This is a genomic window from Cellulophaga sp. RHA19 (genome assembly GCF_002813425.1).
Taxonomy (GTDB): domain Bacteria; phylum Bacteroidota; class Bacteroidia; order Flavobacteriales; family Flavobacteriaceae; genus Cellulophaga.
Window position 1 is genome coordinate 1 of record NZ_PHUL01000001.1, and the last position, 230,686, is coordinate 230,686.

Consider the following 230,686-nt stretch of genomic DNA (forward strand, 5'->3'; position numbering starts at 1 on the left):
AGTAATCAACAATGCTATTCTGAGTACGTTGTGTTTGACTAACAAAATACAGACACAGTATTTTTTTCTCTAAACTATCTGTTTTATAAACCAGCTCTAATGCTTTTTGGTTGGCAGCATCTACATTAATTAAACCTATAGCCCAAAGGCCAACATAAATTTCTAAATTATCATTACTGGTTAACAGTCATCAATATTATTTAAATCTAAAATATGATCTCTACTTAACTCTAAAACTCTTTTTATTGTAGATTTTTTTAGGAGCTTCCCAACCAAAACCAAACCAAGTGTCTACTGCTCTAACTACACTACTAAAACGAGTTAAATCGTTCTCTAAAATTACATTCATCATATATTTTTAAAGCTCCTAAACTAGTAGTATCAATAGACTCTAAAATAGTTTGCCTTAACCCTTCTTGGCGCTGCGCTGCCAATAATAATTTAGCTACTAACTCCCAATACTCCTCTTTTTTAGTAAGTAGTAAACCTTTTATTATATCTCTACTTATACCTCCAATTTCATCTTCGGCCTGTATAATATCTTTTACAACCTCATCTACCAACTCACCTTTAAACTCCAATACAACAGCAAAAAAAGTAACTGTATCTATTATCAAAATACGTAGAGTAACTGAAACTGTTCTTTTAGTGACAGATAACCAAAACCACTAACGATTAGCATATAACAAACGTTTAAAAATATTCTAATTTTATTATATAGATGATCTGTGTTTTGGCTTTGTTCTAAAAGCTCTACGGCTATACCCATTTTGGTAAGGCAAAAGCATTAAAACATACTCCATAACACTGGTAAAAAAAGGAGATTGTATATCTCCAAACAAAAAAGATCCTAAACGAATACCTTCTTCTGTTTGCCCAAGGATTTACCGTAGTTTCATCATCAAAAAACATTAGAAAAAAATAGTTACAGTCTCGTGCCTTTGACGTGGGTTAAGCACATCTGCCACTATCATACCCAGCACTTGGTACGGATATGAAAACTGCTCAAAATCTGCGTCTGTTAACTCTTCTTTTTTATACTTTTTAATATACGCTTGTGCTTTTTCAAATGGAATCATATGGGTTTTATTCTTTTCTAAATTGAGGCTTTGTTTACTATGGTTTAAATATAAACTAAGTCTTTATATTCTTATTTTGTTTGATCTTAAAACTTTTGCAAATTATTAAGACTACAAACATTATTTATCCCTGAATTTTGGGATTTATCTACTACTGTAAATTGTGTTCAACCTATTCAACATAACCAAACTTTCAATAATTACTGAAAGTTTAAAATATTTAATATATATTTGTAATGAATTTAAGTTTTTAAAAGATGAACTACACAGAAGCTAAATCAAAATTTATAAATACTTGGGGCAGCTTAGGTACGCTGTGGGGAATTAACAAAGCAATGGCTCAAATACAGTCGCTCTTATTTATTTCTACTGATGCCCTTTCTATGGAAGAAATTATGGATGAATTACAGATTTCTAGAGGTAACACAAGTATGAATTTAAGACAACTTATAGACTGGGGTATTGTGAGTAAAGAGTTTAAAGCTGGTGAACGTAAAGAATATTTTACAACTGAAAAAGATGTGCAAGAATTGGCACGTATAATTGCAAAAGAACGTAGCCGAAGAGAGTTACAACCAACCATAAAAGTTTTAAATGAAATTAGCAATATAGCACCAGATGGCACTAAAGAAACTGATGAGTTTATTAAACAAACAAAGGCAATGTGCGAGTTAACAGAGACTGCAGATAGTCTTTTAAAATAAAATGGCTAATCAACAGCAAAATTGGATAACAAAATCTATTTTAAAAATATTTAGTTAACCCAGCAATGCAAAAAAACATCTTAAATAAAATAGTAACAATTGCTATTGGGCTTATTTGGCTTGCCAACGGCTTATTGTGTAAAGTGCTAAACTTAGTTCCAAGGCACATGCAAATTGTAAGTCGCATTTTAGGAGAAGATTTTGCAAAACCGCTAACTATTAGCATTGGAGTATTAGAAATTTTTATGGCAGGTTGGATTGTTAGTGGTTATAAATCTAGAGTAAACTCCATACTACAAATACTAATAATAGGTGTAATGAATATTATAGAATTTACTCTAGTGCCAGATTTATTACTCTGGGGCAAATACAATATAGTTTTTGCTTTTCTCTTAATTTGTGTGATATTCTATAATGAATTTTACTTAAAAAAAACGAACTAGTATGGTAGCATCTTTTAAAAATCATCCGTTTGCGGTTGAAGCGTTTTTTACAAACTCTACCGTACTTACTTTTGCTATTCCTAAAGAAGAATTGGCACATAAAATACCTAAGCACTTACAGCTAGACACCTTTAAAGACAAATGGGCTTTTGTAGCTGTTGCAATGGTACAAACAAAAGATTTGAGACCTAAAGGTTTGCCTAAATTTATGGGTAATAACTTTTTTTTAATTGGCTATAGAATATTTGTTACTTACACTAATAAGGCCGGTAAACGCTTAAGAGGATTATACATTTTAAAGTCTGAAACCAATAAAAAGAAAATGCAGTTTATGGGTAATATTTTTACGCATTACAACTACACTACAACAGACATTACAATAAAAAAAGAACAAAAAAACACACAAATAACCTCTTTAAAATCAAACTTTAAAATTAATTATAGCAATAATTTAAACGATATTAACCTGCCAAAAAACTCACCCTTTAGCACTTACAAAGAGGCACGCAGGTTTGCAGGACCATTACCATTTACCTTTACGTACAATAAAGAAAAAAATAGCATTTTAGTTATTGAAGGTGTCCGACAAAATTGGAAACCTTCTCCTATACATATTAATGAATATCACTTTAATTTTTTAAAAGAAGCCGGATTTAAAAATCCAATTTTAGCAAATGCTTTTCTAATTACTAATATTCCGTATTACTGGAAAAAAGGAAAACTAGAATTATGGTAACAAAACGCAAGAAATTTCAAGGAGTACGTAACATATTAAGCTTTAACAGGCATTTTTATATTTTAGGTTTACTAGTACTAGTTATTCTAATAACTGCTATACTACTATTAAAACTACCTGCTATTATATTGTGGGTTACAGTTAGTGTATTTGTTTATGGTTTAGTAACTCCGCTTCTAGTTTCTGCATACGTTTACGATTTTTCAGGTTATTACAATTTTAAATGGCTACAAACACACATAAATAAAAGTAGCAGCATAAAAAAAATTGTAAATATTAATGCTGGTTTTGATGAAACAAGTTTTATCCTTAAAAAAAACTTTCCTACATCAGACATTAAAGTATTCGATTTTTATAATAAAAAACAGCACACAGAACCTGCCATAGTACGCGCACGTAAGGTAAGTTTAACATATCCAAATACACAGCAAATAACAACAAGCAAAATTCCGCTTAAAGACCAAAGTATAGACCTTGTATTTTTATTATCGGCAGCACACGAAATTAGATGCAATAAAGAAAAAGAAGTGTTTTTAACTGAGTGTAAAAGGATATGTAAGCCAGAGGGAAAAATTATAATGGTAGAGCACCTAAGAGACGTACCTAATTTTTTAGCCTTTTCTATTGGTTTTACTCATTTTTTTAGTAAAAAAACTTGGCAAAATGCGTTTAAAAATGCTGGCTTATCTAAAATTAAAGAAGTGAAATTTACACCGTTTATGACGGTTTTTAACTATAGCAAATAAAGAATTATGCAAATTCACTTACATATTATAGGCATATTATTAATGGTTCTTGCTTTGGCACACATCTTTTTTCCTAAATACTTTAACTGGAGAACAGAGCTACAACCATTGGCGTTAATAAACAGGCAAATGATGACTACACACACTTTTTTTATTGCATTAACAGTCTTCTTAATGGGTTTGCTATGTGTTACATCTGCAACAGAATTAATAAAAACAACCTTAGGAAATAAACTAGTATTAGGGCTTGCTGTATTCTGGTCAATACGTTTATTTTTTCAGTTTTTTGTGTATTCTAAAAACTTATGGAAAGGCAAAAAATTTGAGACCACAATACACATTATATTCTCTGGATTTTGGGTATATTTATCTACTATATTTTTTATAATATATTTTAACAACTAAATAGTATGAGCAAACTAGTTATTGCAGGAGGAACGGGTTTTTTAGGAAATAAATTAATAGATTTTTATACTAGTAAATACAATGAAATAGTTGTTTTAACTCGTGGAAAGTCTCGCAAAAAAGAAAATATAAGTTACGTAAACTGGGATGCTAAAACAATTAACAAATGGCATACTAGTTTAAACAATGCAGATGTATTAATAAATTTAACTGGTAAATCTGTAGACTGTAGATTCACAAAAGAAAACAAAGCCCTTATTTTAAATTCTAGAACAGAATCTACTACCGCTTTAGGCAATGCCATAAATTTGGTAGCCAATCCACCAAAAGTGTGGTTAAATGCATCTTCTGCTGCTATATCTCATCCTAACAAAGAAGAAAACGGAGAAGATTTTATGCTGTACGTTGGCTTAGAATGGGAAAAAGCTTTTAACGCTATAAAAAATCCCAACACAAGAAAAGTTGCTCTACGTATTTCTTTAGTTTTTGGTAAAGAAGGCGGAGCATTAATTCCTTTAAAAAAAATAACCAAACTTGGTTTAGGAGGTAAACAAGGAAGTGGCAAACAAATGGTTAGCTGGGTACACACTAAAGATTTTGTTGCAACAACTAATTACGCCATAGAAAACCAAGCTATTACTGGTCCAATAGTTGTTGCCGCACCAGATGCAATATCTAACACAAAACTTATGAGTACTATTAGGCAAACATTAAACGTACCTTTTGGCTTACCTGCTTTTTCATGGATGCTAAAAATTGGCGGATTTATAATTGGCACAGAACCTAGCCTAATTTTAAATAGCATGAAAGTTTACCCAGAAAAGTTAGAGAAGAATGGTTATGAGTTTAGATTTGATACGTTAAAATCTGCCCTAAAAGATATTTTAAAATAAACTTACTTTTTAGCAGTATTTTTTTCTTTTACAGCATCGTAACCACCTTCTAAATTTATAGCGTTATAACCTAACTCTGTTAATTTAGCTGCTGCTTTAGCGCTTCTTCCTCCACTTTTACAGTAAACGTAAATAGTTTTTGTTTTTGGTATACTATCAAAATAACTTACAAAAGAATCGTTAAGTACATTTACATTTTTAGAATTTTCTAAATGACCCAAACCGTACTCTTCAGAAGTACGTACATCTACTAACAACGCATTTTTAATATCATTCTGTGAAAATTCTGTGATATGTTTTGACTTACTTTGTGAACAAGCCGTAATTACCAATGCAAAAAAAAGTACGCTAAAAAAAGATTTCATAAAAAAGATTGTTTTGGTCAAAATTAAACATTTTAATTAAAATCCCCTACATTTGAAAAATCAACAAGAACTAATGCACCACCTTAATCCTAACACTTGGGTAGATAACTACGCAGATTATTTATTTAATTATGCAGTAGCTAGAGTAAGCGATTCTGAAATTGCTAAAGACCTAGTACAAGAAACTTTTTTTGCAGGTCTAAAATCTGCAAAAAATTACAAAGGTGATGCTGCTGAACGCACTTGGCTTATTGCCATTTTAAAACGAAAAGTGATAGACCACTACCGTAAAATAAACTCTAACAAAGGTAAAGCAGAGGTTAGAATGTCTTACAACTCTAACATAGACTCAGACGGAGACTGGTTAGAAGAACAAGTAGCAGACCCCTTTAGTAAGCTAGAGAATAGTGACTTAGAAAATGAAGAATTAGGTCTTGCAATTCAAGAATGTATTGCTAAATTGCCTAAAAAACAAGCGTTGGTTTTTAAAATGAAAACAATACAAGGAATAAGTACAGAAGATATTTGTAATGACCTTGGCATTAATGCGTCTAACCTATGGGTAATAATCCATAGAGCCAGAACAACTTTAATGGGATGCTTAAATACTAATTGGTTTTAATTATGATTTCTTGCGAAAAAGCAGCTAAAATCTGCAACAAAATACAATACAAAGAAGCTTCTTTTTTAGAAAAGATTAGCCTTAAGTTTCATTTATTAATTTGCAAAACTTGTCCACAGTTCTCTAAAAGAAATACAGAGTTTACATCACTTTGTGAAAAAGCTCACTTGCAATCTTTAACAGAACAAGAAAAGATTAAGATGAAGCAAAAACTACAAGAAGAAGTTACCAAGTAAATAATTTATAGCGTAAATTACAACATACCAAAATATAGGAAAAGCTTCTACCCAAAAAGAAGCAAAATACTTTCCTTGTTTTCCTTGTGTATACAAAACTAAAAAGCCAAAACTTAGAAAAAGAATTCCTTTTGCTATTAGATCTAAAGGAGTAATTGTATTTTTTAGGTAAGTTGTAAAAAAGAAAATTAATACAACAATACCACTAGCTAATTTTGTGTGAATAATACCAAACCTTTGAGGTATTGTTTTTAACGAAGGAGAATCATAAGCTAAATCTCTAATTTCAAAAGGCATCAGTAAAATTAATACAATTAAAAAACGCTGAAAAGTCTCTATCCAAACATCTGTTGTAACACTCATATTAGCAGACAAAACTGGTAATAAAACAGTAACACCAGCCCACACAATGGCTACCATAAATATTTTTAATGCACCAAAACTTCTTAAGTTTTTAGCTTTGGGTAAAACAGGTAACGCATATAAACCTGTAAATAAACCTAAAGCTCCAATACATAACCAAACATCTTTATGTAAAAAGAAAGCAAAATAAACAGCACAACCCATTGCCAAGAAACTTAGCACTTGTATGTTTTTAAAATATCTGTTTGCTACTAAAATATACTTTTCTGCCTCTACTCCATACTTAATAAAGTTGTAACAAGCAATTGTACTAAAAAAACAGAAATAAGCTAAATTCTGATTAATATTAATATTTAAAAGTACTGCTGTAATCTCTAAAAGGCAAAACACAGATACAGCCACATGAATGCTTGCATCTAGATAAAAATTAAAAATTTGTTTTGCTAATTTCATTATACAAATGTAAGTAAAGTGTTCATAACATTAATTAATCGTTAAAAACTTTAAGTGAAGTACTGTAAAATTTATCAATTATAAAAAAATTAATCATTAATTTTGCGCATCTTTTTATAAAAACACTCTAGAATATGAGAACAGATTTGTTTGCCTCAAGACACATTGGTATAAATGAAAAAAATTACCAACAGATGTTTAAAACCGTTGGAGTTGAAAATTTAGATCAGCTTATATACGAAACTATCCCAGATGATATTAAGTTAAAAAAGAACTTAAATTTACCTGAAGCTTTAAGTGAAAACGAATACCTAGAGCACTTACAGGAATTAGCTGATAAAAATAAGGTTTTTAAATCTTATATTGGTTTAGGATATAATGAAGGGCTTTTACCTTCTCCTATCAAAAGAAATATTCTAGAAAATCCAGGTTGGTATACTGCCTACACACCATACCAAGCAGAGATTGCTCAAGGTCGTTTAGAGGCTTTGTTAAATTTTCAGACAATGATTTGCGATTTAACAGGTATGGAGCTTGCAAACGCATCTTTATTGGATGAAAGTACTGCTGCTGCAGAAGCAATGGCAATGCTTTTTGATGTACGTAGCAGACCTCAAAAAAAAGAAAATGTAGTTAAGTTTTTTGTTTCTGAAGAAATACTACCACAAACATTATCATTATTACAAACACGAGCTACACCAATAGGTATAGAACTTGTTATTGGTAATCATGAAGATTTTAACTTTGGAGCAGATTTCTTTGGTGCTTTATTGCAGTACCCTGGTAAATTTGGACAAGTAAATGACTATGCTAGCTTTGTAGAAAACTGTAATGACAATAATATAAAAGTTGCTGTAGCTGCAGACATATTAAGTTTAGTAAAACTTAAAGCTCCTGCAGAATTTGGAGTAGATGTTGTTGTTGGTACTACTCAACGTTTTGGTATTCCGTTAGGATATGGTGGACCTCACGCTGCATTTTTTGCTACAAAAGAAGCTTACAAAAGAAACATTCCTGGAAGAATTATAGGTGTAACTAAAGATACAGACGGCAAACCTGCTCTACGTATGGCGTTACAAACTAGAGAGCAACATATAAAAAGAGATAAAGCAACGTCTAACATTTGTACGGCTCAAGTATTATTAGCTGTTATGGCTGGTATGTATGCTGTATACCACGGTCCAAAAGGCTTAGAGTATATTGCTAATAAAGTACATAACATTGCTATAAATACTGCTACATCAATAGAAAAATTAGGTTTTAAACAACTTAACTCTGCTTTTTTTGACACTATTAAGGTAGAAGTAAAAGATGCAAGTGCTTTAAAAGCAATTGCAGTAAGCAAAAAAATAAACTTTAATTATATAGATGATACTACAGTGTCTATCTCTATAAACGAAGCAACATCTAAAAAAGATTTTGCTACAATAGTGGCTTGTTTTTCTGAGCTTAATAAGGTAGAAAATACAGCTTCATTTACAGAAGATGTACAAACTGTTATCCCTGGTAATTTACAACGTAACACTCCATTTTTAGAAAATGAAGTTTTTAATTCTTATCACTCAGAAACAGAATTAATGCGTTACATAAAAAAATTAGAGCGTAAAGATTTATCATTAAACCACTCTATGATTTCTTTAGGTTCTTGTACAATGAAATTAAATGCGGCATCAGAAATGCTTCCTTTAAGTTCTGCACAATGGGGTAATATTCACCCATTTGCTCCAATTGATCAAGCAGAAGGATATCAAATTTTATTAAAAAGATTAGAAGATCATTTAAGTGAAATTACAGGTTTTGCAGCAACATCTTTACAACCAAATTCTGGTGCACAAGGAGAATATGCTGGTTTAATGGTAATTAGAGCTTACCACGAGTCTAGAAACGAAGCGCACAGAAACATTTGTCTAATTCCTGCTTCTGCCCACGGTACAAACCCAGCTTCTGCAGTTATGGCAGGTATGAAAGTGGTTGTTACTAAAACAGACGATTACGGAAATATAGATGTTACAGATTTAAGAGAAAAAGCCGAATTACATAAAGACAATTTAGCTGCATTAATGGTTACTTACCCATCTACGCACGGTGTTTTTGAGTCTTCAATTAAAGAAGTTACACAACTAATACATGATAATGGCGGACAAGTTTATATGGATGGTGCTAATATGAATGCACAGGTTGGTTTAACTAACCCTGGTAATATTGGCGCAGATGTTTGTCACCTTAACTTACACAAAACTTTTGCCATACCTCACGGTGGTGGTGGTCCTGGTGTTGGTCCTATTTGTGTTGCTCCACAATTGGTTCCGTTTTTACCTGGTAACCCTGTAATAAAAACAGGAGGAGAAAAAGCTATAACTGCTATATCTTCTGCTCCTTGGGGTAGTTCTTTAGTTTGCTTAATATCTTACGGTTATATTGTTATGCTAGGAGAGGCTGGTCTAAAACAATCTACTTCTATCGCAATTTTAAATGCCAACTATATTAAAGAAAGATTAAACGGTAAGTTTGATGTTTTATATACTGGAGAAAAAGGAAGAGCTGCACACGAAATGATTATTGACTGCAGACCTTTTAAACAAAACGGAATAGAAGTTACTGATATTGCTAAGCGTTTAATGGACTACGGTTTTCATGCGCCAACAGTATCTTTCCCAGTTGCTGGTACATTAATGATAGAGCCTACTGAGAGTGAAAGTTTGGTTGAGCTAGACCGTTTTTGTGACACTATGTTATCTATTAGAGCTGAAATTGATGAAGCTACTTTAGACAATCCTAATAATGTTTTAAAGAACTCTCCGCACACTTTAGAAATGATAACTAATGACGTTTGGGACTTTCCTTATAGCAGACAAAAAGCTGCATTTCCTTTAGAGCATATTGCAGATAATAAATTTTGGCCTAGAGTAAGACGTGTTGATGAAGCGTATGGAGACCGTAATTTAATATGTACTTGCGCTCCTATTGAAGCTTATATGGAAGCATAAAAACACAGTAAAAACAATGCTTTACAGCCGCTTAGATCTTTCTAAGCGGTTTTTTTATATCATTTTTTTTTACTTGAACATCATACAATTTATTATGCACGCATAGTTTATTTAAAGTGTTTTTTGTAACTTCATCCTGTTAAATTAAAAACTAATTATGCATATCGGAATTACAGGAACAGGTAGTTACATACCATCCATAACTACCTTAAATACTGACTTTATTAATCATACTTTTTTAAATACAGATGGGTCTCCCATTCCAAATTCAAATGAGGTTATTATTGAAAAGTTTAAAAAAATAACTGGAATTGCAGAAAGGAGATACGCAAAAAAAGAATTCAACACATCAGACATTGCTTATTTAGCTGCAGAAAGAGCTATTGAAGATGCCAAAATAGATAAGGAAAGCATAGATTATATTATTGTTGCTCATAATTTTGGAGATGTTAGCCACGGACAAACACAGTCTGACACGCTACCAAGTTTAGCAACAAAAGTTAAACACTTGCTACAAATTAAAAACCCTAAATGTGTTGCTTTTGACATTTTATTTGGTTGTCCTGGTTGGATACAAGGAATGATACAGGCATATGCTTTTATAAAATCTGCTATGGCTAATAGATGTTTAGTTATAGGAGCAGAAACTTTATCTAGGGTTATAGATCCTTATGATAGAGACTCTATGATATATTCTGATGGCGCTGGAGCAACAATAATAGAAAATACAGAAAATGCAGGTGATATTTTAGCTCACAACGTGGCAACTTACGCCCATAATGAAGCTAATTACCTATTCTTTGGAGAATCTTATAACAAAGAAGAAAACAATAATACAAAGTATATTAAAATGCATGGTCGTAAAATATACGAGTTTGCAGTTACACACGTACCACAAGCAATGAAAGATTGCTTAGACAAAAGTGATGTAGACATTGATGATGTAAAGAAAATTTTTATACATCAAGCTAATGAAAAAATGGATGAGGCTATTATACAAAGGTTTTACAAATTGTATAAAAAGACAATGCCAAAAGACATTATGCCTATGAACATTTATAAACTTGGTAATAGCTCTGTAGCCACTGTACCTACTCTATTTGATTTAGTAAAAAGAGGAAAATTAGAAAATCACGCTGTAAAAAAAGGAGATGTTGTTATATTTGCGAGTGTTGGCGCTGGTATGAACATCAATGCCATAGTTTACAGATATTAAAAATGTACGAAAAAACATATCCTAGCAAACGTTTTAAACACACGCTAGAGTTTCTTAACAAGCACATTAACACTAATGAGAGCATTTTAGATTTAGGTGTAAGCAACCCTTTATCCAAGCTAATGACTACACAAGGTTTTAATGTAATAAATACCAATGGAGAAGATTTAGATTCAGATTTTTCATCGGTATTAAACAATAATACAGAAGTAGTTACTGCCTTTGAAATTTTTGAACATTTATTAGCTCCTTTAAATATTTTAAAAGAAATAAAGAGCGATAAATTAGTTACAAGCATTCCGCTTAACTTATGGTTTTCTCCTGCTTACAGAAGCAAAACTGACAAGTGGGATAGACATTACCACGAATTTGAAGATTGGCAATTTGATTGGCTATTAGAAAAAGCTGGTTGGGAAATAAAAGATACTGCTAAGTGGACAAACCCTATTAAAAAAATTGGCATAAGACCAATTCTACGTAGTTTTACTCCTAGATATTATATTGTTTATGCAGAAAGAAAAAAATAATATCTTTTTATCTTTTTAGTATGAAGTATTACATTATAATTCCCGCTCACAATGAAGAAGCTTTTATAAAAAAGACTTTGGACTCTATACTTCATCAAACAAAAAAACCAAAACAAGTAATTATTGTAAATGATAATTCTACAGATGCTACTGCTACTATTTTAGATTCATACGCAGAAAAACAAGCCATCTTTAAAATAGTAAATACAACATCTTCTATTAAACATATGCCTGGTAGTAAAGTTGTAAATGCGTTTAATAAAGGTTTAGCTGTTACAGATAATGACTATGATTTTATAGTAAAATTAGATGCCGACATCATTTTACCAGAAAATTATTTCGAAAAAATTATTTCTATTTTTAAATCTGATAAAAAAATTGGTATAGCTGGCGGTTTTGCTTACGAACAAGACAAATTTGGTAATTGGAAATTAAACCACCCAATGAATAAAGACCACGTTCGTGGAGCATTTAAAGCCTACCGTAAGTCTTGCTTTTCTAAAATAGAAGGTTTACGTAGTGCTATGGGTTGGGATACAGTAGATGAACTATTAGCACAATACCACAATTTTACAATTTTTACAGACAATAGTTTAAAAGTAAAACACCTTAGACCTACAGGAAACGCATATAATAAACAAGCTAAACTACTACAAGGACAAGCAATGTACCGTATGCGATATGGCTTTACAATAAGTTGTATTGCATCTTTAAAAATGGCCTTAAAGCAAAATAAAATAGCCGTATTTTTTGATAACTTAACTGGTTACAAAAACGCTAAAAAAGAAAAATTGCCCTTTTTGGTTACACCAAAAGAAGGCAATTTTATTCGTGAACTTCGTTGGAAGAATATTAAAAGTAAATTGTTTTAGTTTTTTAAAACAGCTTCAATAGGTTGACCAGTAGTTCCGTTTGGTGCAGCCATTCCTAATAACGAAGAAATTGTTGGTGCAATATCTGGTATCTCTGTTAAATTAACTGTACTTCCTTTTTTAATTCCTTTTCCAAAAAACAATAGAGGAGCGTGAGTATCGTAAACCCTAGGTGATCCGTGTGTAGACCCTGTTCTAGAGTAACTTATATAACCCGGTTTTAATACCACTATTACATCACCAGAACGCTTTTGGTTGTATCCATTTTGCACAACATAAGGTATCCCTTTAGTATAGTTATTTTGCCACATTTGGTATGCTGTATATGTTTTATCTACATCTGCAAACGTAAGTAATTCCTGTGCAAATGCTTCTTGTACTTTTTGCAGTTCTAAATCTAAATTAGCAATTACTTTATGATCTAAAAATATTTGATTATTAGATACATTTTTAATTAAATCTCCTGAACCAAATTTAAATTTAGCCCATTCATTTAACTTAGTAGACATATCTTTATAATTTACATAACCACCAGGTATTTTACTATCTTTTAAATATGTAGGAACTTGTATTGCTGCGTGGTCTGCACTTAAAAATACTGTATACTCGCCATTACCAACTTCTTTATCTAATTCCTTAAATAACCTTTCTAAGTCTTTATCTAATCTAATGTAAGTATCTTCAATCTCTTTAGAATTTACTCCAAATTGATGACCTACATAATCTGTAGATGAAAAACTAACAGCTAAAAAATCTGTAATTTCATCTTTACCTAAATTTTCTCCTTTTAAAGCTGCAATTGCAAAATCTGCTGTTAAGCTATTTCCGTATGGAGTTGCTTTTATAATGTCAAAACCTCTATTTTGCTCCCAAATAGCTGGTAAATTATGAGGAAATGATGTGCTTGTTTCTCCTTTAAACTTTCCTTCGTAATTGTTTTCATCAGAACCACTCTCTATGTAAGTACTAATATCTTTTAAAGTAGTCCAAGATTTTTTATATTTTTCAGCAGCATCAGAATCATTAAAAGCAGTAACCCAACTTGGTAAACTGTTCATATAATACGTGCTCGTTATAAAATTAGCCTCATCCTTACCCATAAACCAATATGCGGCATTAGCTGCGTGACCACCAGGCAGTACAGCACCTCTGTCTTTTATAGCTACAGCAATTACTTTACCTTTTTTTTGAGTGTGTAAACGTAACTGATCTGTAACGGTTGTAGTTAACATTCTATGTGGACTCATTTTTCCTTCAGAACCACTTGTTCCTACACTGTTATAGTTGCTATCACCTGCACAATATACATTTACCCCTAAATCTTTATCATACCAGTTATTACCTATTATACCATGCATAGCTGGTGTTGTACCTGTGTAAACAGAGGTATGTCCAGGACCAGTACTTGTAGGTGAATAATTATAGTGATGGTTTTTAGCATTAAACCCTTCATTAATCATACGTTTAAATCCGCCTTCTCCATATTGATTATAAAAACGAGTAAGATAATCGTACCTCATTTGGTCTACAATTATACCAACAACTAACTTTGGAGTTGTTTTTATAGGGGTAGCTCTTTGCTGCTCTACATCATTTTTACTTTTTCTTTTAGATTTTTTTTGCGCATTAACCTCCTCTACATTTGTCATAAAACAAACAGCTAATAATGCTACAAATAGACTTCTCTTCATTGCAAATAATTTTATTGATACCGTAAAAGTAAATAAATAAACTTTTAATTTTTTTATTTGAATGTCAAATGAGAGTTAATATTATTATTTTTACAGACAGAAGTCTATTTTATATGAATTACATAGCATCTATTGGCAGTTATTTTATAATGATTAAGGAGGTTTTTAAAAAACCCACAAAGTGGTCTATTATGAAAACTCTTATTTTAAAAGAAATAGACGAATTGGTTTTTGGTTCCTTGGGTATCATTATATTTATTTCGTTTTTTATTGGTGGTGTAGTAACCATACAAACTGCTTTAAACCTTACCAACCCTTTAATACCAGAAAGTCTAATTGGTTTTGCTGCTAGACAATCTGTTATTTTAGAATTTGCCCCTACGTTTACCTCTATAATAATGGCAGGTAAGGTTGGGTCTTACATTACATCTAGTATAGGAACTATGCGTGTAACAGAGCAAATTGATGCTCTAGAAGTTATGGGGGTAAACTCTTTAAACTACTTAGTATTTCCTAAAATTATAGCTTTACTATTATATCCGTTTGCAATAGCCATTGCAATGTATGTTGGTATTTTTGGAGGCTGGATCGCTGGTGTTTTTGGTGGTTTTACCACAAGTGCAAGTTTTATTGAAGGAATACAACTAGACTTTATACCTTACCATGTTACTTACGCATTTATAAAATCTATAATATTTGCTTTTGTTATTGCCACAATACCATCTTTTCACGGTTATTATATGAAAGGTGGAGCTTTGGAAGTAGGTAAAGCAAGTACCACTGCCTTTGTTTGGACAAGTGTTGCTATTATTATTTTAAACTACATATTAACTCAATTACTATTAGGATAATGATAGAAGTAGACAACTTACATAAATCTTTTGGTGACGCACACATTTTAAAGGGTGTAACCACTAGTTTTGAAAAAGGAAAAACAAACCTAATTATTGGGCAAAGTGGATCTGGTAAAACTGTATTTTTAAAATGTTTACTTGGCTTATTTACTCCGGATGAAGGACACATTTGCTATAATGGAGATATTTATAACGATTTGTCTGCCGACCAAAAAAGAAACTTAAGACAAGAAATGGGAATGGTTTTTCAGGGCAGTGCTTTGTTTGATTCTCTTACTGTTGAAGGTAACGTAATGTTTCCATTAGAAATGTTTACAAAACAGCCTAAATCTGAAATGCAAGACCGTGTTAACACTGTTTTAAAGCGAGTAAACTTAATTGATGCACACCATAAATACCCATCAGAAATATCTGGAGGTATGCAAAAAAGGGTAGCCATTGCAAGAGCAATTGTAATGAACCCTAAATACTTATTTTGTGATGAGCCTAACTCTGGTTTAGATCCTAAAACCGCTATACTAATAGATAACCTTATTCAAGAAATTACTCAAGAATATGATATCACAACTGTGATTAACACTCATGATATGAACTCTGTTATGGAAATAGGAGAAAAAATCTTATTTCTTAAAAACGGACATAAAGAATGGGAAGGCACAAATAAAGAAATTTTTAAAACCGATAACAAAGCTGTCACAGATTTTGTTTATTCTTCTGAGCTATTTAAAAAAGTAAGACAAATGTATATTGAAGAAAGAAATTAGTTTGCTAATTCTCTAACTTGAATATTTTTATCTTTTAATCTTAATTTTAACCACTCCGCTATTTTTTTAGCATCAGCTTGCTTGTCTTTTGATTTTGTTTTGGGTTTCCAATTAATTTCAAAAACAGGGATAGTATCTACTTTTTTAAAGTCTGTACGTATAGTATAAGAATAACCTATAGAGGCCAAATTCTCATAATTAGCTTTAGCTTCTGCACTAACGTCATTAAAAGGAATTTGTTTAGATACAATTTTTTGTAATTGAGTTAACTCTTTTTCTAATAAGGCAATTTTTTCCTCTTTACCCATTAACTCAGCTTTTTTAGCTTGGTATAACTCTTCTACATATTTTATTTGATCTACTTCTTTATTTTTAGAACCCTGAATAATTTTTAAATCTGTATTTGCAAGCTCTTTAAAATCTTCATTTTTTATTTCATTCCAACTAGCAATAATATTATCTGGCACTAATTCTTCGCCCATAAACATTACTTCTATTACAGATTTTTGTTCATTTTTATTCTTTCTAAATATTTTATCAAACAAAGAACTATCACCTCCGTGGTATTCAATATTAGTTAAATTATTTAAATACAATCCGTTACCCGCAAATTTATACTTTGCTATATTTTCTGTTATAAATTGCTGAGCCTGACTTTTAAACTGAGATTCCTCCCAAGCCTTAAAGAATGTCCAACTTGCAGGCACCATAACCAATATTGCAACTATTGATGCAAGCCTACTAATTAATCTACGACGCTCAGAGTTAGCGTAACGCACCATTGGAAAACGTAATATTTTTATAACTAAAAATGTAGCTAAAGCAATAAAAATAGTATTAATAGTAAATAAGTACATTGCTCCCGTTGCATAATCCCAGTTACCAATTGCTAAACCAAAACCTACAGTACACAAAGGAGGCATTAAAGCTGTTGCAATTGCCACACCAAATATAACACTGGCTATTGTTCCCTTTTTTGCACGTGCAATAACCAAGGCTAAACCACCAAAAAATGCAATAAGAACATCTCTAATATCTGGTGCTGTACGTGCTAAAAGTTCGGAAGACTCATCTCGTAAAGGAAAAAACTTAAAGAATAAAAAGGCAGTAAGTATACTTAACACCACCATTACCCCAAAATTTTTAAGTGAACGACGCAACGTATCAATATCATTAATAGCCAATGATAAACCCATTCCTAAAATAGGCCCCATTAATGGAGAAATTAACATGGCACCAATTACAACTGCTGTAGAATTGGCATTTAAACCAATAGAAGCTATAAAAATAGAACAAATTAAAATCCAAGAAGTATGCCCCTTAAAAGGTATATCTGCCACTATAGACTCTCTAGTAGCTTCTTGGTCTGTATTATTACGAATATCTAAAAGTTCCTTTAAAAACTTTTTAGTAGACCCAAGTAAACCCTGAAAATCTTTTTTTACGTTATCTGATGATTCACTACCAGCTACGTTATTATTTTGCTCTGTATTATTACTCATACACAATGGTATTATTTACCAAACTTATCTTTTACCTCGTTTAAGATAACTTTTATGTCTTGCTCTTTTTCTTTTGGACAAATTAACAAAACATCTTCTTTATCCACTACAATGTAATTATCTAAACTATCTAAAACTACAACTTTGTTCTCTTTGGTACGCACAATGTTGCCTGTTGCATTTCGGTCTAGCAATTTTGCTCCAACTACTGCATTCGTATTTTCATTCTTATCTAGCTTGTCATATAAAGATCCCCAAGTACCAAGATCATTCCAATCAAAAGTAGCTGGTAACACATAAATATCTTTAGAGTGTTCTAAAATGGCGTAATCAATAGATATATTTTCTGCTAATGCATAATTATCTGCAATAAACTTTTGTTCATCATTAGTATTATAGCTATCCATACCTGCAAAAAATAAATTATATTGCTCTGGCTGAAACGCTTTAAATGCATCAACTATTGTTTTAACGCTCCACATAAATATACCTGCGTTCCACAAGAAATTACCTTGACTAATAAAGTCCTTTGCTGTATTGTAATCTGGTTTTTCTCTAAACTGATTTACTTTTTTAATTTCAATAGCCGGATTCTTATCAAACTCTATATACCCAAACCCTGTATTAGGAAATGTTGGTTTTATACCTAAAGTACATAATACAGCTTCATTTTCGCACTTCGTAAAACACTGTTTAACGTCGTCTTCAAAAGCTTGCTCATCTTCAATCCAATGGTCACTAGGAGCAACAATCATAACAGCATTAGGATCTTTTTTCTTGATTTTTAATGCTGCATATAAAATGCAAGGCGCTGTATTACGCATAGCCGGCTCTAAAACTACCTGATCCTGTGTAAGCATAGGTAATTGCTCTAAAACTAAGCTGTTATAACTCTCATTGGTTAACACTAATATATTCTCTTTTGGAATAAACTTATTAAGCCTTTTAAAGGTTTTCTGAATTAGTGTATCACCAGAACCTAACATATCATGAAATTGCTTTGGATATTCAGCTGTACTTACCGGCCAAAACCTTGAGCCAATACCACCTGCCATTATAACTGCGTAATAATTACTGTTCATATGATTAGTCTTTTATAAGTTCTACTTCTGCATTGGGCTGAAAAACAAACGTTCTACCACTAGAGAGTTCTATACACTCGTATCTTTTTATTTTTTTTGCTCCTTTTTTAAATAATTTACCATTATAAATTCTAAAGACACTACCAATTGGTAACTCAAAAATATATGTTTTATTTGAAATAGGATCAAACTGCTTTAATGCTAACGATAACTTAGCATCAGTATCACTACTTGCCTTTGGATTTTTAAAATGATTTGCAATAACAGGAAGCACTTTTGTTGGAAAAATTTCTGGCCTAATAAAAGGCAACATTAACGCCTGAAATGTTTTTTTCCATTCTAAACCGTGAGGCTTTATTCGTCTCCCGTATTTTTCAAAAGCTACCAAATGTGCTATTTCATGTACTAAAGTGATTAAAAATCTATATTTATTTAATGATGCATTTACTGTTATTTGATGCATTCCATTAGACAACCTTCTATAATCACCGTGACGCGTAACCCTATCACCAACAATTTTAAGATGTACTGCATTGGCTTTAATTAAAGAAGCACAAGGCGCAACAGCTCTTTCTGGCAAGTATTTCAGAAGGGTTTTCTCCATATACACAAAAATAACAGATTCTACCTGTTAACACTAGGGTTTTAAGTATATTTTGTAGTAAAATACAACTTTTTCTTTTCTTTATTTATTGATGTTGTACTTTTTAGATATAATATAGCAAAACAAAACTGCCTATTTTACAAACAGACAGTTTTGTTAATTTATATATTTCTTTAGTTAAACTAAGGTGTACTGTTACTAACTTGTAGCAATTTACCATTATACATTTTATGTCCAGTAAGGGCAAAATTCTCTATATACTCAGCCATTTCTAAAGCGGTAATTGGTGCTTTGTAACCAGGAAAAGCCTCTTCCAACATTTCAGTTTGTACGGCACCTAATGCAAGTACATTAAAAGAAGGTCCGGTTTCTTTAAACTCCTCTGCCCACAGCTCTGTTAACGTTACCACAGCTCCTTTACTAGAACTGTATGCAGATAGGCCCGCAAATTTAACACTGCCTTGCACACCTCCCATAGAACTAATAGTTACTACGTGTCCGTTTTTAGGCATTTTAGGTATTACCAATTTTGTAATACTTGCTACACCAAAAACATTTACTTTATATACAGCTTCAAAATCTGCTGTTGTAGTTTCTAAAAAAGGTTTATTGGCTAATTTTCCTGCATTATTAATTAATACATCTACTTGTTTCCAGTTAGTGTTTATAAACTCTTCTACTTTATTTAAATCTTCTTCTTTTGAAATATCAAACGAAAATGAAAAAATATTTGGATTTTTGAGCGATGCTATTGGCTCATTATTTCTAGACAATGCTAAAACTTTATGTCCATTACTTGCAAACAACTGTGCCATTTGAAACCCTATTCCTCTACTACAACCAGTAATTATAATATTTGCCATTAATTGTATTTTATTTCTTTTGTATCTGAATTTACAATACCCTTTATTACGGGAACAAATTTATTTATAAGACTAGCCATATGATTAAAATCCATTACACTTGGCTCATCACCAACCTTGTGATAATGCTCAAAATTTGTAAAATCAAAAGTAGAATATGTTTGTGAAGGCACATTAAACTCTTGATGAAAAGGATAATTATCTGACCTCATAAACAATCTAAACTCACCAGCTTTTGGTAAAAACCCTGCTATATTTTCACCTGCATAATTATTACTAATTTTTGCTAAATTAGACTCATTAAAGCCTGTTAAGTAAGTTAAATAATCTTTGTTTTGCATAGGTATACCTATCATCTCAAAATTAAGCATAGCATATAAATTAAGATTTTCTTTCTTTAGCTTCTTAGCTAAGTGCTTAGACCCTAAAAGTCCCATTTCCTCTGCAGAAAACAATGCAAAAATTATGCTACGCTTATTTGCTTTTGTTTTTCCAAAATAGCGTGCAAACTCCATAACTGCAGAAGTACCAGATGCATTGTCATTAGCTCCATTTGCAATAACATCATCACCGTCTGCTTTGGCACTACCAATATGATCATAATGTGCGCCAAGAATTATAACTTCGTTTTTAAGTTTGGGATCTGTACCTTCTATATAACCAACAATATTATATGCAACACCTTTACTTGCATCAAAGTTTGTTAATGTATCTTTATATGATGAAAAATAAGGTTTTACTCCGTTAGACTTAAAATTGTTTTCTATAAAAGTAGCAGCTTCTGCAATACCTTCTGTACCAGACATACGACCTTGCAGGTCATCTGAAGCTAAAAAGGCTACTATTTTCTCTACTTCGGCTGCAGTTGTTGCTGTTTTATTATCTACCGTAACTTCTTGCGCCCTACTAGAACAAGAAACAATAGCTAAAAAACCTAAAAAATAAAACGTCTTTTTCATATTTAATTTATTTAAGCACTAAAGATAAAAAAAGCATCTCATAAATTAATGAGATGCTTTTTAATATAATTTAATACTGTTTTAATTATGCAAGCATAGTAACAGGATTTTCAATATAACTTCTTAATGTTTGTAGAAACTGTGCTCCTACAGCACCATCTACGGTTCTATGATCACAAGCTAACGTTAACTTCATTGTATTTCCAACTACAATTTCTCCATTTTTAACAACTGGTTTTTCTACAATTGCACCAACAGATAATATTGCTGAGTTAGGCTGATTAATTATTGACGTAAACTCTTGAATTCCAAACATACCTAAGTTAGATACTGTAAATGTACTACCTTCCATTTCTGAAGGAGCAATTTTTTTAGATCTTGCTTTACCTGCTAAGTCTTTTACAGAAGCACCAATAGTTGTTAAACTCATTTGGTCTGCAAACTTAAGTACAGGAACAACTAAACCTTCATCTACAGCAACAGCAACACCCATATGAATATGCTTGTTGTAACGTGTTACATCATCTTTCCAAGTTGTATTTACTTGCGGATGCTTTCTTAACGCCATTGCACAAGCTTTTAATACCATATCATTAAATGATACTTTAGTATCTGGCAAACTATTAATTTGTGCTCTAGATGCTTTTGCATTATCCATATCTACCTCTATAGTAAGGTAAAAATGTGGAGCTGTAAATTTAGACTGACCAAGAACTTTTGCAATTACTTTACGCATTGAAGAATTTTTAACATCTTCAAAACCTTCTTCACCAACAGGTGCATATATAGCTGGTTGTGCTTTTGCTTCTGGAATAGAAGCTTTAGCAGTTGCTGGTGCCGCATTAGAACTAGCAGAAGGAGTAAAGTTCTCTACATCTTTCTTTATAATTCTTCCGTTATCACCAGAACCAGTAACGTCAGACAAATTAATTCCTTTATCTGCAGCAATTTTCTTAGCTAAAGGAGAAGCAAAAATACGCTTACCATCGGTAGAAGTATTATCTACAGCAGCAGCTTTTTCTTCTTTTTTAGTTTCTTCTTGCTTTGGAGCCTCTGAAGTTGAGGCAGCAGGAGCGCTATTACCAGAGTTAAGTACAGCATCTACATCTGTACCTTCTGGGCCTATAATTGCTAAAACTTCATCAACAGGAGAAGATTCTCCTTCTTTTATACCTACATATAATAGAGTACCAGAGTAAAAAGACTCAAACTCCATTGTAGCTTTATCTGTTTCAATTTCAGCAAGAATATCTCCTTCTTCAACTTTGTCACCAACTTGTTTTAACCAAGCAGCAACAGTACCTTCTTCCATAGTATCACTAAGACGAGGCATTTTAACAACCTCTACTCCTTCTGGAATAGCGGTTGAAGAAGTTTCTTTTGCAGGTGCAGCAGTCTCTTCTGGTTTTTCCTCTTGCTTTTCAGCAGCAGGAGCCGAAGTACCTCCAGATAATAAACCAGAAATATCTTCACCTTCATCTCCAATAATAGCTAAAAGAGAATCTACAGGAGCAGTATCTCCTTCTTGTATACCTATATGTAAAAGAACACCCTCATTAAAAGACTCAAACTCCATTGTAGCTTTGTCTGTTTCAATTTCAGCAAGAATGTCTCCTTCTTCAACTTTATCACCAACATTTTTAAGCCAAGCAGCAACAGTACCTTCTTCCATGGTATCGCTAAGTCTTGGCATATTTACTATAACTGCCATCTTTTATAATTTATGTTGTACAAATGGAAAATCTTCTTGTTCGTAAACCATATCATATAATTGGCTTACTGGTGGATAGTCAGAGTTTTCAGCAAATTCTTCACACTCTTTTACCATACGCTTAACTTCTTTGTCCATTGCAGAAATTTCATCTTCTGTAGCGTATTTCTTTTCTTTTATAACATCTAAAACCTGCGTAATAGGATCTATCTTCTTGTACTCCGCTACTTCATCTTTAGTTCTGTAGTGTTGTGCATCAGACATAGAATGACCTCTATAACGGTATGTTTTTATTTCTAAGAAAGTTGGTCCGCCTCCAGATCTTGCTCTTTCTACAGCCTTACTAACTTCTTCAGCTACAGTAACAGGGTTCATCCCTTCTACAGCCTTACAAGGCATTTCATATCCTAATCCTAGCTTCCAAATTTCTGTAGAATGAGATGTTCTAGCAACAGATGTACCCATTGCATAACCGTTGTTTTCACAAATAAAAACTACTGGTAGTTGCCAAAGCATTGCTAAGTTAAATGTTTCATGTAAAGATCCTTGCCTTACAGCACCATCTCCCATGTAACATAAAGTAACCGCATCGTTACCTGCATATTTGTCTCCAAATGCAAGACCAGCACCCAAAGGAATTTGACCACCAACAATACCATGACCACCATAAAAACGGTGTTCTTTAGAAAAGATATGCATAGAACCTCCCATTCCTTGAGAAGTACCAGTTACTTTACCATAAAGTTCTGCCATTACTCTTTTAGGGTCTACACCCATACCTATTGGTTGTACGTGGTTACGGTAAGCCGTAATCATTTTATCTTTAGTAAGATCCATTGCATGTAATGAACCAGCCAATACAGCTTCTTGTCCATTATACAAGTGTAGAAAACCTCTAACTTTTTGTTGAATATATACTGCAGCAAGTTTATCCTCGAACTTTCTCCAGAATAACATATCCTTGTACCAATTAAGGTAAACTTCTTTGGTTATTTTTTTCATTGAAAACTATTTTAAAAAGTCTGTTTTACAGAGTAGCAAAAATACACATTAAATCCACTATCAAAAAAAAATTAAAGAAAAAGCACAGACAAGATGCCTATTGTTTTTTTTAATTAAATTTTTATCAAAAAATTAGGAATAAAAAAATAATTCATCAAAGAATATCGCTTATAAGAAAGAATTACTAAAAGCTAAAGGTAAAATATCTGATATAGAATTACATTTTATAACAGCACCTTCTTCTCCCATTAGCAATAATGAGATAGCTTCTTTTTGTTTTTGCTCATATTCTATCATAGATTGTCTGCAATTACCGCAAGGAGCAGCTGGCTCTAAAACCTTATAATTTACAGAAGTGGCAGATATTGCTACAGAAAGTATTTTTATGTTTGGGTAAATTGCTGCTGCCTGGTAAATAGCCACTCTCTCTGCACAAAGTCCAGATGGGTAAGCAGCATTTTCTTGATTGTTACCAAGTACAATTTTTCCGTTTTCTAGTAAAACTGCCGCACCTACAAAAAAATTAGAGTATGGTGCGTAAGCATTTTTACGTGCTTCTACAGCTTTTAGCATAAGATCTTTGTCTGTTACAGGCAACTCATTTACAGAGTCGTAAACAGACATATCAAAAGATAAGGTATGTTTCTTCATTTAGTCGTTTAATAATTCTTCACCTAGGTTAAAGGTAAGAGAAAAACGCAAAGTATTTTCTAAAGGATTTTTTATTTTTGAAGTAGAGAATAAATAAGACAAATCTACCTGAGTTGCTTTAAACTTAAATCCGGCTCCAAGTGAGAAGAATTTACGTGCTCCTTTTAACTCGTTTTCATTAAAGTAACCCGTTCTAAGCATAAATGCATCTTGGTAAGTATACTCTGCTCCTAATGCCCAAGTTACCTCTTTAATTTCTTCACTAAAACCGTCTGGTGCATCTGTAAAAGAATCAAAGGCTCCCTCTAAAAAACTAATTTGTTGGTAACGTTCATTGTCCTCACTATCTATTTGTCCGTCCTCATTAAAATCTTGAGGCGTTGGCACTAATAACTTATTAAATTCTGTATTTAAAGATAACGTATTATCTTGATCCAAAATAAAATCAAAACCACCACCAAATTTTAGGTTCCCTGGTAAAAAGTTTTGTTGTCCGTTATTATCATAAGATATTTTACTTCCAAGGTTAGATATATTAAAACCTGCTCTCCATCTACCATCAAACTTTTCGTAGGCAATTTCTGGAGATCTATAAAAACCAGATATATCTACTGCAAAAGCTGTAGCTGCACTAGTATCTTCACTAGAATCATCTGAAGGAAATTTTAAATTAGATGTTATAAACCTACCACCAACACCCATAGAAAAAGTGTTAGATAATTTTAATGCATAGGCACCTTCTAAAACAAACTCATTAGGTTTTGCTATTCTTGCAGGCTCATCTATAGTTTGTCTAAGTTCTACCTCTCCTAAACCAAAGTAACGCAAACCAAAAGCAAACGCACTCCTATCATCTATTTTATTATAAAAACTTGCGTTTAATAAAGCTACATCTGTAACTATGTTTTCTAAATAAGGTGTATAGCTAATACCAAAACCCATTTTTTGATCTGCAAAAGCAAACTTAGAGGCGTTCCATTGTAAGGAATAAGCATCTGCTGAAGTTGCTACACCCATATCTCCCATACCAGCTGCACGTGCATCTGCGGCAATATTTAAAAAAGGTACGGCTGTTGTAATTGATCTGTTTTGCTCTTGAGCATTGCCAAAATATACGGACACCAAAAGTGTTAAGGCTAGTATTTTTTTCATCGTTTTTATAATATAGGTTCTTTTCATAGTAATTAAGCCATAATAAAATGGCACAATATTTTAATAAACGCTCTTTTTAAGAATATCTTATAAATTAAGAACTTTATTTTTTAACATTACTTATTTGACGGTAATATACTATAAAATTTAAAACTCTTTATTTCCTTATTATTAAGCACATAAGTAATTCTACAAAAAAGAATTAAAAAAATAATACTATTCTAATATTTACGCCGTTATAGATTTGTTGAACCTTGTTTTAATGCTTGTTTAAGTTTTTTTTAGGAACTATAAAATATTCTAAGAAAATTTGCGTTTAATAAGCCGATAGTAAGCAAAGTTTAAAAACAAATAAGTATAGTATAACTGCAATTTGCAGTAAAGTATAGAACTCAAGTCTTAATTATGAAAAAACAATTCATTAAAGTTGTACTCTCGTGTGCTGTTGTTGCAGGTAGCATAACTAGTTGTAAAAAATCATCTTCATCTAAAGATGTATCTCGTGCCACAGGTTGGAAGATTAACGCCAAAGAAGGTGGTTTTCAGCACAACTCTGATTTTAAAGAACAAGTTACCGCACCGGGTCTTGTATTTATAGAAGGTGGTACATTTACTAAAGGTAAGGTACAAGATGATGTTATGCATGATTGGAATAACACTCCAACACAACAACACGTACAATCCTTTTATATGGATGAAACAGAAGTAACTAATAAAATGTACCTACAATTTTTAGATTACTTAAAATCTGTATATCCACCAGAAGACCCAAAATATGCTAACATATATAAAGGTGCTTTGCCAGATACATTGGTATGGAGAAACAGACTTGGTTTTAATGAAACTATGACAAACAACTATTTAAGACACCCTGGTTATGCAGAGTATCCTGTAGTTGGTGTTAACTGGGTGCAAGCTACGCAATTTGCAGAATGGCGTACAGACCGTGTTAACGAATTAATGCTAGAAAAAGAAGGCTACCTTAACAAGGAAGCTAAATATAAAGCCTTAAACGGAGAGTCTGCGGGTACTTTTAGTACTGAAGCTTACTTAAACAGACCAGAGTCTGTTTATGGTGGACAAATAGATTCTTTACAAGGAAAAGCTAAAAAGAACGATTCTGTATCATCTTTTGCAAAAAGAAGTAGTGGTGTAATTTTACCAGAGTATAGGTTGCCTACTGAAACAGAATGGGAATATGCTGCACAAGCTAACCAAGGTTCTAGAGAATACAATAACTATAGAGGTAGAAAAAAATATCCTTGGGAAGGAGATTACACTCGTAACGGACAACGTGTTGGTAGAGGTGATCAATTAGCTAACTTTAAACAAGGTAAAGGTGATTACGGCGGAATTGCTGGTTGGTCTGACGATGGAGCAGATATTACCAACGCAGTTATGTCTTACAAACCAAATGATTTAGGTCTTTATGATATGGCTGGTAACGTTTCTGAATGGGTTGCCGATGTATACAGACCAATAGTAGATGATGAAATTAGTGATTTTAACTACTATAGAGGTAACATATATATGAAAACAGCAATTGGCGAGGACGGTAAAGTAAACGTACTTAGAGATTCTGTTGTTTATGACACATTACCAAACGGAAAAATAGTAGCTGTTAATTTACCAGGTGAGATTAAAATGGTTGCTGTAGATGAAGAAGAAACTTATTTAAGAACAAACTTCTCTTCTAGTGATAACAGAGGTTATAGAGATGGTGAGCCAGGATCTACAAGATTCTATGACAGGTTTAATGAAGCTGATGGTGACGAAGAAAATAAAAAATCTATGTACAACTCACCTACTAATAAAATAGAAAGAGATAGTGCTGGTAATTTTGTTAGAAACTATGATAAGTCTAACTACAGAACATCTTTAATTAATGATGAGGTTAGAGTATACAAAGGTGGATCTTGGAGAGACCGTGCATTTTGGTTAGACCCTGCACAACGTAGATACTTACCACAGTATATGGCTACAGATGATATTGGATTTAGATGTGCAATGTCTAGAGTTGGTTCTAAGTCTAAAACTAAGAACAAAACTGCAAGAGGTAAAAAAGTAAAATAATTTACAACAATATATTTTTTAAAAAAGACTGCTCCTTCGAGCAGTCTTTTTTTTTATATTCGCCTTATGACAATAGCACAAATCCATCAACTATTTTTAACACATTCTACCGTTTGTACAGATACTAGAAAAATAACTAAAGACTGTATCTTTTTTGCCCTTAAAGGCGATAATTTTAACGGTAATAAATACGCTGCAGAAGCACTACAAAAAGGCGCTGCTTATGCTGTTGTAGATGAAAAAGAATACGCAATTAACAGTAATTTTATTTTGGTTGATGACGTATTACAAGCATTACAACAACTAGGTAAATATCATCGTAAACAATGTAATGCAAAAGTAATAGGCTTAACGGGGAGTAACGGAAAAACCACAACCAAGGAACTTATTAAAGCTGTTATTCAAAAAAAATATAAAACCGTTGCAACTTTAGGCAACTTAAACAACCATATTGGAGTTCCTTTAACATTGCTTACTATTAAAGAAGATACAGAAATTGCTATTGTAGAAATGGGTGCTAATCACCTAAAAGAAATAGAATTTTTAAGCAACTTAGCAGAACCAGATTTTGGATATATTACCAATTTTGGCAAAGCGCACCTAGAAGGCTTTGGCAGCACAGAAGGTGTTATACAAGGTAAAAGTGAACTGTACAAGTATTTAACTACAAACCAAAAACACGTTTTTTTAAATGCAGATGATCCTATACAAGAAAGTAAACTTGGGACTTATGTAAAAAAAATAGGGTTTAGCAGTAGCAATAGCAATTATTTTAAAATAGAATTACTTAGCGCAGACCCTTTTGTTACTATACAAGTGGAAGATATTACCATAACCTCTAACCTAGTTGGAGCGTATAATTTTACAAACTGTTGTGCTGCTATAACAATGGGTAAGTATTTTAATATAAGCTTGCCACAAATAAAAGAAGCAATAGAAGGCTACATACCTGCTAATAACAGATCTCAAATATTAGAACAAAAAGGATTTAAGATAATACTAGATGCTTACAATGCTAACCCAACAAGTATGGCGGCAGCATTAGACAATTTTAACGGTATAAAAGCTGCACATAAAATTGTTTTTTTAGGTGATATGTTTGAGCTGGGAAACACCGCAGCTGCAGAACACCAAGAAATAGCAGATAAGGCTTATAAAATGAATTTCACCACTACTTTTTTAGTAGGAGAAAATTTTGCAAAAGCAAAAACTGAAGCAATACAACTTGCCACTTTTAACGACTTAAAAGAATACTTAAAAGAACATCCATTACAACCAAACAGCAATCTTTTAATAAAAGGTTCTAGAGGTATGGCACTAGAACGCATTTTAGATATATTATAAAAAAAGCCTCTCTGTAAAGGAGAGGCTTTTTAATTTTTAAGTCAGTTTTAAAATAAACATATCTAAAACTTCTATTACAATTAATATTATAATAATCCACTCTAGCCTACTACTTTCTTTGTGGTCCATAATATCTTTAAATAGCTCTAGATTTTCTTTAATAACACCTAAGCGCTCATAAATATATCTGTACCTATCTTTTAAGTCAAACGTTTTTTTTAACTCTAAATTTAAAAGACTTAAAGCTTCATTATCCCAAGTTATATCTGGAGAATCAAAAATATAAAGGTTTTCAGAAATTTCATTCTTAATATTTAAAACCTTACCTATAAATCGTTTTAACTTATTACCAGATATATCTAGTTTTCCTCTTTGCTCTAGATATTTAGTATGCTCATTTGTTTCTCCTAATAATTGCTCTGTGATATCAAAATAATTATCTAAAGCCACAGACTGCGATGCATTTAATACTATTAAACGTATAGCCTCATAATCAAAAGAAGGTATTATTATCTTGTTAAATGACACTTCTTGTATTGTTGGCTCTATAACAACATTTACTTCTTCAGAAAATCGCTCCTCTTTTAAACCTTTACAAAAGGGCTTAATACTATCTAAAATTGTTCTCTTTTCTTCTAAAGTATGATTAAAAAAACCAACCATACCATATTGAAAAATGTAAACAAATTTTGTGTCTCCCATTTTATAAAATAACTCGTCTCCGTCTGAAAAAATGAGATCCCAAGTTAAGTTACGCTTGCATTCTCTAATACTTATAGAGGCTGCAATTTGGTATGCATCTACGCTATACATAGCTAATTTTGATCATCATCTAAAGAAATATCTGGTATAGCGTCAGGATCATCATCATCAAAATCTTCATAATCATCCTCGTCATAATTAGCCATAGTTACCTCTAACTTTTCACTAATTTTAACCAAATACTTTGTATCTTCTGTTAGTACTTCTACAGCTTCTATGCGCTCTCCTTTTGCGTTATAAAAACTTATAACATTAAGGTCATCATAACCATCTGGATACTTCTCTACCAAAAGTTTTAAAACTTCTGGAGTAAGTTTTTTAAAATCTACAATAACTCTTTTTAAATTATCCATAGTTACATATTTAGCAAGTAAGCAAAAATTAATGGCGCAACAATGGTAGCATCACTCTCTATTATAAATTTAGGAGTATCTATATCTAATTTACCCCAAGTAATTTTTTCGTTTGGTACAGCACCAGAGTACGATCCGTAACTTGTTGTAGAATCGCTAATTTGACAAAAATAACTCCAGAATGGTGTATCTGTACGCTCCATATCTTGGTACAACATTGGCACTACACAAATAGGAAAATCACCTGCAATACCACCTCCTATTTGAAAAAACCCTATTCCGTTTTCAGAATTCTCTGTATACCAATCTGCCAAGAATGTCATATATTCTATACCAGATTTCATAGCACTAGCTTTAAGCTCACCTTTTAACACATATGAAGCAAAAATGTTACCCATTGTACTGTCTTCCCAACCAGGACAAACTATTGGCAAGTTTTTTTCTGCTGCTGCATACATCCAAGAATCTTTTAAATCTATCTCATAATACTCTTCTAAAACACCAGAAAGTAGCATTTTGTACATATATTCATGAGGCAAATAACGCTCACCAGCAGCTTCTGCATCTTTCCAGGTTTTTACAATATGCTCTTGTAAACGTCTAAAAGCTTCTTCTTCTGGTATACACGTATCAGTTACACGGTTTAAGCCTTTTTCTAGTAAACTCCACTCTTGTTGCGGAGTTAAATCTCTATAGTTAGGCACACGTTTGTAATGTGAGTGCGCTACCAAGTTCATAATATCTTCCTCTAGGTTTGCACCAGTACAGGATATAATTTGCACTTTGTCTTGACGAATCATTTCTGCAAATATTTTTCCTAACTCTGCAGTACTCATTGCACCAGCCAAAGAAATTAACATTTTAGATCCTTTGTTTAATTGATCTTCATACCCTTTTGCTGCATCTACCAAAGCTGCAGAATTAAAGTGTAAGTAGTATTTTTCTATAAAATTAGAGATAGCTCCTTTAGTTTTCATCTTCTTCAAATTTTGAAATAGTAGAGTTACCAGCTTTTAGATCTATAGCATATGCATTGTCATAAGCATCATCTACAGCTTCACCCATAAATTTATAACTCAACATTTTGTAGTATAATTTTGCTGCCAAAAAATCTGACGATTTATCTGCCTTGTTAGGACAAAGTTCTACAATATCAAACCCTACAACATTTTTTTCTGTAAACACTTGTTTTAAAAACTCTAGTGTTTCATACCAAAACAGACCTCCTGGCTCTGGCGTTCCTGTAGATGGTAATATAGATGGGTCTAATGCATCTAAATCTAAAGTAATAAAAACGTTTTCTGTCATTTGGTCTACAACCTTATCCATCCAATACTCATCATTAACCATATCATGGGCAAAAAATGTTTTTTCTTCATCCATATATGTTTTTTCAATAGCATCCATACTACGTATACCAACTTGCAATAAATTAGTTTGTTGGCTTGCCTCATGCACTGCACAAGCGTGATTGCAAGTTGTGCCCTCATAAGACTGTCTTAAATCTGCATGCGCATCAATATGTAAAACAGTTAGGTTATTAAAACACTCATTAAAAGCCCTAATAGTACCTATAGAAATAGAATGCTCACCACCAAATAACGTTACAAATTTGTTACGCTTAATGTACTTTTTAGTGATTTTATGCACCTCATCTACCATAGCTTCTGGCGAGCTATTTTCTGTAATGGCATCAGCAAGGTATATTCCTTGTTGGTATGGTTCTGTATCGGTTTCAATATCGTACAATTCCATATTTTCTGATGCAGCTAAAAAAGCTTCTGGGCCTTTATCTGCTCCTTTTCCCCAAGTACTAGTTCCGTCATAAGGAACTGGGATTAAAACTACTTTTGCGGTTTCCAATTGCGCAAACTCATCTGGAATGCCTGCGTAATTATTTGTTGTGCTCATATCCTAAAATTTTAAGCAGATCTTCTGCCTTTTGTTGTTCATTAAATAATTTGGTTGTTATTTTTCCTTCTGCATCTTTGTTTATTAATATGTGCTTTGGCTGTGGTATTAAGCAATGTTGTAATCCGCCATAGCCACCAATACTTTCTTGGTAAGCGCCTGTATTAAAAAAACCAATGTATAAAGGCTTATTTTTTTTATATTTTGGTAAATAAATAGCATTTGTGTGTTGCTCACTGTTGTAATAATCATCACTATCACAAGTTAAGCCACCAAGCAATACACGCTCATACTCATCATTCCACCTGTTAATTGGCAGCATAATAAACCTTTTATTAATTGCCCAAGTATCTGGCAATGTTGTAATAAAAGAAGAATCTATCATGTTCCACTTTTCTCTATCGTTTTGTTGTTTCTGATATAAAATTTCATAAATAGCCCCACCTGCTTCACCTACAGTAAAACTGCCAAACTCAGTAAAAATATTTGGCACATCTACATTTGCTTCATCACATGTTAATTTAATCTGATTAATTATTTCATCAATCATATATTGGTAATCATAATCAAAAACTAAAGAGTTTTTGATAGGAAAACCACCACCAATATTTAAACTATCTAGAGACGGACAAATCTTTTTTAATTTTACATAAACCTTTAAACATTTTAAAAGCTCGTTCCAATAATATGCATTGTCTTTTATACCTGTATTTATAAAAAAGTGCAACATTTTTAACTGCACCTTATCATTATCTCTAATTTGATTTTCATAAAAAGGAACAATGTTTTTGTAGCCAATTCCTAAGCGAGAAGTATAAAACTCAAATTTTGGTTCTTCTTCAGACGCTATACGAATACCAACTTTAAAGTCATCCTTAATTTCATTAGACAACAAGTCTATTTCCTCATAATTATCTATAATTGGTATACAATTATGGTGTCCTTCATTAATTAACCTTGCTATGTTTGTTATGTACTTGTCTCTTTTAAAACCGTTGCATATTACATAAGTATCATCTTTAATTTTACCTTCTTGTTTTAAGTGTTCAACAATATTAATGTCAAACGCAGAAGACGTTTCTATATGTATATTGTTATTTAAAGCCTCATGTAATACTGGTTTAAAATGAGAACTTTTTGTACAGTAGCAGTAGTGGTATTTACCTTTATATTGGTATTTTTCCATTGCAATAGCAAACCAATTTTTAGCTCTAGAAATATTATCAGAGATTTTTGGCAAGTATGTAAACTTTAACGGACTACCGTATTGTTTTACCAGCTGTTTTAATGGTATGTTATGAAACATTAAACTTTCACCATCTAACTTAAATTCTTCTTGTGGAAAATGATAAGTTTGGTCTATTAAATCAATATATTTAGTATTCATTAAATTATTATTTGATAAATTAAAATTTTAAAACACAGAAAAACTTGTGCTTTTGGGCGTTTTTGCGACTAAAATTTTAAAAAACTAAACAATGATTTGACGTTTCGTGGTTGGCACGAAAAAGTAGTCATGCTGACTGCTGACTATAGAAGTGTTACCGGAAGTTAGCTTTAAAATTCGGTTACCTATCTTATAGGTTGTTTTTGGGTATGACTTCCTAATTCCCAAAAACCCGAACATAGAAACATTATACATTTATGCTCAGCTATATGCTAAATTGCCAAAATCTAATATCTTATTTTGACGGGGCAAATGAAAACAAAAAAAATAATATTCCATCAAAAAAAATAAAAAAAATAATTTTCTGATAACATAAAGCTAACAGAACATTAAAAAAACCCTTTAAAACAAGTGATACAAGAGTTATAATCAATTTAAAAAACAAGTCTTAAAAATCTTATATTTTTGAAAAAAAGCTCTTTTTTAAGCTAAAAACACTTGTTACTTTAAGCTATTTTAATTCCGTTTTTAACTTATTCTCTCTTAAATTTACAAAACAGTAGCAACAAAACGTATGAAAAATACCATATCACATAGAGTAGCAGATTTTTTAAAAAACTACCCACCTTTTAATCAATTATTATTAGAGGAATTACAAGAATTAGCTACACAAATATCTATTATTTACAAAGAAAAAGACGCAATTATATTTAATGAAAATGATACACCACACACTCATTTTTATATTATACATAAAGGTGCCGTATCTTTAAATAAAACAGAAACCAATACTATTGTAGATATTTGTGATGAAGGAGATATTTTTGGTTTACGCCCTTTAATTGCTAATGAAAATTATAAAATGCAAGCAAAGGCACATGAAGAAAGTATATTATATGCCATACCTATTGTTACTTTTAAACCATTTGCTACTAGCAACAGAGATGTAGGTAATTTTTTAATAGACAGTTTTGCATCCAACACTAGAAACCCTTATTCTAAAAGTTACAGAGGCACTTTGTATGGAGAGCCAGAGAGCGGTGAAGTTTACAACCCTAGCGCAGAGTTGTTTGACTTGCAACCTGTAAAATATTCTAAAAAACTAGTAAGCTGTTCTCCTAAAACGCAAGCAAAAGTATTAGCCGCAAAAATGACTAGCAAAAATGTTGGTGCTATTTTGGTTTTAGAAGACAAATTGCCAATTGGTATTATTACAGACAAAGATTTGCGTAACAAAATTGTTACTGGAAAACTACCCATATCTGCTACTGCTAGGGAAATTATGACATCGCCAGTAATTACGTATTCTAAAAAATTAACTATTACACAGGCGCAAATGGCAATGATAAAAAGTAATATTAGCCATTTATGTTTAACAAAAGATGGTACTGTTAACTCTAAAGCTGTTGGCATTTTATCTAAACATGATGTTATGCTAGCGGTTGGTAACAACCCAACAGTACTAATTAAAGCTATAAAAAGAGCTACTAGAACTAAAGAGATTAAGCAGGTAAGAAAAAGTATTATGATGCTGTTAAAGGGATATTTAAATCAGAATATACCAATGACATTAATTTCTAAAATTATTTCTGAACTTAATGATGCCTGTATTAAACAAATTATAAAAAACTCTATTACCAAGTTAGACACTCCGCTACCCGTATCTTTTAGTTGGCTAGCATTAGGTAGCCAAGGCAGAAGCGAGCAATTGCTACACACAGACCAAGACAATGCCCTGGTTTTTGAAGATGTTCCTGCAGAAAAACTAGAAGAAACAAAAGCAATATTTATAAATTTTGCCAAACAAGTAACACAAAGATTAAACGTTATTGGCTACGAGTATTGTCCTGCAGAAATGATGGCATCTAACCCAAAATGGTGCTTAAGCCTTAGTGAATGGAAAACCAATGTTACCTCTTGGATTACAAACCCAGGTAAGGATGAAGTACTACTATCTTCTATATTTTTTGATTATAACAATGTGTATGGCAACCAAGAGTTAGTTACAGAACTATCAAACCATATATTTAAAACAGCAAAAAATTACCCTAATTTCTTTTTACATTTAGCTAGCGGATCTTTACAAAACCCATCTCCTACCGGTTTTTTTAGGCAATTTTTGGTAGAGCAAGATGGTGCAAATAAAGACTTTTTTGATATTAAAAGACGTGCACTTATGCCATTAACAGACGCTGCTAGAGTTTTAATATTATCCCATAATATTAAGTCTATAAATTACACTGCAGAGCGTTTTGAAAAATTAGCAGAGTTAGAACCTAACAATGCAGAGTTGTTTATTGCTGCATCTTATGCAACCAAAGCATTATTAAAATTTAGAACCAAACAAGGTTTATTACATAATGATTCTGGCAGGTATATATCATTAAGTAAACTAACTAAAGCAGAGAAAATAAAGCTTAAACGAACCTTTAGGACTATTAAAGAGATACAGGAATTAGTGTATATTAGATTTAAAGTATCAAACCTATTAAGATGATAAATTTCTTTAAAAAAAGTAAATTAGATTTACCAGAGTATTGGGTTGCCTATGAAAATATTTTCAATACCAAACAGCCAGAAAACATACAAGATATTACGTTTGTTGTTTTAGACACAGAAACCACTGGCTTTAGTTATGAAGAAGACCGTATGCTTTGTATAGGTGCATTAAAATTAATAAATAACGATATTAATGTGGGTGATAGTTTTGAGGTTTTTATACATCAAGATCACTACAACCAAGAGACTGCTGAAATACACGGGATATTAAAAGAAGGAAAAACTACTAGGCTTGAAGAGTTAGAAACTTTAAAACTTTTTTTAGCTTATTTAAAAAATGCAGTTATTGTTGCTCACCACGCAGGTTTTGACGTTACTTTTATTAACTCTGCTCTTGAACGTCACGGTTTACCCAAACTTAAAAATAAAATATTAGATACCTCTACACTCTACAAAAAAACACTTATACGCTCTAATTTATTAGAAAAAAAAGACCATTACTCTTTAGATGAATTAGCCGAGAAATTTAACATCTCTGTTAAAGACAGGCATACAGCCCTAGGTGATGCTTATATTACTGCTATTGCCTTTTTAAAGATTTTGGTAAAATTAAAAGAGAAAAAAATAACAACTTTAAAACAGTTACTCCGTATTTATTAAAAAAGCATAAAAAAAAGCGACAAACTAGGTCTACCAGATTGTCGCTTATTTAAGTTACTTGTATATTATTCTTCTACACTCATTGCCATTTCATGGTCATATTTACAACAGGCAGGTAATTCTTTATAAGCATCTTCACTACCTGTAGATTTTTCTGTATCGTAACCAGATTCTGCTATAGCTTTATGAAATGCTTCTTCATTAGTTTTATCACCATTAAAAGCAATTGTAATTTGTTTCTTTTTAACATCCCAATTGGCACTAGCAACACCCTCTACAGATTTTGCTGCTTTTTCTATAGTACTTTTACACATACCGCAATTACCACGGACACCAAAAGTTGTTTTAGCAGTAGCTACCTCATCGTTTACAGTACTAATTTCTTTAGCCAACTCTGTAGTTTGCTTTTCTTCATTTTTACAACTTGTAAAGGCCAATAAGCCAAATACAGTTGCAGTCAAAATCATCTTTTTCATAGTAGAAATTTATTAATCGTTGTTAATATAATAATTTTTATGCTAGGTATTAAAAGAGCTTTCCTATTATATTTTTATTTTTTTTAATCGTAATGCATTTGCAATTACAGAAACCGAACTAAAACTCATTGCTAAAGCTGCTATCATTGGAGAGAGTAATAACCCAAAAACAGGATACAAAACTCCTGCTGCTATTGGTACACCAATAGTATTATAAATTAAAGCAAAAAATAAATTTTGTTTAATATTTTTAAGCACTGCATTGCTAAGACTATAAGCCTTTACAACGCCTTGTAAATCACCTTTAACAAGCGTAATCATTGCACTTTCTATAGCAACATCTGTACCTGTACCCATTGCAATACCAACATCACTTTTTGCCAATGCAGGAGCATCATTAATGCCATCACCAGCCATAGCTACTACTTTACCTTGTTGTTGTAATTTTTCAACTTCTTTTAACTTATCTTCTGGCAACATACCAGCTTTAAAACTATTTAAATTAAGTGAGTCTGCTACAGATTTAGCTGTATTGTAGTTATCACCAGTAAGCATAATTACAGCTATACCATTTTGTTGTAATTGTTTAATTGCTTGCGCGCTGGTTTTTTTAATTTTATCTGCTATAACAACATATCCTACCACGGTTTTATCTACAGCAACATAAGAAACCGTTTTTCCTTGTTTTTGATATACATCTACTTCTTCTTCCATTGCGGAAGAAATAGTTCCTTTGGCTAACTCCATCATTTTTAAGTTACCCAAACTTATTTTAGTATCAGAAATAACACCTTGTACACCTTTACCTGTAATAGCATTAAAGTCTTCTACTTTCAAAAAATTAGCACCATTTTCGTTAGCATAATTTACAGTAGCCGCTGCTAAAGGGTGTTCACTAGAACTGTTTAAAGAGGCTATATACTGTGTAATTTTATCTGTGGTAAAATCAGCAGAAAAACTACCTACTTTTTCTACCGTAGGTTTTCCTTCTGTAACGGTACCTGTTTTATCTAGAATTAAAACATCTATTTTATTCATTAGTTCTAGAGCGGCCGCATTTTTAATTAAAACACCATTTTGTGCTCCTTTACCAACACCAACCATAACAGACATAGGAGTTGCTAAACCTAAAGCACAAGGGCACGCAATAATTAAAACAGCAATGGCATTTACTAGGGCAAAAACATAAGCAGGCTCTGGTCCCCAAATTACCCAAGCAACAAACGTAAGTATAGATATAACAACTACTGTTGGCACAAAATAACCAGATACTTTATCTGCTAATTTTTGTATTGGTGCTCTACTACGACTAGCATCATTCACCATTTTCACTATCTGAGAAAGTAGTGTATCTGCACCAACTTTTTCTGCTTGCATTAAAAAAGATTGATTGCCATTAATAGTACCACTACTAACCTCATCTTTTACAGTTTTACTCACCGCAATGGGCTCTCCAGAAATCATAGACTCATCTACCGTTGTTTTTCCTTCAGTAATAAAGCCATCTACCGGTATTTTTTCTCCTGGTTTAACCTTTAAAACATCTCCTTTTACAACCTTGTTTATTGCAACTTCCTCTTCTACCCCGTTTACAACTTTAATAGCTTTATTAGGCGCAAGTTTAAGTAACTCTTTAACAGCTGCATTTGTTTTACTATGTGCACGGGCCTCTAATACCTGCCCCATTAATACTAGCGTAAGTATTACTGTAGCAGCTTCAAAATAAACGTGTACTGCTCCACTTTCTGTTTTAAACTCAATTGGAAAAAAATCTGGAATTAGCAAACCAAAAACACTAAATAACCAAGCTACACCTGCACCAATACCAATTAAGGTAAACATATTTAAATTCCATGTTTGTATACTTTTATAAGCACGCTCAAAAAATAGCCAAGTGGCATAAAAAACAACAGGAATAGAAAGCGCAAATTGTACCCAATTCCAATATTTTTGATCTAGAATAGTGTACAGTGGATTATTAGGTAGCATATCACCCATTGCTATTAAAAAAATAGGTAATGTAAACCCTAACGCTACCCAAAATTTACCAATAAGCTTGTTGTATGTTTTTTCTTCTGATGAAAGACTAGGTGCCATTGGTACTAAGTCCATACCACAAATAGGACAATCCCCAGGCTCACCTTTTACAACCTCTGGATGCATAGGACAGGTGTATTGCTGTTCTGTAATAGCAGTTAAATTCTGTTCCTCTACCAAGTCCATTCCACAAACCGGACAGTCACCAGGCTTGTTATAAGTCTTATCCTCTTCACAATGCATTGGACAATAAAAAATACCTGTTCCCTGCCCTTTTGGCTTTTCTTCCTTTTTAGGTATAATCACGTGCTCACCAGCATTGTGTATACTATATCTATCTCCCTCCTTTTTTAAAACTTCTTTTAAAGTATCTATAGAAATATGAGATTCAGACTCTATTATGGCTTCTGCTTTTTCTAAATTAACACTAGCATTGGTAACATCTTTTACATTAGAAAGTATTTTTTCTACGTGACCACGACAACCATTACAAGTCATTCCGTGTATGTGATAAGTATGTTTCATTTTGTCTCTATTTACACTACAAAACTAAGCAGACATTATTTGTAGTGTTTTCACAATTCCGATTCTTATTTATACAATTTGGTCTAGTGTTTTTCTGTCCCAATTACCTAATCTTTTATAAGTACTCATAGACATTCCTGTAACTGTTTTAAACTGGCGTGCCAAATGGCTACTTGTTTTATAATTTAAGCTATAGGCTATTTCAGAAAAATTTAGTTCTCCTAACTGTATGTATTCTTTTACTTTTTCAATTTTTAGGTTGATGGTATATTTCTCTAACGTTATACCTTCAGACTTACTAAAAAGCTTACTTAATGCAGTTTCTGTTTTACCAAATTCTTTTGCTAATGTTTTAAAAATATGTGCTGTTTCGCCACTTTCAATCTTATTAATTATAGCAACTTTAAGTTGTTCTATTAAAGTATCTGTCTCACTTTCTATTACTTCAAAACCTGTTTTAGCAAGCACTTTACTTAGGTTTTTAAAACTACTTTCTAATCCTTTTATTGCTGTTACTTTACCTAGCTCAACAGACTCTACCACAAAACCTTCGGCATTAAAAATATCTAAAACCGAAGCTATACAGCGGTTACAAACCATATTTTTTATATAAAAAGTATCTTGCATAAGTAAAGCTTTGTGTAATTAAATTAATGTAGCTTTTATTTAAAAAAACAACATAAAAAAAATACACAAATGAGCAATTTACAGCTGCTACAATGGTGTATTTTTTTGTAATGAAATCATTGTAAACAATGTGTCAAAATTACTTAAAAAAAAGAATTACTAGTGTTACAACACTCTTAAAACAATACTTTTTAAGTTTTACATTTAGCTTTTAAAACGATTGTGGGCTTCTTTCTCTAACTCCTCTCTAAAATTAGGATGCGCAATAGAAATTAATGCCTTTGCTCTTTCTTGTAAATTTTTACCGTATAAATTAACTACACCGTATTCTGTGGCTACATAATGTACGTGAGCACGTGTTGTAGTAACGCCCGCTCCTTGTTTTAAAAACGGTGTTATTTTAGAAATACCTTTAGCTGTAATAGATGGCATTGCAAAAATAGGTTTACCACCTTTAGACAAAGATGCACCACGTATAAAATCCATTTGTCCGCCTACACCTGAATATTGCCTGCTACCAATTGTATCTGCACAAATTTGACCCGTAAGATCTATTTCTATAGCACTATTAATTGCTGTAACCTTAGGATTTCTGCGTATGATAGAAGTATCATTAGTATAAGCAGCTTCTTTAAAATGCACCAATGGGTTATCATCTACAAAGTCGTATAATTTTTGAGATCCTACAGCAAAACAAGTTACAATTTTCCCATGTTTTACAGCTTTGTCCTCACCTGTAACTACTCCGCTTTCTATTAAAGGTAACACACCATCAGAAAACATTTCTGTATGTATACCCAAACGTTTGTGATTACCTAAATTACTTAATACAGCATTTGGTATATTACCTATGCCCATTTGCAAGGTTGCCCCATCTTCTATTAAACCTGCAACGTGTTTTCCTATCTCTTGTTCTATGTTAGATATTGGTGTAATACCGTGTGTATGTATTGGCGTATTAACCTCAACAGCACAGTCTATATCTCTTATATGAATAATACCATCGCCGTGAGTTCTGGGCACGCAAGGGTTTATTTGTGCTATCACTTTTTTAGCCGTTTGTATAGCTGGCAATGTAATATCTACCGACACACCCAAAGAGCAATAGCCGTGTTTATCTGGTGGAGATACTTGCACAACAGCAACATCTAACGGAAGAATTCCGTTTCTAAACAATAGGTTTATTTCGCTTAAAAAAATTGGAATATAATCTCCCTGTGTAGTATTTATTAATTGCCTAACATTGCTACCAACAAAGCAACTATTCATTTTAAAACTATTGCTATATGGCTCTTGTGCATACTTTGCCTCACCTTCTGTGTGTATAGATACAATTTCTACATTTTCTAATTCTTCATACCTATTACACAAAGCATCTATTAATACATTAGGAGTCATTGCAGCCCCTTGTAAAAATACTCTATTACCAGATTGTATAGATTTTGCGGCTTGCGCTGCAGAAACAATATTCATAAAATTAAATTTTAATAATTAGTGACATTCCATAGTTGTAGAAACCATTTCTACAACTGGTTTAGGAGATATGTAAGGAATACCAAGACCTAGACCTCTAAGTATAAAAAGCACACCTATTACAACCACAAAAACAGGAATTAATTGCTGTACTTTTTTACGTGCCACACCTTTTAGCATTCCGCCAAAATAAACGGCAATTGTCATAAGTGGTATGGTGCCAGCTCCAAAAATAACCATATATAAAGAGCCTTGCGCTGCGTTACCCATTGCAATAGCACCAAACAATGCCATATATACTAAGCCGCAAGGTAAAAATCCGTTTAAAAAACCAATGGTTAAAAACGTGTCTGGAGTTCTTTTTTTTAGCTCTTTTCCTAATCTAGATTTTACTTTAGATATAAGTTTATAAATAGGTTTAGACACATTGTATTTTTGCAATTTTTTAGATGGAATTAAGACGATAACAATCATTAAAACTCCAATAGCTATTGACAATTTTTGTTGTAAACCAAAAACATATAAGCCTTTACCCAACAAACCAAAAACTAGCCCTATTAATCCGTAAGCAAGCAACCTACCAAAATGATAAATAAATATCTGAATTGTTTTTTTAAACTTACTATGTCTATCTACAGGTAACATAAAAGCTATGGGGCCGCACATACCAACACAGTGCAAACTTCCCATTAACCCTAATATAAAAGCAGATAGTAACATACTTAATACGTTATACTTTGTTTATGTAAATATTCTTCTTTGTTATATTGCCAAGCAATTTTAATGTCCCATCGACCATCTAACAAACGTTTGTCAGGTATGAGCAAATGTGTTTTGGATAAACTTATGGGTAAGCTAAAATCCAATTGTTTATTAGATGGTCTGTATAGGGACACTTTGCCTGTTATTTTTTGAGACTCTTGGTCTTTAGGAAAATTAATTAGTAGTCCGTCTTCCGTTTGCTCTATAGTTAGTTTATGAGTTAGTTTATATGCATTAGTAACATCATTAATTTCTTTTTGATAACCTAGCTCTGCCTTATAATACTCCTCTGTAACCAAATCATGTTTAGCTCTGTTTTCAGAATTCATTCTAACAACAAAATATAATATAAAGCTAATGAAGCCTATAAATGCTAGTACAACTCCTGTTCCCCAATTTATTTTCATAACTTATTTTTTTATTTGTAGCTTCTTGGTGCTAAAAAGCGAGCTGTAGTAGTTTCTACTAGTTCTCCTTTACTGTACACTCCAATTTTTAGCTTGTCTTTATCGCCATTTAAAGCCCCATTATTTATCTCTATAAACAATGTACCTTCTGCTAGTTCTTGCGCTGGCACTTTAAAGTTTTTATTTGTAACCAGCTTTATAGTTCCTTTGTGAGAAAGCAACTTAAAGCTAACATCATCTACATCTTCTGTAGTTTTGTTTACTAATTTAAAAGTATATACATTACTAATTATATTCCCTTCTTTATGCTCGTATAACTGACCTGGAAGTCTTAAAATATTTGCTTCTAAATCGTTTCTTAAAAACAACATTCCTACGAGCAACCCTATTAAAATAACCAATACAGCGGTGTAACCTTTAAGTCTAGGTGTAAACTTAAACTTAGCCTTTTTCTCTATATTATCTTCACTTGCATACCTAATTAGACCTTTTGGCAAGTTTACTTTTTCCATAATAGTATCGCACTCATCTATACAAGCAGTACAATTAACACACTCTAGTTGTGTACCATTTCTAATATCTATACCAGTTGGGCAAACATTTACACATTGTGCACAGTCTATACAATCTCCATGACCAAGTGCAGAACGGTCTTCGTTTTTTCTAAACTTTTTTCTGCCTTTTTCTCCTTCTCCTCTTTTATGATCATAGGCAACTACAATAGATTTATTATCTAAAAGTACACCTTGCATACGCCCATAAGGACAAGCTATAATACAAACTTGCTCTCTAAACCAAGCAAAAACAAAATAAAAAACAGCTGTAAAAATCAACAATGAAATCATTGTGCTGGTATGCAAAAATGGTCCGTCTGTAATATATTTTATTAAAGTATCACTACTAATTAAATATGCTAAAAACACATTAGCTATAATAAATGAAATGATAAAAAAGATAACCCATTTGGTTACTCTTTTTCTAATTTTAACAGCATCCCACTTTTGCTTATCTAAGCGCATTTGTGCACCACGGTCACCCTCTATCCAATATTCTATTCTACGGAAAACCATTTCTAAGAATATGGTTTGTGGACACATCCAACCACAAAAAACACGCCCAAAAGCAACTGTAAATAAGGCTATAAAAACAACGCCAATAATCATTGATATTACTACCAAATGAAAATCTTGCGGCCAAAAAGGAAAACCAAATATATTAAAACGACGATCTACAACATTAAATAATATAAACTGGTTGCCATTTATTTTTATAAAAGGAGATACTAGCAAAAATAACAGTAATGAGTAACTAACTAATTTGCGATAATTGTAAAATTTACCACTAGGTTTTTTAGGAAAAACCCAAGCTCTTTTACCGTCAGTATCTATTGTACCAATAGAATCCCTAAACTTTTCATCTGCAGCCATTTTTGTTATTTTTACTAGTAATAATACTCCTTTATTTACTCTCTTCTGTTGGTTCTGGTTTCCAGATATCTCCTTGCGGTTCTTTAGGACTAGCTGGTGTTGTACCTTGTAATGTTAAAACATAACTTGCTACTTGTGCACGCTCTAAAGGTTTTAATATTTGTTTCCAAGCAACCATACCTTTACCGTCTCTACCACCTTCTGATATAGTGTTAAAAACGTTTTTTATACCACCGCCTAAAAGCCAATATTCATCTGTAAGGTTAGGCCCTATACCACCACCTCCATCTATAATATGACAAGCAACACAACTGGTTTCGTATATTTTTTTACCTGCCTTAATATCTGCAGCATCTGTTAGCACCTCTACAGTATTAACATCCACTAAGCCTTTAGCTGTTTTTTTGTATTCTTCTATTTCTATTTTGGCAGCAGCAACATCTTGCTCATATTCTAAAGCTTGGTCATAATCATTAAACACATGAAACCTTGCTAAATACACCACACCAAATATGATACCTGCATAAAAAAGGTACACCCACCAAGGCGGTAAATTATTATCTAACTCTTGTATACCATCATAATTATGATCTAAAATTATTTCATGCTCTTCTTCCATAGGTTTAGAACCTAATAGTTTAGCATATACTCTTTTACCCCATTTCCACTCAAACTTTTTAGTATCATCTTCTAAATACTTCTGTTTTGCTTCTTCTGGTAAGGTCTGAAACATTACATTCTCTATAGACCTAACTATTACTTCTGATGCTATTAAGATTAATAATACTAGTACTAAAAAACCTAAAACAATTGGGTAAGCAATAAACGCTGGTTGGTCACCAGAGTCTATAAAGTATTCCATCAATCCAAAAACGATAAAGAAAACTAGAGGTATCCTTATCCACCAAGGTGTCATATTTTTCATAGTATTATTCTTTTGTTAGGTTGGTTTTATCATCATCTTCTAGAGGTATATTACTTACCTCTTTAATATGCTCTTTTGTTGCTGTAAACACCCACCAGAAAAGTATGGTGAAAAACACAAAAAATATAAGTAGCGATATCATAGGATAGGTTGCTATACCTTCCATACTCTCCATATGACCTTTTATAAACTTTAGCATAATTTTATTTTTTAGCGGTTGTTTCTTCTGAGTTTTTTATTTTAATATCTGTACCTAAACGCTGTAAGTAAGCTATTAGAGATACTATTTCTCTGTCTCTCATTTCTACAAAAGGTTCGCCGTTATTTTTAGCATATTTTTTATCTGCTTCATAACTTTTTGCAAAATCCGGATCTGAATACAAGTTTTTCTCAATTTTAGTAGCCTGTACATCCATAGATTTTTCTGCGTTAGCAATATCTTCTTCTGTATATGGTACACCTAGGGTTACCATTGCTTCCATTTTAGCTTTAATATTACTTCTATCGTGCTCATTACGAACAAGCCATTGGTAAGCTGGCATTATAGAACCAGATGAGGTACTTTGCGGATCATACATATGGTTTAAGTGCCAATTGTCTGAGTATTTACCACCTACTCTTAACAAATCTGGACCAGTACGCTTACTACCCCATAAAAATGGATGATCATATACAAATTCTCCTGCTTTAGCATACTCGCCATAACGCTCTACCTCTCCTCTAAACGGACGTACCATTTGTGAGTGACAACCCACACAACCTTCTCTTATATATAAATCTCTACCCTCTAACTCTAAAGGTGTATATGGTTTTACACTAGTTATGGTTGGTATATTAGATTTTACCAAAATAGTTGGTATAATTTGTACTATACCACCAATTAAAATAGCTACAGTTGCCAATATTGTTAACTGTACTGGTTTGCGCTCTAACCAAGAGTGGTATGTTTCTCCTTTTGTTCTTTTTTTAGATACTCTGGTAAGTGGAGCAGCTTCTGCTAACTCATCCTCTACTTTTTGTCCAGAACGCACAGTTTTAAACACGTTAAATAACATAATAAATGCACCTAATATGTACATACTACCACCAATTGCACGCATCCAATACATTGGTATAATTTCTTTTACAGTTTCTAAAAAGTTACCGTAAACCAACGTACCATCTGGGTTAAAATCTTCCCACATTAAAGCTTGTGTAAAACCTGCTACATACATTGGTAATGCATATAAAATAATACCCAAAGTACCAATCCAGAAATGCGCATTAGCTAAACCTGTAGAGTGTAATTTTGTTTTAAACATTTTTGGTACCAACCAGTAGATCATACCAAAAGTTAAAAATCCGTTCCAAGCTAAAGCACCAACGTGTACGTGTGCAATAATCCAGTCACTAAAATGTGCAATTGCATTTACATTTTTCAATGATAACATAGGACCTTCAAAAGTTGCCATACCGTAACCAGTAATAGCTACTACCATAAATTTAAGTGTAGGATCTGTACGTACTTTATCCCAAGCCCCACGCAAGGTCAAAAGTCCGTTTATCATACCTCCCCATGAAGGAGCAAGTAACATAATAGAAAACGCTACACCTAGATTTTGTGCCCAATCTGGTAAAGAAGAGTACAATAAATGGTGTGGTCCTGCCCAGATATATATAAATATTAAAGACCAAAAATGTACTATAGACAACCTGTAAGAATACACAGGCCTGTTTGCTGCTTTAGGAACAAAATAATACATTAAGCCCAAAAATGGTGTTGTTAAGAAAAATGCAACAGCATTATGTCCGTACCACCATTGCACTAAGGCATCTTGCACACCGGCATAAACAGAGTAACTTTTTAATCCGCTTACTGGCAATTCCAAACTGTTAAAAATATGTAATACAGCTACAGTAACAAATGTTGCCAAGTAAAACCAAATTGCAACATATAAATGTCTTTGTCTTCTACGTAGCATAGTACCAATAAGGTTCCAACCAAAAGCTACCCAAACTACTGCAATAGCAATATCTATTGGCCACTCTAGTTCTGCATACTCTTTAGATGTACTATACCCTAATGGTAAAGTTATAGCTGCAGCAACAATTATAGCTTGCCAACCCCAAAAGTTAAAATTACTTAACCCATCACTAAACATACGTGCCTTTAACAAACGCTGCGTAGAGTAATATACTCCCGCAAAAATAGCATTACCTACAAAGGCAAAAATTACTGCATTTGTGTGTAGTGGTCTTAACCTACCAAAACTTAACCATGAAATACCATCGGTTAAATTTGGAAAAAGAAACATAAAAGCCAATAACAGACCCACTGACATACCTACAATACCCCAAAATATTGTAGCGTAGAGAAATTTCTTTACGATTTTGTTATCGTAATAAAACTGTTGTACTTCCATAATTTAATTCATCTTAGTTTGTTCGATTTTTTTATTCTCTAGAGTTTTAGAGCTCTTTTTTACTAGTTCATCTTCAAAAAGCATACGTACAGACGGTGTATAAGAATCATCATACTGACCACTCTTTACCGATACTATAAATGCTACAAAGAAAAACAGCGCTACTACAATACTTATAGTTAGCAACACATAAATTACACTCATACCTACCTGAATTTATAAGACAAAAGTAACGGCAATGCATTTTATAGAATATGATATATATCATACTTTACAGAAATACAGAAAAAATATATGCACTCTAAAAACTGTTAAGGTTACAGTGTAAATGTGCCCATCGTTTAAAAGCTAGTATATTTGAAAAATCATTAAAAAAAAGAGAACTATAATGAAGTTATTGAAAAATACATTTTTTATTGGATTACTAATTTTTATACAGCAAGCTAACGCACAACAATTTGATTTAAGTGGAGAGTTAAAACCCCGATTTGAATACAGAAATGGCTATAGCACTTTAAATTCTGATGCTGTAGATCCTGCTTCTTTTGTATCGCAAAGAACAAGGCTAAATTTTGCTTATAAAAGCGAAGAGTTTAATGCCTTTGTAGCAGCACAAAATGTTAGAGTTTGGGGAGACAGAGCTACTTTAGGTACCACAGATGAAAACGGAATTACACTACAACAAGCTTGGGCAGAAGTTACCACAGGGAAATTTAGTTTTAAATTAGGTAGACAAGAAATTGCTTACGACGCGGAACGTATTTTTGGCGGTGCTAACTGGAACCAACAAGGGCGTAGCCACGATGCCTTTAAAATAAAATTTATGGCAGATGCTAATAACAGAATAGATGTTGGCTTTGCTTTAAACGAGACTTCACAATCTATTTTTGAAGAAGCATACACGTTAAACAATTATAAAAACTTTCAGTACTTATGGTACAACACCAAATTTAACAAAGTTGGATTAAGCTTTTTATTTTTAAATACTGGTTTTGCTTTTGATGATAATAACGAACAAGAAATAGCATACAACCAAACTATAGGATTAACAACTGCTATAAATGAAAATAAATGGAGTGCAGATGCTTCTGTATACTACCAAACAGGAAAAATTGAAAATACAGATTTGTCTGCTTTAAATGCAAGTGCAAATTTTAGCTATAATTTAAATTCTGAATTTTTACTTGGTCTTGGCGCAGAGTATATGTCTGGTACAGATATGAATGAAACAAATGGCAACTTAAACTCTTTTACTCCTTGGTTTGGCACCAACCATAGGTACAATGGTATAATGGACTATTTTTATGTTGGTAACCATAGTAATTCTGTTGGCCTGGTAGATATTAATGCTAAACTTAACTATTCTAAAAATAAATTCTCTGCTAATTTAGCTCCACACTTTTTTAGTTCTGCAGCTACTATTGTAAATACAAATGGTATAGAACAAGATAGTTATTTAGGTACAGAAATAGACCTTACTTTAGGATACAAGGCATCAAAAAGTATTTTAATAAATGCTGGCTACTCACAAATGTTTGCTTCTGACTCTATGGAGATTATTAAAGGAGGAGACGCCTCTAAGACCAACAATTGGGCTTGGGCAATGATAACTTTTAAACCACATTTTTTAACTTATACCAAAAATTAATTACAGTAATTTTTAATCTATTTTAAGAACAGAGGAGCAACTATATACTTTAAAAGTTGCTCCTTTTTTATATCAGTTTTTTACCAACCAAATTAGTAGCTATAGTAGTAAATAAAACAATACTTATAGAACTTAAAGGCATTAAAATAGCAGCTATTACCGGCATTAACTGTCCTGTTGTAGCAAAATACAACCCAATTAAATTATATAATAAAGAAAACCCAAAACTAAGTTTTATAATTTTCATTGCACTTTTTGATGCTTTTATATATTGATATAGTTGTTTAAATTTTGATGCATCTAAAATACCATCACACGCAGGTGAAAATACATTTACATTTTCAGATATAGCAATGCCAACATCACTCTGTGCTAAAGCACCAGCATCATTTAAACCATCACCTACCATAAGTACTTTTTTTCCTTGCTTTTGCAAACTCTTAATAAAATCTAATTTATCTTCTGGTTTCTGATTAAAATATAGTGGTGTCAATTTAGGTAATAAAGCTTCTAATCTTTCTTTCTCCCCTTCATTATCACCAGATAAAACGCCTAAATCTAGTGTTTTTTGCATTTTAGAAAATAACTTAGGCACACCATCTCTGTATTGGTTAGAAAAAACATATCGTCCTTTATAATCATCATTACTACTAATATACACCGCAGTGTTTTCTTGACCACTTACAGTACCGTTTCCTGCAAAATTTGCAGAACCCACTTTTATATTATCATCTTCTAAAACACCAACTATACCTTTTCCTAAGTGCTCGTGGTATTCATCTAAAGTTAAAATATCTTGCTCTGCTAACAAGTTATAAAGTGTTCTACTTAAAGGATGGTTAGATGCCCTTAACGTATTTTTTAAAAGCGATTCTTCACTAGCGCTCAATGCTAGCCCCTCATAACTTGCTGTGCTCTTTTGCGCCGTAGTTAGTGTTCCTGTTTTATCAAAAATAGCCGTAGTTAATTGTGCCAACTGCTCTATTGTTTGGGTGTTTTTTAAATAGAATTTTTTACGCCCAAAAATACGTAACATATTACCTAATGTAAAAGGTGCCGCCAATGCTATTGCACAAGGACAAGCAATTATTAAAACTGCAGTAAAAACATTCATAGCCTTACTACTGTCTATAAACATCCAAATAAATGTAGCTATAAAAGCAATACTTAAAACAGCTACCGTAAAACGTTGACTTATTTTATCTGTAATGGTTTGGAACTTACTTGTTTTATCTTCAGAAAAAACCGAATTCCCCCACAGTTGCGTTAAATAACTTTGCGATACAGATTTTAAAGCTTCCATTTCTATTGCTCCTTGCAACTGCTTGCCACCAGCTAAAATTTTATCTCCAGATGCTTTTTTTACAGCTTCAGATTCACCTGTAACAAAACTATAATCTATACGTGCATTACCTTTTAACACAATCCCATCTACGGGTATTAATTCTTCATTTCTAATTAAAAGTCTGTCTCCTTGTTTAATATCATAAACCTGTACTGTTTCTTCTTTTCCACCAGATAAAATTCTGGTTACAGCTATTGGAAAGTATGATTTATAATCTCTCTCAAAAGATAAAAATGAATATGTTTTTTGCTGAAAAAATTTACCTAATAACAGAAAAAATATTAATCCAGTTAGACTATCAAAAAAACCAGTTCCCCAGTCAAAAGCAATTTCTAATGTACTACGCACAAAAAGTACCAAAACACCTAAAGCAATTGGTACATCTATATTTAATATTTTAGAAGAAATACTTTTATATGCTGATATTAAATAGTCTTGTGCTGAATAAAAAACAACAGGTAATGAAAAAGCAAACATTAACCACCTAAACACATTTTTATACTGGTCTAACCAAAACTCCTGTACCTCAAAATACTCTGGAAAAGATAAAAACATAACATTACCAAAAGCAAAGCCCGCAACCCCTAATTTATAGGTAAGACTACGATCTACGCTTTTTTTACCTTTGTCATAATCATTTAAAGAAATATAAGGCTCGTAACCTATTTTTGCCAATAATATAACCAATTGTTTTAAGCTTAACTCCTCTGGATTGTATGCAATACGTACCATTTTTTTAGGAAAATCTACTTGAGAACTACTTACTGCTTTTTGTAATTTATTCAAGTTTTCTAACACCCAAATACAAGAGCTACAATGTATATGCGGTATGTAAAGATTTACTATTTGGTGTTTTTTTTCATTAAACTCTATAAGCTTCTCTAAAATCTCTGGAGTATCTAAAAAATTGTATTTCCCCTCTACCTCATTTGGTGTTGCGCCTGCTGCAGATTGCAGGTCATAGTAATATGACAAATCGTTTGATTCAAAAATCTCAAAAACTGTTTTACATCCATTACAACAAAAATTCTTATCTTTAAAAACAATGGGTAAGGTGTCACAGTCATCTCCGCAATGAAAACATTTTTCTTTAGTCATATTTGCAACTTATTAAGCTTAAAACAAAGGTCTATTAAAGCTGAATTTTAAAATATGACAAATGTCAGGTTTTGCTTATTGTAGATACCGTAAATTTGTTGTGTTAGGTAAAAACATTATTATGAGTAGGTGTGAAAATTGTATTATTCGTCAGTTTAATTCATTACGAGCTATGAGCAAGGATGAGTTAAAAAAGGTATCGGACTCTAAAGTTTCTAAAACCTTTAAAAAAGGTGATGCAATTTTTGAAGAGGGAGATAGGTTAGATGGTGTTTTTTGTGTTAGAGAAGGTGTCTCTAAACTATCTAAATTGAGCTCTAACGGTAAAGACCAAATAATTAAACTTGCAACTAAAGGAGAAATATTAGGACAACGCTCTGTTATTGCAGAAGAATCTGCAAATTTAAGTGCAGTAGCCATTAAGGATATGGATCTTTGTTTTATTCCTAAAGAAAGTATTTTACACACATTAAATACCAATCCTAATTTTGCTGTTGAGGTACTACGCCATATGGCTAATGATTTAAGAGAGGCCGATGATGTTATTGTAAATATGTCTCAAAAAACAGTAAAACAACGTATTGCTGAAGCTTTTATTTACTTAAAAACAGAGTTTGGTGAAGACGAAAATGGGTTTTTGCTACTAAGTTTAAGTAGAGAAGATATGAGTAATGTTGTTGGCACTGCAACAGAATCTACTATTAGAATTATATCAGAATTTAAAAAGAAAGGTATGATTGAAACTTCTGGCAAAAAAATACGCATTACAAACCTTGACAAACTACAAAGCGTTGTAAGCGGTTTATAATATTTTATTACACTCTTATTTTAAAACTGATAAATGTCATAGTTTACGGTTACAACTACTTCTATTTTTACATCAGATATTTTAATATAATTTGATGAAAAATATACTTTTACCCACAGATTTTTCAGAAAATGCAACTAATGCAATTTCTTATGCTCTTGAGCTTTTTAAAAATGAAAGCTGTACTTTTCATATATTAAATACTTACGTGCCAGCCATACCACATAGCAGGTTTATGGCAGAAAACTCTAAGACATTAGTTTTAGAAAAAGATACGGAAACGGCATCTAAAAATGGTTTAAAAAAAACAATAGAACGCATAAATCTTAAACACAAAAATCCGCTACATAATTACAGTACTATTTCTTCTTTTGATTTGCTAACTCATGAAGTTATAGACATTATAAAAAAAGAACATATAGATTTTGTAATATCTGGCACAAAAGGTATAACTAATTTTAAGCGTGTATTTGTAGGTGCAAATACAATGCGAATTGTAAATGCTATTAAAGATTGTCCAGTTTTAGCTATTCCTAACAATTACAATTTTCAAAAACCAAAACAATTGGTTTTAGCTACAGATTTAAAAAGGAGTTTAAGTCCAGAAGCTTTACAAGCAATACTATTTATTGCACAAATGTACAATTCAACGGTACACATTCTTCATTTAAAAACTGATACGACTTTAGATGATTTTCAAAAATCAAATTTAAAAATTGTTCAAAACTGTTTAGCATCGGTACAACTAAAACTACACTTATTACCGTTCTACGCCAATAAATCTGAAATACTAAGTCAGTTTATAAAAGATTATGCAATAGATACTTTGGCGTTGGTTTATAACAACCGTAGCTATTTAGAAGAATTAATACAAGAACCTGTTTTACAAGAAGCAGACCACCACACTAAAATTCCGTTATTGGTTTTACCTAGCTAACCATTAGCTATAAAAAAAAGCGAAAGACATATATCTTTCGCTTTTATTATTATTTTTTTTACTGATTAAAAACGCCAACGTACAAATGCTTCCATTGCTGCGTAGCGTGCCATTCCCAACTGGTCATAAATAGATGCAGTTTCTTTATTACGATCTTCTGCTCTTTGCCAAAACTCTCTGCTATCTGCGCCCTGAAAAACTACACCATCTTTTTGAGACTGATGCTTAAAAATACCGCGTCTTTTTTCTAATACCTGGTCTGGTCCCATTGGCACAGCCATTTCTATTTCATCTATTCCCCACTCTTGCCAAGCTCCCCTGTATAACCAAACCCAACAATTGTTCATATATGGTTCTGACTTTAATCTTTTTACTGCTTCAAAAATAGCATCTAAACATACTTTGTGTGTGCCGTGTGGATCTGCTAAATCTCCTGCTGCATAAATTTGATGTGGTTGTACCTGTGCAATTATATTCATTGTTAATTGTACATCATCCTCACCAACAGGATTTTTTTCTATAGCTCCCGTTTCATAAAAAGGAAGGTTCATAAAATGAATTTGATCATCATTTAAGCCTACAAAATGGCTTGTAGCCCTTGCCTCTCCTTTTCTTATTAAGCCTTTTATGTAACGTACCTCTTCTATATCTACTTCACTAGCTTTTTTATTGGCTAAAAATTTAGCCGCTTTAGCAAAAATCTCTTCTGCTCTTTTGTCTTCAACAGAAAATTTCTCGTTATAATCGCACACAAAACTAGCAAAACGCAAAGCCTCATCATCTGCTACTGCTATATTACCAGAGGTTTGATATGCTACGTGTACTTCATGACCTTGTTCTACCAATCGTTTAAAAGTACCACCCATACTAATAATATCATCATCTGGGTGTGGACTAAAAATTAGTACTCGTTTTTTTTCTGGTGTGGCACGTTCTGGCCTGTTACTATCATCTGCGTTAGGTTTACCGCCTGGCCAACCCGTAATTGTATTCTGCAGCTTATTAAATATTTTTATATTGATGTCGTAAGCCGGACCAGAATCTGCCAACAAATCGCTCATACCATTTTCTATATAATCCGCATCTGTAAGCATTAAAACTGGCTTATTTAAGCGTAATGCTAAACCTAACACTGCCTTACGTATAAGTTTATCTGTCCACTCTACTTTTTCTACTAACCAAGGAGTATCTACTCTTGTTAGTTTAGAAGCCGCTTCTTTATCTAAAACAAATACAGCATTGTTATGTTCTTGCAAAAAAGACGCTGGTACTTTATTTGTTACTTCTCCTTCTACTGATTGGGCTATAATATTAGACTTACCCTCTCCCCAAGCCATTAGAATTACTCTTTTGGCTTCCATTATTTTTTTTACTCCTAATGTTATTGCTGTTCTTGGTGTATTACTTAAACCTCCAAAATCTTTGCTTGCTGCAACCCTAGTAATATGGTCTAATGCTACTAATCTAGTTTTAGAGTTTTGTAAAGATCCAGACTCATTAAAACCTATATGACCATTACCTCCTATACCCAAAATTTGTAGATCTAAACCACCAACTGCTTCAATTTTAGATTCATAATCACTACAGTATTTAGAGATGTTTGTTTTGGTTAAAGTACCATCAGGAATATTATAATTTTCTGGTAAAATATCTACTTGGTCTAAAAGTAGTTCTTTCATAAACCTAACATAGCTGTGTATAGAGTCTGGCTCCATAGGGTAATACTCATCTAAATTAAATGTAACTACGTTGTTAAAACTTAGCCCTTCTTCTTTATGTATTCTTACTAATTCTGCATATAAACCTTTGGGCGTAGAGCCTGTAGCTAAACCTAATACGCACCTTTTATTCTCTCTTTGTTTTTCTCTAATTAAATTTGCAATTTCATTTGCTACGGATTTTGATGCGTTTGTAGAGTTTTTAAAAACAACCGTATTTATATTTTCAAATCTTTTTTCAAAACCTGTAGCCTTATCAATATTACTTTTTAACATGCTCTTTTAATTTATTTTGGGGTTAATTAAATCAAAGATTAAAAGTCTTTTTATATAATTTGATAGTTTTTAGACAAACACCATGTTTGGTGCACTATAGGTTAAAAAAAATCAATAAAAAGTATTTTTATTATGCATAACATTTACACTAATCATCTAATATTACTTTTACTAAGTTATAAATACTGGCTCTAGAAGTAAAGCAATAAACAATCTAATCACAAAAACTTAACAATTAACATAACACAATATTATAAAGTTAGTACTGCGTTAAAATAAAAAAAGCTTCTAAAATGTTAAATACGTTTTAGAAGCTTTTTTAAAAATTTAGATTTAAAAGTACTACTGTTTTTTAGCAGACTTTTTAAATTTATATGTTACACCTACATTAATACCAAAAGAAGAATAAGGTACTTTTTGTGATAATTTTTTAGACGGATCTGTATTGTCATTTCTTAACTCATCTACATAGTTGGTTTTTTTAACATAACCTGGAGGCAAGTTATCTAAAGTATAAACACCTTCTGCAACCATATTACCATCTGGAGTAAATAAGTTAGTATTGAACTCTTGTAATTCAGAATCCTTACGCTTTAAGCTAATACCGTAGTATTCTGCTTCTACGTAAATACTAAAGTTGTTATCTATAGGAAACTTATACCCTAAGGCACCAACAAAACCTAATGGAAACTTACCGTGATAATCTTCTACATAATTAGTTTCTGAATAAGAACCTTCAGGAAGACTATATGGAGCTCTCTCTTCTTCAGATAATAATGTACTATTAAAAACTACAGCTTCTGTTTTCCCTGCTACTTTTAACAAAGCACCAACACGACCATAAAAGTTATCTGTAAACTTATAAGCTACAGCAACAGTTGCGCCAAAAGCTCTACCTCTAGCAATTGCATCTACATCTACTCCTGATACAGTTGTTTTATTTATTGTATGATCTGCACCATTTAAGTAACCTACACCTAAGTCTAAACCAACTTTTTCATTAAAAAAATAAGTTCCTCTTAGTTGAAAGTTAACACCTTCACCATAACTACCATAAGTATTCTCTACACTTGTTGCTGTTGTTTCTGTTCCTAATTTCATTTCGGCGCTTCCTATTGCATAACCTGTACCTGCCGAAATTTCAAATTGAGCATAAGACATAGTACTAATTAAAATACCGACTAATAATATTACTCTTTGTTTCAAAATATATAGTTTTAAGTTAATATAACGTAAAGGTAGAAAAAAGGAAAACTAAGAACACCTCAATTACAGTAATTTCAAACGTTTAACACTAATTATCTAATATTGATAATTTATTTTTTAAAATAATCAAAAATACCGAAACCTACTGTTAACAAAGAAATAATAGTTGGATTTATTTTGATAAATAGTCATTTTTTAAAGATAATGACAGATTAAGAATCTATTCTATTAAAATGATATAAAACAAAAAAGCTCCCGATAAATCGGAAGCTTTTTGTTACTGTGGGCCCTACTGGATTCGAACCAGTGACCCCCTGCTTGTAAGGCAGGTGCTCTGAACCAACTGAGCTAAGAGCCCTCATTCACAATTTAGAAATTTGTTTTCCGTATTGCGAGTGCAAATATATAACTGTTTTTCATTTCTCGCAAATAAAAAATGAAAAAAAATTAAACTATTTCTGCAACAACAAAAGTGCTACCTCCAACGTAAATTAAATCTTCTTTTTTCGCTAAAGATTTTGCTTTTTCAAGTGCTTCTTTTACAGACGAATAAGCATTACCCTGCAACAAAAAACCACTTGCTTCACCTTTTAACTCCTCTGCATTTAACCCTCTTTCTATTTTTGGACAACAGAAAAAATAATTTGCATTTTTTGGAAAAAGAGGTAAAATAGCATCCAAATTCTTATCCTTAACAACTCCCAAGACAATAAAAAGCGACTCGTATTTTTGTGCCTCCAACTGTTTTATAGTTAAACTTAAGCCTTCTTTATTATGTGCTGTGTCACAAATTACCCTAGGTTGCTCTTGTAAAAGTTGCCACCTTCCCATTAATCCGGTATTTTCTACCACATTTAGCAGCCCTTTTTCAATTGCACTATTAGTAATTGTAAATTCTTTTAATTGCTTAAGTGTAGCTAAAACACCTTTTATATTTTTTTGCTGATAATTACCCAACAAAGATGTTTTGTATGTTTTTACCAAAATAGAATCTGCAAAAAATATTGGTGCGTTTTTTAAATTTGCAATTTCTTCAAAAATTGGTGCAGTCTCCGTTTGATTTTCACTTACTACAACCGGAATATTATTTTTAATAATCCCTCCTTTTTCTACAGCAATTTTCTCAAGAGTATCTCCTAATAAATCTGTATGGTCTAACCCTATGTTTGTTATTAATGAAACCTCTGGTGTAATTATATTGGTAGAATCTAATCTTCCGCCCAAACCAACTTCTATAATTGCAATATCCACATTCTCATTTGCAAAGTATGCAAAAGCCATTGCTACTGTCATCTCAAAAAAAGAAAGTTTATGCGCTTTAAAAAAAGACATATTATCTTCTACAAATTTTATTACGTGACTTTGCGGAATTTTATCGCCATTAATTCTAATACGCTCCCTAAAATCTTTTAAATGCGGAGAAGTATACAAACCAACTTTATAGCCTGCCTCTTGTAAAATAGACGCTAACATATGACTACTAGAGCCTTTACCATTGGTACCTGCTACGTGTATACTTTTAAACTGTTTTTCTGGAGAGCCTAAAGCTTTAGAAAATAGCTTTATATTATCTAACTTACCATTAAACGCAGATTTTCCTTTGTTTTGGTATATTGGAAGTTGTGCAAACATCCAATCTAACGTTTGGCTATATGTCATTAAAGTTTATTAAATTGAGTAAATAAGAAGTAAAATTAACGTAATTTTAGATAATTACTCTCCTAATTTAAAGTTTACAACAACAAATCCTATTTGTCTACTTGGTGCCTTAGTATCTAAATTCCATTTATGTAAACGTGCTGTTGCCTCTGCTGGTTTTAACAAACAAGGGTGGTTATTAGTAGTACCTTTTACACCTGCAGTTGCAGATAGCACTTTGCCATTACGGTCTACTACTATTTTTACTACTACTCTACCCTCCTCATTACAATCTTGCTTAACCTGGCCTTTATTTAAAAGTTTTCGTCCTGACAATCCGTAACCAGAACCGCCGCTTCCAGATCCAGGAGAACCATAGTAACTAGTTGCATATGGATTTCCTTGCGGATTACCCTTGTCACCAGCTTTATTATCATCTCCTTCACCTCCGGTAGCTTTACCGTCAGACTTAGCTAAACCACCAAAAAGGTTATCTACCTTATCTCTTTTAGCCTGTTCTGCTTTACGTTTACGTTCTGCCTCAGCCTTTTCTGCTGCAACACGTTGCTGCTCTTTACGCTCTGCTTCTGCTTTGGCTTTTTTTGCTGCAGCATCTGCCTTGCGTTTAGCTTCTTGCTTTTGCTTTATTAAAATAGATTCTTCGTTATCTTGTGTAACCAATTTTTCTGCAGCCTTTTCCTGCGCAGATTCTTGCTGCACTTCTGGTTCTGCAACTGGCTTTACCTCTTCTTGCTGTTCTTCTACAACTTCTTTGGTTGTTTTTACTGGTTCAGACTTTATTTTTTCTTTTGGTTGCACGTTACCCTTACCAAAATCCATCTGGCCAAAATTAACCGCAATACCTTTTTCTTCTGGAGGATCCATAGTTGTAAATCCAAAATAAAAAAGCAACAACAAGAGTACGCTTAGCAACAAAGTTGTAAGCGTAAAAGATTTTTTCTTGTGTTTGGTATCTAAGAACGACATTATTTAGCTCGCACAGCTAAGATAACCTTGTAATTATTTTTATTAGCAATATCCATAACATTTACTGCCTCTTTAACAGGTACTGTTTCTTCTGCCCTTAAAATAATTGTTGGTTTTTCTTGACCTTCTAGTGCTTTCTTTAATTCAATTTCAATATACTTCCCGTTTATTTTTTCACTATTCACAAAATACTCTAAGTTTTTATTAATACTTACAGATACATTTTGTGTATTGGTTGACTTCCCTTTTGCCTTTGGAAGCAACAGATCTAATGCATTTGGCGCGTTTGATGTTAACATAAAAAATACCAACAACAAAAACACAATGTCCGTCATAGACGACATACTAAAGTCTGGACTTACTTTATTTCTTCCTTTTAATTTCATCTAAAGGAATTTAAAGTGGTTCGTTTAATAAATCTAAAAAGTCTACAGCGTTTGCCTCCATCGCATGTACAACCTTACCTGTTCTGTTTACAAGATGATTGTACCCAATATAAGCAATAATACCTACTACTAAACCTGCAACAGTTGTTGTCATTGCCGTATATATACCAGATGCTAAAGAACCCATTTCTGCTTGTCCGCCTGCAGATGCCATTTCATGGAATGCCAAAATCATACCAATTACAGTTCCTAAGAAACCAATCATTGGTGCAGCACCAGCAACAGTAGCTAAAATACTTACATTTTTCTCTAACTTATATACTTCTAATGTTCCAGCATTTTCAATTGCTGTATTTATATCATCTAAAGGTTTTCCTATTCTAGAAACCCCTTTTTCAGTAAGTCTTGCTACTGGAGAATCTGTTTGCGCACACAACATACGGGCAGCATCTAGCTTACCATTTGTTATATGATCTTTAATCTGATTCATAAAATTTTTATCAATTTTAGAAGCAGCCTTTATTGCAAAGATTCTTTCAAAATAAATATATAGAGCAACAAATAATAGAATTGCTAAAATTCCTATAATGATAATACTTCCTGCACCACCATTTACAATTAAATCTATTACCGATAGTGTTTTTTCTTCGGATACACTTTCTCCCATTACCACCTCATTAGCAGCATCTTGAAACAATAACATATATTTTCCAGTATTTAAGTTGCTCTTATAACGCTATTTTACAAATAAAATTATGCGTTTAGTATAAAATCTCTAATTAAAATAAAACAGCCAGCACCTGCTAAAAATCCTACTAATGCTAACCAAGCTATTTTCTTAAAATACCAGAAGAAATCAATTTTCTCCATACCCATTGCAACTACACCTGCAGCAGAACCTATTATTAACATACTACCACCTGTACCAGCAGAATATGCAATAAAGTGCCATAATGGATCATCCATACCTTGTGGAAACATACCAATACTTGCAGCTACTAACGGAACGTTATCTATAACTGCAGAACCTGCACCTAATAACATTACAACAAAATCTGAATTTGGAATTGCAGCATTTAAGTTTTCTGCAAAGTGAAACAACATACCTAAAGATTCTAATGCAGCCACTGCTAATAAAATACCTAAGAAAAATAAGATACTTGGCAACTCTATCTTAGATAAAGAATGGTGAACTGGACTGTGATGAGAAGCAGCTTCACTTTCACCATCTACATTAGAAATACTAAATTTAGAATTACTGTATATTTCTGCAAATGTTGCAACAATAGCTAAAGAAAGCATCATACCTACATAAGGAGGCAAATGTGTTATTGTTTTAAAGAAAGGAACAAAAACAATAGCCCCTAAACCTAAGTATAACATTGTAGATCCAAATTTAGATTTCTTTTCACTATCTGCTTCTTCAACATCTTCAATATTACCTTTAAAAGCTTTAAATCTACTAGCTATAAATGTTGGTACAACCATACATATTACAGACGGTACAAATACGTGTTCTACTAATTGCGCTGCAGAAACCTTTTCTGCAATCCAAAGCATTGTTGTAGTAACATCACCAATAGGAGACCAAGCACCACCTGCATTAGCCGCAATAATAATCATACCAGCAAACCACAAACGAGTTTCTTTGTTTCTAATTACTTTTTGTAAAATTGTTATTAATACAATTGTAGCTGTTAGGTTATCTATAATTGCTGATAAGATAAAAGCAAGAATCGAGAACAACCATAATAATTTACGTTTACTTTTTGTTTTTATAAACCCTTTGATTGTTGCAAAGCCATTAAAGTAATCTATGATTTCTACAATGGTCATTGCTCCTAATAAAAAGACCAATATTTCTGCAGTTTTACCTAAATGATGTAGTAAAATTTCATCTACGTGGCTAGGCGCTAATTCTCGCAAAGCCGCATCAACTTCAAAAACTGGCATATGAGCCAAAGCTATTACTGCCCATAACAATGCCATCATTGCAAGTGCAGGTATTAACTTATCTATTTTAAGATTGTGCTCTAAGGTTATTGCCAAATAACCAACAAAAAAAATAATTATTATAATGGTCTCCATTCTTCTTCTTCTTAGTTTAGTTTATATTAATTGTTTTAATGCTATCTCAAAGGCTGTTTTACTTAGCTCTTTTTTAGATGCGTTGTTTTTATATACATTCTGCATTGCTTTTTTAATGGTTTCAGATGTGTCTTGAAAAACTAACTCGTCATTCATTTCTACTCTTCTTTCCATAAAGTAAGCAAATACTCTTGCCATACCACAGTTAGATATAAAATCTGGAATTAAACTTACACGCTCATCTGTATATTCCATAATAGGACCAAAGAAAATTTCTTTATCTGCAAATGGTACATTAGCGCCGCAAGTAATAACTTCTAAGCCTGTATCTATTAACTGTGTTATTTGCTCTTTGGTAATTAATCTTGAAGCTGCACAAGGTGCAAAAATTTCTGCTTCTAATCCCCAAATTTGTTTATTTATTTCATCAAACGGAATCATATTCTCTGCTACAAGCGTGTTTCCGTTTTTGGCAAGGTAAAATTCTTTTATTTCATCAAAAGAAAAACCTTCTTTATTAATTACACCACCATCACGATCTATAATACCTACTATTTTAGCTCCCATTTGGCTTAAATAATATGCCGCTGCTGCACCAACATTACCAAAACCCTGTACTATTGCACGTTTTCCTTTAATGGTACCACCATATATATCATAAAAATGTTTTGCCGCTTCAGCAACACCAAAACCAGTAATCATATCTGCAACTGTATACTTACGCTCTACAGATGGCGAGTATGTACTACTCTCTATTACTTTTATTACTCCTAGTCTTAATTGACCTATACGGTTAATTTTATCTGCTTCTGTAGGTTTAAAGTGACCGTTAAAAACACCTTCTTGTGGGTGCCAAACACCAGCATCTTCTGTTATAGGAATTACTTCATGTATTTCATCTACATTTAAATCTCCACCGGTACCATAATAACTTTTTAACAAAGGAGCAACAGCATTATACCAACGCTTTAAAACACCTTTTTTTCTAGGGTCATTTGGATCAAAATTAATTCCAGATTTTGCACCACCAATTGCTGGTCCAGAAACTGTAAACTTAACCTCCATAGTTTTTGCTAAAGAAAGAACCTCGTTCATATCTAAACCTTTACGCATTCTTGTACCACCACCGGCAGCACCTCCACGTAAAGAATTTATAACTGTCCACCCTTCGGCTTCAGTTTCAGAATCTTTCCAGTTAAAAACTATTTCAGGTTGTTTATCCTCGTATTTTTGTAGTAAATCTTTCATTTTAAATTGATTGTAAAATTATGTAACATTATTTATGCATCGCTATTGTGTTAAAAATATCCCTCCCAAACGGGAGTTACTGCTGTCTCATAATTTTGATATTAAATCAATTAATAAAAATTCAATTCAACAAATATAAAAATATTGCGGCATTTTTAAACTTTTAACAGTCATAGAATGATTAATTTTTCATTAATTTTACGTTGAACAGCATTAAAACACGGAGAAAGAGAGCTCAATGCTGTTGAATATATCACAATATAAACCTATATTTGTACACATAAATTAACATTATCGCAATAAGATGGACTTTAAGTTAACAGAAGAACAATTAATGATTCAGCAAGCAGCAAGAGATTTTGCTCAAAATGAATTATTACCAGGAGTAATTGAAAGAGACGACGCCCAAAGGTTTCCTAAAGAAGAAGTAAAAAAAATGGGTGAATTAGGCTTTTTAGGAATGATGGTTGATGCCAAATATGGTGGTAGCGGTCTAGACACACTATCTTACGTTCTAGTAATGGAAGAATTATCTAAGGTAGATGCTTCTTGCTCTGTAATTGTCTCTGTAAACAACTCTCTTGTTTGTTGGGGTCTAGAAACTTTTGGTAACGAAGAACAAAAGAAAAAATATTTAACAAAGTTAACTACAGGAGAAAGCATAGGCGCTTTTTGTTTATCTGAGCCTGAAGCTGGTAGTGATGCCACATCACAAAAAACTACTGCAATAGATAAAGGAGACCATTACATATTAAATGGTACTAAAAACTGGATTACCAATGGTAGTTCTGCAGATTACTACCTTGTAATTGCACAAACAGATGTAGAAAAAGGTTACAAAGGAATTAATGCACTTATTGTTGAAAAAGGTGCTGAAGGTTTTGAAATTGGTCCTAAAGAAAATAAATTAGGAATTAGAGGTAGTGACACTCACTCTTTAATTTTTAACGATGTAAAAGTACCTAAAGAAAACAGAATTGGTGAAGACGGTTTTGGTTTTAAATTTGCTATGAAAACACTTTCTGGCGGAAGAATTGGTATTGCAGCACAAGCATTAGGTATTGCAGCAGGTGCTTATGAATTAGCATTAAAATACTCTAAACAAAGAAAAGCATTTGGTACAGAGATTGCTAACCACCAAGCTATTGCTTTTAAATTAGCAGATATGCATACTTCTATTGAAGCTGCAAGAATGTTAGTTTACAAAGCTGCAATGGATAAAGACAATCATGAGAATTATGATTTATCTGGAGCTATGGCTAAATTATACGCATCTAAAGTTGCTATGGAGGTTTCTGTAGAAGCTGTACAAGTGCACGGTGGTAATGGCTTTGTAAAAGATTACCACGTAGAGCGTTTAATGAGAGATGCTAAAATTACACAGATTTACGAAGGTACTTCTGAAATTCAGAAAATAGTAATCTCTAGAAGCATTTTAAGAGATTAATTAGAAATATACGTTTGTTTTTATACAAAAGCTGTGCAATAAATTATTGCGCAGCTTTTTTTATATCTATTCTAAAAATTAACATTGTGAATTTGATAATTTACATACCCTTAAAAATTTAAAATTTCATTTAATTTATCAATACACTGAAAATGATGAATTAATTTTTAGGTTATTACTCATTCTTTAAACATAATTTAACAATTATAATATATTTGAAGAAATGTGATAATTTATGAAGCTGAAAAAACAAGGGTTATACCTACCGGATTTTGAACATGATAATTGTGGAGCTGGTTTTATCTGTAGCTTAAAAGGAAAGAAGTCTAACGACATTATACATAAAGCTTTAGAGATATTAGACAAGCTAGAACACCGTGGTGCTGTTAGTTCTGATGGCAAAACAGGAGATGGCGCTGGTATTTTAATAGATATACCACATGATTATTTTGTAGAGGTTTGTAATTTTAATTTACCAGAACCAGGTGAATATGCTGTTGCAAACATCTTTTTACCTCAAAAAGAAAACCAAAGAGATTTTTGTATCTCTGTATTTGAAGAAAACATAAAAAAGCAAGGCTTACAATTGTTAGGCTGGAGAGATGCACCTGTAAACAAAAATGTTCCAGGACGCATAGCTATGGAAACAGAGCCATTTGTGAAGCAAATATTTATTGCTAAAGAAAATAGTTCTCAAGATTATGCTGCTTTTAACCTTAAACTATACATTGCTCGTAAAGTAACAGAGCATACTATTTTAAGTTCTAAATTATCTGAAAGCGGATTTTTCTACGTTCCTAGTTTATCTACAAAAATCATTATTTTTAAAGGTCTTTTAATGCCACAAGACATTAAATTTTACTTTAAAGATTTAATGGATCCAAGAGTGGTTACAAGACTTGCTCTTGTTCACCAACGCTTTTCTACCAACACCTTTCCTACTTGGGATCTTGCACAACCGTTTAGGTATATGTGTCATAATGGAGAAATAAACACATTACGCGGTAATGTATCTAGAATGCGCTCTAGAGAAGAACTACTAAAGAGTGATTTATTTGGTGATGAAATAAAAAATATACTTCCTATAATATTACCAGGAAAATCAGATTCTGCAACAATGGATATGGTAGTAGAGCTGTTGTTAATGACTGGTAGATCTTTACCAGAAGTAATGATGATTATGGTACCTGAAGCTTGGGAAAAAAACCCAGATATGTCTCCTGCAAAAAGAGCATTTTACGAGTATAACTCTTGTATGATGGAGCCGTGGGATGGACCCGCATCTGTACCTTTTACAGATGGCAACTATATTGGAGCAGTTCTAGACCGTAACGGATTAAGACCCTCTAGATACTCTGTTACTAAAGATGGCTACGTAATTATGTCATCAGAAACTGGTGTAGTAGATATAGAACCAGAAAACATTGAGTTTCATGGACGTTTAGAGCCAGGAAAAATGTTTTTAGTAAATATGGAAGAAGGCCGTATTGTTAATGATGAAGAAATAAAAGAAAAAATTGCTCAATTAAAGCCTTACCAAAAATGGTTAGATAATAATTTGGTGCATTTAAAAGACATCCCTTATAACGACTGCCCTTTATTTTTAGGAGAAGAAAGCTTAGAAAAAAGAAAATCACTTTTTGGCTATACGTTAGAAGATATAAACACCATTATATTACCAATGGGTAAGTCTGCCAAAGAGCCTATTGGCTCTATGGGATCTGATACGCCAATTGCCGTTTTATCTGAAAAGCCACAACTTATATACAACTACTTTAAGCAACTATTTGCCCAAGTAACAAATCCTCCTTTAGATGGTATTAGAGAAGAGCTAATTACAGATATTAGCTTAACCCTTGGTAGTGATCATAATATTTTTGACTTTTCAGAATTACACTGTCGCAAATTAAAAATTCAGAATCCTGTAATATCTAAAGAAGATTTAGATAAGATAAAAAACTATGATGCTAGTCCAGATTACAAAGTAACATCTATTCCTATTCTGTACAAAATAGAACGTGGACACAACGCCCTAGAAGAAGCATTGGCATCTATATTAGACCAGGCATCTAAAGCAATAGATAACGGTACAAATATTATCATTTTATCAGACAGAAATGTAAACAAGGACAATGCTCCTATACCTGCGCTATTGGCATTATCTTTTGTAAATAGCGGACTGCAAAAATTAGGTAAAAGATCTAAACTTAGTGTAATTATAGAATCTGCAGAGCCAAGAGAAGTGCATCATTTTGCATTATTATTTGGTTATGGAGCTAGTGCTGTAAACCCTTATTTGGTTAACGAAATTATAGGTGAACAGATAGAAGAAAATGACATTACAGACATTACTTTTGATGAAGCTATAAAAAACTACAACAAAGGTATTGGAAAAGGCGTGTTAAAGGTTATGAACAAAATAGGGATATCTACCTTAAACTCTTACCGAGGATCCCAATTGTTTGAGTGTATTGGTATAAACACCAAAGTGGTAGATAAATATTTTCCAAACACACCTACAAGAATACAAGGTATTGGCTTATACCAAATAGAAAAAGAAATAGCAAAAAGACACCAAAAAGCATTTAACACTAAAGAAGTAGCAGCTAATTTAGAGTTAGAAATGGGTGGCGCATATAGATGGCGTAGAGATGGAGAAAAACACTTATTTAACCCACTTACTATTGCCAAATTACAAAAAGCAGTTCGTAATAACGAACCAAGCACATACAAGGAATACTCTAGTTTAATAAATGAACAATCTAAACATTTAATGACCATTAGAGGTTTGTTTGAGTTTTCTAACTATGACCCAATTCCTATTGAAGAGGTAGAACCATGGACAGATATTGTAAAGCGATTTAAAACTGGAGCAATGTCTTACGGATCTATTAGCAAGGAAGCTCATGAAAATTTAGCCATTGCAATGAACCGTATTGGCGGCAAAAGCAACTCTGGTGAAGGTGGTGAAGATGCAGAACGTTTTTATAAAAACGAAACTGGAGATTGGAGAAACAGCGCTATAAAACAAGTTGCTTCAGGTAGGTTTGGTGTTACATCTAACTACCTAACAAGTGCTAAGGAAATACAAATTAAAATGGCACAAGGTGCTAAACCTGGTGAAGGTGGACAATTGCCTGGACCAAAAGTAAATCCTTCTATAGCAAAAACAAGAAACTCTACTCCGTATGTAGGGCTTATCTCCCCTCCTCCACATCATGATATTTATTCAATTGAAGATTTATCTCAATTAATTTACGATTTAAAATCTGCTAACAGAGAAGCAAGAATAAACGTAAAATTAGTATCAGAAGTTGGTGTAGGTACTGTAGCTGCGGGTGTAGCAAAAGCAAAAGCAGATGTTGTATTAATTTCTGGTCACGATGGTGGCACAGGAGCATCTCCTTTAACATCTTTAAAACACGCAGGTTTACCATGGGAGCTAGGTGTTGCAGAAGCACAACAAACCTTAGTGATGAACGACCTTAGAAACAGGGTTGTTGTAGAATGCGACGGACAACTAAAAACAGGTCGTGATGTAGCAATTGCCTGTCTGCTTGGAGCAGAAGAATTTGGTTTTGCTACCGCTCCTTTAGTGGCTTCTGGCTGTATTATGATGCGTGTTTGCCACTTAAACACTTGTCCGGTTGGTATTGCTACTCAAAACCCTGAACTGCGTAAAAAGTTTAAAGGAAAACCAGAACACGTAGTTAACTACATGTACTTTATTGCTCAAGAACTAAGAGAAATAATGGCGCAACTAGGCTTTAGAACTGTAAACGAAATGGTAGGTCAGGTTCAAAAACTAGATCGCAACAAAGCTATAGAACATTATAAAGCAGAAGGCATAGACCTTACTCCTATTTTACACCAAGTAGATGTACCTGTAGATACCAAACTTCACAACACACAAAAACAAGAGCACGATATATATAAATCTATAGAGTTTAAAATTATAGAAAAAGCACACCCATCTTTATTTAGAAAAGAAAAACTAACCTTAGATTTTCCTATTAAAAATACAGACAGAGCAGTTGGTGCAATTATAAGTAATGAAATTTCTAAGACCTATGGTGCAAAAGGCTTACCTATAAACACGCTACGTTTAAACTTTACTGGTTCTGCCGGACAAAGTTTTGGTGCCTTTGCAACCAGAGGTTTAACAATGACAGTTAATGGTAATACTAATGATTATTTAGGAAAAGGATTATCTGGAGGTAAATTAGTAATAAAAGTACCGGAAGGTGCCACTATAATTCCAGAAGACAATGTTATTACAGGTAATGTAACCTTATATGGTGCTACTGCTGGTAGAGCCTATATAAATGGTAAAGCAGGTGAACGTTTTTGCGTTCGTAACTCTGGAGCAAAAACTGTTGTAGAAGGCATTGGAGACCATGGTTGTGAATATATGACTGGTGGTGTAGCTGTAATTTTAGGCGAAGTAGGTCGTAATTTTGGAGCAGGTATGAGTGGCGGTATTGCTTATGTATTTGACCCAAACAAAACGTTTGAAAAAAACTGCAATAAAGAAGCTCTTAATTTACTTTCTGTAGATGAAGCCAATGATATTGCAGAACTAAAAGACCTTATAGAAAGTCATTACAATTATACTATGAGTCCTCTGGCACAACGCTTGCTAGAAAACTGGGAAAACAGTTTACCAATGTTTGTTAAAGTATTCCCTGAAGAATACCGTCAAGCATTAAAAAGATTAGAAGAAGAAGAAAAAGCTAGCATAATATAAAGCACTATGGGAAAGATAACTGGATTTTTAGAGTTCGAAAGAAAAATAGAAGACTATGCTCCTGTAGAAGAGCGTATAAAAAATTATAAAGAATTTACACAACCATTAAAGGAAACTGAATTAAAAGACCAAGGTGCACGTTGTATGGATTGCGGAGTTCCGTTTTGCCATAGTGGATGCCCATTAGGAAATTTAATTCCAGATTTTAATGATGCGGTTTACAAAGGAAAATGGGAAAAAGCTGCAAGCATATTGCACTCTACCAATAACTTCCCTGAATTTACTGGTCGCTTATGCCCTGCTCCATGCGAGGAAGCTTGTGTATTAGGTATTAATGAAGACCCTGTGTCTATAGAAAATATTGAAAAAAATATTGTTGAAACTGCTTTTTCCAACGGATGGATAACTGCACAACCGCCAAAAACTAGAACAGGTAAAAAAGTTGCTGTTGTAGGGTCTGGACCTGCTGGTTTAGCTACTGCACAACAATTAAACAGAGCCGGACATTTGGTTACTGTTTTTGAGCGTGATGCTAAAGTTGGTGGATTATTAAGATACGGCATTCCTGATTTTAAGATGGAGAAAAACGTTATTGACCGTAGATTAGAAGTACTAAAAGAAGAAGGCATAGTGTTTAAAACCAATACACATATTGGTGTAGATATTGATGCAAACACCTTAAAAGAAGATTTTGATGCTGTTGTACTTTCTGGTGGCGCTACAGTACGTAGAAACTTACCAATAAAAGGAGCAGAACTAAAAGGTGTTGTACAAGCAATGGACTTTTTAAAACAAAATAACAAACGCGTAGATGGCATTACAGATTTAGGCGAAGAAATAAAAGCAACCAACAAAGATGTTATTGTTATTGGTGGTGGAGATACTGGATCTGACTGCATAGGAACATCTATACGCCATGGTGCTACTTCTGTCTCTAATTTTGAGATTATGAGCAAAGCAACTCCAGAGAGGCCTGCAGACCAGCCTTGGCCGTTTTGGCCTATGCGTTTACGTACAAGCTCTTCTCATAAAGAAGGTGCAGAACGTTTCTTTAGCATTTCTACCAAGGAATTTGTTGGAGATAAAGATGGTAATTTAAAAGGATTAATTACCTCAGAAGTAGAGTGGATTAAAACTCCAGGACAAAGACCAAGCCTAAAAGAAGTTCCTGGAACAGAAAAAGAATGGAAATGCGACTTAGTTTTGCTTGCAATGGGTTTTACAGGATCGGAAATGACTGTAGCTCAACAACTAGGCTTAGAAGCAGATCCTAGAACAAATATTAAAGCCTCTGCAAAAAACTATATGACTAACGTACCTGGTGTTTTTGTAGCTGGCGACCAAAGAAGAGGTCAATCTTTAATAGTATGGGCCATCTCTGAAGGCAGACAGGCTGCGCATCACGTAGATGTTTACCTAACAGGAAGTTCTACTTTACCATTAAAAGGAGAAGGCGATTTACCTAGAGTTTAGAAAAAAAAATAAAAATCACTTTGTATTGATATTATACTATCTTTGCACTTTAAATTAAAAATAAAATTATGAGTAACGGTACAGTAAAATTTTTTAACGACTCTAAAGGTTTCGGTTTTATCACTCCAGATGATGGTGGTAAAGACGTTTTTGTTCACATCAGTGGATTAACTCACGAAATAGCTGAAGGAGACAAAGTTAGTTATGACGTTGAAGAAGGTAAAAAAGGACCTAATGCAGTAAACGTTGAAGTCCTTTAATATATAAAGAATTTAACTTATTACATGCAAAGCCTGTTGTTTTATACAACAGGCTTTTTTGTTTTTTTAAATACTACTTGCATCATAAATTCTCAAACATATATAATATACAGTATAAGCAGCAACATACTTATACAAAAAGCACAATTGCGTAGGTTTACATCACAATTTTTAAATAATTCTTTTTATCAAATTAAAAAAGCGATAAACAAAAACTAAATTTCATCTTGAATAGAATTAAACTAGGACAATTATAAAAAACAAAACTCTAAGTTTTATGATTAAAAAATTCCTACACAACATTCTATTATCTACATAAAATATCGATTAATAGATGAAATACATTATGATATATCTTCACTAATATTTTTTTTACACCCACTTTTTATATCACCACCTCCATATTTTGTAGGTCTTTACATCAATTATAGGAAGTTTTTCACATCACTTAAGTAAGAAATAATTTTTTTATAGTTGAAAATAATTTAATACATTAGTCAGCATAAAGACAATATTTTAGAATTTTTCTCTTTCTTCCAAAATAAAATAATGTCATATTAAGGACTTAGGTTTTTGCCTAAGTATGGAGAAAATTTCAAAAAAGTAGTTTTTTGATGCTTTCTCTTTTTTTTTATACTAGTCGAAACTAAAGAGGAACTGTAACATTTTAAAAATTAATTTTAATTAAAAAAACAAATTATTATGGGATCATTTAGAGCAGATTTTAGTTTCGGTGGTAAAGTATTTGATGTACTTTATTCTGATTATGAATTTAGTAGAAATACAGATTCTAAAGGTAAGCCATCTTCTAACGTAACTGGTGGTAGAGTTGAATTAGTTATAGAGTCTACAGAAGATACTTCTGTTATTGAAGCTATGGTTAACAGTCAGTTTAAACCTGTTGAAGGTAAAATTACTTTTAAGAAAACAGACGAGGATGCTAAAATGAAAGAAGTTGAGTTTAAAAACGCTTACATCGTTCATTTTAAAGAAACATTAGACGTTAATAATGACGTACCTATGACTATTAAAGTTACTTTCTCTGCTGAGGAAATTAACGTTGGTACAGCTTCTTTATTAAACCGTTGGCCAAGATCATAAAACTACTAAACACATACTAGTTGTTTAGACATGTTTATACTATTAAAGCCTTCAAGTGTCATAATTTGAAGGCTTTTTTATCCTTTTTCAAAATACCACATATGGTGTATTAGTTACACACAAACCAGTACATCTAAAAAATAAAACAAACCTAGTAAAACTAATCTCTTTACTGCTTTGTTTAAAATAACATTAAAATTAGGCCTCTAGGTTTCTAAATTTACCACAAGGCTTATATAGTACCTACAAACATAAAGTTATGACACCAGAAAATAAGCAAATTAGTATTAACGGTAAATTTATTAGTGGTTACAAACACATTACCATAGCTCAAAAAATTAACGATCACCATTCTTTTGAGGTTGGTATAGATTTAGAAGCCGGGGAAACCACTACCGCACACACCATAGACAAGTCTAAAGACTGGCTTGGTAAAACAATACTTATTACTACTACTGGCAAAGATTTTACAGGTATTATAACCAACGTATCTCTTAATCAAAACAACGGCAATCACGGGCAAATTATCCTATCTGGCTACTCCTCTACTATTGTTTTAGAAGATAGTGAGGTTATGCAATCTTGGTTAAACAAGTCCTTAGCAGACATTATAAAAGTGGTGACTAAAAACCCTAAATTAACTACAGAAATTGCACCAGAAAATACCGCTACACTAGACTATGAGTCGCAATACCTAGAAACCAACTTTAAGTTTATACAGCGTATTGCTAAACAACATAACGAGTGGTTGTTTTATGATGGAGACACCTTATTTTTTGGAAAACCATCACAAACAGACCCTATTACTATAGAATACGGTAAAGATTTAACCGAAATGAATATTGGCATACAAGCACAGGCTCGTAAAGCACAAGCTTTTTCGTTTAACTCACAAGACGTACAACAACACAACAGCCAAACTCCAGATAGTCCTACTGGTTTAAATGAATTAGGACAACACGCCTTTAACACTAGTTTAGAGCTCTTTTCTACTGGTGGTAATGGGTACACCATTCCTAGAATTAAAAACAAGTCTGAGATAGACAACTATTTAAAAAAGAAACAACAAAGTGCGGCGGCTAACTCTAACTACATATCTGGCAAGTCTACTAAAAAAGGATTAGCTGTAGGGAGTATTATAGACATAGAAACAGCTATACTTAGCGGTGTTGCTAGTTATGCCACTAAAAAGCACGGTAAATATATTATTACAGAAATTACACACTACGCTAAAGAAGCTAACTATTACACCAATAGTTTTGTGGCGTTACCTGTAGATATTAAAAGCCTACCTGAACCTAAAGTAACATTGCCAGTTGCGCAAACACAAATGGCAACGGTACTAAGCAACCAAGACCCTAAAAACAAAGGAAGAGTACAAGTAAAAATGAATTGGCAATCTGGTGAAATGAAAACGGCATGGATACGTGTTATGACGCCTGATGCAGGTAGCAGCAGTAACGTAGCTACCAACAGAGGTTTTGTGTTTATACCAGAAGAAGGTGACCAGGTTTTACTTGGTTTTAGATACAACGACCCTAACAGACCTTTTGTACTAGGTAGCCTTTTTAACGGGCAAACAGGAGCCGGAGGAAAACCTACAAACACCCATAAAAGCATTATAACACGTAGTGGGCACACACTAGAGTTTAATGACAAAGTAAACGCAGAAAGCATAACAATAACAGATAAAAAAGGCAATCATTTTATTATTGACACGGCTAATGAAACCATAACAATAAATGCCCTTAAAGACATTAATATTAATGCAGGTGAAAACTTAAATATTACTGCAGGAAAAAATATTACTGTTAATGCTGGTGAAAATATTGATGAAAATGCAGGGAAAAATATAACTACCGTAGCTGGTACTAATATTAGTCAGATTGCAGGGGCTGATTTCACTAAGAAAAGCACCAATATGAGTGAAGATATTGATGAAAATATGAATGTTTCCGCTAAGCTCTCCCAAGATATTGTTGGTCAATTAGATTTAGCTAGCACAGTTGAAAATCTAAATTTTAATAGCGCAAAAGAAGTTAAGAGCAATACTAAAGAACAATCTAACTTTCAATAGTATGGGATCTATTATAGTAAAAGCAAAAAACCTGCAAAAAGTTGTAGAAGAAAACTACATAACCAAAGTTGGCAATAAACTAACTAAAACAGCAGAAGAGGTTAGCATATACACTACAGAAGGTAGTATAAATATGTATTCTAATACTTCTATTGATATAAAAGGGGAAGAAGGGACAACTTTAGGGGAGTATGTAGGACCTCCTGAAAGCAGTTTAACTCAACATCCCGATATTGAAAAAGTTGAATTTATAGATGTAAAAAATAATACTGTATTAAATCAATCTGCTATAAATGGAATTGAAGGCGGAGATGCAACTCAATTTTTATATGGTAATAAACTTAAAATAAGAATAACATTTACAGAAGAACCTGAAAAAGGCGTAAAAGAAAAAATTCAAATAAAATTAAAGGGGAAATCAAAAAACACCGCACAGAAATTTACAAACATCGATAAATTAAAATGGTCAACTAATGTTGAAAACAAAATAATAGAAACAAACCCATTTACATTAGCTTTAGATTGGTATAATGAAGATTTTGAGTATTATGATTCTCATAAAACCAAAATAAAATCAGACGACTTAAATTCATTCTTCTTAGAAATAGCATATAATGCAAGAATTGCTTTTCTTCCAAAAAAAATAAATCATTTAAAACCGATAGCTTACCGTAGGAATTATGAGGAATATTTAGGATTATACAAGTATGAAGATTTAACTGCACCTCACTCAAAAACAAAAGATTTAGTAGATAATTACGAAAACAAGTATATTTCTAAAAACTCTGAAATTCTAACTTTAGTAAAAACATTTTCAGAATTTATAAACCAAGAGGATTTAAAAATTGAAGGCGAGAAAGGAATAAAAAAGCGAGTAGAAACAGATGCAAAAAAATTATGGGAATTAGCCGTTAAACAAGTACAGAGAGACGAATTGGATGACAGATCCTTATACTGGGCTAGAAACAAAATGCAAGTTCATTTAAAACGACACCCTTTGTTTGAAAAGGATATAGATTTTGAAGAAAGTCTTATTAATTCTGGTTCAATATTAGATAATATTATTATTTCATTTGAAGAATTAAGTAGAAATTATACAGGTGTAAGTTTTTCAGGTAAATCAGGGAAAAAACTATTGATAACAGGATTTGACACATTTGTTTTAGACCCAACACAAGGAGGTAATCCATTACAAAGTAATCCAAGTGGTATAAATGCCTTAGCACTACACGGCAAAACTATTGGAGATTATTATATACAGACGTTTATTGCTCCCGTTAGGTATAAAGATTTTGACGAATTTAAGGATGGAAAAGGCATTATAGAAAAATTTGTTACACCTTTTGTAACAAAGGTAGATATGATACTTACAGCCAGTCAGGGAGGTGTTTTTCGGTTTGATATAGATAGATTTCCTGCAAAGAACAGAGGTGGTTTTGCAGACAATATGCATTGGGGAAAAGGAAGTGATGACAACAAAACTTACCTTAAACAACTTACTATTGGTGGTAAAGAATTTTATGAAACTACATTGCCTTACAAAAAAATAGTGCCTAATGTTAACAAACGCTCTGATACGTTTTGGGTTTACTTTAACCAAACGTTTGAAGCAGCTGGAAAAGTATATAGAAATGCTAATATTGAAGGGACACGATTAATAGAGGATATTAGCGATGGTGCACCAGAAAATAATTGCATAATTAATGATTTGAAAGAATTACAGTCTTTACAATCAATTAAAGGGTCTGGAAGTAATTACTTGTCTAATGAAATCTATTATCGAGTTTCAAAGTTGAGGGCAGAGTTAAGACCAACTTTACCAACAGGACATTTGCACGTTCCGTTGACGCAGTACGGAAGAAGTTTTCCTGATTCAAGAGGAAACATAGTAACCATAGATATTAACCCTAAGATGGGAGAATTAATAGAGAAAATCAGAGAAATAATCACAAAAATATAATTATGAAATCCGTTTTATTTATAAGTGTAGTGTTATTTAATTTTAAATTGGTGCTATCCCAACCTATTAGTACTCCAAGTATTGAAATTAAGAAGATTATGTCCAAAAATAAGTCTTTATGTTTTACAACTGTAAATGGAATAGATTATACACTATCAATTAAAAAAAAATGTAAACAGTGTGAGAAATCGTATAATTATAATAATGCTTTAATATCTGTTAATCGTGTTTCTAAATTTATTTATAAAAAAGACACTATGCGATTAAAATTATTATTTGATTCGCATAGCATATTTCGATTTCAAATAGATAAATTACTTTTCCAAAAAGGAGACATTGTTGTTGATTTAAAGAAATGTAAGGAAGTATTAGATTCCAATTACTTTCCCACTTTTACAATAAGGAAGCTTCCCAATGATTGTATGAAATATATTAAAGAAAATGAAGAGCCATAATTATGAAATAACATTTGTTAATGATATGCCGATAGACCAACGCCATATGCCTTGTTGACTAATCAAGATTTGAGTAAAAACATGTTTAAACGCAGTGCAAACTAAAAAACAATACTCCCAGACACAAATAAAGCATCAGATATCTTTTGGGTATATTTTAATCAAACCTATAATGAGTATAGTGGAGGAGATAATAATAGCGATAGGCAGGGAACAGTTTTAAGAGCAAAATTAGAAGACGTACAGGCTTTAGCATCTGGTAGAGGTTCTGGAGGAGGCTATTTGTCTAATGAAATCTATTATCGAGTTGCAAAGTTAAGGGCAGAGTTAAGACCAACTTTACTAACAGGACATTTACACGTTCCTTTAATTCAGAGCAGGTCTTTTTTCGATTATTATCAAAGTGTTGACGAAAATGAAAAAACAAAAGTTAAAAAATATTTTATTTTAAAATGGCAATAAAAAGGGTTTTATACAGAAAAGTACTATCAACATGTTTTAGCTGTAAAAAATATTAAAGAGGAAAGATTATTAATGAAGCACCAAAAAAATATGAATAAGTAATAGAATATTTTATATATGTTAAAAACAGAAAATAACATTCTGGATAACCAATTATATACAGACCAAAGGATAAGGATAAAAAAGGAACCTTTTACCCTTTTGTCTGGACATTTATATACACGTACTTATGGTGTAACTATACATATTACAGATGCACAAAAAGAAAAAACATCTAGAGTTCAATTTGAGACTGAAATAACATTACGTAGGTATCCAGAAGAAGAATGTTTTGAATATACCATAAAAAGAGATAAAATATTTATTAATAAAAGAGCTCCAAAAAAAATAGTAGAAATATTATCTATTAAAACACAAGCTGTTTTATACCCTTTACAACTAAAAACAACGTTTAGTAATGAGCTGTTAGACATTATAAATTACGAAGAAATAATAACGCGTTGGAAAAAAGTAAAACAGCAGTTACAAAAAGAATACACAGGAAAAGCATTTACACAATACATAGCCAAATTTGAAACTAATTTATTGCAAAAACACTATTTACTAAGCTCATTTAAGCAAGAGGTTTTTTACACATTATTATTTCATAATGTGTATAAAGGCTACAATACCTCTTTAGAAAAAAAAGTAGAAATGCAGTTTCCTATACTTAGCTTTAAAAACCCTTTAATTTTTAAAGCAACGCAAAAAATAAACAAATACAAAACCTATTACAATACAGCACACATAACCCTAGATTCTAAAATAAAAAATAACACATCAGAAGCTATATTAAAGGTAGAATATGACTTAGACAGCTCGTCATTTTTATTACAAAATACAATTGCAGAATGTAGCATAAAACACCAAGATACAATTGTAAAAAAAATAAAAGCTACAGTATACCACTTAAGAGAAAAGCCAACCGTAAGGCAATCTTTTAATGACATGGAAGACGATTTAAAACGCAGAAAAAAAGCTCAAAAGAAAGAAGAAAACAAAAGTTTAACCACTAAACAACGCTTTTACAAGTGGTTAAATAGTTAAAATAAGCAATATGGGATTAACAGGAAAACTAGTGTGCCAAGGAGCAGAATGCAAATGTATGCATGGCAATATGCCAGACAAACTAATTGTAGAAACACAAAGTAAACGCTATATTAACGACCCAGAAAATAGTAATAAATTAATGGCAACCAACAAAGAGATTGGGCAACCTTTTGAAGCTAAAACCTTTGGACAGTGCAAATTGCAACCAACACCAAGTGGCTACAAACCCTGCCAGCCTAATATTACAGAATGGACAGACTTTTATGACAAGGTAAAACTAGAAGACAATGGTGGTTATCCTTTACTAGAAGGCAGCAAAGCTACCTGTGCAATATCTGGTGCTCCTTGTGTTAATATTACTTTTCACGGACAAACTGGTGAACCATCAGAATCTAGTTTTGAAGAAGCAGAAGAAGATGCACTATGCCAAGTAAATCCTGTAGTTAACCCTACAGAAATAAACAAAAAAAATATTTACCAAGGTATTAGCGCAGGTGAATATGACGATAATATTTATGGTTATTTTTAACAAATTAGAAAAGGATGACAAAATTAACATTACGAAAAATATTTGCTAAAAGAGATCCTGATAAAATAATTGATGACTTTCAATATTTTGAAATACCTTTAGGTGAAGAAGGCATAGTACTATATGTAAATAACCAATCTTATCTTACTGAGATTCTACGCAAGTTTGCACATGCCCCTGGAGTTCTTCAGGCTAATAAAAAAGACATTCCACATCCTGTAGATGGTACTAATGCCATTGAAAATGTAAAATGGAGCTACATAGATTATGAATATATAGAAAACATTAAAAAGAATCCTAAGGGGATGTTTAATGACCAATGGGGTCCTTGGAAAAATGAAGGCGGAAGTTATACGGTAGCGGAATACGGTATTTTAAAACAATACACAAAGGCTAAAAAGGTAAAAGTTGCTTTTAATAATGAAGCTCATTTAGGAAAAATATATTGGATTGAGGCCTACAATTATTATCCCGAATTCACTAATCCAAATCTAGGCGCTTTTGCTGCAATTATAGGAGATTCACAAGTACTAAATACTACTTTTTCTGAAAATAAAAATGACCCTTTTGAACAAGGTACATATAGGTATGGAGATACCGTATCTTTAACTATAAAAACACACTTATTACCAAATGTAAACACTAGCTATCATGATTTTGCCATTTTTGAAATAGATATTTATGAATATGATTCAGATATAAAAGTTAATAAAACTCCTATTAGATATGTGCAAGAAAATACAGATAATCAAACAGCATATAATACAAATAATACAATTGAAATAAAAATTGAGAAAAAATGGAGAGATAAAGCAAAGCATGATAAAAATCAACTTATAAAATACTTCTATGCAAAGGTAAAAGTATTACATTATAAGAATAAGGATGGGAAATTAGGTAATAAAGCAGACCCTATTAATGATGGAATTTTTTCTTCTCACTCAGCAGGTTCCAAAGTACCTGTTGTTGCTCCAAATGGAGAACAAGTTGTAGTGAAAATTGAAAAAGAAGATTGGGATAAAAAAAGTTTTTTTCAAATAAGTGTATCACATTTAGAAGTAGAAAATGCCGCAAATACATATACTGAAACTCTGGTTACAGAGTATAGCACCAAAGTTACAAAAGAAGAACTTAAAGGAATGCCTTTTTTTAGCGTCTATTACAATACAACTTCTGAATTACTTGACCTTCGCAAGTTAGAAGTAGAAAAAATGATAGCAGAGGTTGTAAAAAATGAATATACCATTAAAAATGACGAACCCTGTAAATTCTCGGCTATACAAGTAAAAGTAGAAGGAAGAGAGTTTATTGAAATTTTTAATGAAAATACCATTACTACTAAAAATTCTGATAACTCCATTAACCTATTTGAAATTGTAGCCGGAGATAAAAAGAAGAAAAAAATCACTATTATCCTAGATTGTTTAGAAGCACAACATTACCAAAGTGAAAGCAAAACCAAACCTAGATGTGATGGTGTTGGCCTTGCTGAAGGACAAAAACATAATAAGGAAAATGTTTTTGATACTCAAAATTTTCCAGTACAATGGATAAGCGAAGAGGACTACACAATTAAAGACAATTCTATTGATGTAAATTTAGGTTATGAATACAACAAAGATTATGCAGACCGCATACTTAACTACTTAGCCTTTGAGCAAGACTATTTAAAAGATGGTGTTTTTGATAAAAATTTAAAAAACATATGGGTTGTAGACTACCTATTAAAAATTATAAATAAAGAAACATTATACCAAAGTTATGCTATACCTGTAAGTACTTGTAGGTACAGTAACCAAGTAGTAAAATTAAATGTGTACCCAGATATGAAATGGGTGATAAACTTTACCTATAACATAAAAGAACCCTTATACTACAACGAAACACCAACTTTATTAGCCCACAATGCTCGTAGTAGTAATGAATTTGATGACTTTTCTGGAAACATAAAACGACAACAAGAAAAAGCCACAAAAAAACATATAGCCTCTGCTTACCAAAACCAAAAAGGTAAATTGGGCATATATGTACACTGTGAGGTTAACGGAAAAGATACTATAAAATTAGGAGGACAATTTTGGGAAAAATACCGAAAAATGCTATCGCCTATTACAAGTATTATCGAATTTTTGGATGGAACGTTAGGGGTATCTGAAGCCAAATCTATTAATGATACCAAATTAAAAACAGATTTAAACTTCAAAAAACGTAGTATTGCAAAACAATCAAAATTACCTGTTAGCTTTGAGCTAATGGCACCCAGTATAGGTTTTGGAGTAGGTATAGGCTATGGCGAAAGTGATAGTGCTATAGTAGATTGGGAGTTAGAAGGGCGTATTATAGCAGACCCAGTTATAGGCGCTAAAGTAAGGTTAGATCTGTTGGCATTGGGTAGTAAGTTAAAACCTTGGGGGATTATTTTAGATGTTTTGGATCTCACAGTGTGGGCAGCAGAAGCCTTTTCTAGAGGGAATTTAGTGGTAGATTATAGAATAGATATTGTTTTTGAGTCACAAATAAAGCTGGTAGGCAAAAAAACAGGGACAGATCCTAAAACGGGTGAACCACAATATGAGAAACACGCTAATCTAAGGTATAACTTTACTAACGGTTATCTAGATCCTAATTTCTCGTTGCAAGGAAGAATTGAAGGAAGTATTGATATGAGTTTTTCAATAACAGTGAAATCAAAAAAAGGAATTAGAGCGTTACCTGATAAAGATAAACAAAAAAGGATTGCAGAACTAAGTGCTGGGGCAAAAGCATCATCTTATGTAGAACTTACAGTCCCAACTGAGTTAAATAGTAAAGGTAATTTAGATGTAGATTTTTTTTACTCAGGAGTTAAATTAGAAGTTTGGTTTAAAGCAAGTATAAATTTGGAAGATACTGATGATGAACCAAATAAATTAATCCCTTTAATACCTCATTATGATTTCAAAAAAGAAATAAAATTTTAAAGATGATGAAAGCTATATTACTCACAATATCTTTTTTTATGCTAAATGGATGTTTAAACGACAAAGCAAATAAAAGTTTAACTAACACGGAAAAAACAAAAATGAATAAAATATATTATTTACATTATAATTTTAATGCCGATTTTGAAATAATTTTTAATGGCGTTTCATTAATAAGAAATAACAAAATTGGAGTTGTTAATGATTATCAATATCTAAATCCATATATAAATAAAAAAGGTGTTCAAACACTAAGTTTAAAAATAAAACCTCAAGAAAAGGATGATTTATTAACAGAAAATTATCTCAAGAACATAAGTATTGATATCTACTATTCTGAAAATGATGAAAATCCACCATTTAAATTAGTGAAGAAATGCGAGTTAAAATCAATTGAAAAACCACTAAAGATTTTTATTGATTCTTGGACATTTGAAGCAGAGGTTCCATACAGCTTAGTTGGACTTGAAAATTCTCAATCTTTTTTAGATAAAGACCAAAATAAATTATTAGAAAAAGTAATTGAAAAATACTCTAATGTTAAAAACATTATTAATAATGGTGATACTTTGAAGTACCTAGAAATTTATAAAAAATCTAGAGAAAGAGAAATGAATTCTATGTATTATGATGTAAGTAAACAAAAAGAATACCTAAATAGTCTAAGTAAAAGAGTATTATCTTCAAAAGGGTTTATGCAGCCTATTTCTGATTACAAACTTTTTATACATCCGAATGGGAAATTAGTCCAATTGGTTAATTCCAATGGCTCTACACCTTTATATTCAATTGATGATAAAGGTAAAAGAAAATCTTATGGATTAATACTTCATCAATTAAAAGGAGCAAATGAATTAGAAGTCTATTAAATGTTTAAACCAAAACATATTGTTCTATTATTTTGTTTAGTGTTTCTACAAAGTTGTTTATCTCAACAGAGACTCCCTTCCATGAAATCAAACTTAAATAGAGAGAGAAAAAAAACAACACAACAGGTAGCGAAAGAAAAACAATACCGATACTACATAAGTATAGGGGTGTATTTACCTTTTGAACTGTACTTAAATGATATTTTAATAAAACACGGTACTACAGGAGTAAGTTCGGCAGTAGAGCTAAACCCATGGTTATTAAACAATGGTACTTATAAGGTTACCATTAAGTTTTTCCCCGATGTAGGTGGCGATACGGTGGTAAATATGGGAAAAGAGCAATTGCCATATCGCTTAGATTTTTATAAAGTAATTATAAACGATAACAGAGATATAGAGCAAGAGAGTGAGCCTATTAATTTGCCATTAATTACTACCAATGAAGATTTACCTTATTTTAAACAAAGTTGGGATATTGAGGTAAAAGATCTGCCTTATGAGCTAGAAGGCTGGCAAAACGGACAAGATTTAAGCACATGGGATAAAGAGACACTACAAAAAAAAGTGATTGCTTATTATGAGAAGTTAAGAACTATATTGAATAATGGGGATGCAAATTCCTTTAATCACTTATGTGTACAACGAGACAAAGAAACGAATGTGTTTAATTATGATTATAATTCGAGAATAGTTCTCGAAGAATTCGAGAATAGTTCTCGAAGAATCCGAGAATATGCTAAAGGAAACATGGTTCCTATTAAAAAATACACTATAAAAATCTACGGTAAGAACAATCAATTGGTGTCTTTAGAAAGAGTAGATAAAGAAAATATGAGAGAAGGCGTTTTAAGAACATTAGAGCCAGATGGAGCAATTAGGATTTACAACATAAAACTCTATCTTCCAAAAGATAGTGATGAGTTTGTTATTATACGTAAATAAGTATAAAATATGACAATAAAAAAGCACCTTTTTATCCTATCGCTGTTTGTTCTTTTTCAAAGTTGCGGGCAAGAAAAAAAATCTCAAGCAGCATTAAATACAAAAATAGAAGAAATAGTAGCTTATGCCACTAAAGGATTGCCTGATTATGAGAAAATGGAAAAACTCCCAGATTTATACAACATCTCCATCTCTAGCTCCAACTGCAAGTATGAAATTTTAATTAGTGATTTACAGTCAGCTGCTTTTTTTAACGATTCGCAAGGGTCTGTAACTTCAAAAACAAAAGGAATTAACTCGTCTTTATTAGGTAGTGGATTAACACCTATTGAAATTCGGTTATTTCCTAGTACAGGGAAGCAGGTGTTAGACAAATATGCATCTATCTCAATAAAAATAGAACACATACCACATATGGGCAGTGCCGAAGGCAGAGAAACTGTGTGGACCTATAAAATGCCAATGTTAGAGCAACCTTTACCTACATTTGTGCATAAAGGAGCGTTTGAGGTTACAGTGCCATTTAAATTAACCTCTTTAGAAAATGCGGTAGATTTAAGCACTTTAGACAGCACCCAATTACGCAAAGAAGTAGATGCCCAGTTTGCTACATTTATAAGTATTTTAGAACAAGGTGATGGGGTTGCTTTACTCGATTTTACTAGAGAGAGAGAGAGAGTAGGAACCGTACAATGGTACTCAACGAAAAAAGAACTTAAAGAAGAAATGGTAACTGATATTGAACGTATACAAAAATCTAAACTAGTTCCTTTACCAAAATCAATACTAAGATTTTATGGAAAAAACAAGATTGTTACACTTAGAAAAGCTAAGACATTAGAAACTTATATATGGATGGATGATGGCGAGTATTATTTTGGGCGTGCTTTAAATTTATATAAAACTAAAGATAATAAATGGCATGTTTGGTAAATATATAGCTCTAATTTTTGGTTTTATATAATAATAAAAAAAGTAAAGACATTGACAACTTATAAAATAATATTCTTATGTTTTTTGGGCTTATCTGTAGCTTGTAACAGCCAAGTAAACCCAGAAGTACAGGAAATATTTAGCAATTTAGGAGAAAACGTAATTGCCAATGACGAAGCTTACAATGCCAATATTCGCATAGGTGCTTGCAGCTACGAAGTACTAATTAACGATATGCGAGTAGACTATTTTTTTGGAAGACTAAATGGTACTACCAGTGGTAGTATTCCTATAAACCCATATATTTTAAAAACAGGCTGGCAAACTTGGACGATTAGAGTGTACCCAGAGTGGAAAGACCGAAGTTATTTTGATACAAATGGTATTTCGGAAGGGGCGTTGGTTGAGTTACAGATAAACAAATACAAATACAAGCCCAATGGCGATGTAGAAACCTTGTATGAATCAGAAAAGTTTGAACGTAAACAACCAGAAGGCGATTACGATGCCAAGTTTCCTGATGCAGGTAAACCGTATGTAGAATATAAGGGGAAGTTTTATGCCGAAGTACCCTATGAATTAGAAGGTTGGAGTAATAGCCAAGATTTAAGTAAAGAAGATAAAGACGAATTGTTTGAAGAATTGTTAATAGAGTACAACACCTACCGAGATCTTATTACCAATAAAGAATTGCCTGAAATTGCTCGAAATATTCACAAAATGAAAGAAGAACGAGCGATAGCTAAAAGTAATAGTAATGAGGAACTACAAGAAATTATTACTAATTTTATAGATGGTTGGGGGCATGATATGACCATGTACCCTATTGAAAAGGTAGCCTTAAAAATGTATGGAAATGGTAAGGTAATTGCATTAGAACGAACGGATATTATGGGGCATACACCTTTAATAGGGAGTTATTTACTTGAAAAAGATGGTGAAAAATATAATAAAGCTGTAGTTATTAGCCTTCACTTTCATCGCCCAAAAGGTTCATCTAAATTAGAAGTAATTCGTTAGTATGAAAACGAGGTTATTCCCTGTTTTATTTATTTTGTTGCCCCTTTTGGTGAGTTGCCAAACCAAAGTAACCAAACAAATGAAAACAGAAGTACAGGAAAATATCAGGAGGGGGCCAGTACCCCATAAAACTCTATCTTCCAAAAGACAGTAATAAATTTGTAATAATACGTAAATAAGTATAAAATATGACAATAAAAAAGTACCTTTTAATTCTATCGCTGTTTGTTCTTTTTCAAAGTTGCGGGCAAGAAAAAAAATCTCAAGCAGCATTAAATACCAAAATAGAAGAAATAATAAGCTATGCTACCGAAGGATTGCCCGATTATGGAAAGATGGAAAAATTACCCGATTTATACAACATTTCTATCTCTAGCTCCAACTGCAAGTATGTAATTTTAATAAATGACATACCAAATACTGCTTTTTCTAATGATTCGCAAGGCTCTGTAACTTCAAAAACAAAAGGAATTAACTCGTCTTTATTAGGTAGTGGATTAACACCTATTGAAATTCGGTTATTTCCTAGTACAGGGAAACAAGTGTTAGACAAATATGCATCTATTTCCGTAAAAATAGAACATATACCACATATGGGCAGTGCCGAAGGCAGAGAAACTGTGTGGACCTATAAAATGCCAATGCTAGAGCAACCTTTACCTACATTTGTGCATAAAGGGGCCTTTGAAGTTACAGTGCCATTTAAAATAACCGCTTTAGAAAATGCGGTAGATTTAAGTACTTTAGACAGCACCCAATTACGTAAAGAAGTAGATGCCCAGTTTGCTACATTTATAAGTATTTTAGAAAAAGGTGATGGCGTAGCTTTACTAGATTTCACTAAAGAAAGAGAGAGAAGGAGTGCTAAAAAATGGTATTCAACTAAAGAAGAACTTAAAGAAGAAATGGTAGCTGATATAGAGGAAATAAAAAAATCTAAATTATTGCCTTTACCGAAAGCTATATTAAAATTTTATGCTAATAATAAAGTTGTATCATTGAAAAATGCGGAGACATTAGAAACTTACTTATGGATGGATGATGGCGAGTATTATTCTGGGCGTGCTTTATATTTATATAAAACTAAAGATAATAAATGGCATGTTTGGTAAATATATAGCTCTAATTTTTGGTTTTATATAAATATAAAGAAAGTAAAGACATTGACAACTTATAAAATAATATTCTTATGTTTTTTGGGCTTATCTGTAGCTTGTAACAGCCAAGTAAACCCAGAAGTACAAGAAATATTTAGCAATTTAGGAGAAAACGTAATTGCCAATGACGAAGCTTACAATGCCAATATTTGGATAGGTGCTTGCAGCTACGAAGTATTAATTAACGATATGCGAGTAGACTATTTTTTTGGAAGACTAAATGGTACCATCAGTGGTAGTATTCCTATAAACCCATATATTTTAAAAACAGGCTGGCAAACTTGGACGATTAGAGTGTACCCAGAGTGGAAAGACCGAAGTTTTTTTGATACAAACGGTATTTCGGAAGGGGCGTTGGTTGAGTTACAGATAAACAAATACAAATACAAGCCCAATGGCGATGTAGAAACCTTGTATGAATCAGAAAAATTTGAGCGTAAAAAACCAGAAGGCGATTACGATGCCAAGTTTCCTGATGCAGGTAAACCGTATGTAGAATATAAGGGGAAGTTTTATGCCGAAGTACCTTATGAGTTAGAAGGCTGGAGTAATAGCCAAGATTTAAGCAAAGAAGATAAAGACGAGTTGTTTGAAGAATTACTAAAGGAGTATAACACCTACCGAGATCTTATTACCAATAAAGAATTGCCTGAAATTGCTCGAAATATTCATAAAATGAAAAAAGAACGAGCAATTACGAATAGTGATAGTAATGAAGAGGTACAAGAAACCATTGCTAATTTTATAAAACTTTGGGGGCAAGATATGACCATGTACCCTATTGAAAATGTAGCCTTAAAAATGTATGGTAATGGTAAGGTAGTTGCCTTAGAGCGATTTGATGTTAGAGGAGAAACACCTTTAATAGGACAGTATTGGCTCGAAAAAGATGGTGGAAAACACGATACAGCTAATGTATTTAGCCTTTATTTCCATCGCCCAAAAGGTTCATCTAAATTAGAAGTAATTCGTTAGTATGAAAACAAGGTTATTCCCTGTTTTATTTATTTTGTTGCCCTTTTTGGTAAGTTGCCAAACCAAAGTAACCAAACAAATGAAAACAGAAGTACAAGAAAATATCAGGAGGGGGACAATACCCCATTAAACTCTATCTTCCAAAAGACAGTAATAAATTTGTAATAATACGTAAATAAGTATAAAATATGACAATAAAAAAGTACCTTTTAATTCTATCGCTGTTTGTTCTTTTTCAAAGTTGCGGGCAAGAAAAAATGAATGATCTATTAGAGTACGAAATTAAAAAATTAGATGAAATAAAAGTTTTTAATACCCAACCTGTATATGCATTACAGTTAAATAAAAACCTATGCAGAGTTCTTATTAGGTGTAATAATATTCCGCATTGGCTTACTTTTTATGAAAACTATGGAGAAAGTATGTTAGTACCCCTTAATATTTATATACCAAAATCAGGCAAGCAATTGCTAACTATACAAGTATTTCCAAAAGAAGGAGATAAGTTTATAGCAGAAAACGCAAATGCAGATATACGTTTGATTCATATGAAAGATAAAGACGATTCTATACAAGACTTTGAAAACCTTGTGGAATTGGGTTTACCTGAAAATTTAGGCGATTTAAAATTACCATATTATGAGTTTACAATTCCTTTTGATGCTGTAGTTCCCTTTGATTTTAGTAAAGAGCTGGAAACGGCAAAAGACCTAAGTAAAGTTAAAAACATAGAGGAATTGGCTGTAAATAAATATAATCAGTTAAAAGAATATATTGAAGAAGGAAAAGGAAAAGCTTTTTTAGACGAAACCAAGAATTTTGAATTAAGACTAATTTCTTACAATTATTTTAGTAAAGATGAAATCATTGAAGATTACAAGATGGGAAATTCAACTACAATGAACTTTTTCTCTCCAGACATTGAAAACACAAAGGTTTCTCCAATAAAAGATTATGAAATAGTTTTTGGATATAATTCTAAGTTAATAACCTTAAGGCGTTTTGATAATAAAGATGCTATACTAGAAATTGAAACTGAAAAAAAAGGAAAAAAAGAAGAAACATCAATCTATTTAACACTCTTTATGCCAGCTGGTAGTAATGAGCTAAAAGTATGGTAATGACTAAATATATTTTAATTCTATCACTGTTTGTTCTTTTTCAAAGTTGCGGGCAAGAAAAAAAATCTCAAGCAGCATTAAATACCAATATATATATTAAAGCTACCTAGTAATTAGGTAGCTTTGTGTTTTATATAAGACTTATCTTAATCAAAAATAGACCAAGAAGATTTACCTGGTTTATCTTTTTTAATCACAGAATCTTCACTTATAACAATATTATCTTTACGTTGCCCTATATACTCAAGAGCACTCATTTTGTTAAATAACCTATCTATTATAGATATAAACTCGCCCAATACCTCAACAGTTTCAGAAATATTTATATGGTTGTAACGGTTATTTAATACGTCTTCAATTTTAGAGTTAAAATTAGAAGGTTTAACATCTGTCCACTCAAAATAATATTGCAGTAATTCTTCTCTTTCTTTTTCATCCATAATACTTAAAGATGTAGAAAACTGATTAGCTAAAATTGATATTTGTTTTGCTAAAAAAATTGGAGATTCTTGTGATACAACTTCCTTTAAATAGTAAATACTTTGACCATAAAACTGATTAAAATCATTACACAACAAAAAAGTATTCTCTGCTAAACGGTTTATTCTTTTATGGTTTCTATTTTTCTTAATTATTAAAATAGAGTTTTTCCTCATTCTTAATAATACCTGTATAAGATCTACCCTAAACTTTTCTAAAGCATCATTATAAGCTACTTTTTTTACTGGAGGTATATAAGAATCGTTTAAAGAAAAAACGCCTTGTTCAGATTTTATTTCGCCAACTACTATAAAATTACCTTGCAAAAAATGCGTGTTAACTTGGTTAACAGGAACAACATCTAGTGCTATTTTTGGTAAGGCATATGGGTGGTGTAATGGAACTACCTCTGGATCTGGCTGCCCTACAGGCACTAACTCAAACGGACTTATAGACACTATTACATAATAGTTATGTATTGAAGCGTCTTCTGCTTCGCTAAAATTAATAACTTTTTTAGGTATATCTTCTTCACCATAAAGCCCTTTATAATATAAAATCTTGTAGCCGTTTTTAGTTATTGCATTACAAGACTTAAGACTTACAGCTATACTAGTACCAGTATCTGAAGACAGTTCTAAATCTAATGCACTAAAATTACTATCTATTGCCTCTAAAATACCAAAATCAAAGTTTTTTTGACCACTAGAATTATAATCTTTAATAGTTTCTAGTATACTATAATATTGTTTAAAAAAATGTTTCTCTGATAGCTTAACTCCATCTGTCCAGTTAATGGGTAAGTTTTGTATTTTATTCGTTTTCATCTTCTTTTATTTTTATACGTCTAACAAAGATCGTTTGTGTGTTGGTAATGTTATTTTCTGTTCCTGTTTTTTCTGCATCTAAAACGCGAGTAAACAACGGAAACTTAAACCACTTGGATGTGTAAAAAATCCACCCCATTTCATCACCACTTTCATCTTCTGTTTTTATAACATCTTGTGGAAACCTAACATTTTGATCCTCTATAAACCTATTAAACCATTTTCCTAAAATCACTTCTGTAGGCAACTTTACCATAAATGACGAATAATCTTTGTCTGTAGGAGATCTTTTAACTTTAACCGTTACCTGTATAAGTGTAAAAGTATCTATCTTATCCCAATACAAATCACTATTTGTATCATGCTCTACACGCCAAGATTTAAAAAATGGTGGAGATATTTTTAAAAAAGAGTCTCTTGCCATTACATAAAATATAGGAACAATAAACCACAACACAGAAGACATTGCCCAAATAGAATATGGCAACCCACTTAAAATATTAAAAATTAAATAATATACCCATGCTGTTAAAATTATAATAGCAAAAGTTACAATTAAAAAGTATGTTTTATTGCCGTCTTTTTCTATTAAACCAAAGGAGTCAAATGTTTTAGTTTTTGTATAAAAAACCATACCAATTCCTAAAAACAAATACGTTAATGCAGTTATTAATAAACCACCCCAAACAAACTCATACCTTAACAAGGCAAACAAGGATGGTAAAATTAGTATTAGTAACGATATTAGTATAAAAAAGATAACCTTTTTTATACGTAACTTCTTTTTAATTTTAGAAAACTTAAGTACTAAAATTAAAAAAACCACCAATAAAGGGGCTAGTAAATATTTTAAAAAAAATGTAATTAATGTATCCATTTCATCTGTATTTTATATCCTTAACATTAATTAATTTAAATAAGTGTCATAACCTAAATATTTGTTATTTAAAGCAAAATCTAACTTACCCGTTAAATGGTAAGTTACAAATATTTCTCTATTTGAAATAATTAAAAAACTCAAAATTGTTTTAACATTATCAATGTTTTTTAAAAGAGTATTATAGTTATCTATAGGCTCATCTAACAGTATGCAAGCAGTGATGTCATCTACTTCACTTTTTACATTTCCGTGCAAACCAAAATCTATACCCAACAAACTATTGCCTAGGTTATTATACGGAATTTGCTTAAAAATTTTAGGTGTATATTTTAATTCTATCTTAAAATCTAGCACTTCATAAATTAAATCTTCAATAACGGGAAGATTCTCTTTTAATTGCTCAGAATTGCATAATTTAAAGAATAACTTAAATAATTTTACTTTAGGTATTTCTAATTTAGCATCTAAAATTTTTTGTGCAATTCTAAAAAGGTTTTCATTAGAGCTGTCATCTGTTAAAAAGTTAAGATGCCTATTTACAATTTTAGAACTTTCTTTAAAAAGATCTGTATCAAAAGCTTGAAAAAAGTTTATATTTCTTACCTCTCTCCTTTTATTTTCCTTTATAGCTTCTACCACCTCTTTATTGCTCATAGATGGTGTACTAATAACTAATGGATGAAATAAAATTTCTGGAAGTTGATGATAAATACTATTTCTGCTTAAATGCAATACTAAAAACTCTTTATAACTATTGGTTATACTTTTATATAAAGTTGTAACGTCTAAAATGTCTTTAGATAACGCACGGCTGTTCATACCACTGTTTTCTACAATAAGCATTTCATCTAAATCTTTATCTAAAATAAACTTTAGCTCCTCATAAAAAACTTCTGCTACAAAATCTGCTGTATTATTTCTTTTTAAAGAGTCTATGTTAAATTCTTCTTCTAACATTTATCCCAAATTAGTTGTTCATCACTATAGTTTAGGATTATTTTATCACCAGGAACTATTTGTTCAGAAATAATAAATTTAGAAACTACCTTTTTAATATAATTCCTAATTACGCCACCAATTGGTCTTGCACCATATTTTTTAGAATATCCTTTTTGCGCAAGAAAAGCTAAAGCTTCCTCTGATAATTCTAAAGAAATATCTTTTTGATCTAAAAGTTGTTTTTGCAGATTAGCAAAGTGTAATTTAAAAATGTCTTTTGCTATTTTTTCATTAATAGGAGAAAATGGTACAACCTCTGTTAACCTTCCTAAAAATTCTGGTCTAAAATGTTTGCTCATCACCTCTATTAATTGATTAGATGATGGTTTAGTCCCCTGCTCTATTTGTTCTGCAATCCATTGGCTACCAATGTTAGACGTAAATATTATTATGGCATTAGAAAAATCTCCACTTCTACCTAATTTATCATGTATTGTACCTTCATCCATAATTTGAAGAAAAACGTCATACACAGAACTGTGTGCTTTTTCTATTTCATCAAAAAGCACTACCGAATATGGTTTTTGTCTAATTTTATTAACTAGCATACCACCTTCTTCATACCCAACATAGCCTGGAGGTGCACCATATAATAATGCAGCAGAATGCTCTTCTTTAAATTCAGACATATCAAATCTAATCATAGCAGTTTCATCATCAAAAAGCAGTTCTGCTAAAGACTTGGTAAGCTCTGTTTTACCGGTTCCTGTGGGTCCTAAAAAGAAAAAAGACCCAATTGGCTGTTTAGGGTTACCTAACCCACTCCTAGATTCTATAATAGCGTCAGACAATGTTTGTATAGCACTTTCTTGACCTTTTACTCGCTCTTGGAGTTTATCTTCTATTCCTAATATTTTCTCTTTCTCTTCTGCTTGAATTTTTCCCAAAGGAATACCAGATATATCTGCAACAATAGATTCTATTTCTGTAGACTTAACTACCTCTATTTTTTCTGATGCTATATCTTCTAAAATTGCCAATAACTTATGTATTTTTTCTAAACCAATAGCAACAGTATCATCTTCTAAAAGAACTAAATTCTCTACTACTTTTGCGGTTAAAACAACACTTATTTTTTTAAAAATTGTTTTAAATAGCAACTCTAAATCACCTTTTACAACAACATCAGCTTCTTCTATTGCTTTTAGTGCTTGCTTAAATTTTTCTACCTCTTTCTGAGCATTTTTATTACTCATTTTTACAGCAGCTAAAGTTCTATCTAACAAATCTATAGCACCATAAGGCAGTTTGTTTTCTTTAAAATATCTTTTAGATAGTTTTATAGTTTCTTTTAAAGCTTGGTCAGAAATTTTAATATCGTAAATACCTTGTAATCGTATTTGGTGTTTTTCTAAACATTTTAATAATAAAAATTGATCTAACTCCTCTAAAAAAACCATCTCTAACTTACTATTTATAGGATGTTTTTCTATGTTTTTTCTGTAAGCATCTGAGGTAATTGTAAATACTAGGTTTGTTGAGCCTTCTGCCAACTGTGCATTTAAAATATTTGTTACTAAACTAGATTTACCTGATGTATTTTCTAATAAAATTTGAAGATCATCTATAACTAATACTGTTTGTGTTTCTAGCTTGTGTAATTTTTCAAACAGTTCTACAATTTTTTTAGATATTTCATTCTCAGATCCACTGCTAGCCAATAGTTTTGATACGTTTAAACCAAAGACTAACGTATTTCTTATAGCTTCATCTTCATTATTTGCTAACTCGGTAACAAAAGACTTTACAACTGCGGTTTTACCAACACCAGAATCTCCAATTAATAAGGTTCCTTTGTTTTCTGATCTTTCTAAATTTTCTAATATAGATCTAACCTCTTTTTCTCTACCTATTATTAAAGCACCTTCTTTTGTTATTTTTTCTGTTTTAAGATTTACAGAAAATGGTGTAGAAGAAACTACTTGGTTTTCTGCATCTGAACCTGATAATAAATTTAGCTTTGGTACATTGTATTGGTTTAGCACATCATTTTCATTAACACCCAAAGAATCTATCTGAGCTTTAGAGTACACTACACCTTCTCTAATAACAGCTGTAAAAACACAAATAGGATCTATAAAATCTGTTCCTAATTTAATTTTAGAACGTATAGCATCTTCTAGCACTATTTGCACTTCACTATCTTGCATTGTTTCTTCGTCAAACTCTGTGGTAGGTGTATACATTTCTCTTCTTACCTCAAACCACTCTGCTATGTAACCAATATCTTTACCTAAGCTTTCTAAAATTTCTTTAAGACCGGTTGGTTCTATAAGCATAGCCATAACTAAATGAGCTACACCATATGAAGTATGCTTATCATTATTAGCATTATGTTTGGCCATTTTCATAGCCGAAATTAATCCTTGACTAAAATCTAATTCTTTCATAGTTATTACTGAATTACTACTTTATACGGAATGTTACTGATTGACTTATTTGTCAATTCATTTTCAAAATAAACACCTAATCTATCTAAATCTTGTTTAGATGAAAATAAAGTGTTTAATGTAATTAAAACATCTGTTGTTCTTATTATTCCTTTTTTCTTTTCTTTTGAAATTTGTGCTCCTGGTTGTATTTGTATGTTAGATACGTAGTTACCTATTTGCTGATTTATAAAACTTTTTACATCTGCCTTAGAAACTATACGTTCTTTTGTAAGCAAGCCATACCTTAAACTATCTACCTGTTCTCTTTCTCCTTTTCTAATTTTACCACCAACAGTAGTTGTTAACAAGCGAGTTTTTTTCATATCAAACTCATTAGTGGCATATTGATTAAATGTACTTTGTTCATTAAAATCATTAGCCAAATCTGCATTACTTGTCCAATATTCTATTTCATAATTGGTTGCATTAGGAAAAGGGTAGGTTAATAAAAATGTACTTTCAGACACATCTATATCTTTTACTTTATCTATTGCTTTTTGCTCTAGCAAGTCTAGCTGTTTTATTAATTCTTCTAAGTAAGTATCTAACCTTTCAGGATTCATAGCTGCATATGCATTACCTTCTTCTCTAATAGATTGTGTTACCTTATTTATTAAAACTTTTGCGCTTCTAGTATCAAACTTTTCTATATCTCCAAAATAGAGAGAGTATGTACCGTTTCTTCTATTTTCATAATCGTTTAAAATATTCTTTAAATATTTTCCATTATCATCTTGAGCAGATTTAACATTTAAAAAATAGTTTTTATGCTCACATGGGAGAGATACTATTCTTCCGTTTTTACTATAATTGTGCTGTTTATAAACTCTTTGCCTATTAACTACAGGAACGGTGTTAAGAGAAACATTAAATTGTTCTATTTTTTGCTTATCAAAAATTTCTGGCAGCTTAATTTTTATCCAAAAAAGACTTTGATCATAATCTATGTCCTCTACTTCCTTTTTAGAGAACGGAAATAACTGGCTCAAAGACTTTTTTATATGAGTGCTACCTTCTAAATCTAAATCATAAAAATAATCCTTATAAAACGTAGTTATTTCTTCAGAATAATGTGTTTCATCAAGCTCATTAGAGTCAAAGTTACCCTTAGAACACCTTATATTAACTCTGTTTTCACCATTAACAGACATTGTATTTAAAAGAGGATACAAATTTAGATCTTCCATTAATACGGTTAAGGATAAACGGTCTAATTTATGAAGCTTTTCTTGGTCAATTTCTATACCTAACCATAGTGTATTGTCTTCTACTCTATTTTCTTTATCAAAAAAAGTATTACTAATAGCCTCGTTATTAATATACTGTACCAACTGCGTATTGTACAACTTATATTTTACTGCTGCATTATGTACGGTACTATTTACTAGAGGCGTAAAAAAGACACTTAAGTTATCTTTACCATAACTACTAGTATTTACATAAAAATGATTATCTGGAGTAACAGTATATGTTTCCTCATTAGGGTACATTAGCATTAAAGCATGTGCAGGCATTGGAGAAGACCACTTACTACTTAATAATATTCTAGATAACCTGTGAAGCAGCTGGGTATCAGACAATTTAATTTCTTGATGTAGCTTTGCTTTTTCATAAGCAAAAACATCTATTAAAAGGTCTATTAAGGGGTCTATGCTATTAGCCTCTTTTATACCCCATAACTCCATAGAGCGTTCTAACATCCTTTTTTTCAATGTTAAAAATGTTTGGTCTCTCATACTAATTTATTGGGATAAAGGACTTATATATATTAAGGTATTAAAATTAAAATCCATATCGTTTTCTATTAATTTTGCCTTTACAGCTATCTGTGATTTTCTGCGTATTTGTGTATTTTCACTACTAGATAAGTTATCATCAACCTCAGACAAAACAACGGACACTTTAATATCTTTTAATCTAAATTCATATTTTTTTATGGCTTCAGTTAAAGAATTTTCTACCCGTTCTTCCCAATCTTTAATTCTTACTAACTGACTAAATTCTAGCTCCCAAATTTGCGAACCAAAATCATCTCTACCTACAACTTCGCCGTATCTAGAGGTAATCATCATCATTATATGCTGCGCTATAGATTCAACTTTAGAACATCTATCTGCGCTTTTATTTGTTAAAATTTCAGAAAAATCTATTGGCAACTTTAAATAGTTCATTAGTTTTATATCTTTATCAGTAATATCTTACGCATGCACTTACAGTGTTTTAAACAAATATAATTTTATTGTTTTAAATAAAAGAGGTATATTCATATTAAAATTATAAAAAACTAGATAACATTAATAAAAAAAATAGACAATATGGCAATGTATAATTATGGTATTGGGGGTAATGAAGTAAAGTTAGATGTAAACGAATCTATAGCAGACATCCCTTCTAACAGAACTTTATTGGTTCAAAAATTAACTGATGAAGCACCAGTTTCACCAGAGGCAATACATGGTTTACAAACAGTGGAGCAAGTTTTTGAAAAATTTTCTCCGTCTGTAAAATTAGAACACCAAGATGAAAACGGCAGTGAGGTAAGTGAGGTAATGAACTTTAAAAACATTGGAGATTTTGATTCTAAAAAAATTAAAGAGAACAGTGAATTTTTAAGTAAGTTAGATATTGAGAAAGAACAAAATGTAAAAATTTCTCGTCAACTATCTTCTAACAGAGCCCTTTTAAAGGCTTTAGAAAACCCTGACACTAAAAATGCACTTATTCAAATTTTAGAAGATTCTATTTCTGAAATTAAAAATGCTGAAAAATAACGATCAAAAAATTAAATAATGGCAGAAAAGACTCAAACAAGTAAATCTATAGCTACACAAACTAAACAAGCTGAAACAGTAGATTTATCAGCTTCAATAGATTTATTAAAAGAATTTGGTGGTTTCTCTTTTTTAGAAAATGTAATTGATGGGTACACTAATCTTAACCCTAACAGAAAAGCAAGAAGAAATATATTTTTAACAGATGACCAATGGGAGTCTGAACGTAAAAATTTAACGAACAGATTAACTGTTTGGTTGGATCTTTTAAAGAGCGACAAAAACAGTGAAGAAATGCGTGACATTGCCAAAGAAAAGGCACTTAAAGTAGGAGAAGTCCTAAATGCTAATCTTAAGCAAGCATTAAAAAGAACTAAAGAATTAGAAACTTCTTACAGATCATTAGCACATTTCTACAAAAATACAGAGAGTGACAAGGTTAAAAACGTAACTATTGTTAACGCTAGTATGCATCAATTAAAAGATTTAGATAATCCTTACTTTATAGATTATATAGGTAATGAGCTAAAACAAAATTTTGACAGACTAGATCTAAGACAAAACTATTCTTTATTAGTTATACCTGGTTATTTAGGAACTAATGCTATCCTAGATAAGTGGTCTAAAATAGCTTTTGACAACAAAACTGTTTTACTAACAGATTTTCAAGATTTAGAAACACCAGACGATGTTGTGGATCTTTTCTTTAACTCTAACCATACCGGCGGAGACGTTTACAAATCTAATACACTAATGACTTGTAACTGGTTATTAGGAAGAAAAAAAGATGATATTGTTGGCGAGGAAGACAACTTATATGTTCCTCCTTCTTCTGCACTTGCTGGTAAAATATACAGCACATTAATGTCACAAGTTGTAGCGGGTAAAAAGTTTGGTGGTATTAACGAAGTAGAAAGTGTACGTTTTGATCTTAAAAAGAGTGAAATCTCTGAGCTAGAAAAAATGGGATTAGTACCTATGGTTAATGAGTACAGTAAAGTTATGGCTTTTTCTGCTAAAACACTTTTTAACGGAGACAACCTAGGATTACAAACCTATTCTGTTGTTCGTGTATTTGATTATATTACAAAGGTATTATTTGACTTTTTAAACAGAAGAGCTTTTGAAAACTGGACTACCAGAACAGAGTCTGATTTAAGAAGCCAAATTGTTAAATTCTTAGATAGTATTCATGGACCAACAAAACTTATTGAGAAATTTAAGGTAATGAAAATAGAGCAAGATCCTAACCAAAAAGACAGAGTCTTAATAGATCTTCATATTACACCATATTTTCCTGCAAAAAGTTTTGTAATACAATTAGATGGTCACAAAGGAGATGGCCCAGAAGAGGCTGTTTGGCATAGTGAATATAACCAACAATAATAGCATACCAAGGAATGGTCTTTATATAAAGACCATTCCTTATTTAATACCCCAAAAAAACAATTAAAATTTAGTCCCAAATAGCAACTCTAAGACTATTTTAGATACTCCCCTTTTCTGCTAAATTTTATTTTCCATAAAAAAACACTGAATTCAGTGAACATTAATTACTGTTAATTACCTGCAAACAGTAAAATTTTAATCTACAGTAAAAACAGACAAAAAAAACTGTTTTTTATGTAAATTTTATAGGAAAAATTAAATATCTTGGTCAAAAAAATTACAAAATATATTACACATAATTAATTTATAACTATTTATAAGTGGCCACATACTAGTAAGTATAAATAGCAACTATTTTTATAAAAATAGTACTATTATAAAATTTTAATTATGTAGTAAGAAAAGACTTTATTAAAACCAGATAGCACTACAAGTAAAACCGTAGGCAATTAATATTACAAAACAACTAACTAAACCCAAAATGGGTTGATTTTTTAAATACAAATTTTATTTAATGAAACCGTTAAACTACATTAAAAGAAGAAAACAAATTTTAAAATTCTCTCTATACTTTAGTTTCCTAATAATTGTACTACTAGTATGCGGATCTTTTACCCTAAATACAGCAACTAAAGGAATTACACTCTTAAACGAAAAAAAGGCTAGCTACGATGCTATTTTTAACAAACAAGCACAACTCAACTACCAGTTAGAGGACATTTATAAAAACTTAAGTAGCCTAAAAAACAAGCAAAGAACACTAACAGAGCACAAGGAAATGCAAAAACTTATTTCTGACACTCGCTTAAGTTTAGAAAAAGAAATTAACATTAATAAGCAAGACGCCAAACATTACGAGTTATACCAAGAACTATTTAAGCATTTAGGAGAAATACAATCTATAATGGATGTGTACAAAAAAGAAGAAAGTAAAAGATTGTACAACATTGACCAGTTAGAAAAATGCAAACAAAAATATAAAGAAATAAACTCTAACCAATTTAATTAACTATGCAACTAAATGAAAATTCTTGGCGAAAAATTAGGTTCACACTATTTTTCTCCTGGGTCGTAGGTATCCTGTTTGTAATAATTGTCAATTTCTTTATTTCGGTTCCTGTTTTAGAGAGTAAAGAGATAATGAGCGACATTAGAAATTCCGAAGAAATTTTAAGTGCTCAAAAAAAATACATTACGCAAGTTGTTACTTTACACGACACTATAAAAACTATAGAGTTTGATATTAATCAAGTACAAAGAATTGATGGCATTAAAAGAGATATTTATGCACTTGAAGACATTTACAAAATAAACAACAAGAACAACAAGTATAGTTTTGGACAACAATCATCTAGAATATTAAAAATATACTTTGATATTAATGAAGCACTGAACAAATCAATGAAAAACAACAAATTGATAGAAAAGAACCTAAATGAATGTAAAGCAAATATATAGACATGAATAACAAAAATAAAATTATACTATTGAGTGTACTCCTACTAATCTCATTAGTTATTATCATTTTAAGTTTTTACCCTTTTAATTCTGAGTTAAAAAATTTAGATTTCTATGTTTTTGATTCTAATGACAACAGCCATTATGAACAAAATGAAGAATTAGATTTTTTCTTAAATGATACATCTGTAGTAAAAGACAAAAAACTAGTGTGGCATTTTGGCAATGGAGACACATTAAAACGCAACTTAGACGTAAAATACAAATACAAAGAACCTGGTAAATATTTAGTTACTGTAGATATAGACAAAAACCAAACACTATCTAAATATATCAAAGTAATATCTGTTAAAGAGCGTAGAGTAATAGACTCTATACCTAAGCTTTTTGGCCCAGATGAAGGCTATACAGGAGAAGAGTTAATATTTACTTCTCAAGGGCCAGGAATAGAAACTTGGTACTGGGAATTTGGAGAAACAGGAACTGTAGATGCGTACGAAAAACAAAATGTATACGTATACTCAGAGCCAGGAACTTATGATGTAAAACTAACAACCAATACTACAGAATACCCTATATATCATAAAATAAAAATACTTCCGCGTTTTGAAAAATTAGATGTCATGGTTACCGTAGATTCTCTTTCTTTAGCAGAAAGCGATATTAAAAAGCATTTACAAGCAATTGCAGATGCAGACGTATCAGACAGAGCAACTTTTAACGAACAGTTTAGGTATTTAAAAAATAAATACACTTGCAATAACGCTAATGAAGTTGTAATTGTGGTTAACAACAGTAAGTATAACGACTTCTATAGTTACTGCCAAGGCTTACACTATTTGGATGGTAAACGTAATAAAAGAATAAGCATCAATAGTATAGAACTAGAAACGTATAAATGTATTAAAAGAATTAATGTAACTCAAAGCATGTTAGAATGAAAAATAACCAACCAAAAAACATAGTACCATTTATAATAGCTTTTTTATCTGTACTGCTTTTTAATACCACTAATGCACAAGTATTTAAATATGAAAAAATTGAACGTGTAAGCGATCATAATTTTAATTACCCAGATAGCGATACCGAAAACTTAAAACTAAAAAAAGATAAGTCTATATTGGTGGTCTATTCAGACAGAAGCAACAATACTTCTTACACCAACAGCTATGGTCAATTTAAAAAAGGATCTCAATCATTTCTAGAACCTTATTTTGTTATAAGTGATAAAAACAATGCTTATGAGGTTGTTTTAGCAGACTCATCATTAATTGGAAAACCTAAAAGTATACTTTCTTTTTTATTCAATAGAAAACGCCATTTTACAGATACTAAAGGAGTAAATTATATTGGCTGGATATCTAAAAGTAATACGCTAGAGCATAAAAACTCTTTTATCAGCACAATAAACAACAAACCTTTAAAATATAAAATAGGCGTTAGTAAAACTAGTGGTTTATATAAATTAAATAAGACTTTTGTGGGTGACAGCTTAGTGGTTTATGAAGATCCTTTTTTTAACAAACCCTTAGATAAAAAATTGCTTTTAAACCAAACCGTTTACCCTTACAAGTATAACCAAACAGGTAATGCTGTGCTTATTTCTAATGCACCAAGCATTAATGGTGTAGAAACTAATGTTATGGGATGGGTATCTACAGATTTAATTTCTCCTATTGGGCAAGGTCATGTTTACAATTTAGCAGGACAAAAAAAATCTTTACATATTAAAGACTCTACAAACCTTACTATATCACAACAACATATTTACGCTAATTACTTTTACAATAAAGCACCTAATAAGCCAAGTGAATTTAGTAACCCCACAGCAAATGTTCCTTTTTACATTTGGGACCAGAACGAGAATAAATTAATAAACGTAAAAGGTAACAATGTTTTAATTTCTGATGCCAATAGACTAGAAAAAGAAAGCAAAACAGTTAATTTTCATTTTATATTTAATGAAGACGAAAAAGAAAGCATTAAGCCTTTAATAAACTCTCTTCAAAATATAGGTTTATTTTTTCCACAACATGAAGATTTAAAATTCTCTTTTTCTGCTGTTAGTAGAAGTAAAAACAAATCTTATGTACTACCTAAAACTACATCTTTTGCTAGTTGGATAACCTTTATACAAAACATACTAGAGGAAAAACCATTACACAAAAAAGCAATTACCAAAGACTACCTAACCTTAAACCAAGCAATAGAAACTTCTTTAGCAACTAGTTACAACACCACTAGTTTTGAAAATAACTTTTTTATTATAGCTGGCAGTAGTGGTAATTATAATTTAGACAGACAAGACTATTTAATTAAAAAAATGGCTTTAAAGTCCTCTAAATTATTATTTATACAATTACAGAACCGCTCTAATGAAAGTAACCAAAATAATTTATTATTAGCTAAAGAAATATTATCTGATGTATCTAAAAACTACAACTCTTTTATAGAAAACTACATTATAGATAACAACCTAACTATTAGTAAAAACAGTTTAAAAAACATAGCCTCAGAAAACAGTAATATTTATGTTTATGACGCCCCACAAAACAGCTTATTTAACGGCGGTGTTATTTTTCCTAGTATAAATATGCATATAGAGCCAAAAGCTTTAAGCACAGCAATAGACACCGTATTAATTAATACAATTAACACAAACAATAAGCTTATAACATCTTTAAACAACTATAAAAGCAAGCTTGGTGTTTTAAAATCTAAGCCTTCTAAGTTTTTAAAAACTATTTTTAATTCTGACAGCTTACAAATAAGTTTAATAGACAAAAACAACCCTAACGACATTTTTTACAAAAACACACCGTTAGATAAAGCCAGTGTTAACTCTTTGCAAAAAGGGTACCATATGAGCAAAACAGAAGTTCTAGATTTAATTGAAAACTACAGAGCTTTGTTGCCTCGATTTGCAGAGTCTAGACTTGCCTCTTTTAATAGTGAAATAAGCTCATACACAAATGCAGATGATTACATACATACCAAAGAGACATTAACTAGAAGAGAAAAAAGAATACTAAAAAGAACTTACAGAAGAGAAATTAGAGGCATAAATAAAGTCTTTAAAAGAAAAGTAATCTATAGAAACGACAAACTATCTCAATTATTCTTTTTTAAAACAGGCATAAAGGTAGATCGTACATTTGGTAGTTACCAAACTTTAAAAATAAAGACCAAGTCTGCTACACAAAAAGGATTTGACAAATTTTTTCTAAAAAATCGTGATAAAGTAGATCTTTTAGAAAAGAAATTTTTAGACAACGATCTTATAAAAGTAAATAAAGACACTTATTTTGTTCCAGAATATTTATTGCTTTAAAAGCAACATAAGATCCTCAAAATTGTTCTTTTGAGGGTCTTATAAAAAAATTTAGCACCTAATTTATTTGCATTTAAACAGTCAGTAAATCGATAAAACAACAGAAATAAAGGATTAAATGCGTATGCTTTTTCTTACTAATATGTATAATTTTAAAAATAATATATGATATAACACTTGTTTTTGTAAGGCTTTATCGTTTAAACACAACATTAAATACGTGTTAAATTAAAAAAATTACTTTTGTAAACTGATATTATTTAATACATTAGCCTTCATAAAGACAATATTTTAGAATTTTTCTCTTTCTTCCAAAATAAAATAATGTCATATTAAGGACTTAGGTTTTTGCCTAAGTATGGAGAAAATTTCAAAAAAGTAGTTTTTTGATGCTTTCTCTTTTTTTTATACTAGTCGAAACTAAAGAGGAACTGTAACATTTTAAAAATTAATTTTAATTAAAAAAACAAATTATTATGGGATCATTTAGAGCAGATTTTAGTTTCGGTGGTAAAGTATTTGATGTACTTTATTCTGATTATGAATTTAGTAGAAATACAGATTCTAAAGGTAAGCCATCTTCTAACGTAACTGGTGGTAGAGTTGAATTAGTTATAGAGTCTACAGAAGATACTTCTGTTATTGAAGCTATGGTTAACAGTCAGTTTAAACCTGTTGAAGGTAAAATTACTTTTAAGAAAACAGACGAGGATGCTAAAATGAAAGAAGTTGAGTTTAAAAACGCTTACATCGTTCATTTTAAAGAAACATTAGACGTTAATAATGACGTACCTATGACTATTAAAGTTACTTTCTCTGCTGAGGAAATTAACGTTGGTACAGCTTCTTTATTAAACCGTTGGCCAAGATCATAAAACTACTAAACACATACTAGTTGTTTAGACATGTTTATACTATTAAAGCCTTCAAGTGTCATAATTTGAAGGCTTTTTTATCCTTTTACAAAATACCACATATGGTGTATTAGTTACACACAAACCAATACATCTAAAAAATAAAACAAACCTAGTAAAACTAATCTCTTTACTGCTTTGTTTAAAATAACATTAAAATTAGGCCTCTTGGTTTCTAAATTTACCACAAGGCTTATATAGTACCTACAAACATAAAGTTATGACACCAGAAAATAAGCAAATTAGTATTAACGGTAAATTTATTAGTGGTTACAAACACATTACCATAGCTCAAAAAATTAACGATCACCATTCTTTTGAGGTTGGTATAGATTTAGAAGCCGGGGAAACCACTACCGCACACACCATAGACAAGTCTAAAGACTGGCTTGGTAAAACAATACTTATTACTACTACTGGCAAAGATTTTACAGGTATTATAACCAACGTATCTCTTAATCAAAACAACGGCAATCACGGGCAAATTATTCTCTCTGGCTACTCCTCTACTATTGTTTTAGAAGATAGTGAGGTTATGCAATCTTGGTTAAACAAGTCCTTAGCAGACATTGTAAAAGTGGTGACTAAAAACCCTAAGTTAACTACAGAAATTGCACCAGAAAATACCGCTACACTAGACTATGAGTCGCAATACCTAGAAACCAACTTTAAGTTTATACAGCGTATTGCTAAACAACATAACGAGTGGTTGTTTTATGATGGAGACACCTTATTTTTTGGAAAACCATCACAAACAGACCCTATTACTATAGAATACGGTAAAGATTTAACCGAAATGAATATTGGCATACAAGCACAGGCTCGTAAAGCACAAGCTTTTTCGTTTAACTCCCAAGACGTACAACAACACAACAGCCAAACTCCAGATAGTCCTACTGGTTTAAATGAATTAGGACAACACGCCTTTAACACTAGTTTAGAGCTCTTTTCTACTGGTGGTAATGGGTACACCATTCCTAGAATTAAAAACAAGTCTGAGATAGACAACTATTTAAAAAAGAAACAACAAAGTGCGGCGGCTAACTCTAACTACATATCTGGCAAGTCTACTAAAAAAGGATTAGCTGTAGGGAGTATTATAGACATAGAAACAGCTATACTTAGCGGTGTTGCTAGTTATGCCACTAAAAAGCACGGTAAATATATTATTACAGAAATTACACACTACGCTAAAGAAGCTAACTATTACACCAATAGTTTTGTGGCGTTACCTGTAGATATTAAAAGCCTACCTGAACCTAAAGTAACATTGCCAGTAGCGCAAACACAAATGGCAACGGTATTAAGCAACCAAGACCCTAAAAACAAAGGAAGAGTACAAGTAAAAATGAACTGGCAAACCGGAGAAATGAAAACGGCATGGATACGTGTTATGACACCAGATGCAGGGAGCAGCAGTAACGTAGCTACCAACAGAGGTTTTGTGTTTATACCAGAAGAAGGTGACCAGGTTTTACTTGGTTTTAGATACAACGACCCTAACAGACCTTTTGTACTAGGTAGCCTTTTTAACGGGCAAACAGGAGCCGGAGGTTTAGAACAAAACAAAAGTAAAAGTATAACTACAAGAAGTGGTAATACCATAACTTTTAATGATGATGAAAACCAAGGGAAAATAACTATTTCTGATCCAAGTGGTAGTAGCATTACACTAAACGGAGATGAAACTATTACTATTTCTGCTCCTAAAACAATTACGTTAGATGCTACTAATATTTTCTTAAAAGGAACAGAAATAGAACTAGACGGGACAAATGTTAAAATTGGCGGAAAAGAAAATATCGTTGTAGATGCACCAACAGTAGGTATTACGGGTACAAAAAGCTTGTCATTACTAAGTTCCAAAAATGCAACTATAAATGGCGGTGAAGAAACCAATGTTTTAGGTGCTGCAATTAAAACCAACTCTACTGGGGACACCAACATTACTGGCTCTATGGTAAAAATAAATTCTTAAGCATGAGCGAGAACAAATCTATAGCACACCAATACTATAAGGTACAAGAGTACTGGAAAGAAGCTCTGACGCATAAAGAATGGAAACTAGCCGTTTGGGTAGCTGAATATTCAGATATTGAAATTATAAGTCATTTTTTAGACATAGAAGGTTCTGCGCTAGGAGAAACAGAAGAGGTTATACTTAAATTTAATTCAGTTTACACAGAAGATGAAGAATATGAAAAACATTTATGGTCAGAATTTACAGATTGGTTTAATCTAGATAATGACCCTAAATACGATATACATAAGGCTTTAATTAAAGATAACTATCTTAAAACGCCTTTTGTTCCAAATACAAAACTTGCACCTACATTTTCTAACCTTCTTTTAGAGATAGAACGCTTTAAAAAAGCGTTAATTGGCATAGACCCATCTTTAATTATTCAGTTTGGTTTAGGAATGCACCAACAAGGCTTTGGAGATTGGATACATGATATGCTAAAAAAAGATACCCCTACTGCTATTAGATTTGTGGCTATAGATATTGCTAAAGAAAGACATTTAAAATCTTTTAAAAGAAAAACACGATCAAAAGTTTATGAAATTCACCCGCAGTTAAATATGCTTGCGGCTATGAAGAATGAAATGAAAAAAGAGGTTAAAGGTAGCCAACCTCATAGTCCAGATGCTAAATACAAACTAACCGTATTAGAATTAATGGAAGCTTTACCTAAGGAGAAAAAAATGCTTCCGTTAATAGATCGTCTTTTTACAGAAGCAAAACAATTAGGAGAACCCTCAGTACTAGTATCTAGTTATTTAATTGTATCACACGCATACAACACAATTAAAGAACCTAAAAAAGGACTTAAACATATAGAAAAAGCTATTGTATTAACAGACACAATAAAAACATCTTCACAATACTATCCATTATGGAGGTCTAGTATGCTATTTAAGGCTGCTTTTCTGTTAAGCCTTAGTGAAGAAGAAGATGCTTTTGAGGTTTATGAAGAAATAGCGCAAAAGGCAAGTAAAAATTTAGACTATTTCTATATTATGGAAGCGTACAGAATATGTGCTACCATACAAATGAAAAAGAAAAAATATGAAGATGCTTTTGAGTATGCGCTATTAGCACTAAATGGCGGTTGCTATTTAGACTTACAAACGCGCCAAAACTCTACGTTTTTATATGTAGCTAATTTAGCATATAACATTTTAGAATACATATTGGGTGAAAATGAAAAAAGGCCTATTGTAGAAGAACACCTGGAGCTTTGGTTGGGTAAAAATTGGAAAAAACTAATTTCTGCTGAAGAAAACCTAAACCAACATTATGCTCCTCTACCAAAAGAGCAAGAATTAATTTCATCAACAAATTAAATTATGGCTTTAAGTAAAGTAACTACTAAAACTGTTGAAAAAGTAGCTGAAAAAGCGGTTAAAAAAACAGTAGGTCATGCGCCTGGAAAAAGTTTTGGAGAATTATTTTCTGAAAAAAAAACACAGTTAGATAGTTTACAGAAAGACCTAGCAGCTGCAATAATGCCTAGTATACCAGGACAACCTGCTGGTAAATTCTCTGACATGGGCATAGGTGTAGATTTTCATTCTACGGTTGTACCACCATCTCCTATGTGCGCTGTTCCTAATGTTTTTATGGTGTATGATATGATAGCCGCAGTTTTTGCTGCCATTAATTCTGTTTTGCCAACACCCACTGAAAAAGAACAAGAAGAGGTTGCTGAAGGCGAAGAGCAACTACCCCAACCCATTACTGTAAGTTCTGTAGCTAGAGCTATTGTAACTATGATGAGGCCTAGTGTTAAAATAAATAACAGATGGGTTGCAAATGCTGGTGCATCTATACAACACTTACCAGGTGTTTTAGCACACGGGCCTGCTCCAATAGTTGCTCCTATGGCACAAGGCGAAATGTTTATGGGTAGTAGTACCGTTATGGCAGATTCTGCCCCTTTCTCCTATCAATATTTACCTGCACTATCTTGTAATGTTGTTGGTATACCTGCACCTTTTAGAGCTAAAAAAGCAAGCAAACCTAAGCTAACATTAATGGCTCCCACAGATAGTATGATAACTGTTATTCCTGCAGGTATGGCTGTTTTAGTTGGTGGACCTCCTACTATAGATTTATTTGCCCTTGCGATAAATTTAGGACTTAAAGGTTTTGGGAAATTATTAAAAAGAGGAAAAAAAGCAATTAAAAAAGTTGATGTAGAAAAAGCTATAAAAAAAGTTGATGTAGAAAAAGCTGCAAAAAAAGTCGATGTAGAAAAGGCTGTAAAAAAAGTTGAAGTAAAGAAATCTTCAAAAACAAAATGTGTAGGAGAACCTGTAGATGTTGTTGCCGGACGTGTAGTTTCAGAAAATGAAGAATTTAGTTTCCCTGGCGCCATCCCTTTTGTATTTACACGTCGTTACTATAGTGACATACAAGCAACATCCGCATTAGGTAAAATGTGGCACCATAATTATGATGTTTACCATAGTGATGTAAACCAAGAGGGAGATATTGTTGTAAGAATTGAAGATGGCCGTTTTATTACATTTCCTGCCTTAGCTGATCATGATACTATGTATCACCCAATAGAAAAATTTACATGGAATAAAACTAAAAATGGGTATGTTTTAGAGGACGAATATAAACTACAATACCACTTTGGCAGCAACCGTAAACTAGCGTTTATCAAAAATACTATTGGAGATAAAATTAGCGTAAAATACAATGCTAATAACAATATAGATTCTGTGACTGATACCGCAGGACGTGTTTTTAAATTTAGTTACAACAACCCAGAATATATTAACCTTTTAACCACAATAGAACTAGAAACACAGGAGGGCTTTGTATGGAACCACAATTACAAGTACAATTCAGAAGGCTTACTACATAAAGTTATAGATGTTAATAGTGCAGAAAAAACATTCCGTTATAAAGATGGCTTATTATCTCATTTAACCAACCAGTTAGGCGGTAATTTTTATTGGGAATACCAAGGTAAAGGAGAAAATGCAAAATGTATACACGCTTGGGGAGATGAAGGGCTTTTAGAATACCATTTAGATTATAAAGTAGGAAAAACTATTGTAACCAACTCTTTAGGCAACACTACAGTTTATGAGTATGATGACCGTTTACTCATAACCAAAATAACCGACCCAATGGGCGGGGTAACCATAAACCGCTATAACGAAAACGAAGAAAAAGTACTCACCATAGATCCTATGGGCAATAGCACCAAGTTTAATTATGACCAAAGAGGTAATTTAATAGCCATTACCAATGCTTTTGACAATACCGAACGTTTTGGTTACAATGAGCAAGACTTGCTCGTAAGCCATACCAGCTACCAAGGAAATAGCCTAAGAAGAACCTTTAACAATCTTGGGCAGGTAACACAAATAGAGTACCCTAACGGTAGCTCTGTAGAACTAGACTACAAAAAAGGTAAACTATACCAAATAACAGATCAAAACAAAAATACCACTACTTTAGAATGGGATAAAAGTCATAATTTAACTACCATACACTCGCCTAACGGCACTGCTACGCATATGACGTATGATAGTCTTGGGCGCGTGCAAAAAACAGTTGCTGCCAACGGGGCTACAACTACCTATGATTATGACAAGGTTGGTAATGTTTTAAAACTAATAGAACCTACTGGCAATGTACACCAATTTACGTATAACACCGCTGGTAGTGTGCTTACTGCCAAAGACCATAAACGCAACGTAAAATTTAGCTACTGGGGCCTAGGGCATTTAAAAAAGCGTACCGAAAATGGTAAAAGTGTTACTTTTTATTATGATACAGAAGAGCAACTAAAAAGCATACGTAATGAGGCCAGTGAATTGTACCGTTTTAGCCGAGATGGCAATGGTAATATTATAGGCGAATGGGGTTTTGATGGGCTTAGCCGTAAATACCGTAGAGACGCCAATGGCCAAGTAACAACTACCATTAGCCCCTTACATACTACAAATTATAATTACAATGCTTTAGGCCAGTTAACTACTGTACAATATAGTAACGGTACGTATGAGTTGTTTAGCTATGATAAAGATGGCAACTTAATACTAGCAGAAAACCAAGACAACCAAGTACGCTTGCAATTAGATACGGTTGGCAATGTGTTACAAGAAAGCCAAAACGGCCACCTAATTACCAATACCTATAATAACTTTGGGCAACGTACCCAAATGCAAAGTAGTTTAGGTGCACAACTAAATAACCAATACAACCCACTAGGAGAGCTTATCAATAGCAATGCAGCACAAGACAAAGCAACAACATGGCAAGCTGCTTTTGAGTACAATAGTATGGGCTGGGAAGTAGAGCGTTTGCTTAGTGGTGGCGTAACACAAAAAACAAACTATGACCAGGCTGGTAGAATAAAAGAATTACACGTACACAGCCAAAATTACGAACCTAGCAAACGCCAATACAGTTGGAACCCAAGTAACCAATTAGAGCAATTAATTGTAAACGGAAAAACCACTACATTTAATTATGATGCACTAGGTAATTTAGCACAAGCAAATTACCAACAAACAGAAACCATTTATAAAGTACCAGACCGTATAGGCAACCTATACAAAACAGCAGACCGCAGTGGGTATGCTTATGATAAAGGAGGTAAATTACTAGCAGACCCAGAGTGGAACTATATGTATGATGCCGAAGGCAACCTCATAAAAAAAACAGCGAAAAATAAACAAGCAAGAGGATTTAACTTAATAGATGATAACAATAGCCACCTACTTACTTGGGAATATGTTTGGAACGCCAATGGCAGTTTACAAAAAGTAAGCAATAATGAAGGGCTACTTACTACTTTTGAGTACGATGCCTTGGGCAGGCGTACCGCTAAAATAAACCCACTAGTAAAAAACGGCAATAATATTATACGTTTTTTATGGGATGGCAACGTACCCTTGCATGAGTGGACGTACAACCTTAAAGACCGACCGCAGCTGGTAGTAAACAACACAGGCGTATTAACATATAATAAACCAGAACCGTTTAACAATGCCACCACATGGGTATTTAATGAGGGGAGCTTTGTACCTACAGCAAAATTGGTTAATGGCGAGTATTTTTCTATAGTTAGTGACCATTTAGGAACACCTATAGAAGCTTATGATAAAGAAGGTGAAAAAGTATGGGCGTGCGAGTTGGATATTTACGGAAAAGCAATTAAATTTACAGGAGATAAAACGTTCATACCCTTTAGATACCAAGGCCAATATTTTGATGCTGACCTAGAGCTGTGTTACAACAGGTTTAGGTATTACTCACCAGATAGTGGTACGTACATAAGCCAAGACCCAATTGGGCTTGCAAGTGGTGAGCCAAACTTTTATGCTTATGTAAGCGATAGTAATAGTTGGGTTGATGTTTTTGGGTTAAGTAAAGGAAGTGGAACTCTTGGAAATAGACTTGTCAAAGCAGGAAAAACAATAGGAGATGATTTTGTTAAGAGTAATTATCAAGCACATCATGTTATACCTCATGATGTTTGGGTCAAAAATCAAGATTTCTTTAATGAAATAGGCTTAGGCAAATCAGGAAGATTTAATCCTAAAGATGGTGTAGCTAATGGTTTGTTTATGCCTAAAAATTCAGGAGTAGCAAATGATTTAAATCTTAAGTATTTTCATAGTGGCAGTCATAAATCATACAATGATTTTGCTGGTAACAGAGTTTCTTCAATAGCAGATGCTTTTTATGATGATAGAATATCTAAGAAACAAGCAAGAAAAGCTATAAGTAAATTGCAAAAAAGTTTAATTAAAGGTTTGAGTGCTAAAAATGCAGGAAAAGCAATAAATCTAAATCAATTTCATTAAGATGAATACTATTAATGTAATCACAAATAACATTTATTACGATGTTTTTATAGGAGAAAAGTTTAACAATAATGATCCTGATTTACCAGTAAGGAGTTCAGGATGGTATGAGTACAGAAATAAAAGAGATGGAAAACCTCCTACTAAAGATAAAACCCTTCCCTTATCAACAATTTCTATCTTTAAAGGAATTAAAAAAATTGATTTTGATTTATATATAGCAGATAGGAAGTTTTGGATTTTATCAAAAAAACTTTATGATTTTTTTAAACAGAATAATTTATTAGATATAGATTTATTTGAATATTCTCAACATTCTATTTATAATTTTAAAGGAACTTTGCTTAATGATGATTTTGTTATGTTACGTTTTTTTGAAGATAATAATAGTATTATTGATTGGCAAAATGTAGAAACTATAGATGTAAAGGATCAGTTTACTGGTGTAAAAAATAATTATTACAGCAAGTTAAGCTTTCTTAAACATTTAGATATATTTGTTCTCTATAAATCACCATTTTATAGTAGAGCATTTTTTGCTTCAGATACTCTTAAAAGAGAGTTAATAGAAAATTTTAAAGGATTGGATTCTTTTTCATTAAATGAGTTTATCAATTATCACAGAGCAAAATATAAATATTAAGTAGTAGTAATATTCTAAAATGACTCCCCCGCTAGCACAAGCATCTTGCTTGTGCCCTACCGCATAAATTCTACAAAAAAACAAACAACAAAAGCTATCTAGTAAATTAGGTAGCTTTTTGTATTTTTAAGCAATGGTAATTAATGTAGTTACCAAACGTTCTTTTGCAGTTTACCCTTTAGATACCAAGGTCAATATTTTGATGATGACCTAGAGCTGTGTTACAACCGGTTTAGGCATTACTCACCAGATAGTGGTACGTACATAAGCCAAGAACCTATTGGGTTGACATCTGGTGAACCAAACTTTTATGCGTATGTAAGAGATAGTAATAGTTGGGTTGACCCTTTAGGTTTAGTAACCCAAATGGTTGACGGGGTAAAAATGGGTGATTGGGGAGAAAAAGTTGCGTCAAAATATTTATCTAAAAATGGACATCAAGTTTTAGGTTCTGTCCAAAATGCTTCTGGTCACGGTTTCGATTTAATAACTAAAACTTCTGATGGCAACATTAATGTCATTGAGGTAAAAACGAGCAAAAGTAACTGGAGAAGTAAAGCTGATATGTCTGGATGGACAGATAGAAATATTCGTAAAATCTCTGGAAACATAAATGGTAGATGGAAGAATATGCCTAATTATCAGAAAAACCTAATGGATATTATTATTGATGCCAAACAAAATGGGAAACTAAAAAATAAACTCCTTCAAATTAATATAGATGAACGTTCCATTAAATTAAAGTGCAAGTCTTAATGAAGAAATTAATTAATAAAGCTATTAAGCATTACGAGTATAATTCACTTTTAGATGAAGAACTATGTAATGAGGAATTTTACAATAGGTATTCTTTTTCATTTAAAAATTACAAAAAGAACAAGTATAATTTCGAAACTTTCTATCATAAATTAAATAGCAATCCAAACTGCACCCATATCAAAGCAAAAAATCTTTTATTTCAAGGGAATGAAGATTGTTGGAAGTATTTTGAGCGGACTGCGGTATTTTGGACCTATGGACATATTAATGATAAATGGATAGATCATTTAAAAGGTACTTATGAATATGCTTTATATGTTGAACGAGAAGATTTGATTAAACTACTTTTTAAAAAATCATTATCGTATTTAACAGACCAAGAGAATTTATCCAACAAAGAGTTTAAAAAACAAAAAGTGTATCCTAGTACACAATTAGCACATTTCTTAATTGAAAAATGGACAGGAAACAATCCAGTAAAAGACTTGATTTTAAAGTATGGAAGTGGCTATGGTATTTATCAAAAAATTATTGACAATTGGGATGATTTTACTAAAATAGAATCCAATTATTGGGATGAGCTTTGCGAATATCATTTAAATGGAATAGGATTACAACGTGGTGAAAAATGGGAGAATGAAGAATTTTTGACTAGCGGCCTAATCCCAATGGAATTAATAAACCTAATTAAAGTTCGTGAAAAATTAGGATTAGACATACCTGCTATAAATAATGCTTTATTTGACACTAATATGTCTAAAACACCAGTTGTTCCTACAGGTTATGATGAAAATTTAGATATAAAATTTAAACTTATTGATTTAACCGTAAAAACAAATAAGAAATATACTTTTCAAGAAATTGAAAAATATATAAAAGATGAAAGAGGTCGTGACGTGAAAATATTTGAATAAGCCAGCTAGCACAAGTCCCCGCTAACACAAGCATCTTGCTTGTGCCCTACTCCATAAGTTATTATAAAACAAACAGCAAAGCTATCTAGTAAATTAGGTAGCTTTTTGTATTTTTAAACTGTGGTAATTAGTGTAGTTACCAAAAGTTCTTTTGCAGTTTACCCTTTAGATACCAAGGCCAATATTTTGATGATGACCTAGAGCTGTGTTACAACAGGTTTAGGTATTACTCCCCCGCTAGCGCAAGCATCTTGCTTGTGCCCTACTGCATAAGTTATTATAAAACAAACAACAAAAGCTATCTAGTAAATTAGGTAGCTTTTTGTATTTTTAAGCAGTGGTAATTAGTTTATTTACCAAAAGTTCTTTTGCAGTTTAACCTTTAGATACCAAGGCCAATAGTTTGATGTTGACCTAGAGCTGTGTTACAACAGGTTTAGGTATTACTCTCCTGATAGTGGTACGTATATAAGTCAAGACCCAATTAGGTTGGCATCTGGTGAACCAAACTTTTATGCGCATGTAACTGACAGTAATAGTTGGATTGATGTTTTTGGGTTGACTCCAGGGATTATAACATATCCTATTACGGGAGCTACAAGTTCTCATGTTCCACAAAGTGGAGGGTGGCAAACTGGTATTAATAGAGCTTGGGCGCAAGAGAAAGCTTTACTAGAAGCCGGACACTCTGGAACAAGACCGTGGAGTGCACCGGAAATAGACCTTATAAAATCTACTCCAAACAGCCAACTAAATTCTGTTATGACTAATGAAGGGTATACAGGTCACCATATAACATCTAAAAATGGAACTATGGCCTTAGAGGTTAAAACTTATAACCGATATATAACTGTAGAGGGTAAAGTGAAAGTTAATGAGGTTCCCTTCAGTCCAAAAATACGACAACAAGTTTTAAAAGATGTTTATTTAAGAGATAATGTAAAAGGGTATGATCCAAGATGGATATTTCTAGATGCCCCATCGAGTTTAGAATTAAGTACTTTTTTATCTAAAAATCGTATAATTTCTGTAATACATCAATAAAAAGTGATACATTTAATTATTAACATATTAATATAGTGTCAAATAAATTAAACGAAGAAGAAATTAATTTAATTCAAAAAAGAAGAGAAGGCTTAGACGATTTTCTAAAAGAAAGAATGCCTATTTTGAAGGAGTTTATAGAAGATTTAGGATATGACGAGCCCCATTTAGTCCTTTTGGAGGCTCAAAGGTTTATACCTTCACTCAGTGACTATCTTAAGAATCAAAAAATTGAAGATGAAGATAAAAATTGGATTACATCTATTTTAGGTTACTTTATAGGAGAAGTTTTTGTTCAAAAATATAATGGTAGTTGGTTTCTAAATGAAGATGCTAACTCACACACTTTCGGAAAGTATTTAGTTGGAGGTTTTCTTGGTTTTGATAATGCCTCAATAGATTCTTTTAAAGTTGCTATTGATTATGTTAATCAGAATAGTATAAGTTTGGAAACTTTTATATTAAATATAGAAAATGACGTTTTTTATAAAAAAATCAAATAATTAATTGGAGAAAAAGATGTCGATTTTATTAATTTAATCAGACAATATGTTATACACTTTACATATTTAAAAGACTGTCTCAAAAAGCTATTTTTTTTATAACAAGTAACTGAAAAGACAGTTCAATTTGTTAAAGTCTCATTTATATAAAACCACTCGAGATACATACCCGAAACTTTGGGGCACTTCTGTGAAGTGTGTCTAATTTTCTTTAATATTTGAAATGCTATTTGTTATCTCTAAGCAATGTCTCAAAGACATAAAATTATAGATAGTACTGCGCTAGCGCAAGCATCTTGCTTGTGCCGTACAGCATAAGTTCTACAAAAAAACAAACAACAAAAGCTATCTAGTAAATTAGGTAGCTTTTTGTATTTTTAGGCAGTGGTAATTAGTGTAGTTACCAAAAGTTCTTTTGCAGTTTACCCTTTAGATACCAAGGCCAGTATTTTGATGATGACCTAGAGCTGTGTTACAACAGGTTTAGGTATTACTCACCAGATAGTGGTACGTATATAAGCCAAGACCCTATTGGGCTGGCAAGTGGTGAACCAAACTTTTATGCGTATGTAAGCGATAGTAATAGTTGAGTAGATGTTTTTGGGTTAGCTGGCGAATTTCAATTAGGTGCTTATTCCGACATAACAGGCCCTGTACACAAAGGTGATATGTTGTCTGGTCATGAACTCCTTCAAAGTGCTTGGTTAAAACAAAATCATAATATTGGACGTAGTTCTTCCATTGGTAAACAAAACCCATCTATAGCTTTAACAGAGCCTAATATGCATAAAAATATTTCTAAGCTTCAACAGAAATATAAATTAGGGGGAACTAATCTAAAAGGACAAAGTGCTTAACAAAACATTAATAGAAATACCGCACTAACAAGAAAAGGTATCTATCAAGGTTTATTACATAGAGGATGGGAACCAACAAATGCAAAGCGATATGCAACTCAACTATCTATGCAACTTAGAGAAAATGCATTAGAATTCGCTAAGAAAAACGGATTCTTAAACACTCATTAAGAAATTAAATCAAATACAAATGAAAGAAAAATTTTCTAAATGCATACCATATGACAAAAATATTAGAGGTAGGATTGGGGGAAATCCACCTATATTAATAGAGGACATAATTCCTGAAAATTATCTTTTTTATGCAACAATAGTACATCCTCGAAAGGAAAATTATATGCTATCAATTTTAATACACAAAGATTTTGATACGCGTATAGAAAAAAATATATATCCAAACATAGAAGTGAAAGTAATTGAACATAATTACTCTGAAGAAGGTTTATTGGAGGAAAAAAGGAATAATGATATATCCATTAATTCAATAACCAACTATTTAGACAAGGCTAATGAAAATGATTTTTTTATAGTAAAAGCTGGCGGAACACCAAATTTTATCCAACATAAAGATTATTATTATAAAGAACTAAATAAAGACGGTTATTTTTACTTATTGCAAATAGATGAAGAAGGATATAGCGATGATTTGTTAATTGATAACTATCCTTTTAACTATGGAGCTTTGTACTTATATGAACAAAATGAAACAAAAAAAATAATAGCTGGGTTTTGGCAATATTCATAATTTAACCGCTAAATTAACCCCGCTAGCGCAAGCATCTTGCTCCTACCGCAAAGCATAAGTTATTATAAAACAAACAACAAAAGCTATCTAGTAAATTAGATAGCTTTTTGTATTTTAAGTAATTCAACAGTACTATTTTAATAGTTTATAGTACCTTATAAAAACACAAATTTTAAATTACTCTTAAACAAAATATAAAGCCACATTTACACTATATCAATTTACACCAAATGCGTACTTTTGCATAAATATCAATCTAAAACAAAATGAGCAACAATAAAATTGCACCTTCTTTATTAGCAGCAGACTTTGGAAACCTACAGAGAGATGTAGAAATGGTAAACAATAGTGAGGCAGATTGGCACCATATAGACATTATGGACGGCGTTTTTGTTCCTAACATATCTTACGGTATGCCTGTGTTAAAAAGTATAGCACAGCACGCTACAAAAACATTAGATGTACATTTAATGATTGTAGACCCAGATAGGTACATAAAAACCTTTGCAGAGTTAGGAGCAAATGTATTATCTGTACATTATGAAGCTTGTACACATTTACATAGAACTTTACAAGCAATTAAAGCTGAAGGTATGATGGCTGGCGTTGCCTTAAACCCTCACACAGGCGTACATTTATTAGAAGATATTATTAATGATATTGATGTTGTATGCTTAATGAGTGTTAATCCTGGTTTTGGAGGACAATCTTTTATAGAAAACACTTACAATAAGGTAAAAGCATTAAAAGAATTAATTATTAAGAAAAATGCAAAAACCCTTATAGAGATAGATGGCGGTGTTACTTCTAAAAATGCAAAAGCTTTAGTAGACGCAGGTGCAGATGTACTTGTTGCTGGTAGTTTTGTTTTTAAAAGTGATAACCCAACAGCTACAATTAAAAACTTAAAAGAACTTATAGGCTAGTGAATTTATTTGATGTTATAATTATTGGCGGCGGACCTATTGGTATTGCCTGCGGATTAGAAGCTAAAAAAAACGGACTTTCTTATCTTATTTTAGAAAAAGGGTGTATTGTAAACTCGTTATACAATTACCCTGCTAAAATGCAATTTTTTTCATCATCCGAAAAACTAGAAATAGACAACATTCCTTTTATCAGTAATGAAGCTAAACCTAAAAAAGAAGAAGCTTTAGAATACTACAGAAGAATTGTAAGTAGCAATGATTTAGACATTAATTTATTTGAAAAAGTAACTAATGTCACCAAAGACACTACTTATTATATTGTAAAAACCAGTAAGACAACTTACACTGCAAATAACGTAATAATAGCTACTGGTTTTTACGATATACCTAATAAATTAAATATTCCGGGAGAAGACTTACCAAAAGTCACCCATTACTATAACAATCCGCATTATTTCTCTAAACAAAAAGTAGCAGTTGTTGGCGCAAGTAACTCATCCATAGATGCCGCTTTAGAATGCTGGCGTAAAGGTGCAGAAGTAACTTTAATTATTCGTGGCGCAGAAGTTGGTCAACGCGTAAAATATTGGGTACGCCCAGATATTATTAACCGCATAGAAGAAGGTAGTATAAAAGTAATTTATAATGCCAATATTACAGAAATTAAAGAGACCCAACTAACAGTTAAAACTGTTGATGGTGCTATTACCTTACAAAACGACTATGTTTTAGCATTAACTGGCTATAGACCAAATTTTGATTTTCTTACCAAAATGGGCATCACCTTGTCTAACGATGCAAAAAAGATACCAACACACAACACAGACACAATGGAAACCAATTTAAGTAACGTTTATTTAGCTGGTGTAATTTGTGGTGGTATGGAAACGCACAAATGGTTTATAGAAAATTCTAGAATTCACGCTAAAAAAATAATTAGCACTATACTACAAAAGAAATAATAATTATATTACACCCTGTTTTCAGGGATATACATTTCACTAACTTGCGGGGTTGTAAAAAGCTATATAAAAGCCAACTTTGTAAACAGCGTTTAAATTAGCAAACCAATCAGGTAACCTGTATACAAACACAACCCAAATTAGCATAATTAATTAAACAATTATTATTTTTTTGACTTTAACCAAACCAACATACAGTACATTTTTTCACAAATTAAAAACAACTCTAATTCTACTTTTAGTAAGTGTTTTTCAATTAGTTAGTGCACAAGAAATAGACAGTACAAAAACTGAAAAAGATGAAACTCCATTTTTTTCTTTTTCTTGGTCTCAAATTCAATTAGACGAAACCCTTAAACCATACTATGATGCTTTAAAAACTGCTGAGTTTGGAGCGCAACGTTTTTCAGTCTTTGATCAACTTATAGAAAAACACGCTTATAAAGCAAATACAGACTCTGTACTACATTACGGAAACCTATATGTACAAGAACTAGGCAATTGGGATAAACCCGAAAAAGAGAAGAAATACCTTTACGCAAAGGCTTATTATTTTATGTCTCTTGGTAGTTCTTTAAACGGATTAATAGACAAATCTATTGAGTGGAACATAAAAGGACTACAAGAAGCAGAAGCCATTAACGATACTGAGTTTTTATATTTACATAAAGTAAGTTTAGCAAAAAACTACATAACTCAAGACAAGACAGACAAAGCCATAGATTTACTAACAGAGTCTATAGACAAATACGGCAAACAACATTCTAAGGTTACCAATAAAGCGCTTATGCAATTAGGTAATGCATATGCAAAAAAACAAGATTACACTAAAGCAGAAGAGTACTACAATTCTTCATTAGAACTAGCAAAACAATTTAAAGATTTAGAAGTTGAGCTAGAAGTAAGACTTCAACTCACTAAATTCCTAGAGATAAAAAAAGATTATCCATACGCATTAAAATATTACGCAGAAATTAGTAATGAAGCAAAAGCTAATGATTACAACGCTATTTATTATGAAGGCGCACTATTAATTGCAAAAGTATACTATAAACAAGGATATTATGATATTGCAAACATAGGACTTACAACAGCCTATGTAAATGCAATTGATCACGAAAATTTAGAGTTTCAAAAACAAATTTTAACTGTACAGGCAAAAAGTTATTACAAACAAGAAGATTATAAAAATGCTTATGCTGTTATGACACAGCTTTTTAGTGTCTTAAACCAGATAAAAGCAAAGCAACAAAGAGAAATTATAAAAGAACTAGAGATACAGTACGAAACATTAAAAAAAGAACAAGCTATATCTGACTTAAAAGAAGATCAAATTAAGCAAGAAGCAGAACTAGACCGTCAAAAAACAATTAAATCTGCATTTTTAATTGGTTTTTTAGTTATTCTTATTCCCGTTATTGCTTTACTCTATACATACTATCAAAAAATACAAGCACAAAGTGAGCTTGCTAAAAAGAACGAAGAAATAAATAACCAAAAGGTTACCACACTTAAACAAGAGCAAGAATTAAAACTTATTAAAGCCTCCATTGAAGGTCAAGATGAAGAGCGTAAACGTATAGCTCAAGAATTGCACGACAGTATTGGCGGTAATTTAGCTGGCATAAAATTACAATTGGCAAGTGTTAAAGAAAAAACAGAAACTTTAAATACAATTACAGGACAATTAGATGAAACCTACCAATTGGTTAGAGACATATCTCACACACTAATCCCTAAAAAGTTTAGACAAGACGATTTTACGCAGCTCATAAAAGAATACACAAAATCTATCACCAACACAGGCGAACTTAATGTAGAGTTTTATCCGCACCCAGAAGAAAAAATAAACACCATTAATGAAATGGTAAAAATGGAGTTGTTTAAAATTATTCAAGAATTAATGACAAACACTCTTAAACACGCCAAAGCATCTAATACAGATATACATCTAAATTACTTTGAAGATAGCATTACCTTACTTTTTGAAGACAACGGTAAAGGTTTTAACAAAGAAAATAATGGAGACGGTATTGGGTTTACAAATATTAAAAGTAGAATAGAAAAACTAAACGGTACCTTACACATAGATTCTGCTGTAAACAGAGGAACAGTAATATCTATAGAAATACCAATAAAAAACACAACCAATGACAACTTATAACCTAATTATTGCAGACGACCATAAAATGTTTATAGACGGACTTACGAGTATTTTAGAAGATGCTCCTGAGTTTAATATTACTACAACCGCTAAAAATGGTGCGCAAGTAGTAAAGTATTTAGACATAAATGGTGCTGATGACATTCATTTATTAGTGACAGATTTAACTATGCCAGAAATGAATGGTATAGAATTAAACACTATAGTAAAAGAACGCTTCCCTGGTTTAAAAACACTAGTTGTTAGTATGCATATAGATGGCGGTATGATAGACACACTAATTAGAGGCAATGTAGATGGCTATGTACCCAAAAATGCTGAAAAAGATGAATTATTAGAAGCCATTAGAACTATAATTGGCGGAGAAAAATATTTTTCTACAGAAATAAAAAAAGCTTACACTGATGCAATGTTTGCAAGCAAAAAAGAAAAAGAGGTTTCTTTAACAAATAGAGAAAAAGAGGTTTTAAAACTTATTGCTGAGGAATACACTACACAAGAAATTGCAGACGAATTGTTTTTAAGCAAGCACACAATAGAAAGTTATCGTAAAAATTTAATTTCTAAGTTAAATGTGAAAAATTTAGCTGGCTTAACCAAACACGCAATAAAAATGGGACTTCTAGACGATTAAAGCTGCTCTACCCCTGTTTTCAGGGTATTCATTTTCACTAATTCAGGCGTATTCTTAGGCCTGCAATAACTTCATCTTTGTAGTGTATTTAAAAAAGCACTCAATTATGAAAACTAAATTATTTGTATCAGTATTAGCAACAGCAGCATTATTTTTATCTTGTAGTAATGATAAAAAAACTACAGAACAAGGTCTAGCTAACACGCAAATTAAGTCGGACATTATTATTGAAAACACAAAAATAAGAACAGGCATTTCTGCTGCAGATGAAGAACGTTCTTTTATCATGGTAACAGGAAAATCTTTATTAAATGGTACAGCAACTGTAAAAACTACCAATTTAAAAGGCGAAGAAATACATTGTGAATCATTTCCTGCAAAACAATTAATTGATCAAGAATATAAAACAGCAAATTCTACCCTGAAAGAATCTCATATTATGGAAAATGTACAAAACTATTTTGAGGTTAATCACAGTAACGATTTAGCTAAGTCATAATATTACACTACACATCTACTAAAAAGCCATGCTATTTGCGTGGCTTTTGTTATTCTAAAATAAAAAATACTTGTAGATCCCTAAAAGCTCCGCTTTGAAAACAAAGAATCCAAAATTAAAACACAAGTAAACTTAATTTTCTATTGTTTAATTAATAGTTAAGTAGCTACTACTTAATACATTACTATAAACCTCTATTTTTTAAAAAATCAACAGCGAACAACTAAATAAAAAGTTTTTTTGCGATAAATATCCATCGCTTTGTTAATATGTTCTACTAAAAAACTAATATTTAATTTTTTGTTTCAAAATAAAAACATAATTTCACTGTAATCTAAATCCTACTATAAAAACAGAAGTTATGTTAAAAAAACAAAAGAAGTATTTGTATTTATTTGTTCTAATAGCGATTATATCGTGCAGTGTCGATAAAAGTTCAGACATTGAAGAAATCAATAGCACTGCAATAACTAACCAAAAAGTTGAAAAAAAACCATACTTTATTGGAACAAATCCTACACCAAATGGAAAAAAATGGAAAACTGTTTACAAATTAACCGATGAGTTTAGTGATAACAAAATAAACTCAAAAAAATGGTATACAGACCCTAATGCTCATCCTCACTTAAAATGGCCTGGTCGTTTACCAGCTTTATTCCAATCCAAAAGAATAAAAGCAAATAAAGGTAAAATGACTATTGAAGTAGGAAAACTTGGAGAACCAAAAACAATTAGTCCTTATGGAAAACCTTTAACTTATACCTATTATGGAGGTATTTTACGTTCTAAAATAACCTCTACAGTAGGAAACTACTATGAATGTAGAATGAAAATGAGCAAGACAGAAATGGGTGGCGGCTTTTGGCTAATGGGTTATAACAATAATTGTAATAAAAAACATGAAATTGACATTACAGAGTCTGTAGGGGTCCTTACGCCCTTAACCGCAGAATGGGCAAGAAAAGCAAAATGGGATAAAATTTACCATTCTAACGCTATTCGTAGAGAAAATAAATGCCAGAAGGATTCAAAAAGAGCTCAAGGAGCGGTAACGACAACTACTAAAAATCATGAAAGATATTATGTTTATGGTTTTTGGTGGAAAAGTGCTACAGAACTTGTTTTTTTTCTAGATGGAAAAGAACAATACACTTTAACGCCTCCTGTTCCTTTTAATCAACAAATGTATTTACAATTCTCTATAGAGAGTTACGATTGGAATCCTATTCCTGCAGATGGAGGTAAAGTTGCAAGCGCTAATTTAAAAGATAGAACGTGCTACGTAGATTACATACGTACTTTTAAATTAATCAACAAATAACTTTAAGGCTATTAAAAAAAGTATAAGTCAATTGAAAACTAGCTTTTACTAACAAATTTCACGAATAAGGATGAACTGCGCTTTGCTTGTTGATCCCTAAAAGCTCCGCTTTGAAAACAAAGAATCCAAAATTAAAAAAGCAAGTAAACATTTATAAATTTCACGAATAAAGATAAACTGCGCTTTGCTTGTTGATCCCTAAAAGCTCCGCTTTGAAAACAAAGAATCCAAAATTAAAAAAGCAAGTAAACTTGATTTTTTAATTTTGGATTCTTTGTTTATTCGTGACCCCGGAGGGATTCAAACCCCCAACCCTCAGAGCCGAAATCTGATGCGCTATTCAGTTGCGCCACGGGGCCTTATCAGCTTATAAAAAATTAAGCTAATTTATTTTTTACTATAGTAGAAATTGTTTTACCATCTGCTTTACCTGCTAATTGAGAAGATACCATACCCATTACCTTACCCATATCTTTCATACCATCTGCACCTGTTTTAGCTATTACATCTTCAACAACTTTAGCAATATCACCCTCAGACATTTGTTCAGGCAAAAACTGCCCTATAACCTCTGCCTGTGCTAATTCTGGAGCAGCTAAATCTTCTCTTCCTTGCTCTGTATAAATAGCAGCACTATCTTTACGTTGTTTTACAAGTTTTTGTATAATTTTTATTTCCTCTTCTTCACTCAACTCAGTTTTTGCACCTGACTCTGTTTGTGCCATTAGCAAAACAGATTTTATAGCTCTTAATGACTCTAAAGCAACGCTATCTTTAGCTTTCATAGCTGTTTTCATTGCCGTCATTACATCTTGTTGTAAGCTCATAATTTATAATTTTTAGGAACACGAAGATAAAAAAATAAACCCGAAAACAATTACTGCTTTCGGGTTTATACACTAAATTATATAGTTTAAAAACTACACTAATCTACATTATCATGCAAAAAAGAATTGTTAGAACGTAATTGGATATCTTCTCCGTCTTCACTTAAAGTGGTTCTTGAAATTCTATTTTCTGGGTTACTATCATTTAAATTAACACCTTGGCGTAAATAAGCTGGCTTATTTTCCATATCACTTGCTGTGTTAATGTTGTTTTTAAACTTATGGTTAAAGTCTTTTAACTTTCTTCTACGCTCATCTGCTCTGTTTTTTAGCAAATCTTCAATTGGCGTATTCATAGGATCTACCTCTACTTGTCTTTCTTCTGGCTCAGCAGCTGGTGCAGGTTTAGGCGTTGGAGCTTGAGTTGCTTTTGGAGCTACTGTTTTCTTCTCAAAAGCTAATTCTTGATCAACAATTTTAGGCTCAAATTTTTCAGCTTTAGACTTAGCACCTGTAAGTTCTTTTTCTAGCTCCATATAGTCATCTAAACTATATCTTTTTTCACCTTCTTTATTGTATTCTAATACAGGAACAACTTCTACATGGTCTTTAACGTCCATATCATTTACCTCTTCATCTAAACTAAAGGTAATTGTATGTTCTTGTTCATCTTCTTCTACTTTCTGCTCCTTTTTAGGAATATCAAAACTAAATGCAAACTGATCTTCTTCCTGTACAACCTTTACCTCTTCAGCATCTACAACATCAAAATCTCTAACATCTACTATAACAAAGTCTTCTTCTTTTGGAGCATCAGCAACTACTTCATCATAAAACACATTAAAGTTTTTTATAAAATTTGTTGTTGGTATCAAATCCATTTCTGGCTTTTCTTCCTCAAATAAAGTATGCTTTATTACTTCTGGCTCTGCAGGTGTAACTTCTGTTTTAACAGGACTAGTTTCTGGCTCTACAACATCGTATACAACATTAGCTGCAGCAGGCGTTAAATTATGCGTTGCTTTTTGCTCGTCTTCTAGAGTGTGAATTATTTTTTTAGATTCTGTATTTACAATATCATCTTGCTGATCTACATTAAAACCCGTAGCAATAACAGTTACCGCAATAGCGTCTCCTAAGTTTTCATCTTCACCAACACCCATAATAATGTTAGCTCCATGACCAGCCTCTGTTTGTATGTGGTCGTTAATTTCCCCTATCTCATCAATAGTAATTTCCTGAGCACCGGAAACTATTAATAACAATACGTTTTTAGCACCAGCAATTTTATTATCATTTAATAATGGTGAATCTAATGCTTTCATAATAGCTTCTTGTGCTCTAGACGAACCAGATGCATTTGCAGAACCCATTATTGCAGTACCACTGTTAGATAGTACTGTTTTAGCGTCACGTAAATCTATGTTTTGTGTGTAGTGATGTGTTATAACTTCTGCAATACCACGTGCAGCTGTTGCTAATACTTCATCTGCCTTAGAGAAACCAGCTTTAAAGCCTAAATTACCGTATACTTCTCTAAGTTTATTATTATTTATAACAATTAATGAGTCTACATTAGCACGAAGCTTTTCTATACCAGTCTGAGCTTGCTGGCATCTCATTTTTCCTTCGAACTGAAAAGGCATTGTTACAATACCCACTGTAAGGATATCCATACCTTTTGCTTGTTTTGCTATTATTGGAGCAGCACCTGTACCGGTACCACCGCCCATACCAGCAGTAATAAACACCATTTTTGTATTGGAATCTAACATATTTTTTATGTCTTCCATACTTTCTATAGCAGCTTGTTCACCAACTTCTGGATTTGCACCTGCGCCCAAACCTTCTGTTAATGTAACCCCTAATCTTATTTTGTTAGGAACCGTACTGTTTTCTAATGCTTGTGAGTCTGTATTACAAACAATAAAATCTACACCATTTATTCCGGCCTGGAACATGTGATTTATTGCGTTACTACCACCGCCACCAACACCAATGACTTTTATTACGTTACTTTGATTTTTAGGCAAATCAAAAGAGATATTACTTTCTAATTCAGTGTTCTTGCTCATACTGTTATTTTACTGAGTTATTTTTTTCAATTTTCAACTTATGCGTTACTCCGCATTATCTAAAAAGTCTTTCAACTTATCAGACCATTTTTCAAAAATGGATTTTCGTTCTGGTTTCACTTCTTTTTTGGTTGATGTGGCATTTGGTTCTTCAGTTTGGAAACCGTCTTCTTCCTGATTATTTTCTACTGCTATTTCTTTTTCTGCTTGAGCTTCCTCTAATGCTATTTCTTTGTTTTTAGCATTAGTTTCTATAGCATTCATTAATAAACCTACTCCTGTTGCGTATAGCGGACTTGCTATATCTTGAGTAGAATCTCCTGCTAAATGCTCATTAGGGTAACCTATTCTGGTATCCATACCCGTAATATACTCTACCAATTGCTTTAAGTGTTTTAACTGGCTACCACCACCCGTTAAAACAATACCACCAATTAGCTTCTTCTTTTGGTCTTCATGACCGTAATTTTTAATCTCCATATATACCTGCTCTATGATCTCTACAACACGAGCATGTATTATTTTAGAAAGGTTTTTAAGTGTAATTTCTTTAGGCTCTCTACCTCTTAATCCTGGTATAGAAACTATTTCATTATCCTTATTTTCTCCTGGCCAAGCAGATCCAAACTTAATTTTTAATAGTTCGGCTTGCTTTTCTATAATAGAGCAACCTTCTTTTATATCTTCTGTTATAACATTTCCTCCAAAAGGAATTACAGCAGTATGTCTAATAATACCATCTTTAAAAATGGCAACGTCTGTTGTACCGCCTCCTATATCTATTAATGCAATACCAGCTTCTTTTTCTTCTTGACTTAACACTGCGTTTGCAGATGCTAATGGCTCTAATGTAATACTGCCTAAATCTAAACCAGCACTTTTAATACACCTACCCACATTTTTTATAGATGATACTTGACCAACAACTACATGAAAGTTAGCCTCTAGCCTACCACCATACATACCAATTGGCTCCTTAATTTCTGCTTGTCCGTCTACTTTATATTCTTGTGGTAACACATGAATAATTTCTTCTCCAGGAAGCATAATTAATTTGTAAACTTGGTTTACAAGTATATCTACATCATCTTCATTAATAACTTGCTCAGAGTCTGGCCTTGTTATATAATCACTATGCTGCAAACTACGTATGTGCTGACCAGCAATACCAACAACAACAGAGCTTATTTTTAAACCAGAAGTTGCCTCTGCCTCTTCTACAGCTTGCTGTATAGATTTTATAGTTTGCGTAATATTGTTTACTACACCTCTGTGCACACCAAGGCTTTTAGATTTACCAATACCTAAAACTTCAATTTTACCGTATTCGTTCTCCTTACCAATTATGGCTACAATTTTTGTTGTCCCTATGTCTAACCCTACTGAATATTTACCTGGCTCCATAACTTAAATTTTGGTACACACTACTTGATTATTGTACTCTAAACTAACAGCTTTATAATTATTTAAAGCTTTATCTTTTGTTGCTTTACTATAAAAAGCCTTGTAATTATTAAACTTAGCTTTTAAATTTTCTACCTTCCCTAAACTAACCACATAATCCTCTAACCTAAGCTTAAGCTGAAAATCATTGTCCTTTGCAATATGAATACCAATAATGTTTTTCTTTAAAAAATCATCGGCATTAACAAAATTCAAAAAAGCAAAGCAATTTTGAAGACTATCATCTGTAATTTTACCAGTAATAATTGGCACCCTTGCAGAGTGGTTATTAGATAAAGGCATACGCTTACCCTCGTCATCCAAATAAAAATTTGAATTTCCTTGAATACGCCCTATTGGTTTACGTTGTACAATTTTAGATGTAAGTTCCCCATTTACAGTAAGATAAACTTGAGCACTCTTCACCATTTTATTGGCTTCTAAAACCTTTTCTACTTTATTCAAAACTAGCGCATCTTTTGGCACGTTTGTAAGGCTTCCTAAATTTTGTATTAACAATTTATTAACCATCTGCTGAGTTATAAACAAATTGTCTTCGCCTAAAAACTCAACTGTTGTTTTTTCTATTTTTTTAGATTGATGCCTAACACCCGTAAAAGCGTATACTCCTAGCAATAAGAGTAATAAGAACACCAATTTTATGTAGCTCCAATTTACTTTCATATTACAAAAGCGTTTTTAATTTTATCAATCTCTTGTCCAATATCTCCAGCTCCCATAGCTACTAAAACTTCTGGATTCTGATTTTTTAACTCATTTATCAATTCTTTTTTAGAACAGATTTTTTTATTCGGATTATTTATTTTACTCAACAACCATTCAGAAGTCACTCCTTCTATTGGCTCTTCTCTTGCAGGATAAATATCTAACAAAATAATACTTTGAAATTGCGATAAACTAGTTGCAAAATCATCTATAAAATCTTTTGTCCTAGAAAATAAGTGTGGCTGAAAAACAGCTACTGTTTTTTTATTAGGATGCATTTCTGACACCGCATTATACACTGCATTTATTTCTGTAGGATGATGCGCATAATCATCTATAAAAACAAAATCTTCATTTTTAATACGGTATGAAAACCTACGCTGCACACCTTTAAAAGTACCCAACGCAGCAGCAACCACATCTGGAGATTTACCAGCTTCTAAAGCCATAGCAAAAGCAACTAATCCGTTTAACAAATTATGTCTTCCTGGTTTGCTAAATTTTACTCCGTTTATAACAGAATCTGGTGTTCTTATATTAAATATATAAGAGCCATTTTTTATTTCTATATCTGTGATACAAAAATCAGAATCATCATCTATACCATACGTAATACCATCTAAAGGCAAACCGTTACGCACAAACAATTTTCCGTCTGGTTCTAACCTGTTTACATAAGCAACAAAAGCATCTTTTAAATCGTCTCCTGTACCATAAATATCTAGGTGATCTGCATCCATAGAGGTAATGCAAGCAACATTTGGAGATAGTTGCAAAAACGACCTATCAAACTCATCTGCTTCAACAACTGAATAATCTGTTCCCTCTAATAAAAAATTGCTATTAAAATCCTCCGATATGCCACCTAAAAAGGCAGTAATTGGAGTTCCTGAATCATATAACAAATGTGCTAAAATACTAGATGTTGTAGTTTTACCGTGTGTACCAGCAACCCCAAAACAGAAAGTATTTTTTGTAATAATACCTAAAACCTCAGACCTTTTTTTAACCGCATAACCATTAGTTACATAATAATTTAACTCTAAGTGATTTTTAGGCAAAGCAGGTGTATACACTACCAGCGTATTATTTATATTTTTATAATATTCTGGTATAAGACTTACATTATCCTGATAATGAATTTCTATACCAGATACAGCAAGTTCTTTGGTTAATGGAGTTTCTGTTTTATCATAACCAGCAACTTCTTTACCTATAAATTTAAAATAGCGAGCCAAGGCAGACATTCCTATGCCACCAATACCCAAAAAGTAAACGCTATGTATATCTTTTAAATTCATTTTTTTAATAACTTACTAACTTCTAAAGCAATATTTTTAGTTGCATTTGGCAACGCTTGCTTTTTTATATTTTCTCCTAATTCTATTTGCTTTTCTTTATTGTTAAACAAATCCGTAAAAACAGTTTTAAAACTAGCATCTAACTCTTTTTCTCTTAACAAAATAGCTGCATTTTTATCTGCGTATGCCAATGCATTTTTTGTTTGATGATCCTCTGCAACATTTGGTGACGGAATAAAAATAACCGGCTTACCAACAATACTTAACTCGGACACAGAACCTGCACCAGCTCTAGATATAATAACATCTGCAGCAGCATAAGCAAAATCCATTTTATTTAAAAAATCAAACACTAAAACATGTTCATTCTGACACTCTTTATACTCCTCATAATACAACTTTCCACATTGCCAAATTACTTGAACATCTAAAGACGCAAACAAAGGCAATTGTTCTTTAATAAGTTTATTTACCCTTCTTGCCCCTAAGCTTCCACCTAAAACCAACAATACTGGCTTATCTTTTTTCAATTTAAAAAACTCTAAAGCTTTTTGCTTAGAGACCTTCATCTCTACCAAATCTTTACGAACAGGATTTCCTGTTTTTATAATTTTATCTGCAGAAAAAAAACGATCCATACCATCATAAGCAACGCAAATTTTTTGCACTTTACCAGCTAATAATTTATTGGTAACACCTGCATAAGAATTTTGCTCTTGCAACACACACGGAATATTTTTACCCGCAGCAACGTGCAATAATGGTCCGCTTGCAAAACCTCCTGTACCAACTACTGCATTAGGTTTAAACTTTTTTATAATTTGCCTAGCCTTAAACAAACTACTAATAACCTTAAACGGAAACAACATATTTTTAAATGTTAGCTTACGCTGAAAACCAGAAATCCAAAGGCCTTCTATTTTGTACCCAGCCTGTGGCACCTTTTCCATCTCCATACGGTCTTTGGCACCAACAAACAAAAATTCAGCATCAGGATACATTTCCTTTAGCTCATTTGCTATTGCAATAGCCGGATAAATATGTCCGCCTGTGCCACCTCCAGATAATATAAATTTATAATTGTCCACTTAACACATCTAAAGGGTTAGACTCATCTATAACTTCTTTTTCTTTTACTGGGTTTTTATTACTTGCACTAAGCACAATGCCTATTGCTAAACACGTCATCCAGATAGACGTACCACCACTACTAATAAGCGGTAATGTTTGTCCTGTTACAGGAAATAACTCTACCGCAACAGCCATATTTATAAATGCCTGAAAAACTATGGGTAAGCCTACACCTACCACTAATAACTTACCAAACACACTTGGGTTAGCATTTGCTACCACAACTATTCTAAATAACAGTAACAGATAAAAAAACATCACCACCAAGCCACCAACTAAACCATATTCTTCTACTATAATAGCATAAATAAAATCTGAAGAACTTTGTGGTAAAAAGTTTTTCTGAACACTTTTACCAGAGCCTTTACCAAGAACACCGCCAGATGCAATTGCAATTTTAGCACGCTCTATTTGGTAATCCTCACTAGTATCTTCGCCATTAAAAAAGTTAGATATTCTATTCTCCCAAGTATCTATTCTATTTTCAAACAAATCCGGAACTGCCTTTGCAACCAAAATAAATAATGCCAAACAAGCAATACCCGTACCAACGATTCCTAATAAATATTTAATAGGATAACCACCTAAAAAAGTTAGAGTAAGTACCATAAAAAAAATAATTGCTGCTGTAGAAAAGTTAGCTGGTAAAATTAAAACTATCACCAAAAAAACAGGAATCCACAACGGAAGTACACTCTCTTTAAAAGTAACTACTTTATCTTTAATTTTTGCTAAATAACGCGCCACATATATCATTAACACAACTGCTGCTAATGTAGATGTCTGAAACGAAAAGCCCACAAACGGAATGTTTATCCACCTACTAGCATTTGCCCCACCAATTGTTTTTCCTTGAGCTAACGTATACCCCAAAAGCAACAATACTATTGGCATAGCAATTATAGATAAGCCTTTAAAAAAGTGCATTGGTATTTTATGCACGCCGTAAATTATACCAAAGCCAAGCATTAATAAAAAAGCGTGCTTAACAAGGTGACTTACAGCCGTACCATTACCAACCACATACACCAAATTACTACTTGCGCTGTAAACTGGCAAAAACGAAAATAATGCCAATAGCGCAACTATGCCCCAAATAGCCTTATCTCCTTTTATATTTTTAAAATAACTTAACACTATACTTATTACTTATTTTTTACAAACTTTTTACTGCTGCTTTAAATTGATTTCCTCTGTCTTCGTAATTCTCAAACAAATCAAAACTAGCACAAGCAGGAGATAACAATACCGTATCTCCACGTTGACCAATTTTGTAAGCCATTTTAACAGCTTCATCCATTCTTTGTGTCTCAACAACTAAATCTACAACATTCCCAAACTCTTCAATAATCTTAGAATTATCTACACCCAAACAGATAATAGCTTTTACTTTTTCTCTTACCAATGGCATTAACGACTTATAATCATTTCCTTTATCTACACCACCAACAATCCAAACTGTAGCAGATTTCATACTCTCTAATGCATAATATGTTGCATTAACATTAGTTGCTTTAGAATCATTTACATAATGTACGTGAGCAATTTTTAAAACACTCTCTAAACGATGCGATGCACCCTGAAAGTTCTCAATACTAGCCCTAATAGTAGCTTTTCTAATATTTACTAATTTAGAAGCTGCTGAAGCTGCCATTGTATTTTTTAAATTGTGTTTACCTTCTAAAGCTAAGTTGTTTGTTGCCATCTCTATTGTATTATTTTGGGTCGTTATATGTATTTTATCATTCTTTAAACAAACACCTTCTTCAATTTGTTTTTCTATTGAAAATGGTATTAATTTTGATTTAACTGGGTGATTCTCTAGCCAACTTACAAGCACTTCATCGTCTGCATCATAAATTAAATAGTCTTCTTTTGTTTGGTTCTCTGCAATTCTAAATTTTGATGCGATATAGTTATCAAACTCATAATTATACCTATCTAAATGATCTGGCGTAATGTTAGTTATAATGGCTATATGTGGTTTAAAATCTACAATACCGTCTAATTGAAAACTACTAATCTCTAACACATAGTAGTCAAAGTTATTTTCAGACACCATTTTAGCATAGCTATCACCAATATTACCAGCCATACCAACGTGCAAACCTTCTTCTTTTAAAATATGGTTTACCATCATTGTAGTGGTAGTTTTACCATTACTACCCGTTATACCAATAATTACGGCATCTGTATATTTACTTGCAAATTCTATCTCAGAAATTACAGGAATACGTAGCGACAATAATTTTTGTACAAGAGCTACCTTGTCTGGTATACCAGGACTTTTCATTACCAAATCTGCATTTAAAATTTTAGATTCTGTATGCTGTTCTTCTTCCCAGTCTATCTCAAAATGTTTAAGAACTTTTTTATATTCTTCTTTAATTTTTCCTTTATCAGACACAAATACATTGTACCCTTTTTTTATTCCTAAAAGCGCTGTACCAACACCACTTTCTCCACCACCAAGAATTACTAACCTCTTCACCTATCTTACTTTTAAGGTTACAAAAGTTATAATTGCAAGAATTATACTTACTACCCAAAAACGGGTAACTATTTTACTCTCATGATATCCTTTTTTCTGGTAATGATGATGTAAGGGAGCCATTAGAAATATACGCTTGCCCACACCAGAAACTTTTTTAGTGTATTTAAAATAACCTACTTGTAACATTACAGAAAGTGACTCCGCAAAGAAGATTCCGCATAATACAGGAATAATTAACTCCTTACGTATTATAATTGCTATTACAGCAATAACACCACCAATAGTTAAACTACCAGTATCTCCCATAAATACACTTGCAGGATACGCGTTATACCATAAAAACCCAATAAGAGCCCCTACAAAAGCAGCAATAAAAACCACTACTTCTCCGGACTTTGGAATAAACATTATATCTAAATAATCTGAAAATATAATGTTACCAGAAACCCAGGCAAAAATACCTAGTGTAAATACTATTATTGCAGATGTACCAGCCGCTAAACCATCTATACCGTCTGTTAAGTTTGCACCGTTAGATACTGCAGTTACAATAAAAATTACAATTGGAATAAAAATTAACCAAGCATAATCTTCTGCTCCGTCTCCCATCCAAGAAATTAGACTTGTATAGTCTAACTCATTATTTTTTACCAAAGGAACTGTTGTTGCCATTGACTTAATTTCTGGCACAGAAATAGGAGCCACTACAGACCCTTTTGTTGCTATACCGGCTATTGCATTTTCTTTAATAGTTACGCCAGGATGAAAATAAAGCGTACAACCTACAATTAAACCAAGCACAACCTGACCAAGAATTTTAAATTTCCCTTTTAATCCTTCTTTATCTTTTTTAAATATTTTAATATAATCATCTACAAAACCAATAACACCCATCCAAAGCATTGTTACTATTAACAATAAAATGTAGACATTATCTAACTTAGCAAACAACAAAACAGGAATTAAGGTAGCTAGTATAATAATTAAACCACCCATTGTTGGCGTACCAGCTTTTTGCTTTTGTCCGTCTAAACCTAAATCTCTAACCGTTTCTCCTATTTGCTTTTTTTGAAGAAAAAGAATAATTTTTTTACCATAAACAGTAGCAATCAACAACGACACAATTATTGCCATTGCAGCCCTAAATGTGATAAACTGAAACAGACTTGCTCCAGGCAATTGATACTCTTTCTCTAAAAACTCGAATAAATAGTATAACATATATTGTTTGTTGTGTAACTAGCTTTTTATTTTTCTAAACCGGTTAGTATTTCTTTTACAATTTTATAATCATCAAAATCTATGCGCACACCATTTGTTTCTTGGTATGTTTCATGACCTTTACCTGCTATTAAAATAATGTCTTTTGGTTGCGCCAACTGACAAGCAGTTTTAATAGCCTGCTCTCTATTTTCAATAGTTAAAACTTTACGTGTATTTTGCGCCTCTACACCAGCTTCTATTTCTTTTAGTATTTCTGATGAAGATTCTGTTCTAGGGTTATCTGATGTAAAAACAACCTTAGTGCTCATCTCTGAAGCAATATGACCCATAACCGGACGTTTTGACTTGTCTCTGTCGCCACCACACCCCACAACGGTGATGACGTCTTCATTTCCTGTCCTCAATGCATTGATAGTGTTCAGTACATTTTTTAAAGCATCCGGTGTATGAGCATAATCTACTATGGCAGTAATATTTTTACTAGATATGTAATATTGAAACCTTCCGTCTACATTCTCTAACTCACTCAAAAGACGTAGAATTTCCATTTTTTCTAACCCTAACAATTGTGCAGTTGCATATATCGCAAGCATATTGTAAGCATTAAAATCTCCTATTAACTTAGACCAAAGCTCATTATCATCAATCTTTAGTAATTGTCCGCTAAACTGATTTTCTAATATTTGAGCCCTAAAATCTGCGTATGTTTTTAATGCGTATGTCTGTTTTTTTGCCTTTGTATTTTGCAACATAACAGCACCATTTTTATCATCTATATTTGTTAGTGCCCAAGCGGTTTTTGGCAAACCATCAAACAATAATTTTTTAGTGTCTCTGTATTCTGCAAAAGTTTTATGATAATCTAAATGATCATGTGATAAGTTGGTAAATATTGCACCCTCAAAGACCAAACCTTCTATTCTTTTTTGATGAATTCCGTGAGAGCTCACTTCCATAAAGCAAAACTCAACTCCGGCTTCACTCATTTCTGCCAAAGACTTATTTATTGTTAACGCATCTGGTGTAGTATGCGTAGTCTTAACCTCTTTATCATCTATCATTATTTTAATAGTTGACAACAAGCCTACCTTATAACCTGCTTTTTTAAATAACTGATACAACAAGCTACTAATAGTGGTTTTACCATTTGTACCAGTTACACCAACAAGTCTTAAATTTTTAGATGGAGTACCATAAAAATTAGAAGCCATTACAGCCAAAGCAGAATTACCATTTTTAACCTGTACATACGCAATACCATTAACCAAATCTTTTGGCATAGTTTCACATACAATAGTATTTGCGCCAGCGTTTAGAGCTGTAGTAATATAGTCATGACCATCTACAAGTGTACCTTTTACAGCAACAAACACATCGTCTAACCCAACTTTTCTAGAGTCAAAGCATATGGCATTTACCATAGTATCTGTTGTACCGTTTACTGCAACAATACCTACACCGTATAATATGTCTTTTAATAATTTCACAATAATTCTAACGTTATTTTAGACACTCCGCTTACAGCTGTTCCCTGAGACACAGATTGTGCTTTTACTTTTCCGTTTCCTTTTACATCTACTTTTATACCCATATTCTCTAAAAGAGATACTGCATCCATACCGCTCATCCCCTTAACATTAGGCACGGTACTATATTTTTTTTGCACACTTTTATAATATGCTTCATAATTACCATCTAAAGATTTACTAGTTACAGCTAAACCTTTTACTATATCTGTTTTTGGCGATGTTGCATATATTTTATGTGCAACCGATTTAAAAACTGGTCCGGCAACATCTGCACCATAAAAGCCTGCTTTTTTATCCGGGTCATGCACAACTACAATGCAAGAATACTTTGGCTCGTCTGCCGGAAAATAACCTGCAAAAGATGATATGTACTGCAACTTATTTGGATCTTTAGCCACGTAGTTTTTTTGCGCAGTACCTGTTTTACCCGCCATAGAAAAATTAGGAGAATACAGTTTATGACCTGTACCTTTTTTACTTTCTACCACATTTTTTAACAAGGCCTGTACTTTTTTAACTGTTTCCTTAGAACATATAGACGGATTTATAACCTCTTTATCAAATTTATAAATAGTCTTATTCCACTCTTTAACCTCTTTTATTAATCTTGGCCTAACCATTTCACCACCATTAGCAATGGCATTGTAAAAAGTTAGTGTTTGTAAGGGCGTTAAAGACACCTCATACCCGTGAGACATCCATGCTAAAGAAATACCAGACCAACCTTTATCACCAGGATATCTAATAACCGGTTTTCCCTCTCCCTTAATAGGCAAACCTAAATCTCTATTTAAGTTCATCTCCATTAAACGATCTACAAATTTTTCTGGATTATTTTTATATCCATTATGTATAACCTTTGCAAAAGCCGTGTTAGAAGAATACTCAAACGCTTTTCCAAAAGAAATTTTACCATAACCACCCCATTTAGAATCACGTACAGTTCTATCGTAAATTTTCCAACGACCATTTTCTGTATCAACAACAGTACTTGTATCTATAATTTTATCTTCTAACGCTGCCACCATAGACACTAACTTAAATGTAGATCCAGGCTCAGAAGATTCTCCTACCGCATAATTAAGGCGTTCATAATACGTATTGTTTTTAGTACGCCCCAAGTTAGATATTGCTTTTACCTCACCAGTAGCAACTTCCATTACAATTACACAACCATGATCTGCATTGTATTTTTCCAATTGCCCTAATAAAGCGTGGTGGGCTATATCCTGTATATTAATATCTATTGTAGAAACAACATCATACCCGTCTTTTGGTTCCACATCATTATCCGGACCAATAGGTTTCCATTGCCCTTTTGCAATTTTTTGCTTTAACCTTCTTCCTTCTTCTCCACGTAAATACTCTCCAAAAGCACCTTCTAAACCAACTCTAGTATAGTGTCCCTCTTCATCTACACGCTCATAACCTACACTACGCTCTGCTATTTTACCTAAAGGATGTTCACGTACTGTTTTTTGCTCCACTATAAGACCTCCTCTATTTGGACCTTTTTCAAAAAGAGGAAACTTTTTAATTTTTATATAATCCGAATAATCTAAGTTACGAGCAATAAGCTTATACCTATTTTTATTAGACCTTGCTTTTCTTAATAATTGCTGATAATAAGATGACGGTTTCTGAAACATTTTACCCAAAGCATCAGACAACGGTTTTATATTATCATTAAAATCTGAATTACGAACCGTTACCGCATCAAACCTAATTGTATATTTAGAAACAGATGTAGCCAACAAACTACCATCATCAGAAATTAAATTACCTCTATTTGGCTCTATAACAAAAACACGCTCTGTACGCTCCATAGCCAACTTACGGTACTTATCACCGTCTACTACCTGTATGCTAATTAGCTTTACAGCCACTGCAATAGCAAACAGAAACAGAAAGCCTGCAACTATATACAAACGAGTTAATATGTTTTTTTCTGATGTAGCCACTACTTAACAGGTATTACTCTTATTTTTTTTGGAGGAGTCTCTGACGGATATAAATCTCTTTTTTTCACCTCTTCAACAATTGAAGACTCTAGCTTTAACTCTTGTAAATTAGAACGTCCATCTAAAAACTGACTACGTAACTCTTTTACCTCTTCACTTAAAGCCGCAATTCTATGCACTTTTGCATCTGCACTATGCGCACTAGCAATCATTAAAGCAGCTAAAAAAGCCGCAAAAAGGATAAACATCCAATTTTTAGGAGCGTCACCGCTCACTAAAAACTTACCTTTTAATATGTCTAACAATCCTTTTCTCATTACTTACGCTCTGCAATTCTTAATTTTGCACTTCTTGCTCTGTTATTCAAAGCAATTTCTTCTTTAGACGGTACAATTAATCCACCAACCTTTTTAAACGGAACATCTATATTACCGTAAAAATCTTTTTCTGGCTCACCTTCAAACTGACCAGCTCTTATATATCTTTTAACCAACCTATCCTCTAAAGAGTGATAACTAATTAAACTTAACCTACCGCCAACTTCTAACAAATCATTAGTTTGCTCTAAAAACTCCTTAATAACCTGAATTTCCTGATTAACCTCTATACGTATAGCTTGGTAAATTTGAGCTAAAATTTTATGCTCTTTAAATGCTGGTAAGTACTTTTTTAAAACCTGCTTTAGTTCATCTGTAGTTTTTATTCCACCATCTTCTCTATGATCTATAATTGTATTTGCCATAGCATTTGCGTTTCTTAAATCGCCATACTGAAACAATACTTTTCTCAAATCATCATAAGCATAGGTATTTACCACATCATAAGCAGAAACAGTATTCTTCTGACTCATTCTCATATCCAAGTCAGCATCAAAACGAGTAGAAAACCCTCTTTCTGCCTTATCAAATTGATGAGAAGAAACTCCAAAATCACCCAATATTCCATCAACCTTACGTATGCCGTGGAATTTTAAAAACTGTCTTATATATCTAAAATTTTCGTTTATCAATAAAAATCTATCATCATCTAAAACATTAGCAAGCGCATCTTCATCTTGGTCAAAACCAACTAACCTACCTTTTTGCCCTAGCCTACTTAATATTTCTTTAGAATGCCCGCCACCACCAAAGGTTACATCTACGTACACTCCGTCTTCCTTAATATTAAGTCCGTCTACAGACTCCTTTAATAAAACTGGATTATGATAACTCATCTTCTTCACCTCCCATTACTTCTTCTGCCAAATCCGCAAAATTCTCTGCGTCTTCCTCAATTACTTTTTCATAACTATCCTTATCCCAAATTTCAATAATATTAATAGCAGAACTCAACACCACTTCTTTGGTAATATTTGCTATTTCGACTAAATTTTTTGGAATTAATAGACGCCCTGTAGCATCTAACTCTACAATCTTAACCCCTGCAGAAAAACGACGTATAAAGTCGTTATTCTTCTTTTTAAAGCGGTTTTTCTTGTTCATCTTCTCCATAAGAAGATTCCATTCTTCCATAGGATACAACTCTAAACAAGGTTGAAAAACAGAACGTTTTATAACAAAACCTTTGTTTAGAACACTGGCCATCTGACCCTTAAGAGCAGAAGGTACCATGACCCTACCCTTAACGTCTGCTTTGCACTCGTATGTTCCTATGAAGTTTACCATTTAAAATCAGCTGAATTTTAAAACTGATATCAAAGATAAAAAATAATACCACAATTTACCACTAAATACCACATTGTTAATAAGTTTCCCCACCCAAAGTGCCACTTTTAGACTAACAACCTAAAAAACAGGATGTAATGTGGTGGTAGAAATCTAAATTTATCTACAAAAAAGAATGACGATTCTTTTTGCGGAAATGCCTATATTTGCTACTTAATAGCATAAGAGCTATCCTATTAATGGAAGAAAAGATTATTACAGAAGGCAAATACAGATATATAGAGATTGGGGAGGGAACACCACTAATTATTTTACACGGATTAATGGGTGGATTGAGTAATTTTCAAGGTGTTATGGAACATTTTCCTGCAAAAGGGTACAAAGTTTTAGTACCAGAATTACCCATTTATGACAAGCCTTTACTAAAAACTACTGTAAAAAGTTTTGCCAAATTTGTTCAAGAATTTATTACTCACAAAGGACTAACAGACGTTATTTTGTTAGGAAATTCTTTAGGCGGACACATTGGTTTATTACATACAAAATTATACCCAGACACTGTTAAAGCACTAGTTATAACAGGAAGCTCTGGACTTTACGAAAGTGCTATGGGTGATGGCTACCCAAGAAGAGGTGATTACGACTTTATAAAGAAAAAAGCACAGGATGTTTTTTATGATCCAGAGGTAGCAACTAAAGAAATAGTAGATGAAGTTTTTGCAACAGTTAACGACCGTATTAAACTTGTAAAAACATTAGCCATTGCTAAAAGTGCCATTAGACACAATATGGCTAAGGACTTACCAAATATGCACACTCCTACTTGTATTATTTGGGGTAAAGATGACACTGTAACACCACCAGATGTTGCAGATGACTTTAAAAAATTATTACCAGACTCTGATTTGTATTGGATTGAAAAATGTGGTCATGCACCAATGATGGAGCATCCTGATGAATTTAATACCATATTAGACAACTGGCTACAAAAGCGAAATTTGTAAGCTTAACTCTTTAAAAATACTATCTTGAAAATAAAATCTGCCAGCTTTGTAATGAGTAACTCCAACGTAAGGTCTTGCCCAACAGACCCTATACCTGAGTACGCCTTTATTGGTAGATCTAATGTTGGAAAATCTTCTTTAATAAATATGCTAATGCAAAAGAAAAGCTTAGCAAAAACATCTGGAAGACCCGGAAAAACACAACTTATAAATCACTTTAAAATTAATGAAAATTGGTTTTTAGTAGATTTACCAGGCTATGGATATGCACGTGTTTCTAAAAAGGAAAAGAAAACTTTTCAAAAATACATTACAGATTACTTTAAAGAAAGAGTACAACTTGTTTGTGCCTTTGTTTTAGTTGATATACGACACGAACCACAAAAAGTAGACTTAGAATTTTTAGAGTGGATGGGCGTAAATCAAATACCGTTTGCATTAATTTTTACAAAGGCCGATAAACTAAAACCCCAAGTAATACAAAAGCAAGCAGACAACTATATTAATGCCTTACTAGAAGGTATTTGGGAAGATGCCCCACAATATTTTATTACATCATCATCTAACAACCTTGGAAGAGAAGACGTACTAGAATATATAGGTGGTATAAACGAAAACTTTTACGCAGCTACTGCAAAAAAATAAAATTACACTTTAGACTTTATTGCCTTTATTAAATCTTCTGCCTCACCAAAAGCGTTTAACTCTTTTGTTGAAATAAAACTATTTAACTTACCACCTTCCTCTTTTAAAATAATAGGTAAACTTGTATTTACGATATTAGTACCTTTATACATAGCTTCAAATTCATCTTTGTGCAAAAACACAAATTCTAAATCAGTTTCTTTTCTAAACTTTTTCCAAACAGTATTTTCTGTAAACACACCAAAAGTAATATCACACAAATTACAATTATAAGTAGATGGACTAAATATTTTATGTGCACTGTCTAACATAGAGTTACCCAGACCCGAATTTGCATTATAGATAAATATAACTTTAGTATTCATAATTTACTTTTTTAATTAGTCTTAACTTAAAACTATGCTTACAGTGCTAAACAACTAATGTTTTGTTAATTTTAATGACAACAATTTTCTTCACAAAATAAAAAAAGGTACATTCGCACAAGCTATGATTTTCAATAAAATTACATTATCGGTTTTTAGCCTTGTAATGATTGGGTTCCTATTACTAGGATCTCAAAACATACATACACTAGCTTACCACTCTGATGATCATAGTGATTCTATAATACATTGTGAGCAATGTGATTTTATTTACACAAACAACCAGACCTCTTTTCTTGATTATGGTTACACCACAATACAGACGCCTTATATTTTTACAAAAGTAAATGCTAGTTTTTATACAGATTACAAGCAGCCACAGGTTAAAAATATAGCTACGTCTTCCTATTTAAACAAACCACCTCCCACAGTTTAATTACCCTCGTTTTTATCTTCTTAAATATTTTTAGAAGATTATTATCATTTACACAACAATACATTATTATGCGCTACACGCTAACAATACTATGTATTTTAGTGTCTCAGTCCTTTTTATTTGCTCAAGACTGCTCTAACATTCTTTTAGGAGAAGTGATAGATTTTCATGACAAAACACCTTTGACAGACGCTATTATACAAGTAAGAGGAAACAAAAAACAAGTTTACACAGATGAATTTGGAAAATTCACCTTAACAAACCTCTGTAACGGTACTTTAGAGTTAGAAATTTCTCATCCAGAATGCACTACTCGTTTTATTACAGTAGAAATTAATGGAAACACCCACAAAAAAATAACTTTAGAACATCATTTAGAACAGTTAAATGAAGTTAAGGTTACAGGATCTACTATTACCGAAACAAATTCTGCTCAAGAGAAAATTTTAAAAACAGAACAATTAGAACGTTTTGGAAGTAGTAACTTAGGTGATGCACTTAAACAAATAAACGGAGTATCTAGCTTAAATACAGGTTCTAACATTGTAAAGCCAATAATACAAGGTCTAAGTGGTAGCCGCATACTTATAATTAATAATGGCACACGTATGCAAGATATGGAATGGGGTGCAGAACACGCCCCAAACATAGATATTAATGCTACCAACAAAGTAACCATTGTTAAAGGAGCTGCTGCACTACAATATGGTGGTGATGCCATAGGAGGAGTTATTTTACTTGGGCAGAATAGAATTCCTAAAAAAGACACTATTTACGGTAAAACATTATTAAATGGAGTATCTAACGGCAGAGGCGGAAACATTTCTACCGAACTTACAAAAGCATATGAAAATGGTTTTTACATTAAAGGACAAGCATCTTATAAAAAATTAGGTGATGCAGAAGCTCCAGATTACATTTTATCTAACACAGGAGTTTCTCAATTTGGCGCTAGCATAGATTTTGGAAAACTTGGTTTTGAGAGTGGCTGGAATGCCTTTTACTCGTACTTTGATACAAACATTGGTATTTTAAGTGCATCTCACATAGGCAATGTAGACGATCTAATAACCGCTATTAATAGTGATGAGCCAAGCAAAATAAGCAGCTTTACCTATAATATTAAAGAACCTAGACAAAGTGTGAAACACCATTTAGGAAAACTTAAGTACTATAAGCGTTTTGAAGGCATAGGAAAACTAAATGTACAATATGACATACAACAAAATCATAGATTTGAGTATGATATACGTGTTGGTGACGACAAGGGAAAAGCCTCTTTAGATCTTAAGCTCACAACACAAACACTAGCTGCAGATATAAATATTGACGCTTTTGAAAAGCAAAAGTTTTCATTTGGAATTGTAGGTAGATATCAAGAAAATTTTCCTGATCCAAAAACTGGTGTACGTCGTTTAATTCCTGACTACGAAAAAGTAGATTTTGGAGTTTTTGCAACTACTGAATATAAACTTTCTGATGCCACTACTCTAGATGCCGGTATTAGGTACGATTACAGTAAAATTGATGCTCAAAAATTTTACATAACATCTAGATGGGAAGAACGAGGTTATGATGAAGATTATAGCGATATAGTTGTTAGCGATCGTGGCACTCAGCTTTTAGTAAACCCTAAATTTAACTACCATAATTTTTCTGCATCTGCTGGCCTAAAACATAAGTTCAGCAATGAAAATCAATTTAGATTTAATTATACATTAGCGCAACGCGCTCCAAATCCAGCTGAATTATTTAGCGATGGTCTTCATCATTCGGCTGCCCGAATTGAATTAGGAGATTTACGTATAAAAAGTGAAACATCACACAGAGTATCCGCAAGCCTAGGAAAAAACACATACACGTGGGGCTACGGGATTGAACCTTACTTAAATTTAATTAATGACTTTATTTTTATAGAGCCAACAGGAGTAGAATTCTCTTTACGAGGAGCATTTCCTGTATGGGAATACAGACAAACAGATGCACGTATGCTTGGTGTAGATGCATCTATCTATAATAATTGGACAGATAACTGGAGAACAGATCATAAATTTTCTATAGTTAAAGGTGTAGACAGGTCTAGCAACACTGCTTTAATTAACATCCCTTCTGCACGTTTACAAAATGGAATTGCATTTACAAAACAAGAGTGGCATAACTTTACTATTGGACTACAGAGCGAGTATGTTTTTCGTCAAAACGAATATCCTGACAATATTATGGTTTACTCACCACAGCAAGACCAAGAAGTGGAACTAAATATAAACACTGCACCAGATGCTTACCACCTATTAAAATTAGACACAGAAATGAAGTTTAACTTAAAAAACAGCAAAGCACTAACTGTTGGTCTAGGCATAAACAATTTATTAGATACAGAATATAGAGACTACCTTAATAGACAACGTTATTTTACAGACGATTTAGGAAGGTCTTTTATACTTAGATTAAAATTTAATTACTAACACTTAAACAATTGATAAAAATGATTAAAAGAAACACAATTTTTAAAAACATTAGAAAAGCAAGTTTAATTGCATTCTCTAGTATTGCTTTAATTTCATGTTCTGATGACGACGACGCTCCAGAAGAACAAAATGAAGAAGAAGTAATAACAACAATAATAGTAAAACTTACACCGGAAGCAGAAGGAACAACACTTACCCTAATATCTAAAGATGATGATGGTAGTGACGGACCTAACGCTCCTGTAGTTGATGTTGAGCAATTAGCCGCTAACACAACCTACAACGCTACTATTACCTTATTAAATGAAACTGAAAGCCCTGCTGAAGACATTACTTTAGAAGTTGAAGAAGAAGATGACGAACACCAATTCTTTTACACTGTATCTGGTGCTATTAGCAGTACAGAATACACAGACATGGATGAAGATGGCAACCCTGTAGGCATAACGTTTACACTTACTACAGGAGATGCTGGCAATGGTACATTAGGCGTAACTTTAAGACACGAGCCTAAAAAACCAAATGATGGTACTTTAGCAGATGCAGCTGGAGCAACAGATGTAGAGCAAACCTTTTCTCTAACTGTAGAGTAATTTACTCTTAAAATTTAAAACTAAAAACTCCCAGATTTCTCTGGGAGTTTTTTAATTATAATAACTTAAATAATGCTAGTCTTTTTTAAGCTCTAGCTTATCTGCAAAATATTCGCAAAAGTCTTTCATTGTAGCAGTCATTTTTTCGTCTTGTGTAGCCTTTAAAAAAGTATCAGACATAGATACTAAGGTTTGATGAAAAAATACTTTCATTTCATCTACAGGCATATCTTTAGTCCATAAGTCTATTTTTAAAGATTCTTGGTTTTTACTATCCCATACAGATAAAAGCATTGCTTTTGCTTCTTCATTCTCTATTCCTCCGTCCTGTGCAGACCAGTTTAAGGTCTCTGGCACTCTGTTTTCATCTAGACCAACAGTTAACTTAATTTCTGATGTATGTATTTTTGACATTTATCTTTGTGGTTTATAATTAGATTTTTTAAAAATTTCTTCAGCAGGCAAGCTCAACATTTGCTGTAAAGTCACCTCATTATTATTCATAAAAGAACGTACAATTTGCCAACCCAAAAAGCGCCCTAATCTTCCTGGCGACTCAATATCTAACTCCAACTGAAACTTAGAGAAAGGAGCCGGATCCAAAAAACGCTTATTTAAATCCTTATCTGTACTATACAAGTATTGATTTTCTATAAAATTACGCCAAATTGGTTCTTCATTTGCAAAGGCCCAATCTAAATCTTCCTCACTATACTTTATTTTTTCTGCATCTGTCACAAAAGGTATTAACTTATCTTTTACATATAACTCTTTACCATAATAGACCAATTGCGCCAAAAAAGTTCTATCTCTTGCAGGATAAGGCACAACTTTTTTAGCAAAAGCATTAGCCACATCTGTAATTAAATATTTTTTACTTAAACCTTCAGCAATATAATTTTGTAGTCCTTGGTAAAATTTATGATCAGCACCTAAGTAATTATCCAAACCCAACAGCAAAAGCTTATTTGTTAGTATAACAGGACTAGCATAATTAACATCAGAAATAACCGTAATTACCTTAGGTTCTACTTCTTCAGGAAAGTAATATTTTACGTGTTGGTAAAATAACCTTAAGTCTTGTTCCTCTTTTTTAAAATCGCCAAAAGCAATATTAACTTCTTTTAACAAAGAAATTTGTAATGTATCTCTTAATTTCTCGACCCATAAACTATCTGGATATTGTGCAGGAAATAAGTAGGGGTACTTTTCCTTTAATACAGGAATATCAGCTGGTTTTGCATCAGCTATTTCCCTATCAAACCTAGCAACATCTAGTGTTACATTAACTTTAGCTATCTGTTTTTCTTCTTTAGATTCTTGTTTACAGCCTACAAAAAAGGCAAAAACAAAAAAAAGTATATAAAATGGTTGTTTCATTTAAAAGTAATTACAGTAACATTTTAATATTTAACTGTTACAGTTTATTTTTACAGGATACAAAGTTAACAGTTTTCAACGTAATAAAGGAATTCTATGCAAACAGAAAAAGTAACAGACCATATTGTTAATTGGCTTAAGGATTATGCAACAAAAGCAAACATTAAAGGATTTGTAATAGGTATATCTGGCGGAATAGATTCTGCCGTTACATCTACGTTGTGTGCCAAAACAGGATTAGAGTTACTTTGCTTAGAAATGCCTATACACCAAGCAGAAAGTCAAGTTACCAGAGCTAGCAAACACATAGACTGGTTACAAAACAATTTTGCCAATGTAAAAAGAGAACAAGTTAATTTAACACCTGTATTTGACAGCTTTATAGACACGTTACCAAATGTAGCTAATGAGGAAGATAGATTTTTATCTTTAGCAAACGCAAGAGCAAGGTTAAGAATGACAACTTTGTATTACTTTGCAGGATTAAACGGCTACTTAGTTGCAGGCACAGGTAATAAAGTTGAAGACTTTGGCGTAGGGTTTTACACTAAATACGGAGATGGCGGAGTTGACTTAAGTCCTATTGCAGATTTAATGAAAAGTGAAGTATATGATATAGCAAAAGTAGCTGGCATTAACTCTGACATTATTAATGCTGCACCTACAGACGGTCTATGGGGAGATGACAGAACTGATGAAGATCAGATTGGAGCATCATACCCGGAGCTAGAGTGGGCAATGATAGAAGACGCTAAAGGAAACACAAAAGATAATTTTACAGGAAGACAACAAGAAGTCTTTATTTTATACAAAAAACTAAACAGTGCTAACCAGCACAAGATGAATCCAATACCAGTTTGTGAGATTCCAAATGACTTAAAATAGTCAGTCATCGCAGATTATGTATTGTAAAACGAAAAAAAGTTAAATAATAGTAAATTCTAACAAAAAAGTTCCATTTTTGTTGAACAAACATACAATTTAACCTTACATCACTTGTCAGAATAAATTTAACATTGACAGGTTATGCTTAAATTTAATTAAAACCAAAAAAAATGAAAACAGTATTTATTGCAGATAGTCACCCTGTTGTGCAAGTGGGCATTACGCAGATGTTGAGTATAGAGACGGGCTTTAAAGTTATTGGCACTGCTAGAACTTCATCAGAACTTTTTGAGAAGCTGGAAAATGAAACTCCAGATATCTTAATGTTAGAGATGGATTTCCCTGAAATTAACGGGATTGCTTGTTTAAGAAAAATGAAGAAGAATCATCCAGACGTAAAAGTACTTATGTACAGTGGACAGTCTGAGGATGTTTATGCTATTAGCTCTATTAGAGCTGGTGCGCAAGGATACTTATCTAAAAACGCAGATTTAGATTATATAGTAGCTGCATTAGAAAAAATTAGTGATGGAAAAATGTTTATCACTAACGAACTAGCGCAAAGACTAGCTTTTGATGAAGGCACACAAAAACCTAGAAGATTATTTAGAAAACTATCTACAAGAGAGATAGAAGTTTTAAAAATGCTTGCTAGCGGAAAAAGAAATAAAGATGTTGCATTAGGTCTTGGCTTAAATGAAAAAACCATTAGCACTTACAAAGCTCGTTTAATGAAAAAATTAAACGTAGATAATATGGTAGACTTATTACAACAAGCAAAAGCATTAGATATTTTTTAGTAAACTAAATTACTAGATCTAATAAAAAAAGCCAGCTATAAGCTGGCTTTTTTTATTTACTTATTTGTCATAACACAATTAGTATTTAACTTAAGGTAATTTGCATAAATTTGTACCTAGAAAACAATTTAGGTTCTAAAATGCTAAAAAAAATATTTAGAAAAATAATGATTACAATTCTAATAATACTAAGCCTTTTAGTGGCTACCTACTTTATATTTACAAATTTTTATCCAAGTTTTGGCGGTGATGTTAGTAAAGAACGAAAAACTACATACCAAAAATCTAAGCAATATAAAAACAATAAATTTAACAACACCTTACCCGTACCTAAAGAGCTGAGCTTCTCTGAAACTCTATCATTAGCCTATAAATTTTTTACGACTAAAGTTAAAAACGGAAGACCCCAAAAAGACTTAACTGTACACAAAATAGACTCAACCAATGTTGCTAATTATAAAAAAGGTACTCGTTTAATATGGTATGGTCATTCATCATTTTTATTACAAATTGATGGCAAAAACATACTATTAGATCCAATGTTAGGTAAAGTTGCAGCACCACACTCACTCTTGGGGGCTAATAGATTTAACAGTGAATTTCCTTTAGCTCTAGAAAAATTAAATAAAATTGATGCTGTTCTTTTTTCTCACGATCATTATGATCATCTAGATTATGAGACAGTAATAAAAATTAAAGATAAGGCACAACACTTTTATGTACCATTAGGAGTTGGTGTACACCTAGAAGCCTGGGGCGTGCCAACAACAAAAATAACAGAGCTAGATTGGTGGCAAGATACTAAGTTAAACAACTTAACTTTTGTTTGCACACCTGCGCAACATTTCTCTGGCCGTAAGTTTAACAACGGGCAAAGCACACTTTGGAGTTCTTGGGTTATACAATCTAAAGAAGATAACATTTACTTTAGTGGAGATAGTGGTTACGCACCACACTTTAAAGAAATAGGCAACATATATGGCCCGTTTGATATTGCTTTAATGGAATGCGGACAATACAACCAAATGTGGGCAGACATACATATGATGCCCGAAGAAACAGCTCAAGCAGGCGTAGATGTGCAAGCTAAAAAAATTGTTCCTATACACTGGGCTGGCTTTAAATTAGCTTTACATAGCTGGACAGATCCTATTGTACGCGTTAAAGCAAAAGCTCTAGAATTAAACTTAGAGGTGCTAACTCCAGAAATTGGTGATGAAATTATAGTAAAAGACTCTATAAACAAAAGCACTAATTGGTGGGAGAAATATTAAAAATAATTATAAACTCATTTAATTAAGAAAGTACTCTGGCTAATTTTTTACCTAGTAAAGAATTTAAGTTTAGGTAATTCATTATTTCTTGTAAAACTTCAGAATTATCTGTGCTTGGATTCTGGGTTTGTTGTTGTAGCTCCCCTATTCTCTTTTTTATCAAATAGCAACGTAGTGTTAAAATAGTTTCACTTACTAATTGACCAATACCTACATCTTTTGCCTTAGGGTAAATTTCTTTACGTCCCCAATCATGCAAAATGTATTTTTCTTCATCCATTAGTATGGATGAAATCTCTGAAACCAAATCTTGATTTAAGCCTCCAATAAACTTGTTAGCCTCAAAATGTTCTTTTTCATTTAAGTTTTCAATCAATTTATAATAAATATCTTTAAACCTTGCATTAGTAAGTTCTATTTCATCTTCTTGTAAGTCTAAATAAATCTTCTCAAAAACACGAGCCTCAACAGTTTCTTTCTCTAAAATAAGATCTCCTTTTTCATCTTCTTTTAGTAGCAAATCATCAAACTGCTGTGTAGTATCACCATACAATAAAAGCAATTCAATTATTTTCTTTTCTAAAACATACTGTACATCTAATTTTTCTTGTACAGGTTCATTTTTAACTACCTGAAAAGGTTTCTGCTCTTGCTTTTTTTGCTTAGCAACATCTGCATCTTCTTTTTTACCAATCTGTGCTAACGTATTAAAAAGTACAGACTCTGAAATGTTCATTAACTGAGCACACTCTTGTATATAAATTTCTTTTTTAATTCGGTCAGGAATTTTAGAAATACTATTTACAATATCGCGTACAGTTTCTGCTTTTTTAATAGGGTCGTTAGCAGTTTCTTTAATTAATAAAGAAGCTTTAAACTGTATAAAATCTTTAGAGTTACTCTCTAAATACTTAAGTACTTCTTCTAAAGAGTTGTTTTTAGAGAAACTATCTGGATCTTCTCCTTCAGGAAAAGTACAAACTCTAACATTCATACCCTGCTCAAGAATCAAATCTATACCACGCAATGATGCACGTAAACCAGCAGCATCACCATCAAACAAAACAGTTATGTTTTTTGTAAGCCTATTTACTAATCTAATTTGGTCTGGTGTAAGCGCAGTACCACTAGACGCTACAACGTTTTGTATACCTCTTTGATGAAACTGTATAACATCTGTATAGCCTTCTACTAAATAACAATTATCTTCTTTTGCAATTTCTTGCTTGGCGTGGTAGATACCGTAAAGTACTTTACTCTTATGGTAAATATCACTCTCTGGAGAGTTTAAATACTTAGCTGCTTTTTTATCATTAGTTAAAATACGCCCCCCAAAACCAAGAACTCTACCGCTCATAGACTGTATAGGGAACATAACACGCCCTTTAAATCTATCAAACTTACGAGCCTCTTTACCCTCTTGCTGCTTAACAATTGTTAAACCTGTCTTCTCTAAATACTCTAACTTATATTTTTTTTCTAAAGCTGTATTGGTAAAAGAATCCCACTGATCTAAACAATAACCAAGACCAAACTTTTTTATTGTTTCATCTGTAAAGCCACGTTCTTTAAAGTAACTTAAACCAATAGCCTTACCCAACTCACGTTCCCATAATACTTCTTCAAAGTATTTTTGAGCATACTCAGACACCAAGTACATACTCTCCTTTTCATTGGCCTGTTCTTTTTGCTCATCTGTACGCTCAGTCTCTTCAATCTCTATATTATACTTTTTAGCCAAGTACTTTATAGCTTCAGGGTAGGTAAAATGCTCGTGCTCCATTAAAAATGCAACTACATTACCTCCTTTACCACTACTAAAATCTTTCCAAATTTGTTTTACAGGAGAAACCATAAAACTTGGTGAGCGCTCATCTGTAAACGGACTTAACCCTTTAAAGTTAGTTCCTGATTTTTTTAACTGTACAAAATCGCCAATAACCTCCTCTAAACGAGAAGTTTCATAAACTTGGTCTATAGTAGATTTAGAAATCAATTTTTAGTAAATTTTAAATAAGAGGGTAAATATAATGAACAAAACTGGCAAAAAATAAACTAATCTAAAATAAGTGTTTTTTGCATACACCCCTGTTTTCAGGGTGTGTATTTTGGCTAGCCAAGGGGTAATTTAAACTCTATAATGGCCGCACCTTTGTAACATCAAAATTAAGTAATCAAAAATTAATCTAAAAAAAATTAAAATTATGAGTTGGGGAATTTCTTTAATATTATTAAGCATTTTAGCTGTACCGTCTTTACTACTTTCTAAAAAACCAAATGCGAAAGAATTACTTGCAAAAATAGAGCCTTACCAAGGATGGATTGGAATGGTGTTTTGTTTCTGGGGAATTTGGGGAATTGTTAGTGCTATTTTAACTATTGGCTGGTTAAGTACTTGGCCAATACTATGGATAACTTATTTAGTAGGAAACATTGTTACTGCTGCCTTAGGATTTATGTTAGGTTTTGGATTGATAAACAAGTATGTACTATCTAAAAACGAAGCTGCAAAAGAAAAAGCAGAAGAATTAAGAGCTAAAATTGCACCTAAGCAAGGGAAATTAGGTTTAGTAGGTCTTATACTTGGAGCTTGGATGATTGTTTCATCATTCTTATTTGTAGTAGCCTAATAACAAACGATACTTATTTGGTTGATAAGGAAAAGAATCTTGACTAGTTTAAATTGTCTCCGTAGTTTTTACTTGCTCAAGGTTCTTTATTTTTACAAATCGAAACAATAAAAAAAAATCCTAAGTTACTTACTTAGGATTTTTCTGTTTTCTACAAATAATTAAAGATCAAAACGCAATCCTAAAGAAATATTATGTTGGTCTACTAAAGCATCTTTAAAAATAGGATTAAGATCATACTTAACATATAATGTTGTATCACCAAAGCCTGCATATGCACTTAAACCATAAATAAGGTCTGATGTGTTGTAATCTCTTTTAAACTTATCTTTTACTTTTTTGCCGTTCTCTTTGTATTTTAATTTTTGACGTGTTCCTATATTAAATCCGCCATAGGCACCAATACCAATTCTAAATTTATTGTCTAAATAATAACGCATTTTTTCTTCTGTTTCTTCTTTTCTAGATGGTCCAAACTCAAAATGCACAGGAAATACCAAGTTATCCATTCTAAGTTTTGATTTGTCTAAATCATACTCAAACTCCTGCAGTTCTGTTTGGTTACCATTCTCTACAAAGTATAAGTTATCATCTAACTTAAGTCCGTTAAACTGAAAAGAGAAACCATAATTTAAACGGACTGCATTAGAGTTTTTAAACAGTCTAGTTCTCCAATTAATTCCCATTTCAAAAAAACGACTACCACCTATTTTATAAGGAGAATCATCTAAAGATTGTCCGTCTATAATTGCATTGTTTAATCCAACAGCCAATACAAGTTCAGACACGGTTCTAACATCATACTTAACTTCTTGTTTTTTAGTTTCACTGTAAAAAATAGATTTGTCGTTAAATTTGATATCAAAAACATCTACCTCTACCTTGGTTGATAATGAATCTAATGAAGCAAGCTTATCTGTACCATTACGCTCTAATAATGATATTTTATTATCTATAATAGCAACCCTATTCTCTATATTTAAAGCTCTATTTTTTGCTGCCTCAGTTTTTAAATTTTGCGCCTGTTGTGCTGTTATTTCATTTTTCTCTAAACGCTTAGTTATAGCTTCTATTTCTGTTTTTAGTGCCTCTTTTTCATACAATCTAATTTGTTCTTTTTCTTTTAACAATAGATCTATTTTAGATTTAATTTGTTCTTGAGCAAATGATAGTTGCACACAAAAAACTGCTATAATTAATAAAATGTAATGTGTTGTTTTTTTCATAATAATTAAATTTTAGATGTGTTTTACTATTCCCCTAGCATATTGCAAACACAATAAGCTAGAAGAAAATATAAAACTCTGATTGATGAATGTTTATTTGTTAGTTAGTACGTGCGGCTACCGCAGTTTTTAATTTAAGGTAACGCCTTTTAAGGTTGTCAAAAATTTTATCTCTAAAGCTTACATCTAATTCACTTTCTGCTTCTATTAGTAAGGCCATAGCGTCTACAGACATACCTGCTTTAATTGCTTTTTCTGCTAAAATTTCTTGTTGCGCATTACGTAGTAAAGAGTCTACTTCTGCATCTGTAACTGCAATATTATTTTCCTCTAGCAAGGCTAGTTTCTCCATTACAACATTTAGCCTTGCATCTATAATTGTTTTCTGTGGCTGGTTAACTTTTAATTGTTTATTCGTTTTTTCATTTGCAACTATCTCTACCTGTTCAGTTCTTTTAAATTGATTCTCTGGAGTTTCAATTTTTGTATTCTGCTTAATTATAGTGTTTTTCTCTTCTTTTATAGTTATCTCTTTAGATGCTACAACAGTTGTATTCTCTTCTTTAAAAGGTGCATTAGTTTTTAAAATTGATTTTTTACTATCATCTACTTTATCTGTACCTACCACTTGCGGCTTACTGTTACTAGATGTAGGCGTATTAAAAAACCAAACAGATGCTATTAATAAGCCTATTAAACACGCTGCTATTGCAAAATATGCAGATTTGTTATTTTTACGTTTTTCAGGCTTATTTTCTAGACCTACAGCTATTTTAGACCACGCATTTTTAGATGGTTGAATCTCCCGATCTTGTAGCTTATCTTTTAAATGTTCTTCAAATTTTAAAGGTGCCATTGTTTTATTTTTTTAAGACTCTATTGTTAATGAATCTGATTCTTTAATTTTTTCTAATTTCTCTTGCAGCATTTTCCTAGCTTTAAACAATTGAGATCTAGATGTGTTTTCTGAAATATGCAACTGCTCTGCAATTTCTGAATGTTTATACCCTTCTATTGCATACATTACAAAAACTATTTTATAGCCTTCTGGCAAAGCATCTATTAGCAACTGTACTTGTTCTACATCTAAATCTGGTGTGCTAGTAATGTGCTTTGGTGCAGAGCGCTCATAAACTTCATCATCAAAAACTATATGCTGTTTTTTACGTAAAAAAGTAATACTCTCCCTAACCATAATTTTACGAACCCATCCTTCAAAACTACCTTCAAACTTAAAAGTATCTAAGTACTTAAATACTTTTAAAAATGCACTTACCATAACATCTTCTGCAAATTGCAGATCTTTTATGTATTGCCTACATACCCCTAGCATTTTAGGAGCGTATTTATTATACAAACGCTCTTGCGCCTCCCTGTCTGCAGCAGCTGCTTTTTTAATAAGCGTATTCTCGTTATTGTAAAGTTTAATAATTTTCACAGTGATGGTGTTCTATAAGTATAGACAACAAACATTACTGTAACGTTGCCCAGAAAATAAATTTATTTTAAAATAAACTACAACGAATTGAATATCAAGCAAATAAAATTGTTATTTTTTTCTATCTACTACGTAATTTACCATTAGTTCTAGCGAACTTTTATAATCGGACTCTGGATATTTACTTAATAAAGCAAGAGCTTCGGTTTTAAAAGACATCATTTTCTCTTCAGCATAAGCTAAACCACCACTATCTTTCACAAAATTAATTACCTCTTTAACTCGTTTTTTGTCTTTATTATGTTTTTTAACTGAGTTTATTAACCAGTTTTTCTCTTTTTTTGTGCAGTTATTTAGTGTATAAATTAAAGGAAGCGTCATTTTCTGCTCCTTAATATCTATCCCCGTAGGCTTACCAATTGCCTCTTCTCCATAATCAAACAAATCATCTTTTATTTGAAAAGCCATACCTATTAGTTCTCCAAATTTCCTAAATGTTTCTACATCATCAGAATCTGGATTTACAGAACAAGCTCCTAAACTACAGCAAGCCGCAATAAGTGTAGCTGTTTTTTGTCTAATTATTTCGTAGTAAATATCTTCGGTAATATCTAGTTTACGTGCTTTTTCAATTTGCAACAACTCACCTTCACTCATTTCGCGTACAGCTACTGAAATAATTTTAAGAAGGTCAAAATCACCATTATCAATAGAAAGCAACAATCCTTTAGACAGTAAAAAATCGCCAACAAGTACTGCAATTTTATTTTTCCAAAGTGCATTTACAGAGAAAAAACCACGACGCTTGTTACTATCATCTACAACATCATCATGTACCAAAGTAGCTGTATGTATTAACTCTATAACAGATGCTCCACGGTAAGTACGTTCGTTTACTTTGCCACCAGAAACCAATTTTGCTGTTAAAAACACAAACATTGGCCGCATTTGCTTTCCTTTTCTGTTTACAATATAGTATGTAATTCTGTTAAGTAAGGCCACTTTAGAAGACATAGATTCGTGAAACTTTTTTTCAAAAAGCTCCATTTCTTTGTTTACTGGGTCCTTTATTTGTGCTACTATTTTCAAAAAGGCAATTAGTTAAATTTGGAAAGGTAAAAGTAATTAAAATATTATATTCATAAGCTATGTTTTACATTTTAGTAATATAATGGGCTACCCCTGAAAACAGGGGTAAAACTTTCCCTACAAAAAGGTCTATTTAATCATAAAAATAGCTTCATCTTTGCCATATAATTATTAACAATAACAATTTTAAAAATCACACTAAGATGAAAAAAAATCTATTTGTAGCAGCAATGTTACTTTTTAGCTGTAGCGCAATTGTAAATGCTCAAAAACTTAAAAAATTTGGAAGTTCTGTTGAGAAGAAAATAGGACCAAAAACAATTAAAGTTCCTTACACAGATAATATTAGCTACTTAGGTTATGCATCTCCAGGTAATGAAGATGAAGTTAAAGACAATAAAAAGTTTTACTACATATACGTTTGGGTACCTTTAGCTGCTCCAGAATTAGGAGTAAGAATGGTTTCGCCTGCAAATGGTGATAAAATTAAAAATGCTGTTAAATCTGCAGATTTTGATGAGCACGCTTCTACAAAAGACTTTTTTGACACATACATTACTTTAGAAAGATCTGATATTGTTTCTGCTGATAAAGTTACTACAGAAGGAGCTAAAAGCGCTAACTGGGTTACTTTAGCATCTAATGATGATACATCTGAATTACCTAAGCAACCAAGTGGTAGCAGCTACAACTCTTTGTTACGTTACAAAAGTGAAATGAGCAACCCTACAAAAGCATTAACTGCTGGTTTATACAGAGTTGGTTTTACAACTTACAAAAGAGGTGAAGTTAAAGGAACATTTTTAGCCGAAGTTGCTGCTCCAATAAAAATACCAGGAGTTGTTATGGCAAAAACTATAGATGAGTTAAAAGCTCAAATGAAATAAAAAGAACATTGTGGTTAATGTGTTTTTTTAGAAAAAGGCAGGTGATTTATTTCATCTGCCTTTTTAGCTTTTATTAGCTAACTGTCCGCAAGCAGCATCTATATCTTTACCTCTAGAACGCCTAACAGTAACTGTTATACCATTGCGTTCTAATGTTGCAACATACATATCTATGGCCTTACTAGCAGCTTGCTGAAACTCACCATCGTCTATAGGATTGTATTCTATTAAATTGACTTTTGATGGTGCAAATTTGCAAAAATCTACCAATGCATTAGCGTCATTCTGTGTATCATTAATACCATCCCAAACTACATACTCATACGTAATTCTACTTTTTGTTTTAGAATACCAATATTGTAACGCTTCTCTTAAATCTTTTAATGGAAACGATGCATTAAAAGGCATTATAGATGTTCTAATTTCATCTATAGCAGAATGTAATGATACTGCAAGCTTAAACTTAACCTCATCATCTGCCATTTTCTTAATCATTTTAGGAACACCTGAGGTAGACACTATAATTCTTTTAGGTGACATTCCTAAACCTTCTGGAGACGTAATCTTATCTATAGCTTTTAGAACGTTATTATAGTTCATTAAAGGTTCTCCCATACCCATAAACACAATGTTACTTAGTTTACGGTCAAAATACAATCTACTTTCATTATCTATAGCAACTACTTGGTCATAAATCTCATCTGGATTTAAGTTTCGCATACGCTTTAACCTAGATGTTGCACAAAACCTACAGTCTAAACTACAACCAACCTGACTAGATACACAGGCTGTGGTTCTTGTTTTTGTTGGTATTAATACAGATTCTACTATTAAATTGTCATGTAATTTTACTGCGTTTTTTATAGTACCGTCACTACTACGCTGCATCTGATCTACCTTAATATGGTTTATAACAAAGTTAGCATCTAACTGTTGCCTAGTTTCTTTAGACAAGTTTGTCATAGCCTCAAAAGAGTGTGCTCCTTTTTGCCACAACCACTCGTACACCTGGTTTCCTCTAAAGGCTTTGTCTCCTTGAGCTACAAAAAATGCCCTAATTTGTTCCTTAGTTAAGGCTCGTATGTCTTTCTTCTTAATTGTTTCCACAGTACTAAAGGTAGTAGATAAAAGTTAATCCCGCCAATTTCTATACAAATAGAAAGCTGACGGGATTTTAATTGTATGTATTAAAATGTTAATTATATAATTAACATTGCATCTCCGTAAGAGTAAAATTTGTAGCTTTCTAAAATAGCCTCTTTGTATGCTTTTTTCATAAGGTCATGACCTACAAAAGCAGAAACCATCATTAACAAAGTAGACTTTGGTAAGTGAAAGTTTGTTACCATAGAATTAGCAATACTAAAATCATAAGGAGGAAAAATAAATTTATTTGTCCATCCTTCATACGTATTTAAGTGTCCGTTAGAAGAAACAGCACTTTCTAAACCACGCATTGCTGTTGTACCAATAGCACAAATTCTACGCTTACCATCTATAGCAGAGTTTACTACTTCTGTTGCTTTTTCATCTATAACCAACTCTTCACTATCCATTTTATGTTTAGATAAATCTTCTACCTCTACCGGGTTAAAAGTACCTAAACCAACATGTAAAGTTAACTCTGCAAAATCTACACCTTTAATTTCTAATCTCTTTAATAAGTGTTTAGAAAAGTGTAAACCTGCTGTTGGCGCAGCTACAGCACCTTCGTGCTTAGCATATATTGTTTGGTAACGATCCTCATCTGTCTCCTCTACATCTCTTTTAATGTATTTAGGAAGTGGAGTTTCGCCTAAATCTTTTAATTTTTGTCTAAAGTCTGTATAAGAACCATCATATAAAAAGCGTAATGTTCTACCTCTAGATGTTGTGTTATCTATAACCTCAGCTACTAGAGTTTCATCATCACCAAAATATAATTTATTACCAATTCTTATTTTACGAGCAGGATCTACTAAAACATCCCATAAACGTTGTTCTGCATTTAACTCACGTAATAAAAACACTTCAATTCTTGCTCCAGTTTTTTCTTTATTACCGTATAAACGAGCAGGAAAAACTTTAGTATTGTTTAAAACCATTACATCACCTTCATCAAAATAGTTGATTAGGTCCTTAAACATTTTGTGTTCAATTTTACCGGTTTCTCTATGTATTACCATCAATTTAGCTTCATCCCTGTGTTCTGATGGATACTCGGCTAACAAATTGTCTGGAAGTTCAAAATTAAAGCTAGATAATTTCATTTAGTATTTTTTATGATGTTAACGGTTATACATAACCAATGAAAACTAAAAAGATATTTATTTTTATGTTAATAAAAAAGCACCCAATGTTTTACCATTTAGTGCATATTTTCTTAATTTTTGTTTTATGCGATTGCAAATATACTATCCTAGCATAGGCGTTGTCAAGTAAAACGCCAATTAAATAACAATATACCAGTATTTAGGCCTCTTTTATGCCAAATTTAAGCTGTTTTAAATCTGTCCAGAAATCTGGGTACGATTTTGACACTACTCCTGCATCATTAATAAAAATTGTTGTTTTTAAAGCCAAAGGAGCAAACGCCATTCCCATTCTGTGGTCATTGTACGTATCTATAGCAATGTCTTTATTAATTTTAGATGTTGATTTTATAGTTAAAGTTTTGTCTGTAACCTCTATAGACGCTCCTAATTTTGTCAGTTCTATTTTTAGAGCTTCCAACCTATCTGTTTCTTTAATTTTTAAAGTATGCAAACCTGTTAAATGGCATCCTAAACCTAACCCAAATGTAGTTACCGCTATTGTTTGCGCAATATCTGGGGCATTGCTAAGGTCTTTTGTAATTTCTTGTGTTTCTTTATCTGTTATCTTTTTTAAAATCACTTTATTATCTAAAAAAGTAGTTTCTACTCCAAAGTCTGTGTAAATATCAGCCAAAACACTATCTCCTTGCAAACTATCTTTTTTATATGCCGATAAGCTAATCTCGGTACCAACAGCAGACATTGCAACAATACTGTAATAGTAAGATGCCGAGCTCCAATCTGACTCTACAACCAATGTAGTATCACTAACAGATTTTTTTGACTCAACCTTAATAGTATTACCCTTAAAAGAGTTTTTTACTCCTATTTGAGTAAGTAGAGCAAGTGTCATTTTTATATAAGGCACAGAGGTAATTTTACCTACCAACTCTAACTCTAATCCATTATCTAAACTTGGAGCTGTTAATAATAATGAAGAAATATACTGGCTACTAATATTAGCTGGCAAACTAACTTTTTGCTGCGTTATTTTTTTACCTTTTATGTGTAAGGGAGGATAACCACTGTTTTCTAAATAAGTAATATCTGCCCCTAAAGATGTTAATGCATCTACTAAAACACCAATTGGCCTCTCTGTCATACGTTTAGACCCTGTAAGCACGACCTCTTTACCATCTTGACAAGAAAAATACGTAGTTAAAAAACGCATTGCTGTACCTGCGTGATGAATATCTACTTCTCCTTTAGATACCTTAATCCCTTTACGCATAACAACTGCATCATCAGAATTAGAAAGGTTTTCTATTTTTATATTTGGATATAGGGCCTGTAACAATAACAAACGATTAGACTCACTTTTACTTCCTGTTATTTTAATAGCAGAATTTAATGTTTTGTTTTCTGGGGCTGACAAATGTAATTTCAATGTAAAAGACTTTAAGTGATTAAAAATAAGAACTTATTTTAATTTTTTATTATTGTGATGACGATCGTGATCTCTTTTTGTTTTAAGATCTAACTTTTTATCAAAAGCATCTTGCAAGTTTATACCTGTTTGGTTTGCAAGACAAAGCACAACAAACATAACGTCTGCTAGTTCTTCACCTAAATCTTTATTTTTATCAGACTCTTTTTCGCTTTGTTCTCCGTATCTACGCGCAATAATACGTGCCACTTCACCTACTTCCTCTGTAAGCTGAGCCATATTTGTAAGCTCGTTAAAATAGCGAACTCCGTGTTCCTTAATCCAATTATCTACAGCTTCTTGTGCGTTTTCTATGTTCATTATATTTTTGTTAAAACTACCTTTTCATTTTCTTTTTCAATAAGTAATTTAAAGTAATTTTTTACCGCAGCATAATAATCTGGCGTTACAATTGCCTTATTTATAGATTCTTTTACTAATAAGTGGACCTGATTATTTTTTTGGTTCACATTAAAAGTAAAAGATCCTAATTGCTCTGGTAAAGCTATACTTTTTACTTCTGGCAAAGTTTCTACTTTATATCCTGCAGGAATTTCTACAATAATTCTATAGGTTGTTTCTGTTGGATAACTAAAATCTATTGGATAACTCCTTTTTTCTAACTTAAAAGGGTTGCTTTTAGATCTGTAAAAAAACATTGGAGAAAAATAAATTTTATCACCAATAACATCTGCCTGACTTTCTTTTACAAATTTATAACTTTCAAGGATTGGTTTACTTAAATCTGTACTGTTTTTTACTTCAAAATCAGATATTTCTAAATCTAGAGCCTTTTCAATCTTTTCTATATAACTATCTTCATCTGCCTCATTGTAATTATTGCGATAAATCCTTGCATTATGAAGCTTAGCAACTTTTCTAACTGCACCAGATAGCACTCCGTTCTCATCTAACTTAGATGTCATCATTATAACTTTAGTAGATTGTTCATTAGGGTATAAACTTATTGTAGAAGAACCTCCATCTTTACTAATGATCCTTCCCTCCCAATTTAACACTCTTGTAGGCATTACATTAGGCATATTATAGATACTTGTTGCATCTAACAATACTATTCCTCTATCTGTTTTTATAGCAGAAACAACATAATTATAGCCTTCTCTAGTAGGAAATATTGGTATACCATTACCTCTAGTACTTACTAAAACAGGATATGCATCTAAACCGGCATACCTAAGCATAGAGGTTAGCATTAAGTTTATATCTGCAACATTACCAACACTTTCTTTATAAGCTTTACGTACTCCATTATATGTGTACTTACCATAAATACCATTCCACTTTACTTTACTTTTTACAAAATTATAAATTAATGCCGCTTTTTGCATTGGATCTGTAATTGAAGCAATCAACATATCTATATCTTGATTATAATAACCTGTTTTATTTAACTCTACGCCAAAACTAGGGCTATCATAAATTGTCTTTACTACATTCTTCCAAGTTGATGAATAATATTTAGGAATACTGTTAGGGTACTGCACAGAAGAAAGTTCATACTTTACGGCTGCTCTATAATTATCTATGTTATTTATATATGGTTCTTCTTTTAGAGCAGGAATATCTACTAGATTGTAAATATGCTTGTTTTCAAAAAAATCTACTTTATCCGAATTAAAATTTGTACTTACTGTTGCCCCTCTTGCTTCTCTACTTTTACTTTTTATAGTAATACCAGAATTAACTCTAGTTACCTTTGGATATATACCAAGATAACCTTTAGAATTTAACTTAAAGTTGTAATATTCTGGTGAAGAAAAAGAAGCTTCTATTTTATTTGCAGGTATACTGTGTTGAAAAATATAATCATCTACATTATATATGAACGGAGAGTTGATTCTATACTTATATTCTATTACACTACCATCTTTTATATTTGGCATTGTAAATTTTGTTTGGTCATAAAATTCTGATAACTCGGATTCAAAAATACCGTCCTTCTTCAACTTTGTTTCTTCTATATCACCATCAACTATATTATAGGTGATAGCTTTTAATCCCATAACTCTTTCCCTATTTCCCTGAGATGCTTTATAAAGCCTAATAGGCTTTGTAGCAAAATCATAACCATCTTTATTATAAATTTTAACTCTTTCAAATACCTCTGTAACTAATTCAAAACCGTTAGCATTATCATATTTAAAATAACTGCTTCTTTTTTTATATAAATAAGCTGCACTTGCAGATGAGTCTAAAGGATGTACCTTTTCATTTAGTTCTTGAATAGATACTTTTCCAAAATCATAATCTTGAGCAGAAATTAAGCTAATGGTTAAACTGAATAGTACTACTAAACTGTATTTTTTAATCATAATAAATTGGGTTATTTGGTTGTGGGGTTTTAGCTAACTTTTGGTTTATTTTTTCACTAAAACAATTTTAGTATTATCTAGTAATGATACTTTTTTTCTAAAGTCACGATAGTCTTTGTATTTCTCTTTTGGATAATATCCTTCTTTAATAAGTAATTTTCTTTTGTACTCTACATTTTTTAAGTCTTCTGATAACTTATAAGATACACTGTACATTCCAAATTCGTTTTCTATTAAAGTGTCATTAGGCATTGCCTCAACTTTAAAACTATTAGGAAGCAAAATATTAAACTCATCTTCATCTAAATAGCCTCTTTGTATTTCTAAAGGCAACTTTCTATTTCTATACCTATCTGGTACTCCATTATTTCTGTTTAACGCATTTACCCTAAACAACAATCTCTCTCCGCTTACAGAAGCGTAGTTTACTGCCTCTAAACTAACTTTTTCAGTAAATACAATACTGTCTCTATTATTTAAAAAATTATAATTATTAATAGTTAAGTTGTTTATATAACTCCAGTAAGATGCATAATGCTTTTTAACATCAGTAGATGCCTTTCTTTCTATACTAAACCTATCATCATACTGTATTCCCTTTGTAGTAATAACTGCATCTGCAGAAATTGTTCCTGTATTAGACAATGTAATACGAGCTTCTGTTTTCTGATAATTATCTTCATTAACATAACTATCCGTTTGTACCAACTCACCTCCATCTGGCTTTATTACGTGTACCATTCTACCATCTGTAAAATCTCCTAAAAATCCAAATGGATGTATCTGAGACGTACAATCAATCCAATAATACTTATCACTGCTTTCTATTGCTAAAATTACATGGTTACCTTCTGCCAGTGATGCAAAATCTTTTTTAAAACTTTCTTTATAATTACCAGCCTCTACGTGAGTATAAAATGCTTTTACGCCAACTGCCTGTAATAAGGCCATTGTGTAATTAGATAATCCTTTACAATCTCCATACTTTACCCTATCTACATCTAATGCAGATATAGGCTGCATACCTCCAATACCTACCTGTACACTTATATACCTTGTATTATCCTGCACATACTTATATACAATTTTTGCTTTTTCAATATCGGATTTAGCTTCTTTTGTTAATGATTTTATTGTATTTATGGTAGATTCTGGTAACTTATCTCTATTAACTAATAAATTAGAGTACATCCATTTACCTAAATCTTGCCAAGATTTTATTGAAGCATCGTAACCACCATATGTAAAGTTTATAGGTCTTATTTGCAGTTGTGGTGAAATCTTATGAAAAGCCGGACTTAAACTTTCTTTTTTTAATGCAGGTATATTTTTTACTGCATAAGAAGTACTTCCATTTTTTATTATTTTTTCAACATCTAAACCTGTCAAATTCTGCTCCTTAACTTCTGGCTTAAAGCTTTCATCATCATAAGTTAATGTGATACTACTTTTTTCTGTACTTAAATAAAATGAATCTAAAAAGTACCAAGTAGGTATTAATTCACCAGTATTAGAGTTGGTGTACTCATAAGTAAACTCCATTGTGTAAGGGTAAGCTATTGGAGTATAGTCTAAATATTTTACTCTGGAGTCTGAGTATAATGTACTACCGCTTACTGCACTAACATCTTTAAAGTCTTTTTCTTTAAACTTACCTATTTGTTTACCAAACTGATTGTATACTAAGGCCTGTACAGAAACTACTTTCCTGTCTAAATCATACCCCACAGACGCATGTGTTGCACCATTTCCATACTTATTTAAAACAGTAACAATTCGTCTTAATTTAATACTCATTTTAGTTTTAGAACTAATATGAATATCCATTTGATCTAACCTAACAACAGCATTTGCATTTTTGGTTAAATTGGAATTAATTAATAAAGACTGATGATTAATTTCTTGTGCTTCAGATAGTTGTATGCAAAGAAATAATATAAAGAAAAAAAATACTCTCATTGGTTGGTTTTGGTTGAGCCTAAATTAATAAAAACCCTTAAAAAACCTACAAAAATATATACGATTATTCTTTATTTTTTGTATCCATTATTATTGTTACAGGACCATCATTAAGTAAATCTACTTTCATGTCTGCACCAAAGACACCTGTGCCCACAGACTTACCCATAGTAGTTTCTAATTGCTTAACAAAAGTAGCATATAAAGGTTTTGCAAGTTCTGGCCTTGCTGCTTTTATATAAGAAGGTCTATTACCTTTTTTTGTTGCAGCGTGTAGTGTAAACTGGCTTACAACTATTACATCTCCTTTACAATCTAAAAGAGAGTTATTCATTACTCCGTTTTCGTCATTAAAAATTCTGAGATTTGCAATTTTACGAGTCAACCAATCTATGTCTTCTTTAGTGTCTTCTGCTTCTATTCCTAATAAAATTAAAAGACCTGAATCTATTTTAGAAATTAGTTTTTCGTTAACAGTAACACTTGCTCTTGTTACTCTTTGTATTACTGCTCTCATTTTTTTTCTCCGTAAATATCCTGTCTGTAGTTTTCCTCTTCACCTGTAATCATTTGCACATAACTTTTATATCTGCTCCAAGCAACTTCATCATTCTCTAAGGCATCTTTTACAGCACACTTGGGCTCATCTATATGCAAGCAGTTATTAAACTTACATTCACTTTTTAAAGCAAAAAACTCAGGAAAATAGTCACCTATCTCCTCTTTTTCCATGTCTACTATTCCAAAACCACGTATACCAGGTGTGTCTATAATTTGAGCTCCAAAATCCAAATCGTACATTTCTGCAAATGTTGTGGTGTGCTGTCCTTGCATATGTTGTTCAGATATTTCTTTGGTTTTTATATTTAAATCTTTATCTATAGTATTTACCAAGGTAGATTTACCTACACCAGAATGACCAGAAAACATACTTATTTTTCCTGTCATCATTTCTTTTACCTTATCTACGTTTTTACCTGTTTTTGCAGAAATACCTACGCAAGTATAACCAATACTACGGTACAATGCAGCTAAATATTTAACATCTAAAAGCTCATCTTCGTTATAGGAATCTATCTTATTAAATAATAGAACTGCAGGTATGCCATAAGCTTCCGCCGTCACTAAAAAACGATCTATAAAACTTGTAAATGTTTGCGGATTATTTAACGTTATCATTAAAAAAACCTGATCTAAGTTAGACGCAATTATATGTGTTTGCTTAGATAAGTTTACAGACTTACGTACAATGTAATTTTTGCGGTCTTTAATTTCTGTAATGGTTGCATTGGTTTCATCTCCACTTTTTTCAAGCTCAAAAACAACTTTATCTCCTACTGCAATAGGATTGGTACTTTTTATACCTTTTAAACGGAACTTACCTTTTATCCTACAGTCATAAAACACACCGTCATCTGTTTTTACAGTGTACCAACTTCCAGTAGATTTATAAACAGTTCCTATCATTTTGTATTCTTTATTTTACTTTCTTTTTACAAAGAAACAATATATGTGTTATACTACCGTCTTTTTTTTATCGTTAAAAAAATATATAAACAACAAACAAATTAACAATTATGAAAAAATTATTATTTTTTGCATTTATCCTTTGCTTATCAACAGTAGATTTATCTGCCCAACAATTTAAAGTTATTACTAGTGTTGAGTCTATTGTTCCTAACGGATTAGGAAGATCTAGAATAATTTCTGCCAACGAAGAGAAAGATTACAAAGAGTATACTTCTACACAGACTGAAGAAGATAATACAAGAAACAAATCTAAAAGAGGTGATATTAGAGTTAAAGGTTTTGATGAAACTAAATTACTTAACTTTTATAACATCGGTGGAATTAGATTTCAGAATATAGCTGCTAATGACGCCATTATAACTTCAAAAATTAATGCAATGGTTGCAGAAGGTTGGGAGCTAGCCTTTGTAACTAGTGCTGTAGAAAGTGAAGCTGGTAAAGGTGATGGTAAAGGTATTTTTATTACCAGATATATTTTTAAGAAAAAATAATTTATTAAACCTTTTTATAAAAATCCCGATGCATTTTACATCGGGATTTTTTTATCTCTAAAATTATCCTTTAATAATTTTTTCTTGGTGGTTTATAGACTCTTGGTGTATTGCTTTAAACATTTTTAAAACAAACTCTTCACTTAAGCCTTTAGACTCACCTTCTAAAATCATAGCTCCTAAAATTTCGTTCCATCTTGTAGATTGCAAAACAGCAACGTTTTTTTCTTTTTTAAGCGCTCCAATTCCGTCAGAAATTTTCATTCTTTTTCCTAAAGTTTCAATTAACTGTGCATCAATAACATCTATTTGTGCACGTAAATTACTTAAATCTTTATTGTATTCCGCTTCAGGGTCTGATTCTTTTCTTATTTTTAAATCGCGCATAATTTGCACTAATTTTTCTGGTGTTACTTGTTGTGCAGCATCACTCCATGCATTATCTGGATCAAAGTGAGTTTCTACCATTAATCCATCAAAATTAAGATCTAATGCTGTTTGTGACACATCAAAAATCATATCTCTGTTTCCTGTAATATGAGACGGATCGTTAATTAATGGTAAATCTGGAAATCTATTTTTAAACTCAATAGCCAGTTGCCATTCTGGTATGTTTCTATATTTTGTTTTCTCGTAAGTAGAAAAACCTCTGTGTATTGCACCTAAATTTTTAATTCCCGCAGTATGTAAACGCTCTATACCACCTAACCACAAAGATAAGTCTGGGTTAATTGGGTTTTTTACCAATACAATTTTATCTGTACCAGCTAAAGCATCTGCAATTTCTTGCATGATAAACGGACTTACAGATGTACGTGCACCAATCCATAATAAATCTATATCATGTTCTAATGCCAATTCTACGTGGGCTCTATTTGCAACCTCCGTACAGGTTTTCATTCCTGTTTCTTCTTTTACTTTTTGCAACCACTTAAGACCTAACAAGCCTACACCTTCAAAATTCCCTGGACGAGTTCTTGGCTTCCAAATACCTGCTCTATAATAACTTACATCGGTATCTTTTAATTGATGAGCAATTTTTAAAACTTGCTCTTCTGTTTCAGCACTACACGGCCCTGCTATTACTAGTGGATGATCTAGTTTCATGTCATCCAACCATGTTCTCATTTCTTTTGAATTTTCCATCTTTACTTAATTTTTATTCTGGGGTATTCCGTTTAATATTTCTTTTATTTTGTTTGCGTTTTCCATTTCATCATAAATACCTTTAAAATTGTCTTCTTCAATCATTTTTTTAAAGGCATTTAAATTCTGAATATATTCTTCTAATGTTTCTAAAACATTGGTTTTATTCTGCTTAAAAATTGGCGTCCACATTGCTGGCGAACTTTTTGCCAAACGTACTGTACTCTCAAATCCACTGCCCGCCATATCAAATATATCACGTTCATTTTTTTCTTTCTCAATAACCGTCTTTCCTAACATAAAAGAGCTAATATGAGATAAATGAGACACGTATGCTATGTGTTTATCATGCGCTTCTACATTCATATATCTTATACGCATTCCCATTTCTCTAAAAAGATCTAAAGCCTTTTCCTGCAACTTAAATGCTGTTTTTTCTACTTCACAAATAATATTTGTTTTGCCTTTAAACAGGTTTTCTATAGCTGCAGATGGTCCAGAAAATTCTGTTCCTGCAATTGGGTGGCACGCAATAAAATTTCTTCTTTTAGGATGATTTTCTACTTGTTTACAAATTAAACCTTTAGTAGAACCCGCATCTAAAACAATAGCATCATCAGTAATTGCATCTAATATTTTTGGCAATTCTACCACCATAACATCTACAGGTATACTCACAATTACAACATCTGCCAATTCCAAGTCTTGATAACTTGCCTTTTGGTCTATTACACCTAAAGACAATGCTTCTTCTACGTGTGCATCATTAATATCTACACCATAAATTTTAGCATCAGCATTTATCCTTTTAATATCCTTGGCCATTGAGCCACCTATTAATCCTATGCCAATTATAAATACGTTCATTACTTATTTTATATGATACAAAAGCTATTGGTCGTAATACAAACTTTAACCAAACTCACTTTTAACTTCTTTATTTAAATCTACTTATTGCTTCTCTTATTTTTTCTTGTGTAACACATAAAGAAAAGCGTATATAACCTTCTCCATTACTACCAAAAATTGTTCCTGGCGTTATAAATACATCTTTACTATATAACACGTCATCTATAAACTCTTCTGATGAAACACTACCGGCTGGCAACTTTGCCCATACAAACATTCCTACTGCATTTTTATCATAAGTACAATTTAATTTATCTGCTAACTGAAAAATTAAATCTCTACGGGTAGCGTATATTTTATTTAATTCTGCAAACCAATCTTTACTACTTTTTAATGCTGCAATAGCTCCTTTTTGTATGCCGTAAAACATACCAGAATCCATATTACTTTTTACTTTTAATACCGCGTTTAAATGTTCTGCGCTACCCAAAACCATACCCACACGCCAGCCTGCCATATTAAAAGTTTTACTAAGCGAGTTTAATTCTAAAGCACAATCTTTAGCATTTTCTATACTTAATATACTTGTTGGCGCATTGTTTAAAACAAAACTATATGGATTGTCATTTACCAATAAAATATTGTTTTTTAAAGCAAATGCAACTAGCTTCTGCAACTGTTCTTTTGTTGCAACAGCACCTGTAGGCATATGCGGGTAACATACCCACATTATTTTAACTTTAGATAAGTCTTGTTTCCCTAAGGCTTCTAAATCTGGAAACCAATTGTTATCTGCAACCAAATCATAACACTTAGGCTCTGCTCCTACTAAATTTGTTACAGATGTATATGTTGGGTAACCCGGATTAGGAATTAAAGCCGCATCACCAACATTTAAAAAAGCCATACTAATGTGCAAAATACCTTCTTTAGAACCCATTAAAGGTAAAATTTCGGTTAACGGGTCTGCGGTAACATTAAAATTAGCCTTATAAAAAGATGCCATACTTTCTCTTAACTCTGGTAAGCCTTGGTAACTTTGGTATTGGTGTGCGCCTGCATCTTCTACTGCATTTTTTATAGCATCTACCACTATTGTAGAAGGTGCTAAATCTGGACTACCAATTCCCATATTTATTATAGGTTTACCGTCTGCCATTAAACCACGTACTTCTCTAAGTTTTTTAGAAAAATAGTATTCTTGTATTTGTTCTAGTCTATCTGCAGTTTTCATTCTCTTCCGTTTTTGTATTCACCTAAAATTTTAAATTCTTCTGCCATTATCTCTAATAATGCTTTGGCTTTTTTATAGTCTTTATACTTTAAAAAAGTAACATCTACAAAGAACGAATACTTCCAAGGTTGTTCTATTACTGGTAGTGATTGTATTTTTGTTAAGTTTAGGTTACAATCACTCATCACATTTAAAACGGCTGCCAAACTCCCACGCTTATGATCTAAAACAAAACGTAATGATGCCTTATTTATCTCTTCCTCTGGCAACTCTTTATTTTCTTTTTTAAGAATGATAAAACGGGTTGCATTATTAGAAATAGTTTGTATTTCTGATGCTACAACTTCTAAATTGTATAATTCTGATGCAACTTTTGGCGCAATAGCCGCAATACCTTTTAAATTATCTTTTTCTATACGCTGTGCAGTTTCTGCAGTATCTACAGATTCTACCAACTTAATGTGCGAGTACGCTTTTAAAAAATCTTTACACTGCAATAAAGCCATTGGGTGCGAGTGCACTTCTTTTATATCTTCAATTTTTTGACCTTTTAAAGCCATTAAATGATGATGAATATTAAGATAGTGCTCACCAATAATATGTAAATCGTTATTGTAAACAAGCGCATAATTAGGAATTATAGAACCCGCAATAGAGTTTTCTATAGCCATAACCGCCTTGTCTGCGTAACCAGTCATTAGTTGGTGAATTAACTCATCAAAAGAAAGACATTCTACCAACTGCACATCCTCACCAAAAAACTCATTAGCTACTTGGTGGTGATTAGACCCCTTTATACCTTGTATTGCAATTTTTAATGCCATTTCTTTTTATCTACTTAAACGTCAATTTTTCACATAAAAAAAGTCCCGTTATATACGGGACTTTAATTTATATCTATATTTAAAATATACTACAACAGTCCCGCACCTCTCTTAAAAAAGAAGTAAAAATAAAAACCGTTCCAGAAATATCTTGTATTCATTATTCTTGTATTATACGGCTAAGGTAATTATTAAATTTAAAAAACAAATTTTATTATTATTTTTTTTCACTCTTCTCACATTATTTAATATAACCATAATTTTTTTAACAAATAATTAAGATATCAATTTTTTAAAACGTTAAAATTCCGTTAATCGTAATTGGCTTAACACCAAAAAAAGGCTTATAATTCCTATTCCTTTTAAAAACAAAATCCACTTATTTACGTTATTTTTGATAAAAAATATAAGTATGTCTATTTCCGTACAAAACATCAGTAAAACTTTTGGAAGCCAAAAAGCATTAGATAACGTTTCTTTCGCCATAAATAAGGGAGAAATTGTTGGCTTTTTAGGCCCTAATGGAGCTGGTAAGTCTACACTTATGAAAGTACTTACTACTTATATTTTAGCAGATAGCGGAGAAGCTGCTGTAAACGAATTTAGTGTTGCAGACAGAATTAACGTTCAAAAAAGTATTGGATACTTACCAGAGCACAATCCTTTGTACTTAGATATGTATGTAAAAGAATATTTGGCTTTTAACGCAAACGTATATAAGGTATCTAAAGCAAGAATTGAAGAAGTTATAGAACAAACTGGCTTAACACCTGAAGCACACAAAAAAATAGACCAACTATCTAAAGGATACAGACAACGTGTTGGTTTAGCTGCTGCTTTACTGCACAATCCTGAAGTTTTAATTTTAGATGAACCTACAACTGGTTTAGACCCTAATCAATTATTAGAAATACGTAAACTGATTAAAGAGATTGGCAAAGAAAAAACCATTTTACTATCTACCCATATTATGAAAGAGGTAGAAGCCGTTTGCGACCGTGTTGTAATTATTAACAAAGGTGTAGTTGTAGCCGATAAAAAATTAACTGACTTAAGAGACGCTAAAGAACAAATTATAGAAGTAGAATTTGATTATAGGGTTGAAGAGCAATTACTAAACAGGTTGCCAAATGTGGTTGCTGTTAAAAACACTGCTGGTTTTGTGTATGAAATTACTTTTAATACAGATGTAGATATGCGCCCTGCTGTATTTGACTTTGCTCACGACAACGAATTAAAAACACTACAACTTAGCCGTAAAAACAAAAACTTAGAAAGTTTATTTACTGAGATTACAAGGTAGACTCATTTGCTTTTTCTACAAACTCCAATACAATTTCATCTAAAACATCTTGTATATTAGGATTTGTACAATTGGTTAGTATGCTTATTACTAAACCTTGTTTAGGGTACACAAAAAAGTTAGAGTAGCCGCCTACGCCATTACCAATATGACCATAGTACGCATTACCTTTTTTATCTGTGCTTACTTGCCAACCTAAACCGTAGTAGGTAGACTCACCATTTACTTCTTGCGCCGTTAAAAATTGTTGCTGTGTTGTTTCTTGTAAAAAATTACCTTTTAAATATGCGTTTCCTAGTTTTACAATATCTGTAGTTGTAGATAAAAATCCGCCGCCAGCAAGCTTGTAATAATTATTTACTTCTAATGCTTTTCTAAAACCAAGTCTTTTTTGAGAGTAAAACTGAGTAATACCTTTTACAAAGCTCCCTTTTACCTCTGCATATGTATTTTGCATTTGCAAAGGCTCTAAAACTTTTTTTTGCACATATTCTTCAAAAGGTACACCACTTGCCTCTTGCATAACTAATGACAATAAAACCCAATCATAACTATTGTAATGGTAATTTATTCCTGGTTTAAAAAGTAAATCATCACCCTTAAAAATAGCAATACTCTCTTTAATAGTATATGGCATATTTAAACCATACTCTTTACCTTTGTAACCACGTATACCTGCGGTATGACTAGCCAATTGCCTAATTGTAAAGTCGTACTTTTTTTTAGGATAATAAGGAACATAGGTATAAAAAGACTCTTCCAAATCTATTAAACCATCTTGCACCATAATAGCTAATGCAGTTGCTGCAATGGGTTTAGACACACTAGCAATTCTAAATACAGAATCGTCTGGGTTTATAGGTGTTTTATTATCTAAGTTAGAAAACCCATATCCCTTATTAAAAATAGTTTTATTGTGTTGTGTAGCCTTAATTGCAATACCTGGAATTTTGGAATTATTTACCAACGATTGCAGTAACTCATCAACCTTACTGTAATTAATATTATTAGCAACACCATTATCTTTAGAACTGCTAATTCTTTTTGTAAAATAAGATAAGAATCTTTTAAAACTCAATGTAAAGCAACTTTAGTTATTACTCTTTAAAGATAAGCTTTCCTTTGTAAAGCTCTTCTACATTTATATTAGCTGGCTTATAATAACTAATAACATCACCAACACCTCTAATTGTACCAGAAATACTCTCTTGCGGATTTACCAATATATCATTAGAGCTTCTGTGGTTTACATTTATACTTTTAGTTATTAAATTTTCTGCATTAAGCCTAGAGTCACCTGCTGCAAAAACAACATTTAAACTTTCTGCCGTTCCTTTCAAATCAAAATAAGCAGCACCGTTAGAAACTATAGACACTTTAGTATCTAACAACTCTAAAGTAAAAGATCCGGTAGTAAAGTCTGCTTCAGAATCTCCAAAATCTTCAGATAAAAGAGCTAAACTTGGATAACTTAAAACCCCATCACTACTAATATCAAAACCAGTACTACTACGTATAGATGTTAAGTTTGGTGCGGTAACATAAAAAGTAGTTAAACCATAGTCTCTAGTATAATTACATCCGTTTGTATTGGTAAGTATCAATTTACCATCTACAACTTTAGCATCAATATCACTACGCAAATATTCTCCTGTTTCTACCTCAACTTTTTGTACTGGACCTTCCTTTATAACTAAAGCTGAATTTTCAAAAACAGTAATAGTTGTAAAAGGTTCTACCACAATTTCTTCTCTTATGGTATCTCCTGCATTCTGAAAACAATCAGATGCATTTTCGCTATTGCAACCATACACTAAAACAAGTGTTAAAGTGTATAGCAAAATTGATTTACTTGTAATTTGCAATCCTATATTTTTAATCTGTCTTCTTGTAATCATCTTCATATTTTTAAAAACGGATTCCAACTCCAAATTCCACTGCCTCTGCTTTAGCTGCATGAGATTTTAAAGTTACAGCTGCAAACATTTTATCGCCAAAGTAACGTTTCAATCCCATTCTATTGTACATTCTTCCTTCAAAATCAAACGGATAATACACATAATAACCTAACTGTGTTACTACAGACATTTGGTTAATATATAACTCGTGACCAACAAAAACACCTACACGTTTATAATCGTCATTAGCATCTACATTTTTCTCTGGAAAAGCAATAGAATTGTATGTTATTAACTCCTTTAAAAACTTAGAAAAGAAAACATCTGCACCTAACTGAAACCCACTTTTTCTTCCAATTCTTTTATCTGCATAAGCCGATAAAATATAAAAAGGAGACTGTCCTAAACCAATAACATCACTCTCATTAACACCTCCTCTAAAGGCAACATTTAAATGTATAGGTTGGTTGTAATTTGTAGTATCTGTAATGGTCTTATATGGTAATTTCTCACCTCCATCTAAGTCATACGTTAAACCTGCATTTAATGCAATGGTGTTTGTAGATGTATTTGGCGCCTTAAAATTTGCATTAGAATAGTGTACCAATGTTAGCCCGGCTTTAAAACCCAAACCTTTATAAATATTTTCTTTATGGTAATTAACCATTGCGTAAGTACTACTTAAAATATCAGACCCATATGCATTGTTTCTAAAGTTAGTTACTTTATCATAAGGGTTTGTAGTATAGGCAATACCTTGCCCCACTCTAAGCTGTACATTTCTTTTAAAAAAATAGAAGTTATAATGTGCATACGCACCATAGTTTTTACCCAAGGTGCTATTATTCATATCTTGGTAAATAAACGAGTACCCTAAATCTGGATAATTATACAATTGTTCCCAAGCCTCATCTCCAAAAGTTTTTTTATTGTAACTTAAAATTAAACCAGCCGGATGCGCAGATATTAAGTGTGCAATACTATTATTATGTAATGCAATAGAGCCGTAAAACTGACTAGCATCTATTACTATTTTACTTTTCTGCTGGGCAAAACATCCCACAGAAAACAAAGCAACAAAAAGGATTCTTATATTCATTGCGTGCAAAAATAGCAATTTTACATCCACAGCAAATCTTTATAAGCTAATACTTACAAAATTTAAAAAAGTTCCTTTGATATTGCCTTAATATTATCAGACTTACCCATAGAGTAGTAGTGCAATACAGGTACACCTGCTGCTTTTAACTCCTTAGATTGTTGCACTGCCCAATCTATACCAACTTGGCGTACTGCTTTATTATCCTTACAGTCTTCAACAGCATCTACTAAATCTTGTGGCACATCAATTTTAAAAACTTGTGGTAGTAATTGTAAATGTTTTTTAACAGCAATTGGTTTTATACCTGGTATAATTGGCACATTAATTCCAAAATCTTTAGCTGCTTTTACAAACTCAAAATACTTATTATTATCAAAAAACATTTGTGTAACTACGTAATCTGCACCTGCATCTACTTTTTGTTTTAAGCGTTTTAAGTCTGTTAATAAAGATGGTGCTTCCATATGCTTTTCTGGGTAACCTGCAACCCCAATACAAAAATCAGCACAATTATCGGTCTCTATAACCTCATGTAAGTAAGATCCGCAATTAAGTTTCTGTATTTGATCTACCAAACTAACCGCATATTTATGCCCTCCTTTTGTAGGTTCAAAATACTGCTCTTCTCGCATAGCATCTCCTCGTAATGCCATAACATTATCAATACCCAAATAATGGCAATCTACTAACAAATACTCGGTTTCTTCTCTAGTAAAACCACCACATAAAACATGTGGCACGGTATCTACATCATATTTATGTTTTATAGACGCGCAAATACCTACCGTCCCCGGACGCATACGTGTAAGTTTTTTATCTAACAAACCATCACGGTCTATATAAATATACTCTTCTCTAGACGTAGTAACATCTATAAAGGGTGGTTTAAACTCCATTAAAGGATCTATATTTCCGTACAATTCCTGAATATTTCTACCCTTTACAGGCGGTATAATCTCAAAAGAAAACAATGTTTTTCCGTTTGCGTTTTTAATATGGTCGGTTACTTTCATTTTTATATTTTTTTGGCGTTCCTACGGTCGGGCTTTCGGTAGTCGCTTTTTATGGCAAAAAAACCATAAAAGAGCTTCAACAATACCTTAATCCCTAACGCATCAACAAAACTTTAATCATCTGCAATATTTGGAGCAAGCCATTTTAAAGCCGTCTCTAACTCTATATTTTTTCTAGTTGCAAAATCTTCAACTTGATCTTCTTTTATTTTTCCTACTCCAAAATAACGTGCATCTGGATTAGCAAAATAATACCCAGAAACCGATGCTGCTGGCCACATTGCCAAACTATCTGTAAGTTCTACACCAATAGTTTCTTTTACTTTTAAAATATCCCAAATAGTAGGTTTTTCTAAATGATCTGGACAAGCAGGGTACCCTGGTGCAGGTCTAATACCTTTATACTCTTCTTTTATTAGAGCTTCGTTATCTAAAGTTTCATTACTAGCATATCCCCAATGAGTAGTTCTAATGTCTTTATGCAGGCATTCTGCAAAAGCCTCTGCTAGCCTATCTGCTAAAGCTTTTACCATGATAGAATTGTAATCGTCTAAATCTTTACGGTACTGCTCTGCAATTTCCTCTGCTCCAAAACCTGTACTAACACAAAAACACCCCATATAATCATCTACACCAGCATCTTTTGGCGCAATAAAATCAGACAATGCAAAGTTTGGCTTACCAGCATACTTTTTTAATTGCTGACGTAAGGTCCTAAACGTATGTTTACCGTTTGGTGTGTCTAATTCAATATCATCATCATTAATTGTATTGGCCTTAAACAAACCAAAAATAGCTTTTGCAGTAAGCAATTTTTCATCAATAAGTTTTGTGAGCATTTCTTGCGCTTCAGCAAATAAATCTGTGGCTTGGGTACCTACAATTTCATCGGTTAAAATATCTGGAAATTTACCGTGCAACTCCCAGCTTCTAAAAAACGGAGTCCAATCTATAAACTCTACCAACTTACTTAAATCATATTCCTCTATAACTTGTATTCCAAGTGTATTTGGCTTTATAATTTCTGATGTTTTCCAATCTATTTTGTACTTGTTTTTACGTGCTGCATCTATAGGCAAATACTCTTTATGTTTGGTACGCTTTAAAAACTGTTTTCTAAACTCTTCGTAATCTAGTTTTATAGTCTCTTTGTATTTTTCTCCTGTTTCTTTTTGCAACAAATCACCAACAACTGTTACTGCTCTAGAGGCATCATTAACATATACCACAGCATTTTTATATTGCGGATCTATTTTTACGGCAGTATGTGCTTTGCTTGTAGTTGCACCTCCAATAAGCAATGGTACACTAAAATTTTGGCGCTCCATTTCTTTTGCTAAAAAGACCATTTCATCTAAAGACGGTGTTATTAACCCGCTTAAACCAATAACATCTACATTATGTTCTTTTGCTGCTTGTATAATTTTTTCTGGCGGCACCATTACCCCTAAATCTACAATCTCATAATTGTTACAAGCCAAAACAACACCCACAATATTTTTACCTATATCATGTACATCTCCTTTTACAGTAGCCATTAAAATTTTTCCAGCTGAAGAAGACCCTCCTTCTTGCGGATTTTTAAGCTTTTCCTCTTCTATGTAAGGCAATAAGTAAGCAACCGCTTTTTTCATTACTCGTGCCGACTTTACAACCTGTGGTAAAAACATTTTTCCGCTACCAAACAAGTCACCAACAACGTTCATCCCTGTCATTAAATGACCCTCTATAACCTCAATAGGTTTGTCTACACTTTGCCTAGCTGCTTCTACATCTTCTACAATATACTGGTCTATACCCTTTACCAAAGCTCTGGTTATACGGTTTTGTATAGGTTCTTCTCTCCAAGATAAATCTACCGTGCTTTCCTTTGCCTTGCCAACTACTGTATCTGCAAAATCTAGCAAACGCTCTGTAGCATCATCTCTACGGTCTAACATTACATCCTCTACACGCTCTAATAAATCCTTAGGAATATCATCATAAACCTCTAACATAGTAGGGTTAACAATTCCCATATTCATACCTGCCTGTATAGCGTGGTATAAAAACACCGAGTGCATAGCCTCACGTACAGGATTGTTACCTCTAAAAGAAAATGACACATTACTAACGCCACCACTTACACTACAGTGCGGCAAATTCTCTTTTACCCAAGCCGTAGCTTCTATAAAGTCTATGGCGTTGCGTCTGTGCTCATCCATACCGGTGGCAACAGGAAAAATATTAAGGTCAAAAATAATATCCTCTGGAGCAAAGTTTACTTTATTAACTAGAACGTCATAAGATCGTTTAGCTATTTCTATTCTACGCTCGTAATTATCTGCCTGACCAACCTCATCAAAGGCCATTACAATTACGGCTGCACCATAACGTTTAATAAGTTTTGCGTGGTGTATAAATTCTGCTTCGCCTTCTTTTAGACTAATAGAATTTACCACACACTTACCTTGTACAACTTGCAAACCAGCTTCTATAATTTCCCATTTAGAACTGTCTATCATTATAGGAACTCTAGAGATATCTGGTTCTGCAATAATTAGATTTAGGAACTTAACCATAGCCTCTTTGCCATCTATAAGTCCGTCATCCATATTAATGTCTATTATTTGAGCACCACCATCTACTTGGTGACGAGCAATAGCCAAAGCTTCATCAAACTTTTCTTCTTTTATTAACCTTAAGAACTTTTTAGAACCAGCAACATTGGTACGCTCACCAACATTTATAAAATTGGTGTTTTCCGTAACAATTAAAGGTTCTAGTCCGGATAGTTTTAAGTATTTAGGTTTTTCATTTTTCATTACGATGCCGTTTCTGCAGAAATACTTCTGGGTTTGTAATCTTTTGCTAAATTGGCAATTGCTGTAATATGTTCTGGTGTTGTACCGCAGCAACCACCAACAATGTTTACCAAACTCTTGTCTAAATATTCTTTTATTTGTGCAGCCATTTCCTCTGCAGTCTCATCATACTCTCCAAAGGCATTTGGCAAACCTGCGTTTGGATGTGCTGATACTCCAAAACTTGTTTTAGCTGCCAAAACCTCTAAATGAGGCACCAATTGGTTTGCCCCTAAAGCACAATTAAAACCAACAGTTAAAATAGAAATATGACTTATTGATATTAAAAAGGCTTCTGCTGTTTGTCCAGATAATGTTCTGCCAGAAGCATCTGTAATTGTACCACTTACCATTATAGGAACATCTATATTGCGTTCTTCTTTTACTTCTTCTATAGCAAATAATGCAGCCTTTGCATTAAGAGTATCAAAAATGGTTTCTACCAACAAAATATCTGAGCCACCATCTAGTAAAGCTTCTACTTGTAGTTTGTAGGCTATTCTAAGCTCATCAAAAGTAACGCCTCTAAAACCTGGGTCGTTAACATCTGGAGACATACTTGCTGTTTTATTTGTAGGCCCTATACTACCCGCTACAAACCTTGGTTTGTGTGGTTCTTTTGCAGTAAACTCATCTGCTACTTGCTTTGCAATACGTGCCGACTCATAATTTAGCTCGTACACTAAATCTTCCATAAAATAGTCTGCCATTGCTATGGTTGTACCAGAAAAAGTGTTGGTTTCTACAATATCTGCACCAGCGGCAAAATATTTGCGGTGTACTTCTGCTATAGCTTCTGGTTGAGTTAAGGAGAGTAAATCGTTATTACCTTGTAATGGGTGTTCCCAGTCTGCAAAGCGCTCGCCTCTAAAATCTTCTTCTGTGAATTTGTAGCGCTGTAACATTGTACCCATTGCACCGTCTAGCACTAAAACTCTTTCTTTTAATATGTCTTGTATACTTTTCATTGTACCGTTTAATCTCTTTTTTGTGCGTTAGGGATTGATGCGGCATCTTTTTGGTGGCAACGGTTTGTAAAACCTGCTTGCTAAAACCAAAAAATACAGCAAAAAGCCTGGCCATTTGTGCTTGCAAACAAATGGAACGCTATAAATAAAATATCAAGTAAGGTAAATGAGATAAGACTGTGAATGTCTTTCTAATTTGTGAGTTATCTGCCGTGTTGTTTTATAACAACGTAGTAGAATGTAGCACCTTCTTTAAATAAGAATAAAGGGTTGCTAAGGTTTCATAGGGTCTAATCCCTCCACCTTTCTTGATAACGTTTTCAGTCTATTAATGAACTAATTGAGCTACAAATTAACAGCACAACTTTTTTATAACCAAATATTGCTGGTAATTTTTAAGCCTACACGTGTTTTTTACACATATAGGCTTAAAATTGTAATATTTTTACGAAATGCTTTGTACAACTTCTTTTTTGGCTTCTTTTTTAGAACCATCAAAACCTTCTACACCACCTACAGTTGTGTATTTCATTACATAACGTTTACCTGGATTTATGCGTTGGTATGCACTTTGACACATTACGGCTGCTTCATGAAAACCAGATAAAATTAGTTTTAATTTTCCTTTATAGGTGTTAACATCGCCAATTGCGTATACACCAGGAATGTTGGTTTGGTAGTCGTAAGAGTTGTCTACTTTTATGGCATTTTTCTCTATTTCTAATCCCCAATTTCCTATTGGACCTAATTTAGGTGATAGTCCAAATAAAGGAATAAAATTGTCTACTTCTACGTAGCTTTCTCCTTTTTCCTCGTCGTTATATTTTACAACTACGGCCTCTAAATTATCGTCTCCGTATAGCTTGGTTACTTGTGCCTCTGTAAATAATTTTATTTTACCTGCTTTTGCAAGTTCTGATGCTTTTTCTACAGAATCTAAAGCGCCTCTAAACTCATTTCTACGGTGTACTAAAGATACTTCTGCTGCTATGTCTGCTAAGAAAATTGCCCAGTCTAATGCAGAATCTCCACCACCAGCAATAACAACTTTTTTGTCTCTGTATACTTCTGGATCTTTAATCATATAAGCAACACCTTTATCTTCAAAATTAAGAATGTTCTCTATTTGCGGTTTTCTAGGCTCAAAAGATCCTAAACCACCTGCAATTACAACTACCGGTGCATTATGCTTTGTTCCTTTATTTGTGGTTACTACAAAAGTACCATCGTCTAACTTATCTAAAGTATCTGCTCTTTCTGCTAATGTAAAACCAGGCTCAAAAGATTTTATTTGCTCCATTAGATTGGTAACCAAATCACCTGCTAAAATTTCTGGAAAAGCAGGAATATCATAGATTGGTTTTTTAGGATATATCTCTGCACACTGTCCGCCTGGTTGCGGCAATGCATCTATTAAATGGCATTTAAGTTTTAACAAACCTGCCTCAAAAACGGTAAACAATCCTGTTGGTCCTGCGCCAATAATTAATATATCTGTCTTAATCATAATTTTAATTTAGTACTTACTAATGAGTATTTATCCTCATTCTAATGTTTTAATTATTTTCTTTTTTATCTACTAAGGAACTTGTAATCTGATTCATTTTATCTACTTTTTCTTCAAAATCTCCTTTTATGGTTTTCCTGTAATCGTTTAAATTCTGAACCATTTTACTAATATCTTCTGGTATTACGTCTTCAAAAAACTGACGCAAACGTTTTGCTGTTGTTGGCGACTTACCATTGGTAGAAATACCAATTTTTACATTGCCTTTGGTTACAATTCCGCCCATATAAAAATCGCAATACGGAGGATTATCTGCTACGTTTACCAATTTAAATTGTGCTCTACAATCTTTATACACTTGCACATTAACATCTACATTATCTGTAGTTGCTACTACCATATGTTTGCCGTCTAAATAACTAACATTGTACACGTCTGTAATAGTTGTAACATTAAATTTATTTGCCAGTTGTAACGTTTTTTCTGCATACCAAGGAGACACCATTGTTACCACAGCATCTGGACTAGACTTGGTTAAAAAGCGTAGTTTTTCTTCTGCCACATTACCGCCACCTACTATTAGCACGTGTAGTTGAGACGTTTTTAAAAAAACTGGATATAAATTGTTACGTTCCATTACTTTATTTTTAGTGTTACGGTTTTGTTTACCTCATCAAAAATAACCAAATAACTGTATCACTTAATTTACTGCTGCTTCTTTTGCTTTTACTTCTTGTTGTACTTTATGCAATTGCGCTCTATGCCTAACAACATCACCAATTACAATAATTGCAGGATTAGACAACTCATTTTCTTGCACTACTTTTTCTATGGTTGATATGGTACCAACGCCAACTTTTTCGTTAACAGTTGTTCCGTTTTGTATAATAGCTACGGGTGTTTCTGCTTTACCTTGTTGTTGAAACAGTTGTACAATTTCTGATAATTTACCCATACCCATTAGAATTACTACTGTTGCGCTAGACTTTGCTGCCAAATGTACATCTGTAGATAATTTATGGTTTTTTGTTGTACCAGTTATAACCCAAAAACTCTCTGAAGCTCCCCTTTTTGTTACTGGTATATTTTGAAAAGCTGGTACGGCTATTGAAGATGATATTCCTGGAACCATAGCAACAGCTACACCGAGACTAGCGGCATATTCCATTTCTTCTGAGCCACGACCAAAAATAAATGGGTCGCCACCTTTTAAACGTACTACATTACCGTGACTTTTTGCTCTACTTACAATAAGCTCGTTAATTTGATCTTGTTGGTACGCATAACACCCTTTTCTTTTACCTACAAAAATTTGCTCTGCATTTACTGCATACTCTAGCAACTCTTTATTCACCAAAGCATCAAACAAAACAACATCTGCATTTTGCAATGCTTTTATGGCTTTTAGCGTAATAAGCTCTGCATCTCCAGGACCTGCACCAACTACTGTAAGTAGTCCGTTTGTATTTTGTTTGTTTGCCATAATTTTAAGCTTCTGCTAATTCTTTTTCTCTAAACTTTTGCACTACCTCTAAAAATACTTTAGAATCTTTAAGGTATGCTTCTGCAAACTCTTGTGTTGGCTTGTTGCTTTTTATTTGCAAAGCCAAATCCTCAAAAGAAGTTTGTAACTCTATTAATCCGTTTGACACAAAATGGGTATCAAAATCTTTAATAATACTAATATGTGTGTTTGTTTTTGTGTTTTGTGCTGTAAGCAATGCTTTAGCGGAGTTTACCATTGCAGAATATGAATGAAAAATACTAGCAGACCATTTTTTATCTTCTAATGCCGTTGCAGCGTTTTCAATTTTTTCTTCACTTTCAAACAACAAGGTTGCTATTAAGTCTATAACCACACCTGCACACTCACCTACACCAATAGCTTTTTCATAACGTTCTGTATTTCCCCAGTCTATAAAATCTTCTTGAGTTAAATTATCTATAGCTGTAAGGTGTTTTAGAAAATCATAAAAATAATGCTCTCCTTTTTCTTTGTAATACTCAGTAAATGATTGTCCGTTTGCATTGGCATCAAAATCGTTTAAAATTAAACGCAATGCTTCTGGACCTCTTTTACTTGGTACTTTTACAACTTTATCTGCAAAAACACCATTACCATCTCCTAAATTACCACCACCTAACAATACTTGCAAAGCAGGCGCTACTAGTTTATCTTTTGTACGCACAGACATTCCTTGAAAACCTATGTTTGCCATATTGTGCTGACCACAGGCATTCATACATCCACTAATTTTTATAACAACATCTTTATTGTTTATGTACTGTGGGTATTCTGCTGTAATAACACGCTCTAATTCTGCTGCAATACCAGTACTACTTGCAATACCTAAATTACACGTATCTGTACCAGGACAAGCAGTAATATCTGATGCTTTGTTATAACCTGCCTCTACAAAGCCAAGTTTTTCTAACTCTGTATAAAAGAAAGGAACTAACTCCTCTTTTACATACGGTATTAGTATGTTTTGACGCAATGACAAACGAAATTCTCCGGCTGCATACGCATCTACTAAATCTGCTAATTGTCGTGCCTCTTCAATATAAAAATCTCCTAATTTTACTTTTATACCAATAGCTACATAGCCTTGTTGTTTTTGAGGCACAAGGTTTGTGCTTTTCCATTGCTCAAAAGCAGTTCTATTATTAATAGCTACCTCTGGAGCTTTAGCATCTGCAACTTTTACCTTAGGATATGCATCTACATCTACAGGAAAAGAATTTTGCGGAATTGCATTTTGCTCTTCTTCTAACAATGCTCTAAATCCGTCTAGACCAATATCTTTAAGCAAAAACTTCATTCTGGCTTTTGCTCTACTTTTACGTTCTCCGTATCTATCAAAAACACGAATAACACCATCCATTAACGGAATAATTTTATCGGCCTCTAAAAAAGTATATAACTCTTCTGCGTGGCGTGGCTGCGAACCTAAACCACCTGCTAAAAGCACTTTAAAACCTCTAACTCCGTTTTCAATTTTAGCAATAAAACCAAGATCATGCATATAAGAAAGTCCTGTATCTGCATCACTAGAAGAGAAAGAAACTTTAAATTTTCTTCCCATTTCTTGACTAATAGGGTTTCTTAAAAAGTATTGAAACATTGCGTGTGCATAGGGAGATACATCAAAAGGTTCATCTACATCTATACCTGCAGTTTCACTAGCAGTTATATTACGTACTGCATTACCACAAGCTTCTCTAATTGTAATATCATCCTTTGCTAATTGCGCCCACAGTTCTGGTGTACGCTCTATATCTACATAATGTATTTGAATATCTTGACGTGTAGTAATGTGCAAACGCCCTGTAGAATATTCTTCAGATACATCACAAATACGTTTTAGTTGCGTAGACGTTACTTTACCGTAAGGTAACTTTATACGAATCATTTGTACGCCTGGTTGACGCTGACCATAAATACCACGAGCCAAACGCAAACTTCTAAACTTTTCTTCGTCTAACTTACCGTCATTAAACTGTCTAATTTTAGCTTCTAAATCTATAATATCTTTAGCTACTACTGGGTTTTCTATTTCTGTTCTAAAACTTTGCATTTGCTTGTGATTATGGCTTTTTTTATAATTACTATTATCCTATAGATATAATAGGATTTTAGACAAAAAAGTGCTTAAAATAAACACTCTTTACTATATCTTTTGGCTTAATTTATAAATCCTGCACCAGCCGTTGTATTGGTTTGCGCATCAATTAAAATAAAAGCTCCGTTAGATTTATTATCGTTATAACTATCAAAATAAATAGGCTTACTAAGTTTTATACTCACTTCTCCTATTTCATTTAAAGATAGCTTGTTATTGTTTTCCTGTTCACCAGTATAATCTGTTGCTATAACACTGTTTATGCTATCTATCTTAGACAATACACGGTTAGTGTTGTGTTGCACAATATACTTTGTTCCTGGCACAAGGTTTTTACTATCCATCCAACAAACTGTAGCGGTAACCTGCTTTTCAATTTTAGGAAGCTCATTTGTTTTAACAAGCATATCTCCTCTTGTAATGTTAATATCATCTTCTAAAGTGATATTAACAGAACTACCTGCTGGCGCCTCATTATAAGTCTTATCAAAAAAGAATATCTCTTTTATTTTAGACTGAGTTAAAGAAGGTAAAACAGTTACAGCATCTCCTACTTTTAAGCTTCCACCTGTAATTTTACCTGCATAGCCTCTAAAATCGTGAAACTCATCTGTTTTTGGCCTGATTACGGTTTGCACAGGAAAACGTACTTTACCAGCATCATATACATCTTGCGCCTCTAATTCTTCTAAATGCCCTAAAATTGTATCACCATTGTACCAAGACATTGCATCTGTTTTGTCTACAATATTATCCCCTTTAAGTGCGCTTACAGGTATGTAACTTACAATTTGTTCTTCATAAGTACTTTTTGCATTTAAGGCTTCAAAATCTTTTTTGATATTATTAAATACCTCTTCAGAATAGTCTACCAAATCCATTTTATTAACAGCAACTATTACGTTTTTAACACGTAATAAATTATTGATAAAAAAGTGTCGGTATGTTTGTTCTATAACTCCTTTTCTGGCATCTATTAAAATAATAGCCACCTGAGATGTTGATGCACCTGTAACCATATTTCTGGTATACTCTACGTGACCAGGAGTATCTGCAATAATGTAACTCTTTGTTGGTGTTGAAAAATAGATATGAGCAACATCTATAGTAATACCTTGCTCACGTTCTGCAACTAAACCATCTGTAGCTAATGAAAAATCTAGGTAATCATACCCACGTTGTTCACTGCTCTTTTTTATGGCCTCTAATTTATCTTCAGTAAGCGATTTTGTATCGTAAAGTAGCCTACCAATTAAGGTACTTTTACCATCATCTACACTACCTGCTGTTGCTATTTTTAGTACGTTCATTTTATGTGTATTAAGTATAAAGTAGCAAGTACAAAGACTTTGTTACTCTTACTTTTTATATTTTAAACTTCTTTTTTAACTTATATACTTTAGACTAAGTACGCTGTACTTTTTAAAAGTATCCTTGTTGTTTTCTTTTTTCCATAGCAGCCTCGGAGCGCTTGTCATCTATACGTGCACCACGTTCAGATATTTTAGAATCTCTAATTTCTTCTACTACTTTATCTATAGAATCTGCTTTAGATAAAACTGCTGCCGTACAAGACATATCACCAACGGTTCTAAATCTTACCCAACGTTCCTCTACTACCTCATCTTCAGCTCTAAAAACAACATCATCTTCTGCAGACCAGATTAAACCATCTCTTAAAAAGATGTTTCTTTTGTGTGCAAAATAAATAGATGGAATTTCAATTTGTTCTTTTTGAATATAGCTCCACACATCTAACTCTGTCCAGTTACTAATAGGAAAAACACGTACATTTTGTCCTATTTCTATAGTACCGTTTAACATATCAAACAATTCTGGTCTCTGGTTCTTTTCATCCCATTGTCCAAAATCATCACGAACAGAAAAAATACGTTCTTTTGCTCTGGCTTTTTCCTCATCTCTACGAGCACCACCAATACAAGCATCAAACTTAAATTCTTCAATAGCATCTAAAAGCGTGGTTGTTTGCAACATATTTCTACTTGCATACTTACCTGTTTCTTCTACTACTTTTCCTTGATCTATAGAATCTTGTACATTTCTAACAATAAGCTCTACGCCTAATTCCTTAGCCAATTTATCTCTAAATTCTATAGTCTCTGGGAAGTTGTGTCCTGTATCTATATGCATTAATGGAAAAGGAATTTTTGCTGGCCAAAATGCTTTTTGCGCCAAACGTACAAGTGTAATACTGTCTTTTCCTCCAGAAAATAACAAAACTGGCTTTTCAAACTGAGCTACTACTTCTCTAAAAATGTATATAGCTTCGTTTTCTAAAGCATTACCTAACCCTTGTAATGAAGTGCTAGTTGTTGTTTGTGATTTTATATCGTTTATCAATGTTTCCAAAATATTGGTGTTTTATTTTATATCTTTTTAAATCCTATTTTATCCTAAGTGTGCAAACCACACTCTCTATTTTCTAATACCTTAGTAGGATCAAAATATTTATGTTCATTTGGTAAATTACGTTCTGCTAAGTATGCATCTAATTGCGCATCTGACCAGTGGTAAAACGGACTAACTTTTAAAACTCCGTCTTTGCTTAAGCTTAAAATCCCTAAAGAATCTCTAAGTGCAGTTTGTCCTTTTCTTAGGTTAGTAAACCATACATCTGGCTTGTGTTCTGCCATAGCTCTTTTAAAAGGCTCTAACTTAACTTGCTCTGTAAACTCTTTATGCTTTGGATCGTCTATAGATGGTATACCCATTATAGCATCTCTGTGAGCACTAGTTTGTAAAGGCACATATAGTTTTACGTTTAAATCTAATGTAGAAATTAACTCTTCTGCGTGCTTATATGTATTTGGCGTATTGTAACCAGTATCACACCAAACAACAGGAATATCTTTTTTAATTGCTGTAACTGCATTTAGTATAGCAACCTCATACGGTCTAAAATTAGTTGTAACTACAGCATTTCTTGCATATTCTACAGCCCAAGAAATAATTTCTTCTGGCGGAATACCTCTAAACTGAGCATTTAAATTTTTTATTATATCTTCTGTAAAACCCATTTTGCTATACTTATACGTTATTATTTACCCCACTTAATTGAATTCCAAACACGTTCGTGAAAAAAATACAATACCATTTTTGTAACTAATTCTATTAAACCAATAGAGAAAGCTAATTTTAATGTTCCTGTAACAAACCAAGAAATTAAAACCGTGTCTATTGTACCAACTACTCTCCAGCTAATAGACTTAACTATACTCCTTTTTGGACTCTCTGACTGTTTGTCTGACTTGTAACTTCCTTTAGAAGTTTCTTTATTTAAAATCAATTGATCAGCAATCATTTTGTTAATTTTTATTACCCTATTTAATTAGTAGGAATTACAAATGTAAAACTTTATATGACATAAGTTGTTAAAAAACGCATAAATCCTATGGTTTTAGTAGATTAATAAAAAATAAGAAGTTTTATTGATGAATCTGAAGTATCTGTAAGAGAACACAATAGAATAATTGTATCAAAAACAGTATTTACAAATTTAAAAAATGAAAATAGAAGCTTTAGATTAAGTCGTTAAGTGTTGTATTCCTATATATTTCTAGTGCACTGTCTCTTACCTTAAGCATTAATTTATGAACAGAACAAGTACCTTCATCTGGGCAGTCATCACACTTTTCATAAAAATTTAAACTAACACAGGGTACCATTGCAATAGGACCTTCTAAAACTCTAATAACATCTGTCATTAAAATTTCTGCTGGTTCTTTTATAAGATAGTAACCACCACCTTTACCTTTTTTAGATGACAAAACACCAGTTCTACGCAACATTAATAGTATACTCTCTAAAAATTTCTGAGAAATATTATTCTGTTGTGCAATTTCTCCAATAGGAACAGGATTCCTATCTTCTTTTTGAGCTAAATAAGTTAAGGCTTTTAGCCCGTATTTGGTTTTTTTGGATAGCATAGTACAAAGATAGGCAAAATTGGGATTTAAAAAAGTGCTGTTAAACACTGCAACTAATTTTAAATTAACCTTTTAATTAAATGCCTAAATATATACTTTATTGCTATAAATTATCCCAATGCTTGCTTTATATCTGCAATAATATCATCTATATGTTCTAAACCTACAGAAACTCTAACCGTACCATCTGTAATACCTACAGCTACCCTATCTTCTGCTGCCAGTTTGCTATGCGTTGTAGATGCTGGGTGAGTTACAATACTCCTAGAATCTCCTAGATTTGCAGAAAGCGATAACAACTTTATAGCATTAAAAAATTCTTGTCCTGCTTGCAAACCTCCTTTTACTTCAAAAGCAACAATACAACCACCTGCTTTCATCTGTTTTATAGCTACTTTATATTGCGGGTGCGATTTTAAAAAAGGGTATTTAACCCAGTTTACTTTTGGGTGAGCCTCTAAAAACTCTGCTAACTTTAAAGCATTTTCAGAATGCCTATCTACTCTAATTGCTAATGTCTCTAGACTTTTAGACAATACCCACGCATTAAAAGGAGACAATGCTGGCCCAGATATTCTAGAAAAACGATACACTTTATCTATTAGATCTGCACTACCAACCGTAATACCTGCTAGTACACGACCTTGACCATCAATTAATTTTGTGCCAGAATGTATTACCAAATCTGCACCAAATTTTATAGGTTGTTGTAAATAAGGAGATGCAAAACAATTGTCTATAATTAAAATAAGATTGTGTTTTTTAGCAATAGCTCCTAGTACTTCTAAATCTAAAATATCTACAGCCGGATTGGTAGGTGACTCTGCATATAAAATTTTAGTTTTTGGGGTGATTAAAGCCTCTATACTCTCTAAGTTGTGAGCATCAAAGTAACTTGTAGTCACGTTCCATTTGGGGAAAAAGTTAACAAATAAACTATGCGTAGAGCCAAATATACTTTTAGATGAAATAATATGATCTCCACTTTCTACCAAAGCAGCAAAAGTCGAAAATACAGCAGCCATACCAGAAGCAAAAGCAAAGCCAGTCTCTGCTCCTTCCATTTTGCATATTTTTTCTATAAATTCTGATGTATTAGGATTAGAATATCTAGAGTAAATGTTTCTATCCTTTTCCTCTGCAAAAGACGCACGCATATCTTCTGCATCCTCAAAAACATAACTAGATGTTAAATATAAAGGTGCCGAATGCTCTAAAAATTGTGAGCGTTCTATTTGTGTGCGTATTGCGTTGGTTTCAAATTTATTATCCATAGTATTCTTTTTGTTAGTGACTACCTACTTTTAGTCATTAGCGCTATATTCTATTTTCTTTACTCTATTCTCCTGACTATTGTCCCTTACTTATCTCTAAACAAAAGCTATCCTTTTTCTGCAATTCTTAAAATATCTCCAAATACACCTCTTGCAGTTACGGCTGCACCAGCACCTGCTCCTTGTATTACTAATGGATTTTCCCCATAAGACTCGGTATAAATTTCTATGATAGAATCTGAACCTTTTACTTGTCCCAATGCACTTTCTTTTGGCACAGAAACTAGCTTCACATCTAAAATTCCTTTTTCCTCCTGAAGATTACCGTGCAAATCGCCAACATAACGTAAAACGTGATTTGGTTTTTGGTCTGCTTTAATTTTGTCAAATTCGGTATCTAAAGCATCAGACTGACTCAAAAATTCTGATTTACTACCTTCTCTTAATGCTTCTGGAATTAAATTTTGAATATTAATATCTGAAAACTCATTACTTAACTCTAACTCACGTGCTAAAATCAATAATTTTCTACCAACATCATTACCACATAAATCTTCACGCGGATCTGGCTCTGTGTATCCATTTTCCATAGCCTCATTTAAAATAGTAGAAAAAGGTACATTTGCTTCAGAATACGTATTAAAAATATAACTTAAAGATCCGGAGAACACCCCTTTAATTCTGGTAATATTTTCACCAGACAAATGCAATAACTTAATAGTATCTATTAAAGGTAAGCCTGCACCAACATTAGTTTCATACAAGTATTGCTTTTGATTTTTAGCTAATATTTCTCTAAGTTTTTTGTAATAATCAAACCCTAACGTATTTGCTATTTTGTTAGAAGAAACCAAGTCAAATCCGTTTTCTACTAAATCTACATAATTGGCTACAAAAGCTTCATTTGCTGTATTATCTATAGCAATTAAGTTTTCTAAATGATGCTTTTCTGCATACTCAAAAATATCTGCAAGCTCATAGGATTTTCCTTTTTCATCTAACTTAGAAGTCCAATCTTCTCCAATTCCTTTTTTACTTAGTAATACTTTTTTAGAGTTAGCAACTGCAAAAACATTAAGGTTAACTCCTTTACGTTCTTCTATGGCTTTAGCAGATTTTAATAATTGCTCTATTAATGTACCACCAACAGTTCCGTGACCAAAAATGGCTATGTTTACTTTTTTAGCAACACCAAATATTTGTCCGTGCATTACATTTAAAGCCTTGTGTAAGCTAGATTTTTTAACTACCAAACTCACGTTTTTACCAGACACCGTATTATTAAACAACAATGGCACAATTTGGTTTTTTATTAATGCATTGTATGGTTTATGAAACGTACTTAAATCCTGACCTACAATAGATATTACAGACACATCATTTTGTACAGTTATTAGGTTGATGTCTTTAGAGTAAAAATCTGAAGCAAACTCACGCTCTAAAACCTGCTTTGCTTTTTCTGCACTTTCTGCATCTACCACCAAACCAATACCACGTTCTGATGAACCTTGGGAAATAATACTAACACTAATTTTTTCATCACCAAGAGTTTTAAATATACGCGCATCTATACCTGCTTTACCTAACAAACCACGGCCTTCTAAATTAATTAGCGCCACATTTTCTATAACAGAAAGTGATTTTATACCTTCTTTGGTTGTTTTTGCACTAATTAAAGTACCTTCATTATCACCGTTAAATGTATTTAAAATACGTAGTGGAATATTTTTTTCTAGCAACGGAATAATTGTTTTTGCGTGCAAAATAGTCGCCCCAAAATTTGCCAGTTCATTAGCCTCAGAATAGCTTAATTGTTCTATTCTTTTGGCATCGGAAACATAATCTGGATTAGCGGTAAAAATACCATCTACGTGCGTGTAACTTTGTAACTCTACAGCATTTAAAAAGTTTGCAAATAAAGATGCAGAATAGTTACTACCATTTCTACCCAAGGTTGTGGTTTTACCATCTTCTGTAGACCCAACAAAGCCAGTAATTACAGGCAATACATCACTTGCTATACTAGAAAATAATTGTTGCGTATTTGCTTTAGAAACCTCTTCTAATACGTTTGCATTACCAAAATTAGCATCTGTTTTTAAAATTTTTCTAGAATCTACAACGGTTGCCTTTACACCCTTTTCACCTAATGCTTTTACTACATATTGTGCAGAAAGTAACTCTCCGTATGCCAATACTTGATCTTTAATTTTTAAGCTATAATCTCCTAGCAGCGCAACCCCTTCTAAAATTTTTAATATCTCTTTGTATTCCGCAGAAAAATCTAACTCTAAACCATTTTGCTGATAACCTTTAAAATCCTCAAAAGTTGAAATATATGCTTCTCCTTCTGCTGCTAAATCTAATAATTCCTCAAGTGTATCTGTAGAACCTCCACGAGCAGAAACTACTACCGCAATATTTTCTTGTGCCTTGATCTTAGATTCTATTTTGCCTACCACATTAGAAATACCCTCTCCGTTTCCTAAAGATTTACCTCCAAACTTAATTACTTTTAAATCTTCGGTGCTTTTTTGGTCACTAAAAATTCCTTTTAATAATTGCTCTAACTGATTAAACTCTATTAAAAAAGCATCATGACCATGTAGTGAGTGTATTTCTCCATAGGTAACATTACTATTAGCTTGTGCTAGTTGCTTAAACGTATCTTTATTTTCTTTAGCCGTAAAAAACAAATCAGAATCTACACCAATAATATGTATAGAGGTTTTGCTATTTTGTAGGTTGATAAAAGCCTCGTTACCATCTCTAGTAATATCTATGGTTTTTAACAACTGGTTCATTAATTTATAGGCAGATAACTGAAAACGTTCTTGTAGTTTTTTACCATGATGCGTTAACCAACTTTCTACATTAAACAGCTGTTCCTCTGTATTTGTACTACGATTAAAACGTGCTTTAAAAGATTCTGGCGTGCGGTAGCACAACATAGCGTGCATACGAGCATCATGCACTGGTTGTTTTGAGTTTACCAAAAACTGTTCTTGAATTTGACAATTACCTATTAACCAGTCTGTAGATTTCCAGTCGGAAGCCACAGGTATTAAATGTGTTGTTAATTTAGGGTTTAATGCTGCCATTTCCCAAGCAATACCACCACCTAAAGAGCCTCCAATAATTGCGTAAAGCGAATTTATTTTTAATTCATCTAAACCTAACAAAAACAAATGAGCAATATCTTTAGCAACAAAATCTTTGTAGTTTTCTATTACAAAACCATCAAAACCATTACCAGGGATGTTAAAAGATAGCACTGTATATTTTGTGGTATCTATACATTTGCCCTCGCCAATTAATGTAGACCACCAACCGTCTTCCCCAGACACATTAGAGTTACCTGTTAAAGCGTGATTTACAAGTACAATTGGAGCTGTGTGCAACTCTGCTCCAAATACTTGGTAAGACAAGTCTATATCTTGTGTTTTACCGCTAAGCGTTGTATATTTTTTTAGTTTGATATGTTGCAACATAGTAAGCTGTTTTAACCTAGAAAATTACACTAGGTTATTCTTTTAGTTTTAATAAAATTGAAGAACTATTTTAAGCAATAACTTCTGCTTTTATAACTTTAAAAGCCTCCTCTAAATCTAACTTTAAATCGTCTACATCTTCTAAACCAACAGACAAACGAATTAGATCTTGACCAACACCAGCAGACTCTTGCTGCTCTACTGTTAATTGTTGATGCGTTGTACTTGCAGGATGAATTATTAAAGATTTAGTATCTCCTATGTTTGCTAAAAGAGAAAATATTTTAGTAGCATCTGTTACTTTTTTAGCCGCCTCAAAACCATCTTTTAAACCAAACGTTACTAATCCGCTTTGTCCTTTTGGTAAATATTCTTTGGCAAGGTCATAGTATTTATTACTTTCTAATCCTGGGTAATTTACCCAAGCAACCTCATCTCTACCCTCTAACCAAGTAGCCAATTCTAGTGCGTTTGCACTATGTTGTTTTATACGCACTGGTAAAGTCTCTAAACCTTGTATAATTTGGAAAGCATTAAACGGACTTAAAGCTCCACCAAAATCTCTTAACCCCTCTAAAATTAATTTATATGTGAATGCAGCATTACCAAGAGCCTCACTATACACCAAACCGTGGTAACCTGCAGACGGCTCTGTAAACTCTGGAAACTTCCCGTTTGTCCAGTCAAACGTACCAGCATCTACAATTGCTCCTCCTAAAGAAGTTCCTTGTCCGCCTATATATTTTGTTAGTGAGTGTATTACTAAATTAGCTCCGTGCTCTATTGGGTTTAACAATGCTGGTGATGCTACTGTATTATCTACAATAAAAGGCACCTTTGCAGCTTTTGCTTCTTTAGAAATTGCTTTTAAATCTAGTACGTCTAATTTTGGGTTTCCTAGCGACTCTACAAAAAATGCTCTTGTATTTTCTTGTACTGCTTTGCCAAAACTTTCTGGGTTAGATGCATCTACAAAAGTGGTTGTAATACCTAACCTTGGCAAGGTTACATTTAACAAATTAAACGTACCACCATATAAACTGCTAGATGCTACAATGTGGTCTCCTGCACGTAAAAGAGTTAATAAGCCTGTAGAAATTGCTGCTGTACCAGATGCAAATACTACTGCTCCTACACCACCTTCTGCTGCAGCCAACCTATCTTGTAATATTTGATTTGTTGGGTTGTTTAAACGTGTGTAAATAAATCCTAGTTCTGATAACGAGAATAAATTTGCCGCGTGGTCTGTATCTTTAAAAACGTATGAAGACGTTTGGTAAATAGGCACTGCTCTTGTACCTGCTGTTTCTGATGGGTTGTGACCTGCGTGTAATGCGTTTGTTGCTAATTTTTGAGTACTCATAATTTTGATTTTTTAATTATTAAAATTGATAAAATAAAAAAGTCAAAACCGCGTCTTGCCGACTTTGCAAGATGGTTTAAAAATTAAATGAGTTAAAAAGAAATTGGAAATTTACTTTTTTTGAAATAAAAAAGCTTGTTTCGTTATCTGCCTATAGTACCGCTGTACTTGGTAGAATTTAGCACCTTCTTTGTATTGCACAAAGGGTTGCTAAGGCTTCATTGGGTCTAATCCCTCCGCCTTTCTTGATAACTATTCAATAAGTGTTTTGAACTTTGAGTTACAAATATATGTTCAGAAAAATTTAATATCCTAATCTTTTTTGAAAAAATATTGAAATTTACTTTCTAAGTACCGTTAAATAACAGAAACATAATTTTTGTTTGTTTTTGTAACGATTTATTAAATTGAAACTTTATTTGTGTTAGGGATTGTAGTGAAAATCCTTTTTTATTTTTCTTAAAAAAGATTGCAACAAAAAGCCCGACCCTTGTGGTAACACCCAAATAAAAAGTAGAATATTGAGTATAAAAAAAGTGCTTTACCATTACAGCAAAGCACTTTTATATATGATTAGAAACTTTATTTTAAAGATTAAAAGCAGCTTTTACTGCGTTTACCATATCTAGTTTTTCCCAAGTAAAAAGTTCTACTTCTTTTTCTACCTTACCATTGTATGGAGACTCAAAAACTTTTGTGATTGTTTTTGGCTCTTTACCCATATGACCATAAGCTGCGGTTTCTAAATAAATAGGGTTTCTTAGCTTTAAACGATCTTCTATGGCAAAAGGACGCATATCAAAAATTTGCGCTACTGTTTTTGCAATTTCTCCGTCTGTTAAATTTACTTTTGCTGTACCATATGTGTCTACATAAATAGAAGTTGGCTCTACTACGCCTATGGCGTAACTTACTTGTACCAAAATCTCGTCTGCAATACCAGCTGCTACTAAATTTTTAGCTGCGTGCCTTGCTGCATATGCTGCACTACGGTCTACTTTACTTGGATCTTTACCACTAAATGCACCACCTCCGTGAGCACCTTTACCACCATAGGTATCTACTATAATTTTACGTCCTGTAAGACCTGTGTCTCCGTGAGGACCACCAATTACAAATTTACCTGTTGGGTTAATATGGTACTGTATTTTGTCTGTAAATAACGCTTGCACTTTCTCTGGAAATTGCGCTATTACTTTTGGCATTAAAATAGAAATAATATCTGATTTTATTTGCGCTAACATTTTTTCATCGTCAGCATCAAAATCGTCATGCTGTGTAGATACAACAATAGTATCTATACGCTGTGGTACGTTATCATCTGAATATTCTATAGTTACCTGCGCCTTTGCATCTGGGCGTAAATAAGAGATTTCTTTACCGTCTCTACGCAATGCTGCAAGCTCTTGTAATATTTTATGCGATATATCTAATGCCAATGGCATATAGTTTTCTGTTTCTTTGCTTGCGTAACCAAACATCATACCTTGGTCACCGGCACCTTGCTCTTCTTTAGAACCACGGTCTACACCTTGATTAATGTCTTGTGACTGCTCGTGAATTAAGGAAATAACACCACAAGAATCTCCACTAAATTGGTAAGCTCCTTTTGTGTAACCAATGTTATTAATTACCTCACGTGCTATGTTTTGCAAATCTACGTAAGTGTTACTTTTTACCTCACCAGCAAGCACTACTTGCCCAGTTGTAACTAGTGTTTCACAAGCTACTTTACTTTCTGGATCAAAAGCTAAAAAATTATCTAATAATGCATCACTAATTTGATCTGCAATTTTATCTGGATGTCCTTCACTTACAGATTCTGATGTGAATAAATATGCCATAATATTGTACTTCTATTGTTAGTAGAGGAATGGTAAGGTAGATTGCAACAAAACAGGAAAAGGTGCTGATAAAAAATCAGCTAAAATCTGTTTTAGCATTTTTTGTAGTACTGAGTAACAGTATACGAGGTTGCAATCAGTCAAATCCTTCCTCTTAATTTAGACTGCAAAAGTATAAAATTAGATTGGTTCTAAAATAGTTTTAACGAAAAAATAAGAGGCTACAGTTACAAATTGCTTTGTATACCATAACCTCTTTATTAACAAACAATGCTGTATTACAGGTTGTACCTTACTTTTAAGGTTACGTATCTAGGTTGTATAAAATACTCGCTTGTGCTTACAAACAAGGTATTATCACTATCCTGGTTTAAAGATTCTGTATTAAATAAGTTGGTTACCCCTAAAATATACTCCCATTTGCTATCCTTTTTTTGATAACCTAATGTAGCATCCATAAAAGAATATGTATTTAAACTTTCTATCTCGTTTTTGTAATTGTAGTAAGAGTAGTCTGCATTAAAAATAAAATCTCTTAAAAAAGTAGCATCTAGTTTTACACTTGGCTGATGTGTATAATATTTTATACTAGAGCCATTTGGCTGTTCGTAATTGTTTACCGCTAAATTATAACCAAACTCTATATTTGGCGCATTTAAAAAACGTGTCCCCAAACTACCTCTGTAAGTAGTTGTAAAAGATTCGTTAATTGCCTGCTCATTATCTACTATTTGGTTAAACTTAGAATAGTTCATAGTTGCTCCTAAACCTGCTTTTATTTTACCAAAAGTACGCTCAAAAGATCCGTTTGCAGAAAAGGTTTCGTCTGCAAAGTTAGAATTAAATGGAGACGATATTCTGTTAGATGTTTGTATAAACTCATCATCTGATGTTGCTGGATAATCTGGATTAGGGAAATTTAAGAAGTCTGATATATTACGTACTTGGTCTACCCTTTTGTTATATGAAAGTGATGCTCTAATATTACTAAAATTAAACATATTAAAATTATTGTAACGCAAGCTTAAGTTATGAGATAGTGCACTTTCTAAATCTCTATTACCTTGAAAAAGAGAGTTATAATTGTTCATGACAAAAGAAGATGCAAACTGGTTCACATCAGAAAAACTTGTCATCATTCTGTAACTAAAGTTGATATCTTCACTCTTTTTTAGTTGTAACCTTGTATTAAAACTTGGTAGTAAACGAACAAAGTCATCTGTAACAGTAGATCCTAATTGTTCATTTTTTGTAGTGTAGTTATGTACAGACAAACCAGGTGTAAATGTAAATGCACCAGCTTTTACTCTGTACTCAAAAGCCATATAAATATCTATAAAGTTATACTTTACATCATTTTCTACAGAGCTAACAGCATCGTTTAATGTAAACTTGTTTCCGTTGTTTAGAATCTGAAAAATTTCTGAATTAAATTTTTGTGTACTTAATAAAGAACCAAGCGTAAACTTTACATTACTCTTATCGCCTGTAATATACCAGTAATCTATTCTTGCATCTAGCTTATTGGTTTTTACTCTTTTGTCTTGTACTACATCATAACCATCTTGGTTTTGGTCCATACCTAAAACCTCATCTAACCTAAACTGGTCACTCTGTGCTAGCGCTGCATTATAAAAAGGGTCTTCTTCTTGTATTAGATACTGCGCTTCTACTGCAAATATATTTTTAGCGTTTAATGTGTAATAGTAATTAGCGTTTTGATTTATACTGTATGGATCTTGTTTTTGAACCTCATCTATATTACCTGTTAAATTAGAGAACAAATCTTGTACTTCTTTTTGGCTAGATATTCTACCAAAAATATCATAATCAAAATGATTATCTGCATTAGGCTTGTAGCTAGAACTTAACTTAATTAAAGCCAAATCACTTCTTTGGTTTGTAACACTTTCTGTTAATTCATCTGGTGAAGGCTGGCTACCATCTGCATTAGCTTTGTATTGTCTAAATGTATTTTGCTGCATATCTGTAACGTTACCAGAGTAGATTGCAAAACCACTTAAATCCCAAGTTTTTTTAGGAGAATAACTAAAGTTAGCAGCACCAAACTTAGAACTAATTTCTTGAGCTCTATTATTTTGTAATGTTAAAAAACCCATATCACTAGAACCTACATTAAAACTTGTACCAGTGTTAGCACTACCGCCATTACCAAAACCACCCGTAAATCTAAAATAATCTCTACGTGTAAATGGTACCTCGCCAATATTATTAAAATTGGTAATTAAGTTTATACTATAATTAGGGTTGTAATAAAATAATTTAGGGTGAGCTATGTAGCGTTCCTTATTACCAACACCCGCAGTTATTTCTCCAAACCAAAAATTCTTTTTACCTTCTTTAAGCTTAATATTAATTGCGTAACTGTCTTGGTTGTCTGTAACACCTTTTAATTGACCAACTTCATTGTAGTTTTTTAAAACCTGTATTTTATCTAAGGCATTTGCAGGTATATTTTTTGATGCCAATTTGCTATCACCATCAAAAAAGTCTTTACCCTCTACCATTACTTTACCAACAGACTGACCCTCAACTTCTATTTCCCCATCATCATTAACCTCTACACCTGGTAAATTTTTAAGAACGTCTTCAAGTTTTTTTTCAGTTCCTGTGGCAAAAGAATCTGCATTATACTCTATAGTATCTCCTTTTACATTAACAGGCATCTCATACGTAATTTCTACACCATCTAAACTTTCAGCTTCATCTAATAGTGTAAAATCTCTTTTAATATCTGCCTCTTTAGTTTCTAAAATAATTTCCCTTGTTTTAAAACCTAGATAACTTACCTTAATATTATATTTAGAGTTTTCCTCTACATTCATTTTGTAAATACCTTTTTCATTGGTAATTCCAAAACCATCCAACGCTTTAGTTTCTGCATTAATAGCCACTACGTTAGCCATTTCTAAAGGGTTATTAAGACTATCCATAACAACACCAGTAACTGTAATTTTTTGTGCCTGTACCACTCCGGTTATAGCAATACAAGCCATAACCATAAAAAACTTTATGATTTTTTTCATTATAAATTTATATTAAAACTGATGAAATTTAACGACCTCTACCACCTGATCCTCTACGCTGCTGAAAATTCTGCATCATCTCCTGACGCTTTTTTATCATAAGCTCGTCAAAGTCTTTTTGGTTAATATCTTTTCCTTTAGTTGGTGCTTTTACCTCTACAACATCATCTGCGTTCATAACAATTTTGCTACATACCAAAGTAGATCCTTCTTGCTCTATTTCTAATATTAAGCCAGGTAAACCCCAGTATTCTGCTGGACCTTGACTAATAGGAATATCTAATGTATACCAAGCCACAACCGTTTTTTCTGTAGGTATTTTACGTTCAGACTGCTCTCCTTGTCTACCACGCCTAAACATTCTAGTCATAGCACCTACACCTGTAGTATCTATTGGAGTTGTAAGTGTTGCCTTGTAAACTGTATAGTTTCCTATTTTTTTAGTCTCTGAGCCCATTTTCCATTCAGGCTTTTTTAACTCATCTTTAATTAAAAAGTTTTTACTATACATTTCTACTTGGTTGGTATAACTTTGTTCCTTTATATTTTTATAATATTTACCAGTAGAACCACTACCTACAAAACGCAACCAACCTGGTCCGCCACCTCCAGGAGCCTCTAACTTTTCATCTTCTACGTAGTAAGACTCGGTTCTGTTAAACGTTAAAATATATGTTTTTTCCATAGCGCTTTTCATACGCTCCATAATTTCCTTTTTACGAGCTTCTGGCATATCTCTACCTCCAAAATCTGGAGCCTTTGTAACTTTTGTTTCATAAATGGCTTTTCCTTGGAAGTCTTGTGCCGTTACTGCAAATACAGAACTAATTAAAGTAATTGCAACAAAAAAAATATTCTTCATATTTATATGTTTTATATCCATAGCGGATAGTTAGCTTTCAACTACTTAGACTATCATCTTTCAATTTAGTTTAATGCTTATTCGTATTTTTTTTGAAAAAATCGTTTTAAACATACGTATATGACTTATTTTATCGTTGTAACTTTGCATAAATACAATGGTTTAGTACTGTTTTTAAAAAGTTTTAGCTTTAATACTGCAAACATTTTTAGATACTAGTCTTATCTTGTATATTGTGCGACCCCTATATCGGTCTAATAAAAATATATAAACACATACAGAATATGCATATTGCAGTAGCAGGAAACATAGGTGCAGGGAAAACAACTTTAACCAGATTGCTAGCCAAACATTTTAATTGGCAACCAAATTTTGAAGATGTTGTAGACAATCCTTACTTAGATGATTTTTACAACCAAATGGAACGTTGGAGTTTTAATTTGCAGATTTACTTTTTAAATAGCAGATTTAGACAAATTTTACAAATTAGAGAAAGTGGTAAAGACATAATACAGGACAGAACAATATATGAAGATGCCTTTATTTTTGCTCCTAACCTACACGCAATGGGCTTATTAACTAACAGAGATTTTGAAAACTACACAAGTCTTTTTGAGTTAATGGAAAGTTTAGTACAACCACCAGATTTACTTATTTACTTAAGAAGTTCTATTCCTAATTTAGTAAACCAAATACATAAAAGAGGAAGAGATTATGAAAACACCATTTCTATTGACTATTTAAGTAGATTAAATGAACGTTATGAAGCTTGGATACACGGTTATGACAAAGGAAACTTATTAATTATTGATGTAGATAATTTAAATTTTGTTGATGATCCTGAGGATTTAGGATTTGTAATTAATAAAATTGATGCAGAAATAAATGGATTATTTCAGCCATAAAAAATTAAAAACCACACTAAATAGTGTGGTTTTTTTATTTCCTCAATAAAGTCTAATATTAGTTTTTATAGTCTACCTCTATAGTTTTAGAGTTATTGTCTTTAACAATATTAATCTCTACGCCTTCTTTTTCCTTAGCAGCTTTTATCTTTTCTGTAATTTCTTCTACAGTACCATTTACAACCTGTATATTTTTATTTACTTCTCCTTCTTTTGTAATTATAGTTGTAATAGTTGCCACAGCTAAATCATTATTACTAGCATCAATTTTTACATTCAATTCCTTTTTTGTTTGATGCTCTGTTGACGTTGAACCATCCTCTATATGTCCGCCTAAAATAGGAGCTATAACTAAACCTATTAAACACGTTAATTTTATTAATATATTCATTGACGGACCAGAAGTATCTTTAAAAGGATCACCAACTGTATCTCCTGTAACTGCAGCTTTATGTGCATCAGACCCTTTAAAAGTCATTTCTCCGTTAATCTCTACTCCTGCTTCAAAAGATTTTTTAGCATTGTCCCAAGCACCACCAGCGTTATTTTGAAAAATAGCCCAAAGCACACCACTTACTGTAACGCCAGCCATATAACCACCAAGCATTTCTGCAATAGCCATATTATTCATTCCAAATAACATAGGAACAAACGCTATTACTAACGGAAAACCTATGGTTAACAAACCAGGTAACATCATTTCCTTTAAAGATGCTTGTGTAGAAATTGCTACACACTTATCATATTCTGGTTTTCCTGTACCTTCCATAATACCCGGAATATCTTTAAACTGCCTGCGTACTTCTTGCACCATTTCCATAGCTGCTTTACCAACAGCATTCATTGCCAATGCAGAGAATACTACAGGCACCATACCACCAACAAATAACATAGCTAAAACTGGAGCTTTAAAAATATTAATTCCGTCTATACCAGTAAATGTAACATAAGCAGCAAACAAAGCTAATGATGTTAATGCAGCAGAAGCAATAGCAAAACCTTTACCTGTTGCAGCAGTTGTATTACCAACCGAGTCTAAGATATCTGTACGCTCACGCACAATTGGTTCTTGTTCACTCATCTCAGCAATACCACCAGCATTGTCAGATATTGGCCCAAATGCATCTATAGCCAATTGCATAGCCGTAGTAGCCATCATTGCAGAAGCTGCCAGTGCAACACCATAAAAACCAGCAAATGCGTATGAAGCCCAAATGGCTCCTGCAAATAATAATACTGAAGGAAAAGTAGAAATCATACCAGTTGCCAAACCAGCAATAATATTTGTACCTGCACCTGTACTAGATTGTTGTACAATTTTTAAAATTGGTTTTTTACCCAAACCTGTATAGTATTCTGTTACAGATGAAATTACAGCACCTACTACTAAACCAACTAAAGTTGCATAAAAAACACGCATAGATGAGATTGCTATTTTACCCTCTCCAAAAAATTCCATTTGCATTGTCTCTGGTAGCATCCAAGTAACCAAGCCAAAACAAGAAGCAGCCACTAAACCTATAGAAACCCAATTTCCTAAATTTAATGCCCCCATAACTTGTGCTTCTTTAGCGTCGTTACTTTTAATTTTAACCAACACTGTACCAATAATAGAGATTATAATACCCGCACCCGCAATAGCCATTGGCAGTAAAATTGGCCCAATACCTCCAAAGGCATCTTGTATAGAGCCTCCCATATCTTTAATAACATAATTACCCAAAACCATAGCAGCTAAGACTGTAGCCACATAAGAACCAAATAGATCTGCTCCCATACCAGCTACATCACCTACATTATCACCTACATTGTCTGCTATTGTTGCCGGGTTTCTAGGATCATCTTCTGGGATACCTGCCTCTACCTTACCTACTAAATCTGCACCAACATCTGCTGCTTTTGTATAAATACCACCACCTACTCTAGCAAATAAAGCTATAGATTCTGCTCCCAAAGAAAAACCAGCAAGCGTCTCTAAAACAATAGTCATATCTTCTACACCTGTCCAGCCATTTGGCATAAAAACAAATTGATAAAAAATAATAAAAAAAGCTGTTAAACCTAAAACAGCCAAACCAGCAACTCCAAGTCCCATAACAGTACCACCACCAAAAGATATTTTTAATGCATTTGGCAAACTTGTACGTGCTGCTTGGGTAGTTCGTACATTTGTTTTTGTTGCAATCTTCATTCCTATATTACCTGCAAAAGCAGAAAACACAGCTCCAAAAATAAAAGCTACCACAATTAACCAATGAGTAGTGGGCACTACTACAGATACTATAGCAAGTAGCACACTTACAATTACTACAAAGATTGCTAAAAGCTTGTACTCTGCTTTTAAAAAAGCTAAAGCACCTTCATATATGTGATCTGAAATTTCTTTCATTTTACCATCACCTGCATCTTGTTTCATTACCCAAGATTGTTTTACAACCATATAAACTAATCCCAACAACGCCATTACAATTGGCGCATAAATAATCATTGACTCCATATTTTGTAATTGTTTAATTATTAGCCTAGTAAATGTAACAAAATGAAACTTAACAAAAAAACCCTTTCATATTTATCATATGAAAGGGTTTTTAAGTAAATTACTGATGATTTGTTATTTTAAATCTTAAAGGCGTCTTTAGCTTTAAATTCACTTTCATCATATCTTTCGATACATTTATTTAGTATTTGGTAAGCTTCTTTGGCATCTCCCCAAGCACCTACGTCTACTTTTTTCTTTTCTAAATCTTTATACACCTGAAAGAAATGTTCTATTTCTTTTATTTGGTGAGGATTCATATCCGATAAATCATTTAATATATTCCAGATTGGATCCGATACAGGTACACAGATTATTTTTTCATCTGGACCTTTTTCGTCTGCCATATGAAAAACCCCAATTGGCTTTACTTCTACAACACACATAGGAAAAGTTGGTTCACCACCTAAAACTAATACATCTAACGGGTCACCATCTAATGCTAGTGTTTCTGGTATAAAACCATAATCTGCAGGATACATCATTGAAGAAAACAACATTCTATCAAAACGTATCTTTTTTAAATCAAAATCGTATTCGTACTTATTTCTACTTCCTTTTGGAATCTCTATTAATACATCAAAAGATGTTTTTCCGTGTTTAGTCATTCTTATTATTAATTATTATACAAAAATAGTGTAATCTACAGGAACAAAAAGTATTTTTTAGTTTAAATTATTGATAGCTTACTATTAAAAATTAAACCCAAAAGAGCCTGTTACACTAAAAGGGCGTGCATTTGGATTATCAAAATAGTTCCCTCTAAAGTTAAAATCAACGCGTAATATTTTAAATATATTGCCTATCCCAAAAGAATATTCCCAATACATCTCATCAGATGGTGCCATTAACGGAATATTAGTTGGAGCATTTAATGCAATATTTTCTGATGACAACTCTCCCCAAACACCTCTTAAACCTACAATTTCTCTTAAGTTTAATTTTCTCATAAAAGGAATACGAGAAAACAACCTTCCATTAAAATTATGTTCTAAATGCACAGATGCGTATGTATCTGTTACAAATTCGTAAAAATCTAAATTTGGGAATGTGTTATATATTGAAAACAATGTTTGATTACCTGGCACAACATTTAACAGACCCAAAGGCACTTCACCAAATGTTTTACCTACTTCTACAGTACTATATAGCCTTCCAAAACCGCCAATTTGCCAAGGCTGACCGTAAGAGAATTGCACTTTATTATAATCAAAATTGCTCTCCATTGGACCTTTAAATCCTTTAGAATAATTAAATAATAATGTACTATACTCGTCATTAATACTTTTACGTTCAACACCATAACCAATAGTACGTTTTCCTGGTGTATAAATTAAGGTAGCCGTAAAATCTAATTGCTTTATTTCTGATGATACTCCTGTTACAGACTCTGCATCTACATAATCTAAACTAAAAGCATCTGGTAAAGCAGAGCTAAGTTTTCTATACGAGTTACCAACTCTTAGTCTTACATTATTTACAGGCTCCACTTCTACACTAAAAGCAGATAAATCTATATTTGTTAACCTGTCATTAGAACCAACAGTAAACACAGATGAAGAAGCAATACTTCTACCCAGAACATCATTAGTAGCTGTTAAACTTAAACCCATTTGCTCAACATCTTGCCTATGCCCTCCAGAGATTATTAGTCTACTTTTTTTATCTACCAACCACTTTCCAGAAATACCGTGTTTTACTTTATCATCGCCAAAACCATAAGCCAAATAACCTTCTATACGCCAAGGGTCATTTTGCCCAAAGTATGTACGCGCACCTGCCCTTACCCTAACACCTTCTGCATCATTATATCCAAAAACACTGTATACATCACCAATGTCTAAATTCCATTTATCAATCTCTACATAACCAGAACCCAGTATACTAACTATGTTATAGTAGGTGTTAAATTTAGGAACTGTTTTTAAGGTGTCTAGCAATTGATATACACCTTTTTCATCTTTATTAAGCTGCTCTAACCTATTTTCTGTCCAAAAATTATCATCCCTACTAAAAGCTTCTGGACTGTACTCGTCCACGCTCTCTTTATAGAATTTTTTATCTTTAGGTACATCAAACTTATAGTTATTATGAATAGTAGTACGCTTACCATAAATACCTTTAGAAGTTTCTTTTTTGTTAAGACTAAAATCGCTTAACATATAATCTCTTTTTAAAAGAAAAACAGAATCGTTAACAACATCAAACTCTTGCTCTATATAAATTTCTTTTACCCAGTTTATATTGGCACTTTTTGTAACCTCTAAATTTATTTTTTTTATTGCGTAAGTAGAATCGTTTACCCAAAAATCTCCTTTAAAAGTAAGCTCATTTTTACGTCTAGGATAGTAAATAATATTGTAACACCATTTATTGTCTATAAAAGCACTATCTGCTAAAGCATAGTTGTAAACATCTACACCAGTTTTAGAAAGTGGACTAGTAAAGCTTTTATCAAAAAACTTTAAGTAATTGTTGTAGATATCATAATCTGAATATAAATCCTCTACAAATGCTGATATAGCTTGATTATTAGAAAAGCCAGAATTTTTACTTCCTTGTAACTTTTCTTTTTTAACTCCTAAAACATTATCACCATTAACTTTATGAAAAGTTTCGTTTAAAAAAATTGGCAAGTACGTTTTACCCGTTACTCTTGAGGTATCTAAATCGTTAAAAACAAACTCTAAACCTCTAAACATTTTACTTTTTATTAAAGCACTGTCTATGGTATTTAGGTCAAACTCTACTTTCTCATACTTATCATACTCATATTGATTGTATTTACGTAAGCCATTTTCTCGTTTTTTAGCCCATATTTTTTTAAGAATATCTATTGCTGGATTATTTTTTTTAGAAAGTTTGCCCGAAAAAATAACAACTTCGTCTAACTGTTCTCCAGATTCTTTTAATACTGCTTCAATTTTATAGGTAACCTTTGTTTTAAGTGTTATCTCTAAAGTTTCATATCCAACAAATGACACTTGTAAAAGACTGTGATTATTATCAGACTCCATATAAAAGCGACCATCATCGTTAGTTATGGTACCTTCGGTAGAATTTTTAAATAAAACATTGGCAAATGCAACTGGCTCACCAAATTCATCTACAACAACACCACTTACTTTTGTTTGCGCATAATTTAAGAGGCAAACAAAACAAAATAGAACAAAAAAGAATTTTTTTATCATAACTAATTCTTAAAAGCAACCTATTGATTTATAAAGTTTTTAGAAAAAGAAAAAAGCTTTGCCACACAGGCAAAGCTTTAGTTCTTTATAAAAAACTAAAATCTTATTTATATAAAACTTTTTTAACTGCCTTAATAACGTCTGTATGGTTAGGCAACCATTCTTCTAATAAAACAGGAGAATAAGGAGCAGGTGTATCTGCTGTGTTTATTCTTTCTACAGGAGCATCTAAATAATCAAATGCATTAGACTGTATATGGTATGTAATTTCTGTTGCTATGTTACCAAAAGGCCAAGCTTCTTCTAATACTACTAATCTGTTGGTTTTTTTAACTGATTTTAAAACCGCATCGTAATCTAAAGGTTTAACTGTTCTTAAATCTATAATTTCACAGCTAATACCCTCTTTTGCCAATTCATCTGCAGCAGTGTAAGCCTCTTTAATAATTTTACCAAAAGAAACTATAGTAACATCTGTACCTTCTCTTTTAATATCTGCAACACCTAAAGGCAATGTATATTCTCCTTCAGGAACTTCACCTTTATCACCATACATTTGCTCAGACTCCATAAAAATAACAGGGTCATCATCTTGTATAGCTGCTTTTAATAAGCCTTTTGCATCCATAGGATTAGACGGGACAACAACTTTTAAACCAGGACAATTAGCAAACCAGCTCTCAAAAGCTTGTGAGTGAGTAGCAGCTAACTGGCCAGCAGAAGCAGTAGGACCACGAAAAACTATAGGACAATTAAATTGCCCACCAGACATTTGTCTAATTTTTGCAGCATTATTTATTATTTGGTCTATACCAACCAAAGAAAAGTTAAATGTCATAAACTCCACTATAGGTCTATTTCCGTTCATTGCAGAACCAATAGCTATACCAGCAAAGCCTAATTCAGAAATTGGAGTATCTATTACTCTTTTAGCGCCAAATTCATCTAACATACCTTTAGATGCTTTGTAAGCACCATTATACTCAGCTACTTCTTCACCCATCAAATAGATAGATTCATCTTTTCGCATCTCTTCAGACATAGCCTCAGCAATAGCCTCTCTAAACTGTAATGTTTTCATTTACGTGGAATAAATTAATATAATGATAAAAACGCTAGCAAAAATAGGAAATAATCTTTCAATTACAGTTAACATACTGGCAAAAAAACGATAAAATTTATTATGCATGCATAGTAAATTACAAATTTTATTGGTATCTTAGCCAAGTTATTATAAAATTGATAAAAGATGAAAATATTAGTCTGCATAAGTAACGTACCAGACACTACTTCTAAAATTAACTTTACAGAAGGAGATACTAAGTTTGATACAAACGGTGTACAATTTGTAATTAATCCAAATGATGAATTTGGTCTTACAAGAGCAATGTGGTTTAAAGAAAAACAAGGAGCAACTGTACATGTTGTGAACGTTGGTACCGCAACAACAGAACCTACAATAAGAAAAGCATTAGCAATTGGCGCTGATGAAGCAATACGTGTTAACGCAGAACCTACTGATGGTTTTTTTGTAGCACAACAACTAGCCGAAGTAATTAAAAACGGAAGTTACGATCTTGTAATTGCAGGTCGTGAGTCTATTGACTATAATGGAGGTATGGTACCAGGTATGATTGCCACATTATTAGATATGAACTTTGTAAATACTTGTACCGGCTTAGAGATTGATGGCGATACTGTTACAGCTACTAGAGAAATAGATGGTGGTAAAGAAAAAATAAGCACGTCATTACCTTTAGTTATAGGCGGACAAAAAGGTTTAGTTGAAGAAAGCGATTTAAGGATACCTAATATGAGAGGTATTATGATGGCTCGTAAAAAAGCACTAACAGTTGTAGAACCAACCGGAGCAGATGCCGCAACTAACGATGTTAGTTTTGATAAGCCTGCTGCAAAAGGAGCTGTAAAACTAGTTGATGCAGATAACATAGACGAGTTAATTAACTTATTACATAACGAAGCAAAAGCAATCTAATTTATGTCAGTTTTAGTATACACAGAATCAGAAAACGGAAAATTTAAAAAGAGTGCTTTTGAAGTAGCTTCTTATGCTTACGCAGTAGCTCAACAATTAGGCACAACTGTTACCGCTGTATCTTTTAATGCAGAAGGTAATGACACTCTAGGTAACTATGGTGTTACTAAAGTGTTAAATATTAGCAATGAAACTCTAAAAACTTTTAATGCAAAAGCATATGCACACGCGTTAACAGAAGCAGTTGAGAAAGAAACAGCTAAAGTTGTTATAATAGGCTCTAGCACAGATAGTAAATATTTAGCACCTATGGTGGCTGCTAAATTAAAAGCTGGTTATGCTCCAAACGTGGTAGATGCTCCAGAAAGCACATCACCATTTAAAGTAAAAAGAACAGTATTTAGTAATAAGGGTTTTGCCCACACAACTATAGACACAGATATTAAGGTTGTTGGGGTATCTAACAATGCATTTGGCGCTAAAGAAAATAGCGCAACTGCAGCAGTAGAAGATTTTTCTCCTGCTATTACAGATGCAGACTTTTCTACTAAATCTATAGAAATAGATAAAGTTGTTGGTAAAGCAACTATTGCAGATGCAGATGTAGTTGTATCTGGTGGTAGAGGTTTAAAAGGTCCAGAAAACTGGGGAATGATTGAAGAATTAGCAGACGTACTTGGTGCTGCAACAGCTTGTTCTAAACCAGTATCAGATTTAGGATGGAGACCTCACAGCGAGCACGTAGGACAAACAGGTAAACCTGTAGCAAGTAATTTATACATTGCTATTGGTATTTCTGGAGCTATACAGCACCTTGCTGGAATTAGCGCTTCTAAAGTAAAAGTTGTAATTAATACAGATCCAGAAGCTCCTTTCTTTAAGGCTGCAGATTATGGTATTGTTGGCGATGCTTTTGAAGTTGTTCCTACCTTAATCGAAAAATTAAAAGAATTTAAAGCGCAAAACGCTTAATTTTTTATAAATTGTGCCCATACTAAAGGGCTGCTTAAATACAAGGTAATCCCTTTTATTTAGGCAGCCCTTAGTAATTTTAAATTTTAATATGAGTTTAGTACGACTAAAAATAAAAGGAATATCATACAGCCAAACACAAAATGGCGCTTATGCCCTTATATTAAATGAAGTAGATGGTGATAGAAAACTACCTATAGTTATTGGTGCTTTTGAAGCCCAATCTATAGCAATTGCCTTAGAAAAAGAAATTAAACCACCAAGACCACTAACGCACGATCTTTTTAAAAATTTTGCTGATAGATTTGCTATCGTAATTAATCAAGTTATAATACACAAACTTGTAGATGGCGTTTTTTACTCTAGTATTATTTGTGAAAGAGATATGGTTGAAGAAATTATAGACGCCAGAACAAGTGATGCTATAGCATTAGCATTACGTTTTGACGCCCCTATATTTACTTACAAAACTATTTTAGACAAAGCTGGTATTTTCTTAAAATTCTCTTCTAAAGATGAAGATGAAGACCCAGATAAAGATGACAGTATTATGGTTGATGAAATTCTACAAGAAGGAGAAACCGTAGAACTGGAGTCTAACCCTTCTGATGCTTACAGAGAATTAAATTTAAGTGAGCTACACGAAGAATTAAATAAAGCAGTTACAAATGAAGATTACGAGAAAGCTGCAAAATTACGAGATGAAATCTCAAAAAGAAAATAACACTTACACAAAACTTACTATGAAAAAAAGTTACTGGATTTTCCTATTTGCTTTTTTTGTTATATTTCCATCTATAGCACAAGACTCTATACCTGCACAAGCAGCTGTAGAAACCATACAAACCACAACAACAGATACTACAATAAAACCTATTATAGACAATGCAGGGTTTTCCGTTAGCAGTTTATTAAGAGGACTTTTAGGTATGGCTGTTTTAATATTAATAGCCTTTTTATTTAGTGCAAACCGTAAAGCCATAAACTGGAAAACAGTTGGTATTGGTCTGGGCTTGCAGCTAGTTATTGCAATTGGCGTGTTAAAAATTGAATTTATTGCTGTTGTTTTTGATAGCGTAGGTAAAGTTTTTGTTAGCATACTTGATTTTACCACTAAAGGGAGTAAATTTTTATTTGAAGGATTGGTAACAGATATGGATAAATTTGGATTCATATTTGCTTTTCAAGTTTTACCAACTATCATTTTCTTTTCTGCATTAACATCTGTACTGTTTTACCTAGGAATAATTCAGCGTGTTGTAAAAGCACTAGCCAAACTATTAACAAAAACACTAGGCATATCTGGCGCAGAAAGTTTATCTGTAGCTGGTAATATATTTTTAGGTCAGACTGAAGCCCCACTATTAATAAAAGCTTATTTAGAAAAAATGAATAAGTCTGAAATTTTATTAGTTATGGTTGGCGGTATGGCAACAGTAGCTGGCGCTGTTTTAGCTGCTTATATTGGGTTTCTAGGAGGAAATGACCCTGTTTTAAGATTAGAATTTGCTAAGCACTTATTAGCCGCTTCTGTAATGGCTGCTCCAGGTGCTATTGTAATTTCTAAAATATTATACCCACAGACTGAAAAAGTGGACACAAATGTGCATGTTTCACAAGATAAAATAGGTGCTAACATTTTAGATGCTATTGCAAACGGAACAACTGAAGGTTTAAAATTAGCTGTAAATGTTGGCGCAATGCTTTTAGTATTTGTTGCCCTTATTGCTATGGTTAACGGAATCCTAAGTGGTGCTGCAGGCTTTGATGGTATCACAATAAAATCTTTAGACATATCTTGGCATTTTACATCATTAAACACCATAATAGACAACAATCACAAACAATACGACTGCTTGTCACTAGAGTTTATTTTAGGCTACATTTTTGCGCCGTTAATGTGGCTAATAGGTGTTGCAAAAGAAGACGTAATGCTTATGGGACAATTACTAGGAGTAAAATTGGCTGCCAGTGAATTTATTGGATACAAGCAATTAGCAGAACTAAAAAATATTGCTGCTAATCCGCATTTTACTTACAACAAATCTATTTTAATGGCTACTTATATGCTTTGTGGCTTTGCCAACTTTGCTTCAATTGGTATACAAATAGGCGGTATAGGATCTTTAGCTCCTAATCAAAGAAAAACATTATCAGAACTTGGACTTAAAGCTGTATTAGGAGGCTCTATAGCATCATTACTTTCTGCTACTATTGCAGGTATGATATTAGGCTAACATCAACCTAAAACACAATAATTTTATAAACTAGCTAATAAGTTTTGGATATATGATTTAATCATTATTCAAAACTTATTATTTAATTACTTATTATTTAATTACTTATTTTTACATAAGACTAAACAATTTCTGTTTACACCAAACAGAAGAAAGATACTGCTTTAAAATGAAACAATATCACGACTTACTTAAACACGTACAAGAAACAGGAAACCAAAAAGGAGATCGTACTGGCACCGGAACAATAAGTGTTTTTGGTCACCAAATGCGTTTTGACCTTAGCAAAGGTTTTCCTATGGTTACCACAAAAAAATTACATTTAAAATCTATTATATACGAATTACTTTGGTTTTTAAAAGGTGATACAAATATTGCTTATTTACAAGAAAACGGAGTCCGTATTTGGAATGAGTGGGCCGATGAAAATGGAGATTTAGGACCAGTTTACGGACACCAATGGCGTAATTGGAATAGCGAGGATATTGACCAAATTAAAGAGGTAATTGAAACACTAAAAAACAACCCTAACAGCAGAAGAATGATGGTTACCGCTTGGAATCCTAGCGTATTACCAGACACATCTGTTTCTTTCTCTGAAAATGTAGCAAACGGTAAAGCAGCACTTCCTCCTTGTCACGCATTTTTTCAGTTTTACGTTGCAGATGGAAAACTATCTTGTCAATTGTACCAAAGAAGCGCAGATATCTTTTTAGGTGTACCATTTAACATTGCTTCTTATGCCTTGTTTACTATGATGATGGCGCAAGTTTGTGGTTATGAAGCAGGAGACTTTATTCACACTTTTGGTGATGCCCACATTTACAATAACCACCTAGAACAAGTAGAACTACAACTAAGCAGAGAACCTAGGGCTTTACCTAAAATGATATTAAACCCAGAAGTAAAAAATATTTTTGATTTTACTTTTGAAGACTTTACTTTAGAAGGTTATGATCCGCACCCACACATTAAAGGAAAAGTAGCCATATAAACATATAAAATATTAATTGTGCAAAAAATAATTGCTATTGCAGCTGCTGCAGAAAATAATGCTTTAGGAAAAGATAATGACTTACTTTGGCATTTGCCAGATGACTTTAAACGCTTTAAAAAACTTACTACCGGCAACCCAATAGTAATGGGTAGAAAAACTTTTGAAAGCTTTCCTAAGCCTTTACCCAACAGAAAGCATATTGTAATCACCAGAGATAAAAACTATACTATAGAGCATAGCAATTGCGTTGTTGTACACTCATTACAAGACGCCCTAGACATTACAAAAGACAATGAATTAGTTTATATAATTGGGGGCGGAGAAATATACAAATTAGCATTAGCAAACACACACCAAATAGAACTAACAAGAGTACACGCTATTTTTGATGCTGACACTTTTTTTCCTGAACTAAATGATGACAACTGGGAAATAGTTTTTGAAGAATATCATCCAAAAGATGTCAAGCACAAAATAGACTTCACTTACATAACATATGTGCGCAAGTGCTAAATAATTTTAAAAATCTAGATAATAAACAGCTATAGAAGCATCTACATTTTTTAGAAAAGATTTTAAAATAGACACATCTGCATTAGTAAAAAACTTATGCAAAGAAGAAACATTATTTTTGTTTAATAAATTTTCTTTTTCTAAAATAACCTTAGTCTGTTTAGCAACCGCCTCACCAGAATCTATAATATTTACGTGCTGAGGCAACAACTCTTTAAGCACAGGAATTAAGTACGGATAATGAGTACAACCCAAAACAAGATAATCTATATTTTGAGCTAACATAGGAGTTAATAATGCTTTTAAGAGATCTTTACATTCCTTTGATGCTGCCTTACCAGATTCTATTAAAGGAACCAAACCCTTACCTTCCTTTTCAATAATTTTAATGCCCTCTGCGTGGTTTTTAACCGTACTATGGAACAAACTACTAGACAAGGTACCTTTAGTTGCTAAAACACCTACAGTTTTAGAGTTAGATTGCAACACTGCTGGCTTTATAGCTGGCTCTATACCAATAAAAGAAACACCTGTATACGTTTGCCTAAGATAACTAATAGCATTAGTTGTTGCTGTATTGCAAGCAACAACTATTATCTTACAATTATACTCTAACAAAAGCTCTGTATTCTTAATACTAAGCTTTAATATATCCTCTGCAGATTTCTCTCCATAAGGTGCATTAGCACTATCTGCAAGATAAATAGTATTCTCTAAGGGTAATAATTTATGAATTTCTTTCCAGATAGATGTACCACCTACACCAGAATCAAAAACACCAATAGGATTGTTATGCATTGTAACCTATAATTTAGAAGCCTAAATATACTATAAAGTAACAAAAAAGGCCGTGCAAATAGCACAGCCTTTATGAAATAAACTAGTATAGCTTATTAGAATTTTAATTCCTTTTTTACGTCTGCTAAAAGATCTTTTCCTTTAGAAACAAGAAGACCTGCACCTGGACTAGCATCAATTACATAGTCAAAACCTTGAGCAGCTGCTACTTTTTCTATAGCTTTCATTGCAGACTCTTGTATTGGAGCTAACAATTCTTGTTGCTTTTTTTGCAATTCTTGCTGTGCAGCTTGCTGTGCAGTCTGAATTGTTTTTTGGTATGTCATTATTTCTTGCTCTCTTTTTGCATTTTCTTCTGCAGTTTTAGAAGCTGCTTCATTTTGGTACTGCGTAGCTTTATTTCTAGCTTCTGCCATACTTGCCTGTATGTCTGCACCTAAAGTTTCGTTTAACTTCTTTAATTCTGCATCTGCGCTCTTCATTGCAGGCATTTCTTGTAACAACTGCTGTACATTAATATGCGCAACTTTAGACTGTGCGTTTACAAATGCTGTTGTAGCTACAAATAATACTAATGCTACTGCTATCTTCTTTAAATGTTTCATAATAGTAATTGAATGTTAATTTAAGTATTTAGTTAATTTTAGTGTATAGACTCTTTTTTAATTACCGTCCTTTTCTTCTTTGGTTTTCTTTTGTTTAGCTGCCTTTTCTTCTAATAATTTTTTTCTTCTAGCTTCGTAAGCTTTTTTACGCTCTTCACGCAACTTTAACTGCTCTGCTCTTTTTTCCTCTGCACTCTTAGCTCTGGCCGCGTCTGCCTCTTTAGCTTGTTCTTGCCTAACCTTTAAAGCTTCTGTAATAGGCTTGTCTTCTTCTTCGTCTTCAAACCTACTTCTTGCACTCTTTTTAGGGGCACTAATTTTTCTAGTCCTAGAAATAGCTCTAAGTACTAACTCACTAATGTCATTTCTTTTTTCTGCATACAACATTACAACATCTGCAGATTTATCAAAAATAAAATCGTAATTTTTATTCTTACCTATCTTTTGTACCTCATTAAAAACCTGATCTTGTATTGGCTGCACCAGTCTTAACTTTTGCATAACCAAATCTCCTTGAGGACCAAATCTATCTTGTTGGTATTGTAGCATTTCTTTTTCTAACAATGCTATTTCTTCCTCACGTTCTTCTATTAACTCGTTAGTTAATAAAACTTTTTCTGCAAGCAAGGTTTGTCGCATATCAAAGATTTGCTTTTTCTCACCTTCAATCTCTAACTTCCATTTTTCAACTTTACTAGCAAGTTGCGCATTAGCCTCTCTATACTCTTCTACATTCTCTAGAATGTATTCCATATCTACATAGGCAACCCTTACACCTCTCTGGGCAAAAATACTAGTTGACAGTAGCAACGTAGTTAAAATTAAAAGAACTTTTGTTTTCATTTTGTTTATCGTTTTAATACATAGAAAATATCGTGCCAAAAATATTAATCACCTAAATACAAGCTTATTAACATATGGTAAATTAGAAATATTCTTTGTAATTAAAACTGCTGACCAATGATGAAGTGTGTTTGCCATCCACTTGGCTCAGTAGAGGTAGGTAAGTTATCCTTATCAAACCCATAACCAAAGTCAATTCCCAATAGACCAAAAGCTGGCATAAATATGCGCAACCCTACTCCGGCCGATCGTTTAATTTCAAACGGATTAAATTCAGTAAAATTGTTGAAAGAGTTACCTCCTTCTAAAAATCCTAGTGCATATATAGATGCTGATGGTTTTAAAGTGATAGGATACCTAAGTTCCATAGAGAATTTATTATAAACCACACCACCTTCTTGCTCATTAGTACTTGCTACTACTGGCGTTAAAGATTGGTTTTCATACCCTCTTAATTGTACAGTTTCTCTACCATCTAAAGTAAAGTTTCCTAAACCATCACCACCAACAAAATAACGCTCAAAAGGCACATTACCTATATCATTGTTATAATTACCTAAGAAACCAAACTCTGCGTTAGAACGTAAAACTAAATCACCAGTAAGTGTTGTGTACCAATCTCCTTTAAAACTAGCTTTATAAAATTCTAACCATTTAAATCTGTCTTCTTCTATTTTTTCTAAACGAGTTTGCTGAAAAGGACTTAAACTACCAGTAGTATTTCTTACCTCCTGCAATTCATCACTCTCCTCTTTTAAACCTTTATAATCTTTATCAGAAAATAATGAGTAAGGTGGTGTTGCTTTAAGTTTAAATTGAAAACTAGATCCTCCACGAGGAAATATTTTACCACCTGCTAAAGATTCTCTAGACAATCCAAATGTATAAGAAAGTGAATTTGCAGAACCATTACCAAAATTAAACAAACCTATGTTGTAATCTTGAAAATCATATAGTTGATACGCTAATGAATGAGAAGCTACAAAATAATCATCAGGCCACTTTAATCTTTTTGCCAAACCTACAGAAATACTAGAAATTGAAAACTGTCTACTTTTATCAATCTCGTTAGAAGTATAATCGTATGCAAACTGCTGTGTCCTAGATAAAGAAGTATTAAATTGTACTGGTTTTTTACCTCCTAGCCATGGCTCAGAAAAATTAAGACTATAAACTCTATACGTTCTACTTGCCTGTAATCTAATAGCAAATGTTTGTCCGTCTCCCATAGGAACAGGCGTATAAGCTTCTTTTTTAAATATATTTTTTAATGAAAAGTTATTAAAAGACAACCCTAAAGTACCTATAAAGCCACCACCGCCGTAGCCACCTTGTAATTCTATTTGACTAGAACCAGCCTCTAATACACTATAATTAATATCTACAGTACCTGCATCAGGATTTGGATTAAGTACATCTGGCTTAATACTTTCTGCATCAAAATAACCTAAAGCACCTAATTCTCTTATACTCCTAATAATATTGGCTTTGTTATATTTTTGACCAGGACGTGTTCTTAACTCTCTAAAAATTACGTGGTCGTTTGTTTTATCATTACCAGTAACTGTAACGTGATCAAGAAACGTTTCTTTCCCCTCAATAATTCTAATTTCAAAATTAATAGTATCATTCTCTGCAGAAACCTCTACTGGTGTTATTCTAGAAAACATATAACCATTATTCTGATACAAACTACTTAAATCGTCTGGATCTGGCTTTGTGTTATCTTCAATTCTTTTTTTAAGCAATACACCATTATATGTATTCCCTTTTTTAATACCCAAAGCTCTTGTTAAAAATGCATCTGGATATACGGTATTACCAACAAAATCTATATCTCCAAAGTAATACTTATTACCTTCTTCTACTTTAATATTGATTTTAATATTATTATCATCAACATCTGTAATAGTATCAGAAACTACTCTTGCATCTCTATAACCGCTTTCTGCATATTTCTCTACAAGAGAAGTTAAGTCGTTCTTGTAATCTTCTTCTATGTATTTAGATTTTTTCCAAAAACGGTAAAACTTTTTCTTTTTAGTTTTCTTTAGTGCTTTACGTAGTTTTTTTGCTGCCAACTGATCGTTACCATCAAAAGTAATATCACTAATTTTTACCTTTTCTCCTTTTTTGATATTAATTACCATTTTCTGAGCATTGGTTTCTGATGTATCTACAGCAGTTACAATATTCACATTAGTATTTAAATACCCTTGTTTTTTGTACTTATTTTTTAGGTAATTCTCTGTATTATTAATAAGACTCTGAGTAATTTTTTTACCCTTTTTAAGATCTGTATCATCAATAATATCTGCTACTTTACGTTTTTTAACTCCGTACACAGTAACATCTGTAAGCGTAGGGCGCTCTACAATATTAAGTTCTAAAAAAACTTTTTCCCCCTTTATATCTGTAATATAAAAATTAATATCACTAAAAAGCTCTAAACCCCATAGCTTATTAATTACCGCACTAATTTCTTCTCCAGGAAGCGTAATTGGTTGTCCAACCCTAAGACCGGTAAAAGTGACTACAGTCTGCTCGTTATAGCTTTTTACGCCTGTAATTTCTAAACCACCTAAAATATACTTTTTACCATCTTCATAAGATGTTTCTTGCGCAAAAGCGACTAAGTTTGTAAAAAGGAAAAGGATGGTAATAATTGAACCAAAAGTAATGGCTCTTTTGGTTGTGTTAGTTGAGTTGTTCGCTAGTTTTTCCAAATCTTCGTTCTCTGTTCTGATAATTTTTAATTGCGTCTACTAAATGATGTTCTTTAAAGTCTGGCCAAAGTACATCTGTAAAGTACAGCTCTGCATACGCTATTTGCCAAAGTAAAAAATTACTTATACGGTGTTCACCGCTGGTTCTAATAAGTAAATCTACGTCTGGTAAATTTTGCGTGTAAAGATGGTTATTAATAATGATTTCATCAATATTTTCGGGAGAAATTATATTATTTTTAACTTTGATACTAATTTCCTGAACAGCTGTTCTAATCTCATCCCTAGAACCATAACTTAATGCCAATGTTAGCGTCATACCAGTATTTGCCGAGGTTTTAGCTATAACATTCTTAAGTTCTTCACCTGCTTTTTTAGGTAACAAATCTAAGTTACCTATTGCATTAAGTTTTATGTTGTTTTTGTTAAGAGTTTTAACTTCTTTCTTTAATGAAGACACCAAAATACGCATTAACGTATCTACTTCTAGCTTTGGTCTATTCCAATTTTCTGTAGAAAAAGTGTATAAAGTTAAGTAACCTACTCCTATTTTTGCGCAATTCTCCACTACTCTACGCACTGTTTTAACACCATTTTCATGGCCAAAAATACGTAGTTTTCCTTTTTGTTTAGCCCATCTACCATTACCATCCATAATAATAGCTAAATGGTCTGGTATGTTTTCTTTATTTAAATCTTCTATAGTATCCATAAGTATAATTTACTCAAAACAATCTGAGCACGGTTTTCTACCAAAGGTGTAAGTTAGTGTAAAACCTGAAAAAACATACCAATCATCACTAAAAATATTTCCAAACTTAGGATCTATTAAGGTAGATACGTTAGCTTTTTCCGGATTACTAGCGTCTAAATTATCTGTAAACGTGTATCTAGCACCAATTTCTGCGCCTAAGATAAAAAATTGATTTAATCTATACTTTAATCCAACTGTCATTGGAATAGCAAAATCGCCTTCTCGCTGATCTAAATCTTGCAAAAAACCTACTTCAAAGTAATTATAATCGTACCTAAAATAGGTAACGCCTGTATATAAATAAGGAGTAAAAGCTGGCCCTAACTTGTGCAGATTGTATTCTACAAAATTAACTTCTAAGCCAGCAGAAAATTCTGTTACAGTATTCTCCATTTTTAGCTGTCTTTTTTGCCTGTAAGCTAAGCCCGACTTTAAATCATCTGCAACAAATTTACCATGTAGTATACTTGCGCGCCACGCATAGCGTTTACTTTTGTTCCACTTAAAAATACCTCCATAAGCAAAGCCACTTGGACTAATATAGTTTGTTTTACCAACATCACCTATATTATTTAACCCTCCAGCAAGTACACCTACCTCATAGGTTTGCGCACTAACGACTCCAAAAAAGGAAAATAATAGAATTGCAATAAATATTCTCATAACTCATATAAAGTTTGCAAATGTAACACTATAGGATTTTAGTAGCATCCTATTATTACACCTCTGTTCTCTCTCTTGAATAACAGTTTTACACCCTATTTATTGTTTTAAAAAACAATTAATTACGTTTATCTTCTCCCCACAAAAGTTTATTGCGTAAAGTTTTTAGAAAACTTTCAGAAGTATATTCAATCATTTTAACTGTAAAATCGGCTTTTTTAACCGTTATTTCTGTGCCATTTTCCAAAGTAACAATTCTGGAATCTAAAGAAAGTAAATGATTTTTTTCTCTACCCGAAACTTTTAATTTAACCACTGTATTATCGGAGATAACTAAAGGTCTCGCATTTAAATTATGTGGTGCAATTGGTGTTATAACCAAAGATTTTGCCGTAGGTGTAATTACCGGCCCACCGCAACTTAAAGAGTACCCTGTAGAACCTGTTGGTGTAGAAACTATGAGTCCGTCTGCCCAATAAGAGTTTAAATACTCATCATTTAAAAAAGTATCTACTGTAATCATAGACGTAGTATCTTTTCTACTTACAGTAACTTCATTTAAAGCAAAGTTTATAGCCCCAAATTCTGGTATATCTACATTTGAGCTTACTGCTACCAAGCTTCTATCTACAACAGTGTAATCTTTTGCAACAAACTCTTGCACTACCTTTTTAACGTCTTCTTTTTTAAAAGTTGACAAAAACCCAAGACGACCTGTATTTACACCTACAATTGGTATTCCTAAATCTTTAACAAAAGTTATAGCGCGTAATATTGTACCATCACCACCAAAACTTACAAACATATCAAAAGTAGCATCTAAACCGCTATCTTCTGTAAAAATTGAAAAAGGCTCAATTTTTTTTGACGTTGTAATAAAATTATAAAAATCTTCTTCAAAACTAATTGCTGCATTATGTAGTTTTAACTCACTTAAAAGTTCTAGTACATAGTCTACAGTATCGTCGTTATAAGTTTGTCCGTAAATGGCAACTTTCATACAGTTATACGTTTAAGTATTTATCTAAATAATTAGAGCGCTCTTTTAAATCTTCAAGAAAAAGATCATCATCATTACCATATAAAATACTGTAATTATAACGCCTAAAAGACTGTGTAATTTCATTTAAATTTGCAGAAGTTATTTTTAATGTAACCTGCGCTACATCATTCTCTATTTCTGTAATAAAAGCCCCGTATAACTTAGCATTATTACTTTCTACAATTTGTGCTATTTCACTAAAAGAATAATCAGATATTCCTTTTGCAACAACTAAAATACCTCCTGGCTCTGTAAAAAACGGTGTACCTATAAATAAAGCCACAATATCTGTTAAGTCATAATAACCAACAAAAGCTTCATCTTTATCTAACACAGGTAAAATATTAGCGTCATTTTTAGAAAAGACCTCCAAAACATCCAACCATGAGGTATCAGAGTCAACACAAAAAGTTTCTAGATTGTATTTATAATCTTCAATTTTTTTCCCTTTTTCAAAAGTTTTAAAATCGTTTTCAGCAATCATCCCTACTAACTTGCTTTTATCTACAACAGCAACATGTGAAAAAGTAGTTGTTTTAAAAAAACGAATTACCTCTTCCATACTGTCGTTTATAGAAAACGTAGGAATTGTTGATAATATATTAGACTGTATCTGCATAGCTTAAATATTACTGCAAATTAATAATAATTTTTTCGACCAAGGTCATAAACACCAAGGCTTTTAATAAAAATAAAAAACCTTTACTAACTAACAACAAAAGCTATGCCTTATTTGTATTTTTGCAATAGCAAAAGAAAATTAAAATGACAAAATTAAGTGTTAACGTTAATAAAATTGCCACACTAAGAAACTCTAGAGGCGGCGATGTACCTAATTTATGTAAAGTTGCAACAGATATAGAGTCTTTTGGCGCAGAAGGTATAACTATTCACCCAAGGCCAGATGAACGACATATTAGATACCAAGATGCGCGAGATTTAAAAAAAATTGTAACTACAGAATACAATATAGAAGGTAACCCTATTAAAAAATTTATAGACTTAGTTTTAGAAACACAACCTACACAGGTTACCTTAGTACCAGATGCTATAGATGCCATTACATCTAATGCTGGCTGGGACACCATAAAAAACAAAGATTTTTTAAAAGAGGTTATTACCACATTTAAAGCTAACAGCATTAGAACTTCTATTTTTGTTAATGCCGATTTAAAAATGATTGAAGGAGCTGCAGAAACAGGAACAGACCGCATAGAGTTATACACAGAAAGTTTTGCTGATGCATACGCAAAAGGAGACAAAAATGGCGTACAGCCTTTTACTGATGCTGCAATTTTGGCACATAAATTAGGCTTAGGCATAAATGCAGGCCACGACCTTAGCTTAGATAACATTGCTTATTTTAAAGAGAAAGTTCCTAACCTATTAGAAGTATCTATTGGGCACGCTTTAATTAGCGAATCTCTTTACTTAGGCTTAGAAAATGTTGTAAATATGTACTTAAACAAATTAAAATAATGCCACAGTTACATTCTAAAATACTTGGAGAAGGACAACCTTTGTTAATTTTACACGGATTTTTAGGAATGTCTGACAATTGGAAAACCCTAGGCAATAAATACGCAGAAGAAGGTCTACAAGTACACTTAATAGATCAGCGCAATCACGGCAAAAGTTTTCATTCTACCGAGTTTAATTATGACATTCTTGCCAATGACATTGAAGAATATATTAATGAGCACAATTTAAAAGACTGTATAGTTTTAGGACACTCTATGGGGGGTAAAACCGCAATGCAATTAGCTTGCAGTTACCCAGACTTGGTTAGTAAACTATTAATTGCAGACATTGCTCCTAAATTTTACCCACCACACCACCATGAAATAATTAATGGTTTAAAAGCATTAGACCTTAATATAATTAACTCCAGAACACAAGCTAGCGAAGAGTTAGCCAAACACATTTCTAACGCAGGTGTGCGTCAGTTTTTACTAAAAAACCTGTACTGGGTAGAAAAAGGGAAACTTGGATTTAGATTTAATTTAGACGTTTTAGCAGAACGTATGGAGCAAATTGGAGAAAACATAGATGCATCTGCTACATACAACAGACCAACCTTATTTTTAAGAGGAGACAAGTCTGAATATATTTCACCTATGGATACAGATATTATAAAAACTCATTTTCCTAACGCAGACATACAAACCATAACAAACGCAGGTCACTGGTTACACGCAGAAAACCCTAAGGAATTCTTAGAAAAATCGCTTATCTTTATAAAAAGTTAACCCATTAAATACACTAGCTATGAAAACCATTCTACGTATATTATTAAGTGCCATTGCCGTTGTTGTATTATCTAAAGTTTTGCCCGGTATTGGCGTAGACTGCTATACTACCGCAATTATTGTTGCAGTTGTATTAAGTTTATTAAACTTTTTTATTAAGCCATTACTTGTGATACTTACATTACCAGTAACCATTGTAACTCTAGGGCTATTTTTACTTGTAATAAACGCATGCATTATAAAATTAGCAGGCTATTTTGTTTCAGGATTTACTGTAGATAGTTGGCTGTGGGCCATAGTATTTAGCTTATTATTATCGCTATTACAATCTATATTATTTTCTGTCTTAAAAACCGATAAGGAAAAATAACATACCCTTTTGTATTACAACAATTTAAAAACTTGTAGACCTAATTAAAATGTACTATTTTTGCAGCCCATTTTATTTAAGTAAAATCAGATTCAAAAATGAATATTACAAAAGAGCAGATTGATGCATTGAATGCAGTTGTAAAAGTTGCTATCACTAAAGAGGATTACCAAGATAAGGTAAAAGCAATTCTTGATGATTATAGAAAGCAAGCAAACATACCAGGTTTTAGAAAAGGACATGTACCAATGGGCCTTATTAAAAAACAATACGGTAAGGCTGTTTTAGTAGACGAAGTAAATAAACTTATACAAGACAACCTAAATAAATACTTAACTGAAGAAAAGTTAGATGTTCTTGGTAACCCTTTACCAAAACAACAAGACGACTTTAACTGGGATGCAGAAAATTTAGATTTTGAATTTGAACTAGGTTTAGCTCCAGAATTTGAAGCTCCAATTAAGACAAAAAAAGCAATTACACAGTACAAGATAGTTGCAGATAAAAAAATGATAGACGAGCAAGTAGAACGTATTGGTAAACAATACGGTAAACTTATCTCTAAAACTGAAGTATCTAAAAAAGACGAAGTAACTGGTACTTTTGCTAACGAAAAAGAAGAAATAAGCAACAAAACTACTATAGAGCTAAGCAACATTAAAGCTAAAAAAGCTACTGATGCTTTAGTTGGTAAAAAAGTTGGCGATGTTGTTACATTAAAAACAAAAGGTCTTTTTAAAGAAGATTACCAATTATCTAGTGCATTAGGTTTAGCAGCAGATAAATCTGCAGATTTAAACACAGAAGTTACTTTTACTATTGAAGAAATTAACGAGCGTGAGCCTGCAGAAATGAACCAAGAGTTGTTTGACAAGTTATTTGGTGAAGAAAAAATTTCTTCTGAAAAAGAACTTAGAGACAAAATAAAAGAAGATACAGAAAAACAATTTGAGCAGCAATCTGATCAAAAATTGTTAAATGATATTACTGAAAACTTTATTGAAAACGTAAAGTTTGATTTACCTACTGAATTCTTAAAAAAATGGATTCAAATGACAGGTGAAAAGCCATTGACAGAAGAGGAAGCAACAGCTGAATTTGAAAAATCTGAAAAAGGTTTACGTTACCAATTAATTGAAGGTAAAATAATTCAAGAAAACAAGCTTCAAGTAGAATTTGATGAGTTAAAGGAATTTGCTAAAGGTTTCATTAAATCTCAAATGGCACAGTACGGACAATTAAATCCTGCTGAAGAAGAATTAGACAATATTGCAGGTAGAATTATGTCTAACCAAGATGAAGTTAAAAGATTGTCTGAGCAGTTAATGAGTCAAAAACTATTAACACTTTACAAAGAAAAAGCAAACCTTAAAACTAAGGAGCTTTCTTATGACGATTTCGTTAAAGAAGTTTACGGAAAAGAGTAAATTTTATCTTATGCATTGTTAAAAAAAAGCTACTGCATATATGGTAAAACAAAAAATTCCGTTAAATTTAGTATCAAACTATAGTATAAAGCTTCAAAAGCAAATTAGACTATAGGTCGTCACTAAAAAAAATAAGTATATTTACGGTGCCGAAAGTATAAATTTTCGGCACCTTTTTTTATTTAAAATACCAAATACTACATATGGACTACGGAAAAGAATTTAAGAACTACGCCATAAAGGACCAAGGGATAAACAGCATGTACTATGATAAAATCTTAAGTACAATGTACCCAAGCAATATGACGCCTAACATTATTGAAGAAAGACAACTAAATGCTATTGCAATGGATGTTTTCTCTAGATTAATGATGGACAGAATTATATTTTTAGGAACAGGTATTAATGACCAAGTTGCTAATATAGTACAAGCACAATTATTGTTTTTAGAAAGTGCAGATGCATCTAAAGACATTCAAATATATATTAACTCTCCAGGAGGTAGTGTTTATGCTGGTTTAGGCATCTATGACACTATGCAGTTTATTAAACCAGACGTTGCTACAATATGTACTGGTATGGCAGCATCTATGGGTGCAGTTTTACTTTGCGCAGGTGAAAAAGGAAAACGTAGTGGTTTAACACACTCTCGTGTTATGATTCACCAACCATTAGGTGGCGCACAAGGGCAAGCTAGTGACATAGAAATTACAGCAAGAGAGATATTAAAACTTAAAGATGAGTTGTATAACATTATTGCAACACACTCTGGCCAACCTTTTGACAAAGTTAGCGATGACAGTGACAGAGATTACTGGATGAAAGCTGACGAAGCAAAAGCCTATGGTATGATAGACGAAATATTAGTAAGGGACAAGAAATAAAACCGACTAATAAACACCTTACTCCCAAAGAGAAGAAGTAGACTTATGGCAAAGGAAAATTTAGAATGTTCTTTTTGTAAAAGAACCAAAGCAGAAACCAATATATTAATTGCCGGCGAAGGCGCACATATTTGTGACCGTTGTATAGAGCAAGCATATGGTATTGTTATAGAAGACACTAAACAGTCTAAAACGGACAGTTTATCTGCAGAACTGGTTCTAAAAAAACCTATGGATATAAAAGAGTTTTTAGACACTTTTATTATAGGACAAGAACGCACCAAAAAAGTAATGTCTGTTGCAGTATACAACCACTACAAAAGACTATTACAGCCCTCTAGTGCAGATGACGATGTAGAAATACAAAAAAGTAACATTGTAATGGCTGGGCAAACTGGTACCGGAAAAACATTAATGGCTAAAACAATTGCCAAAATGTTAAACGTACCTTTAGCAATTGTAGACGCTACTGTATTAACAGAAGCAGGCTATGTTGGTGAAGATGTAGAGAGTTTACTAACACGTCTTTTGCAAGCTGCTGACTATAATTTAGAAAAAGCAGAACGCGGCATTGTTTTTATAGATGAGATTGATAAAATTGCTCGCAAGAGCGATAACCCTTCTATTACAAGAGACGTTTCTGGAGAAGGAGTACAACAAGGTCTATTAAAATTATTAGAAGGTACGGTTGTTAACGTTCCGCCAAAAGGAGGACGTAAGCACCCAGATCAGAAATTTATTGAAGTAAACACAGAAAATATCTTATTTATTGCTGGTGGTGCTTTTGATGGTATTGAGCGTATTATAACTAAGCGTTTAAATATGCAAGCAGTTGGTTACAGTGCATCTAAACTAGATGAAAACGTAGACAACTCTAACATACTACAATACATTATTCCAAAAGATTTAAAAGAGTTTGGTTTAATACCAGAAATTATTGGTCGTTTACCTGTACTAACACATATGAATCCGTTAGACAAGAAAACACTACGAGCAATACTTACTGAACCTAAAAATGCTATCATAAAGCAATATGAGAAGCTTTTTGCTATGGATAACATTAAGTTTTCTATAACAGATGAAGCTTTAGATTATATTGTATCTAAAGCAATAGAGTACAAATTAGGAGCAAGAGGTTTACGCTCTTTATGTGAAGCTATTTTTACAGATGCTATGTTTGAGCTACCCAGTAGCGAAGACAAAGAATTTAAAGTAACACAAGAGTATGCAGAGAACAAACTATCTTACGAGACAGTTAAAAAATTAAAAGCCGTTTCATAACAAAACGGCTTTTACAATCTATATTAAAAATATCCTAAAGTTTTCTTTAGGATATTTTTTTTGCTAAAACTTTAATTTTAGCTGTTTTCTTTTCTTGTTCTGGCTTAACCATTACTTTTTTTAAAAGGTCTAGACAAACTTTTTGTATCACCTGAGAGTCAGAATACATTTCATGACCAAAGTTTTCTACAACCTCTAATTCCACACCAATAGTCTCAGACCATTTTGTAGAAGGTCTATACAAGTCTTTACTACCAAAAAGCATCTTTACATCTCCATCTACACGCTCTACCTCTTTACGCACTCTAGTTGCAGACACCGCATATAAAGATTTCATAGGCAAACCTTTTAAGTTTGCTTTCCAAGCAATAGACCCACCCATACTAAAAGCTAAGTAATGAGCTGGTTTTGTTTCTTTTTTTAATAAATGAGATACCGCTGTATCTACACCACCTTCTACAAAGGCAGTATGAATATTTTTTTCGGTTTGCTTTAGCAAATCTACATTTGCCAATTGCTGAATATCATAATACTCAATCTCATAATACTGCTGTAGGTATGCCAAGTATGAGGTAATCCACATTCCCTTTTTAGGACCCCACATATCTGACAAAACAACTAGTCTTTCTGAATTCATATTTTATAGTTTTATATACTGGTTAGGTTTATATATGCAATATGAAGCATAACTAGTAAATAAACCAATTTATTTGTTCATTAGAAGCAATTCATCGATATAGTCCCTTTTATTAGACAATCTTGGTATCTTATGTTGCCCTCCCAATTTACTTCTATCTTTTAACCAATCATAAAAAAGATTCTCCCTGGAAATGTGCACTTTAGGCATATTTAAGGTTATATTATTATAACGTTTAGCTTCATAATCTGAGTTTAAAGATTTTAAAGCATTATCTAACAACTCCGTAAAATGATTAATATCCGCAGGTTCTTTTCTAAACTCTATAATCCACTCGTGTGCTCCTTTTTCCCTACCTACCATAAAAACAGGTGCAACAGTATAATCTTTTATTTGTGCAGCAGTTTTTTTGCATACTTTTTTTAATGCCTCTTCTGCATTTTCAATAATTAACTCCTCCCCAAAAACATTTATATGGTGCTTGGTACGACCTGTAATTTTTATTCTGTACGGACTAACTGATGTAAACCTTACTGTATCACCTATTTTATAACGCCACAAACCTGCATTAGTAGTAATTATAATAGCATAGTTTTTATGTAATTCCACATCCCAAAGTGCTATTACTTTTTGATCTTCAGCCCCATATGCATCCATCGGAATAAATTCATAAAAAATACCATAATCTAACATCAACAATAAATCATCTGCATTGTTCCTATCCTGTATAGCAAAGAACCCTTCAGATGCATTATAAATTTCATAATAGTTAAACTGTTTACGCGGCAATAAGGCTTTGTATTGATCTTTATAAGGGCTAAAACTTACACCTCCGTGAAAATAAACCTCAAGATTTTCCCAAACCTCAAACAAATGACTTTTACCTGTTTGCTCTAACATATTGTTAAGCAACACCAACATCCAAGATGGCACACCCGCTAAACTTGTAACATTTTCTAGTTTACTTTCGTTAATAATTGCATCTAACTTCGTTTCCCATTCGCTCATTAAAGACACTTTATTACTTGGCGTACTACTCATTTCTGCCCAAAAAGGCATATTATCAATTAGTATAGCAGATAAATCTCCAAAAAAACTACCATTATCCTCGTATAAATCTTTACTACCACCTAAACGCAAACTCTTGCCTGTAAACAATTGCGAGTTTTCATTATTATTAAGATACAAGCACAATAGATCTTTACCAGATTTAAAATGACAATCTTCTAATGCTTCAGAACTAACAGGAATAAATTTACTTTTTGCATTAGTAGTACCACTACTTTTTGCAAACCATTTTATACTCGTAGGCCAAAAAATGTTTTGTTCTCCCCTTCTAGTTCGCTCTACAAAAGGCTCTACTTCCTCATAAGAAACAATTGGCACACGAGCAGCAAATTCTTTGTAATTTGTGATAGACGCAAAGTCGTACTGCCTACCAACCTCAGTATCTTTAGCAATACTAAGCAACTTAAACATTACTTCTTCCTGAACCTCAGCTGGGTATTTTAAAAAAAGTTCTATTTGGTGATACCGCTTTTTTAGCAACCAAGAAGCAATAGAATTAACAAAAGGTATTGACATTTTTAGGTATCTTTATCCTGA

Annotated in this window: 198 protein-coding genes, 2 tRNA genes, 5 pseudogenes and 2 riboswitches; of the genes and pseudogenes, 88 read left to right on the plus strand and 117 right to left on the minus strand. The window is 32.4% G+C overall.

The window, feature by feature from the left end:
• The 3 genes and pseudogenes from AX016_RS17455 to AX016_RS17250 all read right to left on the minus strand — a co-directional run.
• A pseudogene (locus tag AX016_RS17455) lies at positions 1-352 on the minus strand (DUF5724 domain-containing protein); the annotation flags it as partial.
• Positions 312-617, minus strand: coding sequence for a DUF5724 domain-containing protein (locus AX016_RS17245; RefSeq protein ID WP_198519392.1), 306 nt, complete (start codon positions 615-617; stop codon positions 312-314). The pseudogene AX016_RS17455 and the gene AX016_RS17245, both read right to left, overlap by 41 nt.
• A 294-nt stretch (positions 618-911) precedes the next feature.
• A complete protein-coding gene (locus AX016_RS17250; RefSeq protein WP_198519393.1) occupies positions 912-1,079 on the minus strand; it encodes a hypothetical protein in 168 nt (55 codons plus the stop codon).
• A 257-nt stretch (positions 1,080-1,336) separates the two neighbouring features.
• Here AX016_RS17250 and AX016_RS00010 point away from each other — a divergent pair.
• The 6 genes and pseudogenes from AX016_RS00010 to AX016_RS00035 all read left to right on the plus strand — a co-directional run bounded on the left by AX016_RS00010 (position 1,337) and on the right by AX016_RS00035 (position 5,006).
• A pseudogene (locus AX016_RS00010) lies at positions 1,337-1,841 on the plus strand (GbsR/MarR family transcriptional regulator).
• 7 nt (positions 1,842-1,848) lie between these two features.
• Positions 1,849-2,226, plus strand: coding sequence for a DoxX-like family protein (locus tag AX016_RS00015; RefSeq protein WP_100893640.1), 378 nt, complete (start codon positions 1,849-1,851; stop codon positions 2,224-2,226).
• 1 nt (position 2,227) lies between these two features.
• The gene (locus tag AX016_RS00020) at positions 2,228-2,962 is read left to right on the plus strand and encodes a DUF2071 domain-containing protein (protein WP_100893641.1); all 735 of its coding nucleotides are present in this window, start codon (positions 2,228-2,230) and stop codon (positions 2,960-2,962) included.
• Entirely contained in the window at positions 2,956-3,708 is a 753-nt protein-coding gene (locus AX016_RS00025) for a methyltransferase domain-containing protein (RefSeq protein WP_100893642.1), read from the plus strand. Before AX016_RS00020 ends, AX016_RS00025 begins: the two co-directional genes overlap by 7 nt.
• 6 nt (positions 3,709-3,714) lie before the next feature.
• Positions 3,715-4,113: a hypothetical protein gene (locus AX016_RS00030; protein WP_100893643.1), complete on the plus strand. Its 399-nt coding sequence runs from the start codon at positions 3,715-3,717 to the stop codon at positions 4,111-4,113.
• A gap of 5 nt (positions 4,114-4,118) precedes the next feature.
• Entirely contained in the window at positions 4,119-5,006 is an 888-nt protein-coding gene (locus tag AX016_RS00035; protein WP_100893644.1) for a TIGR01777 family oxidoreductase, read from the plus strand.
• A 2-nt stretch (positions 5,007-5,008) separates the two neighbouring features.
• Here the strand turns inward: AX016_RS00035 and AX016_RS00040 are convergent, their stop codons facing one another.
• A complete protein-coding gene (locus tag AX016_RS00040; RefSeq protein WP_100893645.1) occupies positions 5,009-5,371 on the minus strand; it encodes a rhodanese-like domain-containing protein in 363 nt (120 codons plus the stop codon).
• Between the two features lie 73 nt (positions 5,372-5,444).
• Between AX016_RS00040 and AX016_RS00045 the strand changes: the two genes are divergently transcribed.
• Both AX016_RS00045 and AX016_RS00050 read left to right on the plus strand, forming a co-directional pair.
• Complete coding sequence (locus AX016_RS00045) at positions 5,445-5,993, plus strand: sigma-70 family RNA polymerase sigma factor (protein WP_100893646.1); 549 nt, start codon at positions 5,445-5,447, stop codon at positions 5,991-5,993.
• A 2-nt stretch (positions 5,994-5,995) separates the two neighbouring features.
• Entirely contained in the window at positions 5,996-6,229 is a 234-nt protein-coding gene (locus AX016_RS00050) for a hypothetical protein (RefSeq protein WP_100893647.1), read from the plus strand.
• On the opposite strand, the gene AX016_RS00055 is transcribed toward AX016_RS00050, so the two are convergent.
• Positions 6,206-7,045, minus strand: a complete 840-nt coding sequence (locus AX016_RS00055) for a hypothetical protein (RefSeq protein ID WP_100893648.1) — start codon at positions 7,043-7,045, stop codon at positions 6,206-6,208. The two genes, AX016_RS00050 and AX016_RS00055, sit on opposite strands and share 24 nt — an antisense overlap.
• A 134-nt stretch (positions 7,046-7,179) precedes the next feature.
• On the opposite strand from AX016_RS00055, the gene gcvP reads away from it, so the two are divergent.
• From gcvP to AX016_RS00075, 4 genes are all read left to right on the plus strand, one after another.
• Positions 7,180-10,032: an aminomethyl-transferring glycine dehydrogenase gene (gcvP, locus tag AX016_RS00060; protein ID WP_100893649.1), complete on the plus strand. Its 2,853-nt coding sequence runs from the start codon at positions 7,180-7,182 to the stop codon at positions 10,030-10,032.
• A gap of 157 nt (positions 10,033-10,189) precedes the next feature.
• On the plus strand, positions 10,190-11,248 hold the full coding sequence (locus AX016_RS00065) for a 3-oxoacyl-ACP synthase III family protein (RefSeq protein ID WP_100893650.1): 1,059 nt from the start codon (positions 10,190-10,192) through the stop codon (positions 11,246-11,248).
• A 2-nt stretch (positions 11,249-11,250) separates the two neighbouring features.
• The gene (locus AX016_RS00070; protein WP_100893651.1) at positions 11,251-11,775 is read left to right on the plus strand and encodes a methyltransferase; all 525 of its coding nucleotides are present in this window, start codon (positions 11,251-11,253) and stop codon (positions 11,773-11,775) included.
• A gap of 20 nt (positions 11,776-11,795) precedes the next feature.
• Positions 11,796-12,647: a glycosyltransferase family 2 protein gene (locus AX016_RS00075; RefSeq protein ID WP_100893652.1), complete on the plus strand. Its 852-nt coding sequence runs from the start codon at positions 11,796-11,798 to the stop codon at positions 12,645-12,647.
• Here AX016_RS00075 and pafA read toward each other — a convergent pair.
• Complete coding sequence (gene pafA, locus AX016_RS00080) at positions 12,644-14,338, minus strand: alkaline phosphatase PafA (RefSeq protein WP_100893653.1); 1,695 nt, start codon at positions 14,336-14,338, stop codon at positions 12,644-12,646. The two genes, AX016_RS00075 and pafA, sit on opposite strands and share 4 nt — an antisense overlap.
• A gap of 113 nt (positions 14,339-14,451) precedes the next feature.
• Here pafA and AX016_RS00085 point away from each other — a divergent pair, with 113 nt between their 5' ends.
• A complete protein-coding gene (locus tag AX016_RS00085) occupies positions 14,452-15,189 on the plus strand; it encodes an MlaE family ABC transporter permease (RefSeq protein WP_100893654.1) in 738 nt (245 codons plus the stop codon).
• On the plus strand, positions 15,189-15,956 hold the full coding sequence (locus tag AX016_RS00090) for an ABC transporter ATP-binding protein (protein WP_100893655.1): 768 nt from the start codon (positions 15,189-15,191) through the stop codon (positions 15,954-15,956). The genes AX016_RS00085 and AX016_RS00090 overlap by 1 nt, the downstream gene beginning before the upstream one ends.
• On the opposite strand, the gene AX016_RS00095 is transcribed toward AX016_RS00090, so the two are convergent.
• The 9 genes from AX016_RS00095 to porV form a co-directional block, all read right to left on the minus strand.
• Positions 15,953-17,458, minus strand: a complete 1,506-nt coding sequence (locus tag AX016_RS00095) for a DUF389 domain-containing protein (protein WP_100893656.1) — start codon at positions 17,456-17,458, stop codon at positions 15,953-15,955. The two genes, AX016_RS00090 and AX016_RS00095, sit on opposite strands and share 4 nt — an antisense overlap.
• Before the next feature lie 11 nt (positions 17,459-17,469).
• A complete protein-coding gene (locus tag AX016_RS00100) occupies positions 17,470-18,540 on the minus strand; it encodes a mannose-1-phosphate guanylyltransferase (protein WP_100893657.1) in 1,071 nt (356 codons plus the stop codon).
• A gap of 4 nt (positions 18,541-18,544) precedes the next feature.
• Positions 18,545-19,144, minus strand: a complete 600-nt coding sequence (locus tag AX016_RS00105; protein WP_100893658.1) for a SprT-like domain-containing protein — start codon at positions 19,142-19,144, stop codon at positions 18,545-18,547.
• Positions 19,145-19,326: 182 nt separating this feature from the next.
• Entirely contained in the window at positions 19,327-20,007 is a 681-nt protein-coding gene (locus AX016_RS00110; RefSeq protein ID WP_100893659.1) for an SDR family NAD(P)-dependent oxidoreductase, read from the minus strand.
• Complete coding sequence (locus AX016_RS00115; protein WP_100893660.1) at positions 20,007-20,966, minus strand: M28 family metallopeptidase; 960 nt, start codon at positions 20,964-20,966, stop codon at positions 20,007-20,009. Before AX016_RS00115 ends, AX016_RS00110 begins: the two co-directional genes overlap by 1 nt.
• Positions 20,967-21,051: 85 nt before the next feature.
• Complete coding sequence (locus AX016_RS00120) at positions 21,052-22,677, minus strand: pyruvate dehydrogenase complex dihydrolipoamide acetyltransferase (protein ID WP_100893661.1); 1,626 nt, start codon at positions 22,675-22,677, stop codon at positions 21,052-21,054.
• Positions 22,678-22,680: 3 nt separating this feature from the next.
• On the minus strand, positions 22,681-23,679 hold the full coding sequence (pdhA, locus tag AX016_RS00125; protein WP_100893662.1) for a pyruvate dehydrogenase (acetyl-transferring) E1 component subunit alpha: 999 nt from the start codon (positions 23,677-23,679) through the stop codon (positions 22,681-22,683).
• Between the two features lie 168 nt (positions 23,680-23,847).
• On the minus strand, positions 23,848-24,330 hold the full coding sequence (locus tag AX016_RS00130) for a cytidine deaminase (protein ID WP_100893663.1): 483 nt from the start codon (positions 24,328-24,330) through the stop codon (positions 23,848-23,850).
• Positions 24,331-25,482 carry a type IX secretion system outer membrane channel protein PorV gene (porV, locus tag AX016_RS00135; RefSeq protein ID WP_100893664.1) on the minus strand — a complete coding sequence of 384 codons (1,152 nt, stop codon included), beginning with the start codon at positions 25,480-25,482 and terminating at the stop codon, positions 24,331-24,333. It abuts the gene before it with no gap.
• A 405-nt stretch (positions 25,483-25,887) separates the two neighbouring features.
• Between porV and gldJ the strand changes: the two genes are divergently transcribed.
• Together gldJ and AX016_RS00145 are read left to right on the plus strand one after the other, a co-directional pair.
• Complete coding sequence (gene gldJ / locus AX016_RS00140) at positions 25,888-27,555, plus strand: gliding motility lipoprotein GldJ (protein ID WP_100893665.1); 1,668 nt, start codon at positions 25,888-25,890, stop codon at positions 27,553-27,555.
• A gap of 66 nt (positions 27,556-27,621) precedes the next feature.
• Entirely contained in the window at positions 27,622-28,899 is a 1,278-nt protein-coding gene (locus tag AX016_RS00145) for a UDP-N-acetylmuramoyl-tripeptide--D-alanyl-D-alanine ligase (protein WP_100893666.1), read from the plus strand.
• Positions 28,900-28,935: 36 nt separating this feature from the next.
• Here the strand turns inward: AX016_RS00145 and AX016_RS00150 are convergent, their stop codons facing one another.
• The 5 genes from AX016_RS00150 to AX016_RS00170 are packed head-to-tail and all read right to left on the minus strand — an operon-like array spanning position 28,936 to position 33,312.
• The gene (locus AX016_RS00150; protein WP_100893667.1) at positions 28,936-29,712 is read right to left on the minus strand and encodes an RMD1 family protein; all 777 of its coding nucleotides are present in this window, start codon (positions 29,710-29,712) and stop codon (positions 28,936-28,938) included.
• A gap of 2 nt (positions 29,713-29,714) precedes the next feature.
• Positions 29,715-30,014, minus strand: a complete 300-nt coding sequence (locus AX016_RS00155; RefSeq protein WP_100893668.1) for a hypothetical protein — start codon at positions 30,012-30,014, stop codon at positions 29,715-29,717.
• A 2-nt stretch (positions 30,015-30,016) separates the two neighbouring features.
• Positions 30,017-30,991: a deoxyhypusine synthase family protein gene (locus tag AX016_RS00160; protein ID WP_100893669.1), complete on the minus strand. Its 975-nt coding sequence runs from the start codon at positions 30,989-30,991 to the stop codon at positions 30,017-30,019.
• A complete protein-coding gene (speB, locus tag AX016_RS00165; RefSeq protein ID WP_100893670.1) occupies positions 30,981-31,925 on the minus strand; it encodes an agmatinase in 945 nt (314 codons plus the stop codon). The genes AX016_RS00160 and speB overlap by 11 nt, the downstream gene beginning before the upstream one ends.
• A complete protein-coding gene (locus AX016_RS00170) occupies positions 31,909-33,312 on the minus strand; it encodes an arginine decarboxylase (RefSeq protein WP_100893671.1) in 1,404 nt (467 codons plus the stop codon). Before AX016_RS00170 ends, speB begins: the two co-directional genes overlap by 17 nt.
• 574 nt (positions 33,313-33,886) lie before the next feature.
• On the opposite strand from AX016_RS00170, the gene AX016_RS00175 reads away from it, so the two are divergent.
• Together AX016_RS00175 and AX016_RS00180 are read left to right on the plus strand one after the other, a co-directional pair.
• Complete coding sequence (locus tag AX016_RS00175; RefSeq protein WP_100893672.1) at positions 33,887-35,809, plus strand: DUF294 nucleotidyltransferase-like domain-containing protein; 1,923 nt, start codon at positions 33,887-33,889, stop codon at positions 35,807-35,809.
• Entirely contained in the window at positions 35,806-36,471 is a 666-nt protein-coding gene (locus AX016_RS00180; protein ID WP_100893673.1) for a 3'-5' exonuclease, read from the plus strand. Before AX016_RS00175 ends, AX016_RS00180 begins: the two co-directional genes overlap by 4 nt.
• Positions 36,472-36,536: 65 nt before the next feature.
• Here the strand turns inward: AX016_RS00180 and AX016_RS00185 are convergent, their stop codons facing one another.
• The 11 genes from AX016_RS00185 to ccoS all read right to left on the minus strand — a co-directional run bounded on the left by AX016_RS00185 (position 36,537) and on the right by ccoS (position 47,736).
• Positions 36,537-36,947: a heavy-metal-associated domain-containing protein gene (locus AX016_RS00185; RefSeq protein ID WP_100893674.1), complete on the minus strand. Its 411-nt coding sequence runs from the start codon at positions 36,945-36,947 to the stop codon at positions 36,537-36,539.
• A gap of 66 nt (positions 36,948-37,013) precedes the next feature.
• Positions 37,014-39,509 (minus strand): heavy metal translocating P-type ATPase, encoded by a 2,496-nt coding sequence (locus tag AX016_RS00190; protein WP_100893675.1) that lies wholly within the window; start codon positions 39,507-39,509, stop codon positions 37,014-37,016.
• 69 nt (positions 39,510-39,578) lie between these two features.
• A complete protein-coding gene (locus AX016_RS00195; protein WP_100893676.1) occupies positions 39,579-40,136 on the minus strand; it encodes a helix-turn-helix domain-containing protein in 558 nt (185 codons plus the stop codon).
• A gap of 204 nt (positions 40,137-40,340) precedes the next feature.
• On the minus strand, positions 40,341-41,609 hold the full coding sequence (locus AX016_RS00200; RefSeq protein WP_100893677.1) for an acetyl-CoA hydrolase/transferase family protein: 1,269 nt from the start codon (positions 41,607-41,609) through the stop codon (positions 40,341-40,343).
• Positions 41,610-41,627: 18 nt separating this feature from the next.
• A complete protein-coding gene (locus AX016_RS00205) occupies positions 41,628-42,329 on the minus strand; it encodes a sulfite exporter TauE/SafE family protein (protein WP_100893678.1) in 702 nt (233 codons plus the stop codon).
• 2 nt (positions 42,330-42,331) lie between these two features.
• Entirely contained in the window at positions 42,332-42,778 is a 447-nt protein-coding gene (locus AX016_RS00210) for a FixH family protein (protein ID WP_100893679.1), read from the minus strand.
• Positions 42,779-42,789: 11 nt separating this feature from the next.
• Positions 42,790-44,205: a cytochrome c oxidase accessory protein CcoG gene (gene ccoG, locus AX016_RS00215; RefSeq protein ID WP_100893680.1), complete on the minus strand. Its 1,416-nt coding sequence runs from the start codon at positions 44,203-44,205 to the stop codon at positions 42,790-42,792.
• A gap of 31 nt (positions 44,206-44,236) precedes the next feature.
• Complete coding sequence (locus AX016_RS00220) at positions 44,237-45,130, minus strand: cbb3-type cytochrome c oxidase N-terminal domain-containing protein (RefSeq protein ID WP_100893681.1); 894 nt, start codon at positions 45,128-45,130, stop codon at positions 44,237-44,239.
• A gap of 4 nt (positions 45,131-45,134) precedes the next feature.
• Positions 45,135-45,329 carry a CcoQ/FixQ family Cbb3-type cytochrome c oxidase assembly chaperone gene (locus tag AX016_RS00225; RefSeq protein ID WP_077407023.1) on the minus strand — a complete coding sequence of 65 codons (195 nt, stop codon included), beginning with the start codon at positions 45,327-45,329 and terminating at the stop codon, positions 45,135-45,137.
• A 4-nt stretch (positions 45,330-45,333) separates the two neighbouring features.
• Positions 45,334-47,532 carry a cytochrome-c oxidase, cbb3-type subunit I gene (ccoN, locus tag AX016_RS00230; protein ID WP_100893682.1) on the minus strand — a complete coding sequence of 733 codons (2,199 nt, stop codon included), beginning with the start codon at positions 47,530-47,532 and terminating at the stop codon, positions 45,334-45,336.
• A gap of 3 nt (positions 47,533-47,535) precedes the next feature.
• Positions 47,536-47,736: a cbb3-type cytochrome oxidase assembly protein CcoS gene (ccoS, locus tag AX016_RS00235; protein WP_100893683.1), complete on the minus strand. Its 201-nt coding sequence runs from the start codon at positions 47,734-47,736 to the stop codon at positions 47,536-47,538.
• Positions 47,737-47,920: 184 nt separating this feature from the next.
• Here ccoS and AX016_RS00240 point away from each other — a divergent pair, with 184 nt between their 5' ends.
• Positions 47,921-49,180, plus strand: a complete 1,260-nt coding sequence (locus tag AX016_RS00240) for an alginate export family protein (RefSeq protein WP_100893684.1) — start codon at positions 47,921-47,923, stop codon at positions 49,178-49,180.
• Positions 49,181-49,247: 67 nt separating this feature from the next.
• On the opposite strand, the gene AX016_RS00245 is transcribed toward AX016_RS00240, so the two are convergent.
• Positions 49,248-51,623, minus strand: a complete 2,376-nt coding sequence (locus AX016_RS00245; RefSeq protein WP_100893685.1) for a heavy metal translocating P-type ATPase — start codon at positions 51,621-51,623, stop codon at positions 49,248-49,250.
• Between the two features lie 121 nt (positions 51,624-51,744).
• On the opposite strand from AX016_RS00245, the gene AX016_RS00250 reads away from it, so the two are divergent.
• Both AX016_RS00250 and AX016_RS00255 read left to right on the plus strand, forming a co-directional pair.
• The gene (locus AX016_RS00250) at positions 51,745-52,431 is read left to right on the plus strand and encodes a Crp/Fnr family transcriptional regulator (protein WP_100896771.1); all 687 of its coding nucleotides are present in this window, start codon (positions 51,745-51,747) and stop codon (positions 52,429-52,431) included.
• Between the two features lie 94 nt (positions 52,432-52,525).
• Positions 52,526-53,368 carry a universal stress protein gene (locus tag AX016_RS00255; protein WP_100893686.1) on the plus strand — a complete coding sequence of 281 codons (843 nt, stop codon included), beginning with the start codon at positions 52,526-52,528 and terminating at the stop codon, positions 53,366-53,368.
• A 65-nt stretch (positions 53,369-53,433) separates the two neighbouring features.
• On the opposite strand, the gene nagB is transcribed toward AX016_RS00255, so the two are convergent.
• From nagB to AX016_RS00300, 9 genes are all read right to left on the minus strand, one after another.
• Entirely contained in the window at positions 53,434-55,362 is a 1,929-nt protein-coding gene (gene nagB / locus AX016_RS00260) for a glucosamine-6-phosphate deaminase (RefSeq protein ID WP_100893687.1), read from the minus strand.
• 342 nt (positions 55,363-55,704) lie between these two features.
• Complete coding sequence (locus AX016_RS00265; protein WP_100893688.1) at positions 55,705-56,568, minus strand: outer membrane beta-barrel protein; 864 nt, start codon at positions 56,566-56,568, stop codon at positions 55,705-55,707.
• A gap of 283 nt (positions 56,569-56,851) precedes the next feature.
• Positions 56,852-56,926 (minus strand) — tRNA-Val (locus AX016_RS00270).
• Between the two features lie 89 nt (positions 56,927-57,015).
• Positions 57,016-58,227, minus strand: coding sequence for a bifunctional folylpolyglutamate synthase/dihydrofolate synthase (locus AX016_RS00275; protein ID WP_100893689.1), 1,212 nt, complete (start codon positions 58,225-58,227; stop codon positions 57,016-57,018).
• A 54-nt stretch (positions 58,228-58,281) separates the two neighbouring features.
• The gene (locus AX016_RS00280; RefSeq protein ID WP_100893690.1) at positions 58,282-59,193 is read right to left on the minus strand and encodes an energy transducer TonB; all 912 of its coding nucleotides are present in this window, start codon (positions 59,191-59,193) and stop codon (positions 58,282-58,284) included.
• Complete coding sequence (locus tag AX016_RS00285) at positions 59,193-59,579, minus strand: ExbD/TolR family protein (RefSeq protein WP_100893691.1); 387 nt, start codon at positions 59,577-59,579, stop codon at positions 59,193-59,195. Before AX016_RS00285 ends, AX016_RS00280 begins: the two co-directional genes overlap by 1 nt.
• Positions 59,580-59,589: 10 nt before the next feature.
• Positions 59,590-60,282, minus strand: a complete 693-nt coding sequence (locus AX016_RS00290) for a MotA/TolQ/ExbB proton channel family protein (RefSeq protein ID WP_100893692.1) — start codon at positions 60,280-60,282, stop codon at positions 59,590-59,592.
• Positions 60,283-60,332: 50 nt separating this feature from the next.
• The gene (gene nhaD, locus AX016_RS00295; RefSeq protein WP_100893693.1) at positions 60,333-61,667 is read right to left on the minus strand and encodes a sodium:proton antiporter NhaD; all 1,335 of its coding nucleotides are present in this window, start codon (positions 61,665-61,667) and stop codon (positions 60,333-60,335) included.
• Positions 61,668-61,688: 21 nt separating this feature from the next.
• Entirely contained in the window at positions 61,689-62,915 is a 1,227-nt protein-coding gene (locus AX016_RS00300; protein ID WP_100893694.1) for a Glu/Leu/Phe/Val dehydrogenase dimerization domain-containing protein, read from the minus strand.
• Positions 62,916-63,219: 304 nt separating this feature from the next.
• On the opposite strand from AX016_RS00300, the gene AX016_RS00305 reads away from it, so the two are divergent.
• The 18 genes from AX016_RS00305 to AX016_RS00390 all read left to right on the plus strand — a co-directional run bounded on the left by AX016_RS00305 (position 63,220) and on the right by AX016_RS00390 (position 88,495).
• Entirely contained in the window at positions 63,220-64,362 is a 1,143-nt protein-coding gene (locus tag AX016_RS00305) for an acyl-CoA dehydrogenase (protein WP_100893695.1), read from the plus strand.
• Between the two features lie 235 nt (positions 64,363-64,597).
• Positions 64,598-69,109 carry a glutamate synthase large subunit gene (gltB, locus tag AX016_RS00310; protein ID WP_100893696.1) on the plus strand — a complete coding sequence of 1,504 codons (4,512 nt, stop codon included), beginning with the start codon at positions 64,598-64,600 and terminating at the stop codon, positions 69,107-69,109.
• A gap of 6 nt (positions 69,110-69,115) precedes the next feature.
• Positions 69,116-70,582: a glutamate synthase subunit beta gene (locus tag AX016_RS00315; protein WP_100893697.1), complete on the plus strand. Its 1,467-nt coding sequence runs from the start codon at positions 69,116-69,118 to the stop codon at positions 70,580-70,582.
• A 68-nt stretch (positions 70,583-70,650) separates the two neighbouring features.
• On the plus strand, positions 70,651-70,842 hold the full coding sequence (locus AX016_RS00320) for a cold-shock protein (RefSeq protein ID WP_013621600.1): 192 nt from the start codon (positions 70,651-70,653) through the stop codon (positions 70,840-70,842).
• A gap of 702 nt (positions 70,843-71,544) precedes the next feature.
• Complete coding sequence (gene tssD / locus AX016_RS00325) at positions 71,545-71,943, plus strand: type VI secretion system tube protein TssD (RefSeq protein ID WP_100893698.1); 399 nt, start codon at positions 71,545-71,547, stop codon at positions 71,941-71,943.
• 259 nt (positions 71,944-72,202) lie between these two features.
• Positions 72,203-74,020 (plus strand): type VI secretion system Vgr family protein, encoded by a 1,818-nt coding sequence (locus AX016_RS00330; protein WP_100893699.1) that lies wholly within the window; start codon positions 72,203-72,205, stop codon positions 74,018-74,020.
• A 1-nt stretch (position 74,021) separates the two neighbouring features.
• A complete protein-coding gene (locus AX016_RS00335; protein WP_100893700.1) occupies positions 74,022-75,980 on the plus strand; it encodes a hypothetical protein in 1,959 nt (652 codons plus the stop codon).
• A gap of 2 nt (positions 75,981-75,982) precedes the next feature.
• The gene (locus AX016_RS00340; protein ID WP_157811041.1) at positions 75,983-76,435 is read left to right on the plus strand and encodes a hypothetical protein; all 453 of its coding nucleotides are present in this window, start codon (positions 75,983-75,985) and stop codon (positions 76,433-76,435) included.
• A 579-nt stretch (positions 76,436-77,014) separates the two neighbouring features.
• Entirely contained in the window at positions 77,015-77,983 is a 969-nt protein-coding gene (locus AX016_RS00345; protein ID WP_100893702.1) for a hypothetical protein, read from the plus strand.
• Positions 77,984-77,993: 10 nt separating this feature from the next.
• Positions 77,994-78,515: a DUF4280 domain-containing protein gene (locus tag AX016_RS00350; protein ID WP_100893703.1), complete on the plus strand. Its 522-nt coding sequence runs from the start codon at positions 77,994-77,996 to the stop codon at positions 78,513-78,515.
• 14 nt (positions 78,516-78,529) lie between these two features.
• Positions 78,530-81,475: a hypothetical protein gene (locus AX016_RS00355; RefSeq protein WP_100893704.1), complete on the plus strand. Its 2,946-nt coding sequence runs from the start codon at positions 78,530-78,532 to the stop codon at positions 81,473-81,475.
• A gap of 2 nt (positions 81,476-81,477) precedes the next feature.
• Positions 81,478-82,344, plus strand: a complete 867-nt coding sequence (locus AX016_RS00360; protein ID WP_100893705.1) for a hypothetical protein — start codon at positions 81,478-81,480, stop codon at positions 82,342-82,344.
• A 168-nt stretch (positions 82,345-82,512) separates the two neighbouring features.
• On the plus strand, positions 82,513-83,289 hold the full coding sequence (locus AX016_RS00365; RefSeq protein WP_157811042.1) for a hypothetical protein: 777 nt from the start codon (positions 82,513-82,515) through the stop codon (positions 83,287-83,289).
• A 9-nt stretch (positions 83,290-83,298) separates the two neighbouring features.
• Positions 83,299-84,222 carry a hypothetical protein gene (locus AX016_RS00370; RefSeq protein ID WP_100893707.1) on the plus strand — a complete coding sequence of 308 codons (924 nt, stop codon included), beginning with the start codon at positions 83,299-83,301 and terminating at the stop codon, positions 84,220-84,222.
• A 51-nt stretch (positions 84,223-84,273) separates the two neighbouring features.
• Complete coding sequence (locus tag AX016_RS00375) at positions 84,274-85,242, plus strand: hypothetical protein (RefSeq protein ID WP_157811043.1); 969 nt, start codon at positions 84,274-84,276, stop codon at positions 85,240-85,242.
• A gap of 188 nt (positions 85,243-85,430) precedes the next feature.
• The gene (locus AX016_RS00380; protein ID WP_100893709.1) at positions 85,431-86,354 is read left to right on the plus strand and encodes a hypothetical protein; all 924 of its coding nucleotides are present in this window, start codon (positions 85,431-85,433) and stop codon (positions 86,352-86,354) included.
• Between the two features lie 51 nt (positions 86,355-86,405).
• Positions 86,406-87,374: a hypothetical protein gene (locus AX016_RS00385; protein WP_157811044.1), complete on the plus strand. Its 969-nt coding sequence runs from the start codon at positions 86,406-86,408 to the stop codon at positions 87,372-87,374.
• Positions 87,375-87,631: 257 nt separating this feature from the next.
• Positions 87,632-88,495: a hypothetical protein gene (locus tag AX016_RS00390; protein ID WP_100893711.1), complete on the plus strand. Its 864-nt coding sequence runs from the start codon at positions 87,632-87,634 to the stop codon at positions 88,493-88,495.
• Positions 88,496-88,641: 146 nt separating this feature from the next.
• Here the strand turns inward: AX016_RS00390 and AX016_RS00395 are convergent, their stop codons facing one another.
• Genes AX016_RS00395 through AX016_RS00420 form a run of 6 tightly spaced genes read right to left on the minus strand, consistent with a single transcriptional unit; the run spans position 88,642 to position 96,284 of the window.
• Complete coding sequence (locus tag AX016_RS00395) at positions 88,642-89,802, minus strand: hypothetical protein (protein WP_100893712.1); 1,161 nt, start codon at positions 89,800-89,802, stop codon at positions 88,642-88,644.
• On the minus strand, positions 89,789-90,679 hold the full coding sequence (locus AX016_RS00400) for a TssN family type VI secretion system protein (RefSeq protein WP_100893713.1): 891 nt from the start codon (positions 90,677-90,679) through the stop codon (positions 89,789-89,791). Before AX016_RS00400 ends, AX016_RS00395 begins: the two co-directional genes overlap by 14 nt.
• A gap of 30 nt (positions 90,680-90,709) precedes the next feature.
• The gene (locus tag AX016_RS00405) at positions 90,710-91,639 is read right to left on the minus strand and encodes a hypothetical protein (RefSeq protein ID WP_100893714.1); all 930 of its coding nucleotides are present in this window, start codon (positions 91,637-91,639) and stop codon (positions 90,710-90,712) included.
• Entirely contained in the window at positions 91,633-94,071 is a 2,439-nt protein-coding gene (locus AX016_RS00410) for an AAA family ATPase (protein WP_100893715.1), read from the minus strand. Before AX016_RS00410 ends, AX016_RS00405 begins: the two co-directional genes overlap by 7 nt.
• 5 nt (positions 94,072-94,076) lie before the next feature.
• The gene (locus AX016_RS00415; RefSeq protein WP_157811045.1) at positions 94,077-95,825 is read right to left on the minus strand and encodes a type VI secretion system baseplate subunit TssF; all 1,749 of its coding nucleotides are present in this window, start codon (positions 95,823-95,825) and stop codon (positions 94,077-94,079) included.
• A gap of 30 nt (positions 95,826-95,855) precedes the next feature.
• Entirely contained in the window at positions 95,856-96,284 is a 429-nt protein-coding gene (locus AX016_RS00420; protein WP_100893717.1) for a GPW/gp25 family protein, read from the minus strand.
• Between the two features lie 144 nt (positions 96,285-96,428).
• Between AX016_RS00420 and AX016_RS00425 the strand changes: the two genes are divergently transcribed.
• From AX016_RS00425 to AX016_RS00540, 24 genes and pseudogenes are all read left to right on the plus strand, one after another.
• Positions 96,429-96,884: a hypothetical protein gene (locus AX016_RS00425; protein WP_100893718.1), complete on the plus strand. Its 456-nt coding sequence runs from the start codon at positions 96,429-96,431 to the stop codon at positions 96,882-96,884.
• An 18-nt stretch (positions 96,885-96,902) separates the two neighbouring features.
• Positions 96,903-98,270, plus strand: a complete 1,368-nt coding sequence (locus tag AX016_RS00430; RefSeq protein ID WP_100893719.1) for a DUF5458 family protein — start codon at positions 96,903-96,905, stop codon at positions 98,268-98,270.
• Between the two features lie 517 nt (positions 98,271-98,787).
• Positions 98,788-99,282 (plus strand): type VI secretion system TssO, encoded by a 495-nt coding sequence (tssO, locus tag AX016_RS00435; RefSeq protein WP_100893720.1) that lies wholly within the window; start codon positions 98,788-98,790, stop codon positions 99,280-99,282.
• 2 nt (positions 99,283-99,284) lie between these two features.
• The gene (tssO, locus tag AX016_RS00440; RefSeq protein ID WP_100893721.1) at positions 99,285-99,731 is read left to right on the plus strand and encodes a type VI secretion system TssO; all 447 of its coding nucleotides are present in this window, start codon (positions 99,285-99,287) and stop codon (positions 99,729-99,731) included.
• A 29-nt stretch (positions 99,732-99,760) separates the two neighbouring features.
• Entirely contained in the window at positions 99,761-100,672 is a 912-nt protein-coding gene (locus tag AX016_RS00445; RefSeq protein ID WP_198519394.1) for a PKD domain-containing protein, read from the plus strand.
• Complete coding sequence (tssR, locus tag AX016_RS00450) at positions 100,669-103,062, plus strand: type VI secretion system protein TssR domain-containing protein (RefSeq protein WP_100893723.1); 2,394 nt, start codon at positions 100,669-100,671, stop codon at positions 103,060-103,062. The genes AX016_RS00445 and tssR overlap by 4 nt, the downstream gene beginning before the upstream one ends.
• Positions 103,063-103,538: 476 nt before the next feature.
• Positions 103,539-103,937 (plus strand): type VI secretion system tube protein TssD, encoded by a 399-nt coding sequence (tssD, locus tag AX016_RS00455; protein WP_100893698.1) that lies wholly within the window; start codon positions 103,539-103,541, stop codon positions 103,935-103,937.
• A gap of 259 nt (positions 103,938-104,196) precedes the next feature.
• Positions 104,197-105,954 carry a type VI secretion system Vgr family protein gene (locus AX016_RS00460; protein WP_100893724.1) on the plus strand — a complete coding sequence of 586 codons (1,758 nt, stop codon included), beginning with the start codon at positions 104,197-104,199 and terminating at the stop codon, positions 105,952-105,954.
• A gap of 2 nt (positions 105,955-105,956) precedes the next feature.
• Positions 105,957-107,324, plus strand: coding sequence for a hypothetical protein (locus AX016_RS00465; protein ID WP_100893725.1), 1,368 nt, complete (start codon positions 105,957-105,959; stop codon positions 107,322-107,324).
• A 3-nt stretch (positions 107,325-107,327) separates the two neighbouring features.
• Entirely contained in the window at positions 107,328-111,815 is a 4,488-nt protein-coding gene (locus AX016_RS00470) for a DUF6531 domain-containing protein (protein WP_100893726.1), read from the plus strand.
• A 1-nt stretch (position 111,816) separates the two neighbouring features.
• On the plus strand, positions 111,817-112,458 hold the full coding sequence (locus AX016_RS00475; RefSeq protein ID WP_100893727.1) for an Imm43 family immunity protein: 642 nt from the start codon (positions 111,817-111,819) through the stop codon (positions 112,456-112,458).
• A gap of 186 nt (positions 112,459-112,644) precedes the next feature.
• Positions 112,645-113,214, plus strand: a pseudogene (locus AX016_RS00480) (RHS repeat-associated core domain-containing protein); the annotation flags it as partial.
• Positions 113,214-114,131, plus strand: a complete 918-nt coding sequence (locus AX016_RS00485) for a hypothetical protein (protein ID WP_100893729.1) — start codon at positions 113,214-113,216, stop codon at positions 114,129-114,131. The pseudogene AX016_RS00480 and the gene AX016_RS00485, both read left to right, overlap by 1 nt.
• Before the next feature lie 417 nt (positions 114,132-114,548).
• Positions 114,549-115,175, plus strand: a pseudogene (locus AX016_RS17325) (RHS repeat-associated core domain-containing protein); the annotation flags it as partial.
• A gap of 35 nt (positions 115,176-115,210) precedes the next feature.
• Positions 115,211-115,678 carry a hypothetical protein gene (locus AX016_RS00495; protein WP_100893730.1) on the plus strand — a complete coding sequence of 156 codons (468 nt, stop codon included), beginning with the start codon at positions 115,211-115,213 and terminating at the stop codon, positions 115,676-115,678.
• Between the two features lie 437 nt (positions 115,679-116,115).
• Positions 116,116-116,268: pseudogene (locus AX016_RS00500) on the plus strand (RHS repeat-associated core domain-containing protein); the annotation flags it as partial.
• A gap of 78 nt (positions 116,269-116,346) precedes the next feature.
• Positions 116,347-116,535 carry a hypothetical protein gene (locus AX016_RS00505; protein ID WP_100893731.1) on the plus strand — a complete coding sequence of 63 codons (189 nt, stop codon included), beginning with the start codon at positions 116,347-116,349 and terminating at the stop codon, positions 116,533-116,535.
• Between the two features lie 190 nt (positions 116,536-116,725).
• Complete coding sequence (locus AX016_RS00510) at positions 116,726-117,280, plus strand: hypothetical protein (protein WP_100893732.1); 555 nt, start codon at positions 116,726-116,728, stop codon at positions 117,278-117,280.
• Between the two features lie 266 nt (positions 117,281-117,546).
• Positions 117,547-118,206, plus strand: coding sequence for a ribulose-phosphate 3-epimerase (gene rpe / locus AX016_RS00515; RefSeq protein WP_100893733.1), 660 nt, complete (start codon positions 117,547-117,549; stop codon positions 118,204-118,206).
• Positions 118,206-119,171, plus strand: a complete 966-nt coding sequence (locus AX016_RS00520; protein WP_100893734.1) for a YpdA family putative bacillithiol disulfide reductase — start codon at positions 118,206-118,208, stop codon at positions 119,169-119,171. Before rpe ends, AX016_RS00520 begins: the two co-directional genes overlap by 1 nt.
• Before the next feature lie 172 nt (positions 119,172-119,343).
• A complete protein-coding gene (locus tag AX016_RS00525; protein ID WP_100893735.1) occupies positions 119,344-121,335 on the plus strand; it encodes a tetratricopeptide repeat-containing sensor histidine kinase in 1,992 nt (663 codons plus the stop codon).
• Positions 121,322-121,969, plus strand: a complete 648-nt coding sequence (locus tag AX016_RS00530) for a response regulator (protein ID WP_100893736.1) — start codon at positions 121,322-121,324, stop codon at positions 121,967-121,969. The genes AX016_RS00525 and AX016_RS00530 overlap by 14 nt, the downstream gene beginning before the upstream one ends.
• Before the next feature lie 106 nt (positions 121,970-122,075).
• Positions 122,076-122,468 (plus strand): hypothetical protein, encoded by a 393-nt coding sequence (locus tag AX016_RS00535; RefSeq protein ID WP_100893737.1) that lies wholly within the window; start codon positions 122,076-122,078, stop codon positions 122,466-122,468.
• Between the two features lie 385 nt (positions 122,469-122,853).
• Positions 122,854-123,789, plus strand: coding sequence for a glycosyl hydrolase (locus tag AX016_RS00540; protein ID WP_232732579.1), 936 nt, complete (start codon positions 122,854-122,856; stop codon positions 123,787-123,789).
• Between the two features lie 285 nt (positions 123,790-124,074).
• On the opposite strand, the gene AX016_RS00545 is transcribed toward AX016_RS00540, so the two are convergent.
• The 15 genes from AX016_RS00545 to mraZ form a co-directional block, all read right to left on the minus strand.
• Positions 124,075-124,148, minus strand: a tRNA-Arg gene (locus AX016_RS00545).
• 18 nt (positions 124,149-124,166) lie between these two features.
• A complete protein-coding gene (locus tag AX016_RS00550) occupies positions 124,167-124,616 on the minus strand; it encodes a GatB/YqeY domain-containing protein (RefSeq protein WP_100893738.1) in 450 nt (149 codons plus the stop codon).
• Between the two features lie 98 nt (positions 124,617-124,714).
• Positions 124,715-126,691 (minus strand): cell division protein FtsZ, encoded by a 1,977-nt coding sequence (gene ftsZ, locus AX016_RS00555; RefSeq protein WP_100893739.1) that lies wholly within the window; start codon positions 126,689-126,691, stop codon positions 124,715-124,717.
• A gap of 45 nt (positions 126,692-126,736) precedes the next feature.
• On the minus strand, positions 126,737-128,095 hold the full coding sequence (ftsA, locus tag AX016_RS00560) for a cell division protein FtsA (protein WP_100893740.1): 1,359 nt from the start codon (positions 128,093-128,095) through the stop codon (positions 126,737-126,739).
• Between the two features lie 3 nt (positions 128,096-128,098).
• Entirely contained in the window at positions 128,099-128,818 is a 720-nt protein-coding gene (locus tag AX016_RS00565) for a cell division protein FtsQ/DivIB (protein ID WP_100893741.1), read from the minus strand.
• Positions 128,815-130,161 carry a UDP-N-acetylmuramate--L-alanine ligase gene (gene murC, locus AX016_RS00570; RefSeq protein WP_100893742.1) on the minus strand — a complete coding sequence of 449 codons (1,347 nt, stop codon included), beginning with the start codon at positions 130,159-130,161 and terminating at the stop codon, positions 128,815-128,817. Before murC ends, AX016_RS00565 begins: the two co-directional genes overlap by 4 nt.
• Positions 130,158-131,249 carry an undecaprenyldiphospho-muramoylpentapeptide beta-N-acetylglucosaminyltransferase gene (murG, locus tag AX016_RS00575; protein ID WP_100893743.1) on the minus strand — a complete coding sequence of 364 codons (1,092 nt, stop codon included), beginning with the start codon at positions 131,247-131,249 and terminating at the stop codon, positions 130,158-130,160. The genes murC and murG overlap by 4 nt, the downstream gene beginning before the upstream one ends.
• A complete protein-coding gene (locus AX016_RS00580) occupies positions 131,236-132,429 on the minus strand; it encodes an FtsW/RodA/SpoVE family cell cycle protein (RefSeq protein ID WP_100893744.1) in 1,194 nt (397 codons plus the stop codon). The genes murG and AX016_RS00580 overlap by 14 nt, the downstream gene beginning before the upstream one ends.
• 19 nt (positions 132,430-132,448) lie before the next feature.
• Positions 132,449-133,783, minus strand: a complete 1,335-nt coding sequence (murD, locus tag AX016_RS00585) for a UDP-N-acetylmuramoyl-L-alanine--D-glutamate ligase (RefSeq protein ID WP_100893745.1) — start codon at positions 133,781-133,783, stop codon at positions 132,449-132,451.
• Positions 133,784-135,007 carry a phospho-N-acetylmuramoyl-pentapeptide-transferase gene (gene mraY, locus AX016_RS00590; protein WP_100893746.1) on the minus strand — a complete coding sequence of 408 codons (1,224 nt, stop codon included), beginning with the start codon at positions 135,005-135,007 and terminating at the stop codon, positions 133,784-133,786.
• Between the two features lie 26 nt (positions 135,008-135,033).
• Positions 135,034-136,497 (minus strand): UDP-N-acetylmuramoyl-L-alanyl-D-glutamate--2,6-diaminopimelate ligase, encoded by a 1,464-nt coding sequence (locus AX016_RS00595; RefSeq protein WP_100893747.1) that lies wholly within the window; start codon positions 136,495-136,497, stop codon positions 135,034-135,036.
• Positions 136,494-138,500, minus strand: coding sequence for a penicillin-binding protein (locus AX016_RS00600; RefSeq protein ID WP_100893748.1), 2,007 nt, complete (start codon positions 138,498-138,500; stop codon positions 136,494-136,496). Before AX016_RS00600 ends, AX016_RS00595 begins: the two co-directional genes overlap by 4 nt.
• On the minus strand, positions 138,500-138,817 hold the full coding sequence (locus AX016_RS00605; RefSeq protein WP_100893749.1) for an FtsL-like putative cell division protein: 318 nt from the start codon (positions 138,815-138,817) through the stop codon (positions 138,500-138,502). Before AX016_RS00605 ends, AX016_RS00600 begins: the two co-directional genes overlap by 1 nt.
• Entirely contained in the window at positions 138,817-139,713 is an 897-nt protein-coding gene (rsmH, locus tag AX016_RS00610; RefSeq protein ID WP_100893750.1) for a 16S rRNA (cytosine(1402)-N(4))-methyltransferase RsmH, read from the minus strand. The genes AX016_RS00605 and rsmH overlap by 1 nt, the downstream gene beginning before the upstream one ends.
• The gene (mraZ, locus tag AX016_RS00615) at positions 139,700-140,164 is read right to left on the minus strand and encodes a division/cell wall cluster transcriptional repressor MraZ (protein WP_100893751.1); all 465 of its coding nucleotides are present in this window, start codon (positions 140,162-140,164) and stop codon (positions 139,700-139,702) included. Before mraZ ends, rsmH begins: the two co-directional genes overlap by 14 nt.
• Positions 140,165-140,403: 239 nt before the next feature.
• Here mraZ and AX016_RS00620 point away from each other — a divergent pair, with 239 nt between their 5' ends.
• Both AX016_RS00620 and yihA read left to right on the plus strand, forming a co-directional pair.
• Positions 140,404-141,168, plus strand: a complete 765-nt coding sequence (locus AX016_RS00620) for an alpha/beta fold hydrolase (protein WP_100893752.1) — start codon at positions 140,404-140,406, stop codon at positions 141,166-141,168.
• Between the two features lie 24 nt (positions 141,169-141,192).
• A complete protein-coding gene (yihA, locus tag AX016_RS00625) occupies positions 141,193-141,813 on the plus strand; it encodes a ribosome biogenesis GTP-binding protein YihA/YsxC (protein WP_100893753.1) in 621 nt (206 codons plus the stop codon).
• A 2-nt stretch (positions 141,814-141,815) separates the two neighbouring features.
• Here the strand turns inward: yihA and AX016_RS00630 are convergent, their stop codons facing one another.
• On the minus strand, positions 141,816-142,178 hold the full coding sequence (locus tag AX016_RS00630; protein ID WP_100893754.1) for a GTPase: 363 nt from the start codon (positions 142,176-142,178) through the stop codon (positions 141,816-141,818).
• 124 nt (positions 142,179-142,302) lie between these two features.
• Here AX016_RS00630 and AX016_RS00635 point away from each other — a divergent pair, with 124 nt between their 5' ends.
• The 3 genes from AX016_RS00635 (at position 142,303) to AX016_RS00645 (ending at position 145,675) form a co-directional block, all read left to right on the plus strand.
• A complete protein-coding gene (locus AX016_RS00635) occupies positions 142,303-142,614 on the plus strand; it encodes a hypothetical protein (RefSeq protein WP_157811047.1) in 312 nt (103 codons plus the stop codon).
• Between the two features lie 68 nt (positions 142,615-142,682).
• A complete protein-coding gene (locus tag AX016_RS00640; RefSeq protein WP_100893756.1) occupies positions 142,683-145,079 on the plus strand; it encodes a TonB-dependent receptor in 2,397 nt (798 codons plus the stop codon).
• Between the two features lie 20 nt (positions 145,080-145,099).
• Positions 145,100-145,675, plus strand: coding sequence for a type 1 periplasmic binding fold superfamily protein (locus AX016_RS00645; protein ID WP_100893757.1), 576 nt, complete (start codon positions 145,100-145,102; stop codon positions 145,673-145,675).
• Between the two features lie 75 nt (positions 145,676-145,750).
• Here the strand turns inward: AX016_RS00645 and gldC are convergent, their stop codons facing one another.
• Both gldC and gldB read right to left on the minus strand, forming a co-directional pair.
• Complete coding sequence (gene gldC / locus AX016_RS00650) at positions 145,751-146,089, minus strand: gliding motility protein GldC (RefSeq protein ID WP_100893758.1); 339 nt, start codon at positions 146,087-146,089, stop codon at positions 145,751-145,753.
• On the minus strand, positions 146,090-147,055 hold the full coding sequence (gene gldB, locus AX016_RS00655) for a gliding motility lipoprotein GldB (protein WP_100893759.1): 966 nt from the start codon (positions 147,053-147,055) through the stop codon (positions 146,090-146,092).
• 96 nt (positions 147,056-147,151) lie between these two features.
• Here gldB and nadE point away from each other — a divergent pair, with 96 nt between their 5' ends.
• The 3 genes from nadE to AX016_RS00670 all read left to right on the plus strand — a co-directional run bounded on the left by nadE (position 147,152) and on the right by AX016_RS00670 (position 150,014).
• Positions 147,152-147,940, plus strand: a complete 789-nt coding sequence (nadE, locus tag AX016_RS00660; protein WP_100893760.1) for an NAD(+) synthase — start codon at positions 147,152-147,154, stop codon at positions 147,938-147,940.
• 170 nt (positions 147,941-148,110) lie between these two features.
• Entirely contained in the window at positions 148,111-148,740 is a 630-nt protein-coding gene (locus AX016_RS00665) for a response regulator (RefSeq protein ID WP_013621571.1), read from the plus strand.
• A 167-nt stretch (positions 148,741-148,907) separates the two neighbouring features.
• Positions 148,908-150,014 carry an MBL fold metallo-hydrolase gene (locus tag AX016_RS00670; RefSeq protein WP_100896774.1) on the plus strand — a complete coding sequence of 369 codons (1,107 nt, stop codon included), beginning with the start codon at positions 148,908-148,910 and terminating at the stop codon, positions 150,012-150,014.
• Positions 150,015-150,036: 22 nt separating this feature from the next.
• Here the strand turns inward: AX016_RS00670 and dnaG are convergent, their stop codons facing one another.
• A complete protein-coding gene (gene dnaG / locus AX016_RS00675; protein WP_100893761.1) occupies positions 150,037-152,010 on the minus strand; it encodes a DNA primase in 1,974 nt (657 codons plus the stop codon).
• A gap of 208 nt (positions 152,011-152,218) precedes the next feature.
• Between dnaG and AX016_RS00680 the strand changes: the two genes are divergently transcribed.
• Positions 152,219-152,644 (plus strand): hypothetical protein, encoded by a 426-nt coding sequence (locus AX016_RS00680; RefSeq protein WP_100893762.1) that lies wholly within the window; start codon positions 152,219-152,221, stop codon positions 152,642-152,644.
• A gap of 161 nt (positions 152,645-152,805) precedes the next feature.
• Here AX016_RS00680 and AX016_RS00685 read toward each other — a convergent pair whose 3' ends face one another.
• The 4 genes from AX016_RS00685 to AX016_RS00700 form a co-directional block, all read right to left on the minus strand.
• Complete coding sequence (locus AX016_RS00685) at positions 152,806-153,870, minus strand: hypothetical protein (protein ID WP_100893763.1); 1,065 nt, start codon at positions 153,868-153,870, stop codon at positions 152,806-152,808.
• 100 nt (positions 153,871-153,970) lie between these two features.
• Positions 153,971-154,726, minus strand: coding sequence for a hypothetical protein (locus AX016_RS00690; protein ID WP_100893764.1), 756 nt, complete (start codon positions 154,724-154,726; stop codon positions 153,971-153,973).
• Between the two features lie 12 nt (positions 154,727-154,738).
• Complete coding sequence (locus AX016_RS00695; protein WP_100893765.1) at positions 154,739-155,308, minus strand: RNA polymerase sigma factor; 570 nt, start codon at positions 155,306-155,308, stop codon at positions 154,739-154,741.
• A 111-nt stretch (positions 155,309-155,419) separates the two neighbouring features.
• Complete coding sequence (locus AX016_RS00700; protein WP_100893766.1) at positions 155,420-156,397, minus strand: polyprenyl synthetase family protein; 978 nt, start codon at positions 156,395-156,397, stop codon at positions 155,420-155,422.
• 203 nt (positions 156,398-156,600) lie between these two features.
• Here AX016_RS00700 and AX016_RS00705 point away from each other — a divergent pair, with 203 nt between their 5' ends.
• Positions 156,601-157,284 (plus strand): Lipl32 family lipoprotein, encoded by a 684-nt coding sequence (locus AX016_RS00705; RefSeq protein ID WP_100893767.1) that lies wholly within the window; start codon positions 156,601-156,603, stop codon positions 157,282-157,284.
• 63 nt (positions 157,285-157,347) lie between these two features.
• On the opposite strand, the gene rlmN is transcribed toward AX016_RS00705, so the two are convergent.
• The 8 genes from rlmN to rsgA all read right to left on the minus strand — a co-directional run bounded on the left by rlmN (position 157,348) and on the right by rsgA (position 166,763).
• A complete protein-coding gene (gene rlmN, locus AX016_RS00710) occupies positions 157,348-158,391 on the minus strand; it encodes a 23S rRNA (adenine(2503)-C(2))-methyltransferase RlmN (RefSeq protein WP_100893768.1) in 1,044 nt (347 codons plus the stop codon).
• Between the two features lie 92 nt (positions 158,392-158,483).
• On the minus strand, positions 158,484-159,533 hold the full coding sequence (gene queA / locus AX016_RS00715; protein ID WP_100893769.1) for a tRNA preQ1(34) S-adenosylmethionine ribosyltransferase-isomerase QueA: 1,050 nt from the start codon (positions 159,531-159,533) through the stop codon (positions 158,484-158,486).
• Positions 159,534-159,735: 202 nt separating this feature from the next.
• Positions 159,736-160,965, minus strand: a complete 1,230-nt coding sequence (locus AX016_RS00720; RefSeq protein WP_100893770.1) for a 3-phosphoshikimate 1-carboxyvinyltransferase — start codon at positions 160,963-160,965, stop codon at positions 159,736-159,738.
• Positions 160,966-160,998: 33 nt separating this feature from the next.
• On the minus strand, positions 160,999-161,325 hold the full coding sequence (locus AX016_RS00725) for a nucleotide pyrophosphohydrolase (RefSeq protein WP_100893771.1): 327 nt from the start codon (positions 161,323-161,325) through the stop codon (positions 160,999-161,001).
• Positions 161,325-163,337 carry a transglutaminase domain-containing protein gene (locus tag AX016_RS00730; protein ID WP_100893772.1) on the minus strand — a complete coding sequence of 671 codons (2,013 nt, stop codon included), beginning with the start codon at positions 163,335-163,337 and terminating at the stop codon, positions 161,325-161,327. Before AX016_RS00730 ends, AX016_RS00725 begins: the two co-directional genes overlap by 1 nt.
• A 45-nt stretch (positions 163,338-163,382) precedes the next feature.
• Entirely contained in the window at positions 163,383-165,296 is a 1,914-nt protein-coding gene (locus AX016_RS00735) for a DUF3857 domain-containing transglutaminase family protein (protein ID WP_100893773.1), read from the minus strand.
• Positions 165,297-165,360: 64 nt separating this feature from the next.
• The gene (gene dtd, locus AX016_RS00740) at positions 165,361-165,813 is read right to left on the minus strand and encodes a D-aminoacyl-tRNA deacylase (protein ID WP_100893774.1); all 453 of its coding nucleotides are present in this window, start codon (positions 165,811-165,813) and stop codon (positions 165,361-165,363) included.
• Entirely contained in the window at positions 165,810-166,763 is a 954-nt protein-coding gene (gene rsgA, locus AX016_RS00745) for a ribosome small subunit-dependent GTPase A (protein WP_100893775.1), read from the minus strand. Before rsgA ends, dtd begins: the two co-directional genes overlap by 4 nt.
• A 110-nt stretch (positions 166,764-166,873) precedes the next feature.
• Between rsgA and AX016_RS00750 the strand changes: the two genes are divergently transcribed.
• Positions 166,874-167,317, plus strand: a complete 444-nt coding sequence (locus AX016_RS00750) for a hypothetical protein (RefSeq protein ID WP_100893776.1) — start codon at positions 166,874-166,876, stop codon at positions 167,315-167,317.
• Between the two features lie 63 nt (positions 167,318-167,380).
• Here AX016_RS00750 and AX016_RS00755 read toward each other — a convergent pair whose 3' ends face one another.
• The 4 genes from AX016_RS00755 to AX016_RS00770 form a co-directional block, all read right to left on the minus strand.
• Positions 167,381-168,463, minus strand: a complete 1,083-nt coding sequence (locus AX016_RS00755; protein ID WP_100893777.1) for a bifunctional 3-deoxy-7-phosphoheptulonate synthase/chorismate mutase type II — start codon at positions 168,461-168,463, stop codon at positions 167,381-167,383.
• Positions 168,464-168,469: 6 nt separating this feature from the next.
• Positions 168,470-169,330, minus strand: a complete 861-nt coding sequence (locus AX016_RS00760) for a prephenate dehydrogenase (protein WP_100893778.1) — start codon at positions 169,328-169,330, stop codon at positions 168,470-168,472.
• Positions 169,331-169,400: 70 nt separating this feature from the next.
• Positions 169,401-170,546, minus strand: coding sequence for a pyridoxal phosphate-dependent aminotransferase (locus AX016_RS00765; RefSeq protein WP_100893779.1), 1,146 nt, complete (start codon positions 170,544-170,546; stop codon positions 169,401-169,403).
• A complete protein-coding gene (locus AX016_RS00770) occupies positions 170,543-171,370 on the minus strand; it encodes a prephenate dehydratase (RefSeq protein WP_100893780.1) in 828 nt (275 codons plus the stop codon). Before AX016_RS00770 ends, AX016_RS00765 begins: the two co-directional genes overlap by 4 nt.
• 412 nt (positions 171,371-171,782) lie before the next feature.
• On the opposite strand from AX016_RS00770, the gene gldA reads away from it, so the two are divergent.
• A complete protein-coding gene (gene gldA, locus AX016_RS00775; protein WP_100893781.1) occupies positions 171,783-172,673 on the plus strand; it encodes a gliding motility-associated ABC transporter ATP-binding subunit GldA in 891 nt (296 codons plus the stop codon).
• Here the strand turns inward: gldA and AX016_RS00780 are convergent.
• From AX016_RS00780 to AX016_RS00885, 21 genes are all read right to left on the minus strand, one after another.
• Complete coding sequence (locus AX016_RS00780; protein ID WP_100893782.1) at positions 172,663-173,751, minus strand: serine hydrolase domain-containing protein; 1,089 nt, start codon at positions 173,749-173,751, stop codon at positions 172,663-172,665. The two genes, gldA and AX016_RS00780, sit on opposite strands and share 11 nt — an antisense overlap.
• 19 nt (positions 173,752-173,770) lie before the next feature.
• Positions 173,771-174,577, minus strand: coding sequence for a head GIN domain-containing protein (locus AX016_RS00785; RefSeq protein WP_330400278.1), 807 nt, complete (start codon positions 174,575-174,577; stop codon positions 173,771-173,773).
• A gap of 4 nt (positions 174,578-174,581) precedes the next feature.
• Entirely contained in the window at positions 174,582-175,670 is a 1,089-nt protein-coding gene (locus AX016_RS00790; RefSeq protein ID WP_100893784.1) for an acyloxyacyl hydrolase, read from the minus strand.
• 62 nt (positions 175,671-175,732) lie between these two features.
• Positions 175,733-176,686, minus strand: a complete 954-nt coding sequence (metF, locus tag AX016_RS00795; RefSeq protein ID WP_100893785.1) for a methylenetetrahydrofolate reductase [NAD(P)H] — start codon at positions 176,684-176,686, stop codon at positions 175,733-175,735.
• A 113-nt stretch (positions 176,687-176,799) separates the two neighbouring features.
• On the minus strand, positions 176,800-179,490 hold the full coding sequence (metH, locus tag AX016_RS00800) for a methionine synthase (RefSeq protein ID WP_100893786.1): 2,691 nt from the start codon (positions 179,488-179,490) through the stop codon (positions 176,800-176,802).
• Positions 179,490-180,497 (minus strand): homocysteine S-methyltransferase family protein, encoded by a 1,008-nt coding sequence (locus tag AX016_RS00805; protein ID WP_100893787.1) that lies wholly within the window; start codon positions 180,495-180,497, stop codon positions 179,490-179,492. Before AX016_RS00805 ends, metH begins: the two co-directional genes overlap by 1 nt.
• Before the next feature lie 200 nt (positions 180,498-180,697).
• Positions 180,698-180,815: riboswitch (SAM riboswitch) on the minus strand.
• Between the two features lie 127 nt (positions 180,816-180,942).
• Positions 180,943-182,004 (minus strand): NAD(P)/FAD-dependent oxidoreductase, encoded by a 1,062-nt coding sequence (locus tag AX016_RS00810; protein WP_100893788.1) that lies wholly within the window; start codon positions 182,002-182,004, stop codon positions 180,943-180,945.
• A gap of 49 nt (positions 182,005-182,053) precedes the next feature.
• The gene (locus tag AX016_RS00815; protein ID WP_100893789.1) at positions 182,054-182,641 is read right to left on the minus strand and encodes a precorrin-2 dehydrogenase/sirohydrochlorin ferrochelatase family protein; all 588 of its coding nucleotides are present in this window, start codon (positions 182,639-182,641) and stop codon (positions 182,054-182,056) included.
• A 63-nt stretch (positions 182,642-182,704) separates the two neighbouring features.
• Complete coding sequence (gene cobA / locus AX016_RS00820; protein WP_100893790.1) at positions 182,705-183,487, minus strand: uroporphyrinogen-III C-methyltransferase; 783 nt, start codon at positions 183,485-183,487, stop codon at positions 182,705-182,707.
• 4 nt (positions 183,488-183,491) lie between these two features.
• The gene (locus tag AX016_RS00825; RefSeq protein ID WP_100893791.1) at positions 183,492-185,582 is read right to left on the minus strand and encodes a HEPN domain-containing protein; all 2,091 of its coding nucleotides are present in this window, start codon (positions 185,580-185,582) and stop codon (positions 183,492-183,494) included.
• A gap of 107 nt (positions 185,583-185,689) precedes the next feature.
• Positions 185,690-186,937: a sulfate adenylyltransferase subunit 1 gene (locus AX016_RS00830; protein ID WP_100893792.1), complete on the minus strand. Its 1,248-nt coding sequence runs from the start codon at positions 186,935-186,937 to the stop codon at positions 185,690-185,692.
• A gap of 112 nt (positions 186,938-187,049) precedes the next feature.
• Positions 187,050-187,988, minus strand: coding sequence for a sulfate adenylyltransferase subunit CysD (gene cysD / locus AX016_RS00835; RefSeq protein ID WP_442861205.1), 939 nt, complete (start codon positions 187,986-187,988; stop codon positions 187,050-187,052).
• A 53-nt stretch (positions 187,989-188,041) separates the two neighbouring features.
• Positions 188,042-188,665 carry a phosphoadenosine phosphosulfate reductase domain-containing protein gene (locus AX016_RS00840; protein ID WP_100893793.1) on the minus strand — a complete coding sequence of 208 codons (624 nt, stop codon included), beginning with the start codon at positions 188,663-188,665 and terminating at the stop codon, positions 188,042-188,044.
• Between the two features lie 20 nt (positions 188,666-188,685).
• Positions 188,686-188,949 (minus strand): DUF2061 domain-containing protein, encoded by a 264-nt coding sequence (locus tag AX016_RS00845; protein WP_013621535.1) that lies wholly within the window; start codon positions 188,947-188,949, stop codon positions 188,686-188,688.
• 217 nt (positions 188,950-189,166) lie between these two features.
• Complete coding sequence (locus AX016_RS00850) at positions 189,167-189,574, minus strand: RrF2 family transcriptional regulator (RefSeq protein WP_100893794.1); 408 nt, start codon at positions 189,572-189,574, stop codon at positions 189,167-189,169.
• Positions 189,575-189,684: 110 nt separating this feature from the next.
• On the minus strand, positions 189,685-190,848 hold the full coding sequence (locus AX016_RS00855; RefSeq protein WP_100893795.1) for a trans-sulfuration enzyme family protein: 1,164 nt from the start codon (positions 190,846-190,848) through the stop codon (positions 189,685-189,687).
• A gap of 107 nt (positions 190,849-190,955) precedes the next feature.
• Positions 190,956-194,339 carry a bifunctional aspartate kinase/homoserine dehydrogenase I gene (gene thrA / locus AX016_RS00860; protein ID WP_100893796.1) on the minus strand — a complete coding sequence of 1,128 codons (3,384 nt, stop codon included), beginning with the start codon at positions 194,337-194,339 and terminating at the stop codon, positions 190,956-190,958.
• Between the two features lie 70 nt (positions 194,340-194,409).
• Positions 194,410-195,702 carry an O-acetylhomoserine aminocarboxypropyltransferase/cysteine synthase family protein gene (locus tag AX016_RS00865; RefSeq protein ID WP_100893797.1) on the minus strand — a complete coding sequence of 431 codons (1,293 nt, stop codon included), beginning with the start codon at positions 195,700-195,702 and terminating at the stop codon, positions 194,410-194,412.
• Between the two features lie 140 nt (positions 195,703-195,842).
• Positions 195,843-195,957, minus strand: a riboswitch (SAM riboswitch).
• A gap of 332 nt (positions 195,958-196,289) precedes the next feature.
• The gene (metK, locus tag AX016_RS00875) at positions 196,290-197,546 is read right to left on the minus strand and encodes a methionine adenosyltransferase (RefSeq protein WP_100893799.1); all 1,257 of its coding nucleotides are present in this window, start codon (positions 197,544-197,546) and stop codon (positions 196,290-196,292) included.
• A 278-nt stretch (positions 197,547-197,824) separates the two neighbouring features.
• Complete coding sequence (locus AX016_RS00880) at positions 197,825-200,593, minus strand: carboxypeptidase-like regulatory domain-containing protein (RefSeq protein ID WP_100893800.1); 2,769 nt, start codon at positions 200,591-200,593, stop codon at positions 197,825-197,827.
• A 28-nt stretch (positions 200,594-200,621) separates the two neighbouring features.
• Entirely contained in the window at positions 200,622-201,455 is an 834-nt protein-coding gene (locus AX016_RS00885; RefSeq protein WP_157811048.1) for a GLPGLI family protein, read from the minus strand.
• Between the two features lie 284 nt (positions 201,456-201,739).
• Between AX016_RS00885 and AX016_RS00890 the strand changes: the two genes are divergently transcribed.
• Positions 201,740-202,360, plus strand: a complete 621-nt coding sequence (locus AX016_RS00890; RefSeq protein WP_100893802.1) for a deoxynucleoside kinase — start codon at positions 201,740-201,742, stop codon at positions 202,358-202,360.
• 58 nt (positions 202,361-202,418) lie between these two features.
• Here the strand turns inward: AX016_RS00890 and AX016_RS00895 are convergent, their stop codons facing one another.
• The 4 genes from AX016_RS00895 to AX016_RS00910 all read right to left on the minus strand — a co-directional run bounded on the left by AX016_RS00895 (position 202,419) and on the right by AX016_RS00910 (position 209,168).
• Positions 202,419-204,857: a sodium-translocating pyrophosphatase gene (locus tag AX016_RS00895; RefSeq protein ID WP_100893803.1), complete on the minus strand. Its 2,439-nt coding sequence runs from the start codon at positions 204,855-204,857 to the stop codon at positions 202,419-202,421.
• Positions 204,858-204,976: 119 nt separating this feature from the next.
• On the minus strand, positions 204,977-205,504 hold the full coding sequence (locus AX016_RS00900) for an inorganic diphosphatase (protein ID WP_100893804.1): 528 nt from the start codon (positions 205,502-205,504) through the stop codon (positions 204,977-204,979).
• An 84-nt stretch (positions 205,505-205,588) separates the two neighbouring features.
• Positions 205,589-208,087, minus strand: coding sequence for a DUF5686 family protein (locus AX016_RS00905; protein WP_100893805.1), 2,499 nt, complete (start codon positions 208,085-208,087; stop codon positions 205,589-205,591).
• 103 nt (positions 208,088-208,190) lie between these two features.
• Complete coding sequence (locus tag AX016_RS00910; protein ID WP_100893806.1) at positions 208,191-209,168, minus strand: pyruvate dehydrogenase complex E1 component subunit beta; 978 nt, start codon at positions 209,166-209,168, stop codon at positions 208,191-208,193.
• Positions 209,169-209,336: 168 nt separating this feature from the next.
• Here AX016_RS00910 and AX016_RS00915 point away from each other — a divergent pair, with 168 nt between their 5' ends.
• The 6 genes from AX016_RS00915 (at position 209,337) to AX016_RS00940 (ending at position 214,802) form a co-directional block, all read left to right on the plus strand.
• The gene (locus tag AX016_RS00915; RefSeq protein WP_100893807.1) at positions 209,337-210,083 is read left to right on the plus strand and encodes an electron transfer flavoprotein subunit beta/FixA family protein; all 747 of its coding nucleotides are present in this window, start codon (positions 209,337-209,339) and stop codon (positions 210,081-210,083) included.
• Positions 210,084-210,086: 3 nt separating this feature from the next.
• Positions 210,087-211,055, plus strand: coding sequence for an electron transfer flavoprotein subunit alpha/FixB family protein (locus AX016_RS00920; RefSeq protein WP_100893808.1), 969 nt, complete (start codon positions 210,087-210,089; stop codon positions 211,053-211,055).
• A gap of 91 nt (positions 211,056-211,146) precedes the next feature.
• Positions 211,147-211,779, plus strand: coding sequence for a bifunctional nuclease family protein (locus tag AX016_RS00925; RefSeq protein WP_100893809.1), 633 nt, complete (start codon positions 211,147-211,149; stop codon positions 211,777-211,779).
• Positions 211,724-213,292, plus strand: coding sequence for a NupC/NupG family nucleoside CNT transporter (locus AX016_RS00930; RefSeq protein WP_232732580.1), 1,569 nt, complete (start codon positions 211,724-211,726; stop codon positions 213,290-213,292). The genes AX016_RS00925 and AX016_RS00930 overlap by 56 nt, the downstream gene beginning before the upstream one ends.
• 169 nt (positions 213,293-213,461) lie before the next feature.
• A complete protein-coding gene (locus tag AX016_RS00935; protein WP_100893811.1) occupies positions 213,462-214,286 on the plus strand; it encodes a thymidylate synthase in 825 nt (274 codons plus the stop codon).
• Positions 214,287-214,304: 18 nt separating this feature from the next.
• Complete coding sequence (locus AX016_RS00940) at positions 214,305-214,802, plus strand: dihydrofolate reductase (RefSeq protein ID WP_100893812.1); 498 nt, start codon at positions 214,305-214,307, stop codon at positions 214,800-214,802.
• Positions 214,803-214,808: 6 nt separating this feature from the next.
• Here AX016_RS00940 and murI read toward each other — a convergent pair whose 3' ends face one another.
• The 8 genes from murI to AX016_RS00980 all read right to left on the minus strand — a co-directional run bounded on the left by murI (position 214,809) and on the right by AX016_RS00980 (position 222,852).
• Positions 214,809-215,600, minus strand: coding sequence for a glutamate racemase (gene murI / locus AX016_RS00945; RefSeq protein ID WP_100893813.1), 792 nt, complete (start codon positions 215,598-215,600; stop codon positions 214,809-214,811).
• 95 nt (positions 215,601-215,695) lie between these two features.
• Positions 215,696-216,205, minus strand: a complete 510-nt coding sequence (locus AX016_RS00950) for an OmpH family outer membrane protein (RefSeq protein ID WP_100893814.1) — start codon at positions 216,203-216,205, stop codon at positions 215,696-215,698.
• Positions 216,206-216,262: 57 nt separating this feature from the next.
• Complete coding sequence (locus AX016_RS00955) at positions 216,263-217,048, minus strand: OmpH family outer membrane protein (protein WP_100893815.1); 786 nt, start codon at positions 217,046-217,048, stop codon at positions 216,263-216,265.
• A 101-nt stretch (positions 217,049-217,149) separates the two neighbouring features.
• Positions 217,150-219,774 carry a BamA/OMP85 family outer membrane protein gene (locus AX016_RS00960; RefSeq protein ID WP_100893816.1) on the minus strand — a complete coding sequence of 875 codons (2,625 nt, stop codon included), beginning with the start codon at positions 219,772-219,774 and terminating at the stop codon, positions 217,150-217,152.
• Positions 219,746-220,486 carry an isoprenyl transferase gene (locus AX016_RS00965; RefSeq protein ID WP_100893817.1) on the minus strand — a complete coding sequence of 247 codons (741 nt, stop codon included), beginning with the start codon at positions 220,484-220,486 and terminating at the stop codon, positions 219,746-219,748. The genes AX016_RS00960 and AX016_RS00965 overlap by 29 nt, the downstream gene beginning before the upstream one ends.
• A 9-nt stretch (positions 220,487-220,495) precedes the next feature.
• The gene (locus AX016_RS00970; RefSeq protein ID WP_100893818.1) at positions 220,496-221,191 is read right to left on the minus strand and encodes a type IX secretion system protein PorG; all 696 of its coding nucleotides are present in this window, start codon (positions 221,189-221,191) and stop codon (positions 220,496-220,498) included.
• Between the two features lie 118 nt (positions 221,192-221,309).
• On the minus strand, positions 221,310-222,191 hold the full coding sequence (locus tag AX016_RS00975; protein WP_100893819.1) for an NAD kinase: 882 nt from the start codon (positions 222,189-222,191) through the stop codon (positions 221,310-221,312).
• 4 nt (positions 222,192-222,195) lie between these two features.
• A complete protein-coding gene (locus AX016_RS00980) occupies positions 222,196-222,852 on the minus strand; it encodes a CBS domain-containing protein (protein ID WP_100893820.1) in 657 nt (218 codons plus the stop codon).
• Positions 222,853-222,998: 146 nt separating this feature from the next.
• Here AX016_RS00980 and AX016_RS00985 point away from each other — a divergent pair, with 146 nt between their 5' ends.
• The 6 genes from AX016_RS00985 to clpX all read left to right on the plus strand — a co-directional run bounded on the left by AX016_RS00985 (position 222,999) and on the right by clpX (position 228,444).
• On the plus strand, positions 222,999-223,712 hold the full coding sequence (locus AX016_RS00985) for a pyridoxine 5'-phosphate synthase (RefSeq protein WP_100893821.1): 714 nt from the start codon (positions 222,999-223,001) through the stop codon (positions 223,710-223,712).
• Positions 223,712-224,482, plus strand: coding sequence for an alpha/beta fold hydrolase (locus AX016_RS00990; protein ID WP_100893822.1), 771 nt, complete (start codon positions 223,712-223,714; stop codon positions 224,480-224,482). The genes AX016_RS00985 and AX016_RS00990 overlap by 1 nt, the downstream gene beginning before the upstream one ends.
• 19 nt (positions 224,483-224,501) lie before the next feature.
• The gene (locus AX016_RS00995) at positions 224,502-224,852 is read left to right on the plus strand and encodes a phage holin family protein (protein ID WP_100893823.1); all 351 of its coding nucleotides are present in this window, start codon (positions 224,502-224,504) and stop codon (positions 224,850-224,852) included.
• Between the two features lie 98 nt (positions 224,853-224,950).
• Complete coding sequence (gene tig, locus AX016_RS01000) at positions 224,951-226,279, plus strand: trigger factor (protein WP_100893824.1); 1,329 nt, start codon at positions 224,951-224,953, stop codon at positions 226,277-226,279.
• Positions 226,280-226,482: 203 nt separating this feature from the next.
• The gene (gene clpP / locus AX016_RS01005; RefSeq protein ID WP_100893825.1) at positions 226,483-227,163 is read left to right on the plus strand and encodes an ATP-dependent Clp endopeptidase proteolytic subunit ClpP; all 681 of its coding nucleotides are present in this window, start codon (positions 226,483-226,485) and stop codon (positions 227,161-227,163) included.
• A 45-nt stretch (positions 227,164-227,208) separates the two neighbouring features.
• Positions 227,209-228,444, plus strand: a complete 1,236-nt coding sequence (gene clpX / locus AX016_RS01010; RefSeq protein ID WP_100893826.1) for an ATP-dependent Clp protease ATP-binding subunit ClpX — start codon at positions 227,209-227,211, stop codon at positions 228,442-228,444.
• A gap of 46 nt (positions 228,445-228,490) precedes the next feature.
• Here the strand turns inward: clpX and AX016_RS01015 are convergent, their stop codons facing one another.
• Positions 228,491-229,081 carry a hypothetical protein gene (locus AX016_RS01015; protein ID WP_100893827.1) on the minus strand — a complete coding sequence of 197 codons (591 nt, stop codon included), beginning with the start codon at positions 229,079-229,081 and terminating at the stop codon, positions 228,491-228,493.
• Between the two features lie 69 nt (positions 229,082-229,150).
• A complete protein-coding gene (locus AX016_RS01020; RefSeq protein WP_100893828.1) occupies positions 229,151-230,665 on the minus strand; it encodes a GH3 auxin-responsive promoter family protein in 1,515 nt (504 codons plus the stop codon).
• Between the last annotated feature and the right edge of the window lie 21 nt (positions 230,666-230,686).

Bases quoted from the DNA above. Each gene is read 5' to 3' on its own strand.
- AX016_RS17250 (WP_198519393.1), bottom strand. From the start codon at position 1,079: ATGATTCCATTTGAAAAAGCACAAGCGTATATTAAAAAGTATAAAAAA.
- AX016_RS00015 (WP_100893640.1), top strand. From the start codon at position 1,849: ATGCAAAAAAACATCTTAAATAAAATAGTAACAATTGCTATTGGGCTT.
- AX016_RS00020 (WP_100893641.1), top strand. From the start codon at position 2,228: ATGGTAGCATCTTTTAAAAATCATCCGTTTGCGGTTGAAGCGTTTTTT.
- AX016_RS00025 (WP_100893642.1), top strand. From the start codon at position 2,956: ATGGTAACAAAACGCAAGAAATTTCAAGGAGTACGTAACATATTAAGC.
- AX016_RS00030 (WP_100893643.1), top strand. From the start codon at position 3,715: ATGCAAATTCACTTACATATTATAGGCATATTATTAATGGTTCTTGCT.
- AX016_RS00035 (WP_100893644.1), top strand. From the start codon at position 4,119: ATGAGCAAACTAGTTATTGCAGGAGGAACGGGTTTTTTAGGAAATAAA.
- AX016_RS00040 (WP_100893645.1), bottom strand. From the start codon at position 5,371: ATGAAATCTTTTTTTAGCGTACTTTTTTTTGCATTGGTAATTACGGCT.
- AX016_RS00045 (WP_100893646.1), top strand. From the start codon at position 5,445: ATGCACCACCTTAATCCTAACACTTGGGTAGATAACTACGCAGATTAT.
- AX016_RS00050 (WP_100893647.1), top strand. From the start codon at position 5,996: ATGATTTCTTGCGAAAAAGCAGCTAAAATCTGCAACAAAATACAATAC.
- AX016_RS00055 (WP_100893648.1), bottom strand. From the start codon at position 7,045: ATGAAATTAGCAAAACAAATTTTTAATTTTTATCTAGATGCAAGCATT.
- gcvP (WP_100893649.1), top strand. From the start codon at position 7,180: ATGAGAACAGATTTGTTTGCCTCAAGACACATTGGTATAAATGAAAAA.
- AX016_RS00065 (WP_100893650.1), top strand. From the start codon at position 10,190: ATGCATATCGGAATTACAGGAACAGGTAGTTACATACCATCCATAACT.
- AX016_RS00070 (WP_100893651.1), top strand. From the start codon at position 11,251: ATGTACGAAAAAACATATCCTAGCAAACGTTTTAAACACACGCTAGAG.
- AX016_RS00075 (WP_100893652.1), top strand. From the start codon at position 11,796: ATGAAGTATTACATTATAATTCCCGCTCACAATGAAGAAGCTTTTATA.
- pafA (WP_100893653.1), bottom strand. From the start codon at position 14,338: ATGAAGAGAAGTCTATTTGTAGCATTATTAGCTGTTTGTTTTATGACA.
- AX016_RS00085 (WP_100893654.1), top strand. From the start codon at position 14,452: ATGAATTACATAGCATCTATTGGCAGTTATTTTATAATGATTAAGGAG.
- AX016_RS00090 (WP_100893655.1), top strand. From the start codon at position 15,189: ATGATAGAAGTAGACAACTTACATAAATCTTTTGGTGACGCACACATT.
- AX016_RS00095 (WP_100893656.1), bottom strand. From the start codon at position 17,458: ATGAGTAATAATACAGAGCAAAATAATAACGTAGCTGGTAGTGAATCA.
- AX016_RS00100 (WP_100893657.1), bottom strand. From the start codon at position 18,540: ATGAACAGTAATTATTACGCAGTTATAATGGCAGGTGGTATTGGCTCA.
- AX016_RS00105 (WP_100893658.1), bottom strand. From the start codon at position 19,144: ATGGAGAAAACCCTTCTGAAATACTTGCCAGAAAGAGCTGTTGCGCCT.
- AX016_RS00110 (WP_100893659.1), bottom strand. From the start codon at position 20,007: ATGGCAAATATTATAATTACTGGTTGTAGTAGAGGAATAGGGTTTCAA.
- AX016_RS00115 (WP_100893660.1), bottom strand. From the start codon at position 20,966: ATGAAAAAGACGTTTTATTTTTTAGGTTTTTTAGCTATTGTTTCTTGT.
- AX016_RS00120 (WP_100893661.1), bottom strand. From the start codon at position 22,677: ATGGCAGTTATAGTAAATATGCCAAGACTTAGCGATACCATGGAAGAA.
- pdhA (WP_100893662.1), bottom strand. From the start codon at position 23,679: ATGAAAAAAATAACCAAAGAAGTTTACCTTAATTGGTACAAGGATATG.
- AX016_RS00130 (WP_100893663.1), bottom strand. From the start codon at position 24,330: ATGAAGAAACATACCTTATCTTTTGATATGTCTGTTTACGACTCTGTA.
- porV (WP_100893664.1), bottom strand. From the start codon at position 25,482: ATGAAAAAAATACTAGCCTTAACACTTTTGGTGTCCGTATATTTTGGC.
- gldJ (WP_100893665.1), top strand. From the start codon at position 25,888: ATGAAAAAACAATTCATTAAAGTTGTACTCTCGTGTGCTGTTGTTGCA.
- AX016_RS00145 (WP_100893666.1), top strand. From the start codon at position 27,622: ATGACAATAGCACAAATCCATCAACTATTTTTAACACATTCTACCGTT.
- AX016_RS00150 (WP_100893667.1), bottom strand. From the start codon at position 29,712: ATGTATAGCGTAGATGCATACCAAATTGCAGCCTCTATAAGTATTAGA.
- AX016_RS00155 (WP_100893668.1), bottom strand. From the start codon at position 30,014: ATGGATAATTTAAAAAGAGTTATTGTAGATTTTAAAAAACTTACTCCA.
- AX016_RS00160 (WP_100893669.1), bottom strand. From the start codon at position 30,991: ATGAAAACTAAAGGAGCTATCTCTAATTTTATAGAAAAATACTACTTA.
- speB (WP_100893670.1), bottom strand. From the start codon at position 31,925: ATGAGCACAACAAATAATTACGCAGGCATTCCAGATGAGTTTGCGCAA.
- AX016_RS00170 (WP_100893671.1), bottom strand. From the start codon at position 33,312: ATGAATACTAAATATATTGATTTAATAGACCAAACTTATCATTTTCCA.
- AX016_RS00175 (WP_100893672.1), top strand. From the start codon at position 33,887: ATGAAAAATACCATATCACATAGAGTAGCAGATTTTTTAAAAAACTAC.
- AX016_RS00180 (WP_100893673.1), top strand. From the start codon at position 35,806: ATGATAAATTTCTTTAAAAAAAGTAAATTAGATTTACCAGAGTATTGG.
- AX016_RS00185 (WP_100893674.1), bottom strand. From the start codon at position 36,947: ATGAAAAAGATGATTTTGACTGCAACTGTATTTGGCTTATTGGCCTTT.
- AX016_RS00190 (WP_100893675.1), bottom strand. From the start codon at position 39,509: ATGAAACATACTTATCACATACACGGAATGACTTGTAATGGTTGTCGT.
- AX016_RS00195 (WP_100893676.1), bottom strand. From the start codon at position 40,136: ATGCAAGATACTTTTTATATAAAAAATATGGTTTGTAACCGCTGTATA.
- AX016_RS00200 (WP_100893677.1), bottom strand. From the start codon at position 41,609: ATGAATATTGTTTCTGCAGCGCAAGCCGCAAAATCTATACAATCTGGT.
- AX016_RS00205 (WP_100893678.1), bottom strand. From the start codon at position 42,329: ATGTTACTATCTGCTTTTATATTAGGGTTAATGGGAAGTTTGCACTGT.
- AX016_RS00210 (WP_100893679.1), bottom strand. From the start codon at position 42,778: ATGAAAATAAATTGGGGAACAGGAGTTGTACTAGCATTTATAGGCTTC.
- ccoG (WP_100893680.1), bottom strand. From the start codon at position 44,205: ATGGCTGCAGATGAAAAGTTTAGGGATTCTATTGGTACAATAGATACT.
- AX016_RS00220 (WP_100893681.1), bottom strand. From the start codon at position 45,130: ATGAAAAATATGACACCTTGGTGGATAAGGATACCTCTAGTTTTCTTT.
- AX016_RS00225 (WP_077407023.1), bottom strand. From the start codon at position 45,329: ATGCTAAAGTTTATAAAAGGTCATATGGAGAGTATGGAAGGTATAGCA.
- ccoN (WP_100893682.1), bottom strand. From the start codon at position 47,532: ATGGAAGTACAACAGTTTTATTACGATAACAAAATCGTAAAGAAATTT.
- ccoS (WP_100893683.1), bottom strand. From the start codon at position 47,736: ATGAGTGTAATTTATGTGTTGCTAACTATAAGTATTGTAGTAGCGCTG.
- AX016_RS00240 (WP_100893684.1), top strand. From the start codon at position 47,921: ATGAAGTTATTGAAAAATACATTTTTTATTGGATTACTAATTTTTATA.
- AX016_RS00245 (WP_100893685.1), bottom strand. From the start codon at position 51,623: ATGACTAAAGAAAAATGTTTTCATTGCGGAGATGACTGTGACACCTTA.
- AX016_RS00250 (WP_100896771.1), top strand. From the start codon at position 51,745: ATGAGTAGGTGTGAAAATTGTATTATTCGTCAGTTTAATTCATTACGA.
- AX016_RS00255 (WP_100893686.1), top strand. From the start codon at position 52,526: ATGAAAAATATACTTTTACCCACAGATTTTTCAGAAAATGCAACTAAT.
- nagB (WP_100893687.1), bottom strand. From the start codon at position 55,362: ATGTTAAAAAGTAATATTGATAAGGCTACAGGTTTTGAAAAAAGATTT.
- AX016_RS00275 (WP_100893689.1), bottom strand. From the start codon at position 58,227: ATGACATATAGCCAAACGTTAGATTGGATGTTTGCACAACTTCCAATA.
- AX016_RS00280 (WP_100893690.1), bottom strand. From the start codon at position 59,193: ATGTCGTTCTTAGATACCAAACACAAGAAAAAATCTTTTACGCTTACA.
- AX016_RS00285 (WP_100893691.1), bottom strand. From the start codon at position 59,579: ATGAAATTAAAAGGAAGAAATAAAGTAAGTCCAGACTTTAGTATGTCG.
- AX016_RS00290 (WP_100893692.1), bottom strand. From the start codon at position 60,282: ATGTTATTGTTTCAAGATGCTGCTAATGAGGTGGTAATGGGAGAAAGT.
- nhaD (WP_100893693.1), bottom strand. From the start codon at position 61,667: ATGGAGACCATTATAATAATTATTTTTTTTGTTGGTTATTTGGCAATA.
- AX016_RS00300 (WP_100893694.1), bottom strand. From the start codon at position 62,915: ATGAAAGATTTACTACAAAAATACGAGGATAAACAACCTGAAATAGTT.
- AX016_RS00305 (WP_100893695.1), top strand. From the start codon at position 63,220: ATGGACTTTAAGTTAACAGAAGAACAATTAATGATTCAGCAAGCAGCA.
- gltB (WP_100893696.1), top strand. From the start codon at position 64,598: ATGAAGCTGAAAAAACAAGGGTTATACCTACCGGATTTTGAACATGAT.
- AX016_RS00315 (WP_100893697.1), top strand. From the start codon at position 69,116: ATGGGAAAGATAACTGGATTTTTAGAGTTCGAAAGAAAAATAGAAGAC.
- AX016_RS00320 (WP_013621600.1), top strand. From the start codon at position 70,651: ATGAGTAACGGTACAGTAAAATTTTTTAACGACTCTAAAGGTTTCGGT.
- tssD (WP_100893698.1), top strand. From the start codon at position 71,545: ATGGGATCATTTAGAGCAGATTTTAGTTTCGGTGGTAAAGTATTTGAT.
- AX016_RS00330 (WP_100893699.1), top strand. From the start codon at position 72,203: ATGACACCAGAAAATAAGCAAATTAGTATTAACGGTAAATTTATTAGT.
- AX016_RS00335 (WP_100893700.1), top strand. From the start codon at position 74,022: ATGGGATCTATTATAGTAAAAGCAAAAAACCTGCAAAAAGTTGTAGAA.
- AX016_RS00340 (WP_157811041.1), top strand. From the start codon at position 75,983: ATGAAATCCGTTTTATTTATAAGTGTAGTGTTATTTAATTTTAAATTG.
- AX016_RS00345 (WP_100893702.1), top strand. From the start codon at position 77,015: ATGTTAAAAACAGAAAATAACATTCTGGATAACCAATTATATACAGAC.
- AX016_RS00350 (WP_100893703.1), top strand. From the start codon at position 77,994: ATGGGATTAACAGGAAAACTAGTGTGCCAAGGAGCAGAATGCAAATGT.
- AX016_RS00355 (WP_100893704.1), top strand. From the start codon at position 78,530: ATGACAAAATTAACATTACGAAAAATATTTGCTAAAAGAGATCCTGAT.
- AX016_RS00360 (WP_100893705.1), top strand. From the start codon at position 81,478: ATGATGAAAGCTATATTACTCACAATATCTTTTTTTATGCTAAATGGA.
- AX016_RS00370 (WP_100893707.1), top strand. From the start codon at position 83,299: ATGACAATAAAAAAGCACCTTTTTATCCTATCGCTGTTTGTTCTTTTT.
- AX016_RS00380 (WP_100893709.1), top strand. From the start codon at position 85,431: ATGACAATAAAAAAGTACCTTTTAATTCTATCGCTGTTTGTTCTTTTT.
- AX016_RS00390 (WP_100893711.1), top strand. From the start codon at position 87,632: ATGAATGATCTATTAGAGTACGAAATTAAAAAATTAGATGAAATAAAA.
- AX016_RS00395 (WP_100893712.1), bottom strand. From the start codon at position 89,802: ATGAAAACGAATAAAATACAAAACTTACCCATTAACTGGACAGATGGA.
- AX016_RS00400 (WP_100893713.1), bottom strand. From the start codon at position 90,679: ATGGATACATTAATTACATTTTTTTTAAAATATTTACTAGCCCCTTTA.
- AX016_RS00405 (WP_100893714.1), bottom strand. From the start codon at position 91,639: ATGTTAGAAGAAGAATTTAACATAGACTCTTTAAAAAGAAATAATACA.
- AX016_RS00410 (WP_100893715.1), bottom strand. From the start codon at position 94,071: ATGAAAGAATTAGATTTTAGTCAAGGATTAATTTCGGCTATGAAAATG.
- AX016_RS00420 (WP_100893717.1), bottom strand. From the start codon at position 96,284: ATGAACTATTTAAAGTTGCCAATAGATTTTTCTGAAATTTTAACAAAT.
- AX016_RS00425 (WP_100893718.1), top strand. From the start codon at position 96,429: ATGGCAATGTATAATTATGGTATTGGGGGTAATGAAGTAAAGTTAGAT.
- AX016_RS00430 (WP_100893719.1), top strand. From the start codon at position 96,903: ATGGCAGAAAAGACTCAAACAAGTAAATCTATAGCTACACAAACTAAA.
- tssO (WP_100893720.1), top strand. From the start codon at position 98,788: ATGAAACCGTTAAACTACATTAAAAGAAGAAAACAAATTTTAAAATTC.
- tssO (WP_100893721.1), top strand. From the start codon at position 99,285: ATGCAACTAAATGAAAATTCTTGGCGAAAAATTAGGTTCACACTATTT.
- tssR (WP_100893723.1), top strand. From the start codon at position 100,669: ATGAAAAATAACCAACCAAAAAACATAGTACCATTTATAATAGCTTTT.
- tssD (WP_100893698.1), top strand. From the start codon at position 103,539: ATGGGATCATTTAGAGCAGATTTTAGTTTCGGTGGTAAAGTATTTGAT.
- AX016_RS00460 (WP_100893724.1), top strand. From the start codon at position 104,197: ATGACACCAGAAAATAAGCAAATTAGTATTAACGGTAAATTTATTAGT.
- AX016_RS00465 (WP_100893725.1), top strand. From the start codon at position 105,957: ATGAGCGAGAACAAATCTATAGCACACCAATACTATAAGGTACAAGAG.
- AX016_RS00470 (WP_100893726.1), top strand. From the start codon at position 107,328: ATGGCTTTAAGTAAAGTAACTACTAAAACTGTTGAAAAAGTAGCTGAA.
- AX016_RS00475 (WP_100893727.1), top strand. From the start codon at position 111,817: ATGAATACTATTAATGTAATCACAAATAACATTTATTACGATGTTTTT.
- AX016_RS00485 (WP_100893729.1), top strand. From the start codon at position 113,214: ATGAAGAAATTAATTAATAAAGCTATTAAGCATTACGAGTATAATTCA.
- AX016_RS00505 (WP_100893731.1), top strand. From the start codon at position 116,347: ATGTTGTCTGGTCATGAACTCCTTCAAAGTGCTTGGTTAAAACAAAAT.
- AX016_RS00510 (WP_100893732.1), top strand. From the start codon at position 116,726: ATGAAAGAAAAATTTTCTAAATGCATACCATATGACAAAAATATTAGA.
- rpe (WP_100893733.1), top strand. From the start codon at position 117,547: ATGAGCAACAATAAAATTGCACCTTCTTTATTAGCAGCAGACTTTGGA.
- AX016_RS00530 (WP_100893736.1), top strand. From the start codon at position 121,322: ATGACAACTTATAACCTAATTATTGCAGACGACCATAAAATGTTTATA.
- AX016_RS00535 (WP_100893737.1), top strand. From the start codon at position 122,076: ATGAAAACTAAATTATTTGTATCAGTATTAGCAACAGCAGCATTATTT.
- AX016_RS00550 (WP_100893738.1), bottom strand. From the start codon at position 124,616: ATGAGCTTACAACAAGATGTAATGACGGCAATGAAAACAGCTATGAAA.
- ftsZ (WP_100893739.1), bottom strand. From the start codon at position 126,691: ATGAGCAAGAACACTGAATTAGAAAGTAATATCTCTTTTGATTTGCCT.
- ftsA (WP_100893740.1), bottom strand. From the start codon at position 128,095: ATGGAGCCAGGTAAATATTCAGTAGGGTTAGACATAGGGACAACAAAA.
- AX016_RS00565 (WP_100893741.1), bottom strand. From the start codon at position 128,818: ATGAAAGTAAATTGGAGCTACATAAAATTGGTGTTCTTATTACTCTTA.
- murC (WP_100893742.1), bottom strand. From the start codon at position 130,161: ATGAATTTAAAAGATATACATAGCGTTTACTTTTTGGGTATTGGTGGC.
- mraY (WP_100893746.1), bottom strand. From the start codon at position 135,007: ATGTTATACTATTTATTCGAGTTTTTAGAGAAAGAGTATCAATTGCCT.
- AX016_RS00605 (WP_100893749.1), bottom strand. From the start codon at position 138,817: ATGAGAAAAGGATTGTTAGACATATTAAAAGGTAAGTTTTTAGTGAGC.
- rsmH (WP_100893750.1), bottom strand. From the start codon at position 139,713: ATGAGTTATCATAATCCAGTTTTATTAAAGGAGTCTGTAGACGGACTT.
- mraZ (WP_100893751.1), bottom strand. From the start codon at position 140,164: ATGGTAAACTTCATAGGAACATACGAGTGCAAAGCAGACGTTAAGGGT.
- AX016_RS00620 (WP_100893752.1), top strand. From the start codon at position 140,404: ATGGAAGAAAAGATTATTACAGAAGGCAAATACAGATATATAGAGATT.
- AX016_RS00630 (WP_100893754.1), bottom strand. From the start codon at position 142,178: ATGAATACTAAAGTTATATTTATCTATAATGCAAATTCGGGTCTGGGT.
- AX016_RS00635 (WP_157811047.1), top strand. From the start codon at position 142,303: ATGATTTTCAATAAAATTACATTATCGGTTTTTAGCCTTGTAATGATT.
- AX016_RS00640 (WP_100893756.1), top strand. From the start codon at position 142,683: ATGCGCTACACGCTAACAATACTATGTATTTTAGTGTCTCAGTCCTTT.
- AX016_RS00645 (WP_100893757.1), top strand. From the start codon at position 145,100: ATGATTAAAAGAAACACAATTTTTAAAAACATTAGAAAAGCAAGTTTA.
- gldC (WP_100893758.1), bottom strand. From the start codon at position 146,089: ATGTCAAAAATACATACATCAGAAATTAAGTTAACTGTTGGTCTAGAT.
- gldB (WP_100893759.1), bottom strand. From the start codon at position 147,055: ATGAAACAACCATTTTATATACTTTTTTTTGTTTTTGCCTTTTTTGTA.
- nadE (WP_100893760.1), top strand. From the start codon at position 147,152: ATGCAAACAGAAAAAGTAACAGACCATATTGTTAATTGGCTTAAGGAT.
- AX016_RS00665 (WP_013621571.1), top strand. From the start codon at position 148,111: ATGAAAACAGTATTTATTGCAGATAGTCACCCTGTTGTGCAAGTGGGC.
- AX016_RS00670 (WP_100896774.1), top strand. From the start codon at position 148,908: ATGATTACAATTCTAATAATACTAAGCCTTTTAGTGGCTACCTACTTT.
- AX016_RS00680 (WP_100893762.1), top strand. From the start codon at position 152,219: ATGAGTTGGGGAATTTCTTTAATATTATTAAGCATTTTAGCTGTACCG.
- AX016_RS00685 (WP_100893763.1), bottom strand. From the start codon at position 153,870: ATGAAAAAAACAACACATTACATTTTATTAATTATAGCAGTTTTTTGT.
- AX016_RS00690 (WP_100893764.1), bottom strand. From the start codon at position 154,726: ATGGCACCTTTAAAATTTGAAGAACATTTAAAAGATAAGCTACAAGAT.
- AX016_RS00705 (WP_100893767.1), top strand. From the start codon at position 156,601: ATGAAAAAAAATCTATTTGTAGCAGCAATGTTACTTTTTAGCTGTAGC.
- queA (WP_100893769.1), bottom strand. From the start codon at position 159,533: ATGAAATTATCTAGCTTTAATTTTGAACTTCCAGACAATTTGTTAGCC.
- AX016_RS00725 (WP_100893771.1), bottom strand. From the start codon at position 161,325: ATGAACATAGAAAACGCACAAGAAGCTGTAGATAATTGGATTAAGGAA.
- AX016_RS00730 (WP_100893772.1), bottom strand. From the start codon at position 163,337: ATGATTAAAAAATACAGTTTAGTAGTACTATTCAGTTTAACCATTAGC.
- AX016_RS00735 (WP_100893773.1), bottom strand. From the start codon at position 165,296: ATGAGAGTATTTTTTTTCTTTATATTATTTCTTTGCATACAACTATCT.
- dtd (WP_100893774.1), bottom strand. From the start codon at position 165,813: ATGAGAGCAGTAATACAAAGAGTAACAAGAGCAAGTGTTACTGTTAAC.
- rsgA (WP_100893775.1), bottom strand. From the start codon at position 166,763: ATGATAGGAACTGTTTATAAATCTACTGGAAGTTGGTACACTGTAAAA.
- AX016_RS00750 (WP_100893776.1), top strand. From the start codon at position 166,874: ATGAAAAAATTATTATTTTTTGCATTTATCCTTTGCTTATCAACAGTA.
- AX016_RS00755 (WP_100893777.1), bottom strand. From the start codon at position 168,463: ATGGAAAATTCAAAAGAAATGAGAACATGGTTGGATGACATGAAACTA.
- AX016_RS00760 (WP_100893778.1), bottom strand. From the start codon at position 169,330: ATGAACGTATTTATAATTGGCATAGGATTAATAGGTGGCTCAATGGCC.
- AX016_RS00765 (WP_100893779.1), bottom strand. From the start codon at position 170,546: ATGAAAACTGCAGATAGACTAGAACAAATACAAGAATACTATTTTTCT.
- AX016_RS00770 (WP_100893780.1), bottom strand. From the start codon at position 171,370: ATGGCATTAAAAATTGCAATACAAGGTATAAAGGGGTCTAATCACCAC.
- gldA (WP_100893781.1), top strand. From the start codon at position 171,783: ATGTCTATTTCCGTACAAAACATCAGTAAAACTTTTGGAAGCCAAAAA.
- AX016_RS00785 (WP_330400278.1), bottom strand. From the start codon at position 174,577: ATGAAGATGATTACAAGAAGACAGATTAAAAATATAGGATTGCAAATT.
- AX016_RS00790 (WP_100893784.1), bottom strand. From the start codon at position 175,670: ATGAATATAAGAATCCTTTTTGTTGCTTTGTTTTCTGTGGGATGTTTT.
- metF (WP_100893785.1), bottom strand. From the start codon at position 176,686: ATGAAAGTAACCGACCATATTAAAAACGCAAACGGAAAAACATTGTTT.
- metH (WP_100893786.1), bottom strand. From the start codon at position 179,490: ATGAAAAATGAAAAACCTAAATACTTAAAACTATCCGGACTAGAACCT.
- AX016_RS00805 (WP_100893787.1), bottom strand. From the start codon at position 180,497: ATGAAAAGTATACAAGACATATTAAAAGAAAGAGTTTTAGTGCTAGAC.
- AX016_RS00810 (WP_100893788.1), bottom strand. From the start codon at position 182,004: ATGATTAAGACAGATATATTAATTATTGGCGCAGGACCAACAGGATTG.
- AX016_RS00815 (WP_100893789.1), bottom strand. From the start codon at position 182,641: ATGGAACGTAACAATTTATATCCAGTTTTTTTAAAAACGTCTCAACTA.
- cobA (WP_100893790.1), bottom strand. From the start codon at position 183,487: ATGGCAAACAAACAAAATACAAACGGACTACTTACAGTAGTTGGTGCA.
- AX016_RS00825 (WP_100893791.1), bottom strand. From the start codon at position 185,582: ATGCAAAGTTTTAGAACAGAAATAGAAAACCCAGTAGTAGCTAAAGAT.
- AX016_RS00830 (WP_100893792.1), bottom strand. From the start codon at position 186,937: ATGAACGTACTAAAAATAGCAACAGCAGGTAGTGTAGATGATGGTAAA.
- AX016_RS00840 (WP_100893793.1), bottom strand. From the start codon at position 188,665: ATGGGTTTTACAGAAGATATAATAAAAAATTTAAATGCTCAGTTTAGA.
- AX016_RS00845 (WP_013621535.1), bottom strand. From the start codon at position 188,949: ATGATTGCTGATCAATTGATTTTAAATAAAGAAACTTCTAAAGGAAGT.
- AX016_RS00850 (WP_100893794.1), bottom strand. From the start codon at position 189,574: ATGCTATCCAAAAAAACCAAATACGGGCTAAAAGCCTTAACTTATTTA.
- AX016_RS00855 (WP_100893795.1), bottom strand. From the start codon at position 190,848: ATGGATAATAAATTTGAAACCAACGCAATACGCACACAAATAGAACGC.
- thrA (WP_100893796.1), bottom strand. From the start codon at position 194,339: ATGTTGCAACATATCAAACTAAAAAAATATACAACGCTTAGCGGTAAA.
- AX016_RS00865 (WP_100893797.1), bottom strand. From the start codon at position 195,702: ATGAGTACTCAAAAATTAGCAACAAACGCATTACACGCAGGTCACAAC.
- metK (WP_100893799.1), bottom strand. From the start codon at position 197,546: ATGGCATATTTATTCACATCAGAATCTGTAAGTGAAGGACATCCAGAT.
- AX016_RS00880 (WP_100893800.1), bottom strand. From the start codon at position 200,593: ATGAAAAAAATCATAAAGTTTTTTATGGTTATGGCTTGTATTGCTATA.
- AX016_RS00885 (WP_157811048.1), bottom strand. From the start codon at position 201,455: ATGAAGAATATTTTTTTTGTTGCAATTACTTTAATTAGTTCTGTATTT.
- AX016_RS00890 (WP_100893802.1), top strand. From the start codon at position 201,740: ATGCATATTGCAGTAGCAGGAAACATAGGTGCAGGGAAAACAACTTTA.
- AX016_RS00895 (WP_100893803.1), bottom strand. From the start codon at position 204,857: ATGGAGTCAATGATTATTTATGCGCCAATTGTAATGGCGTTGTTGGGA.
- AX016_RS00900 (WP_100893804.1), bottom strand. From the start codon at position 205,504: ATGACTAAACACGGAAAAACATCTTTTGATGTATTAATAGAGATTCCA.
- AX016_RS00905 (WP_100893805.1), bottom strand. From the start codon at position 208,087: ATGATAAAAAAATTCTTTTTTGTTCTATTTTGTTTTGTTTGCCTCTTA.
- AX016_RS00910 (WP_100893806.1), bottom strand. From the start codon at position 209,168: ATGAAAACATTACAGTTTAGAGAGGCTATTGCTGAGGCTATGTCTGAA.
- AX016_RS00915 (WP_100893807.1), top strand. From the start codon at position 209,337: ATGAAAATATTAGTCTGCATAAGTAACGTACCAGACACTACTTCTAAA.
- AX016_RS00920 (WP_100893808.1), top strand. From the start codon at position 210,087: ATGTCAGTTTTAGTATACACAGAATCAGAAAACGGAAAATTTAAAAAG.
- AX016_RS00925 (WP_100893809.1), top strand. From the start codon at position 211,147: ATGAGTTTAGTACGACTAAAAATAAAAGGAATATCATACAGCCAAACA.
- AX016_RS00930 (WP_232732580.1), top strand. From the start codon at position 211,724: ATGAAGATTACGAGAAAGCTGCAAAATTACGAGATGAAATCTCAAAAA.
- AX016_RS00935 (WP_100893811.1), top strand. From the start codon at position 213,462: ATGAAACAATATCACGACTTACTTAAACACGTACAAGAAACAGGAAAC.
- murI (WP_100893813.1), bottom strand. From the start codon at position 215,600: ATGCATAACAATCCTATTGGTGTTTTTGATTCTGGTGTAGGTGGTACA.
- AX016_RS00950 (WP_100893814.1), bottom strand. From the start codon at position 216,205: ATGAAACATTTAAAGAAGATAGCAGTAGCATTAGTATTATTTGTAGCT.
- AX016_RS00955 (WP_100893815.1), bottom strand. From the start codon at position 217,048: ATGAAAACAAAAGTTCTTTTAATTTTAACTACGTTGCTACTGTCAACT.
- AX016_RS00965 (WP_100893817.1), bottom strand. From the start codon at position 220,486: ATGGATACTATAGAAGATTTAAATAAAGAAAACATACCAGACCATTTA.
- AX016_RS00970 (WP_100893818.1), bottom strand. From the start codon at position 221,191: ATGAGAATATTTATTGCAATTCTATTATTTTCCTTTTTTGGAGTCGTT.
- AX016_RS00975 (WP_100893819.1), bottom strand. From the start codon at position 222,191: ATGAAAGTTGCCATTTACGGACAAACTTATAACGACGATACTGTAGAC.
- AX016_RS00980 (WP_100893820.1), bottom strand. From the start codon at position 222,852: ATGCAGATACAGTCTAATATATTATCAACAATTCCTACGTTTTCTATA.
- AX016_RS00985 (WP_100893821.1), top strand. From the start codon at position 222,999: ATGACAAAATTAAGTGTTAACGTTAATAAAATTGCCACACTAAGAAAC.
- AX016_RS00990 (WP_100893822.1), top strand. From the start codon at position 223,712: ATGCCACAGTTACATTCTAAAATACTTGGAGAAGGACAACCTTTGTTA.
- AX016_RS00995 (WP_100893823.1), top strand. From the start codon at position 224,502: ATGAAAACCATTCTACGTATATTATTAAGTGCCATTGCCGTTGTTGTA.
- tig (WP_100893824.1), top strand. From the start codon at position 224,951: ATGAATATTACAAAAGAGCAGATTGATGCATTGAATGCAGTTGTAAAA.
- clpP (WP_100893825.1), top strand. From the start codon at position 226,483: ATGGACTACGGAAAAGAATTTAAGAACTACGCCATAAAGGACCAAGGG.
- clpX (WP_100893826.1), top strand. From the start codon at position 227,209: ATGGCAAAGGAAAATTTAGAATGTTCTTTTTGTAAAAGAACCAAAGCA.
- AX016_RS01015 (WP_100893827.1), bottom strand. From the start codon at position 229,081: ATGAATTCAGAAAGACTAGTTGTTTTGTCAGATATGTGGGGTCCTAAA.
- AX016_RS01020 (WP_100893828.1), bottom strand. From the start codon at position 230,665: ATGTCAATACCTTTTGTTAATTCTATTGCTTCTTGGTTGCTAAAAAAG.